Source organism: Microbulbifer maximicatervae (SeqCode), from assembly GCF_052467325.1.
In genome coordinates this window covers 636,886-867,571 of the sequence record NZ_CP174310.1, presented here as the reverse complement: position 1 = coordinate 867,571, position 230,686 = coordinate 636,886, and the positions used below count along the sequence as shown (strand labels likewise).

The 230,686-nt window shown below is 47.9% G+C and carries 222 protein-coding genes, 1 tRNA gene, 2 pseudogenes and 1 riboswitch (1 of these 226 cut by a window edge); of the genes and pseudogenes, 83 read left to right on the top strand and 142 right to left on the bottom strand.

Translation table 11 applies throughout. The features are described 5' to 3' along the window. The first annotated feature begins 149 nt into the window (after positions 1–149). Positions 150–1,535: an L-serine ammonia-lyase gene (locus ACJJIE_RS04275; protein WP_444893665.1), complete on the top strand. Its 1,386-nt coding sequence runs from the start codon at positions 150–152 to the stop codon at positions 1,533–1,535. Between the two features lie 374 nt (positions 1,536–1,909). Here the strand turns inward: ACJJIE_RS04275 and ACJJIE_RS04270 are convergent, their stop codons facing one another. Continuing rightward, positions 1,910–2,809 (bottom strand): NAD(P)/FAD-dependent oxidoreductase, encoded by a 900-nt coding sequence (locus ACJJIE_RS04270; RefSeq protein ID WP_282932520.1) that lies wholly within the window; start codon positions 2,807–2,809, stop codon positions 1,910–1,912. 116 nt (positions 2,810–2,925) lie between these two features. Here ACJJIE_RS04270 and ACJJIE_RS04265 point away from each other — a divergent pair, with 116 nt between their 5' ends. After that, complete coding sequence (locus ACJJIE_RS04265; RefSeq protein ID WP_282932519.1) at positions 2,926–3,354, top strand: Rrf2 family transcriptional regulator; 429 nt, start codon at positions 2,926–2,928, stop codon at positions 3,352–3,354. 156 nt (positions 3,355–3,510) lie between these two features. Here the strand turns inward: ACJJIE_RS04265 and ACJJIE_RS04260 are convergent, their stop codons facing one another. Further along, positions 3,511–3,843: a hypothetical protein gene (locus tag ACJJIE_RS04260; RefSeq protein ID WP_282932518.1), complete on the bottom strand. Its 333-nt coding sequence runs from the start codon at positions 3,841–3,843 to the stop codon at positions 3,511–3,513. Between the two features lie 452 nt (positions 3,844–4,295). Between ACJJIE_RS04260 and ACJJIE_RS04255 the strand changes: the two genes are divergently transcribed. Next, on the top strand, positions 4,296–5,474 hold the full coding sequence (locus tag ACJJIE_RS04255) for an alpha-hydroxy acid oxidase (protein ID WP_282932517.1): 1,179 nt from the start codon (positions 4,296–4,298) through the stop codon (positions 5,472–5,474). A 121-nt stretch (positions 5,475–5,595) separates the two neighbouring features. Here the strand turns inward: ACJJIE_RS04255 and ACJJIE_RS04250 are convergent, their stop codons facing one another. From ACJJIE_RS04250 to ACJJIE_RS04200, 11 genes are all read right to left on the bottom strand, one after another. Further along, a complete protein-coding gene (locus tag ACJJIE_RS04250) occupies positions 5,596–8,583 on the bottom strand; it encodes a di-heme oxidoredictase family protein (RefSeq protein WP_444893664.1) in 2,988 nt (995 codons plus the stop codon). A gap of 366 nt (positions 8,584–8,949) precedes the next feature. Further along, positions 8,950–10,989 (bottom strand): asparagine synthase (glutamine-hydrolyzing), encoded by a 2,040-nt coding sequence (asnB, locus tag ACJJIE_RS04245; protein ID WP_282932514.1) that lies wholly within the window; start codon positions 10,987–10,989, stop codon positions 8,950–8,952. Positions 10,990–11,029: 40 nt separating this feature from the next. After that, the gene (locus tag ACJJIE_RS04240; protein ID WP_444893663.1) at positions 11,030–12,031 is read right to left on the bottom strand and encodes an aspartate/ornithine carbamoyltransferase family protein; all 1,002 of its coding nucleotides are present in this window, start codon (positions 12,029–12,031) and stop codon (positions 11,030–11,032) included. Positions 12,032–12,202: 171 nt separating this feature from the next. Continuing rightward, on the bottom strand, positions 12,203–13,663 hold the full coding sequence (locus ACJJIE_RS04235; protein WP_282932513.1) for an efflux transporter outer membrane subunit: 1,461 nt from the start codon (positions 13,661–13,663) through the stop codon (positions 12,203–12,205). A 40-nt stretch (positions 13,664–13,703) separates the two neighbouring features. Continuing rightward, positions 13,704–14,786 (bottom strand): HlyD family secretion protein, encoded by a 1,083-nt coding sequence (locus ACJJIE_RS04230; RefSeq protein WP_444893662.1) that lies wholly within the window; start codon positions 14,784–14,786, stop codon positions 13,704–13,706. Between the two features lie 41 nt (positions 14,787–14,827). Then, positions 14,828–15,040 carry a DUF1656 domain-containing protein gene (locus ACJJIE_RS04225; protein ID WP_353057030.1) on the bottom strand — a complete coding sequence of 71 codons (213 nt, stop codon included), beginning with the start codon at positions 15,038–15,040 and terminating at the stop codon, positions 14,828–14,830. A 17-nt stretch (positions 15,041–15,057) separates the two neighbouring features. Continuing rightward, the gene (locus ACJJIE_RS04220; RefSeq protein WP_444893661.1) at positions 15,058–17,238 is read right to left on the bottom strand and encodes an FUSC family protein; all 2,181 of its coding nucleotides are present in this window, start codon (positions 17,236–17,238) and stop codon (positions 15,058–15,060) included. Between the two features lie 323 nt (positions 17,239–17,561). Further along, entirely contained in the window at positions 17,562–18,368 is an 807-nt protein-coding gene (locus tag ACJJIE_RS04215; RefSeq protein ID WP_444893660.1) for a right-handed parallel beta-helix repeat-containing protein, read from the bottom strand. 270 nt (positions 18,369–18,638) lie between these two features. Beyond that, positions 18,639–19,106 (bottom strand): Rieske (2Fe-2S) protein, encoded by a 468-nt coding sequence (locus tag ACJJIE_RS04210; protein WP_444893659.1) that lies wholly within the window; start codon positions 19,104–19,106, stop codon positions 18,639–18,641. Positions 19,107–19,317: 211 nt separating this feature from the next. Beyond that, complete coding sequence (locus ACJJIE_RS04205; RefSeq protein WP_282932508.1) at positions 19,318–21,492, bottom strand: malate synthase G; 2,175 nt, start codon at positions 21,490–21,492, stop codon at positions 19,318–19,320. Positions 21,493–21,668: 176 nt separating this feature from the next. Continuing rightward, positions 21,669–22,604, bottom strand: a complete 936-nt coding sequence (locus ACJJIE_RS04200) for a LysR family transcriptional regulator (RefSeq protein ID WP_108733532.1) — start codon at positions 22,602–22,604, stop codon at positions 21,669–21,671. A gap of 114 nt (positions 22,605–22,718) precedes the next feature. Here ACJJIE_RS04200 and ACJJIE_RS04195 point away from each other — a divergent pair, with 114 nt between their 5' ends. The 3 genes from ACJJIE_RS04195 to pta all read left to right on the top strand — a co-directional run bounded on the left by ACJJIE_RS04195 (position 22,719) and on the right by pta (position 27,932). Next, positions 22,719–24,317 carry an isocitrate lyase gene (locus tag ACJJIE_RS04195; RefSeq protein ID WP_282932507.1) on the top strand — a complete coding sequence of 533 codons (1,599 nt, stop codon included), beginning with the start codon at positions 22,719–22,721 and terminating at the stop codon, positions 24,315–24,317. 235 nt (positions 24,318–24,552) lie between these two features. Beyond that, positions 24,553–25,755, top strand: coding sequence for an acetate/propionate family kinase (locus tag ACJJIE_RS04190; RefSeq protein WP_444893658.1), 1,203 nt, complete (start codon positions 24,553–24,555; stop codon positions 25,753–25,755). 2 nt (positions 25,756–25,757) lie between these two features. Then, positions 25,758–27,932, top strand: coding sequence for a phosphate acetyltransferase (gene pta, locus ACJJIE_RS04185; protein WP_444893657.1), 2,175 nt, complete (start codon positions 25,758–25,760; stop codon positions 27,930–27,932). 7 nt (positions 27,933–27,939) lie between these two features. On the opposite strand, the gene ACJJIE_RS04180 is transcribed toward pta, so the two are convergent. Genes ACJJIE_RS04180 through ACJJIE_RS04170 form a run of 3 tightly spaced genes read right to left on the bottom strand, consistent with a single transcriptional unit; the run spans position 27,940 to position 32,642 of the window. After that, entirely contained in the window at positions 27,940–30,147 is a 2,208-nt protein-coding gene (locus tag ACJJIE_RS04180; RefSeq protein WP_444893656.1) for an acetyl-CoA hydrolase/transferase C-terminal domain-containing protein, read from the bottom strand. Positions 30,148–30,169: 22 nt separating this feature from the next. After that, on the bottom strand, positions 30,170–32,404 hold the full coding sequence (locus tag ACJJIE_RS04175) for an acyl-CoA dehydrogenase (RefSeq protein ID WP_444893655.1): 2,235 nt from the start codon (positions 32,402–32,404) through the stop codon (positions 30,170–30,172). Next, positions 32,352–32,642 (bottom strand): hypothetical protein, encoded by a 291-nt coding sequence (locus ACJJIE_RS04170; protein ID WP_444893654.1) that lies wholly within the window; start codon positions 32,640–32,642, stop codon positions 32,352–32,354. The genes ACJJIE_RS04175 and ACJJIE_RS04170 overlap by 53 nt, the downstream gene beginning before the upstream one ends. 104 nt (positions 32,643–32,746) lie before the next feature. Here ACJJIE_RS04170 and ACJJIE_RS04165 point away from each other — a divergent pair, with 104 nt between their 5' ends. Next, on the top strand, positions 32,747–34,186 hold the full coding sequence (locus ACJJIE_RS04165; protein ID WP_444893653.1) for a di-heme oxidoredictase family protein: 1,440 nt from the start codon (positions 32,747–32,749) through the stop codon (positions 34,184–34,186). Positions 34,187–34,260: 74 nt separating this feature from the next. On the opposite strand, the gene rraA is transcribed toward ACJJIE_RS04165, so the two are convergent. From rraA to ppsA, 3 genes are all read right to left on the bottom strand, one after another. Beyond that, the gene (rraA, locus tag ACJJIE_RS04160; RefSeq protein WP_282932500.1) at positions 34,261–34,740 is read right to left on the bottom strand and encodes a ribonuclease E activity regulator RraA; all 480 of its coding nucleotides are present in this window, start codon (positions 34,738–34,740) and stop codon (positions 34,261–34,263) included. Between the two features lie 135 nt (positions 34,741–34,875). Then, entirely contained in the window at positions 34,876–35,385 is a 510-nt protein-coding gene (locus tag ACJJIE_RS04155; RefSeq protein ID WP_282932499.1) for a L,D-transpeptidase family protein, read from the bottom strand. A gap of 490 nt (positions 35,386–35,875) precedes the next feature. After that, a complete protein-coding gene (gene ppsA / locus ACJJIE_RS04150; RefSeq protein WP_444893652.1) occupies positions 35,876–38,239 on the bottom strand; it encodes a phosphoenolpyruvate synthase in 2,364 nt (787 codons plus the stop codon). A gap of 189 nt (positions 38,240–38,428) precedes the next feature. Between ppsA and ppsR the strand changes: the two genes are divergently transcribed. From ppsR to ACJJIE_RS04135, 3 genes are all read left to right on the top strand, one after another. Then, positions 38,429–39,256, top strand: coding sequence for a phosphoenolpyruvate synthetase regulatory kinase/phosphorylase PpsR (gene ppsR, locus ACJJIE_RS04145; protein ID WP_282932497.1), 828 nt, complete (start codon positions 38,429–38,431; stop codon positions 39,254–39,256). Between the two features lie 73 nt (positions 39,257–39,329). Beyond that, on the top strand, positions 39,330–40,661 hold the full coding sequence (pabB, locus tag ACJJIE_RS04140) for an aminodeoxychorismate synthase component I (RefSeq protein WP_444893651.1): 1,332 nt from the start codon (positions 39,330–39,332) through the stop codon (positions 40,659–40,661). A gap of 175 nt (positions 40,662–40,836) precedes the next feature. Then, complete coding sequence (locus ACJJIE_RS04135) at positions 40,837–41,130, top strand: hypothetical protein (RefSeq protein WP_444893650.1); 294 nt, start codon at positions 40,837–40,839, stop codon at positions 41,128–41,130. Between the two features lie 47 nt (positions 41,131–41,177). On the opposite strand, the gene cysB is transcribed toward ACJJIE_RS04135, so the two are convergent. Together cysB and ACJJIE_RS04125 are read right to left on the bottom strand one after the other, a co-directional pair. After that, complete coding sequence (gene cysB / locus ACJJIE_RS04130; protein ID WP_282932493.1) at positions 41,178–42,149, bottom strand: HTH-type transcriptional regulator CysB; 972 nt, start codon at positions 42,147–42,149, stop codon at positions 41,178–41,180. Between the two features lie 285 nt (positions 42,150–42,434). Then, complete coding sequence (locus tag ACJJIE_RS04125; RefSeq protein ID WP_282932492.1) at positions 42,435–43,337, bottom strand: 5'-nucleotidase; 903 nt, start codon at positions 43,335–43,337, stop codon at positions 42,435–42,437. An 896-nt stretch (positions 43,338–44,233) separates the two neighbouring features. Here ACJJIE_RS04125 and ACJJIE_RS04120 point away from each other — a divergent pair. Further along, positions 44,234–46,036 carry a M4 family metallopeptidase gene (locus ACJJIE_RS04120; protein ID WP_282932491.1) on the top strand — a complete coding sequence of 601 codons (1,803 nt, stop codon included), beginning with the start codon at positions 44,234–44,236 and terminating at the stop codon, positions 46,034–46,036. Positions 46,037–46,095: 59 nt separating this feature from the next. Here the strand turns inward: ACJJIE_RS04120 and ACJJIE_RS04115 are convergent, their stop codons facing one another. Beyond that, the gene (locus ACJJIE_RS04115) at positions 46,096–47,385 is read right to left on the bottom strand and encodes an NAD(P)/FAD-dependent oxidoreductase (protein ID WP_444894747.1); all 1,290 of its coding nucleotides are present in this window, start codon (positions 47,383–47,385) and stop codon (positions 46,096–46,098) included. Between the two features lie 168 nt (positions 47,386–47,553). Between ACJJIE_RS04115 and ACJJIE_RS04110 the strand changes: the two genes are divergently transcribed. Next, entirely contained in the window at positions 47,554–48,888 is a 1,335-nt protein-coding gene (locus ACJJIE_RS04110; RefSeq protein ID WP_444893649.1) for a glutamine synthetase family protein, read from the top strand. 421 nt (positions 48,889–49,309) lie between these two features. Beyond that, the gene (locus tag ACJJIE_RS04105; RefSeq protein ID WP_444893648.1) at positions 49,310–51,469 is read left to right on the top strand and encodes a M4 family metallopeptidase; all 2,160 of its coding nucleotides are present in this window, start codon (positions 49,310–49,312) and stop codon (positions 51,467–51,469) included. A 132-nt stretch (positions 51,470–51,601) separates the two neighbouring features. Here ACJJIE_RS04105 and ACJJIE_RS04100 read toward each other — a convergent pair whose 3' ends face one another. The 21 genes from ACJJIE_RS04100 to ACJJIE_RS04000 form a co-directional block, all read right to left on the bottom strand. Continuing rightward, entirely contained in the window at positions 51,602–53,260 is a 1,659-nt protein-coding gene (locus ACJJIE_RS04100; protein ID WP_413662275.1) for an alanine/glycine:cation symporter family protein, read from the bottom strand. 109 nt (positions 53,261–53,369) lie between these two features. Next, positions 53,370–54,395, bottom strand: coding sequence for a D-cysteine desulfhydrase family protein (locus ACJJIE_RS04095; protein WP_444893647.1), 1,026 nt, complete (start codon positions 54,393–54,395; stop codon positions 53,370–53,372). Between the two features lie 365 nt (positions 54,396–54,760). Beyond that, on the bottom strand, positions 54,761–55,093 hold the full coding sequence (yajC, locus tag ACJJIE_RS04090) for a preprotein translocase subunit YajC (RefSeq protein WP_282932486.1): 333 nt from the start codon (positions 55,091–55,093) through the stop codon (positions 54,761–54,763). A 111-nt stretch (positions 55,094–55,204) separates the two neighbouring features. Next, positions 55,205–55,651, bottom strand: coding sequence for a helix-turn-helix domain-containing protein (locus ACJJIE_RS04085; protein ID WP_020415217.1), 447 nt, complete (start codon positions 55,649–55,651; stop codon positions 55,205–55,207). 415 nt (positions 55,652–56,066) lie between these two features. After that, positions 56,067–56,543, bottom strand: a complete 477-nt coding sequence (bcp, locus tag ACJJIE_RS04080; protein ID WP_282932483.1) for a thioredoxin-dependent thiol peroxidase — start codon at positions 56,541–56,543, stop codon at positions 56,067–56,069. 83 nt (positions 56,544–56,626) lie between these two features. After that, on the bottom strand, positions 56,627–57,265 hold the full coding sequence (locus ACJJIE_RS04075) for a DUF2244 domain-containing protein (RefSeq protein WP_413662277.1): 639 nt from the start codon (positions 57,263–57,265) through the stop codon (positions 56,627–56,629). 72 nt (positions 57,266–57,337) lie between these two features. Next, positions 57,338–58,318 carry a malate dehydrogenase gene (locus tag ACJJIE_RS04070; RefSeq protein ID WP_282932481.1) on the bottom strand — a complete coding sequence of 327 codons (981 nt, stop codon included), beginning with the start codon at positions 58,316–58,318 and terminating at the stop codon, positions 57,338–57,340. Positions 58,319–58,451: 133 nt separating this feature from the next. After that, on the bottom strand, positions 58,452–59,075 hold the full coding sequence (locus ACJJIE_RS04065; RefSeq protein WP_282934678.1) for a dUTP diphosphatase: 624 nt from the start codon (positions 59,073–59,075) through the stop codon (positions 58,452–58,454). Between the two features lie 27 nt (positions 59,076–59,102). Then, positions 59,103–59,879, bottom strand: a complete 777-nt coding sequence (locus tag ACJJIE_RS04060) for a TatD family hydrolase (RefSeq protein ID WP_444893646.1) — start codon at positions 59,877–59,879, stop codon at positions 59,103–59,105. A gap of 7 nt (positions 59,880–59,886) precedes the next feature. Then, positions 59,887–60,240: a PilZ domain-containing protein gene (locus ACJJIE_RS04055; RefSeq protein ID WP_282932479.1), complete on the bottom strand. Its 354-nt coding sequence runs from the start codon at positions 60,238–60,240 to the stop codon at positions 59,887–59,889. A 104-nt stretch (positions 60,241–60,344) separates the two neighbouring features. After that, complete coding sequence (locus tag ACJJIE_RS04050; protein WP_444893645.1) at positions 60,345–61,370, bottom strand: DNA polymerase III subunit delta'; 1,026 nt, start codon at positions 61,368–61,370, stop codon at positions 60,345–60,347. A 47-nt stretch (positions 61,371–61,417) separates the two neighbouring features. Beyond that, positions 61,418–62,038 (bottom strand): dTMP kinase, encoded by a 621-nt coding sequence (gene tmk, locus ACJJIE_RS04045; RefSeq protein WP_282932477.1) that lies wholly within the window; start codon positions 62,036–62,038, stop codon positions 61,418–61,420. Beyond that, on the bottom strand, positions 62,038–63,069 hold the full coding sequence (gene mltG, locus ACJJIE_RS04040; protein ID WP_444894746.1) for an endolytic transglycosylase MltG: 1,032 nt from the start codon (positions 63,067–63,069) through the stop codon (positions 62,038–62,040). Before mltG ends, tmk begins: the two co-directional genes overlap by 1 nt. Before the next feature lie 29 nt (positions 63,070–63,098). Beyond that, entirely contained in the window at positions 63,099–63,869 is a 771-nt protein-coding gene (locus tag ACJJIE_RS04035) for an aminotransferase class IV (RefSeq protein WP_282932476.1), read from the bottom strand. Positions 63,870–63,914: 45 nt separating this feature from the next. Then, positions 63,915–65,156 carry a beta-ketoacyl-ACP synthase II gene (fabF, locus tag ACJJIE_RS04030; protein WP_282932475.1) on the bottom strand — a complete coding sequence of 414 codons (1,242 nt, stop codon included), beginning with the start codon at positions 65,154–65,156 and terminating at the stop codon, positions 63,915–63,917. A 192-nt stretch (positions 65,157–65,348) separates the two neighbouring features. Next, a complete protein-coding gene (gene acpP / locus ACJJIE_RS04025; protein ID WP_020415205.1) occupies positions 65,349–65,585 on the bottom strand; it encodes an acyl carrier protein in 237 nt (78 codons plus the stop codon). Positions 65,586–65,810: 225 nt separating this feature from the next. Further along, entirely contained in the window at positions 65,811–66,554 is a 744-nt protein-coding gene (fabG, locus tag ACJJIE_RS04020) for a 3-oxoacyl-ACP reductase FabG (protein ID WP_444894745.1), read from the bottom strand. 56 nt (positions 66,555–66,610) lie between these two features. Beyond that, positions 66,611–67,555, bottom strand: a complete 945-nt coding sequence (gene fabD / locus ACJJIE_RS04015; protein WP_444893644.1) for an ACP S-malonyltransferase — start codon at positions 67,553–67,555, stop codon at positions 66,611–66,613. A gap of 51 nt (positions 67,556–67,606) precedes the next feature. Continuing rightward, positions 67,607–68,665: a phosphate acyltransferase PlsX gene (gene plsX / locus ACJJIE_RS04010; protein WP_282932473.1), complete on the bottom strand. Its 1,059-nt coding sequence runs from the start codon at positions 68,663–68,665 to the stop codon at positions 67,607–67,609. Positions 68,666–68,668: 3 nt separating this feature from the next. Beyond that, on the bottom strand, positions 68,669–68,863 hold the full coding sequence (gene rpmF / locus ACJJIE_RS04005) for a 50S ribosomal protein L32 (RefSeq protein ID WP_108733564.1): 195 nt from the start codon (positions 68,861–68,863) through the stop codon (positions 68,669–68,671). 73 nt (positions 68,864–68,936) lie between these two features. Further along, a complete protein-coding gene (locus ACJJIE_RS04000; RefSeq protein ID WP_108733565.1) occupies positions 68,937–69,479 on the bottom strand; it encodes a YceD family protein in 543 nt (180 codons plus the stop codon). Positions 69,480–69,585: 106 nt separating this feature from the next. On the opposite strand from ACJJIE_RS04000, the gene ACJJIE_RS03995 reads away from it, so the two are divergent. Further along, positions 69,586–70,182 carry a Maf family protein gene (locus ACJJIE_RS03995; RefSeq protein ID WP_444893643.1) on the top strand — a complete coding sequence of 199 codons (597 nt, stop codon included), beginning with the start codon at positions 69,586–69,588 and terminating at the stop codon, positions 70,180–70,182. On the opposite strand, the gene ACJJIE_RS03990 is transcribed toward ACJJIE_RS03995, so the two are convergent. The 3 genes from ACJJIE_RS03990 to ACJJIE_RS03980 form a co-directional block, all read right to left on the bottom strand. Beyond that, the gene (locus tag ACJJIE_RS03990; protein ID WP_282932471.1) at positions 70,179–70,820 is read right to left on the bottom strand and encodes an HAD-IA family hydrolase; all 642 of its coding nucleotides are present in this window, start codon (positions 70,818–70,820) and stop codon (positions 70,179–70,181) included. The two genes, ACJJIE_RS03995 and ACJJIE_RS03990, sit on opposite strands and share 4 nt — an antisense overlap. Before the next feature lie 14 nt (positions 70,821–70,834). Continuing rightward, positions 70,835–71,830 (bottom strand): 23S rRNA pseudouridine(955/2504/2580) synthase RluC, encoded by a 996-nt coding sequence (gene rluC / locus ACJJIE_RS03985; protein WP_444893642.1) that lies wholly within the window; start codon positions 71,828–71,830, stop codon positions 70,835–70,837. Positions 71,831–72,142: 312 nt separating this feature from the next. Then, the gene (locus ACJJIE_RS03980; RefSeq protein WP_444893641.1) at positions 72,143–72,616 is read right to left on the bottom strand and encodes a hypothetical protein; all 474 of its coding nucleotides are present in this window, start codon (positions 72,614–72,616) and stop codon (positions 72,143–72,145) included. Between ACJJIE_RS03980 and rne the strand changes: the two genes are divergently transcribed. Together rne and ACJJIE_RS03970 are read left to right on the top strand one after the other, a co-directional pair. Beyond that, a complete protein-coding gene (rne, locus tag ACJJIE_RS03975) occupies positions 72,615–75,581 on the top strand; it encodes a ribonuclease E (protein WP_444893640.1) in 2,967 nt (988 codons plus the stop codon). The genes ACJJIE_RS03980 and rne overlap by 2 nt on opposite strands. A 165-nt stretch (positions 75,582–75,746) precedes the next feature. Next, positions 75,747–75,834 (top strand) — tRNA-Ser (locus ACJJIE_RS03970). A 139-nt stretch (positions 75,835–75,973) separates the two neighbouring features. On the opposite strand, the gene ACJJIE_RS03965 is transcribed toward ACJJIE_RS03970, so the two are convergent. Further along, positions 75,974–76,171, bottom strand: coding sequence for a hypothetical protein (locus tag ACJJIE_RS03965; RefSeq protein WP_444893591.1), 198 nt, complete (start codon positions 76,169–76,171; stop codon positions 75,974–75,976). Between the two features lie 124 nt (positions 76,172–76,295). Between ACJJIE_RS03965 and ACJJIE_RS03960 the strand changes: the two genes are divergently transcribed. Further along, positions 76,296–76,958: a DNA-processing protein DprA gene (locus ACJJIE_RS03960; protein ID WP_444893639.1), complete on the top strand. Its 663-nt coding sequence runs from the start codon at positions 76,296–76,298 to the stop codon at positions 76,956–76,958. 110 nt (positions 76,959–77,068) lie between these two features. Here the strand turns inward: ACJJIE_RS03960 and ACJJIE_RS03955 are convergent, their stop codons facing one another. The 40 genes from ACJJIE_RS03955 to ACJJIE_RS03760 all read right to left on the bottom strand — a co-directional run bounded on the left by ACJJIE_RS03955 (position 77,069) and on the right by ACJJIE_RS03760 (position 106,011). Further along, positions 77,069–77,443 carry a DUF805 domain-containing protein gene (locus tag ACJJIE_RS03955; RefSeq protein ID WP_353057026.1) on the bottom strand — a complete coding sequence of 125 codons (375 nt, stop codon included), beginning with the start codon at positions 77,441–77,443 and terminating at the stop codon, positions 77,069–77,071. A gap of 93 nt (positions 77,444–77,536) precedes the next feature. Beyond that, on the bottom strand, positions 77,537–78,163 hold the full coding sequence (locus ACJJIE_RS03950) for a hypothetical protein (protein ID WP_282932258.1): 627 nt from the start codon (positions 78,161–78,163) through the stop codon (positions 77,537–77,539). A gap of 45 nt (positions 78,164–78,208) precedes the next feature. Continuing rightward, on the bottom strand, positions 78,209–79,000 hold the full coding sequence (locus ACJJIE_RS03945) for a hypothetical protein (RefSeq protein ID WP_282932257.1): 792 nt from the start codon (positions 78,998–79,000) through the stop codon (positions 78,209–78,211). 537 nt (positions 79,001–79,537) lie between these two features. Then, a complete protein-coding gene (locus ACJJIE_RS03940; protein ID WP_282932256.1) occupies positions 79,538–80,239 on the bottom strand; it encodes a RipA family octameric membrane protein in 702 nt (233 codons plus the stop codon). A gap of 237 nt (positions 80,240–80,476) precedes the next feature. Next, on the bottom strand, positions 80,477–80,863 hold the full coding sequence (locus tag ACJJIE_RS03935) for a hypothetical protein (RefSeq protein ID WP_282932255.1): 387 nt from the start codon (positions 80,861–80,863) through the stop codon (positions 80,477–80,479). An 8-nt stretch (positions 80,864–80,871) separates the two neighbouring features. Continuing rightward, positions 80,872–85,080 carry a hypothetical protein gene (locus tag ACJJIE_RS03930; RefSeq protein WP_444893638.1) on the bottom strand — a complete coding sequence of 1,403 codons (4,209 nt, stop codon included), beginning with the start codon at positions 85,078–85,080 and terminating at the stop codon, positions 80,872–80,874. 1 nt (position 85,081) lies between these two features. Next, entirely contained in the window at positions 85,082–85,426 is a 345-nt protein-coding gene (locus ACJJIE_RS03925; protein ID WP_444893637.1) for a hypothetical protein, read from the bottom strand. A 45-nt stretch (positions 85,427–85,471) separates the two neighbouring features. Beyond that, the gene (locus ACJJIE_RS03920; RefSeq protein ID WP_444893636.1) at positions 85,472–88,096 is read right to left on the bottom strand and encodes a tape measure protein; all 2,625 of its coding nucleotides are present in this window, start codon (positions 88,094–88,096) and stop codon (positions 85,472–85,474) included. Further along, positions 88,086–88,253, bottom strand: a complete 168-nt coding sequence (locus ACJJIE_RS03915; protein WP_444894744.1) for a phage tail assembly chaperone — start codon at positions 88,251–88,253, stop codon at positions 88,086–88,088. The genes ACJJIE_RS03920 and ACJJIE_RS03915 overlap by 11 nt, the downstream gene beginning before the upstream one ends. Before the next feature lie 38 nt (positions 88,254–88,291). Next, entirely contained in the window at positions 88,292–88,774 is a 483-nt protein-coding gene (locus ACJJIE_RS03910; RefSeq protein ID WP_444893635.1) for a hypothetical protein, read from the bottom strand. Continuing rightward, a complete protein-coding gene (locus ACJJIE_RS03905) occupies positions 88,774–89,685 on the bottom strand; it encodes a phage tail tube protein (protein ID WP_444893634.1) in 912 nt (303 codons plus the stop codon). Before ACJJIE_RS03905 ends, ACJJIE_RS03910 begins: the two co-directional genes overlap by 1 nt. 10 nt (positions 89,686–89,695) lie before the next feature. Further along, positions 89,696–90,100, bottom strand: coding sequence for a phage tail terminator-like protein (locus ACJJIE_RS03900; RefSeq protein WP_444893633.1), 405 nt, complete (start codon positions 90,098–90,100; stop codon positions 89,696–89,698). Between the two features lie 3 nt (positions 90,101–90,103). After that, on the bottom strand, positions 90,104–90,484 hold the full coding sequence (locus tag ACJJIE_RS03895; protein ID WP_444893632.1) for a hypothetical protein: 381 nt from the start codon (positions 90,482–90,484) through the stop codon (positions 90,104–90,106). Next, positions 90,481–90,861 carry a hypothetical protein gene (locus ACJJIE_RS03890; RefSeq protein WP_282932247.1) on the bottom strand — a complete coding sequence of 127 codons (381 nt, stop codon included), beginning with the start codon at positions 90,859–90,861 and terminating at the stop codon, positions 90,481–90,483. The genes ACJJIE_RS03895 and ACJJIE_RS03890 overlap by 4 nt, the downstream gene beginning before the upstream one ends. A 265-nt stretch (positions 90,862–91,126) precedes the next feature. Beyond that, a complete protein-coding gene (locus ACJJIE_RS03885) occupies positions 91,127–91,645 on the bottom strand; it encodes a DnaT-like ssDNA-binding protein (RefSeq protein ID WP_282932245.1) in 519 nt (172 codons plus the stop codon). Positions 91,646–91,653: 8 nt separating this feature from the next. After that, positions 91,654–91,794, bottom strand: a complete 141-nt coding sequence (locus tag ACJJIE_RS03880) for a hypothetical protein (protein WP_282932244.1) — start codon at positions 91,792–91,794, stop codon at positions 91,654–91,656. 46 nt (positions 91,795–91,840) lie between these two features. After that, positions 91,841–92,806 (bottom strand): major capsid protein, encoded by a 966-nt coding sequence (locus tag ACJJIE_RS03875; protein WP_444893631.1) that lies wholly within the window; start codon positions 92,804–92,806, stop codon positions 91,841–91,843. A gap of 12 nt (positions 92,807–92,818) precedes the next feature. Then, entirely contained in the window at positions 92,819–93,493 is a 675-nt protein-coding gene (locus ACJJIE_RS03870; RefSeq protein ID WP_444893630.1) for a hypothetical protein, read from the bottom strand. 90 nt (positions 93,494–93,583) lie between these two features. After that, positions 93,584–93,832 carry a hypothetical protein gene (locus ACJJIE_RS03865; protein ID WP_282932241.1) on the bottom strand — a complete coding sequence of 83 codons (249 nt, stop codon included), beginning with the start codon at positions 93,830–93,832 and terminating at the stop codon, positions 93,584–93,586. Then, positions 93,829–94,896 (bottom strand): minor capsid protein, encoded by a 1,068-nt coding sequence (locus ACJJIE_RS03860; protein WP_444893629.1) that lies wholly within the window; start codon positions 94,894–94,896, stop codon positions 93,829–93,831. The genes ACJJIE_RS03865 and ACJJIE_RS03860 overlap by 4 nt, the downstream gene beginning before the upstream one ends. Beyond that, positions 94,889–96,310, bottom strand: a complete 1,422-nt coding sequence (locus tag ACJJIE_RS03855; RefSeq protein ID WP_444893628.1) for a DUF4055 domain-containing protein — start codon at positions 96,308–96,310, stop codon at positions 94,889–94,891. The genes ACJJIE_RS03860 and ACJJIE_RS03855 overlap by 8 nt, the downstream gene beginning before the upstream one ends. Next, positions 96,310–97,632: a terminase large subunit domain-containing protein gene (locus ACJJIE_RS03850; RefSeq protein ID WP_444893627.1), complete on the bottom strand. Its 1,323-nt coding sequence runs from the start codon at positions 97,630–97,632 to the stop codon at positions 96,310–96,312. Before ACJJIE_RS03850 ends, ACJJIE_RS03855 begins: the two co-directional genes overlap by 1 nt. Further along, the gene (locus tag ACJJIE_RS03845) at positions 97,595–98,053 is read right to left on the bottom strand and encodes a hypothetical protein (RefSeq protein ID WP_444893626.1); all 459 of its coding nucleotides are present in this window, start codon (positions 98,051–98,053) and stop codon (positions 97,595–97,597) included. The genes ACJJIE_RS03850 and ACJJIE_RS03845 overlap by 38 nt, the downstream gene beginning before the upstream one ends. Continuing rightward, complete coding sequence (locus ACJJIE_RS03840; protein ID WP_252468100.1) at positions 98,053–98,316, bottom strand: hypothetical protein; 264 nt, start codon at positions 98,314–98,316, stop codon at positions 98,053–98,055. Before ACJJIE_RS03840 ends, ACJJIE_RS03845 begins: the two co-directional genes overlap by 1 nt. After that, the gene (locus ACJJIE_RS03835) at positions 98,313–98,771 is read right to left on the bottom strand and encodes a 3TM-type holin (RefSeq protein ID WP_444893625.1); all 459 of its coding nucleotides are present in this window, start codon (positions 98,769–98,771) and stop codon (positions 98,313–98,315) included. The genes ACJJIE_RS03840 and ACJJIE_RS03835 overlap by 4 nt, the downstream gene beginning before the upstream one ends. Further along, a complete protein-coding gene (locus ACJJIE_RS03830) occupies positions 98,771–99,148 on the bottom strand; it encodes a D-Ala-D-Ala carboxypeptidase family metallohydrolase (protein ID WP_444893624.1) in 378 nt (125 codons plus the stop codon). Before ACJJIE_RS03830 ends, ACJJIE_RS03835 begins: the two co-directional genes overlap by 1 nt. A 147-nt stretch (positions 99,149–99,295) precedes the next feature. Beyond that, positions 99,296–99,682 carry a hypothetical protein gene (locus ACJJIE_RS03825; protein WP_444893623.1) on the bottom strand — a complete coding sequence of 129 codons (387 nt, stop codon included), beginning with the start codon at positions 99,680–99,682 and terminating at the stop codon, positions 99,296–99,298. Between the two features lie 11 nt (positions 99,683–99,693). Continuing rightward, a complete protein-coding gene (locus ACJJIE_RS03820) occupies positions 99,694–99,969 on the bottom strand; it encodes a hypothetical protein (RefSeq protein WP_444893622.1) in 276 nt (91 codons plus the stop codon). Next, on the bottom strand, positions 99,966–100,265 hold the full coding sequence (locus tag ACJJIE_RS03815) for a hypothetical protein (protein ID WP_444893621.1): 300 nt from the start codon (positions 100,263–100,265) through the stop codon (positions 99,966–99,968). Before ACJJIE_RS03815 ends, ACJJIE_RS03820 begins: the two co-directional genes overlap by 4 nt. After that, positions 100,258–100,602: a dATP/dGTP diphosphohydrolase domain-containing protein gene (locus ACJJIE_RS03810; RefSeq protein WP_444893620.1), complete on the bottom strand. Its 345-nt coding sequence runs from the start codon at positions 100,600–100,602 to the stop codon at positions 100,258–100,260. Before ACJJIE_RS03810 ends, ACJJIE_RS03815 begins: the two co-directional genes overlap by 8 nt. Positions 100,603–100,613: 11 nt before the next feature. Continuing rightward, positions 100,614–101,831 carry a helix-turn-helix domain-containing protein gene (locus ACJJIE_RS03805; RefSeq protein WP_444893619.1) on the bottom strand — a complete coding sequence of 406 codons (1,218 nt, stop codon included), beginning with the start codon at positions 101,829–101,831 and terminating at the stop codon, positions 100,614–100,616. Then, positions 101,828–102,463 carry a recombination protein NinG gene (locus ACJJIE_RS03800; protein WP_444893618.1) on the bottom strand — a complete coding sequence of 212 codons (636 nt, stop codon included), beginning with the start codon at positions 102,461–102,463 and terminating at the stop codon, positions 101,828–101,830. The genes ACJJIE_RS03805 and ACJJIE_RS03800 overlap by 4 nt, the downstream gene beginning before the upstream one ends. After that, entirely contained in the window at positions 102,463–102,912 is a 450-nt protein-coding gene (locus ACJJIE_RS03795) for a NinB/YbcN family protein (RefSeq protein WP_444893617.1), read from the bottom strand. The genes ACJJIE_RS03800 and ACJJIE_RS03795 overlap by 1 nt, the downstream gene beginning before the upstream one ends. After that, on the bottom strand, positions 102,912–103,568 hold the full coding sequence (locus tag ACJJIE_RS03790; RefSeq protein WP_444893616.1) for a hypothetical protein: 657 nt from the start codon (positions 103,566–103,568) through the stop codon (positions 102,912–102,914). Before ACJJIE_RS03790 ends, ACJJIE_RS03795 begins: the two co-directional genes overlap by 1 nt. A 109-nt stretch (positions 103,569–103,677) precedes the next feature. After that, the gene (locus ACJJIE_RS03785) at positions 103,678–103,923 is read right to left on the bottom strand and encodes a hypothetical protein (RefSeq protein ID WP_444893615.1); all 246 of its coding nucleotides are present in this window, start codon (positions 103,921–103,923) and stop codon (positions 103,678–103,680) included. Positions 103,924–104,050: 127 nt separating this feature from the next. After that, positions 104,051–104,512, bottom strand: a complete 462-nt coding sequence (locus ACJJIE_RS03780; RefSeq protein ID WP_444893614.1) for a hypothetical protein — start codon at positions 104,510–104,512, stop codon at positions 104,051–104,053. 12 nt (positions 104,513–104,524) lie between these two features. Beyond that, positions 104,525–105,247, bottom strand: coding sequence for a helix-turn-helix domain-containing protein (locus ACJJIE_RS03775; RefSeq protein WP_444893613.1), 723 nt, complete (start codon positions 105,245–105,247; stop codon positions 104,525–104,527). Continuing rightward, the gene (locus ACJJIE_RS03770; RefSeq protein ID WP_444893612.1) at positions 105,244–105,453 is read right to left on the bottom strand and encodes a hypothetical protein; all 210 of its coding nucleotides are present in this window, start codon (positions 105,451–105,453) and stop codon (positions 105,244–105,246) included. The genes ACJJIE_RS03775 and ACJJIE_RS03770 overlap by 4 nt, the downstream gene beginning before the upstream one ends. Before the next feature lie 63 nt (positions 105,454–105,516). After that, positions 105,517–105,729 carry a hypothetical protein gene (locus ACJJIE_RS03765; RefSeq protein ID WP_444893611.1) on the bottom strand — a complete coding sequence of 71 codons (213 nt, stop codon included), beginning with the start codon at positions 105,727–105,729 and terminating at the stop codon, positions 105,517–105,519. Positions 105,730–105,804: 75 nt separating this feature from the next. Continuing rightward, positions 105,805–106,011 carry a helix-turn-helix domain-containing protein gene (locus ACJJIE_RS03760; RefSeq protein WP_444893610.1) on the bottom strand — a complete coding sequence of 69 codons (207 nt, stop codon included), beginning with the start codon at positions 106,009–106,011 and terminating at the stop codon, positions 105,805–105,807. 149 nt (positions 106,012–106,160) lie between these two features. Here ACJJIE_RS03760 and ACJJIE_RS03755 point away from each other — a divergent pair, with 149 nt between their 5' ends. The 4 genes and pseudogenes from ACJJIE_RS03755 to ACJJIE_RS03740 all read left to right on the top strand — a co-directional run. Next, on the top strand, positions 106,161–106,586 hold the full coding sequence (locus tag ACJJIE_RS03755) for a hypothetical protein (protein ID WP_444893609.1): 426 nt from the start codon (positions 106,161–106,163) through the stop codon (positions 106,584–106,586). A gap of 381 nt (positions 106,587–106,967) precedes the next feature. After that, positions 106,968–107,270: a helix-turn-helix domain-containing protein gene (locus tag ACJJIE_RS03750; RefSeq protein WP_444893608.1), complete on the top strand. Its 303-nt coding sequence runs from the start codon at positions 106,968–106,970 to the stop codon at positions 107,268–107,270. 116 nt (positions 107,271–107,386) lie between these two features. Beyond that, complete coding sequence (locus ACJJIE_RS03745; RefSeq protein WP_444893607.1) at positions 107,387–107,776, top strand: hypothetical protein; 390 nt, start codon at positions 107,387–107,389, stop codon at positions 107,774–107,776. A gap of 34 nt (positions 107,777–107,810) precedes the next feature. Next, positions 107,811–108,047, top strand: a pseudogene (locus ACJJIE_RS03740) (DUF7666 domain-containing protein); the annotation flags it as partial. A gap of 51 nt (positions 108,048–108,098) precedes the next feature. On the opposite strand, the gene ACJJIE_RS03735 reads toward ACJJIE_RS03740, so the two are convergent. After that, complete coding sequence (locus tag ACJJIE_RS03735; RefSeq protein WP_444894795.1) at positions 108,099–108,716, bottom strand: hypothetical protein; 618 nt, start codon at positions 108,714–108,716, stop codon at positions 108,099–108,101. A 247-nt stretch (positions 108,717–108,963) separates the two neighbouring features. Here ACJJIE_RS03735 and ACJJIE_RS03730 point away from each other — a divergent pair, with 247 nt between their 5' ends. From ACJJIE_RS03730 to ACJJIE_RS03660, 15 genes are all read left to right on the top strand, one after another. Continuing rightward, positions 108,964–109,539: an ERF family protein gene (locus ACJJIE_RS03730; protein WP_444893606.1), complete on the top strand. Its 576-nt coding sequence runs from the start codon at positions 108,964–108,966 to the stop codon at positions 109,537–109,539. 177 nt (positions 109,540–109,716) lie between these two features. After that, on the top strand, positions 109,717–110,361 hold the full coding sequence (locus ACJJIE_RS03725) for a lambda exonuclease family protein (protein WP_444893605.1): 645 nt from the start codon (positions 109,717–109,719) through the stop codon (positions 110,359–110,361). A 13-nt stretch (positions 110,362–110,374) separates the two neighbouring features. Then, complete coding sequence (locus ACJJIE_RS03720; protein ID WP_444893604.1) at positions 110,375–111,376, top strand: coiled-coil domain-containing protein; 1,002 nt, start codon at positions 110,375–110,377, stop codon at positions 111,374–111,376. Between the two features lie 208 nt (positions 111,377–111,584). Continuing rightward, positions 111,585–111,824 carry a hypothetical protein gene (locus ACJJIE_RS03715; RefSeq protein WP_444893603.1) on the top strand — a complete coding sequence of 80 codons (240 nt, stop codon included), beginning with the start codon at positions 111,585–111,587 and terminating at the stop codon, positions 111,822–111,824. Beyond that, positions 111,824–112,339, top strand: coding sequence for a single-stranded DNA-binding protein (gene ssb / locus ACJJIE_RS03710; RefSeq protein WP_444893602.1), 516 nt, complete (start codon positions 111,824–111,826; stop codon positions 112,337–112,339). The genes ACJJIE_RS03715 and ssb overlap by 1 nt, the downstream gene beginning before the upstream one ends. A 53-nt stretch (positions 112,340–112,392) precedes the next feature. Then, the gene (locus tag ACJJIE_RS03705; RefSeq protein ID WP_444893601.1) at positions 112,393–112,653 is read left to right on the top strand and encodes a hypothetical protein; all 261 of its coding nucleotides are present in this window, start codon (positions 112,393–112,395) and stop codon (positions 112,651–112,653) included. A 9-nt stretch (positions 112,654–112,662) separates the two neighbouring features. Continuing rightward, positions 112,663–112,917: a hypothetical protein gene (locus ACJJIE_RS03700; RefSeq protein WP_282932207.1), complete on the top strand. Its 255-nt coding sequence runs from the start codon at positions 112,663–112,665 to the stop codon at positions 112,915–112,917. A 206-nt stretch (positions 112,918–113,123) separates the two neighbouring features. Further along, positions 113,124–113,330, top strand: coding sequence for a hypothetical protein (locus ACJJIE_RS03695; RefSeq protein WP_444893600.1), 207 nt, complete (start codon positions 113,124–113,126; stop codon positions 113,328–113,330). Positions 113,331–113,355: 25 nt separating this feature from the next. Next, the gene (locus ACJJIE_RS03690; protein ID WP_444893599.1) at positions 113,356–113,619 is read left to right on the top strand and encodes a hypothetical protein; all 264 of its coding nucleotides are present in this window, start codon (positions 113,356–113,358) and stop codon (positions 113,617–113,619) included. A gap of 16 nt (positions 113,620–113,635) precedes the next feature. After that, entirely contained in the window at positions 113,636–113,857 is a 222-nt protein-coding gene (locus ACJJIE_RS03685; protein ID WP_444893598.1) for a hypothetical protein, read from the top strand. Positions 113,858–113,878: 21 nt separating this feature from the next. Continuing rightward, a complete protein-coding gene (locus ACJJIE_RS03680; protein ID WP_444893597.1) occupies positions 113,879–114,205 on the top strand; it encodes a hypothetical protein in 327 nt (108 codons plus the stop codon). Next, the gene (locus ACJJIE_RS03675) at positions 114,202–114,789 is read left to right on the top strand and encodes a hypothetical protein (protein WP_444893596.1); all 588 of its coding nucleotides are present in this window, start codon (positions 114,202–114,204) and stop codon (positions 114,787–114,789) included. The genes ACJJIE_RS03680 and ACJJIE_RS03675 overlap by 4 nt, the downstream gene beginning before the upstream one ends. Then, positions 114,789–115,100: a hypothetical protein gene (locus ACJJIE_RS03670; RefSeq protein ID WP_444893595.1), complete on the top strand. Its 312-nt coding sequence runs from the start codon at positions 114,789–114,791 to the stop codon at positions 115,098–115,100. The genes ACJJIE_RS03675 and ACJJIE_RS03670 overlap by 1 nt, the downstream gene beginning before the upstream one ends. Next, positions 115,097–115,834 carry a phage antirepressor KilAC domain-containing protein gene (locus ACJJIE_RS03665; protein WP_444893594.1) on the top strand — a complete coding sequence of 246 codons (738 nt, stop codon included), beginning with the start codon at positions 115,097–115,099 and terminating at the stop codon, positions 115,832–115,834. Before ACJJIE_RS03670 ends, ACJJIE_RS03665 begins: the two co-directional genes overlap by 4 nt. Positions 115,835–115,939: 105 nt before the next feature. Continuing rightward, the gene (locus ACJJIE_RS03660; RefSeq protein WP_444893593.1) at positions 115,940–116,161 is read left to right on the top strand and encodes a helix-turn-helix transcriptional regulator; all 222 of its coding nucleotides are present in this window, start codon (positions 115,940–115,942) and stop codon (positions 116,159–116,161) included. Positions 116,162–116,183: 22 nt separating this feature from the next. Here ACJJIE_RS03660 and ACJJIE_RS03655 read toward each other — a convergent pair whose 3' ends face one another. Next, positions 116,184–117,413 (bottom strand): tyrosine-type recombinase/integrase, encoded by a 1,230-nt coding sequence (locus ACJJIE_RS03655; RefSeq protein ID WP_444893592.1) that lies wholly within the window; start codon positions 117,411–117,413, stop codon positions 116,184–116,186. Between the two features lie 303 nt (positions 117,414–117,716). Further along, positions 117,717–117,914, bottom strand: a complete 198-nt coding sequence (locus ACJJIE_RS03650; protein WP_444893591.1) for a hypothetical protein — start codon at positions 117,912–117,914, stop codon at positions 117,717–117,719. Positions 117,915–118,308: 394 nt separating this feature from the next. Between ACJJIE_RS03650 and ACJJIE_RS03645 the strand changes: the two genes are divergently transcribed. Both ACJJIE_RS03645 and ACJJIE_RS03640 read left to right on the top strand, forming a co-directional pair. Beyond that, positions 118,309–118,542 (top strand): hypothetical protein, encoded by a 234-nt coding sequence (locus ACJJIE_RS03645; protein ID WP_444893590.1) that lies wholly within the window; start codon positions 118,309–118,311, stop codon positions 118,540–118,542. Positions 118,543–118,602: 60 nt separating this feature from the next. After that, positions 118,603–119,082 (top strand): hypothetical protein, encoded by a 480-nt coding sequence (locus tag ACJJIE_RS03640; RefSeq protein WP_444893589.1) that lies wholly within the window; start codon positions 118,603–118,605, stop codon positions 119,080–119,082. Here the strand turns inward: ACJJIE_RS03640 and ACJJIE_RS03635 are convergent. The 5 genes from ACJJIE_RS03635 to ACJJIE_RS03615 all read right to left on the bottom strand — a co-directional run bounded on the left by ACJJIE_RS03635 (position 119,079) and on the right by ACJJIE_RS03615 (position 122,375). Further along, positions 119,079–119,345 (bottom strand): HNH endonuclease, encoded by a 267-nt coding sequence (locus ACJJIE_RS03635; RefSeq protein WP_282932420.1) that lies wholly within the window; start codon positions 119,343–119,345, stop codon positions 119,079–119,081. The genes ACJJIE_RS03640 and ACJJIE_RS03635 overlap by 4 nt on opposite strands. Before the next feature lie 314 nt (positions 119,346–119,659). Then, positions 119,660–120,940 (bottom strand): Fic family protein, encoded by a 1,281-nt coding sequence (locus ACJJIE_RS03630; RefSeq protein WP_444893588.1) that lies wholly within the window; start codon positions 120,938–120,940, stop codon positions 119,660–119,662. Positions 120,941–121,475: 535 nt separating this feature from the next. Next, positions 121,476–121,841, bottom strand: coding sequence for a hypothetical protein (locus ACJJIE_RS03625; RefSeq protein WP_282932417.1), 366 nt, complete (start codon positions 121,839–121,841; stop codon positions 121,476–121,478). Between the two features lie 15 nt (positions 121,842–121,856). Beyond that, positions 121,857–122,096 (bottom strand): hypothetical protein, encoded by a 240-nt coding sequence (locus ACJJIE_RS03620; RefSeq protein WP_282932416.1) that lies wholly within the window; start codon positions 122,094–122,096, stop codon positions 121,857–121,859. A gap of 3 nt (positions 122,097–122,099) precedes the next feature. After that, positions 122,100–122,375, bottom strand: coding sequence for a hypothetical protein (locus ACJJIE_RS03615; RefSeq protein ID WP_282932415.1), 276 nt, complete (start codon positions 122,373–122,375; stop codon positions 122,100–122,102). A 125-nt stretch (positions 122,376–122,500) separates the two neighbouring features. Here ACJJIE_RS03615 and ACJJIE_RS03610 point away from each other — a divergent pair, with 125 nt between their 5' ends. Then, the gene (locus ACJJIE_RS03610; RefSeq protein WP_282932414.1) at positions 122,501–123,052 is read left to right on the top strand and encodes a hypothetical protein; all 552 of its coding nucleotides are present in this window, start codon (positions 122,501–122,503) and stop codon (positions 123,050–123,052) included. 30 nt (positions 123,053–123,082) lie between these two features. On the opposite strand, the gene ACJJIE_RS03605 is transcribed toward ACJJIE_RS03610, so the two are convergent. The 7 genes from ACJJIE_RS03605 to ACJJIE_RS03575 all read right to left on the bottom strand — a co-directional run bounded on the left by ACJJIE_RS03605 (position 123,083) and on the right by ACJJIE_RS03575 (position 132,600). Further along, positions 123,083–124,051 (bottom strand): UDP-glucose 4-epimerase family protein, encoded by a 969-nt coding sequence (locus ACJJIE_RS03605; RefSeq protein WP_282932413.1) that lies wholly within the window; start codon positions 124,049–124,051, stop codon positions 123,083–123,085. Between the two features lie 129 nt (positions 124,052–124,180). After that, positions 124,181–124,720 (bottom strand): hypothetical protein, encoded by a 540-nt coding sequence (locus ACJJIE_RS03600; RefSeq protein ID WP_444893587.1) that lies wholly within the window; start codon positions 124,718–124,720, stop codon positions 124,181–124,183. Positions 124,721–124,839: 119 nt separating this feature from the next. After that, the gene (locus ACJJIE_RS03595) at positions 124,840–125,730 is read right to left on the bottom strand and encodes an AEC family transporter (RefSeq protein ID WP_444893586.1); all 891 of its coding nucleotides are present in this window, start codon (positions 125,728–125,730) and stop codon (positions 124,840–124,842) included. A gap of 220 nt (positions 125,731–125,950) precedes the next feature. Beyond that, the gene (locus tag ACJJIE_RS03590) at positions 125,951–126,229 is read right to left on the bottom strand and encodes a hypothetical protein (RefSeq protein ID WP_282932410.1); all 279 of its coding nucleotides are present in this window, start codon (positions 126,227–126,229) and stop codon (positions 125,951–125,953) included. A 244-nt stretch (positions 126,230–126,473) separates the two neighbouring features. Next, positions 126,474–130,154 (bottom strand): efflux RND transporter permease subunit, encoded by a 3,681-nt coding sequence (locus ACJJIE_RS03585; RefSeq protein WP_444893585.1) that lies wholly within the window; start codon positions 130,152–130,154, stop codon positions 126,474–126,476. A gap of 10 nt (positions 130,155–130,164) precedes the next feature. Next, positions 130,165–131,274: an efflux RND transporter periplasmic adaptor subunit gene (locus ACJJIE_RS03580; protein ID WP_444893584.1), complete on the bottom strand. Its 1,110-nt coding sequence runs from the start codon at positions 131,272–131,274 to the stop codon at positions 130,165–130,167. Positions 131,275–131,277: 3 nt separating this feature from the next. Then, positions 131,278–132,600, bottom strand: a complete 1,323-nt coding sequence (locus tag ACJJIE_RS03575) for a TolC family protein (RefSeq protein ID WP_282932407.1) — start codon at positions 132,598–132,600, stop codon at positions 131,278–131,280. A gap of 366 nt (positions 132,601–132,966) precedes the next feature. Here ACJJIE_RS03575 and ACJJIE_RS03570 point away from each other — a divergent pair, with 366 nt between their 5' ends. The 10 genes from ACJJIE_RS03570 to ACJJIE_RS03525 all read left to right on the top strand — a co-directional run bounded on the left by ACJJIE_RS03570 (position 132,967) and on the right by ACJJIE_RS03525 (position 143,184). Continuing rightward, positions 132,967–133,674 carry a TVP38/TMEM64 family protein gene (locus ACJJIE_RS03570; protein ID WP_282932406.1) on the top strand — a complete coding sequence of 236 codons (708 nt, stop codon included), beginning with the start codon at positions 132,967–132,969 and terminating at the stop codon, positions 133,672–133,674. Then, the gene (locus tag ACJJIE_RS03565) at positions 133,674–135,917 is read left to right on the top strand and encodes a hypothetical protein (protein WP_444893583.1); all 2,244 of its coding nucleotides are present in this window, start codon (positions 133,674–133,676) and stop codon (positions 135,915–135,917) included. Before ACJJIE_RS03570 ends, ACJJIE_RS03565 begins: the two co-directional genes overlap by 1 nt. A gap of 8 nt (positions 135,918–135,925) precedes the next feature. Next, positions 135,926–137,188 (top strand): glycosyltransferase, encoded by a 1,263-nt coding sequence (locus ACJJIE_RS03560; protein ID WP_444894743.1) that lies wholly within the window; start codon positions 135,926–135,928, stop codon positions 137,186–137,188. A gap of 133 nt (positions 137,189–137,321) precedes the next feature. Then, positions 137,322–139,628 carry an endonuclease/exonuclease/phosphatase family protein gene (locus ACJJIE_RS03555; protein ID WP_282932404.1) on the top strand — a complete coding sequence of 769 codons (2,307 nt, stop codon included), beginning with the start codon at positions 137,322–137,324 and terminating at the stop codon, positions 139,626–139,628. A 239-nt stretch (positions 139,629–139,867) separates the two neighbouring features. Further along, positions 139,868–140,548 (top strand): Bax inhibitor-1/YccA family protein, encoded by a 681-nt coding sequence (locus tag ACJJIE_RS03550; protein WP_444893582.1) that lies wholly within the window; start codon positions 139,868–139,870, stop codon positions 140,546–140,548. 65 nt (positions 140,549–140,613) lie between these two features. Further along, complete coding sequence (gene tusD, locus ACJJIE_RS03545) at positions 140,614–141,006, top strand: sulfurtransferase complex subunit TusD (protein ID WP_444893581.1); 393 nt, start codon at positions 140,614–140,616, stop codon at positions 141,004–141,006. Between the two features lie 2 nt (positions 141,007–141,008). Further along, entirely contained in the window at positions 141,009–141,371 is a 363-nt protein-coding gene (gene tusC / locus ACJJIE_RS03540; RefSeq protein WP_444893580.1) for a sulfurtransferase complex subunit TusC, read from the top strand. Position 141,372: 1 nt separating this feature from the next. After that, positions 141,373–141,666, top strand: a complete 294-nt coding sequence (tusB, locus tag ACJJIE_RS03535; protein ID WP_282932401.1) for a sulfurtransferase complex subunit TusB — start codon at positions 141,373–141,375, stop codon at positions 141,664–141,666. A gap of 6 nt (positions 141,667–141,672) precedes the next feature. Further along, positions 141,673–142,008 carry a TusE/DsrC/DsvC family sulfur relay protein gene (locus tag ACJJIE_RS03530; RefSeq protein ID WP_444893579.1) on the top strand — a complete coding sequence of 112 codons (336 nt, stop codon included), beginning with the start codon at positions 141,673–141,675 and terminating at the stop codon, positions 142,006–142,008. A 150-nt stretch (positions 142,009–142,158) separates the two neighbouring features. After that, positions 142,159–143,184: a Gfo/Idh/MocA family protein gene (locus ACJJIE_RS03525; protein WP_444893578.1), complete on the top strand. Its 1,026-nt coding sequence runs from the start codon at positions 142,159–142,161 to the stop codon at positions 143,182–143,184. A gap of 27 nt (positions 143,185–143,211) precedes the next feature. Here ACJJIE_RS03525 and ACJJIE_RS03520 read toward each other — a convergent pair whose 3' ends face one another. Then, on the bottom strand, positions 143,212–143,616 hold the full coding sequence (locus ACJJIE_RS03520) for a secondary thiamine-phosphate synthase enzyme YjbQ (protein ID WP_444893577.1): 405 nt from the start codon (positions 143,614–143,616) through the stop codon (positions 143,212–143,214). Between the two features lie 53 nt (positions 143,617–143,669). Between ACJJIE_RS03520 and trmA the strand changes: the two genes are divergently transcribed. Beyond that, complete coding sequence (trmA, locus tag ACJJIE_RS03515) at positions 143,670–144,758, top strand: tRNA (uridine(54)-C5)-methyltransferase TrmA (RefSeq protein ID WP_444893576.1); 1,089 nt, start codon at positions 143,670–143,672, stop codon at positions 144,756–144,758. 994 nt (positions 144,759–145,752) lie between these two features. Next, the gene (locus ACJJIE_RS03510) at positions 145,753–148,476 is read left to right on the top strand and encodes a di-heme oxidoredictase family protein (RefSeq protein WP_444893575.1); all 2,724 of its coding nucleotides are present in this window, start codon (positions 145,753–145,755) and stop codon (positions 148,474–148,476) included. A 425-nt stretch (positions 148,477–148,901) separates the two neighbouring features. Here the strand turns inward: ACJJIE_RS03510 and ACJJIE_RS03505 are convergent, their stop codons facing one another. Then, positions 148,902–149,852 (bottom strand): DUF2608 domain-containing protein, encoded by a 951-nt coding sequence (locus ACJJIE_RS03505; protein ID WP_282932393.1) that lies wholly within the window; start codon positions 149,850–149,852, stop codon positions 148,902–148,904. A gap of 1,404 nt (positions 149,853–151,256) precedes the next feature. Between ACJJIE_RS03505 and csrA the strand changes: the two genes are divergently transcribed. From csrA to ACJJIE_RS03490, 3 genes are all read left to right on the top strand, one after another. Next, positions 151,257–151,436 (top strand): carbon storage regulator CsrA, encoded by a 180-nt coding sequence (csrA, locus tag ACJJIE_RS03500; protein ID WP_444893574.1) that lies wholly within the window; start codon positions 151,257–151,259, stop codon positions 151,434–151,436. Positions 151,437–152,650: 1,214 nt separating this feature from the next. Further along, positions 152,651–154,378 (top strand): S8 family peptidase, encoded by a 1,728-nt coding sequence (locus ACJJIE_RS03495; protein ID WP_444893573.1) that lies wholly within the window; start codon positions 152,651–152,653, stop codon positions 154,376–154,378. A 289-nt stretch (positions 154,379–154,667) separates the two neighbouring features. Then, the gene (locus ACJJIE_RS03490) at positions 154,668–155,654 is read left to right on the top strand and encodes a transposase (protein ID WP_444893572.1); all 987 of its coding nucleotides are present in this window, start codon (positions 154,668–154,670) and stop codon (positions 155,652–155,654) included. 420 nt (positions 155,655–156,074) lie between these two features. On the opposite strand, the gene ACJJIE_RS03485 is transcribed toward ACJJIE_RS03490, so the two are convergent. From ACJJIE_RS03485 to ACJJIE_RS03475, 3 genes are all read right to left on the bottom strand, one after another. Beyond that, positions 156,075–157,379 carry a hypothetical protein gene (locus ACJJIE_RS03485; protein WP_444893571.1) on the bottom strand — a complete coding sequence of 435 codons (1,305 nt, stop codon included), beginning with the start codon at positions 157,377–157,379 and terminating at the stop codon, positions 156,075–156,077. An 82-nt stretch (positions 157,380–157,461) separates the two neighbouring features. After that, positions 157,462–158,313, bottom strand: coding sequence for a hypothetical protein (locus ACJJIE_RS03480; protein ID WP_444893570.1), 852 nt, complete (start codon positions 158,311–158,313; stop codon positions 157,462–157,464). 976 nt (positions 158,314–159,289) lie between these two features. Further along, positions 159,290–159,883: a hypothetical protein gene (locus ACJJIE_RS03475; protein ID WP_444893569.1), complete on the bottom strand. Its 594-nt coding sequence runs from the start codon at positions 159,881–159,883 to the stop codon at positions 159,290–159,292. Positions 159,884–160,755: 872 nt separating this feature from the next. On the opposite strand from ACJJIE_RS03475, the gene ACJJIE_RS03470 reads away from it, so the two are divergent. Continuing rightward, the gene (locus ACJJIE_RS03470) at positions 160,756–161,736 is read left to right on the top strand and encodes a LysR family transcriptional regulator (RefSeq protein WP_444893568.1); all 981 of its coding nucleotides are present in this window, start codon (positions 160,756–160,758) and stop codon (positions 161,734–161,736) included. Between the two features lie 714 nt (positions 161,737–162,450). Continuing rightward, a complete protein-coding gene (locus ACJJIE_RS03465) occupies positions 162,451–163,848 on the top strand; it encodes a serine/threonine-protein kinase (RefSeq protein ID WP_444893567.1) in 1,398 nt (465 codons plus the stop codon). 145 nt (positions 163,849–163,993) lie between these two features. On the opposite strand, the gene ACJJIE_RS03460 is transcribed toward ACJJIE_RS03465, so the two are convergent. From ACJJIE_RS03460 to ACJJIE_RS03390, 15 genes are all read right to left on the bottom strand, one after another. Then, positions 163,994–165,132, bottom strand: a protein-coding gene (locus ACJJIE_RS03460) for an IS3 family transposase (protein WP_444893566.1) whose coding sequence is annotated in 2 segments (ribosomal slippage) — positions 163,994–164,883 and positions 164,883–165,132 — 1,140 coding nt in all. Because the reading frame shifts where the segments join, the coding sequence is not laid out codon by codon here. A 353-nt stretch (positions 165,133–165,485) separates the two neighbouring features. Then, entirely contained in the window at positions 165,486–166,457 is a 972-nt protein-coding gene (locus tag ACJJIE_RS03455) for an FHA domain-containing protein (protein WP_444893565.1), read from the bottom strand. A gap of 1,128 nt (positions 166,458–167,585) precedes the next feature. After that, positions 167,586–168,413 (bottom strand): hypothetical protein, encoded by an 828-nt coding sequence (locus ACJJIE_RS03450; protein ID WP_444893564.1) that lies wholly within the window; start codon positions 168,411–168,413, stop codon positions 167,586–167,588. Beyond that, a complete protein-coding gene (locus ACJJIE_RS03445; RefSeq protein WP_444893563.1) occupies positions 168,410–168,799 on the bottom strand; it encodes a DUF4280 domain-containing protein in 390 nt (129 codons plus the stop codon). Before ACJJIE_RS03445 ends, ACJJIE_RS03450 begins: the two co-directional genes overlap by 4 nt. 3 nt (positions 168,800–168,802) lie before the next feature. After that, on the bottom strand, positions 168,803–170,467 hold the full coding sequence (locus tag ACJJIE_RS03440; RefSeq protein WP_444893562.1) for a hypothetical protein: 1,665 nt from the start codon (positions 170,465–170,467) through the stop codon (positions 168,803–168,805). A 75-nt stretch (positions 170,468–170,542) separates the two neighbouring features. Next, positions 170,543–171,550: a type VI secretion system protein IglI family protein gene (locus tag ACJJIE_RS03435; protein WP_444893561.1), complete on the bottom strand. Its 1,008-nt coding sequence runs from the start codon at positions 171,548–171,550 to the stop codon at positions 170,543–170,545. Next, a complete protein-coding gene (locus ACJJIE_RS03430; RefSeq protein WP_444893560.1) occupies positions 171,532–172,431 on the bottom strand; it encodes a hypothetical protein in 900 nt (299 codons plus the stop codon). Before ACJJIE_RS03430 ends, ACJJIE_RS03435 begins: the two co-directional genes overlap by 19 nt. Further along, positions 172,431–173,135, bottom strand: coding sequence for a DotU family type IV/VI secretion system protein (locus ACJJIE_RS03425; protein WP_444893559.1), 705 nt, complete (start codon positions 173,133–173,135; stop codon positions 172,431–172,433). Before ACJJIE_RS03425 ends, ACJJIE_RS03430 begins: the two co-directional genes overlap by 1 nt. 19 nt (positions 173,136–173,154) lie before the next feature. Beyond that, the gene (locus ACJJIE_RS03420) at positions 173,155–174,774 is read right to left on the bottom strand and encodes a type VI secretion system baseplate subunit TssF (RefSeq protein ID WP_444893558.1); all 1,620 of its coding nucleotides are present in this window, start codon (positions 174,772–174,774) and stop codon (positions 173,155–173,157) included. Positions 174,775–174,800: 26 nt separating this feature from the next. After that, complete coding sequence (locus tag ACJJIE_RS03415; protein ID WP_444893557.1) at positions 174,801–175,190, bottom strand: hypothetical protein; 390 nt, start codon at positions 175,188–175,190, stop codon at positions 174,801–174,803. Positions 175,191–175,240: 50 nt separating this feature from the next. Next, positions 175,241–176,623: a type VI secretion system baseplate subunit TssK gene (gene tssK, locus ACJJIE_RS03410; RefSeq protein ID WP_444893556.1), complete on the bottom strand. Its 1,383-nt coding sequence runs from the start codon at positions 176,621–176,623 to the stop codon at positions 175,241–175,243. Positions 176,624–176,739: 116 nt separating this feature from the next. Continuing rightward, the gene (locus tag ACJJIE_RS03405; RefSeq protein WP_444893555.1) at positions 176,740–177,366 is read right to left on the bottom strand and encodes a hypothetical protein; all 627 of its coding nucleotides are present in this window, start codon (positions 177,364–177,366) and stop codon (positions 176,740–176,742) included. A 55-nt stretch (positions 177,367–177,421) separates the two neighbouring features. Continuing rightward, a complete protein-coding gene (gene tssC, locus ACJJIE_RS03400; protein ID WP_444893554.1) occupies positions 177,422–179,311 on the bottom strand; it encodes a type VI secretion system contractile sheath large subunit in 1,890 nt (629 codons plus the stop codon). Further along, positions 179,308–179,835 (bottom strand): type VI secretion system contractile sheath small subunit, encoded by a 528-nt coding sequence (tssB, locus tag ACJJIE_RS03395; RefSeq protein WP_444893553.1) that lies wholly within the window; start codon positions 179,833–179,835, stop codon positions 179,308–179,310. The genes tssC and tssB overlap by 4 nt, the downstream gene beginning before the upstream one ends. 404 nt (positions 179,836–180,239) lie before the next feature. Then, the gene (locus ACJJIE_RS03390) at positions 180,240–180,875 is read right to left on the bottom strand and encodes a hypothetical protein (RefSeq protein ID WP_444893552.1); all 636 of its coding nucleotides are present in this window, start codon (positions 180,873–180,875) and stop codon (positions 180,240–180,242) included. A gap of 447 nt (positions 180,876–181,322) precedes the next feature. Next, positions 181,323–181,438, top strand: a riboswitch (TPP riboswitch). Positions 181,439–181,493: 55 nt separating this feature from the next. Between ACJJIE_RS03390 and ACJJIE_RS03385 the strand changes: the two genes are divergently transcribed. From ACJJIE_RS03385 to ACJJIE_RS03360, 6 genes are all read left to right on the top strand, one after another. Beyond that, a complete protein-coding gene (locus ACJJIE_RS03385; RefSeq protein ID WP_444893551.1) occupies positions 181,494–183,635 on the top strand; it encodes a TonB-dependent receptor in 2,142 nt (713 codons plus the stop codon). Positions 183,636–183,696: 61 nt separating this feature from the next. Continuing rightward, a complete protein-coding gene (locus ACJJIE_RS03380) occupies positions 183,697–183,960 on the top strand; it encodes a hypothetical protein (protein ID WP_444893550.1) in 264 nt (87 codons plus the stop codon). Then, complete coding sequence (gene pnuC / locus ACJJIE_RS03375; protein WP_444893549.1) at positions 183,953–184,603, top strand: nicotinamide riboside transporter PnuC; 651 nt, start codon at positions 183,953–183,955, stop codon at positions 184,601–184,603. The genes ACJJIE_RS03380 and pnuC overlap by 8 nt, the downstream gene beginning before the upstream one ends. Positions 184,604–184,615: 12 nt before the next feature. Then, a complete protein-coding gene (locus ACJJIE_RS03370) occupies positions 184,616–185,497 on the top strand; it encodes a phosphotransferase (RefSeq protein ID WP_444893548.1) in 882 nt (293 codons plus the stop codon). 154 nt (positions 185,498–185,651) lie between these two features. Continuing rightward, on the top strand, positions 185,652–186,119 hold the full coding sequence (locus tag ACJJIE_RS03365; RefSeq protein WP_282932387.1) for a nuclear transport factor 2 family protein: 468 nt from the start codon (positions 185,652–185,654) through the stop codon (positions 186,117–186,119). Positions 186,120–186,275: 156 nt separating this feature from the next. Then, complete coding sequence (locus ACJJIE_RS03360; protein WP_444893547.1) at positions 186,276–186,719, top strand: YtoQ family protein; 444 nt, start codon at positions 186,276–186,278, stop codon at positions 186,717–186,719. Between the two features lie 67 nt (positions 186,720–186,786). Here the strand turns inward: ACJJIE_RS03360 and ACJJIE_RS03355 are convergent, their stop codons facing one another. Next, positions 186,787–187,086, bottom strand: coding sequence for a GFA family protein (locus ACJJIE_RS03355; RefSeq protein WP_444893546.1), 300 nt, complete (start codon positions 187,084–187,086; stop codon positions 186,787–186,789). Positions 187,087–187,192: 106 nt separating this feature from the next. Here ACJJIE_RS03355 and ACJJIE_RS03350 point away from each other — a divergent pair, with 106 nt between their 5' ends. The 4 genes from ACJJIE_RS03350 to ACJJIE_RS03335 all read left to right on the top strand — a co-directional run bounded on the left by ACJJIE_RS03350 (position 187,193) and on the right by ACJJIE_RS03335 (position 190,259). Then, positions 187,193–188,104, top strand: coding sequence for a LysR family transcriptional regulator (locus ACJJIE_RS03350; RefSeq protein WP_444893545.1), 912 nt, complete (start codon positions 187,193–187,195; stop codon positions 188,102–188,104). Positions 188,105–188,316: 212 nt separating this feature from the next. Then, a complete protein-coding gene (locus ACJJIE_RS03345) occupies positions 188,317–188,985 on the top strand; it encodes a class I SAM-dependent methyltransferase (protein WP_444893544.1) in 669 nt (222 codons plus the stop codon). Between the two features lie 126 nt (positions 188,986–189,111). Then, positions 189,112–189,738: a hypothetical protein gene (locus tag ACJJIE_RS03340; protein ID WP_444893543.1), complete on the top strand. Its 627-nt coding sequence runs from the start codon at positions 189,112–189,114 to the stop codon at positions 189,736–189,738. A 41-nt stretch (positions 189,739–189,779) separates the two neighbouring features. Then, positions 189,780–190,259 carry a low molecular weight protein-tyrosine-phosphatase gene (locus tag ACJJIE_RS03335; RefSeq protein ID WP_444893542.1) on the top strand — a complete coding sequence of 160 codons (480 nt, stop codon included), beginning with the start codon at positions 189,780–189,782 and terminating at the stop codon, positions 190,257–190,259. An 18-nt stretch (positions 190,260–190,277) separates the two neighbouring features. On the opposite strand, the gene ACJJIE_RS03330 is transcribed toward ACJJIE_RS03335, so the two are convergent. The 4 genes from ACJJIE_RS03330 to ACJJIE_RS03315 form a co-directional block, all read right to left on the bottom strand. After that, positions 190,278–191,225 carry a DUF5996 family protein gene (locus ACJJIE_RS03330; protein ID WP_444893541.1) on the bottom strand — a complete coding sequence of 316 codons (948 nt, stop codon included), beginning with the start codon at positions 191,223–191,225 and terminating at the stop codon, positions 190,278–190,280. 96 nt (positions 191,226–191,321) lie between these two features. Then, complete coding sequence (locus ACJJIE_RS03325; RefSeq protein WP_444893540.1) at positions 191,322–192,278, bottom strand: antibiotic biosynthesis monooxygenase; 957 nt, start codon at positions 192,276–192,278, stop codon at positions 191,322–191,324. A 273-nt stretch (positions 192,279–192,551) separates the two neighbouring features. After that, the gene (locus ACJJIE_RS03320; protein WP_282932378.1) at positions 192,552–193,547 is read right to left on the bottom strand and encodes a zinc-dependent alcohol dehydrogenase family protein; all 996 of its coding nucleotides are present in this window, start codon (positions 193,545–193,547) and stop codon (positions 192,552–192,554) included. A 180-nt stretch (positions 193,548–193,727) separates the two neighbouring features. Continuing rightward, a complete protein-coding gene (locus ACJJIE_RS03315; RefSeq protein WP_444893539.1) occupies positions 193,728–193,943 on the bottom strand; it encodes a hypothetical protein in 216 nt (71 codons plus the stop codon). A gap of 860 nt (positions 193,944–194,803) precedes the next feature. On the opposite strand from ACJJIE_RS03315, the gene ACJJIE_RS03310 reads away from it, so the two are divergent. Further along, complete coding sequence (locus ACJJIE_RS03310) at positions 194,804–195,676, top strand: M91 family zinc metallopeptidase (protein ID WP_282932376.1); 873 nt, start codon at positions 194,804–194,806, stop codon at positions 195,674–195,676. A 253-nt stretch (positions 195,677–195,929) separates the two neighbouring features. Continuing rightward, entirely contained in the window at positions 195,930–196,304 is a 375-nt protein-coding gene (locus tag ACJJIE_RS03305) for a SirB2 family protein (protein ID WP_444893538.1), read from the top strand. A 41-nt stretch (positions 196,305–196,345) separates the two neighbouring features. Here the strand turns inward: ACJJIE_RS03305 and ACJJIE_RS03300 are convergent, their stop codons facing one another. The 6 genes from ACJJIE_RS03300 to ACJJIE_RS03275 all read right to left on the bottom strand — a co-directional run bounded on the left by ACJJIE_RS03300 (position 196,346) and on the right by ACJJIE_RS03275 (position 202,859). Further along, positions 196,346–197,812: an alanine/glycine:cation symporter family protein gene (locus ACJJIE_RS03300; protein ID WP_444893537.1), complete on the bottom strand. Its 1,467-nt coding sequence runs from the start codon at positions 197,810–197,812 to the stop codon at positions 196,346–196,348. Between the two features lie 784 nt (positions 197,813–198,596). Further along, positions 198,597–198,938 (bottom strand): hypothetical protein, encoded by a 342-nt coding sequence (locus ACJJIE_RS03295; RefSeq protein WP_444893536.1) that lies wholly within the window; start codon positions 198,936–198,938, stop codon positions 198,597–198,599. Between the two features lie 128 nt (positions 198,939–199,066). Next, entirely contained in the window at positions 199,067–200,533 is a 1,467-nt protein-coding gene (locus ACJJIE_RS03290; protein WP_444893535.1) for a hypothetical protein, read from the bottom strand. Continuing rightward, a complete protein-coding gene (locus ACJJIE_RS03285; RefSeq protein WP_444893534.1) occupies positions 200,524–201,078 on the bottom strand; it encodes a hypothetical protein in 555 nt (184 codons plus the stop codon). The genes ACJJIE_RS03290 and ACJJIE_RS03285 overlap by 10 nt, the downstream gene beginning before the upstream one ends. A gap of 15 nt (positions 201,079–201,093) precedes the next feature. Then, positions 201,094–201,375: a hypothetical protein gene (locus ACJJIE_RS03280; RefSeq protein ID WP_444893533.1), complete on the bottom strand. Its 282-nt coding sequence runs from the start codon at positions 201,373–201,375 to the stop codon at positions 201,094–201,096. A gap of 629 nt (positions 201,376–202,004) precedes the next feature. Next, entirely contained in the window at positions 202,005–202,859 is an 855-nt protein-coding gene (locus tag ACJJIE_RS03275; protein ID WP_444893532.1) for a beta-keto acid cleavage family enzyme, read from the bottom strand. 263 nt (positions 202,860–203,122) lie between these two features. On the opposite strand from ACJJIE_RS03275, the gene ACJJIE_RS03270 reads away from it, so the two are divergent. Continuing rightward, a complete protein-coding gene (locus ACJJIE_RS03270; protein ID WP_444893531.1) occupies positions 203,123–205,069 on the top strand; it encodes a S9 family peptidase in 1,947 nt (648 codons plus the stop codon). A 38-nt stretch (positions 205,070–205,107) separates the two neighbouring features. Further along, complete coding sequence (gene greB / locus ACJJIE_RS03265; RefSeq protein WP_444893530.1) at positions 205,108–205,608, top strand: transcription elongation factor GreB; 501 nt, start codon at positions 205,108–205,110, stop codon at positions 205,606–205,608. Positions 205,609–205,690: 82 nt separating this feature from the next. On the opposite strand, the gene ACJJIE_RS03260 is transcribed toward greB, so the two are convergent. From ACJJIE_RS03260 to ACJJIE_RS03245, 4 genes are all read right to left on the bottom strand, one after another. Further along, a complete protein-coding gene (locus ACJJIE_RS03260; RefSeq protein ID WP_282932369.1) occupies positions 205,691–206,125 on the bottom strand; it encodes a hypothetical protein in 435 nt (144 codons plus the stop codon). Positions 206,126–206,483: 358 nt separating this feature from the next. After that, on the bottom strand, positions 206,484–206,849 hold the full coding sequence (locus ACJJIE_RS03255; RefSeq protein ID WP_282932368.1) for a hypothetical protein: 366 nt from the start codon (positions 206,847–206,849) through the stop codon (positions 206,484–206,486). A 933-nt stretch (positions 206,850–207,782) separates the two neighbouring features. Next, positions 207,783–208,556, bottom strand: a complete 774-nt coding sequence (locus ACJJIE_RS03250) for a type 1 glutamine amidotransferase domain-containing protein (RefSeq protein WP_282932367.1) — start codon at positions 208,554–208,556, stop codon at positions 207,783–207,785. A gap of 185 nt (positions 208,557–208,741) precedes the next feature. Next, positions 208,742–209,134: a hypothetical protein gene (locus ACJJIE_RS03245; RefSeq protein WP_444893529.1), complete on the bottom strand. Its 393-nt coding sequence runs from the start codon at positions 209,132–209,134 to the stop codon at positions 208,742–208,744. A gap of 438 nt (positions 209,135–209,572) precedes the next feature. On the opposite strand from ACJJIE_RS03245, the gene ACJJIE_RS03240 reads away from it, so the two are divergent. Continuing rightward, a complete protein-coding gene (locus ACJJIE_RS03240; protein WP_444893528.1) occupies positions 209,573–211,297 on the top strand; it encodes a hypothetical protein in 1,725 nt (574 codons plus the stop codon). 101 nt (positions 211,298–211,398) lie between these two features. Here the strand turns inward: ACJJIE_RS03240 and ACJJIE_RS03235 are convergent, their stop codons facing one another. The 4 genes from ACJJIE_RS03235 to nirK all read right to left on the bottom strand — a co-directional run bounded on the left by ACJJIE_RS03235 (position 211,399) and on the right by nirK (position 217,076). Further along, a complete protein-coding gene (locus ACJJIE_RS03235; RefSeq protein ID WP_444893527.1) occupies positions 211,399–213,693 on the bottom strand; it encodes a nitric-oxide reductase large subunit in 2,295 nt (764 codons plus the stop codon). 236 nt (positions 213,694–213,929) lie between these two features. Further along, entirely contained in the window at positions 213,930–214,676 is a 747-nt protein-coding gene (locus ACJJIE_RS03230) for an SCO family protein (RefSeq protein ID WP_444893526.1), read from the bottom strand. Between the two features lie 132 nt (positions 214,677–214,808). Further along, positions 214,809–215,603: a formylglycine-generating enzyme family protein gene (locus tag ACJJIE_RS03225; RefSeq protein ID WP_444893525.1), complete on the bottom strand. Its 795-nt coding sequence runs from the start codon at positions 215,601–215,603 to the stop codon at positions 214,809–214,811. A 36-nt stretch (positions 215,604–215,639) separates the two neighbouring features. After that, positions 215,640–217,076 carry a copper-containing nitrite reductase gene (nirK, locus tag ACJJIE_RS03220; RefSeq protein ID WP_444893524.1) on the bottom strand — a complete coding sequence of 479 codons (1,437 nt, stop codon included), beginning with the start codon at positions 217,074–217,076 and terminating at the stop codon, positions 215,640–215,642. Positions 217,077–218,248: 1,172 nt separating this feature from the next. Here nirK and ACJJIE_RS03215 point away from each other — a divergent pair. Both ACJJIE_RS03215 and ACJJIE_RS03210 read left to right on the top strand, forming a co-directional pair. Then, positions 218,249–218,698, top strand: coding sequence for a MarR family winged helix-turn-helix transcriptional regulator (locus tag ACJJIE_RS03215; protein ID WP_444893523.1), 450 nt, complete (start codon positions 218,249–218,251; stop codon positions 218,696–218,698). Positions 218,699–218,703: 5 nt separating this feature from the next. Next, positions 218,704–219,450, top strand: a complete 747-nt coding sequence (locus ACJJIE_RS03210; protein ID WP_444893522.1) for a siderophore-interacting protein — start codon at positions 218,704–218,706, stop codon at positions 219,448–219,450. Positions 219,451–219,496: 46 nt separating this feature from the next. Here ACJJIE_RS03210 and ACJJIE_RS03205 read toward each other — a convergent pair whose 3' ends face one another. Beyond that, complete coding sequence (locus ACJJIE_RS03205; RefSeq protein WP_444893521.1) at positions 219,497–220,048, bottom strand: hypothetical protein; 552 nt, start codon at positions 220,046–220,048, stop codon at positions 219,497–219,499. A gap of 303 nt (positions 220,049–220,351) precedes the next feature. On the opposite strand from ACJJIE_RS03205, the gene ACJJIE_RS03200 reads away from it, so the two are divergent. The 10 genes and pseudogenes from ACJJIE_RS03200 to ACJJIE_RS03155 form a co-directional block, all read left to right on the top strand. Beyond that, a complete protein-coding gene (locus ACJJIE_RS03200; protein ID WP_282932355.1) occupies positions 220,352–220,612 on the top strand; it encodes a hypothetical protein in 261 nt (86 codons plus the stop codon). 342 nt (positions 220,613–220,954) lie between these two features. Next, positions 220,955–221,113 carry a hypothetical protein gene (locus ACJJIE_RS03195; protein ID WP_444893520.1) on the top strand — a complete coding sequence of 53 codons (159 nt, stop codon included), beginning with the start codon at positions 220,955–220,957 and terminating at the stop codon, positions 221,111–221,113. Continuing rightward, positions 221,100–222,638: pseudogene (locus ACJJIE_RS03190) on the top strand (type I restriction-modification system subunit M). Before ACJJIE_RS03195 ends, ACJJIE_RS03190 begins: the two are co-directional and overlap by 14 nt. Next, positions 222,628–223,875 (top strand): restriction endonuclease subunit S, encoded by a 1,248-nt coding sequence (locus ACJJIE_RS03185; protein WP_444893519.1) that lies wholly within the window; start codon positions 222,628–222,630, stop codon positions 223,873–223,875. The pseudogene ACJJIE_RS03190 and the gene ACJJIE_RS03185 overlap by 11 nt, the downstream one beginning before the upstream one ends. Then, positions 223,872–224,561 (top strand): UPF0149 family protein, encoded by a 690-nt coding sequence (locus ACJJIE_RS03180; RefSeq protein ID WP_444893518.1) that lies wholly within the window; start codon positions 223,872–223,874, stop codon positions 224,559–224,561. The genes ACJJIE_RS03185 and ACJJIE_RS03180 overlap by 4 nt, the downstream gene beginning before the upstream one ends. A gap of 182 nt (positions 224,562–224,743) precedes the next feature. Continuing rightward, positions 224,744–225,016: a hypothetical protein gene (locus tag ACJJIE_RS03175; protein WP_444893517.1), complete on the top strand. Its 273-nt coding sequence runs from the start codon at positions 224,744–224,746 to the stop codon at positions 225,014–225,016. Next, positions 225,009–225,932: an Abi family protein gene (locus ACJJIE_RS03170; protein WP_444893516.1), complete on the top strand. Its 924-nt coding sequence runs from the start codon at positions 225,009–225,011 to the stop codon at positions 225,930–225,932. The genes ACJJIE_RS03175 and ACJJIE_RS03170 overlap by 8 nt, the downstream gene beginning before the upstream one ends. Next, positions 225,923–229,222: a type I restriction endonuclease subunit R gene (locus ACJJIE_RS03165; RefSeq protein WP_444893515.1), complete on the top strand. Its 3,300-nt coding sequence runs from the start codon at positions 225,923–225,925 to the stop codon at positions 229,220–229,222. The genes ACJJIE_RS03170 and ACJJIE_RS03165 overlap by 10 nt, the downstream gene beginning before the upstream one ends. Before the next feature lie 7 nt (positions 229,223–229,229). Continuing rightward, on the top strand, positions 229,230–230,024 hold the full coding sequence (locus ACJJIE_RS03160) for a M48 family metallopeptidase (RefSeq protein ID WP_444893514.1): 795 nt from the start codon (positions 229,230–229,232) through the stop codon (positions 230,022–230,024). Between the two features lie 48 nt (positions 230,025–230,072). After that, positions 230,073–230,686 carry the start of a patatin-like phospholipase family protein gene (locus tag ACJJIE_RS03155; protein ID WP_444893513.1) on the top strand. It continues 691 nt past the right edge of the window, so 614 of the gene's 1,305 nt are visible here — the first part of the coding sequence; the start codon lies at positions 230,073–230,075; its stop codon lies beyond the right edge, outside the window.

Genomic DNA, 230,686 nt, shown 5'->3' with positions numbered 1-230,686 from the left:
GCAAAATTTGCTGCTAATAGAATTTTGTACGGAATGGGGAGCACCATCTTGATTGTTGCGACTCATAAGGCAAAGTGCGCCCCTAAATAGTGCAACTATATCCTTTAGGGAGGGCTGCCGCAGGATGCAGCCCGGCGCAGAGAATATTTATGAGTATTAGCGTTTTTGAGCTTTTCAAAATTGGGGTTGGCCCTTCCAGCTCCCACACGGTGGGCCCTATGGTCGCTGCCCGCCAATTCGTGCAGGATTTGCAAGACCGTGACCAGCTGCCCCGCACAAACCGCGTACAAGTCCATTTGTATGGCTCGCTGGCCCTGACCGGGGTTGGTCACGGTACCGATATGGCGGTACTGATGGGGCTTTTGGGTCAATCTCCAGACACCATTGATGTCGATTCAATCGATGAGAAAATGGCGCAAATCCAGAGCGAGCGCCGCCTGCTATTAAATAGTGACCAGGATATCGAATTTATTCGCGAGCGCGATCTGGTTTTCCATTTGGAGGAATTTCTTCCCCAGCACTCCAATGGAATGACCTGCCAGGCTTACGCTGGCGAAGAGCTACTGTTCGAGCGCAGCTACTTCTCCATCGGCGGCGGCTTTGTGCTCTCCGAAGAAGATTTCGCTCACAAAGAGGAGATCGCCACCCTTCTGCCTTATGACTTCAGCAATGCAGAACAGCTGATGAAGATCTGTGATCATCACGGTTGGACTATTGCCGAGCTGGCAATGGAAAACGAAAAAGCCTTCCGCGGCGAGCAGGAAGTCAAAGACCGTTTATGGAATATCTGGAAGGTAATGGATGCCTCTATTGAGCGAGGCTGCCACCAGAATGGCATCTTGCCCGGCGGCCTCAATGTTCGCCGCCGCGCTGCTGAACTCTACCGGGAGTTGAGTAAACAGAGTCCGGAAGAGCGCAACCACGGCCTCGCCATTCTCGACTGGGTAAGTCTTTTTGCTCTCGCCGTCAATGAGGAAAATGCCGCGCGCGGGCGCATCGTCACCGCACCCACTAACGGCGCCGCTGGTGTGATTCCCGCCGTTATCGCCTACTACGTGGAATTTGTACACGACAGCAAAATTCACGGTGAATTGAAAGACCAGGTAGTGAAATTCCTGCTCACCGCCGGCGCTATCGGTATGCTGTTTAAAAAGAATGCCTCTATTTCTGCCGCTGAGGTGGGCTGCCAGGGAGAAATCGGCGTAGCCTGCTCCATGGCTTCCGCCGGCTTGGCCGCCGTAGAGGGCGGCACCAACCAGCAGATTGAAAACGCTGCTGAAATTGGAATGGAACACAACCTCGGCCTTACCTGCGATCCAATCGGCGGGTTGGTGCAGGTCCCCTGTATCGAGCGCAACACCATGGGTGCAGTAAAAGCCATTAACGGCGCACGCCTGGCCCTGCGCGGTGATGGCGCTCATATCGTACCGCTGGACAGCGTTATCGAGACGATGCGTCAAACCGGTATCGATATGCAGAGCAAATACAAAGAGACCTCTCTCGGCGGGCTCGCAGTAAACGCTGTGAACTGCTGATATTTTTCGGCAGGAGCACAAATCTGCTCCTGCCGCTTACTTAGGGAGCCTCTGAGTAACTCCGTAATGCCTCTGCGGGTCTTGAAGGCTGCAGATGTTAGGCGCAGCTCGCCGCGAATGGCCGTAGCCCTTTGCAAGAGCTGCAACGCAGCAGCTGTGGCCTTAAAGACCCGCCCTTCGGGGCTTGCAGAGCGATTCACACTCCGCGTTGCGACTTCTTGAAAGGTCTAGACATTCCTTCGAAACCGCGCCTTGATTGTGAACCGCTCTGCATGCCAGAGGTATCATGGAGTTATTCAGAGACTCCTTAGCCCTAAAGATACCAAATTCTTTTTGTGGCATATCTCCAACGAACTCCCACCGGTATTTAAAAGTCACTGGTTAAATATCAGCGAGCGATGAGCCCCAACACCCGCCATGGTGCCGGATGCAATCGCGAAGGTTCCGCTTTGCATCGGGTTGGATAAATCCCCAGCAGCAAAGACCCCCTTTACAGAAGTTTCCTTAAAGCCATCCACCTTCACAATCCGCCCGGTGAAAGACTCCTCCAGCTCCAACCCCAATTTATCGATAAACGGAGAGGTCAATTCCGCTTTGGGGCTCACGTAGAGCCCCTCCAGTGGCAACTTGCGGCCATCTGCTAAAACAACTTCACTTAAACTATCCCCCTCTCCCTCCAACTGCGTAATCGGGGCTTCTTCCAGCATTACTCCCCGAGCCAGCAGATGATCGAGCACTTCCCCCTGCGGATTGAATTGGCCCTGGGTAAACAAGGTAGTTGCGCCCCAATCGGGAATCATCGCCGCCTGGTGGAAAGACAGCTCGCTGGTAGCCAGCACACCTAAAGGGCGATCACTCAGCTCATAGCCGTGGCAATAGGGGCAGTGAATCACACTCCTACCCCAGCGCTCTTTCACGCCAGGGATATCCGGTAGCTGATCCGTAATGCCGGTTGCAAGAATTAGCCTCTTCGCTTTAAAAGTGGTACCTCCCTGTGCAGCAACAGCAAACCCCTCTTCCTGGACATCCACACTATCCGCAGTGCCTTCAACCACCTGGAAGCTCGAGTAAGCCTGTAGCTGGGAAAGCGCCGTGCTACGAATTTCCTCAGGCCTCTTACCATCCAGGCAAAACACTCCATGGGACGCTTTTGCAAAGCGGTTTCTAGGTCTTTTAGCATCCAGTACAACGACCTTGCGCCTGCCGCGAACCAGCTGCATCGCCGCAGACAGGCCGGCAAAACTTCCACCGATAATCAATACATCCGTATCCATAGCCATCCCTCCGATATCATGTAACTTTTATTGTTACACAAAAATTCAAAACCGTACAACACACGTAACAGCAAAAGTTTCGTGATAAACTGCAGGATCAGAAATTTAGGTGAATTATGCGCAAAGACAGCCGATTATCCCGGGCACTTCATGTCCTTATCCATTTGAACATGACCGACAAGCCGGTTACCTCAGACAAGATGGCAGCTATGCTCCTCACCAATCCTGTGGTGGCTCGCAGAACTATGGCGCTATTGCGGGATCAGGGGTACGTGCGCTCCAGTAAAGGGCACAATGGGGGCTGGTCACTCGCGAAGCCCCTTAATGAAATTACACTTCTGGATATCCATAAAGCGCTGGGAGACAGCTCAGTTTTTACCATTGGTCTGACAGACGAACACACTAACTGTATCATTGAGCACGCAGTAAATGCCGCTCTAAAGGATGCAATGGATGAGGCCGAGAGTATTTTACTCGCGCAATTTGGTGAGATCACATTGGATCAGCTCGGTAGGGATTTTTCTAGCTCTGGGGTTTCAGAATAACTGCTCACATCCTAAGCTGCCGGGGAGACTCAGGTTTTTCTAGTTTCTGAATTTCCCCAAACAGCTATATCTATAATAAGATGTCAGAATAGACTCTATACTTTTAAAAGATACTTAGGGCCTGTCAGAGACATCAGGACCACATAGGCTTTTAAATTACTTAATAGATAAATTTCTTAAATCTGCGACATTTGTATAAAGAGTGCAATCATCACTACTCTTTATAATTACATCTCTCCCCGCCGCCAACGCAGATAAAAGAATGCTCAAATACAAACTTCCCTCTTCAGTAGTTCCATCAAAAACATATGAAAAACTACCATTTGTTGAACAGGCGACATCCCCAACTGGTAAATCTTCGGTTTCAACAAAGACTCGCCCTTGATATTGGGGGCCAGTATGAATCTGAGCGATTTTGCCAGAATAAACAAGCTCAGCATTACTTAATGCAGAATAAAAACCCAAGATCACCACAAATAAAACCCGCATAGATATACCTTTATTAAAAACCAAATCCGTTTAAAAAGAACCGGGATATAAATATATAGAACTGTTGATTTCAAGCAAATACCGAAAAATTCGCAACCTGCGTGAACTGCCTCAACTTATACTCTCTGTCCTGACTTCAACTCCTACTCAGCCGTTACCCGACAAGAAAAAAATCTCATAATTCTACCTAGCCACCATCTATGCTAAGCCTCAGTATTCTTTCTGGTATGGGTGGCAATTAGATAAAATTAAACTTGGGAAATAATTTTTTCTGGACTGGAATAACTTTAATATTTTCACAGCTTATCGAAAAATTCGCATTTGATTATTTCCATATAGACACCTAGAGGTACATAAGTACCTCCTCGACAGCTTTACATCCTACTCCGAAAAGGCACCCACCAACCAGATAGACTAATCTAAGAACTAGTACAATCTGGGAAGGTCTACCTGTGACCAAGTATAACAACCTATTCAACCGTCACTTCGCAAGCTCAAAAACACTGAGAAAAAGAGCAAAACAGAAAATTCCGAAATTCTCTTACGAATATCTGATAGAGGGCTGCATGGACGATATTGGCCTACACCGCAATCGCCGAGCCTTTAACTTTGTCAAAATGACACCTGAATACATTCGCCCAAACTTGACACCAGATTTGAGTTGCCAACTGTTCGGTAAGCTATACAGTGCCCCTTTTGGCATAGCACCCATCGGGCTACAAGGGCTTATGTGGCCAAATGCGCCAGTGATACTTGCTAGAGCCGCCTACAAGCACAATATCCCCTTCATTCTCAGTACCGTTTCTTCAGAATCACTGGAAAAAATAGCTCAAGTCACTCAGGGAACAGCCTGGTACCAGCTCTATAATCCAACTGAGCCAGCCATCCTTTCTGATTTGATATCCAGGCTAACCACAGCACAGTACCAACATTTGGTCATTACCATTGATGTTCCCACTTTTGGCTTACGTCCCAGGGACTTTCATAATGGATTGGCAATGCCACCGAAATTAAATATTAAGAATATCTGGCAAGCGATACTTAAACCCCATTGGAGCCTATCCACATTACGATATGGCCTACCCAAATTTAAGAACCTTGAATGTTACATCAACAACGATAATAAGAAACTTGAACTGACCGAATTCATGAATACTACGACTATGGGCCCGTTAGATTTTGACAGTTTGAAGCATATAAGGGACCTATGGCCTCACAAGCTTATAATCAAAGGAGTCATGAGTGAACCGGACCTACAGAGGGCAATCCAACTTGGGGCAGATGGAGTAATTTTGTCTAATCATGGTGCACGACAGCTCGACCTTGGAGAAGCAACACTTCCGATGTTGAACCACTTCTCTGGCTACCAAAACAAAATTCCACTGGCAATTGATAGTGGCATTAGATCCGGCGCAGATATTGCCGGTGCTTGTGGGCTTGGAGCTAAGTTTTGTTTCCTTGGACGGTTTTTTATGTACAGTGTCTGCGCCCTAGCTGAAAAGGGGGGCGACCATGCAATCTACTTGCTAAAGGCTCAATTAACTCAGGTGATGCAGCAAGTTGGGGCTGGCACCCTAAAAGATCTTTGCGAAAAGGTGGATCTAACACTAACTGAAAAGAGCGATTTTTGAAGAAACGCTAACACCTTTCTAAATGACTACCTAGCAGCAATATAAAATTATGAAATTGCACACCGATTAGTCGCCAGAGTTGATTGCTGACTAATGATCAACTCTGGAAAAAACCATATAGTTAAAGGGATCGTAAAAACTCTAGCAGATCTGCCCTCTCTGAATCACTCATGGAACGATAATTTTCCCTGCTTTCCCAAGCCTCTCCACCATGCCATAAAATAGCCTCCTCAATAGATCTCGCCCGACCATCATGTAGAAAGCTACTATGCCCATTTACAGCGGCAGCCATACCCAACCCCCATAATGGCGGCGTTCTCCATTCCTGGTTGTAATCAGTAGATTCAGTCAGAGAGTCCGCCAGCTCTTCTCCCATATCGTGGAGCAACAGGTCAGTATAGGGGTGTATGGTATTCCCCCTTAGCTCAGCCAGGGGGTGGCGATGATCAGTATTCATTTCAGTGCGATGGCAGGCGTCGCACCCAGCCTCAGAGAACAGCCCCTCTCCGGCAAGCACGGAGTCGTTAGAAATACTATCTTGATCACGGGGAGGCGCTCCCAGAGCCTGAAGGTAACCCACCAAATCTTGCAGATACTCATCTGCTAACTCAGCTGAATGTTCACTATATTGCCTACAAGTTAACTGCTCATACCCACAATCAGCATCACCGTTACCGCTGGTGACTCCAATGTCATTATTGAGAGCATCTTGCGTAAAGCTGGTTAGACTGGCATGACTGGACTTCCAGCCAAAGCGCGCGATATATGGAAGGCCACTGTCAAATTCCTTTACCAGAGCGGCCCGACCTGAAATCCCATCCTCATCGGAATCATCTGGATCATGCCACTCCAAGATCTCAGACTCAGGCACCGCCTCGAGTAACCCTAGCCCCAGTATTTGTTGCGGCATACGGGGGGAAAAGTACACTATATCGCTTCCAGTACCATCGAGCTTTTCGATACTGTAGACTGGTTTTCTCAAGGTATACGCAGTTCCGTCAGAGTAGTAATCCAGCACCTCTTCATAGGTAACTGCCACCTGCCCTTCAGCTTCTATCTCATCATCAGAAGTAACAGTTTGCAATAAATGACCAAAGTAGTGATGGGGCAATGCTTGACTTTCGGTATTGAGCCCGCCCGATCCCAGTTTCATAACCATCGTTTCTGGGAAATAGCCATCCTCTGGAGACGGTCCACGCCCATTATTGATATGACACGCAAAGCATGAATTCTCTATTTTAAGATCAGTGGCCAAGTCTGCCAGTTCTGAAAAGCTTGGATTCCCCTCCTCTTCGTGATCCCCAGAATCAAAATCAGTGTGAAACAACCTTCTACCACGCAAAAATGTATTATGGGTATCCCACTGAATATTCGATACTTCCTGCATATACGCAGTCCAATCGGCAATGCCACTATCAACTATATAAGTATCGTATATGTCGACCCCATCCAAAATTGGATACGTAACTTGAGTGGCGTCATCTGAATCACCGCTAACCCATGAGCCATCGCTACCGACATAATAAGTTAAAGTCTGCTCCGACAAATTTTCTGAGATAATTTCAGTGGCAGGTACAGAATCTCCCGCAATTATTGGAGTCGCTGTCGCACTACCTCCAGAACGAATACTTTCATCAATGTCATTATCATTGACAAGATAGATACCAGGCTCGCCCAATTGTATACGGTAAGTATTGGTATAGTAGATAGTCTGGCCTTCTACATTCTCATCCCCATCGTATTGCCCCAGAAATTGCTGGAATTCAAATTCCATCCATTCACCGGCTTCAAGAATACCATCATCCCCATTGTGTGCATCAAAAGTAATTAAACACACCCATACTTGCCCACTTCCATCCTCATCAGCCTCTATTAAAGGAGTATCCTCAAACTTAGCATTATTGTTGAAATCTGCTCGGTACACATTTGAGTATGCTGATCGGCACTCTGGAGAGCGATAGTGGGCATATTCAGGAGAATAATAGATTTCAATTAGGCTTTCACCTTTTGGAGTGTGATCATGAATTTCAAGGCCAAAGCTTCTATGTTCAAAATAAAAGGTAGGAAAAGTATAAAATGATCCCTCGGACTCATGACGCGACCTGGCCCTGCCACTAGCAAATGTCACAATAGTTCCATCTTCTTCTACATACCAATTTTGAGATTCATCAGCAGAATAACTACTATCGAAAAGTGGTGTGTAACTTAGAGTTCTATTAGTGGAAACAAAATTTAATGCCTCATCAAACAACATAAGCTCCCAAATAGTGTATTGAGAGCTTCCTTCACTTAACTCATTCCCCTGAATTCGTAGGTAGCGGTAGCTGCCTGACAGCTGGTGACTATCAATTCTAGCCCCATACTCCCCATCATATGCATCAACAAGAGTCACCCATTCATTACCATCATTGGAAGCCAGTATTTCATAACTAGCGGCATTATCATCACCCCAGTCTATGATTACCTTCGTCAATTCTGTTGCTTCACCAATGTCCAATGATAGATAGACTGCATCACCTTCTCCCTCCCAGGCAGTGCCTCTCAAATCATCAATAGCAAAAGCAGCTTCACCTACGGAAGAAGAAATTGTAGCTTCCAGAGCAATATTAGTTCCTACGTTACTCGGGGTCTCCTCCACCGAGTTATAAATAGGTTCGCCATAGACCTGAAATTCATAGATTGAGTATCCCCAAAAATTTCCATCACTACGAGTCAATCCATTCAACCGTATATACCGAAACTTACCGGATATTTGAAAAGTATCTGTTCTATCTCCAAATTCTCCATCGGAAGACTCCGCTAACAGCTCCCATTCCTGTCCATCATTCGAAGCTTCAAGTTTATAAGTATCCGCATTTGCAGCCTCCCAGTAGAGAACCACTTGCTCTAGCTCAGAAGTAGTACCCAGGTCTATGGTTATAGTACTGGGATCTACCTGATGTGAGCTTTCCCAGCGTGTACTCATATCATTGTCAACGGCAAAAGATGCCGACTGCAACTCCGTACTTGCAGTAACACTTCGACCTTCAGACAGAAGTTCAGCCGTTACACTGGAACAAAAAAGAGATGATAGGGTTAGGATACAACTTACAAAAATTGTATTTCTCATCGTCGGGGCACCTATTTTTTTTAGATACAGAAAGATCCCCCCATATGACGAGAGCCTTACTATCCTTGTAAAAAATGAACGCCCTTAAAAGCTCCACCGCGAAGGCGAAATCTTCTGAACTTTAATTATTTTTTTGGCTATAGTTAAATGGATTTCGATTGGTAAAAAACAAAGTAAAAGCTCTTGGGACAACTGCCTCAATGTCCCTTACAGTTCTGCAAATTAACCCATTCAACGCTAACTACTGAATTATATGACACACCGAATTGTTATCATTATTTAATCGACCAAAGGGAGGGCAATAGAGTTAAGTCGGATAAATAGCAAATAAATACGACACTCTTGCGAACTATTTCACACCCCCTCCTACCCCTTACAATTCTTAACCATATGATCCAAATGCCAACCAAGAAGAGAGGCTTTTTTCTGCGCTAGGGATGGCAAATCAGCTTCTATAAACTGCCTGTTCAATATTTGTACACCCAGGATATGATTTAGCATTGCATCCAACTGAACTTTTTTTGATCTCGCTATAGACGGCGCCTTGTATTCTTTAATCAACCTATCTATGGCTGAGTATTGCAACAACCCAGCTGATTCAACCTTCACTGGGGTGACATATTCTTCAATAATTTCATGTACCCAGTTCCAGGCTCCAGAAACTGTATCTACTGGGGGAGCCATAAATGCAAACTTTTGTTTTCTACAAATAATATCAGGTAGAATTTTATCCATAGCTTTGCGAAGAACATACTTTTCCGTAGACCCACGAATCCGAATAGAGGGAGGGATTTGTGCAGCGAATTCAGCCAAATGATGATCAAGGAATGCTGGGCGGGTTTCAATGGAGTGTGCCATATCCACTCGGTCACTCACCCAGCCCAATATCTGAGTTTCAAACATTGTTTTTAGCCAGACATACTGGGATATATCCAGGGGGTGCCTTCCTTCGACTTGTAATAAGTCCAATTTACTTACAATAGCCCCCCCAGCATCGTATCCGCAGATCTCATTCTGCCAATCTTCATTTAGTAATTCTACAGCATGAAAATGGCAACTAAGCCAAGCTTGTAAACAAGCCGGGGTGAACCCCAGAACCCTATCCATCTCCGCTGATCGATAAGGGGTAATGGGCAACATAGCTCCCTTAAACAAGCTATTGCTCTCTTCTAGATACTTCTGCCAAGCTCTTCTTTGGGCTCGTTCAACTCCAGGAGAACCATACATATAAAAGTCCTTTTTAAATGCTGGATATCCTGAAAATAATTCATCCGCTCCCTCCCCTGTTATTACAACTTTATATCCATTAGACCTAACAGCCTTACTCAGTAAAAACTTTGCAACTGACAAGGTATTGTAGAATGTCCTTTCTGTATGCCAGACAGTATCCGTGTAGTGTTTGTATATATCCTCGCCGGAAATTTTTATCACTAATTGGTTAGTGCCAATTTCTCTCGCAACCTCCCTTGCAATAGATGATTCATCGTATTCTGGGCTTTCAAAACCTATTGTAAATGCGGTCTGAATTTTCTGAGAAAGCGACTCCCCTACTCCCAACAAACTACCAGAGTCAATACCGCCGGAAAGATAATAGACCACCGGCACATCTGCTTGAAGCCTTAAAGATACTGCATCTATAACCTTCTCACGCACCCCCTCAATATAATATTCATCTGTTCTATTAGAGACATTTTCCCCCGATGCGGGAAAACCAATATCCCAATACTTATGCCGCGAAATCACTAATCTGGAATCATACCGGCTAATTTTTTTGATACATCCAGGCTCAACCTGAAAAACACCATCAAAAGCTGTTTCTCCTGGAACAGAAACTTGTATAAGTTGATGATATATCCCATGCGGAGTTAAACGTCGATGCACATCGGGGTGTGCGAACAGGCATTTAATCTCAGAACCAAATACCAAACCCATTTTGGTTCTTGTCCAATATAGTGGTTTCACTCCAAACCGATCTCTAACCAAATAGAGACAGTCCTCTTCCGCATCAAAGAGAGCAAAAGCAAACTCACCTCGAAGATGTTGGATAGCTTCGCTTAAACCTAATTGTGCTATGAGGTGCAAAATAACTTCGGAGTCGCTTTTACTAAAAAAAGAAGATCCAGAAATACACAATCTGGCCCTAATACGTTGATAGTCATATATTTCACCATTATGGACCAAATAGTAGCGGCCATCTTGTGATATATATGGCTGGGATGCGCGGTCTTTACTGAGATCATTAATAGCCAAACGAACATGGCTCATTCCCATCCCCAAACCTTCGGGGTTTGCGAAACCTATACCATCCGGGCCGCGATGAAACTGAATAGCGGCCATATTTAGAAGAAGTTGGCCATCTACTGGCATTATTCTTGAACTATGAAAAATTCCTGCAATCCCACACATAGACGATACCTTTTGTCGGGATTCATTGAGATATAAGATTCTAGATAATGTCACAAACCTCATTTGGATAACCACATATAGCGATTGCTAACGCCATTCTCACATATACACCACCTTTAGCTTGAAGGAAGTACCAATTATGCGAGGTATTGTCGAGATTCTTATCAAGTTCTTCCATACGAGGTAAAGGATGTAAAACAATTGCTTGTTTTTTCAATGGCGATTTGGCATTCAAAAAATAGCTATCCTCAAACCTTTTATGGCCTGCTGTCTTTAGCGATAGAGCATTCATGTAAACAATATCAAGCCTTGGAAGAACTTTAGCTACATCTTCGGTTAAATTTACTTTTAGACCTTTTTCCTGCAATGCCAGAAATTGATCCTGCCGAAATGGCTCTTGCTCTTCCTTACCACACAAAATGAACACCTCAGAAAAAATCTCAGGAAAATGACTCAATATTGTCAGCAAGCTTCTCGAGGCTCTCATTCGGTCAGGAGCACCAATTAAACCTATTGTGTACTTCTTCTGCTCCCTTGTCAGGATTGCGGGATTCCATTTCAAAATCGTATATAAGTCGATAAGGGATTGGGTAGGATGCTCATCTATTCCATTACCGGCATTGATTATAGGAACGCTAAGATGATCTGCCATAACTTTAACTGAATTTTCACAGGAATCCCGTAAAACAACACAGTCACCATAGTTACTCACCATCTCAGCAACATCCGGCAAGCTCTCTCCAACACCAATACGTGTCGTTCCTTTATCTGTGATTGAGACTATATTCCCACCCAGGCTTAGCCAAGCACTCTCAAAGGACAATCTTGTCCGGGTACTCGATTCAAAGAATGCACTAATCAATATCTTCCCCCCTAAGTGATTTGAAAATTGGCCTCGATTTAACTCACAGCGACACGACAATCTAAGCAACTGTAAAATTGCACTCCTAGAAAGTTCACTGCTTGATACAAGACTTTCCCCATTCAATGACTTCAAGTAACCCCCCCTTTCGGGAATGTTCTCCAATAAGGCTTTCGTCATTGAGATTGTATCTTTTCCGTGAGAAGCGCCAGTTATCATAACCATGTCTCGAGTGGGAAATTTGAAGAAACGGGCATCGTCAAACTCAAATTTAAATATATCAACACAATATTTCTGACATCTTTTAGCGATACTAGCCCCCCTTCCACACAAAAAGTGATATGGCTGAAGTTATTGTAACTTGTCCCAATATGGTGTTCGTTGAAGCATCTCTCGCCAAATTCTCTCAGGAAGAAGCTGAAATGGTGCAATTCCCTGTTGAATCTGCCACCCACCTCCCAGCGACAAATACACTTGTACAAGATTAGCTGCTACGGCACCGCGTGCTATCGCCAAAATATCCTGCTGCTGAACATCTGATATCAGCGTAGTTATCACAGTATCAAATTCCACTTGACCATTAGTATATTGAGACAGGGAAATATCGACAGATCGCTGGGAGGCCTGGGCAGCCACCTCATAGTGAACTAACTGCCTTTGAGATTTTATATAAGCGACAATAGCGTTCTCCACATCAGCTTGCGCTAACAGAACTATTTGCTGATAGTCAGACACCAACTGCTGAAAAATCGCATCCTGTAGCCTGACGTTGCTCCGAAGTCTTCCGTAGTTAAAGAGATTCCAGTCAAATTCAATAAAAAGGTCCCAGGCACTACTGCTGCCATTAAGTTGACCGCCATTGATATCGATAGCCCCTATCTCCCCACCAATACTAAAATTTGGATAGAGTTCCGCCCTCGCAACACCTATTAACTCACCTTGAGCTGCCAGCCGTCGCTCTGCTGCACGGATATCGGGTCGCTGCCTTAATAGATCCTGAGGCATACCAACAGTAACGACTTTAGGAATCATAGGTATGGATGAGGGAAAAGAGACTATGTACCTCAAACTATTAGGAGGTATTCCCAGAAGGACTGCCAGGGCATTTTCAAACTGCTGTAAGCTTATCTCCAGTCCCGGCACGCTGGCTTCTGTGTTACTGAGCAAAGCCTGCGCTTGCTCCGCATCCAGTGCACTGACCTCTCCTGCACGAAATTTGACTCTCGCGATCCTTAAACCCTCACGTTGTACGCGAATGTTTTCCCTGGCAACTTCAAGCCTGCGTTTCGTTGTGCGAATATTGATATAGGTTTGCGCCACCTGGGCAATAATAGAAACCAGCACACCATCATAGTCAGCTATGCTGGCTTCAAAATCTGCTGCGGCCGAATTAACCAGCCTTCTTAACTGCCCCCAGGTATCTAACTCCCAGGTTAAATTAAAGTTCGGGTAATATTCAGTCTGCAGATTGCCAGTGATCCCCGATCGAACATACTTTGAACGATCAATAAGTCCCTCAAGCTGCTGTGTTTGGGGATACTGGTTACCTATTGCAATAGCTAGCTGTTGCTGGGCCTGGAGAGCCCTGAGAGCCGCAGAACGCAGCTCCAGGTTATTCTCAATCGCAAGTGAGACTAATTCGTCCAGCGTCACATCTGAAAATGCCCACTGCCACCACAATGGGTTAACGGCTTCCAAGGTATCCAGTTTTGAGCTGGTTTGATAGATCCACTCACTTTCGACCTCTACCGGCGGGGGATGGTAATCTGGCCCCAGCATACAACTACTGCCGAAGATGAGCAGCAATGCCAACAGACACCCCTGTAGGCTCCGTATTAACCCTTTCCTGAAACTATTGAGATTGCACCGGTTCATCTTGCTCGGTGCCCGCAGAATTGCTCATTACTAGCACTGAGCTGGTAAATCCAACACGAAGCTTCACAGATTCGGGGACTTCTGTCAGATGAATCCTGACAGGAATACGCTGTGCAAGGCGAATCCAGTCAAATGTGGGATCTACCATTGGCAATAAGTCATTACCTGCAGTTCCATCTTTGCGGGCAATACCCCAGCCAATACTTTCAACATATCCTTCCAATTCTAGATGAGGATAAGCCATCAACTTCATAAACGCTTTATCCCCCGGAGCGATCCGACGAACAAAAGTTTCGCGAAAAAAACCATCAATGCGAAAAGTGCTTATATCAACTACAGAAAGTGCAGGTTGGTTGGCGACAGCCTGATCACCGTAACGAAAATCTATATTGGTAACATAACCAGTAACCGGAGCAACAACTGTTGTGTATTCGAGATTAAGCCGCGCCTGCTCCAGCAGCGCAAAAGCCGCACGAACGCCCGGGTTATCGGCTCCAAGCGCTCCCAATTGTGCTCTAACCTGCTCCAGCTCCGCTTGGGATTGCTCCAAAGCAGCCATAGATTCCACCAAGCTGGCTTCTGCACCCGCTCGATACTCAATTGTGGATTCATACTCAGCCTGAGCCGCTTGCAATGCCCTTACTGATGTCGCTCTCTGGGGTAGCAGTTCTCTCTGCCGATCATATTCAGCTTTGGTTCTTGCAATTTCCGCATCAAGCGCGCCGATATTACTTTTTGCCAGATCAATATTTGCTATTGACTCCCTAATCCTAGCCTCATAAGCGAGAACATTCTTGTTTTGCGCTCGGTATGTATCGAGAGCTTCCTCGTACTCTGCCTTGGCCTCTTCCAAGGCTGCTTCATATATTCTCGGATCAATCTGAAACAGTAGTTCCCCTGCTTTAATAAACTGATTATTCTTAATAGGCAACTCAACTACCTGTCCAGTTACCCTGGGAGTCACTTGAATAATGTCCGCCTGCACTTTTCCATCCCTGGTCCAGGGATTATTGAGATATCTCCAGAACTGGATAATAAGTAACAGCAGTGCTACAAGCACTATTGTTCCAGTAAAAATATATTTTCTATACCTAGCCACTACTATATTCCCAAGAATATCCTTCCTATAAAAATTGAATAAATTACACTGAGGGAGATAATAACAACCGGTGGATTGGCAAAATATCGGGATAAACGATACCGATCCAAGAGCCTAGCGGTTAACAAGGCCGCAACAACACCAAACAAAGCTATCACCAATATTGGTGATAGATAGAAACTGCCTATTGATATATCGTGCGGTACTCTTTCCATTTAAAACCCTACAGACATTAAAGACACCTTTCCTCACAGAAAGCCTTCCAATCCACAGTTTCTGAAACGCGACGAAACTCTACCAGATAGTTATTGATGCAGTGGGTAACACCCAAGAAATAAAGAAAGTTTGTTACACCCTCTCTGGATTTTTCACTACACTCCCTTAGCTCCATCAACTCACCGACATCAATATTTGCCCTTTCAAATATCCTCCTATAACCTCTTCGCAGGGATTCAATATCAACCTTTTGGTTGCCACCAGAAAAATAGATAAGTATTTTGCTTGCAAGCCGCCTCCATATAAATGCCTCGCGAAGTAATCTTTTAGGAGCCACAAAATTGATTTTTTTCTTATCTATCTTATATAACAGTTTAACCTGGTTGGATATCAACATAGCCAAACCTATAAGGCTTTGCATCTGGCTTCTGGTCATACCCCGCATTTTTTTATCAGAAATACCCTCCACCCAATAGAACACTCTCTTCCTTGAGATCATAATAATATTCAGGTGGTACAATATATATAACCGGAAAAACAATGACCTCCTCTTCTTTTTCGGAATATCGCCCTCCACCACTAGCCATGCGGCGCTATTGAGAATTCTATCAATACTTCTCTTCAGGTTTATTTCTGGGTGGGCAGTGAAGGGAATATTTCTTGAAACGGCCAAAATACAAAAAATTATTGCCAACACAAATAGATAATTTGTGTAAACCACAAAACTATACTCTTGGGAGTTGTTAAAATTAAAAATAATCTGGGGAAAGATAAGAACCAGGGTTCGAATCATCGACTGGGGCCCAAAGACCTTATTTGAGGAAAAGCTTACTACAAACGTCCATGCAAAAATCACGACAGCCAACGAATAAAATCCGTGCAATTTCGGCATTAGAAAGAAATATATAGGTGCCGACAATATGCACACTAAAATCGTGAAAACACAGGTTTCAAACAATTGAATTTTGGGGGTCATTGAGGCGAGAATACCTATTACCGTTATCAGTAATATAACCAGCAATCCACCAATCATGTCAGGGATAAAAAGATATGCCAGATAAGCGATCCACATTCCCATCTGAACACGGACAATATTAGTCAACCTGTCCGGGTCGGGCATCAAAACTCCAAGCCAGCCTATGCCATCACTACTTACCTGTCTCGAATAGGAGTCACCCCGTGTTTGTATATCATTTACTGAATCAATCAGGGATCGGGTTTCAACCTCCAAGTCATTTAAGGATTTTCTAGTAACGGCTAAAGCAGCGGTTTCAAAGGTTGACAACCTCTTTACTTCTTCAATATTTCCTCGAACCACTCTCCCATTGGCACTATCTACAGGCCTTTCCCCTGAAAGGGCGCTTTCCACTTGCGCGAGACGTCCCTCAATGTCGGGCATGTATTCGTCGACACCAATAAGGTATTTCGATATACCCAGATCACCAGAGAGGGCTAAGCTTTCTTCCAACTTCAAGAGGGATTGCGTGACGGCTGTCGCAGATTGACCAAAGTGACCCCACTGCTTTCGACATTCCCACACCTCATAACTATCTGAACTCGCATCGCCAATAGCTGTTTGTAAGCGCGTATCAAGCTCTAAAAGAGCAACACGCTTTTTACGCCTAATCTTTATTTTCTCGCCACTTCTAACCCGGGAAAAACAATTGTCCGCAAATCGACGATGTTCTCTCAATAAATCCAAAGATGCTCTTCTTAACTCACCACGACTACAGTTAGGCCAGATCAAAACGGCTACCAATCCGTAGACAATTATTCCGAGCAGGGACTCCTGAATACGTAATACCCCAGCCTTGTAGGAGATAGAAAAGTCACCACCGGTCACATCCCACAATAAAAAGATGACATAACCACTTGTAAGCCAAAAGTACTGGTAGTTCGATCTCTGTAAAAAATAGACACAGATAGACACCCAAATAGATAGGGCGATCATAAACAACCAGCGATCCTGTGGAAATAACGCGACGATTAACCAGCCAGCTAGCAAGGCAAATAGCGTCCCTAAAATCCACAAAATAGCTCGATTTAGCGACTGCCCAAGATTTGCCTGACTGCAAACAATAACAGCAAATCCACCCCAAAAAGGTTTTTCCCAATTCAGGCCTAAAGCGATGGCATAAACGATTACTAAAGCTGTTGCTAGCTTAATCGACTCTTTAATATTGCGAGACAACTGCAAAGCTTTCTCCGGCCATTTCTACATGCTATTGCTTCACCATTTTGATCTTTGGCACAGCAACATTTATCTACCCTATATACAAACTGGATAACCAAAAGGGAGTATGGCATATAAAGAGGTAGAGAAATCCAAGACCTGGGGGCTTAGCTAAAACGTTCCGAGGCCTAACAATCCTCCCATTGGCACGAAATACAAATGCTGCAGCTAATAAAAATAAACGCCTAAAATACCAAAATGATTAGGTATATCTTCCAAGCTCTCTTATCGCAATCCTGAAGACCAATCCTTCCCCCATCTTCGCCCCACAACTTTAAATACAATAATTATAAATCCTTAAGGCATGAGGGAAATGAAGTATTTGCAGTGTTGCCAGACCAAACATTGGTGCCAGAGCTACAATCCGAAGCTTCATTGTCATCCAAAAGGTCGTCAAAACCACTGCCAGTCACAGTATTCCCACTAACCACATTATCCATATTTGGGATTACATAGGGACCATCAATAGCAATCCCTAAAACTTCGTTATTCTCAACAACATTACTGGCTATAACACAAAAAGAAGCACCTACAGTCTGCCCGTCAATTATTCTTGCCCCTAAGTTTATGGCTACCCCATTGCCCTCTAAATAGTTGTTTCCAATATAGGAAAAGAAACCAAAGACACCTATTCCATTTTCGAAAAACCCTGAGACACTATTTCCAATCGCAACATTCGCCACTCCCTCCAGTACAACACCCGAAGCCTGGACATTAGTGGTATTTAACAGGGTATTCTGTCGGATAAGATTACTATCAGTTTCCGCCAAAATGCCTGCACCACTGGATTCCTCGACGGTTACGCTGATTACTTTATGTAGGCCGCTCCCCGCCAATTCCAATCCGGTTTCACAATTACTGATAACTCCACCCGTCACAACTCCTGAGGTCCCCAGCATAAGTACCCCAACCCCATCAGTTGTGCATTCAATTGCGCCGTCACCAGACATTGCGAGATTGCCATCAGGACCCTCAATGGTAATTGCTGGGTCTTCACTGCAAGATAGCGGGTCAGTGAGCGCCTGCGAGTCAGTAATCGTATCTCCACATTGAACATCTGCTATTGCATAGGAGGAAAAAGCCGAAATCAACATTATCAGCCCCGCCAAATATCGCTTATTCGGAGAATTAGACATAGCTGGAGCCTCGACGTGAAGTTAAAATTAAGCTTCAGTGTCGGACTCCAAAAAGTAGCTTGCCATAAGAATATCTTCTCATTCTAACTTAAACGATAGAGATATATCTTATGACTAAAATCATAAAATCAATGACAATGCATCGACAATCGCCCTTATATACAAACCTAAAAACTAACCCAGCCTATTAATTAACATACAACCAAAGAGCATATCCAGATTAAAAACTTAGTTAATCACGATTTGCTTTTTAGGAAACCGTATAACACCGTCGCTTTCCCATCGATAACTGCCTTCCACCTCCAGATTCTTTAGCTGAACCCCATCAGGCATATTGATTCCTTTAATAAATCTGCCCGAATAATCCCAAAACCCCATATGACAAGGGTCGAATAAACCTTGCAGCGGTATATCTCCCGCAAATCCTGAAGAATCGTGTAGAAAACACCCTTTATGGGTACTCAGCGGATAATAAACAAAAAAGTCTGGAATAGTCCCTTCGCTATAGTAGGGACCAGTTGTCAATTTATTATTAGCAACAAGTTCCTTCAAATATTCTTCTGTAGGCCGATAAATTGCTAAAGGCCCATCCGTTGCAGAAGATGGTTTCAAGCTTTCACCAAAGGGGGATAAGGAAAATAGTAAACCTACACACCCCCCCCAGACACACCGAATAAGAATTTTCCTTTTGCGCATCGCAATCCCCTTCGATGTACTACCTGTTTTTGCCTCAGCCACCCAGCTCAATAATACAACTTAAGAGTCAGAAGAGACCTAATAAAATTGCCTGCGGCATTCTGGATTAGCGCAGAGTAATAAAGCTAATACTGATTAATAGCTGATGCAGATACCCCAAAATAAAAAAAGGCCCCAAATGGGGCCTTCTCGAACTCAACTAGCTCGGCAATTATGCATTTAGAGCTTTAAACTCGCGTCTGCGGCGGTGCAGAACTGGCTCGGTATAACCATTCGGCTGGGCACAACCTTCGAATACCAGCTCACAAGCAGCCTGGAAGGCAACGCTCTTATCAAAGTTCGGTGCCATATCGTTATAATTGGAGTCGCCGGCATTCTGGCGATCTACCACAGCAGCCATACGCTCCATGGTTTCACGCACTTGCTTTTCGCTAACGATACCGTGCTTGAGCCAGTTGGCGATATGCTGAGAGGAAATTCTCAGGGTTGCACGGTCTTCCATCAGGCCGACATCATTGATATCCGGCACCTTGGAGCAACCCACGCCCTGCTCTACCCAGCGCACTACATAGCCGAGAATACCTTGGGCATTGTTGTCCAACTCAAGCTGGATATCTTTAGCACTCCAGTTGGTTTCAGCCGCTACCGGAACAGTCAGAATATCTTCCAGCTTGGCGTGATGGCGATGTTGAATCTCTTCCTGGCGGCGATTCACATCCACTTTGTGGTAGTGCAAGGCGTGCAAGGTAGCAGCCGTGGGCGACGGTACCCACGCCGTATTGGCACCGGCCATTGGGTGGGCCAACTTAGCGTGCATCATGGCTGACATCTGGTCTGGAATTGGCCACATGCCTTTACCTATTTGCGCCCTGCCCTTCAGGCCGCTGTTCAGGCCAACATCCACATTCCATTCTTCGTAGGCGTTAATCCATGTGGATTGCTTCATATCACCCTTGCGAATCATGGGGCCCGCAAGCATGGAAGTATGGATCTCGTCACCGGTGCGATCCAGAAAGCCAGTATTAATAAAGACTACACGCTCTTTCGCTTCGGCAATACAGGCTTTGAGGTTCACAGTAGTGCGACGCTCTTCGTCCATAATGCCCATTTTTACTGTGTAACGGGGCAGATCGAGCGCATCTTCGATTCGGTTAAACAGAGTATTGGCGAAAGCCACTTCCTCCGGGCCGTGCATCTTTGGTTTTACGATATAGATGCTGCCTTCACGGGAATTCTTGATCGGGCTCTCACCACGAAGGTCATGCAAAGCGATCAAACTGGTGATCATGCCGTCGAGAATCCCTTCGGGGATTTCCTGGCCATCGCCGAACAACACTGCATCGTTGGTCATCAGGTGGCCGACGTTGCGCACAAACATCAGGCTGCGCCCCGGTAAGGTAACCTGGTTGCCATTCGGGGAGGTGTACTCACGATCTGCATTGAGCTTGCGCTCAAAGGACTTACCGCCTTTGCTAATGGTTTCCTTCAGGTCGCCTTTCATCAGACCGAGCCAGTTGCGGTAAACCACTACCTTATCTTCAGCATCGACAGCCGCTACCGAATCCTCGCAATCCATAATGGTGGTCAGCGCGGATTCCATTAGCACATCTTTAACACCGGCATCATCGGTTTTGCCGATGGGGCTCTCGCGATCCACCTGGATCTCAAAGTGCAAACCGTGCTGCTTCAGCAGGATGCTGGAAGGCTCTTCGCTGTCACCCAAATAACCAACAAACTGCTTGGCATCTTTTAAGGTGGCAATGTCGCCATTGGCCTGTACCACTTCCAGCAGTGAGCCATTGATGCGGTATTGCACCGCCTCAGCGTGACTACCGCAGGTAAGCGGAGCCGACTGATCGAGGAAGTTGCGTGCATATTCGATCACTTTAGCGCCGCGAACCGGGTTGTATTCCGTACCTTTTTCCGCGCCACCCTCTTCACTGATCACATCTGTACCGTAGAGTGCGTCGTAAAGGCTGCCCCAGCGCGCGTTTGCCGCATTGAGGGCGTAGCGTGCGTTCATTACCGGCACAACCAGCTGAGGTCCCGCCAGGATGGCGATCTCTTCATCGACATTTTCGGTAGTTGCACTGAATTCAGCAGGCTCGTCGGCGAGGTAGCCGATCTCTCGCAGGAAAGTCTGGTAGCCTTCCAGATCGCGGAAACCCTCGGGGTTGTCCGTGTGCCAGCGATCCAGGGTCTCCTGCAGTTCATCGCGTTTTTCCAGCAAGGCGCGATTTACCGGGGCCAGATCGTGGACAATAGATTCCAATTTGGCCCAGAAAGCTTCGGCGCTAACTCCAGTTCCTGGAATCACCTCCTCGCAAACCAGGTTGTAAAGTTCTGGTGCGATTTGCAGATCGCCGATTTGGACTCGTTCCGTCATACCCAGGGCCTCTCATCAGATTGTTGGAATAGCGGCATTCTAAACAGCCATTTCCACATACCGCTAATTTATAGACACAATTCCCACTATTCATAGATCGAATTTTTATGACAAAGCAGTTGATGTGTGTTTGCCCGGACAGAACCGCGCAGACACAGCGCCCACCGGCAACATCGTTACAAAGCGCGGCCAATATCGAGTATTAAACGGCGCAGCCAGCGGTGCGGGGCGCTCTGTTGCAACAGCGGGCTCCAAGCCATTTTCAACTCCAAATTGGGAATATCCAGGGGCGGGTCACGCCTCACCACGCGGGGATTATCACTGGCCAATTGAGCCAGGCGAGTGGGCACCGTTACGATCAGATCGCTCTGTTCAGCCAGCAGCATAGCTACCTGGTAGTGACGGGTGAAAACGGAGATATCCCGCTTCTCTCCCAAACGACCTATGGCCTCATCCACCCAGCCCAAGCGCTGTACATCTTCCGGGTTAACTCCGACACCCACCCCCATACCGGTCTTGCTCACCCAGATATGCTGGGCTTCCAGATAACTCTGCAGATTGTAATCCCGGAGTATCGGGTTATCGGCGCGCATCACACAGGAGAAGCTGTCGCGCCATACGGTGGCCTGGTGAAAGCTCTGCGGCATGCTGTCAAAGCGGTTGATCACCATATCCACTTTGCCCTGCTCTACATCCACAAAGCTCACATCACTGGGCGTCATGATATCCAGGCTGATACCTGGGGCGTCATCCCGAAGCTGCTTTAACAGCGGCGGTATCAGGGTGGACTCGGCGTAATCACTGGCCATGATGCGGAAGGTGCGGCGGGTATTGGCGGGGTCAAAATCCCGATTTGGCTGGATAACCCGATCAATGGATGAGAGTGCTTCACGCACCATCGGCTGCAATTCCAAAGCCCTTTCCGTGGGCATCATGCCCTCACGGGTGCGCACCAGCAACGGATCGTCAAACAGTTCCCGCAGGCGCTTCAAGCCATTACTCATGGCCGGCTGGGACAGTCCCAGGTAATTGGCTGCACGGGTCACATTGCGTTCGCGCAGCAGCACATCGAGGTAAACCAGCAGGTTCAGGTCAGCTCTTTCCAGTTGCATACATCTATTCGCCAAATCGATAGTGAAAATAAAATCAATAAATTAGGCAAATTATGCCACTCCTCCTAAGATACTCAACACCTAATCGCAGTCACCGTTTAAGGATTTACAGTCATGTCCACTTACACTCAAGACATCGACGCGGTAGCAAAGCTCCGTGAAAGCCATGGCAGCTCCTGGGACGCCATCGATCCCGAATCTGTTGCCCGTATGCGTGCCCAGAACAAATTCAAGCACGGCCTGGATATCGCCAAGTACACCGCTGATATCATGCGCGCCGACATGGAAAACTACGACAAGGACACGTCCAAGTACACCCAGTCACTGGGTTGCTGGCACGGCTTCATCGGTCAGCAGAAGATGATTTCTATTAAGAAGCACTTCGAAGGCAATACCGACCGCCGCTACCTGTACCTGTCCGGCTGGATGGTTGCCGCTCTGCGCAGCGAATTCGGTCCTCTGCCCGACCAGTCCATGCACGAAAAAACTTCCGTAGCTGCTCTGATCGAAGAGCTCTACACCTTCCTGCGCCAGGCTGATGCCCGCGAACTGAACGACCTGTTCCGCGAAGTGGACGCCGCTCGCGAAGCTGGCGATAAAGAAGCTGAGAAAGCTGCCCAGGACAAGATCGACAACCACAAGACTCACATTGTACCGATCATCGCCGACATCGATGCAGGTTTTGGTAACGCCGAAGCAACTTACCTGCTGGCCAAGAAAATGATCGAAGCGGGTGCTTGCTGTATCCAAATCGAAAACCAGGTTTCTGACGAGAAGCAGTGTGGTCACCAGGACGGTAAAGTAACCGTTCCTCACGAAGACTTCCTGGCCAAGATCCGCGCAGTTCGCTACGCGTTCCTGGAACTGGGCGTAGACAATGGTGTTATCGTTGCCCGTACCGACTCCCTGGGCGCTGGCCTGACCAAGCAAATAGCTGTAACCAATAAACCGGGTGACCTGGGTGACCAGTACAACTCCTTCCTGGATTGCGAAGAAATCGATGCTTCCGAGCTGGCCAACGGCGACGTAATCATCAATCGCGAAGGCAAGCTGCTGCGTCCTAAGCGTCTGGCTTCCAACCTGTTCCAGTTCCGCAAGGGCACTGGCGAAGCGCGCTGCATCCTGGACAGCATCACCTCTTTGCAGAACGGTGCAGACCTGATCTGGATCGAAACCGAGAAGCCTCACGTTCGCCAGATCGGCGGCATGATGGACGAAATCCGCAAAGTCGTTCCCGATGCGAAGCTGGTTTACAACAACAGCCCGTCCTTCAACTGGACCCTGAACTTCCGTCAGCAGGTATTCGATGCTTGGTCCGAAGAAGGTAAAGACGTATCCGCATACGACCGCGCCAACCTGATGAGCGCCGAGTACGACGACTCTGAGCTGTCTGCAGCAGCCGACGAGAAGATCCGTACCTTCCAGGCCGACGCGGCTCGCGAAGCTGGTATCTTCCACCACCTGATCACTCTGCCGACTTACCACACTGCGGCCCTGTCTACCGACAACCTGGCCAAAGAGTACTTCGGTGAGCAAGGTATGCTGGGCTATGTGAAAGGCGTACAGCGCAAAGAAATCCGCCAGAGCATCGCCTGCGTTAAGCACCAGAACATGGCTGGCTCCGACATTGGCGACGACCACAAAGAATACTTTGCTGGTGACGCTGCCCTGAAGGCTGGCGGTAAAGACAACACCATGAACCAGTTCGGTTAATCGACCGGTACGGTTTCAGTAAATTTGAGGCGGCACTTGCCGCCTCTTTTTTTGAACCTATTGGGTTCATCTCAAAGCACCGCAAGTTTGCCTATGCTTTGATCTCTGCAATTTTTATTACTTGGGCCGCTACTGCGGCCCTTTTTTATTCCGAAACTGAACTACTCCGGTTCTTTCCCTCGCAAAGACAACTCCTCGGCTAGCCTTAAAGCACCCTCGTTGAAATTCGCGCATCATGAGCGATCAAAATTTAATTCTGATATTCAATTGCGGCAGCTCGTCAGTGAAGTTTTCGGTGCTGGACCCAGATTCGGGTGCAGAACATCTTGCTGGTATCGCGGAAGCCCTTGGCACCCCCAAAGCCAAACTGAAGTGGCACTATCAAGGAACAGAAGACTCCCATCGGCTCGCGCTGGATAGCGACCACGCGGCGGTAATTAATGAGCTGGTAACACAGTTTGACCGAGCCTGGTCAGAGTTACAGGACGGGTTAAAAGCGATAGGTCACCGAGTCGTCCATGGCGGCGAGCATTTCTCCAGCTCCGTTCTGATCAATCAGAAGGTGATGGCCTGTATCGAAGAGTGCTGTGACTTAGCCCCCTTGCATAACCCCGCTGCTCTCAAGGGGATCTACGCCGCCCTCGATGCATTCCCCCAACTCCCCCAAGTCGCCGTTTTTGATACCGCCTTTCATCAGCAAATGCCGAAGTATGCGTATCTATACGGGCTCCCCTACCCACTGTACGAAGAGCACAAGATCCGCCGCTATGGCATGCATGGCAGTAGCTATCAGTACATTGGCGAGCGGTGCGCCGAACTACTGGGAAAACAGACGGCTGAACTCAATATTATTGCTGCTCACCTTGGTGGCGGCGCCTCTATTTGCGCCATCAAACAGGGGCGCAGTGTAGATACAAGCATGGGGCTTACACCTCTTGAAGGACTGGTAATGGGGAGTCGCTGCGGTGATCTGGACCCGGGAATACTCCTCTACTTACAGCAATCGCTGGGATATACCCAAGCCTCACTTGAGCAGCTGCTAAATAGAGAAAGCGGTATGTTGGGCATATCCACCCTGAGCAGTGATTGCCGCGCACTGGAGCAAGCTGCCGAGAAAGATCATCAGGGAGCCAAACTCGCCCTGGAAATATTCTGTTACCGCCTGGCCAAATATATTGCTGCTTACACCATCCCCTTGGGTAGCGTCGATGCTTTGGTATTCACAGGCGGTATCGGGGAGAACTCCTCCGGGGTGCGAAGCCGGACCATCGAATGGCTCAAGCCCTTAGGCTACCAACTCAACCCCGAAGCCAATCAGAAAACCAAGTCGCAAGTAGAGGGGTTAATCTCTGCGCAGGAAACTCCCAACATCCTGGTAATCCCCACTAAGGAAGACTGGATTATTGCCCGGGATACATCGCGCTTGGTGCAGTCTTAAACATGCTGCGACACAGCAATGCCAGAACCCTAATGCTGGTTCCCCTGGAAGCGGGAGCCGGCATCACCTCCGTGAGCCTGGGTTTAATTCGGGCGCTAGACCGAAAAAGTATTGAGCTTCAATTTTTTAAACCTGTTGCCGAACCCCCACCCCCAGACGGCACTATAGAGCGCACCACTGAAATCTTGCGACAAACATCCAACCTAGCCATCCCTAGCTCACTGAGTGCCGAATATGCGGACTCGATGGTATCTACCGGGAAAATGGCGGATTTACTGGAAGAGATTCTCGCCCGTTTCAGACGAATCTCGGCGAAGGCTGAGGTTAACGTGATCGAAGGCGTGCTACCCAGCCGCGACAACCCCGTGACTAACCAACTGAATTATCAAATTGCCAAAACCCTTGATGCGGAAGTGGTACTCGTCGCCTGTCCATCTCCCGGTGCCAGCGATTCAATCAAGCAACTTCGCGAGAGACTGGAATTTGCCGTTCGTCTTTATGGCGGCGAGGATGCAAAGCGCGTAGTGGGCTGCATCATCAATAAAGTGGGTCTGCCAGCGGAAATTATGGATACTCCCGGAGCTCATTTAATTGGACTGCATTCACAACTGGAATCTAGCAAAGAAAGCCCCCCTAGCCTGACCCCTGAGATACTTTCAAAGCAGATTCCACTGCGTATTGTCGGTTTTATTCCCTGGAATGCAGAACTGCTCTCCCCCCGTGCACTCGACCTGGCGCGGCACTTTAATGCAAAGGTACTCAATAAAGGAGAGCTGGAAACACGCAGGTTGCATACCGTCACTTTCTGCTCCCGCTCACTGCCCAATATGTTGAGAAGATTTAAGCCCGGGGCCATGCTGGTAACTTCTGCCGATAGGCCCGATGTGGTTGTGGGCGCATGTTTGGCCGTTATGAATGGAGTCAAAATTGGATGCCTGCTATTAACCGGCGGCTACCATTTGGACAAAGCCATTTTGAAGCTGTGCACCCCGGCCATGGAAACAGGCCTACCCATTTTACTGGTGCCTTCCAATACCTGGCACACGGTGATGTCACTGCAGACTTTTAATTTGCGCACCCCATCAGATGACAGAAATCGCGTGGACCGGGTGCAGGAATTTTTCGCCAGTCGCCTGGATGAGGAGTGGGTGGAATCACTGAGCCAACAAAGTGAAATCCCCAAACGCCTTTCACCCCCGGCATTCCGCTACCACCTCACGGAACTGGCCCGGCGCCGCACTATACGGATTGTCCTACCCGAAGGAACCGAACCCCGCACCATTCGCGCCGCCCAGCTCTGCCTGGAGAGAGAGATTGCACACCCGGTTTTACTGGGCGAAGAAAAAGATATTTTCAAAATTGCTGAGCAGCAGGGGTTAAAGCTCAATAAAAAGTTGGAAATTGTCGATCCCAAGGCGGTGAGGGCACACTATGTGGAACCCATGGTTGCCCTGCGTAAAAACAAGGGACTTACTCAAGTAGTGGCACTCGAGCAGCTACAGGATAATGTGGTTCTCGGAACCATGATGTTGGCATTGGGTGAAGTGGATGGACTGGTGTCCGGAGCTATTCACACAACAGCCAATACCATTCGGCCCGCCCTGCAACTAATCAAAACCGCCCCGGATGAAGAGCTGGTTTCCTCGATATTTTTTATGCTGCTACCTGAACAGGTACTGGTCTACGGAGATTGCGCGATCAATCCCGATCCCGATGCACAGCAACTCGCCGCTATAGCCATTCAATCAGCAGATTCCGCAGCGGCATTTGGTATAGAACCCCGAGTCGCAATGATCAGTTACTCCACCGGCACATCCGGTAGCGGCAGCGATGTCGATAAAGTCCGCGAGGCCACCCAGCTGGCCAAACAGAAGAGACCGCAGCTAATTATTGATGGCCCCCTTCAATACGATGCCGCCTTAATCCGCAATGTCGCTGCCCAAAAAGCCCCGCACAGTCCCGTGGCCGGCAGGGCCACAGTTTTTATCTTTCCCGACCTGAATACCGGCAACACTACCTACAAAGCCGTTCAACGCAGCGCTGACTTAGTGAGTATTGGGCCAATGTTGCAGGGATTGCGCAAGCCGGTTAACGACCTATCACGGGGCGCACTCGTGGATGATATTGTGTATACCATTGCCCTCACCGCCATCCAGGCCCAGGGCAAGCTTCACTAATTTTTATTTACTCCCGGCGCAGAGGCCTGCGCTGGTCGATATACTCATGTAACGCGGCAGCAACGATATAGGCTTCCAGCCTGTGCTCATAGGTCTCTGTATGATCGTACCCCATTCGCTGTAAGCAGCGTTGGATATAGTCGGCACTTGAGGATTTATCGTGCCAGACCCGACGACCTTTAAAAATATTGGCCAACACTTTCCACCAACTTTTATCGGCGGAGCGCAAGTGCTGTAGGGCTACCGCTAGCAGGGCTTCCTCATCAGAGAAATCAGTACCCAGTGGATAGTGAGGCAGTTCCGCCAGGCATTTTTCGTCATTGAATACACTGGCGAGGTGTTCAGGTGTGTTTTTATTAAAATTCTCGGGAATCGAAAAGCTTTTTTCTATCTTCCCCGCGTGCTTGGCCTGCTCTAGCAATACAGCTTGAAAGCGGGTATCACAGATACTGAGCATGGCCACCATTACATCCCGGTCTGTTTTACCACGCAAATCGACCGCGCCATATTCCGTCACAACCACATCGCGCAAATGCCGGGGAATGGTCGTGTGAGGATATTCCCACACAATATTACTCTCGCAGATTCCATCGCGCATTCGCACACTGGGGAGTGCAATAATGGATCGGGCCCCTGGCAAGTCCCAAGCCTGGGCGACAAAGTTATATTGCCCCCCCACCCCACTCACCACGTGGTTATCCACCAAGGCATCCGAGACAACCGCCCCTCCAAGTGTCACCATCATGGCCGAATTTACAAAGCGCGCATGCTGTCGCTGCGCCAGCTTTAGGTCTCTTTGGGATTGGAGGTCATTGGTAAAACTGATGTCAATCATATCGAGACCTGCACCCTCCCTAGGGTCCAGATCCCGCAACTCTCGATACATAAGTTCCGGCCCCAGATAGAAGCCGCCATGTAACCAGACCCCCCCAGCGATCTTTTTATTCAGGCAACTACCAATTAGACGGCGGCGCCCATGTTCGCTGTGAAGGTCACACTCCTCTTCTTCACCATCAGGAGTCAGCAACTTATGGCCCCGCCAACTGTAGCTGGGGTCCACAATGCCAAGCTGCTGTAAAAAATCTGTATCTGCCACGGTTAAAGGGCAACTGATACGGCCAGCATTCTTTAATGCCAGCAGCGTTTCTTCCTGCACAGTATCAGTAATTTGATCGCTATCGAGCAGATGTTGAATTGTCGCATCAGCGTAGACTCTACGGGTCAGAACTCCGGCTCTGCGCAGATGGAGAAAACCGTGGGGCACCATTTCACTGGCCCCATAAAGGCCCCGCTTAAAGGTGCCAGTACATAGAGGCAGTTCCTCTCGGTAGCGCTTAGCATCCTCTTCCACCAAGTCATCCAGAATCCGGCAAAAGAGGGCGTTTTCCTTATGCCTCAAGCGCAGTACATGGCAAACCGCATCTCCCAGGGCGCCGATACCTACTTGAAGGGTTCCCCCATCTTCAACCAGACTGGCGATATGGTAGGCGATGCTGTATTCGGTAAAGGTTACCGGCAGGGCCGGAGCCGCAAACAGCGGCGTATCAAAAGTTTCGCCTTTCAGCAAAAAGTCAAAAGCACTGGCCGGTAGCTCACTGCTTCCATGGATATAGGGCAGCTGTGTATTTACTTCACCCAATAAAAACAGGGGGTAGTCCTTGCGCTGAGCAGCCAGCTTTAGAACAGGCAGTGTCAGGTCTGGGTTGCAACTTAAACTGAACTTACCTCCACACTCTGAAGGCGCCACCATTTGCGCAATAACGTTAACCCCCCGACTGATCAGCTCACCGGGTACCTGGGTATAATTTGCACTCACGTAGTGTTGCTGCGCATAGTTGTTGCCGAGCAGCGAACCGGGCTCCATAAAGAATTCAATAACCTGGATATTACCTGGCAGGTGCCCTTTCCTCCTCGCGGGAACATAAGCAAGGTCTTGGTATTGACTGTAATGGGTATCCAGAAGTGGCTGGATAAAGCGCCGGGAAATATCACTATCCCCACGGGGGCGCTCCAGCGTCAGGGCCGTAAATATGGTCAGTGAAATCGTATGATCTTCTGCCGCTCGAGCGTATAGTGTATTGGCGAAGTGGTTTGCCTTACCAAGCCCCAGCGGTAATGCCAGAACAATTTTCTTGCCGACAACTTCTAAGAGCTTATCGACACACTCCTCAGCACTGGTAAAGCTCTCTGGAGAATTGTTGTGCGCAGATTCCATCGGAGGTAGCTTTCCTCAAACCCTATTGGACTGTGCCCGCACACCCACCCAAGTGCTCAAAGTGATCCACCTGAATTGCCTTCTCCACAGCATCCGCTGCATCGTAGAGTATCTCAGCCTCTTCATCGCTGATTAGATTTTTCTTTAACCCTTCTTCCACGCTATCCCTGCTCAGGTTGCGAATACCGCCTTTTTTTAATTTTTCTCGAGCCCGCTCGGAAGCGCATACCCGATCAAACGCCTGCTCAACAATATCCACTCCATCCCCGGGAGTTCCGAGAAAAACCCCACTGGTCAGCCGGTCGCGAGTCGCCGACGGCGTCAACAGTAATTCCGCACAGGCCTTGGCTTGCCGATCCGATGCGGTGTGGACACTGTGACCCCAAGGCATGGTGAGGAAGTGCATTACCTGGCCAATAAATGGCCGGGGGAAATTTTGAAACACCTCCAACAAGTTGACTTCGATCTTATGCAACCCGTCTCGCATGGAAAATTCCAGCAGAGGGAGGTCATCCTTAGGGTTGCCATCATCATGAAAGCGCTTCAGGGTGCAGCTGAGCAGATACAGCTGACTCAAGACATCACCCAATCGGGAAGAAATCAATTCTTTTCGCTTGAGTTCTCCCCCCAGGGTCATCAAGGAAAATTCAGTAACCAGAGATAGCACCGCCGAATACCGATTCAATTGCCGATAGTACTTGGCAGCGTGCCCTACGTTGCGAGGGCTGCTGGCAAACAAGCCCACCGTCCAGCCGTGAAAAATACCCCGGCAGAGGGTTTTGAATTGAAACCACATATGCTTGGGCAGCAACTTATCCAATTCATCCAATCCCGCTTCATGGTCTGGATTTTCTGCCGCCAACATTTCCTTCAAAATATAGGGGTGGCAGCGAATTGCACCCTGGCCAAAGATCATCAAGCTGCGAGTGAGAAGGTTGGCCCCCTCTACCGTAATTGCTACCGGTATCGCTCGATAAACATTACCCAGGTAATTTAATGGACCATCCATAATGGCCTTACCCGCATGAATATCCATTGCATCAATAATGGCCTGGCGTAGACCACAAGTAGCATTGGCTTTCATAATCGCGGTGATCACCGCTGGCTTCCGCCCCTCATCCAGGGCGCGGGTAGTCGTTTTATGGGCGCTATCCAATACAAATGCAATAGAAGCAATTTCAGCCAAGCGGCGTTGCACGCCTTCAAAGCGGCCAACAGGCACATTAAATTGCTCTCGAACCCGGGCGTAAGCGCCGGTCATGCGCGCGGCCATTTTTGCCCCACCGGTAGATAGGGATGGCAGAGAAATTCCTCGGCCTGCGGCAAGGGCACTCATCAGCATCTCCCAACCTTTGCCGACATTCTCCTCGCCGCCAATAATCCAATCCATGGGCATAAAAACATCTTTTCCCCAGTTGGGCCCGTTCTGAAATGCTTGCAGCGCTGGGAGATGCCTCTGACCAATGGAAACGCCCGGTGTATCTGTGGGCACCAGGGCAACCGTAATACCCAGCTCTTCTTCATCACCGAGAATATGGTCCGGGTCATAGAGCTTGAAGGCCAATCCTAACACCGTGGCTATCGGGCCCAAGGTGATATAGCGCTTGTGCCAATCAACACGCATACCAAGGACCTTTTCGCCTTGATATTCGCCGTAACAGACTACGCCACGGTCAATCATGGATGCCGCATCAGATCCGGCCTCCGGACTGGTCAGCGCAAAGCAGGGAATATCAGTGCCATCTGCCAGACGTGGCAAATAGTAGTCCTTTTGCTCTTGCGTACCGTGAGCCAGTAGCAGCTCTCCCGGGCCCAATGAGTTAGGCACCATTACTGTGACACCCACACAAGTACTGCGGGTGGTAATTTTGGTCACTATCTCCGCATGAGCTGTCGGGGAAAAGCCAAGGCCGCCATATTTCTTGGGAATAATAATGCCAAAAAAGCGATTTTTCCGAAGGAAATCCCAAACATGCTCCGGAATATTGCGATCCACATAGCTAATTTGCCAATCGTTGATCATTCGGCACAGCTCTTCGACTGGCCCCTCCAGGAAAGCCTGCTCCTCTTCATTGAGCGCAGGTGGACCCATCCCCAACAATTGATCCCAATGTGGTTTACCTGACAATAACTCAGCGTCCCACCAAACCTCACCCGCTTCCATCGCCTCCCTTTCTGTTTCAGAAATTGGCGGAAGTACCCGTTTAATAATTTTTAAAAGAGGCGCGGTAAAGAATTTTTTGCGCAATTCGCTCATTTTCACCTTCCATAGCGGCAGCCGTTGCAACAAACACTGCCAATTCCCGCAGGGTCGAGAGAGTCATCAATGCACAATAATAGGAGACGTTTGATTGCAGGTAAGAATTCACAGAAGAAATCCATGCCCCTACCCGGATAGACATTTTATTTTTCAACAAAACCGGCGTTGTTTTTTTCAGGGACCATTGAAAAGTTATTGATATTAGCTTTTTCTCAATCCGTCTACACAAATCCATATTGTGAGACCCCCATATTCCTTTCAATTAAATAACCATTCTTTATCAGGGACTTAGCTTTATAACTTTTTGAAAGGAAAATAAAAATAAACAAGGATTTTGACATGAATCGACTTACGGCAATATCTCTCACCAGCATCAGCCTGATGCTTCCATCGTTAATTTATGCCGATCTAATCGGCGAGGAGCCACGCTTAAATCCAGAAGATAGGATTAGCCAGGATAAAATTTCCCAGGGACAACTCCACCTCGACGAAATACGTGAAGCGGGGATGATTATTTTCAGCACGCCTTTTAATCGTTACGACGGCTTTGGTGATGGCCCCCACGATTTTTCTGAACCGGACAACCACTCCCCCACCGGAGGTAACAGGCCCACCCTGCAAGGTAATGGCACATTTTTACGGGTCAATGGCCTCGATGCGCAAAATTGCCTGGAGTGCCACACCGTTATCAGCAATCGAACAACGCCACCCAGATTGGGCATTGGCGGAGGTGGAGGATTCGGAACCAGCGTATTATTCCGTCCCGCCAATATCGATGTTATCGATGAAAACTTTGACGGTATCGCAGAGTTTGATGGGCGGCTGATTAATCCGGTATTTTTATTTGGCGCTGGGGGGATTGAATTGGTTGGTCGTGAGATGACCCATGAATTACAAAATCTTAAACAACACGCCCTCAACAACCCCGGTACCATCGTTGAACTGGAAACAAAATCAGTCAGTTTTGGGAGCATCATTGCCGACGAGTACGGCAATTTGGATACAACCAATGTCGAAGGCGTCGAGCACGATTTGGTTGTCAGGCCATTTGGTCGAAAAGGTGACAACGCCTCAGTCAGGGAGTTCGATGTCTCCGCCTTGGCATTTCATATGGGGATGCAGGCCTCGGAAGCCTTTGGCGGAGCAACAGCAGATGCTGATAATGACGGAGTCGTCAACGAAATCACCGTTGGGGACTTATCCGCACTAAGCATCTTTATTACTACACTGGAACCACCATTTGATATCGATGACAGAGAACACCGTGACGGCAGGAGGCTTTTCTCCGATATCGGCTGCGCCGACTGCCACCGCCCAACGATGGTAACCGAAAGAAGGACCCTCCCCTATAAACTTACCGGCTCTCCAGAAACTCCCTTTGAAGACATTTTCTACGAAGTGGACCTGACCAAGCATCCGACAAATTTTCGCCAAAACCGCAATGGCGGAATAGAGGTCGCTATGTTCTCTGATCTCAAGCGCCACGACATGGGCGAGGGGCTGGCTGAGAACGCCTTCTTCCAAACAGACCAGCAAAACCGTGAGTTTATTACCGCACGCCTTTGGGGAGTGGCCGATACCGCGCCCTATTTACACGACGGCAGAGCCACTACGTTGGCAGAAGCCATTTTTCTCCACGACAGCCCCGGAAGCGAGGCCAGTAACGCAGCACAGAATTTCAAGTATTTAAGTGAAAATGATCAGAATAAGATCTTGGCATTTTTGATGTCCCTGAGAATGCCGGAGAACCCCGCTGATGATCTAATTGATCCCCGCTAAGTTGATTCTCAACAACTGGCAGCGCTTTTGGGCTGCCAGTTTCCAGGCCGCCCAATAGACTTACTGGCGCTTTTTTAAGTCAGAGCCTTACCCGCCACGATTACACCATTGTTATCCGCGTAGAGGTATTCCCCCGGGCGGAAATCCACACCCGCAAAGCTCACAGTCAGGTCTCTTTCACCAATTCCCTTTTTTTCTGTTTTCATTGGATGGCTACCAAGTGCCTGCACCCCCAGATCCAGTTCCGCGATTTCATCTACATCGCGAATGCAGCCATACATCAGGATACCTTCCCAACCGTTGGCAGCCGCCTTTTCTGCCAGCATATCGCCAAGACAAGCCCGCCGCATGGATCCACCGGCATCTACTACCAAAACCTTGCCCTGCCCCGGTTCAGCCACCAGCTCTCGCACCAGGGAGTTATCTTCAAAACATTTGATAGTGACAATCTGCCCACCAAAACGATCTCGGCCACCGTAATTGATAAACATAGGATCAACTACTCGCACCTCATCAGGGTAGGCATCACATAAATCGGGGGTTGACTTGAGCATCAATATTCTCGCAGCAATCTATGGAAGAGAAGGATAATAGCGGGAAAAAAGTAGAAGAGCTAAGAGGCAAATAAATACCGGGTATCACCACGATGGATAATACCCGGCCAAGCCTTCGCTGCCACGAAATTGAAACTAGTGTGTTACACGAACCGGCGTGCCTACACGCACATGCTGGTAGAACTTTCTCGCCATATGTGGGGGCATACGCACACAGCCATGAGAAGCGGGGTAGCCGGGCACGTGGCCAGAGGCATGCAGACCGATACCGCCATTAAAACGAATGTAGTTATTCATTTTTGCTCCACGATACACAGTACCCGCAGGGCGACGATGCTTTCGAGTATTTACATTCGATCTCACGACTCTGCCAGTGCGTCTATCAACAAAACTGCCATAAATAGACGAGCGGTGATAAGGGTGTTTGGACAACACACGAAAATGTCCGGGGCGTGTGCTATAACCGCGCTTCCCCGAAGAAATACGGGAGACACCAACTAATTTCCCACCTTTATACAGATATGCGCGCTGCTCACTTAAATCAATTCTAATTGATGGACTACCACCCCTGGCTGCGGCGCGATCATCAAACCAATTAGATGCGCGTGGCTTTGCATCTGCCGGCGGCGCTGCCATTAAAGCCATAAGGCACATCATCAAAAAGACATGAAGTATGGGGATTTGAATCTGTCTACTCGTTTGCATAGCTCACCTCACCGAGTCTGGGTACCCTGCCCTGAATTCAACAGATAAACAGTCTGTCGGTAATTTTCAGGTGCGCGCCAGTGGGGCCAGGGCCCACGGCGAACATTTTTACGGAGCACATTGCGCAATCTGTTTTTCGATTTACACGCAACCTTAAGACTCTTCCGATTCTATTGAGGCGAGCGGAAAGATTTAGAATGAATTCTTCTGTGTGGATCAGCTGATAGAGGTTTGTATTTTTTGGATAATGTGTCGTTTAAATTTTTCAAACACAATTAGCAGAACAAAATCAGGTGTTTCTGAGTTTAACGGCAACAACGGACTCATTTTCCACCAAGGCAAACACCGCTTCAGCAGAAAAATTACAGTTAAATATAGCGGGGGAATAATTGGGAAAGCGGCCCACAATTGGGCCGCTTTAGGAGGAAAATTAACCTTCCTCGTTGGCCAGGAATAGCCAGGTATCTACTGCGGTATCCGGGTTCAGGGACACACTGTCGATCCCCTCATCCATCAACCAGCGGGCGAAGTCTTTATGGTCAGAAGGACCCTGACCACAAATACCTACATATTTACCCGCTTTCTTACAGGCTTGGATCGCCCTGGAAAGCAGTGCCTTGACCGCTGGGTTGCGCTCATCAAACAAATCGGCAACCAGGCCGGAGTCGCGGTCCAGACCAAGCGTTAGCTGGGTCAGGTCATTGGAACCGATAGAGAAACCATCAAAGTGCTGCAGGAAGTCCTCCGCCAGCAAAGCGTTAGACGGCAGTTCGCACATCATAATGACCTTGAGGCCACCTTCTCCACGGCGCAGGCCGTTTTCAGCCAGCAGACCGACTACTTCCTCAGCTTCTTCCGGGGTGCGAACGAAGGGCACCATGATTTCCACATTGGTCAGTCCCATTTCATCGCGGACTTTCTTCAGTGCACGGCACTCCAGGGCAAAGCACTGGCGGAAATCTTCGGAGCGGTAGCGAGCTGCACCACGGAAGCCAAGCATTGGGTTTTCTTCGCTTGGCTCGTACAACTGGCCACCCACAAGGTGCGCATACTCATTAGATTTAAAGTCGGACAAGCGTACGATGACGCGATTCGGTGCGAAAGCTGCAGCCAAGGTAGCGATACCTTCCACCAGTTTTTCGACAATAAAGTCCTCTGGAGAATCGTATCCACCGATACGCTCGCGAATATTCTGCTGCAGATCTTCCGGCAGGTTATCCAGTTCGAGCAGTGCTTTCGGGTGAATACCGATCATGCGGTTGAGGATAAACTCGAGGCGTGCAAGGCCAACGCCCTGGTTCGGCAGATGGCTGAAAGCGAATGCTCGATCCGGGTTGCCCACGTTCAACATAATTTTGAACGGCAGCTCCGGCATTTCCGCAACTTCAGTTTCCTCGCGCTGGAATTCCAGTTCACCAGCCATTACAAAACCGGTATCGCCTTCCGCACAGGAAACTGTCACCGGGGTGCCGGTTTCCAGCAGCTCGGTTGCATTACCACAACCTACAACTGCGGGGATGCCCAGCTCACGAGCGATAATTGCCGCGTGACAAGTACGGCCGCCGCGATTGGTAACAATAGCACTCGCTTTCTTCAGGACCGGCTCCCAATCCGGGTCGGTCATGTCGGTAACCAGGACTTCACCATCCTGCATCAGCGCCATATCTTCTACGGATTCCAGCTTGCGAACGGGGCCCGCGCCAATGCGCTGGCCGATTGCGCGACCTTCACACAATACGTCACTGCGCTCCTGCAAACTGTAGCGCTCGATGCTGGTGCCCTGATCGCGAGAGCGTACAGTTTCCGGACGCGCCTGTACTATAAACAACTTACCGCTGTCGCCGTCTTTAGCCCACTCGATATCCATCGGGCGACCGTAGTGCTCTTCAATCTTGCGGGCCTGGATTGCCAGGTCTGTCAGCTCCGCATCGTTGAGGGCAAAGCGCTGGCGGTCTTCGTCTGCCACCGGGATAGTTTTCACGGAACGACCACATTCACCGCTCTCGTCGTAAACCATCTTGATCGCTTTACTGCCGCGATTACGGCGCAGAATCGCAGGACGGCCCGCATCCAGGGCTGGCTTGTAGAGGTAAAATTCGTCCGGGTTAACCGCACCTTGAACAACGGTTTCGCCCAAACCAAAGGCGGCGGTGATAAAGATTACATCGCGGAAGCCGCTCTCGGTGTCCAAGGTAAACATTACACCCGCTGCACCAGTCTCGCTGCGTACCATGTGCTGGATACCGGCAGACAGGGCAACGCCCACATCCGCATAACCGGTGTGCACGCGGTAGGCGATAGCACGGTCGTTGTAGAGGGAAGCAAATACTTCTTTTACTGCCTTCAATACAGCGTCGATACTGCGGATATTCAGGAAGGTCTCCTGCTGACCGGCGAAGGACGCATCCGGCAAGTCTTCGGCGGTTGCAGAGGAGCGAACTGCAACAGCAGTTTCCGCACCACCCAGGGCCTCATAGCCCTCGCGAATCTCTTTTTCCAGCTGCTCGGGGAACGGAGTCTGTAAAATCCAGTTGCGGATTTCATCTCCCGCCTGGGCCAGCTCGGTGACATTACCAACATCCAATCCTTGCAAACGCTCGGCTATACGCTGCTCCAGCTGTTCGTGAGCCAGGAAAGCCCTAAAGGCTTCTGCGGTGGTAGCGAATCCACCGGGTACGCTCACGCCGGCACCGGCGAGAGAGGAGATCATCTCGCCCAGTGATGCGTTCTTGCCGCCGACTTTGTCGACATCGGCCATGCCCAGTTTTGCGAAGTCGATCGTGAAGTTCGTCAAGTGAAGGCCCTCTAAAATTCAGGTTGAGTGGCGGCAGATTATAAGGATGAGTTTTGTAAAAAATAGCCCGTAAAAATTGGCCAAAATGTTGTAAATTTTCTACAAAAATTGCAAAACGCCAGAATAAAAGACCTTTGCCCCATTCCTCCCCTACAATAGCCCCCTCACGCCGACAAACTGAGAACAAACATGGCAAAAGACAAGCGCACGGCTTTTTTTATCTCCGACGGAACCGGTCTCACCGTCGAAGCGATTGGCCACAGCCTACTCGCACAATTCCGCGATCAACAAGTTGAGCAGGTCACGCTTCCCTATATCGACTCCACCGAAAAAGTTAAACAGGCCCTGCAACGCATAGAAAAAGCAGCCGATGAATCCGGTTTACAGCCGATCATTATTACCAGCATTGTTTCTGACAAGATCCGGGAACAGCTGCACCAAAGCTCTGCGCTGATGCTCGATATCTTCGAGAACTACCTCACGCCACTGGCCAATCTGTTTAACCGGGATCCAGCGCAGATGGTCAACGTCTCTCACGGCATTGACGACAACCGCCGCTACACCGACCGGATTGATGCAGTGCACTTCGCCATGGACAATGACGATGGCCGCAGAGTCAGCGAATTCCAGCAAGCCGATGTGATCCTGTTGGGCGTTTCCCGCTCCGGCAAAACGCCTACCTGCTTGTACCTGGCACTCCAGTTTGGCCTGCGCGCGGCAAACTACCCCATCACCGAAGAGGATATGGACTCCACCACCCTGCCCAAGATCCTGCGCCCATTTCGCAACAAGCTGTTTGGCCTGACAATCGAGCCCGAGCGTCTGATGCAAATTAGACAGGAAAGGCGCGCCAACAGCCGCTACGCTTCTAAGGAACAATGTGAATTCGAGGTGCGCCAAGTTGAGCAAATGCTGAGGCGGGCCCAGGTGCCTTTCCTCAATGCAACCCAACTTTCGGTGGAGGAACTCGCCACCCGCCTGATGTCTCAGGCCGGTATTGAGCGCAGGATTGACTAAAGAGCCACACACCCTTTAATTGCCGCCGCAAAATGTGTAGTGTGCGCCGTCTTCCGGACTGCTGTAGCTTGATATGCAAATTGTCTCTCTGCCCTACTCATTAAACACGCCCGCCGCATTTGCGGCGATAGCGGATTTACCTATCCCCGTTTGGCTCGACAGCGGTCGACCTCTCGCGGAGGGTGGGCGCTATGACATCATTAGTGCCGACCCGATAAATACCCTTGAGTTAAGTGCCGACACACCCGAGCCATTTGCCCGACTGGATGACCTGGTGTGCGAACTCTGCCCTCAGGACAGGGACTCACAACTGCCTTTTTGCGGCGGGGTTATTGGTTACGCTGGTTATGAACTCGGTGTAGAGGGCAATTATCTACCGGCAGATATGCGCCCTACGGACTTGCCCGCAGGCTTTTTTGGGCTCTACACATGGGCCTTTATTGCCGACCACCAACTGGGTAGCAATCACCTGGTTTTCCACCCCGCCTGCCCCCCACAGCAAGTTCGCGAATTGATACAGCGATTTAAAGCTATCAATTGGGAGACTCCGCTTACACCCGGAGACTTCCGGCTGCTTTCACCATTTGAGCACGAACTGAGTGCAGATGATTATCGGGCACAAATTGAGCAGATATTGGAATATATCGCCGCCGGCGATATCTATCAGGCAAACTTTACCCAGCGTTTCAGGGCCCCCTACAGCGGCGATCTGCTAACAGCTTACCTGGCATTGCGCTCTCAAGCTGCCGGTCCCTTTTCTGCTTATATGGCCCTGCCCCATGGCAGCCTGCTCAGTATGTCGCCGGAGCGATTTATCCGAGCTGATGGCGCCAGTTTACGCACGGAACCGATTAAAGGCACTGCAGCAAGACACGCTGACAAGATGGCAGATCAGCGCGCCGCCTTCTCGCTGCAGAGAAGCCCCAAGGACCGGGCGGAAAATCTGATGATCGTCGATTTACTGCGCAATGATTTGAGCAAGCTGTGTCGCAGTGGCACCGTACGTGTTCCCGAGCTATTCCAATTGGCAAGCTTTGCCAATGTCCACCACTTGGTCAGCGTAGTAACTGGTGAGCTACCCGAAGAGTCAGTTTATAGCGAATTACTCGAAGCTTGTTTCCCCGGCGGGTCTATCACAGGTGCTCCAAAGCGACGCTCAATGGAAGTGATCCGGGAGCTGGAATCCAGTCCCCGGGGGATTTATTGCGGCAGTATTGGCTACATCAGCAGCTGTGGCCGCGCTGACACCAATATCGCCATCCGGACCTTCAGTGCCAACGATGGACATCTAACCTGCGCGGCAGGTGGTGGGATCGTTGCAGATTCCGATCCCACCTCAGAGCATCAGGAGTGCTTGGCCAAGGTGCGCTTACTACTGGAAACAACTGAACAATTTTTGCAGTAGGTATCAAACCGCCGAAAAGCGACCAAAAATTAGCCTGTTTTGGCGCCTTTTGTAGCATCACTACAAATTTTAGTTATAAAGGTATCGGCGATTGATATTTCAAAGTTATTAGGGGTTCTGATAGATTCAGTCCATCTTGCCTTTAATGGCATTGCACTGGATCAAGGAAATTATCGTGAAGATCACACTGGTCAAGAAAATTCTCGCCGACGGCTCGCCCTGCGCCAAGTGTCGCGACGTTGAAGAAAAGCTGGAAGAAAATGGCCAAATGCAATTTATCGACCAGACACTTATCGCCGACTTGCGTGACCCGCAAAGCCCGGGTTTACAGCTGGCTCAGCAGTACAAGGTGGAGCGAGCGCCCTTCTTTGTCGTAGAGCGCGAAGGTAAGGAAGCAGAAATTTTTACTGTTTACTTCAAGTTCGCCAAAGAAGTGCTGCGCCCCCTGATCGAGATGGAGGCTTCATAGCCTCCATCCCTTACCTTTATTTCGGCACTCCCCCTTCAACAGCACCTCTAGTAAACCGGCAACTCCATATCGGCGAACAGCGCATCGACCTCAGAACGGGATGTCGCCTGTGCCGCTTGGTCAATCAGCTCACGGCTGAGATGGGGGGCAAATTGCTGGATAAACTCATACATAAAGCCCCGCAAGAAAATCCCCTTACGGAAGCCAATTTTCGTAACACTCGATTCAAATAGATCACTGGCATCGAGAGCCACAAGGTCCTCATCTTCGCCATCAACGGCCATATCAGCCACAATGCCAATTCCCAATCCCAGACGCACGTAAGTTTTGATTACATCAGCATCGGCGGCGGTAAAGACTACCTTAGGTGACAACCCTTTCTCCAAGAAAGCTTCATCTAACTTGGAGCGGCCGGTAAACCCAAATACATAAGTAACTATCGGGTACTTCGCCACGTCCTCAAGGGATAGCTTACTCACCTGGCAAAGCGGGTGATCTTTCGGTACCAGAATGCAGCGGTTCCAGCGGTAGACAGGCATCATCACCAAATCGCTGAAAAGCTCCAGAGCTTCGGTAGCGATAGCAAAGTCTGCAGTGCCATCTGCCGCCATCTCAGAAATTTGCATAGGGGTTCCCTGATGCATGTGCAGGGAAACCTCCGGATAACGACCTATAAACAACTTAATAATCGGGGGCAAGGCATAGCGCGCCTGGGTGTGAGTGGTAGCTACAGCGAGACTACCTTTTTTATCATTGCTGAACTCTTGCGCAACCTGTTTGATATTCTCCACTTTGCGCATAATTTCGCCGGCAGTCTTTAAGATTGCCTCCCCTGCCGGGGTCACCCTCGTGAGATGCTTGCCACTGCGCGCAAAGATTTCTACGCCAAGCTCATCCTCCAGAAGGCGAATTTGTTTACTGATTCCCGGCTGGGAGGTATAGAGGCTCTGCGCTGTAGCAGAAACATTGAGGTCGTGATGTGCCACTTCCCAGATATATCTCAACTGCTGCAGCTTCATAGATCCTCCCTTTCTTTAAGTTCGCTCCTGGCCGAGAGCGAGTAATGCCATTTTTTGATCGATAGTTATAAAAACTATCTTGAGTTATACGAGAAAAGAATAGCAGTGAATCAAAGCCAGGGCCAATGGACGGTTGAATATCCGTGGTAGAGACGAAAGTGTCAATCAACTTTGGGGGATCCTGGGCTTTCTGTCGGCTTTATTTTCTAGTCGGTAGCTACATTGCTCCATAGTGGTGCAATGCACCCTTTACCGTATAACGCCCACTAAATTGCCCACAACTATCTAGGCTTCAACATTAGCTATGCCATGGGGAACATGGCCTGTTGCCACGTGTTCAGCAGCAGAGGCGCAGTGACTGGGCTGATCATCAAAAAAGACATCGGCACCAAAGGCGCGCAAAAACTCACCCTTCGGTAACCCCCCTAGAAAAACTGATTCGTCTACCCGAACATCCCAGGTCCGCAGGGTCCTGATAACCCGCTCATGGGCCGGAGCAGAGCGAGCAGTTACCAGCGCTGTCCGAATTGGGCAGGCATCCATGTCAAATTCTGCTTGCAACCGCTGAAGCGCCTCAAGAAACCCCTTGAAGGGCCCTCCTCCCAAAGGTTTTTGCGCTGATATTCGCTCGGCTTTGGTAAAAGCCGCCAACCCCTCTCTTTTATAGATTTTCTCAGCCTCATCCGAGAATATGACTGAATCACCATCAAATGCGAATCGCAAAACATCGTTCCGATTTTCACGGCTTGCACCCGCCACTAAAGTTGCGGCAGCAACTCCCTGCTCCAAAGCCTGACGAACATCGGCACCATCTGCGGAAAGAAATAGATTGCACCCAAAGGGGCCTATATAGCGATACGGGCTCTCACCATTACAAAAAGCAGCCCGCGTAATATCTAGTCCGTAGTGTTCTATGGAGTTAAATACTCGCAATCCAGTGTCAGCACTATTTCTTGAGAGTAGGATTACCTCGACCCGGGGGTCCCCATCAAGAAGATCATTAATCTTCAAGAACTTTTCCACTAAGAGGAAGGCATCGCCTTTGTTCAGGATGTCATTTTCCCGCTCGACCTGATATTGAGAGAAAGCGTGCAAGCCCTGCTCTTCAAAGACCTTATGACTATCGCCGAGGTCAAATAAAGCGCGGGAAGATATAGCAATTACTAACTTGTCAGGGCGCACCGCCATTGATCTATCTCCACATTTTCAAATCTATCAGAACCAAGGAGTCTCTCTTCCGGCCTAAAGCGGGCAGCCTCCGCAATCAGAGCAGCCTCTTATCATCACTCGACCGGCAGGGAGGTGGACGCTTAAGGTAAACCACATGCCTAAATTCTACAAATAAGAGGATATCGACAAACAAGACAGATCAAGTCAACTTTTAACAGAGCACTCATCAACCAAAACAATAATCGGATTAAAACCATTAAGATTTAACCCAAGAGATAATTGAAAATTAAAGCCATTCTAGACCGGGACTAAAAAGAGTCTTAAGACGGATAAATACACGCTTTAGGTGGAACAGCAAAAACCACCTCTAACATTCAGAAAATCTAAGCAACAAGAATTAAAAACAACTTTCAAATTTAATCCTTTAGTTTGTTTTTATAATGGCAAATACAATGAAATCAATTTTGAGCCCTCCATGAGTGCAATTTAAATTAATCCTAAAAATTTCGCACCAAATACAAACACACAATATAAAACATACAATAGACCCCACCATATCTAAAAACTACTGACAAAACTCCCCTTTATACCTACCTTTATTAACCAGACATAAACACAACAGATTTGTGACGCACACATCAAAATAAAAACATAAATATTCAAATGACAATTTCCGCGACAAAAGCATATTGTCAGAAATAATAGTAGCGGATATTGTTATTCCGCCTTGTAACGGCAAACAATTCAACACCCCAGAAAATCTCTTACTATTGTATTCGCACAAGTTAAAGATAGTAATGCAAGACATTTTCAATGGTGAAAACTAACAGGCCAGAAACCGAAAAAGTGAATTTCACTATAAATTTCCACACTATATTGGCCACATCAATAATAATCATAAAGAGAAAGCTAAAATGAAACTATTATTAGGAGTAGCAAGCACGCTTGCCCTAGCCATTAGCGCCCAGGCAGCAGAACGTATTCAGGTCACACCGGACCTGCTTTCCAATCAGTCACTGGCTTCCATTGCCGGATCAGATATGAAATTGGAAATGGTACTCGAACGCACACTTTCCAATGGAAAAACTATTTCGCGATACCAACAAACCCACAAAGGTATTCCTGTTTGGGGAAAAACAGTTGCCCGCAGTCAAAATGGTTCATCCCAGAAAGTAAGGGGCCACGTACTTTCAGGCCTTGAACTTGAGGTTCCCAACGCACGCGCTTCTATTGATGCCAACAATGCGATCGAACGAGCCATGACTCACCAATTAAATTTGCGTGAGCAAAATGGCTCAACCAAACGCGCATTGTCTATGCCTGCAATAAAGCTAAATGCTCAAAACCAAAAGAAAGAACTTTATGTATACGTAGATGAAAATGACCAGGCACGTTTGGCGTACCTGGTAAATTGGGTTGAGTACGGTGAAGAACCTACCAGGCCCTTCTATTTTATTGACGCACTCACTGGCGAAGTGATCAAACAGTGGGATGGTTTGGCATTCCGGGATGCTACAGGCCCTGGAGGCAATGAGAAAACAGGACGCTACGAATACGGTACCGACTACCCTGCCCTTGAGGTCGACAGCAGCTGCTCCATGAGCACTGACAATGTTGAAACTGTGGATCTGAACCACGGCACCAGTGGTGGTAGTGTTTTCTCCTTTACCTGTCCTGATAACGATCACAAAGAAATCAATGGTGCCTACTCTCCACTGAATGATGCCCACTTCTTTGGTAATGTAGTTTTCAATATGTACAGTGACTGGTATGGATCATCACCACTCACACAAAAATTAAGAATGCGGGTTCATTACAGTAACAACTACGAAAATGCATTCTGGGATGGCAGCCAGATGACATTCGGTGATGGCTATACAACCTTCCACCCACTTGTCAGCCTGGACGTTTCCTCTCATGAAGTTAGCCATGGCTTCACTGAACAAAACTCAAACCTGACCTATTCCGGCCAATCAGGCGGCATCAATGAAGCCTTCTCTGATATGGCCGGAGAGGCAGCAGAATACTATATGAAAGGTAGTAACGACTGGATGGTGGGAGCCGACATTTACAAAGCTAGTGGCGCTCTCCGCTACATGGACGACCCCACTCAGGATGGCCGTTCAATTGGCCATGCAGATGACTACTACAATGGCATGGATGTGCACTACAGCTCAGGCGTGTTTAACCGTGCCTTTTATTTGATCGCAACATCAAATGGCTGGAATACACAAAGTGCCTTTGATATTTTTGTATTGGCAAATCAAACCTACTGGAATGCAAGTACAGACTTTGCTGAAGGTGCTTGCGGTGCCTTGTCTGCGGCTGAAGATCTCGGCTATGATATTACAACTGTCGCATCCGCCTTTGATACTGTAGGCGTATCTATCAGTAACTGTACGGATGACCCCGGAGAGATTGATGGCTGGGAAGTGACCAACCTATCCGGTCGCCGTAATAGCTGGCAGCACTTCACCCTGGATGTTCCTTCAGGCGCTTCATCTTTGAATATTGATATGTCTGGAGGCAATGGTGATGGCGATCTATATGTCCGCTACGGCGCTACACCAACCTCGAGTGACTGGGACTGCCGCCCATATGTAAACGGGAATAACGAGAGCTGCAGCTTTAGTAACCCTACCGCTGGCACCTGGTATATCAGTATTCAAGGCTATACTTCGTACAGACGAGTGACTCTTTCCGCTCAGAGCCAGTAACATATATGGCCAGTGTCGACACTTGCGTGTCGGCACTCCCTGCCTAATCCTTCCTGGACCTATCTTCCAATTTTGTCCAATAAGCTGTGATAGAGCATCCCCAAAACCAAACCCGGCCATCTCAACAAAGTCCCACCTGGAAAATCAATTTTGGGGAGAGAAGCGAATATATTATAACCTCCACTCTCCCCATAAATCGCATCAGCTAAAAGCTTACCGGCTAAAGTTGCAGTGGGCACTCCATGCCCAGAATATCCCTGACTATAATACAAACCCGGTTGCAACTGTCCCATACAAGGCATTCGATTCATGGTAACGGCCAGTGTTCCTCCCCAGCCAAATTCAACACCAGTATTTTCCAGCTGTGGATAAACTCTCAACATATACTTTCTGACGAAACTACGAATATCCTCAGGAAAGCGCCTGGTGTAATTCTCCCCGCCACCAAAAATTAACCTGTTATCACCTGATAGTTTCCAATAATTAATAACATGTAGGGTGTCTTGCACTGCAAAATCATTAGCAATGATTTCCCGGGCAAGGTTTTTAGGTAAAGGCTCTGTCGCCAACACAAAATTATTTATCGGCATTATCCATCCGGCCAAACGGGACTCAAGATTTCCCAAATACCCGTTACAAGCCAAAATCAGCTTTTCAGCCCTTACTTGTCCTCGCGCAGTTGAAATCGTAAAAGGGGAAGACGCCGAGTATCCCTGCACCTCACTGCGCTCAAAAAAATGGACTCCTGCAGAGGCTCCTGCACGAGCAAGCCCTAAAGCAAAATTGAGTGGGTGGAGATGTAGTGAACCAAAATCTATCTGAGCACCAAGATATCGCTCACTACCAACAAGCTCCCGAACTTCTTTTTTCTCTATATATTCAACCTGCCTGTATCCATATCTTTCCCTGAGCTTGTCAGTTTCACCCTTCAGATACTTATCGTGGCTGGCCTTTGCCGCCAGATGCATAATCCCACGTTTTAAATCACATGGAATCCGGTGCCTGACTATTAAACTCTCCACCAATTGAACAGCATCGATACTTAAATCCCATAGCTGCTTAGCCATGTCGAATCCGAACATGGCTTCCAGATCCCCCTGACTTCGCCTTTGTCCAACACCGACATGTCCCCCATTCCTTCCTGATGCGCCCCAACCAATCCTTTTGGCCTCCAGAATCACCACACGGTAGCCGCGCTCTGCCAAGTGCAAAGCACTGGAGAGTCCCGTATAGCCACCACCAACGATGCAGATATCTGCCTCCACATTACCCTCCAGGCATGGATACTCCTGAAGGTCGTTAGCTGTAGCGGCATAATAGGATTCCGTGTGCTCATCCAACCTATTCATCACCTTCATATTTCTACCAGACACCCTCAATGCCATTTAAATAAACGGCCCTGTTCCAATCGGCAGTATATAGTTCATTTACACTGTAGAAATTATTTTCAGCGCAACGCTTTCCGGCACTGATCATAGAATTTCACTCAGGAAGAAAAAGTAAGCAATGGCTATCCAATGGATAAAATTACAAACTGGCTGGCAAATCACAATATTGCAGAAGTTGAATGCCTTGTTCCCGATATGTCAGGTAACGCCAGAGGAAAGTTCACCCCCACCGATAAGTTCTTAACTCAAGACAGCCGTTTACCGGAAAGCATTTTGGTACAGACTGTCACGGGGGATTATGTCGACGAACACAATGAGCTTGTTGATCCAGCAGACACCGACATGCTCCTAATCCCTGACCCCAACTCAGTGCGCCTAAACCCTTGGGCCAATGATCCGACAGCGCAAATCATTCATGACTGCCATTCTCGAGATGGGGATCCTCACCCTATCAGCACCCGTAATATTTTAAAATTTGTCCTCGAAAAATATGCAGACAGAGGATGGGAACCTATTGTCGCCCCTGAGGTGGAGTTTTATCTTGTAAAAAGAAACCTGGATCCGGATGAAAAGCTATCCGCGCCTGTGGGAAGATCGGGGCGCACAGAAAAAACCAGACAATCCTATAGCATTGATGCAGCCAATGAATACGAGCCCATCATTGAAGACATGTATGATTTTTGTGAAGCTCAAGGGCTTGATGTCGACACACTGATCCACGAATCAGGCACTGCCCAGATGGAAATTAACTTTCTACATGGAGATCCACTTCATTTAGCTGACCAGGTCTTTACCTTTAAACGCACAGTGCGCGAAACGGCTCTTCGCCACGGCATTTATGCAACCTTCATGGCAAAACCGATGGAAGACGAACCTGGAAGCGCACTGCACTTACACCAGAGTGTGGCGGATAGAAAAACCGGTGAAAATATTTTTGTCGATAATACAGGAAAAGAGAGCAATAATTTCTTGCATTTTATTGGCGGTATGCAGAAATACACTCCCGGTTTTATTAGTTTTTTTGCTCCAAATGTAAACTCCTATCGCCGCTTCACACCTGAAATGGCCGCACCCACCAGTCTCCACTGGGGTTACGACAACCGAACAACAGGCCTTCGGGTTCCCGACAGCTCGCCACAAAGTAAACGTCTTGAGAATCGTTTTCCCGGGGCGGACTGTAATCCCTACCTTGCCATAGCAGCTTCTCTTGCCTGCGGGTATTTAGGAATGACCAATAAAGTCGCACCGAGCGCACCTTATCAGGGCGACTGCTCCAAAGAGTCAATTACACTTCCCCGCACCCAGGAACATGCCCTGACACTCCTATCAGATTGTGATGAAGCAACAGAAATGTTTGGCAGTAAATTCGTAAAAGCCTGGAGTGCGATCAAGAGAAATGAATATGAGGAGTTTAATCGTGTGATCAGTTCGTGGGAGAGGGAATTTCTATTATTAAATGTATAAATAACCGTTCCACTAAAAGCTAACAGAAATAATAAACTGTTATCGCCAAATTTATTTTTTCGGAAAAAACAACTCATCTTTCCCTCCCCACAGGCAGAACATCACTTCCTGATTTGTGACGATCCGAGCAAAAATATCGAAAACAATTCAAATATATTAGTTTGCCATCACCTTTTTGTTGCCTAGATGCGTATGCAGGGTAATCTCAAGTTGCCCAATTAATTAGGGCAACCGGTTTGAGAAAGCGAACGCCACTGCCGCTACCGCGGTCCCTTCCTGGCGACGGTTATCTTCTGCTGTCTTACCACATAAAAATCCAGCCTGTATTGGCCAACCAGATTTAATACGGTCCCCACAAGGGAAATACGGCTGTATACCGGCGGATTCATATATAAAAAAGCTATAAAAGGGAAAGCTAGCAATGAAGCATTTTGTAGGACTAAGCTGCACTTTAGCCTTGGCTATTAGTGCACATGCTGTTGAGCGCGTCCCCGCCACGGCGGACATGCTCTCACCACAAACTTTAGCTGCCACCGGCGGATCGGATATGGCGCTCGAAAAAGTTCGTGAGCGCACTCTCGTCAACGGCAAAACCGTAGCCCGCTACCAACAGACTCACAAAGGCATTCCTGTCTACGGCCAAACAGTAACCAGCTCCGGGCAGGGGCTGATTACTGAGGTTCGCGGCAATGTCATCACTGGGCTGGAACTGGAAGTACCCAATATCAAAGCATTTATCAATGAAGATAATGCTATTGAGCGGGCAATGGACCACCAGATCAACTGGCGCACGCAGCAGGGCGTTATCCAGGGAGCTTTGTCAGTTCAGGCTTTGAAGCTGGAAGCACATAACCCCAAAAAGAAACTCTACGTCTATATCGATGAGCAAGACAATGCCCGCTTGGCTTACCTGGTCAACTGGGTTGAGTACGGCGATGAACCCACACGCCCCTTCTACTTTATCGATGCAATGACTGGCGAAGTTCTCAAGCATTGGGACGGCTTGAACTTTGCACAAAATGCGACAGGCCCAGGGGGCAATTCAAAGACCGGGCGCTACGAGTACGGTACTGATTACCCCCACATGATTGTTGACGACAGCTGTGCCATGGATACGGACAATGTAGAAACCGTTGATATGAACCACAGCACGAATGGCGGTAGCATCCACTCGTTCACCTGCCCGGACAATGACTATAAGTCAATCAACGGCGCTTACTCACCACTCAATGACGCACACTTCTTTGGCGGTGTGGTCTTTGATCTCTATAGCGACTGGTACAACACATCCCCTCTCACACAAAAACTGAGAATGCGGGTGCACTACAGCAACAACTACGAGAATGCCTTCTGGGATGGCAGCCAGATGACATTTGGTGATGGCCAGAGCTACTTCTATCCACTGGTTAGCCTCGATGTTTCCGCTCACGAAGTCAGCCACGGCTTTACCGAGCAAAATTCGGACTTGAATTACTACAATCAGTCCGGCGGTATCAATGAAGCCTTCTCTGATATTGCCGGTGAAGCTGCCGAGTACTATATGCGCGGCAGCAATGACTGGTTGGTAGGGGCCGAAATCTTTAAGTCCAGCGGAGCACTCCGCTACTTTGAAGATCCAACTGACGATGGCAGCTCCATCGGACATGCTGATGATTACTACAACGGCATGGACGTACACTACAGCTCCGGCGTCTTTAACCGGGCCTTCTACCTACTGGCGAATACCAGCGGCTGGAATACCCGCACAGCATTCGACCCCTTTGTTCTTGCCAACCAGATGTATTGGAGTGCCAATACTGATTTTGAAGATGGTGCCTGTGGTGTTTTCTCTGCAGCATCAGATTTAGGCTACGACACTGATGACGTTGTTGCCGCATTCTCCACGGTAGGCGTTTCCACCAGCAGCTGCGGTGGCGGCGGTGGTGGTGGTGGTGGTAATGAAGGCGGAGAACTCGAAAACGGGGTTACCGAGACCGATATTGAGGGCAGCAGTGGTGATGAAGTTCACTTCACCCTGGATGTACCCGCAGATGCCACAGGCCTGTCTTTTGCAATGTCAGGCGGAAGCGGTGATGCCGACCTCTATGTTCGCTTCGGCAATGCTCCAACCACCAGCACTTATGATTGCCGTCCGTACACTTCAGGCAACAATGAAACTTGTGATATCGCTGACGCTGACCTTCAGGGCGGAACCTATTACGTCATGGTGCGCGGCTACTCCTCCTTCTCCGATGTCACCCTGGTAGGCAGTTACACCGGTGGTGGTGGTGGCGGTGGTGGTAGCGACAGCTGGGAAGAAACCAACCTTTCTGGTTCCCGCAACAGCTGGCAGCACTTCACCATTGAGGTTGACGCTGGAGCTTCTACCCTGAGCGCCGTAATGGAAGGTGGCAGCGGAGATGCAGATCTCTATGTCCGCCACAGCCAAGAGCCTACCCGTACAGCGTACGACTGCCGCCCCTACCAGTGGGGCAATGACGAAAGCTGCACCATCAGTAATCCGGATGCTGGAACTTGGTATATCAGTATCCGCGCTTACTCTGCCTACTCTGGCGTTACCCTGAGTGCAAGCACTGAGTAATTGAGCTGATTTCCACCCAGCAGGTCTCTGCTGGGTGGGCAAGCTCTAGATCGATCAAAGGATCGGTGGTGCACAAACAAAAAAGGCGGCCATATTGGCCGCCTTTTTTATTTTTAATCAAACCCAGACAAATTATTTATGGCTTGGGTCTTTCCAGTAGTCCTTCACGGTATCTTTCATCTCCTTGGCCAACACAGTAATACCAAACAGGTTGGGCAAGGTCATTATCACAATGGCCACCGCAGAGAGGTTCCAAATAACTGTGGTGTCCTCAATCGCAGCCCAGAAGAATGCAATAACGTAAACTATTCGGTAAGGCATTACTGCCTTGGGGCCGAAAAGGTAAATCATTGAGCGGTCGCCGTAGTATGACCAGGCAATTGCTGTAGAGAAAGCAAACAGCAGAATTCCCAGAGTTACAATCAGACCACCGTATTCACCAAAGTAACCGCGCTGGAAGGCAAGATTGGTCAGGGCCACAGAGTGCACCAGGGACTTACCCCAAATATCCACATCTTCATTGGCAAACTTACCATCTTTCACATCCAGAACACCGCTGAAGCTGTCATCCCCCACACGGAAGTCCAGGTCTTCAGCAATAGAACGGGCGTGGATGAGGGTAAAGTCCTGGCTGTTCAGCGGGTGGCCGTCAGTCACAACAATGGAGCCGTTATAGGCCTTAACATCACTCTCCTGACCGCTCAAATACTTGAACAGCTGCTCAACATCCTGGGTATTCTTCTCATCGTAGCTACCCGCTACAACGTAAGTATCTGCACCTTCAAACAGGTTCTCGTGTTTCTCAGTCCAAACACCAGAAGAAAGAATCACAAGTCCGGTTAAGGTACAAATGATAATGGTGTCGATAAAGGGTTCCAGCAGGGAAACCATACCTTCAGAAACCGGCTCGTCTGCGCGAGCGGCGGCGTGAGCAATAGGTGCAGAGCCCTGACCCGCTTCGTTCGAGAAGAGGCCACGGTTCACACCACGGTTAAAGGCATAGGCAAAGCTCGCACCCAGGAATCCACCTACAGCCGCACTACCGGTGAAGGCATCGCGGAAAACAGCCCCAAAGGACGGCAGAATATTTTCGTAGTTGTAGATGATAACGCCCAAGGCACCTATTACGTAGATAACTGCCATGGTGGGAACAATGGTTGAGGTCACTTTAGCGATTCGGGTAATACCGCCAATAATGACCATGCCCAGCAAAATCGCCAGGATGCCACCCGTCAGAGCCTTCTCAACACCAAAAGAATCGTGCATTGCCTGGGCAATGTTATTGACCTGGGGCAAGCTGCCGGTACCGAATGAACAGATAACGGTCGCGATTGCAAAGAGCACCGCAAGCCATTTCATATTCAAACGGCGCTCCATGTAAAACATGGGGCCACCTGCGTAGTAACCATCCGCTGCTTTAATACGGTATTTGTGTGACAGGGTCACTTCCACAAACTTTGTGGTCATACCCAGGAATGCGGTCATCCACATCCAAAACAGCGCAGCCGGACCACCGAGGAAAATAGCCAAGCCAACGCCACCGATATTACCGGTACCTACGGTACCCGACAGTGCCGTAGCCAATGCCTGGAAGTGGGAGGTATCACCCGGGTCTCCGGGCTTGTCGTACTTACCGCGTACAATCTTGATCGCATGCCCAAAATAACGAAGCTGCGGAAAACCAAGATAAATGGTGAAAAAGAAACCGACTCCAAGTAACACCCAGGGGAACCAAGGTGCTGAGCCGAGCATGCCGTCTATTAACAACAGCAGATTGTTAAAGGAATCCAAACTAACCCCCCACTACTCTGACTTATTTCTGTTTGTTTTATATACAGATACAACTGTAATTTGTTGCGCAGGTTAGCAGCTTACGCGGCACGAGAACAGTAATGTCGTATTATTCGGCCACAGGGAAGAAGTGGGCTCGGTGGGGGAAGAGGCCAAATTGCCCTCCGGTATGAATAAAAACCAGGTTGCCTGAGCCCTGGTAATTTCCTTTTTTTAACTCCTGTAGCAGACCATGAAATGCTTTGCCAGTGTAGACAGGATCGAGAAGAATCCCCTCCAGACAAGCCAACTCTTTAATAGTTTGGTAAACCTCTGGCTCCGCCACCCCGTAAGCGGGGCCTTTATAGTCGGCATTAACCAAAATCTTGAGAGACTCAAAATCAAGCGATACACCAGACTGTGCCATCCACTGCGAAATATCCTCACGCACTTTCACTTGGAAATAATTTGCACTGTCGCAAACGGCGAAACCCGTAACATTCGTAACGGCTTCCAGCAAGTGGCACCCCAAGGTCAAACCCGCTTGGGTCCCACCGCTGCCAGTAGCGCATAAAATATGATCAGGCGAGAAGCCCCTATCTGCACAGTCTGCCAATAATTCCTGAGAGGCCGAAATATAACCCCAGATGCCTAAACCGTCGCTGGCGCCAGTGGGGATACAGAAAGACCTCTGCCCTCTAGACAGATACTCAGCAGCCCAGCTGTCAAAGAGGCTTTGTAAATTCCGGGAGTATTCCTCCGGTGAGTAAACCGCAATTTCAGCACCTGCCAACTCATCCAGTAAAAGGTTGCCATCAGGGATTGCAATGCGCTCGCCACGCAAAATCAACTGAACCTTAAACCCCAATCGAGCCCCCACCAATGCAGTGGTGCGGCAATGATTGGATTGCACTCCGCCACAAGTGATCAAAACCTGAGCCCCTTGGGCCCGGGCCTCAGCGGCAACAAACTCTAGCTTTCGCAGTTTATTTCCCGACATGCCGGACTCGGTAAGGTCATCTCTCTTTATCCAAATCCTGGGCCCTCCATAAGGAAGGGAGTAAAGATCACTGATTCGGTCTAACGACTGCAGAGGTGTGGGCAGGTTCGCCAGGCGCAACCGCTTAGGCAACTCTGTTGGCAGGCTCTTAAGCACGGTGAATTAAACCTGTTATGTCTAATTATTAGTTTTATCGATGTGACTCAGTAAGAGAACACCTCTTAGCAAAAAGTTTCCGCAGTAACAGAACCAAGCTTGCTAAGTATGCTAATGGAGGACTAGCTTTTAAAAATGAATAAAAGTATGCCTTTCAGTGCTATTTATTGCTTTTTGTCTAACCTGTTTTTTTATTGGAAAATTAATCAGACAAATTGGTCCAGCCTTTGATTAATTCCGCAATTTTTCTGTGGGCTTTCAAGGTCCAACAAAAGCTACCCGCGCAAAAAATAGTAACCATAAAAAAGCCCGGCAATTGCCAGGCTTTTTTAGTGACGACATTCAAAGATAAACCCTGAATAGGATTAGATCTTTTTAATCGTACCTTTGGGTAATACTGCGTGCACAGCTACTTTTTGGAACTTCAAAGACATGCTGTCTGCAACTTCCAACACGATGTAGTCCTCATCGACCTTGTCGACGCGGCCCAGCATCCCGCTGCTCATTACAACTTCGTCACCCTTTTTCAGAGCGCCAACCAGCTCTTGGTGCTCTTTCTGGCGCTTGCGCTGTGGGCGAATAATAAAAAACCACATGAATGCAAACAAACCCGCAAACATCAGCAGGGTTATCATCGGATTACCCTGTGCTGCCGGCGCCGCTTCCTGTGCCATGGCGGAGGGGATAAAAAAGCTCATGCAAAACCTCAAAGAGTCAGCCTATTAAATTGCCGCCAACTCTAACGGGTTTGCCCCGCCGAGGCAACGGATTGGGCCGATCCCGTAGAGACCGGCCAAACCAATCCACACTCAGAACCTCTGGCGGACCTGCCGGCGGTAGCCAGTGGGAGACATCCCGGTCCAGCGTTTGAACGCGCTGGTAAAACTGGTTCGATCAGAGAAATCGAGAATTCGTGAGATTCCATCAACGCTCAGCGCAGTATCTTTGAGGAAATGCACCGCGTGACGAAAACGAACATGGTCACGTAAAGACGCAAAACTGAGGTTGTGTTCCTGCAACCGGCGTTGCAGAGTCCGGGTGGACATACTTAGGTCGGACGCTACCGGGCGAATAGCGAGAGAGGCCTTACCGATACGCTGCTCCAGCACATCTATTACCCGTGCGGCAATACCAAAACTGGTTGCTTCGGGGGGGGCCAGCAGCTGGTCGAGAATATTCGGGTCTCCGGATATTCTGGCCTGCTGAAGTGATTTGTCTTCAGAGAGCGAAGTCTGGTCGGGCTGAGTATGGTTCATCGAGCTGCTCCTATTGAGTTCCGTGAGCCGCAGTTATTTTTCTATGTCCGCATCCAGCGAATCCCGGTTGCCCCTGCCCACACCAACACAACATCAACTTCGGCGGACGACTACGTGATGCGGGATGCACCAAAAAACAGACATCGAATCCTTCACAGAGATGTACAATTTTAAACTAACCGCTCCGGCAATTCCCGCAGAGAGACTCTCTCTAGCCGGCGCACCTTTCCTTTACAACTGCCAGTATAGACCAAGAATTAAGAAAGCAAGGGGCGACAGTGCTTTTTTTCATCTTATTGTGTACCAAGGGCCAAAAATACTTACTTTCGGTACCCACATGTCGCCTTTGAGTCCGAAAGGTAGGGGCTACAGCAGACCAAGCACCAGTCCAGCCCCGCCCCTCAGAGTCTGGCAATTAATCCAGGTTCTCGCCAATCCAATTCAAAACATCAGTGTCATGGGTCTTGGTTTTAACTTTGTCGATAATATGGCGAAGGCGCCCACTCTTATCGATAATAAAAGTTGTTCGCAGAAGCCCCATGTACTCCTTGCCCATAAATTTCTTCAAGCCCCAGCAACCATATTTATCAGCGATCTTGTGTTCTTCATCAGATAGCAAATCAAAATTCAGTTCGTGCTTGTCGATAAAGCGCTGCAACTTTGCTTCTGGATCCGGGCTCACCCCCAACACAACAGTATTGGCTTTTTTAAATTCAGCCGCACTATCGCGAATTCCACATGCCTGAGTGGTACAACCGGGAGTAAGTGCTTTCGGGTAAAAGTAGAGGACCACATTACTTTTGTCACGAAAATCCTTAAGTGACACTTTCTCGCCACTTTGGTTGGTCAGCGTAAAAGCCGGAGCCAAATTACCGATCTTCGGAAAAGCCATCTGATATCCCCTGTGGAGCAGTTAAGAGTAAAGCGGGGATTATAGCGAAAAGAAACAAACGAGACGCCAGTTCTATAGAGAAATCAGAACTGCTGCAGACGAAACTCCTTCTCTTTCCTGGCACAAATGCCAAAACGACCTAACTTCTGCACTAGCTCCGCCTTTTCAGCTTCGGTGAGGAACTCCCCGACTTCAAGGCATCCCTCAGGACCACTAAAGTTTACCGAAGCCATTTCGGTAGCACTGCTCCCCATCCTTACGAGTACTGCCAACTTATCGCGGGCGAACTCCCGGTGATACACCGTTTGCTGCCTGAACCCCTTACAGCAATCCAGAATTACCAACTCCTCATTGATGCGTATTACTTCTCTGCGGGTCCCTTCGAGGTACACGTAGGTAAACAGGATGCCCAGCAGGATCATTTCAAGCCCGGCAAAGGGAAGAATCATCCAGGCTCCCGCCATCGCAAAAGCGAGGCTGATTCCAAGGGATACCCCAACCAGGGAGAAAAACACCCATAGATTGCCGGAGAGGGACAGGGACTGGTTAGGCTGCAGCAGGATACAGGCGCAACGGGCGGTGTTGCGGCCAACTTCAGTGACCATAGCAGGGACATCCGGCAGATATATAAAATCAGTGTAGTGCCGATGGCGGCAGCTCACACGAAGATACTGACCGGGAAAGTTTCCTGGTCCGGGCCGGGGTTTACAAAATTCAGGCATAAAAAAACCCACACCTCAGTGTGGGTTTTTGGGAGAGGTCTGCGGCCAAGGCCTGGGACCTGTCACTCCCTATTACGGCAGCAAGTGTGCTACTGCATCACGCTCTTCCGCCAGCTCCTGCTCGGTAGCAGACATTTTCTCGCGGGAGAAGTCGTTGATGTCAACGCCTTGAACAATTTCCCAGTCGCCGTCTTTGCAAGTGCAAGGGAAAGAGTAAATCAGGCCTTCCTGAATACCGTAAGAACCATCGCTGAAAACAGCCATGCTGGTCCAGTCACCTTCAGCGGTGCCCAGAGCCCAATCGCGCATATGGTCGATGGCAGCGTTGGCAGCGGAAGCCGCAGAGGAAGCACCGCGCGCCTTGATGATAGCTGCACCGCGCTGTTGAACAGTCGGGATGAAGTCGTTTTCGTACCATTCCTGCTCCACTTTATCCATGGCTGCAGCACCGGAAACCTTCACTTGATGCAGGTCTGGGTACTGAGTGGAAGAGTGGTTGCCCCAAATGGTCATATGGGTGATGTCGTTAACACTGGAATCAGTTTTGTTTGCCAGCTGAGACAGAGCGCGGTTGTGATCCAGACGGGTCATCGCGGTGAAGTTACGCGGGTCCAGGTCTGGCGCATTGCGCTGAGCGATCAGGGCATTGGTGTTAGCCGGGTTGCCAACAACCAGTACTTTTACGTTACGAGAAGCAACGTCGTTCAGGGCTTTACCCTGTGCAGAGAAGATAGCAGCGTTAGCTTCCAGCAGGTCCTTACGCTCCATACCCGGTCCACGGGGACGCGCGCCTACCAGCAAAGCGTAATCTGCATCTTTGAACGCAACAGTAGCATCATCGGACTGAACGATACCCGCGAGCAGCGGGAAAGCGCAGTCTTCAAGCTCCATAGCAACGCCTTTCAGCGCTTCCAATGCCGGAGTGATTTCCAGCAATTGCAGAATAACCGGCTGATCTTTGCCCAGCATTTCGCCAGAGGCGATGCGGAACAGCAACGAATAGCTAATCTGACCGGCAGCGCCGGTAACAGCAACACGTACAGGTGCTTTCACGATAGTTCTCCCTCGTTTGTAAGCGGCCGCATTATAGGGCCTCGCGAGTAAATTTCATCTTACACAAGCGAAATAGCGGCTCAATTTGTATGACAAAACCTCTCAGACTGTATTGGACACTCTTTGCGAGTGATTATGTCAGCGCCAATTCCCGGTAACGCGTCTGCAGTGCCTTGTAAACCTGGTCACTGTAATCAGCAGCAGATGAGTCCAAAAGTCCGGCAATTTCCGCTAGGTGTTCATTGTCTTCACGGCCCGCCCAGTTTTTTACATAGCTGCCATCTTTGTAGCCGTTATCCTGACGGAATCGGTTGAGTACATTTTTACCAACATATCGCTGGTACAACTCAGCAAAAGACATTTCTGCATCGGCCAATAGTTGAGCAAAGCCAGCAACATCAAACTGTTTGGTGGCCAGGGTGTTCAAGGTGAAAGACTCGAGGTTTTCACGGAAATCACCCGCCGTATGCTCGGAACCGGCAAACTCCTTAAGCATGATCTCAGCCACTTCCTGCGGAGAGCCTTTTTGCAATTCAAGGCTCAAACCGAAATGCCAGATATCCACCAATTCAAGCTTCACCTGATCCATTTCTGGAAGTTGCTTCTTCCACCACTTCCAACCGTAATGGTCTAACAACTCTGCACTTTCTACCCAAATAGCGCGGTACCAGGCAAAGTTTTGCTCACGCCAGTTTTCATTTACTACTGTATTAATCTGGTCTTGCAGAGTCAGCATGACTTGCAACTGCTGCTTCATCATAGGGGAACATCCAATAGACCCGGATCAAACTGCCCGGGGGAATAATCTGAAAAAGTTTTCTGAGGTGATTTCGGCCAGATCTTCGTAGGGAATACCGCGTAAATCAGCGATAAATTCTGCCACTTCACGCACATAGGCCGGAATATTGGGCTTACCCCGATAGGGCACTGGAGCCAAATAAGGGGAGTCAGTCTCAACGAGCAACCGATCCAAAGGCAGCCTGCGGGCGACATCCCGCAGCTCCTCAGCATTTTTAAAGGTCACGATGCCGGACAAAGAAATATAATAATTGAGATCCAGGGCAGCCTTGGCCATATCCCAGCTCTCGGTAAAACAGTGCAGAACACCTGCGGTATTGGTATTACCGTGCTCTTTAATGAGAGCGATAGTATCTTCCCGCGCATCTCTCGTATGCACAATAACCGGAAGCTCTGCCTGCCCGGCCGCTCTCAGGTGTGCAATAAAGCTCTGCTGCTGGATTTCCTGGGTGTCAGTGCTGTAGTAGTAATCCAGGCCTGTCTCCCCCAATGCAACAACATTGGGCTGGTTAGCCATTTCTACCAGTCGCTCAACATCCGCCATGCCAGAGTCGACATCCAGCGGGTGCACACCAACGGAACAGACTACGTCCTCGTAGCGGGATGCGATTTCAACAACCGCATCGGCGTTTTCCAAACTGATACCGACACAGAGGAATTTGCCAACACCGCGACTGCGGGCCAGGTCCAATACAGCATCCAGATCGCCATCAAATTTATCGAGCTTAAGTCTGTCCAGGTGACAGTGAGAATCAACAAGCATTAGAGAGTTACAACGTATGGGTTGGGCGGCTGGATTCTAAGGTTCCCGCCAAGTGAGTTTCAATCTTGTTTTGCGCGATATTGTCCTTATCGCCAAACTGAACTCCGATTCCGGGAGTGCGGTTGCCTTGAGCACCATTGGGGGTAATCCAGATCACTTTACCGGCAACCGGAATCTTTTCCGGCTCATCCATTAAGCTCAAGAGTAGAAAAACCTCATCGCCAAGGCTGTACGATTTATCGGTGCTCACAAACAGGCCTCCATTTTTTACAAAAGGCATATAGGCCGCGTAAAGAACAGATTTATCCTGGATTTTCAGTGACAGGATGCCGTTGCGGGCACCGCCTCCCATGGCTTTCATGAACAACCTCAATGTTTATATTTCTAAATGATGCGCTAACTTATCTAAGCCCGCTGCCTGTGTCCAGGCAACGTCAATCACCCTACCCGATTTGCGTAAGGCGCCTAAGTAAAAAGCTTTGCCCAACGAATAAATAATTCTTCCAGTAGCAAACGACGATTGGGGTTAGCTGTGCCCAGCAACCCTTTGCGCGCCTGAAGTAGATGATCATAGAAGGCAAATACTGGCTGTAAACTTTGCTCGCCCTCCCCCGGCAGCCTCTGTAATAGTGCCATTAACTGGGCATCTCCAGTGAGATCACAACTGCGAATCTGAACAATTTGGGCAAGCCAGTGCTGCCAGAAAAGTAGCAATTGAACCAGCTCAACACCGCTGGGGGGCGCCTCCCAACGGCCCGCCGTAGAGACAGAATTTGCCCCGCCCTGTGCCACAGCTACCAGATCTTTAAAGAACTGCTCGCGAACTTCTCTCGATTCAGGTTCAGCCAGTTTAACAGCCAATAACGGCGCTCCACCGGCCAGGGTTAAGACACGTTGCGCCAGCGGTTCCTCCAGTCCCTTTGCGTATAACCACTGTAGCGCGATCTCTTCAGTTGGAGACGGAAAAGTAATGGCTTGGCAGCGACTTCGAATGGTTGGCAAAAGGCCAGTGGGGGCATCGGTGATCAGCACAAAGATAACGGAGGGTGCCGGCTCTTCCAGGTTTTTCAACAGGGCATTGGCTGCGTTGACATTCATCGCCTCCGCCGGCGACAAACAAACCAGACGCGCCCCGCCCCGCCCACTGGTGTGGGAAACAAAGTTGCCCAGCTGACGGATCTGTTCCACTTTCAGCGGACCACCGGGCTTTTCAGGTTCAACTTGTAGGAAATCAGGATGCGAGCCAGCCACCCACAACCGACAATCCTTACATTCTCCACAGGCCTGACCTGCTCTCGGTTGTTCACATAGGGCCAATGCCGTAAAAGCAGCCGCGAATTGTCGCTTTCCCAACCCCTCTGGGCCAGTCAGCAGCAAAGCGTGCGGACAGCGGCCCGCCTGCAACTGCAACCCCAACCGCTGCCATTGCTCGGAGTGCCAGGGAAGAGGTACCGGTATCGATTTATACTCAAAAGTTTCAGGCACAGACATCAGCCACAATTCTTATCATTTAAAAATAGATTCTGGGGCAAGATAGCTTAAAGCAACAGCTCCAATTGCTTGGCTAGATCCATCTGCACCTGTTCCAGAGATTGGCCGGCATCCACAACCGCGTAACGGGCAGGCGCAGCTTCAGCTCGATCGCGATAAGCCGCACGCACCCGCTGAAAAAACTCCAGGTGCTCACTCTCAAACCGATCCGCTTCCCCAGTGCGCGCGGCTCGCTGTAGCCCCACTTCCGGGTCGAGATCCAATAAAAGCACTTTATCTGGGCGCAAATCTCCTTGAACTGTCTGCTCCAACTGCTCGATCAATTGTCGATCCAGTCTGCGACCGCCACCTTGGTAAGCATAGGTAGCATCGGTGAAGCGATCACAGATCACCCAATCCCCACGTTTTAAGGCGGGCAGTATAACCTGAGACAGGTGTTGCGCGCGGGCGGCAAACACCATCAATAATTCCGCCGTGGGATCAACGGATTCATCCCGTTTGGCCAATAACAGCTCTCGCAGCTGTTCTGCCAATGGGGTGCCTCCCGGCTCCCGCGTTTGGATAAAGTTAATATTGTGCTTTTTGAGCCACTCGGTGATGAAGAGTAAGTTGGTAGATTTCCCCACCCCCTCTACCCCCTCGAGGGTGATGAACTTGCCGTGCGACACTAATTTTTTCCTTTTGCCGGGCTCGAGCGGTAATCCGCGCGCCTTTTCAGCTGATACTCCCGCACCGCACGGTTGTGCTCTGTCAGAGTCGCTGAGAAATGATGAGATCCATCCCCTTTACCAACAAAATATAAGCTCTTGCCGGGCTTCGGATTTAAAGCGGCCCGAATTGCCGCTCGCCCAGGCAGGGCAATCGGCGTGGGGGGAAGGCCATTAATAACGTAAGTATTATAAGGTGTTGCTTGGCGCAAGTGAGTACGGGTCAGATTTCCATCAAAGTCCTCACCCAAGCCATAAATTACGGTGGGGTCGGTCTGCAAGCGCATGCCTTTATTAAGCCGGCGTACAAAAACACCGGCTATTTCACTGCGCTCCGATGGCTGCCCTGTCTCTTTCTCGATAATTGAAGCCATGATTAAGGCTTCATAGGGCGACTTATAGGGCAGATCATCCCCTTTTGATTGCCACTCCTCATCCAGTACTTTCTGCATCCGATCATAGGCCTGGCGCAGCAGTTCAATATCTGTGGTACCGGACCGATAGACGTAAGTATCCGGAAAAATCCAGCCCTCGACCTCATCTTCCTTTAAACCCAAGGCCCGGGCAGCGGCACTGACATTGCTTCCCTCTTCGGACTGAACGATTCTGTCACCGGAGCGGATTTGTCGCAGCGCCTGGCGAAAAGTCCAACCCTCTAATAGCGTAATGCGATAGCGGGTAACTTCACCGCGATTCAGGCGCGCAATCAAGTCCCGCGCGTTACTGCCAAAGGGAACTAAATACTCGCCGGAATGGATTTCTGTTGTGCCCTCCCAATAGGCATAGGCGAGGAGTATTTGCGGCCACTGGATTACCCCTTCGCCCTGCAAGCTTCGCAGCGTCCGGGACAAACTTCCGCCCTTTTCCACCTGAAGCGTAAGCCCATCTTGTGCAATCGGCAGGGGGGATTCCAAGGCTTCCTTTGCCACGTATAGAGAGGCAACTGCAACCAAGCAGGCTAATACCAGCCCACCAAATAACAGTTTCAACACTCTCCAAGCGAAACTCGCTTGCTTTTTCTTCACCACAATTTATCCAATATCAGCTTCTGTAGCTTGCGGGTCTCGGCACCCACAGGCCAATTTCTGTAACCGATTACCTCTACCACCGGTAATACACCTCGAACACTGTTGCAGAGAGCCAGTTCATCGGCCTCACAGAGCTCGGAAAGCCCCATGTCTTCCTCTTGCCAGTGGATATGGCTCGAGAGCCACTGCCGCATCACACCATGAACACCACATCGGTGCAGGGATGGAGTCATCCACTTCCCACCAAATCGGGCCAGGATATTACAGCGCAGGGTTTCGATGACCCTTCCCGCCGAATCCAGCATCAATCCATCGAGAAATTGACCCACCGGCAGCTCTGCTTTTGCCGCATTATATCGGTTACGGAGTAAAGTTTTGCAGCCCTGGTTCGAATTACTACCGACCGGCAAGCTCGTCGAACAAGGGAAAAGGCTAGTGCCCACCTGCCCCTCAGCAGTTTCAATCAGCGGCCGCAGCACCAAATCCCAACATTGCTGCCCGCGCACACTGCCAACACGCAGGCGCGCAATCGCCTCAGGCGAGCGACAGCCGGCTGTCAATTTTAACGTCGACTGCTCAATTTCTCCCAGACAGGCCTCATCCAACACTCCCGAACGCTCCAGGCGAGCGCGGTGGAAAGACCAAAGCGGTAGACCTTTGTTGTGACAGCGCATTGTTTCGAGGATTCCACCCGAGTAATCAGCATCATCTGGCAACTGATCAACGGCCAGCCCCCGAAAGTACATTTGAGGTAACTGGTACATGGAGCTCCCAAGGCAGGTGTGCCCACCTCGCGGTGGGCACGGGGATCAGACTCGCTTGAATATCAGTGACCCGTTGGTGCCACCGAAACCAAAGGAGTTGGATAGGACTGCATTAATCGCCATTGACTGGGCCTCTTGAGGCACCAAGTTAATACCTTCACAGGCCTCATCCGGGGAGAAGAGATTAATAGTGGGAGGCGCAACCTGGTCACGCAGCGACATGATCGAGAAAACTGCCTCAATAGCACCAGCAGCTCCCAACAGATGGCCGGTCATTGACTTGGTTGAGCTCACGGCAAGTGAGTCCGTCGCCCCACCGAATACTTTTTTAACAGCTAAAATCTCAGCCTTATCTCCCAGTACCGTAGAAGTACCATGGGCGTTGATATACTGGATGTCACTGGGGTTCATGCCCGAATCTCTCAAAGCATTTTCCATTGAGAGTGCAGCACCAGCACCATCTTCCGGTGGAGACGTCATATGGTAAGCATCGCCACTCATACCAAAGCCGGCAACTTCCGCATAAATCTTGGCTCCGCGAGCTTTCGCGCTTTCGTACTCCTCCAATACGAGTACAGCTGAACCCTCACCCAGTACAAAACCATCGCGGTCTTTATCCCAGGGGCGACTGGCAGATTGCGGATCATCATTGCGGGTAGACAATGCCCTGGCAGCACAGAAACCGCCGAGCCCTACCGGGGTGGTAACCATTTCTGCACCACCACATACCATCACATCGGCATCACCGTGCTGAATCGCACGGACACCGAGACCAATCGCGTGAGTCCCAGTGGTACAAGCGGTTGTCACTGCGAGATTGGGGCCTTTGAGGCCATACTTAATTGAAAGGTTACCCGCAACCATATTAATAATGGCGCCAGGCACAAAGAAAGGTGATACACGGCGGGGACCTTTTTCAGCAATCAGCAATGAATTGTCTTCGATCGCCATGATGCCGCCCATGCCTGAGCCGATACAAGTGCCCACCCGCGGGCCGAGTTCTTCAGTTACATCCAGGCCACTATCTTGCATTGCCTGAATACCAGCAACCAATCCATACTGCAAAAAAGTATCCATCTTGCGCGCTTCTTTTGCGGGCATGTATGGCGTGGGATCAAAGTTTTTTACAGTAGCTGCGAAGCGGGTTGAAAAAGCCGAAACATCAAATGTATCAATCGGAGCAGCGCCATTAGCTCCCTGTAGCACCCCAGACCAAGTATCCTCTAGGGTGTTACCTAACGGGCTAACGACTCCCATTCCGGTTACAACAACTCTTCTTTGCGACACTGCGCTCCCCCCTGAAATTTTCTGCTACCGCCCTTCACCAATGTAGTTAAAAGAACAACATCCGGTCAGCAGTCACAATTCCGTAGTACCAAATAAAAAGAAAGCCGCGCTATGAAACATAGGACGGCTTTCAGAATCGCTCGGCTAGGTACAGCATATTGAGCTGCCCGTGCCTAAACTACCCAGCAGGAATTAACCAAGGTTGTCCTTGATGTAATCCATTGCCAGCTGAACAGTAGTGATTTTTTCAGCTTCTTCATCGGGAATTTCAGTTTCGAATTCCTCTTCCAAAGCCATAACCAGCTCAACTGTGTCGAGTGAGTCAGCGCCCAGATCTTCAACAAAAGAGGCTTCAGGCTTAACGTCTTCTTCCTTAACGCCCAGTTGTTCAGCAACGATCTTTTTAACGCGCTCTTCAATGCTGCTCATGATTCAATTTAACTCCTAGTGGGTAAAAATCTGTTTTAGTCGCTATTGTTTTTCACCGTATCCAATGTTGTTGGTGATAACGACCGGCTCACACAGCTTTTGGATAATTCAGAGGCCATTGTACCCCAAGTTTTTCGGGATGTAATGTGCGGCCCCTCAACACCATCAGCTAAAACAAAAATATCTCTAAAATCAATAAGTTAAAGACATATTCTGAAACACAAACTACGCCATGTACATACCGCCATTGACATGAATTGTCTCACCGGTGACGTAGCCTCCCGCATCGCTAGCCAGGAAGGAAACCACCGAAGCAATTTCTTCCGGCTTTCCGAGCCTCGCGAGAGGAATCTTACCCAGAAGCAACTCGCGTTGCGCTTCAGGCAAGACTTTTGTCATGTCAGTATCAATAAAGCCGGGAGCTACGGTATTAACCGTGATTCCTCGGGAGCCCACCTCCGAAGCCAGGGAGCGGGCGAAGCCTCCCACACCAGCTTTGGTCGCCGCATAATTGCTCTGACCGGCATTACCCATACTTCCTACGACGGAGCTGATATTAATAATCCGTCCCCATCGCGCCTTGGTCATATCGCGCAGGCAAGCCTTACTCATGCGATAGACCGCGGTCAAATTCGTATTGACGACTGAATCCCACTCGTCATCCTTCATGCGCATCAACAAGTTGTCCTTGGTGATGCCAGCATTATTAACCAATATCGCAGGAGCACCAAACTCATTTTTTATCGCTGCATGAAGCTCGGAAACACTTTCCGCATTGCCCACATCCAGAACTTTACCGGCACCTGCGATACCGGCTTCTGCGAAGCGGGCGCTTATTTTTTCAGCACCGGATTCGCTGGTGGCAGTACCAATAACTGTGGCACCCATTCCACCGAGCATATCTGCAATTGCCGCACCAATACCGCGACTTGCACCTGTCACCAAGGCAACTTTACCCTCAAGGGACATCTGTAAGGTCATTCTCACTTATCCTTATTCGACTTCTGGACTACTTTTTGAGCGATTTATACCGCTGTAGCTCGCAGAGCTTCATTAAAGTTACTGGGGCTATCGATTGCGTGACAGGAAACACTTCGATCGACACGTTTGATCAGGCCAGACAAAACCTTACCCGGACCACACTCAACCATTTGCTCCACTCCGGAGCCAATAATTTTTTGTGCGCAGGCAGTCCAGCGAACCGGGCGATAAATCTGCTCGATCATCAGGGTCTTAATTTTTTCCGGATCCGATTCAAGCTCAGCGTGGACATTGTGCACGATGGGTATTTCCGGCGCGTTAAATTCTGTCGCCTCTATTTGAGGGGTCAGCTTTTCCGCCGCGGGACGCATCAGCTCAGTGTGGAATGGAGCACTGACCGGAAGAGGCATAGCCTTCTTTGCACCGGCAGCTTTACAGGCTTCGATGGCGCGCTGCACCGCCGCGCTACTTCCCGCAATAACAATCTGGCCGGGAGAGTTGTAATTCACCGCAGCGACTATTTCATCCTCAGCAGAAGCAGCACAAGCTTCTTCGACAGCTGCATCATCAAGACCGATGATCGCAGCCATAGCGCCCTCCCCTACGGGAACCGCCTCCTGCATCAAGCGGCCGCGCTCGCGAACCAAATGAACCGCATCTTTAAATGCCAGAACGCCAGAGCACACCAGTGCTGACCACTCACCCAAACTGTGACCGGCCATGAATGCAGGCTGGGCACCGCCGCGAGAGCGCCACATGCGATAAAGGGCAACACTGGAAGTCAGTAAGAGGGGCTGGGTACGCTGGGTGAGATTAATGGCTTCCTGCTCGCCATTCTGGCACAGGTCCCAGAGGTCATAGCCGAGCACATTGGATGCTTCGGCAAAAGTGGCCTGAATTTCAGGCGCCTCTTGGGCAATCTCAGAGAGCATACCTATTTTCTGGGAACCCTGCCCCGGAAAGACAAATGCGAGTGCGGCATTGGTCATAAGATATCCTTAACCTAAATGTGGCTGATTTCAGTAAGGGAAAACTGCTTTTTACCCTTCATCCATGGAGCGTCTTTCGCCGGATTGTGCCATAGCGGCATCGACCCTGGCTGCCAGGTCAGCATCGGCACACTCCTTCGCCGTAACCATCGCCCGATAAAAAGCTTCGCTGCTGGCACCGCCGTGACTCTTGATCACGTTGCCCTTTACCCCTACAAAGCTGGCGCCATTATAGCGAGCAGGTTCCACCTGTGTACGCCATTTTCGCAACAGCTTTATGGCCAATTGGCCAAAAAAACGCTTGAAACACCCTCTTTTCTCGATTGTGAACGCTTTTTGACCCATTAGTCGAATCACACCCTCGGCAGATTTCATCGCAACATTACCCATCAGGCCGTCGCAAACAACCACATCTACCGAGCCGGTAAAAATATCATGCCCCTCAACAAAGCCAACATAATTGACCCCGGGGTCCGCATCGAGCAGCTCCGCTGCACGGCGTATTTCGGCGCTACCTTTATGTGCTTCCGCCCCAATATTGAGCAGCGCCACCTTTATATCCTTCACGCTCTTGCGGGCAGTATGAATCCGCTGAGCCTCAATCCCCATACGGGCGAACTGAAGCAAATCCTCAGCACTGCAATCCACATTGGCACCAAGGTCCAAAAGATAGCAGGAACCCATACCCGAAGGTACAGACTTACCGAGCGCCGGCTTCCTAACACCTTGGATATTACCGAGAATACTGCGACTCAACGCCAACAAGGCGCCGGTATTGCCGGAGGTAACTGCTGCTTGCACATCTCCCGATGCAACACTCTTCAGGGCCATCGCCATGGTTGAATCGCGCTTATGGCGAACAGCCTGCAACGGATTGCACTCTTGAGTGATGACTTGCTCGCAATGGATAATTTCGAGACGGCGGGTAACGCGGCGGCGATGGCGCTGCAGCTCTTGATGAACCAGAGCTTGAAGCTCTGCGCGCGGACCAAATAGCTTTAGCTGCGCTTCAGGGAAGTTTTGAAGAAATCTAATACATGCCGGAACGACAGAGCGGGGACCTAAGTCCCCGCCCATTGCATCCACGGCCAATCGCAATTGGCTGGACAAAGCTTACTCTTCTTCAGAGCCGCCGCTAACTTCGATCACTTTGCGACCACGGTAGAAACCGTCTTTGGTCACGTGGTGACGACGGTGTTTTTCACCGGTAGTCGGATCGACGGAAAGGGTAGCACCTGCGCCCAGCGCATCGTGGGAACGGCGCATACCGCGACGGGAACGAGTCTTCTTGTTTTGTTGAACAGCCATTGCTAGCTCCTAAAATAAACAAATTTCGCTGGAACCGGGGCGCCTACCGGCGAGCCCAAACTCATCGGGAAACCTAGGATTTACCCGACGAACCCTTCAACTGCTCCAGCACTTTAAAGGGGTTTGCCTGTTGCTCATCCGCCTCGGCAACCTCGCCACCAAAATGAAAGCTCTCCTTGGAGACACATTCTTCCTGGTGATAAGCCACCATTGGCAAATTGAGCAAAATTTCATCTTCAAGGATCTGGTGCAAGTCCAGCTCATCGCCGTCCTGGATCACCGGGTCCAGATCTTTGGGCAGGGCCTTACCCTGCTCCTCAGTCCATACGATACCCCAACTAAACTGTGCCTCGATCTGCTCATGGACCGGTGACAAACAGCGCTGACACAAGAGGTCAACTGCAAGTTGAACCTTGCCGCTCACCGTTTGGTGACCTTGCAAGTCTCGCTCAAACTGCAATTCAGCAGAAATCTCTCCGTGGACAGACTCAACTGCGCTACCAACCCGAGGCAGGGACTCCAACGGCAAAACACCATCGAGCAACTGCTCTCGCTGTACCAATTTCCGAGCATCAATGCTCTTTGGCAATACTGATTTAGAGGGGGCTATCGACATAAGCGCGCAATTCTATGGACTCACCTTAGCCTTGTCAAAACAAATCAGGCATTGCAGTATCGCCCGGTCACAAACCACTATTCGACCCAGCGGAAAATCCACCAGAATGCCCCACCCTCTGATACTAGCCTCCAGCTCTCCTTACCGCAGAACCCTACTACAACAGCTTGGCATCCCCTTTCAGCAGGATTCGCCCCATATAGATGAAGCACCACAGGCGGGGGAAGCGCCAGCTGCACTCGCCCTGCGCCTCGCCACAGAGAAAGCGCGCACCTTGGCAGGCCGCCACCCGAAATCACTGATTATCGGTTCAGATCAAGTTGCCTCTTGCGACGGTCAAATACTTGGCAAGCCAGGCAGTAGGGAGCGCGCCATCGCCCAGCTGCAAGCCTGCAACGGCAAAAAAGTGATATTCCACACCGGCTTGAGCCTGCTGAATAGCGCAAGCGGAGAGCAGTTGGGCGATACGGAAACCTTCACCGTCTACTTTCGACAGCTGAGCACAGAGCAAATTGAACGATATGTAGAGCTGGAACAACCTTACGATTGCGCCGGCTCTTTTAAAGTGGAAGGGCTAGGTATCGCCCTATTTGAAAGGCTTGAAGGAGCAGATCTCAACACCCTGGTAGGGCTGCCACTAATCCGCCTTACCGATATGCTGAACCACTTTGGCATAGATCCATTGGGCCCGCAGGCCACTTAAAGGAGTGGCGGCCAGCGGAGCAGCTCAGAGAAACGATCGATAACAACCTTGGGGCCACACCCCTGCAGTCGGGTTGGGCAATGAGCGCCATAGCTCACCCCGATAGAGGGCATACCGATCGCCGCCGCCATTTCCAGGTCGTATACGGTATCCCCTACCATTACCGCCTGCTCCGGACCGGTTCCGGTCTCATGTAGCAACTCATTCAGCATCAGCGGGTCAGGCTTGGAAGCGGTCTCATCCGCACAACGACTGGCGGCAAACAAGTGGCCGAGGCCGTGTTCCTCAAATTCCCGATTGAGCCCCTGCCGACTCTTCCCGGTCGCTACCGCCAACTGGTGACCACCGCACAGCAACTGGTCCAGGGTATCCAGGACTCCCTCAAATAACGGCAGGGGTTCAACCCGGGCCGCCATCCACTCATCAAAGTAAAGCTGGCGCAACGTGAGCTTTTCCTCACTGGCAGCCTCCGGAAACAGAGAGGATATCGCTTCCGGCAGACCAAGCCCGATAATGTTGCTAACCGCTTCCGGGGCAAGCACCGGCAAACCAGCTCTATCTGCTGCCCGCAACATACAATCGACGATACGCGCCTCAGAATTACAAACCGTCCCGTCCCAATCGAGGATTACCAACATAACAAAAGAACGTCCTACTCTTCCCTTAATCTATTCAGCACTGCACTCAGCTCCGCAGGGAGTGGAGCCTCCACCTCAACCTTGGAGCCATCTGGCAAAGAGCAGCGCACTGAAGCCGAGTGCAAAAAGAGACGCTTCAGACCGCGACTACGAAATTCACGATTGACTTCGTCCGAGGTGTACTTGTTGTCGCCCGCCAGAGGGCAACCAGCAAACTGAGCATGAACTCGAATTTGGTGTGTTCGCCCGGTGACCGGCTCTGCGGAAAGCAGAGTCGCCGCCTTAAATCTCTCAATCAACTTAAAGCGAGTCTCTGAAGGCTTGCCCTCCGGGTGCACCGACACCATTCTCTCGCCGCTTTTCAAAGTGTTCTTACGCAAAGGTGCCTCAACAACGCGGCGACCTCGGGGCCACTTGCCCACCGCCAATGCCTGATACGATTTACCGATCTTTCCCGCCCGCAACTCCGACTGAACATGCTGCAATACCGCACGCTTGCGGGCCACCATGATGGCGCCACTGGTATCCCGGTCCAGGCGGTGCACCAACTCAATAAACGGGCTTTGCGGAAACATCTGGCGCAAAACTTCAATCAGGCCCAACCTGACACCGCTGCCGCCATGGACCGCAAGGCCCGATGGCTTATTGATCACCATAAGCCCGTGCCTGTCGTAAAGTATGGACTCCTGGATCAGCTGGCGCAGAGATTCACCAGCAAGAGGGGCCTCAGCCTGCTCGGCAACACGAATTGGCGGCACTCGCACCACATCGCCCGCCTTTAACTTGTATTCAGCCTTTATTCGTCCTTTATTTACTCTTACCTCACCCTTACGCAGGATTCGGTATATACGTGAACGCGGCACACCCTTGAGGCGCGCCTGGAGGAAATTGTCGATCCTCTGTCCCGCCAGCTCTTCAGGTACAGTTAAAAGCTGCACGCCGCCAGATGGATTCGAGGTCTTTGATGGGGTCTCGGCCGGAGCCTTCTTGGGGTGGGGTATACTTCGCATGACGCGCATCATAGCGTTGCCAGGGATACAATTGAAGCACCTCCCTGCCCATGCTATATTCGGCCGGCCTGAATTCGGCGTATTTTCGGTCAAAGGCGACTTCCCACATGAAGAGATAGCCGTGACCCCAACGAAAATACCCCATTCGGTCGGTGCGCGGGGATGCCGCGTCATTGATAAAACTTAGCCGTTGAGATGTCCCCCAATTACCAGAACCAGAGGGGAGCTCACCGGCAACAACAGCCCGCGGTTATGCGGGTAATTATCGCGAAGGTAAGACGGGCCGTGACCCGCAGCGCTTGAAAGGACGACTCAAACTTGCGTCCGGTTTTGCAGAATACGACGAGCCAGCAACCGAACTGGCAACCAGGGCAGCACAGCTTCCGCAAGCCTGGTAAAAAAATTAAGAAGAATGGGTATCAGCCAAAAGCTGAACTGCAGAACCTCTGATGATTGACGCAAACCTTGCCGCCCAGCATGAAACAAACCAAGGGGCGGCGCCCAACCCTGCTGCAGAAGCCTGCGGCACAGGTATAGGGCAGTACTAACAAAAGGTATTAAAGGTACCAACGGATAGCACAATAACAGCGCGTATCCGGAGTTTTTGCAGAGCGAATAATAGGCAAATGCCAATCTCAACAAGCCGCATAGATCCATGGCGCGGTAGAGCTGGCATACCTCATTTTCCCTGCCCTGCCTGGTGGTCCTCTCCACCGGACAGCCAACAAGCAAGCCTGTGAGTAGCGGTGTCACACCTTTGCGCAACGCAAGGAAAACGACACGCATGAAAAGAATGCTAATCAACGCAACCCAACCTGAAGAGTTGCGTGTTGCCCTGGTCGACGGCCAGTGGCTCTATGATTTAGATATTGAGAACCGAACCCGCCAGCAGAAAAAAGCGAACATCTACAAAGGTAAGATTACCCGTGTAGAACCCTCCCTCGAAGCTGCATTCGTCGACTACGGCGAAGAGCGCCACGGGTTCCTCCCCTTGAAAGAAATCTCTCGCGAGTACTTCCTCAAGCAGCCCAAAGACATCGAAGGCCGCATCAAAATCAAAGATGTTGTCAAAGAAGGCATGGAAGTTATTGTCCAGGTGGACAAAGAAGAGCGCGGCAACAAAGGCGCCGCCCTCACCACCTTTGTCAGCCTCGCCGGCCGCTACTTGGTGTTAATGCCCAACAACCCTCGTGCCGGTGGCATCTCCCGCCGCATTGAAGGTGATGAGCGCTCCGAGCTCCGCGACGCACTGGCCAGTGTAGACGTCCCTTCGGGCATGGGCATCATCGTGCGTACCGCCGGCGTTGGCCGCAGCGGTGACGAGCTGCAATGGGACCTCAACTACCTGCTGCAACTTTGGAACGCCATCAAAGAAGAAGCTGATACCTCCAAAGCGCCACACTTCCTGTTCCAGGAAAGCAACGTCATTATCCGCGCCATCCGCGACTACATGCGCGACGATATCGGCGAAGTTATTGTCGACGACAAAGGCGCCTTTGAGCTGGCCGCAGAGTTTGCTCGCCAGGTAATGCCCCACTACGCCAATAAGGTGAAGTACTACGAAGACGCCATCCCGCTGTTCAATCGCTATCAAATTGAAAGCCAGATCGAAACAGCATTCGAACGCGAAGTGAAGCTCCCCTCCGGTGGCTCCATCGTTATCGATGTGACCGAGGCTCTGGTATCTATCGATATCAACTCCTCCCGCGCAACCAAGGGCGGCGATATCGAAGAGACCGCGCGCAATATCAACCTGGAAGCCGCCGATGAAATCGCTCGCCAGCTGCGCCTGCGCGATATGGGTGGACTGGTTGTCATCGACTTTATCGACATGCAGAGCAAGTCAAACCAGCGCGAAGTTGAAAAGCGCATGGAGAAGGCCCTCAGCATGGATCGCGCCCGCGTTCAGGTTGGCCGCATCTCCCGCTTCGGACTTTTGGAAATGTCCCGCCAGCGCCTGCGCCCATCCCTGGGTGAAACCACCTTCCGCGTCTGCCCCCGCTGTAGCGGTCAAGGCACCATTCGCGGCACCAAGTCTCTGGCTCTCTCCATTCTCCGCCTGGTAGAAGAGGAAGCGAAGAAAGAGCGCAGCGCTGAGATCCGTGCAATTACCCCGGTGAATGTCGCGACCTACCTGCTGAACGAAAAGCGTAAAACGATCTCCCAGATCGAGTCCCGCAATTCCACTCGCGTAGTAGTTGTGCCCAGCGCGGAAATGGAAACGCCGCACTTTGAAGTTCAGCGCCTGCGTGACGATGACACCGCGACCCTGGAAACTTCCTACAAGATTTCTGGCACTGCCGAAGAGACAGTGACCAAGAAAGAGGAAAAGCCACAGCGTCCAGCTTCAGCGCAAGCGGCCGTGCAGCAAATTGCCCACACCGCTCCAGCTCCCACCCCGGAGAAAAAGGAAGAGCCGGGACTCTTCAGCCGATTGATTAGTGCTATCGCCTCCTTCTTCACCGCAGAAGAGGAAGAGCCGAAGAAGCATCAAAAGTCCAAAGGCCGTGGCAAGGACTACCAGCAGCGCAACCGCAATCGCAACCAGCGCGGAAATCGCAACAACCGCAGTGGCCGCCCCGCGCGCCGCAAGGATGATCGCCGCGAAGACAATAAACGCGACGACCAACGCGAAGATAAGCGCAGCGCCAAGCTGGACGAGCATGACAGCGCCTCCGATCGCCAAGGTGAAGGTCAGCGCAGACGTCGCCGTCGCCGCAACGACAACCGCCGCAGCGACAACCGCACCCAAGCTGCTGAAACCCAAAATACCGTTGATACCAACGAACAGGCTGGAGACACTTCCGATCAGCAGCGTCCAGCACGTCGCCCGAGCAATGTGCGCGGCCGCCCTCAGGCGCGCCGTCGCGGCGGACGCCGCAGTGAGAACACCGCAGCAACTGCGGTAGCTCACAGCCAGGAAGAGCTGAATCGCGAAGTTCACGAAGCCATCGACGAAGCTGAAAGCGAAGTCCGCAAGACCAAGGAAGTCGCAAAAGAGGCTCGTGCCGAGGCGCCCAAACCCAAGGCAAAAGACTCTCAGAAGCCTCAGAGAGCTCCCAAGCAACCAGCTCAGCCCGCCATCACAATGCCGGTGCGAACTGCTCACGAGGAAAAATCTGAAGCACGAGAGACCCAGAAGCCTGTAGCTCAACCGCAGAGCGCTCAGCAGGCAGCCAAAGCTTCCGCCTCCGAGCAGCAACAGCGGCCTACACAGCCCAAGCCCAAAGCTACCCCGGTAGAAAAAGCAGCTGTGCCAGCTGCCGAGCCGGCCAAGCCCGTAAAGCAAGCGCCAGAACAAAAAGCCACCACGGCAGAAGTTCCGGCTGCCCCCAAAGCTGAAACCACTCCTGCCAAGCCAGAAGTAGAAGCAGCAGAGGAAATCGTGCTTGAGGAAGCACAAGCTGCAGCTGAAGCTTTACAGGAACAGGCAGGCACCAGTGAGCCGGAAGCTCAGGAAGAAATTGTTGCCGCCGAGCAGGCAGCTTCCGAAGAGAAACCGACCGCACCCAGCCAGGGACGCGCAGTAAATGATCCGCGTATCAACCCCAAACCACTGGGTGAATTCTCAATTGTTACTGAGCACCGCAAAGTGGGCTCCCAGCAGCCGCTGGATACCGCGCAACCGGCAGCAATTGAGCACAATCCGCGTGCCCTCGCCCGCCCGGCCAACGACCCGCGTATCAGCCGCAAGGCCGTGGAAGTTGATGCCAGCGCAAATATCGATCGCGACTCTGCAGAAGCGAGCTAAGCGATAACTGCCAAGCCGCCCCAGCCAATGACTGGGGCGACCTTATCAACCTGACAATCAGCCTTGAGCTGGTCAATAAATCACCTAACTTATTGAACTATATAAAAAAAATCAAAATGGCGCTTGTACATCCCCGGAAGCCATGTATAATGCGCAGCACAATTTGGTGGGGTGGCTGAGTGGTCGAAAGCGGCGGTCTTGAAAACCGTTGACTGTAACAGGTCCCAGGGTTCGAATCCCTGCCCCACCGCCATTATTCATACAGAAAGCCCTGATTTTTCAGGGCTTTTTTGTTTCTGCTTTCTGCGGTCCCCCACTTGGTCCCCCACTTATTTTTTGCTTATCCGTAACGGTTACACCCTTACTGTGTCGTGGGGGGGCTCGCAGCAGTGTTACTTCAGCAGCTCTTTCAGTCGGGCCTGCTTCTCGTTGAGAGTGTTCAGCTCATCTACAAGGGCATTGGTTGCCGCATCCAGGTTGTTCACCTGGACCTTGAGCATGTCCCTTAGTTTCGGGTCGGCAGTGTCTGCGGTCACCTCAATAGTGTTCAAGCAAGCGCGTATCTCGGCTTCAACCTCTATGAATGTCATGGTTTAACTCCTTCTTTCCGTCGACACAGAGGCAATTTATCAAAATACTGTACATTTATACAGTATGCATATTGAAATTGACCCTGGTACTGTTCCAGCGTCAGCTCATAGAGGACAGTCAACAGTGGACACAGTTGAGATTCAGCGCGGCGACCAAAGATACCCACTGGGATTAGAGGGTGCCCCCAGCCCTCCTGAGGTCTTGTATGCGCGCGGGAATATTGACCTTCTCTCCAGGCCTGGCATAGCTATCGTGGGCTCTCGTGATGCCTCTACGAATGGACTGGAGATTGCCCGGAGAATTGCCGGTTACGCGGTATCAAAAGGGAATGTAGTTGTCAGCGGACTTGCTCTGGGGATTGATGCCGCAGCCCATGAGGGCGCCCTGGCTGTTGGTGGTGGCACTATCGCCGTGCTTGCCCACGGTCTACACACTGCAAACCCCCGAGCTAACTACAAGCTGGCAATGCGCATACTTGATGCTGACGGCCTTTGGGTGTCCGAGCACCCTGAAGGTGTATCTCCCCAGAGACACTTCTTCGTAGCCAGAAACCGAATCCAGGTTGGGCTCTCTCAATCTTCAGTTATCGTGGAATCTGCCACATCAAGCGGAACCATGAAGCACGCTGACTTTTGCCTGCAAGCACGGCACCGCCTCTTTGCAGTTGCTCCTCACAATCCTGAAAATTCATTAGGTCTTAATTGCCAAGGTCCAATTAAGCTCATCAATGATGGCAAAGCTACAGCTCTAAGAACCAAGGCTGACTACGACCTCTTAGAGCTGTAAGGCCTTACTCTTCCTGTGAGATACAAAACCTCGCGCTTTGGCCCGAGGTTTTTTTTATTTCTCCTACAAGAAAAGCGCACCATAAGCGCGCCACCCTCAGCAGCAAATGGTCAGGCTTGTTGAGCGACAGGCTTCTGTGTATCTGTCTGTATTTTCGATCCGTATTTGTTGTCGTCGTCGCTGGGTTGGACCATGAAATATACATAGAAGGCCCAACCTACCAAGGGAATTAGGCTAATTAGCTGCCACCATCCAGACCTACCACTATCGTGTAACCTGCGATTATTGAGGCATATATAAGTCCCAACAAATGAGAGTAAATACAAGGAGGATATGTATGGCTTGAGATTGGAAAACACTTCTTCAAGGACCAAAAAAGCAAAGTAAAGCAAGCAGTACCATATAGTGAAAAGCCAAAATTCACGCCTAGTAGAACGCCCCTCATAGTCGCCTGTTTTATCTACCACATCGAAGAAGATTTTCATAGCTTCACTTAATTGTAAAAATAGAACCTGTAGCTTAATGCCGCACAATGAGGTTAGCCGAAACGTAGCTCAGGTGGCTCTATAGAGGCTTCATTATGCAGTTGATACCATACCACTAACCTCGGGAGAGTGAACGAAACATTCAAATTGCGGTGAAACACTAGAGTTTACAGTTGCGACATAAGAATACAACGGCGCCAGGAGGCCTAAATGGTAAGAAATACTATCAGCCAAATTAGATAAATCTGACTCTGGTCTAAGTAACAAGTTCAGCCTTGATAATTGATCATCATAATCAGGCATCTTGGCCCAAATTAAAGACTTGTGCTTTTCAAGAATACGGATATTTTCTGGAGATTCAGACTTAATAAAGGCCAACCTAACAATTGGCCCTCGTGGACCATCGGTAGGATAGGTAAAAAGCCAATTTGTTGAATTCTTCCAATACAATTGGTCAGACGGGAGGTTGTGAGAACAATCCTTCGCTATACCAACAATCTCATCAGTGTGTTTAATTTCAGAGTTACCTAGCCTTTCCTTAAAATCATGCAGCAATGGTACATAACCACTCCCGGTGGCCACCCCACCATGCCACCGGACCAACTTCTGAATCTCATCACTTATAATGGAAACTACCTCACCATTCACTTGGTATGTTTCTCGCTTATCCGCAGCAACTAACACATATGAACCAAGGTGAAATGCGACAATCATTGTCATTGGAGTATGTTATCCTTTTGAAGAGCTGTTCGACAACATACGCCTTTAGTTAGAATTCCTCAAGCGTTGGCGTATACCTTTCACAGTAGAGCTAACTGTTAACTCCTCTGGATCTAGAGCAAGCGCACAGTTGGCAATTATCGATAGTGCACAATCACTTAATTTGAAACCTTTTGGCAATTGGCGATCAAAACCTGTGCTATTTTCATCAATTGCCGCGAGGAGAGCCCTAAAAAAATCAGCAGTTGAGGGCCTTTGTGAAGAGATAGCAGCAATCGTCTGTGAGCTTCTTGGGGCAACCTCTGCACTATGAGCATCTACGCTAATTTCGCTTACAACTTCAGACAAGCTAGGCCAATATTTTAAATCATATTGACCCTTTAAGCTCCGTAATGGCCCTCTAAGAAAACCAGTATAGTGACCATTATGTCTGGATGCATTATCGATAACATTGACAATACAGAAATGCGAGCTGACATTAAAGTCCGAGCTATCACTTAACTCACGCCTTTCGCTTAACAAAGAAGCAAGCTTGTTAGCCAGCTCCCCAATTTCTGCATTCAACCTACCTAATTGTTTTTTCTGCTCTCTATGCTTATTGGCCTCTTTCGGACTCCAAAATACAACCGTGGTCAGAAAAATATCAAGAAATTTATGTGTGACTTCTAGTGGATATTTCTTTGCTAACTCTTCATAGACTGCTGACATTTCATGGCTGCGCTCCAGAAGTCTATCGATAACAACATTCACACTCGGCCAAATTTTGTTCTTTAGATTGTACTCTTTTTCCCTTTTGAGAAAATCTTCACACTGCTCTATTGATGTACTTTTAGACATATTTGATTAAATCTCTGCTCTGCTCGGCTTTTCATATGACAACAATAACTTAGACTACATATATTTGGGGTATCCCAGCCTCAAATATTCTAATCTAACTCAGATACCATCAACTAACATCATATTGAACTCACTGCTTTAATCGTAGTACATAAGAATTAAGGTTCAAAATGTCAACCTTACTTATGTTACCAAGCAGCCTTTATCACGAACCAAAAATAAACCTAAGAAACAAGCCCCCACACTTGATACTAAGGCACCAGCTCCATATATTGAAATCCATATCATCCCTGAATCTTCTCATTTTTATAGCACCTCAATACTTCGGACAGATTTAGAGTGATAGTAGTTTGAATCTATAAGGGTTGAGATACAGGAAAGCTACTTTATCGTAAGCCTAAGTCGGCACTAGGCAATATGAAAGAATCCCCATTGCTTCCTAGCTTTCGCAGAAAGCCGCTCACTCATACTGAAAAACTGTCCGAAGTATTGTGAGCGAAAAATCATATTTTTCAAATCATTCGAAATCAAAAGAAATCACTCTTTCATTATCATAGACGTTCTTATTGTTCCATTATGCCAATAACCTCCCCCATATGAGCGCCCAAGAATAATAAACAGCAAACTAGCAATTGCACTAATTGAAACAACCGTTACATATAATGGATTAAAATCACTTGAAAAATTGAACTCTGGAAGAGCATATTTTATCAAGACAAGCCAAATCAAAGCAACATACAAACTTATAATTTGATTAATTTTGGAGACTGAAAATTTTGTAGGACCGGAAATAAGGTGCTGCCCTTTATATAACCAGTCCTTCCAGCTTCTGTGCGGGCTGGTTAGAAAAAGATACTTCCAACTTTTGGTTTCACTTCGAGTCAAAACCACCTTATAAAGCGGGCCCATCACATCATCCTCCAATAGGTCAACATGCTTTTCCCAGTTTTCTTGCCAATGTTTACTTCCACGATTAACACAAAACCACGCAACCGAGAAGACAAATCCAAGACAGGACAAAATTACAGATAAATCTTGTTTAAGGCCCGATTTAGAAACCTGAATTGCTATATAACCTGCGAATATAGCACCAATAAATGTCCAGAAATAGGTTGCTCTTTTCCAATACAGCTCCACCTCAAATTTTCGGATATCCAAAGCTTGCCTCAACGCCTTCTCTCTCTTCTCCTGCGGAAAGTGTTTGTTGTACTCATCACTAGTGATTTGAATCTCTGGCATAAAAGACCTTATGACTTGGATCGTAAAACTTAATATTGCAGCAATCCTGACATCAACCCCAAACAATATCCATGAAAGATATCTAAACTGTTTAAAAAATAGTGGAAATTATTCAGGCAATTTATAGATACTTCATACCTAGAATAGAAGCTCTTCTTAATAGAACTTTATTAAATAGTAGACTAATGTAAAAATCCTATGCATTACATAAAACACCCTAGGGATAGTTTTCCTGCATCACCCACTAGGAATTGCCATAGATGCTATAGAACTATGAACGGCTAGGCGGTTCGCCACTTCAACAATACAGTTAGACACTAAGTCAGCAGCCTCATCAGCAACGCTCACAGCCTGGCCGGCATCCGTGGTTAATGTTTTGGTGGTGACGTACACCGTATCCATAGCATCGCCAGCCGCATCGGTCTGCACATTGTTCTGGCTATCGATTACGGCAATAACACACTTGAGCACGGCCACAGCCTGGGCTTCCGCGTTTGCGGATTCTGTTTTTTGAGTAATGGTTGCTCGCACAATAGTGCCAGCACTATGGCCATCGTCGATGGTGTAGGCAAACTGCCAAGAACCTAAACTTGGTACACCATCTAAAGCGGAAAAACTGGGCATGTCGCCTCCTAAGGTTTTATATCAATATTGTGGGTGATTACCCGGTGTTCCGGATCTACGCCAGCGGCAAATGAAATTCCACCGACAGAGATTTTGTAGACAGTGCGAAGGCCTGCGCACTCGACGTTAACGACCTTTTCCCAGGTCAGCGGGTTGCGGTTATGCATGGTGCCCAACTCAACGCCAGCGCAATCCTGGGCCATGTATACGCGCCCGGCCTGGTCAGTAACCGGGGTTTCCCGACTGCATACAACCTGCGCTCCGCTCTCCATCGTCAGCTGTACGCAGGGCACATTGTGCTGGGGTTTAACGGCTTGAATCGGTGCAAGGTGGGTGTTGGAATCACCCACATCCCAGCATTCAATCAGGTCGCCGGGCTGGCAGTTGTCCGCTAGTAGACCGTCGCGCAGCCAGGTGCCGGCGGCAACGCACCAGGGATTAGTCGGGGTTGTCGTGCTCCCGCCGTCTGCAGGCGTGGTGATAGTGCCTACCGTCCGTCTTCCTATCCCAGCGGAGAGCTGCCAGATTTGTGTGGTGACATAGTAGGTAACGCCACCCCCTGAATAATCAGCGTCATCAACATAAACGTAGTAAGTGGTAGAAAAAGCCAGCCCGGTTATAGAGCCGCTGTTATAACTGATTGAGAAACCAGCGTATTGCACCGAATGCGCAGCAATTGAGATTTTTGCGGACGAGCCATTGTCTGACGAAGACAGCACATCACTACTGGTTGGAAGTGCGGGAATAGACCCTACAGTTTGCGGCAAGCCGCGCTGGTCAAACACCATACCGGTTTCGGGGTCGGTATAATTTCCGCTGGGCCTTGAAAAAGCGCTGGGCTCTGTTTGATTCCCTATCGCTTCCTCAATCATCAGACAGTCGAAACGCAGATATTCCCCGGCATCTAAATTAATGGCAGCCACGCGCAAATAAGAATAGCCAGTGCCGGTTGCCGTGACGGTCCAGGCTTTTCGAGTCTCAAAAGAATTGCCGTAAGCTTGGTAGGAGGAGTAACCAAAATTAACGGAGCCGTCATCTGCGTCCCGCAATTCAAAGCGCACATCAATTGTTTGGGACAATGTGCGAGACCAGGCGGAGATAATATAGGTTTTACCCTCTTCCACCTTAAAGACTCGCTGGCCATCGTAGTGCCGGAAATTGAACCACATTCCTTCACCGGTTGAGCCGGTAAAATCGGCGTGCAAGCAGCGTGGATTGGGTGGGCTGGTGACGGTGGCGATTGACAGGCTGTAGCGTGTACCGCCGTGAAATGGCGGCAGCGCATAACCCGAAAACACCGACAGACTTGCCGGGAGCAAGTTGGTGCCCTTTCCTGCTAATAACGCCCCTTCTGCTGCGCGCTCTGAAATCTTATTCAGCAATACCTGACGCATCTCGTAGGCGTATTCCCAATTAGTCTCCCAGATACTGCGGCTAATCGGCGTGCTTTGGGTGGCATCACTCCAGGTTGGGCTGAGCCCATCGAGATAGCTTGTGAGTGCATCAATGGCTGCGGTGTAGTCCGTTTTCTCGTCAGTAATCCCGTATTCGCTTGCCTGAGTTTCAATTCCGGCTTGCTGGGCAATCAGTTGGCTGTATTCCCGTATTACCTGTAATTTTTCCGTAGGGTGCAGGATTCCATCTGCAGAGATATTTCCCAAGTCCTCGAGTGCGGCATCGGCGTCAGCCTGAGCGGCAGCAGCAGCTTCCTGCGCGGCTTCAACATCCGGGTCGAGTGCCGGGTCTTCCTGATCTGGGTAGGGTTCCCGGGACTTGGGAACAAACAGAATCTGCACTGCATTTGCGCCAAGACAGGTGCTGCCCAGGCCAGCGTTGCCGGGGCTGCTGGGACTCTCACCGTAACAGGTGACAACCTTGCTATTGGTGAGCACCGGCATAGGGTTGTCAGTGCCGTCCACTAGAAGAACAATGCCCCCCGGGGCGCCGCCGCCACCGCTGCCACCGGCCACACCGCGAATCCCTACCGAGCCTGCACTGGCATCCTCTCCGGAAGAATCAATTTTGCCGGAAACCCCAAAGGCAATTCCTCGGGCTACTACGGCAAGTCCCGCACCACCGGCACCGCCACTGCCGCCCCTGCCATCTCGCTCATACAAGTTGTCGGCACTGTTGTAGTAATAACTATCTCCGCCGGCAGCACCGCCGCTGCCGCGCATATCGTCGGGAATTCCCAGGAGATACCCGGCATAGTTTTCGATATTAAGCGGTGGCATTACCTCATTGCGGCCGGCAATGACATCACCACGGCTTGAGCGGTAAATATACCCGGACTGATTGAAGGTGCCGGAAAGGCTGCCGTCACCACCGCGACAGGAACCCAAAAAACCAACGCCGGTATTTCCGGGGACACCGGCCAGTGAACCCTCGATCTGCAGGACACCGCGTACCCGCAGCTCTACATTGTTGAGCACGGAAAGGGTCAGGCCTGCGGGTATGGTGAGGTCACCCAGGTGGTAATAAATCGCTCGGCTATCGGTGCTGCCAATAAGGGTGCCGTCCGCCGTTAAAAAGCCATCCGCATCGATGCTGAGGCCGGCAGCCGCCATCTCTGTGCCTTCGCTCTCGTACCAGCTATCAGGCAATTCGGCACTGGTGCTTTCGGACTGGTCGGCAATCATGCTGGCGGGCTGGTAGCTACCAAACAACTCGGCGGTGATAGCCTCGGTGGTCTGATCGATGCTGATGCGCTGGATCTCCATGGCGCGGTCGAGGGTGCCGGCGGCCACGTCCTGAGAGTGATCGCGGATTTGCGGCAGGCTGACCCACACAATATCCCCAACTTCGAGGTCATTTTTACTGGGGAGCAACCCCAAGCGCAGGCTCAATGGAGGGCCAGCAAATCGATCCCGTAGCGCATCGAAAGTGTTTTTAATGGTGGTGTAGGTGTGACGGGAATTGTGCAGCCCGCGAAACTGCAGCGTGTGCTGTTTGGCTTCGCCGTGGGTGGCAATGGAATCTGCATCAATCAGGTTATTGGAGCGCAAATATTTACCGTCGAATCCGGGCTGCTCGAACCAGCTCCACTGAACAGTAAATACATTGCGCAGACCCGTCAGGCTATATTTAAGTTCGCCGAGGCTTTTGACATCGTCAGGACCAATCGCTGCCACTGTGCCGGAGTCGGCGAGCACCCCGGCCATACGACGGAAGCCCAGTTGGCCCGAGGCATTAACGGGCATATAGGAGCCGAGCAATAAATTAATCTCGGACTCAATAAACTTTTTCCCATCGGTTTTTTCGAGACCGTCAAAACGCAGAATCTTGCCTTTGGTGTGGTCGCTGGGCTTGTACCAGTCCGCGCCGATATTTTCGAATTGGTCCTGCACTACATAATTGGGATCAATACCCAGGTGCCAGTTACTGGGTAGTACGTCGTTTGTGCCCAAAATGTCCCCGGTGAGCAGTGCGTAGGCGACCTGTGGACCCGGTCCTTCCAGGTAGACAAACTCCTCCACCTCCACTCCGCTCTCGTCATCGCTGTCTTCAGGTAAAACATGGTCACGGGCATAAGTCCCAAAAAGCCCGCGTGTACAGCCGGTAAAGCTGCTGCCGGTTTTGCCTGTCGCGCGCACGATCTCGTAGCCGTCCTGATATTTAATTTTCAGGTAATAAACGGATTGATTGGGGGCATCGCCATAGGCGGCGGTGTGTGGATTGGCTTCAAAGGCGCTCGCGTCAAAAACCTGTAGGGTATTGGCTGTCTTGGAAAAATCCGCAGCCAGGCGCGTGCTGTTAAGCACAAAAATATCGCTGCGCATTTCCCGCTGAATATCCCGGCAGCGCACCCGGTACAAGCCCGTGGAATAACTAATGGACTCCTCGGCAATCTGGGTTTGCTCCAGGCGAAAATCCGCCCAGTCGAGACCGGCAAAACCGCGATACAACCGCACGGTGAGCCCTTTTATGCTGCGGCCCTGTTCCAGCTCATCGCGCAGCACGTAGGAAAACTGACCGGCAATATCGACCACCTCAAAACTCATTGCCCCGATCTCGGCGCGGCCCTGTTCGGGAATCAATTTCTGGCTGGTCGAGCTGCATTTCTTCAAAGCGCCGAGGATCGCATTAATCGGCAGCCCGGAGATATCACTATGACTGCTGATATATAGCGGAAGGTCATAGCCAATCTCAATAACCAAGCGCAGCTCACGTTGCGGGGACTGGTTGTGTATATCGAAGATTTCAGAGTTGCTTCGCACGTTAGATCTCTATCGCTGTAAATGACACGTAGAACTCATATGCTCCATACCGCATTTCACGGAATGATTTTCGCTTGAGTCGAAATATAGAGCTGACTTTCCCTCCTGGAATATCCGAGGTATCCAACTCAAAGGTTTCGCCGTTAGTGCAGCTCGCTTCAAACTCACGCCAATATTGCAGCTGCTCTTCAGTAAATGGGGATACAGTTAATTGCCATTCAATATCTCGCCGATAAAGAACGCTCTCAGTATTTCCTGACAGTGCCGTGTGCTCCTTACCTACAGATTCAGGGGTCCGATCGCATTTAGTAACGGCAAAAGAAATAAACCCGGGGGAGCTGTCCACCAGGTCCCTCGTTGGGGTGTAGTTAATACTCGGCATGATTTTTTATTAGCTTGCTAGCTCTTGCGCCTGGCGGGAATTGGGATTAATAAACACAACATCCTGCTCATTAATCATTTCTTCGATTTTCTCTAGAACTCGTTCGGCGTTATCACCATTTACATCGCCCGCAATTTGAAAAATTACTTGCGTTCCAGCCTGTTGTTCACTGTCAGTTGAGATCGAGTCATTTGCGGCCAGTGGTGTAGCTGGTGAAGTAAGACCGCCAGCAGACGTAGAGGTGGTAGCTCCACCAGCGACACTACCAACAGAAGCGCTACCACTTGAAAAGCTGGCGCTTTGAATCTGTGATATTTGTGCTGCGCCTGCTGCCGCCATAGCGATAGCCGCAGGAATACCCCAAGGGTAACCGCCAGAGTTGTTATAAGATTCGATAATGGCTGAAGGTAAAGTGGCAACAGCCTTGGCAAGACTCAGAGACTTCTGAATTTTGAACAGCTTTTTACTGCTAGAAGCCGAAACTCCAAGCATCATATCGAAAGCACTGGAGAGGGATTTCCAGCGATTCTGATTGCTGGCTTGATCTAACTTTTCTCGCTGCTTTGCGTGCTTCGCTTCCAAAGCGGTCAGGTTTCTCTGGTACTCACCCTCCAGAGCTAGACTTGCTTGGCGAGACTCTTCTTCAGTTGCGCGAACTGCCTCCAGGTGTTCAACCAGAGTTTCCCGCTTGGAGAGGTATCCTTGGTCAAGGATTTCCATCTCTTCATCTTGGCGAAGAAGTAAGATCTCTCTTTCACTCAGCCAAGACTCTCTCAACCCCTGAAGGCGAGCATCAATCTCTTCATTAAATTGGTCTCGATTTCTCTGCAGTAACTCCTCGCGCTTTGCAGGGTCTTGAACATTTTCTTCAATGATTCGATTGCGACGACGGTAGCTATCGGCTACAGCCTCCTCTTCTGTAAGCAGGCTTTGGCGTAGGTTCTCGACAGTATCCAGACGGCTCTGTGCTGTGCGCTCAAACTGCTCTTGTAGGGCTCGCTCAAGGGCTGGGAGATCGTCTTGGACACTGACAGAACTTAAACCGGGCCGCTCACTGACGGGCTCTAGGGATAGCGGCTCACCACCATCAGTGAGTGATTTTGGTTTACCAAGCTCCGCTATCCTTCGATCGACATTAATCAATTCTTGATTTAGCGAATCAATCTCGTCAGTAAGGTCTTTCACTCGTGAGTCTTGGCTACCTAAAGGGGCTTGGAAACCAAAACGTGTGCCTGACTTAACTCCCCCATCTCTCAGGAGGTCACGTTTTTTCGTGAGTTCGTCTAGCTCCCTTTTAATATCGTCTCGCTTGGCTAGAACATCCCCCTCCCGGTTAATTCTCTGGGCTTCTGTGAGCCCATGCCAACTTTCAGTCAGTTCATCAATTTTTCCTTTAAGACTTTCCGCCTTTTCCTCGGTTGTCGGCTGCGCGGAATTCCAGGCAATTAAGGAAGTCACGGCTAATGCGATAACCCCAACAGGACCACCAAGGAAGGCAAAGGCAGTGCGTAGCCCTGTAGCTGCAACGGTCGCCGCACGGGTCGCAACCGTAGTCCTGCTAATTACCTGACCTAATGAATTGGTTTGAACTGTAGCTTTATAGGTGGCTGCATTTAGCAGGCCCATCTGAACAATTTGCTTACTGATGGCACCAGCAAATTTTCCAGCTAGGATTGCCGCAACTGCGGTAAGCGCGAACTCCATGCCGCCAGCAACATCACGCACTGCTTCAGCATCGGTTGAAAAATCAATGAGCACCTGTGCGAGGCTAGATATTGAACCGGCAACAGACTCAGATGCACCAGACACGCCATCTAGCTGACCAATCGTAGCGGTGATACCTGAATTCAACTGCACTAGGCTTTGCCCCATTGATGTACTGAGTTTTGATGCCTCAGCATCTATATCAGTAGCCGCAGCCTGGAACGCCTCTACCAAGGTCTTTGCACTTAACTCACCCTCCCCGGCCATATCCCTCAATTTACCTGCAGCAGAGCCCGCAGCATCACTGGTTAGGTTGAGGTGATCTATCAAGGCTTGCTGTAACCTTGGGGCGTTCTCCATCACCGAGTTGAACTCATCCCCACGGAGAACCCCAGAAGCAAGGCCCTGCGCCAGCTGACGTAAAGCTCCAGCGCTTTCTTGTGCTGAGGCTCCAGATACAAGCATGGCTTGGCTAATGGTTTTGGTAACCGCAAGAATGTCTTCCTGGCCATCAAATAGCTCGCCCGCCGATTGCGCTAGGCGCTGGTACAGGACAGCGGTTGAATCCAGGGAGCCACGGGTTTCAAATGCAATTTCAACTAGACTTTGCTGAACATCTGCCAACTCCTGAGTGGTATCCGTCACCAGCCTTAACCGGTTGGTAAGATTGGTCCAGGTATCGGTGTACTGAACAATCTCCCGGATGGACAGGGCGGCACCTAGAGCCGTGAGGGCACCGGCTAATAAGTTGCTACTCGTGGCCATAGTTTGAATACGACCACTAGCCTCATCACTACTACGCCCAAGGCTCTCCACAGTCCGCTCAGCCTTTGCGCCAGAGCGCTCCATAGCATCCAGCTTTCGCCGGGCAGCGTCCGGCCCCTCGGCCTCCACACGGATACCCAAGCGAGCAATTTGATCAATCGGCATTTTGAATAGCCCAGAAATTAATATCGAGCGCACGAATCACGGAGACTTCCCACGCAGACACATTGCGGCGCGCAAGCTGGCTCCAGTTCTGGATCTCGGTGAAAGTGAGGGGTTCGGTTCCGCGAATCTCGCGGTAGTAATGAAAGAGATAACTCAGCCCGTCTGGAGGCTGTTCAGTTTTAAGTTCCGATGGAGTTATACCGGTTGTTTCTTGGACTTGCTGGAGCTGCTGGCGGAGCGTTTCTTTGCACCCTTTCGGGACTTTGTCGAGTTTGAACTGACAGCAAGCCCAGTCGATGAAGGCTTGCTGTCGCTGACGAAAAAAAGCGCACGGTTACTAGAAGCCCGGTCGATTTGGTCGAGTAATTGCGGCGCCTCCAACAGTAGCTCCTTCAGTGCTGAATCCGTAAACTCGTCTTCCAGGGACCACCCAATAACCAGTGCTGCAGCTGCTTTATTTTTAGCTTCGCGAACCAACTCGAAACGTGCCAATTTATCCTTCTCCAGGTTGGCCGCAGCTAAATCCCGCTGCAGTTCTGACTGAGCCATTTGGAACGCATCAGAGTCGACACTCAGGATTTCCAGGTAGTGCTTCGTAGCCTTACCTTCAGGAGTATAAAGGGGGAATTTCACCCCTTTATTACCCTTTTCCCGCGTATAAAAATCACTAGCTTTCATTAGGCTGCTACCCTCTCAATACTTAGGTTTGTATCTTCGGTTTCGTCATACACCGCCTGGAAAGGCAGAGGCAATATAATTGCTCCCTCGCCGGAAACATCGACTTGGCCGCCGGTATATTTGATTTTTGGAAGAGTGAAGACGTAAGAATTGCCAGCTGCATCAACCAAGCTAAACTCCAGGCTTGAATCTTGCTCATTCAAGAATTTCTCAAGAAGCGTGGAATTTTCAAAGTAGGCTGAAAGCTGGCCAGTGACATTTGAGCGCTTAGCCCCCGGCTGAATAGTGCTATCACTACCAACGACATAACGCGACTCAAGACCGTTATCCAATGTGAGGGTTAATTCGGTCACTACCGCCAGGCTGGCCGCGCCTTCCTTGATAACACCCTTGAATGAGTCAAAAACTTGAGTAGTTGTCGCATCCCCATAGGTGGAACCTGACAAAGCAGCGACCTCTGGAGACATATCCTTACCAATGACACCAAAGCTGCCGCTTACTCGGGCTCCAGGGGCCACCGTGAGATTCAGAGTGTTAATCTCACAGCCCGTATAGCGGTGATATGGCTTGTCAGAAATATCCCCAAACTTCCGCTCAATAGTAAAACTGCGCCGGGTCTTGCCAACGACCAACTTGTCGGTATCCCAAGTGCCCATGGCTGCCGCTTCAAGGAAGTCATCAAAGGAGCCATAAGAAAGGTTGATAGTGATATCACCACCAACACTTCTATTCATATGGCGATAGTCAGTGATTTGGCGATCGTCACGAAGCTCTTCATCTGCAGAGCCTTCTTTGGTTAGCGCTAGAGTTGTCCCCTTGTTTCGAATCGCTTTAAACGTGGGTGAGGCTGGAATAACGCCATAGGTGGATTCAGCCACGTAAGCCATTGAATGTTGGCTACCGTCTGCCATTTGTATGCTCCTAACGTAGAGTCGTTGCGGACCAGGCCGCGCTTATATCAAGTTGATACCAGCCATCTACCACCCTGCCGGGAGAGATGGTTGAAGATTGAATTGTTACGATTTGGCTTGAGTACTCAGGAGTTGAGCCGGCCTTGAAGTGCGTGAGAATTTGGTCGGCCATTGCCAGGGCATCCCCCCGCCCTTTTCCTACTGGATAGAAAATGCTGACCTGTAATATTCCTATGCGCTCATCCCTACCAATTTCGCCGAGAGTGTCCTGGCCACTATCAGCGGGCAGGTTATAGACAGCCGCATAAGGCGTTCCCGCATTCGGCTCATATCCATCATTTTCATAAGCAGTAGGCAAGTCGAAGTCACCCGATACATAGTGCTGTACCAGGGCCGAATAGATTTTGCTGTACATGGGTTATCTGATTATTCGTCGGATGATCGATTTAATACGAAGGACGTTGCGGCGAACCATGCCCGCCGGAGCCTGCTTAGAATGACCGTACTCAAGAGGTTGGATATACGGCAGGTTATTAATTAAATAATTCACTTTATCCAACCCCCTAACATTCTGAATCACTTCGGTCTGAGCCTCAGCGCCTGACCGATCCAACCGTAAGCTTGAGCTTTGGGCGGGAGCACCGACAGTCGTCTGCCAATTACCACGAGCCCGGCCAGTATCCACCGGGGTGTCACGGATAACGGAATTAAACAGCTCGATATTGGTTGCCCGGTATAAGCGATCAGCCTCAGCCAATGCGTCCTCATTGAATTGTTTTAAACTCGCTGAGAATTTCATTTGCGCACCTGACAGAAGTAGACCAATGGAGTCCCTGCTGGATTTGCTTCTTTGATATTGACCACCTGCCACTTTACGCCATTGATTTCAGCCTCAGTAGTGAGGGATGGAGTCCATTCGAGCCCAGCCGCAGCAATGATCAATTTTTTATCGCCGCGCTGAATGCTCTGCCCTTCTGCATACATCATCCCGGATTCTTTAAGGTTGTAATCCTGCAGAATCACCTGGACAGGTTGCTCTATTGGGGTATCACCTGAGCTTTGCCCGGTTACCGGATCGCTAACACCCGGAATAACATCGTGTAGAGTTTGCTCAGAACCAAACTCAGCAATAAGCTCCAGGGCGGTTGCCGCCATGTCGGCATAAAAATCAGTCATGATTTTCACACATAAAAAAACCCGCCGAAGCGGGTCTTGGGTTTGAGCGAGAAATTGAAATCAAGTGAATTTAATACCGCACGCCGCTATAGAAACCCCTTTAAAGGCACTACTAATATCAGCCGCCAACCTCGCAATTTCTGGGGTACACTTCGAAAGCTGGTGCGCTGCCCTCTGAATATTGGCTTGGCTGGTGTTAAGGAAAGTTACCGGCCGCCCAGCCTTCAGACACTCACGAATTTCTTCATCCATGACATTCCTCCGGTCAAGATCGAATTAGGAATAGCCCGCTATTTTTCAGCAGCGGAGCGAGTAAAGCGTCAACCTTGGCAAAGGCAGGCGTGAACTGCTGTTGAATAGGTGCAGAATAAGTTATCTCAACCGCGCCTTCTACACGCTTTTTTGTCACCGGCCCGCTATCAGTCGGCAAGCGGTTAGGTTGGAGATCGTTTTCTCTCGCCTCAATTGCCAGGGCCAACTGCGCATACACTAACTCACGCGGAATCTCATTACTTGGGAAAAGTGCATCCGGATAGGAGATTCCCCAGGCATCAGCTCGGGGCCACTGAAGCGGCTGGCCCTGCACTGAGATATACCCCTTATATCGGTCACGCTTGCCTTCGAGAAAGTCCATGGCCCTGATAAGAAGCGGCTCACACTCGGCATCTGATAATGCAGATAGGTCTACCCCGCGCGCACCCGCATAGTCGCGCAAGTCTTGCGCGCTGGCATAGCTGTTAGCACTCAAATTAGAGCCGGTGCCGTCTTCTATTGTCAGGGCCATGGTGTCGCCTACTTATCGCCTTTAGGGGCTTCTGCCTTTTTAGGCTCAGGGTCAAATCGTGCATCAACGATTTTAAAACCTTGTTCGCGCAACTTCTTTTTCTCTTCCTGCGAGATGGGATGTTTTACGTATTTAATTTTAGCGGACATGTTATCACCTACCTGTCATGCACTGGCGGCCAAAGCCGCCAATAATTTACTTAGTGGAATCACCAACCGCGATAACGCCGGCAGTGTGTTTATCTGAGGTCATTACCTTGTCCCAATTGGCACCGGTAGCTAGGTCTGCATCGGTGGGGGACTTACCGCCATTGGCCTCATCCCAGGTGTAACCCTTCAGGCCCAACCCAAAGGTGTAGTCGACCTGCATAGTGGTTTCGATGCGCTCTTTACCGTTGGAGGTCTGGATATTCGAAATCAGGTCACCGCCGTCATGAACTACAGCAGCACTATCCACCAGTCCCAATACCTTTTGTCTATTTGGGCTGCCCGTCTCAAAGAGTGCCGGTGCATCGGTGACAATTACTGCTTTACCGAGGATATCCACCACATTGACGTTCTGGGCTTCAAACAAACGGGTGGCATTGGTAAGGTTCTGGCCAATCAGTTTGTGCATTACCTCCCCTGTCATCACATTGGCAATCAGACTTCCGGAGTGGTCACCAAACTTAGCGTGAGCACTATTGAGAGCGGTGTAGCTGATACCCGCAGTTGCAGACACATCATTGACCACCGAGGTGTTGTTTTCGATGGCTGCCACAAGTGCGGCAATTGCTGTGAAAAGCTGGTCCTGCATGAGCGCTTCGGCGAAGTTACGGGATGCTACCTCCACACCCTCAGCCGTAGGCTTGTTTAGCCAAGTCATCTGACCCGGCTCAAACAAGATAGGGCCAAACCCACCGGCCACTTTTACAGAACTGCGCTTGAGCTGGGTTAGGTCGGTTGCTGCCTGGTCGTCATTTGACCCGTATCGATTCACCCGGCGCTGTGCACCGTGAATGGCAGCAAAGAATGACTCTTGTAAGAAATCACCCTCGAACCCCTCCGTGGTCAATCGGATAGCCCCATTAGAGGCCGCGTTAAACTTCTGCACCATTACCGCCAATGTTTCGATTGTGGCAGGCATGATGTACTTATTAAAAACTTCCATATGCGAAAGCATGGCTATTTACCTTTAGCTGTTTAAATCAGGGAATTTGGCCGAGATGGCCGCTGTGCGCTCCGAACGTGAGCCGCCCATGTTTCCGGTTGTAGCCCCGCCACCACCTTGGCCACCTCCACCAGCACCACCACCAGAAGCTTTGCTACCAAGAATCACCGGGGCGAATGCGGGATTGTTGGCAAACTCAGTTTTAAGATCGTCCAGGCTTGCCGCTGAGGGCTTGCCTTGGCCATCTTTAACCACCGTTACGAACTGACCGTCACGTTGCTCAGCAGCCAAGCGGGCCTTGATATGGGGAACCAGGATATCGGCGCTCCCTTGAACCGCTATCTCATTGGCCATGGACACAGCAACGTTATCCACGGTCATTGTGGTAATGCTGCCGTTCAAGGCGTCAATTTGCGCTTGCAGTTCAGTCTCACGATTGGCTAGCTTTTCCTTCCAAGAGTTATCAAGAGCTTCTACATCCCCACTCTTGCGAGCAGCCTCTTCTGCTGCATCCTTGGCCTTTTTGGCTTCAGCTTTTTTCTCCTCCAGCAAGGAGGCAACTTGTGCTTTTAATTCGGCCACCCCCTCCCCTTGCGGGATACCATCAACCTTTAGCTTGTATCCATCGCCGTCCTTCTCATACATCGCGGCGACGGCCTCATCTAAACCCTCCAGGGTTTTGAGCCTGTATTTCAGCATGGTGTCTCCTGAGACATTTCGCCGGGATTTCCGGCAGATATAAAAAAGGCCCGCCGAAGCGAGCCTGTTATAGGGAAATAAGTAATCTGCTTAACTTGGGATAAGGTTTTCGCTAGCTTTTATGACCTGAAGTGTTTTCGCCTTCAGACCGAAAATATCACCGAATATTCCTCCTGTTATATTTATGGAGGACGCGGAGTTGTCAGCAGCAATGATAATTCCCTTGGAATTTTGCAATTTGATAAACCCCTCCCATGATGAAACTTTCTCAAATTCTCCGATAGCAACCCCGTCAACTTCTACAGCGAACTTCTCAATAGGCTTTATAGATATATTCATTGAATCCCCGCTTTCTTAAATGCAATTGGCTCTTTCTGTTTCATCTCATCCAAGGTCAAGGGCTTAAAATTCCGCCCCAGATTAAGCGCTGCAAACCGCTCAGCAGAGAGTCCACCATCAAGAAGAAGCCTTGCCCGGGTTGGGCCGATGGCATCTTGTATAAAACTCAACGGTTGTTTCTTGAGCCACTGGTAATAAGTCAGACCAGCATCAACATAGCCGTCCTTACTGGCCCGTGTAGCGCCCTCACTTAGTGCCCGGTACTTTTCCTTCAGAACCGCAATAACTGTACTGCGGCATCGGATATGAACCGGTGGCCGTGGCCCCTTGTCGAGGGGGAATACCTCATTATCCAGGCTGCGGCACTGCGGCGACGTGCGGCTATCCAGGGTGGATACCCAACGCATACCTTCCAGCAAGTCGGCATTGCTGTGCAGTGTCTCCATTCGCGCGGTAGTAGCCGTGTGAGCTATTGCTGTGCGAACCACCGCGTCGGCGTTGCGCCGGGTTATCGCCAAAATCCCGTCGCGGTATTTATTCGCCTTGGTTCCGCGCACATTGCGGATAATCTGCAGGGTTGTTTGCCCCTCGAAGAAACCCTGCCGAATTGCCCCAGTAACCCGCTTTCTCTCGCTGCTAGTCCAGTCCTTGATAAATGGCTCAATCAGCTGGCCACCATCAGGACCACGCACAGAAAGTGGAGTGGAAAGCACGGCGGCACGGACCTGAGCCGGTGCAGGAATTACAGTCTCTACCCCAGCAATCAACGCGGCCTGCAGGTTTCGGGCTTCAAACTCTGATTCATACTCAGCCAAATCCAGCAAATGGCCAGCAAGCTGGTCGTAATACTTTCTGAATATCTCGGATAGATCGGTATCAACTGCAGCAAGTAGTCGCTCCAGCCTTGCCCGGGAGAACTCGGTTAAATCGTGGCTTGAAAGACGTTGCTTTATGGAGCGGTCTATCTGCTGCAGGAAAGCCGCAAACTGATTTACCTCACCAGACTTTAATCGCTCCAGATAGACAGCATGGCGAGTGCTTGAGGTAGCAAGGGCTTCACTCATCGTTTAACCCTGGCTCAGGCTCCTCGCTATCCAGCTCTTCACGAATTGCCTCATCAGTCTTCTCGGCATTGATTACGCCGTGCTTGCGGAGGTTCGCCCACAGGTCGGAACTCGGTAAGCGACCAGACTGCCAGGCATTCACCAGAGCAGTAAGCATCTGCGCATCAAGATTGGATTCAGCAAAGTCCTGGTTGAGTTTGTACTCGGTATCAGCCTGTACATTCTGGAATTGGGCCACCCATTGAATAGCCTGGGTGTAAGCCTCACTGACGTTCTCGGCAACCAGGGACAAAACCGAGTGCTCTGATTCGTTTTCTGCCTGGGCTTCAGTGGCGGTCTTTACTGCTGAACCGCGCTCAATCAAGCGAGCACCCAAGGCGACCATTTGCTTTTCTTTCTGGTCCATTGCTTCTTTGACCAGAGTGTTCGGTTCAGCCTGGGCAAACCCAAAGGCACCGCCATCAGGGAGCAGGATGGGCGAGCGGGAACCAATATAAATGCCCTGCTTCTCCATATGGTCACGCCAGTTCTCAGTCAATCCTGAAATCCAAGGCTGGGCCTGACCGACGAAAAACGCTGAATCCTCATAGTCCGCTGAGTTGCGGTAATGGGCTTTGTTGAGGTTTGCCAGGTCTAACAATGGAGACCGATCGATACCCGAATCATTGTTCTCGGCGCCGACAAAGGTAAACGGGATAATGTCCCAGGCCTTTCCTACTCCATCTAACGGTGTATACGTATCGTGAATAACCCAGGTGCCAGTGTTGCCACTGCGCCATACCTCCACTGTGTAGCGACCATCAATCAGCCTGAGTGCGCGGTACTGAGTTTTCTCTTCAATGCCAAAACCATCTGAGGTGGTTTCTTCATAGCTCTCACGGATAACGACCAGCCCCAGCCGGTGAACACCGCCAACCTTAATGGTCCGCCAATTGATAATCTGATTCGCGGGATAGCTCACTATCGATGCGCGTACCAGGCCGGCTTGCTGTTCAGCCTTGGAGGTTTGCCCTTCAGTTTTTGGGTAATCCACCAGCAGACCGCGTCGGCCAGACTTAAGCACCGCAGCAACCACAGACTGGGACTGCTGGTAGATGCTTACCCCATTGCCATTAGCATCTGAAGTTAGGTACTCCAGACCTGCCGGGATATCTACCGTAGGCGCTCGGCGAAACACGGCACCAACCAGGCCCTGCAACGTGCGACCGGTTGCGTTATAGAAAACTGCCCTGTCTGTGTACTGCAGATAGCGAGCTCTATTTGCTTCACTCTGGTCTTTTGGGTTGGGCATGGGCAAATAGGTAGTACCCTTCGCCTTAATAACCCGCTCACCCGCACAGATATCATCAACCAGAGTCCAGTCTGGCAGCGCCTTGACGAAGTCGTCGCGCTGATAGGTAACGTCATTTGCCATTAGTAGGCCATTCCCATGTTGATGGTTAATGCTGGTTTGATAAGTGGGTAATCGTGATGGATAAAATAACCACCAGCGTCTGGAGCATGGTCGAGGCCGCCGCTTTTGTCCGGCTCGCCATTTTCTGCCCAGGGTTGCTGCTCGAGACAATCGGAATAACCCGGGCACTTATCTGTATTCACGAGATATCGACGCTCACCCTTGGCATTGCAGAACATCGCGTTCATTGCATTGACCCGGTCTTTCACCGGGGGATTGGCTTTCGGGGCGTGTACCGAAAACCCAGCATTTCTCAGCAAGGCTAAATCCGTGGTGCTGGCGTTCACAGACTTGCGAGAATCACCAGAGGCATCCGGGTAAATACGAACCTCACAAGTCTTACGATAGTCCCCGTCCCGGTATTCCCAGTACCGCTCTTTGATTCTCCGAATCATGTCCGGGGTGTCGTAGCCTTCGAGAATTTCATCGACGGCGCGGGGCTTACTCTCTCGCTTTACGTGAGTGACTGCCGCCATCTTGCCAACATTGAAGTCCATGCCGATGAATAAAGGCTCACCGGGTTTCACCGAGTCATTGCAGTGATTAAGCTTGCGGTCGAATTGGTGATAAACCGTTCCGGTCAGCAAGTTTACAAACTGGCCATTGAGATAGGCCCGGATAAGCTCGGGCGTATAGGCCTCAAGCATTGAATCGATATAGTCATCAGGCAGGTTCGACTCATTATCGAAGGTCGAGGCCTGAATTAACCCATATCGCTCTCGAAGCTTTGGCTTATCCCGAAGTGCCTTTACGAACTGGCGGTAGACAAACTTAAACCCTTCCGGAGTGGTCGTTACATCGATGCCATTTCTGACACCGTGGACCTTGTAGCGCATGCGCGCCATGATTTTCCGCCAAGCCTGCTCTGCTTTCTTCTCAGCAAGCAGGTCCAGCTCATCGACCAGAGCATGGCCGATTTTAAATCCGACAATATTGGCCGGGTCATCTATCGAGCGGCAGATAACAGAGCCGCGGTAGCGACTACCGCTGTATACCTCTACTTCGTGGTCACCTCGCTTGACCTTGACCCGCAGCCCCATAGTCTCAGCAACTTCGCCGATTGTGGGGTAGTAAATATCCCTAATTAGTGGATAGGTTGGAGCAAAGTAACCCTGATTAATCTTGGGATGCTCGTAGAAGTGGGCCAGCTGTCCTGAACAGCCAACCCAGGTTTTCCCAGACCCAAACCCCGCGACATAGGCCCTGTACTTGTGCGGTAAATTAAGAAACCGACTTTGCGGAACATTAAGTGCCGCTCTCACTTCCCTCCCGCGTTCTTGCATCCTTGACCTCGAATACGACTTTTGTCGGTGGTATGTCGGCACCGCCACCGGCTGGGTCAGGGTTTCGTTGCCATTTTTCTCTTTGCCGGTTATGAAGCCAGGCTAAACACGCTGTAGTGTCTGGGGGGTAGTGTTCGGTGTATTCCTGGACAATAGGCTTGCCGTTGTGCTGCATGATCTTTACGGCTTCATGGCTGTAGCCGCATGCCCTTCGGAAGAGACTCTCGACCACGTTGGCATCAGCCAAAGTTTTGCCCTTTTTTATGGACTCAAAAAATTCGGGATGCTTATTCTTCCAATTGTTGATTGTTTGCTCTGTTACCTCGAAGAATTCGCCTAACTCTTTGTCAGTCAGACCCAGCTTGCAGAGCTTTTCGGCCTGCTCAGCAAACTCCTGCCTATAGCTGGTCAGCCTTGCCACTATTCCCCCCGCTCTATCAACCGCTCCAGCTTGCTATCAATACGCTGGAGTCTGGTTCGAATATCGTCCTTGAATTCAGCTATGTGCTTTTGCTCTAGGGCGCGCATAGCTGATTCGTGCTTAATTGCTTGTGCGTTCTCCCCTACCCGTTTTTCTACATCTGAGCCCCAGGTAAATAAACCAGCAGCTAAAAGTATGATGCTGGCTATCTGAGTGATAGAGATGCTTTTGCTGAGGTGCCAGTGCTCTGTTTGTTGAGTCATCGAATCTTGTCCGTTTGAGTACCACGGTTTTTATCGTATGAGCGCATGGCACCTATACCGAGCATGGCCGTTATCATTGAGAACAGAGCGCCGGTTTCGAGTACAGGTGGTGGGGTTATATCTGCCGGTATCGAGCCCTTAGCGCTGCAGATAGCCCAAACCCAACAGAGCAATGGATACAGAACAAACTGATAGGCGAGAGCCAAACCTCCAACCCAGCCAATCCAGGGGCGCCAACCGGCGACAAATATGCTTTTGTGCTGAGCCTCGGCTTTGTTGACTTCCAGCTGCCCGAGAAGTAACTGCACCTGAGCATTTAGCTCTGCCAAGCTGCCCTTTTGCTTGAGTTCCTCCAGCTTGCGCACTTCCTCTGCACGCTTAACTGGGTCAGGCCATATACGCTCGATGGCCATTTTTCCGGCTTCAAAAATTGCCGTTAGCGGGTCAAAAGCCATTAGTAACTCCAGACTGTAGGGCGGGTGCGCTCCCCGGGTATTGATTCAAGGTCATCCAGGTGGAGGAATCGCTTACCTATTGGGCCCTTTTGCTTAACTCCTATACCGGTAAACCCTTCCTCTTGGGCGATTTGGATTAACCGGTAAGCTCTACCCAAGGCCACTTGAACATCAACAGCTTGTCCGGTGGCGTGGGTCATGGTGGCATTTAACCGGGCGTTATGTGCCGGGCAGCGATAGCCAGAATTGATAATCATTGGCTTGCCGAAGCGCTCTCTAACTCTAATCAGGCGCTTTAACGTTTCATCTTTAAAATGATTTTTGCCACAACAACGACAGGCCAACTCCGACTCTTTGAAGTAGTCGTTTTGGAACATAGGAGTCTCAAATTTCAGGCATAAAAAAACCGGCTTGAAGGCCGGCTTAAGAAAGGATGATCGCTGCATGAAAACTTGAGCAGCTTGAACTAGATTAACCCATATGCACGTATGCTGTCAATTTATACAGCCTGTATTTAAAGCCAGCTATGCGGCATTCTGCGTCAAGTAAAATGCCTCAACTGTCGATTCAACAATTTGACACATTTTTTCGACCCAAGGCTTAGACCTGCTAACCTTTTTAGCCACGTCCCGCAGCTCCCACCGGTAGTAATACCGCAGCCAAAAAACTAATCCCTCAAGCTCTGCTTTTGCTTGGTCTCTGCGTCGACTCACTGCATTCAGATATGCAAGCACGGCCGCATCAGTAAGCTCTGCACGCTTTTCATTTATCGGCTCGGGACTCTCTCTATTCCCTGACACCATTTCCCGACTGAATGCAGACATACAGGGCCAGGATACGGAATCCCCTGCTCTCTCCGGATAGGCTCGGGACCATTCCCACAATAAGTCACGTATTGCTATTTCTGACACTGGCTCCCCCTTTATTTTAAATTCTTCTCAAACTCGCGGGCAACGCTATCCGGCATCCGAAAAGCACACCAAACCGGGCTTATCAAGCAGTGGTAAACGGGGAAGAACACCGCTTTAAGGATATAGAGAGGGATGGCAATCAAAATACAGACCGCAAGAATAGCCTCGCCTATAGCGGCACTACCCAACCTTGCCGTCTCGCAAAAGGACTCACCCCACAACCTAAAGATAATATCTCTCCTCCAGTTCCATCGAAGGCCAATTTTAAGCTTATCCAATCTATTCACTGCTCACCCTCCACTAGCTCATATGTCTGCTTGAAGATGTCTGGCTTGCATGGGTAATGCTCGCCCGCTACGCCACGTAAAATCCAATCTCCAGGCTCAGCATCCATTGTTCCCTCGAGAGTAAATACTTTGAAAATGTTATTATCATTCTTTACAAAGTCTTCATAGTCCTCGAAACTGGAAAACCACTCATCAAACCTTTCCGATTTTCCTGTAAACCCTATGACTTCTTTTAGGTTGTCTCCGGTCCATTGAATAGCGTCAATTACAACCGGTTTTTTTCTAAACTTAGGCATCTTTTACGCTCTCCCTTAACACCAGCTCTAATTCAGCCAGCACATTCCAAGCTTTATGGGCCTTGTGTAACAGCCCCGTTTCGGGGTCTTTTGTTTCGTGTCGCTCTTTTAGGTGGTGACGCCACAACGCATCGCGATAACGCTGCCTGCCATTAGGTACTTGCTGCCAGCCACCCCGGGTATATTTATTTGCCCCGAATGTTCCCACTTCGGCAACCGCCATTAATGCCAGGGAGAAATCATCAAGAACCCCGGCCATGATTTTCCCCTCGTCGCATTTCGCCCCGGGTTCATGCTGGTCTTTACCGTTCGGGTCACGCTCCATCGCTTCAGTCATGATTGCTCTCCTCACACTGTATAAACTTCACGGCGCCGGGCGCTGGTAGTGCCGAGCTCTAAACTATCAATACGGTCCTTCACCTCTTCCGCAGTTAAAGTGATTCGCCCTTTTTCGCCATAGGTTTTCGACCTGAGTACAACAGTGAGGCAAGAGCGGCTGCGCCATCCGCCGTCATGGGCATATTTGTCAGCTGGGGCCAGCTGGTTCCAGCTTTCTATGGTTACCCCGGGGTGCTCCTTTGCAACCATGCGATGGTGGATGTGGCCTATATCGATATAGCGATAGCTGGCCTCGCCCCAATCCTGGTTGAAGTCTGTGGCCATTACCTGAGCGAGCTGTGCCGGCTTGCACTTGTCACTGTGGTGGCACATCACAAAGGTATTTCCCATACGGTAGGGAATGAAAACCGAGGCATTATCCAGAACCTGTAAGCGGTCTGTGTGGTGGTAAACATGCTTGAGAAAAACCCGCATCCACACGTCATTGCTTCGACTGTGGTTACCCTGGTTGACTATCACATCCACGTATTTGAATTTGCTGAGGGCCTTTTCAACTATGCTGCGCATTACTCGTGCATAGGTGTGAATCATGCGGGGGTAGCGGCTATCAAAATCCAGGTCATGCCCTGACGATTCCGTTTTAGCGCTGAAGGTCTCGTAATGGGTCATATCCCCTAAATCTTGAATAACACAGCGCTCACAGTTAGGTGCGCGGTCTATCAAGATTTCAATGGCAGTGACTAACTCACGCTCAGCTATCTTCAGGTCAAAGTTATGGCCCACTTCTCGCTCATGGGCCAACATTCCTAAGTGACCATCTCCAATCTGTATCCAGGGAATAGTGTCTGTATCTGAATCACCTTGAGGCTCTATGGGAGTCTCTACGGGCGGCAGGTCTTCGATATAGGTTTGAGTAAACGCCTCCATGGCTGCCTGCTGCTTTTGGATATCCTGCTGATTCTTCAGCCAGAATGCCGGGGTGGTTTCTGTCTTGGGAAAGTAAATACTTGTCCCTTTAATTTCGAAACCTTCAGGCACTTTTTGATGATTTAAATGCTGGCTGCCATCTTTCAGGGCCTGCCGCCTTTTCAGCTCTGTGATAGTCCGGGACACAGGAGGATGTGTTATTCCCAGTTTGCGCGCAGCCGCATTAACACTGCCGCACTCCTCAAACGCGCGGCACTTCCGCTTCTCTCCCTCAGTTTTTGCATATTCCAAAAGGCTCATGCTATGCACTCCCTCCGCTTTTGTAATAACCGTCTTTTTCTATTGAATATCCGTTTAATCCTTTCGCAATACTCCCGGTTGAATCTCCGGATTCCGTTATTATTTTTTAGCCAGTCAACTCGGCGATTGCCTATTCTCTCCCTCAGATTAAGTTCGTATTGCACGGCTACGGTCTCCGCTTTGTGGGCGTATTTGGCAGAGCCTGCGTTGCAGCTTTTGCACTGCCGGTGAATATTCCAAAGGTTGAATCTCAGGTGGCCAGCTGCACCCCTTGAGCGGAAGTGGCCAGCATCCCAAGCCCCGCCGACTTTCCAACCCTGCTCCACTTCTATTTCATGCTCCGGGCGATTGCAGGAGGGGCAAGCCTTGCCTCTATCCCTCTCGCGCACATAGGCATTTATTGAGCGTTGGGACTCATCCATGATTTGAGAATCAGTTTTCAATGCCCTTTTGCGTGCTCTGGTTTCAGCCTTGAATTTTTTAGCTTCAAGCTTCTTTTGCTTCTCTACTCGCTGAAATCCCAAATCAACAAGGTGGTCAACACAACAGACGAAATCTAACCCGTTAACTATGCCATGCAGTACATTACAGCGGGTTTTGCACACTTTACATTTGCGGTATCGGGTGGCCATTAGCTCTCCCCTTGCCGCTTTAACTTCATGAATTCGCCTTCCCCTGGCACGGTTAGAAATAATCCCCGCTCGGTTGCCCAGGCTAGGTGTTGGTCCATCATCTGGAGCATCACCCCCTTGTCACCACTGGCGGTCTTGTAGCGCTCGCCATTTGCATCAAGCCCTACATGCTGACTGACAAATAACTCGTGCGCGTCTTGAGCATTGAATGGGCGCTGCCCGTACGGTTTACCGCCTTTCATACAGAGAGGCATGGTTGCACCTCTCGCTGCCATCCATTCGGCTGTTTCGCTCATCCACATGCGCCAAGTTTTCTTCATCGGCCAACTGTTGGGGTTGTGGCGATTCCACTTAAAGAGCCAGGGCTTACCCGCAAGGTCAAGGTTTTCAATAAACTCAATCATGCGAGACTTACTGTATTTATCTCGAATGATGTGCTGCTCTGGCATTATGCTGCTGCCTTTACTTTTGACCGATTTGCCTCAAATACAGCCTGAGCAAATCCGCGCGGAGTTTCTGATCGAAGGTTTGCCCGGTCTGGCCCTGGAGCACAGGTATGTATTCTGTTATCAGGCTCATCCAACCCTTGTGCCCGACTTGGTTCAGGCATGATGAAGCCCCCACCAACCCATAGGCAGGTCAACTTGCTGTAATTATCTTCCTGGCAGAAATTTGTGAATTGATATGGCTGAAAACGGTAGTCACTCTTTCTCCAGTGGGAGGCAATATTGCTTACTGGGTTTTCAATTAAATATGGAGCACCAGACCACTCACAAAATTCTGCCGCTGTAGCAAACATTGATATTGAGTCGGAAAGAAGCCTCAACCCCTTCCCCTTGAACCACCTTGCCCCAGAGACTGCCAAGTGATCACATGGCGGAAACGCTGCAACAAAAGCTATCCGCTCTCTTTCAAAAGGTGGGAGCCAAGGCCTGAGCAAATTGGCATGCACCTTCTTCAGGTTTCCACAATCTGTTATACCTTGGTTTTCATAAGACTCAGGATGCTGAATGTCTACAATCCAGCACTCATATCCTGCGTTAAGCCATGGCTCAGCCATTTTTCCCGTCAAATCAAACAGAAAAACCGCAATATCCTTTTTCATCACTCCCCCTACTCCAACCCAATCAAAAACCAAACACCTGAGCCAACCGCCACCATCCACAGAAAGAATTCCAGGTAGAAAACCGTTTTGGTTGGGGTTGGCTCATTCATCACGCGGCGTCCTTCATGTTCTCGGCATACTCGTCTAGCGTCTTCAGGGCCTCAGGTAAATTCTCTCGATGGAACACGCCCAAGAAATCCCAAGTACCGCGCGCTATGCACTTTTGCGTCCAGACCGTATTGGCAAAAACTACATTGACGCGGCGCGGATGCTCAGTTTGGAAAACTGCAAGGGGGCTGCCTGGGTCGGTCTGAGAAATACGTTTGGCAGCTTCTGAAATAGTGATTACTGACATGGTTATCGCTCCGTGATTTTTTGGGTTTACCAGTTGGTATCTTCCAGCTCTTCCGCCAGTGTTGGCTGGCTAGCGGATTCTTCTCGGGGGATGTATTCCCCCTCTAAAATCTCGGTTTGCTCTTCGCTCATAGGTCGAACATTCCCCGCATTTTTGCCAGTTCGCTTTCACCGCTTTTGCGGGCTCGGTCCTGGGCGTTTTTGTCTGGTAGGGCCAGAGGTTCAAAGAGTTTGTGAATGCGAGCAGGATTACCCTCACCTACCCCACCGTTTCGAATCAGGCCGATTGCGCGGTCAGCATCCAGAAACTGAAAACCCTCAACACCGGCCTGGCGGTTCTCGTGGTAGGCGGCCATGCCTGCGTCGATTTGTTCCCGGGTGAAATCCTTGAGGTGTGCGGCGTATTCACGCTTGGCCAGGGCCTCAGTTTTCTCGTCGGGGAACTGTCGGTCGTATTGCTCGCGATTCAGCAGGGAGAGGCGCAGGAAAAAGTAAGCCACGCTATCCCGTTGCTCTCGGCTCAATTCATCTGAGCCCATGGGGCGTTTCAGTTCTGGCGGCTGACCGAGGACGGTGGATATACTTTTCACTGTGATTTCCCCCTAGAAATTCGTTGCGCGTTCGTAGTCGTAGGTTGCCGCTGCACGCTCTGAGCGCTGGTCTGCTGCGGTTTTGAATTTGGGAGCGCTAGACCTTTCGCGTCTTAGCCAATTGCGCCACGTAGCCAGCCAGTCAACCTTGACGCCTCGCTGGCCCGATAGCGCTACCCAGTAATCTCTGAACTCATCGGCGATTTCGTGAATTCGGTTAATCAAGTCAGGGCGGATTCGTTGCGCTTCCGTGTGGAATTCTTCGGTGAGCGTCCAATCGCCAGGAAGGCGTGTTCCACGCTTGGATTTGGCTTCGTTTGAGCCAGAGGGGGTCTCTACTGGTTTACTACTGGTTCTTACTGGTTGTATAGAGAAGGACGTGTTGTCATTTTCACCGGTTGGGTGCTCAGATTTCACCGGTTTGTGTTTTGTTTTCACCGGTGCATTTTTTTCACCGGTGAACTCATTGCACTGCTTTACATGCAAAAGAAGGTCATAATTTGTTTTTCGTCCATTGGATTTTTCAGTACAGATGTAACCAAGTGCTTCCAATTCTTCGATAGCGTTTATCACCGACCTTTTGGTGCATTGTGCAACGTCAGCCAAGTAGGTATTGCCTGGGTCGCACTGTCCTGTATCTCCGTTGTGGCAATCTGCCAAGGCAATTAAAACTAGCTTTGCTGTTGGCGTCCTGGTTCTGCGCTTTATGGCCCACGCGGCAGCTTCAAAGCTCACTTCACACCCCCGCCTTGCACTTGATTAGAGCCAATGGGAGTCTCATCAAGTCCAAAAAAATTGCACAGTTCTTCAGCTACCAATTCGACGGTTTTTTCAGCCTGCTGTAATGCCGTGTTATTTTTGTTCCTCCGGGCGCAAAAAGCCCAGCGGTCACGCTCAGACTCGGGTAGTCCAGCCAACGCCGCTTTAATGTCGTCTTGCATAGTGTTGCCCCAGTTGTGAATTGTTTTTACCGCTCTGGGTTAAATCCGGAACCGTCGAAATTCTTATACGCGCAGCATGGTCAAGATGCGCTGAGCCGCTTGGGCTTTCTTAATATCTTCAGGAGTCTCCGCTTCGAAAATGGGAAGCGAAGCCTCTAAAATAATTCTGAGCAGTTGCTCCCTTGGAATACCAAACCGGTCAGATAAAGCATCGATTCGATTGCGAGTCTTTTTGCTCGTTCTTAGATTTGATTTACATTCCAACCCTGACCTCATTACCTGCCTCCGTTATCATCCTTCTTAAGTTAAAAAATTGTTGTCAGCTCTTCGGCTGTTAGTGAAACAAAACATCTATCCCCAGATGTCTGGGCGGCACTCGGCTAGGCTTACGTCACCATCAAGCTCTTCGGCCAGCTTTATTGAAAGCTTCGGACCTGGAAGGACCTTCATGCGGCCATAAGCAATGCGTGACAGGTATCTGCCAGTGGTTCCAACCTTTTGAGCTAACTCATCTCGCTCAGACAGGCTCAGACTTTTGAGGTAGAGGTTAATTTTCATACCTGAAATATACCTATAGGGTTTAGTTTTGTCTATAAGGTAAACTTTAGAGCGTTACCTTATGCGCCAAAATAAACTTTATAGGGTGATTTTTGAGAGGTTTATTCCTGCTAACATGGGGAAAGACTGGTGAGTTCTTGATAAAAGAGATGGATATAAACGAAATTCGGCGCACTAATATCCGACGGATAGCAGCCGACTATAAGAATCGAGCGGAATTCGCACGCAAGGTAGGTAGGTCTGAGCAGCAGCTCTACTCGCTCATAGGCAAAGGCGCCACTAAAACGATTGGCAACCGCATTGCAAGAGACCTTGAGGAGAGGCTAGGCCTTAAGGAAGGTGAGCTGGACCGGCTTGAGAGCAACGACAGCACCGCAAAAATCGCAAGTGATATCGACCTCGAGCTGCTACGCAAGTGTATTGATGCTATTGAGGTCGAAATTGAGAAGCAGGGACTTCAGGGTATTCCCTCCTCCAAGAAAGCCCAAGCTATAGCATTAGCCTATGGGGCGACCCGTGCAGGCAGTAATAATGATGTTGTACCGGTGGACTTTATCATTAACACGCTTTTCTAAAGCTACAGCTCGGACTGCCAACCCCTTAAGGTCGGCCTGAGCTGACTCACCAACCCCCACCTTCATCAGGCAGTCCCTCCACCCTTTCATAATGCCAGCAGGAATTATCTTCATTATCCCACATCATTTGGCAGGGCCGCTTTATGCACTGTCGGCACTGGTAGGGCATAACGCGGACAAGACTTGCTCGCGCCTCTTCTTGCAACTCCAATTCTGGAGTCTCTGATTTTATATCAATAGAGTCAAATAGCATTTTATTCCCTTAAAGCGCCATATCGTCCTACCTAAAGAATGTACTCAGATTGAGGGCTAGAGGGCAGATCAAATTGTGTATACTTAGGAGGTTTATGACGCCAAAACTCTACAAGTTTTACCGACACGATGTTTAAAATCGGTGTAGTCGTTCGCCAAGAGCGCACCAGGCGAGGGCTTACCCAAGCCGAATTAGCCGAAAAGCTCTCCATTCCTTTAACCCATGTTCAGCGCATTGAACAAGGGCGCTCCAAAACAGTTTCACCAAACCTTCTTAGGAAAATAGCCCTTCAATTGAGCATTGATGGCAACAAACTCCTATCCCTCCCTGCAGATAGCGGCTCGCAATCAGACCCTTTGAGCCCCCTGCCCAGCACTGCCAAATCCCACCTGATTCGCTTTCTCAACGAAATATCCGCCAATCTTAAATAAAATAAACCTTTTGGGTTTACTTTTTAAACCTTGCGGGTATATTTGTTTTCAAGAATGAAAACCGCCGGAATACAGGCGCCCACCAAGCCCAGATTTGGGCCAAAGAGGAACGGGAAATGTACACAGCAAGCTCAGCCGCCCCCATCGAAGACTCTCTAAACGCCTACGAGAATCACCAAGACTCTCTGCCGGACGAAACCTCAAACGAAGCAGAAAGGATTCTGGCCGGCATCGCCGATTACTTCATCAATCGAATCTTTCTCGGTAGTCACCGCCTCGGCAGGCTTGAGGCTGGCTACTACGAGCGCTTTCTCGAAGTCGCGATGGAAGAGGTTAAAGAAATCAATGAAGACACACTTAGTGAATTTCTAGCCCTCAGCAAAAAAGACCAATGCGAAGCGGGAAAGCTCAGTTCTGATTTTGCCGACAAGTGCGCTAAGCAAATTGCAAAAGAATTCCGAGAAGAGCTGGAACCTCTAGCAATTGAGTACGCATACATCAAATAAACCAAACCTTACCTCTACCCAAACAGGTGAACCCATGGAAAACGAAGAAAAAATAATTGCCTACAAAGGTTTTGATAAAGACCTGCAGTGCCGTGGTTATCAGTATGAGATTGGTAAAACTCATATCCATGAAGGTGAGGTTAAGGCGTGCCGAAGCGGTCTTCATGCCTGCGAATTTCCGCTAGATGTATTCAATTATTACTCACCAGTTGAATCCAGGTTCGCTGTAGTGGAAGCATCAGGCCAGATTGCGCGCAGGGGCGATGACTCAAAAATTGCAGCGGCATCACTCACAGTTAAAGCTGAAATAAAGCTACCTCAGCTAATACAAAGCGCTGTCGATTGGATTATTTCTCGGGCCGAAAAAGATGGTGAAACAACCGCTAACACCGGAGACTGGAGCGCAGCCACTAACACCAGAAACCGGAGCGCAGCCACTAACACCGGAGACCGGAGCGCAGCCACTAACACCGGAGACCAGAGCGCAGCCACTAACACCGGAGACCAGAGCGCAGCCACTAACACCGGAAACCGGAGCGCAGCCACTAACACCGGATACTGGAGCGCAGCCACTAACACCGGAAACCAGAGCGCAGCCACTAACACCGGAGACCGGAGCGCAGCCACTAACACCGGAAACCGGAGCGCAGCCACTAACACCGGAGACTGGAGCGCAGCCACTAACACCGGAAACCGGAGCGCAGCCACTAACACCGGAAACCGGAGCGCAGCCACTAACACCGGAGACCGGAGCGCAGCCACTAACACCGGAGACCGGAGCGCAGCCACTAACACCGGAGACCAGAGCGCAGCCACTAACACCGGAGACCAGAGCGCAGCCACTAACACCGGATACTGGAGCGCAGCCACTAACACCGGAAACCGGAGCGCAGCCACTAACACCGGAAACCGGAGCGCAGCCGAAGTTGAAGGGCAGCACGCAGTTGCAATTGCAGCAGGCGCTGAAAGTAAAGCTCGTGCATCTGAGGGTAGCGCAATTGTCCTTTGTTATCGGAATAACGAAGACGAGCTAATTCATATCCGGGCAGCAATAGCAGGGCAAGGAGAGGTAGAACCAAACAAGTGGTATTCGCTAAACGAAAGCGGTGAGTTTGTTTGTGAGGAGCCTACAGAGGAAGTGGAGCCGGCTTAAGCGCTGGCACCCCCTAACAACGGGAGTGAGCAAAATGTCTGAATCAAATCAAGTAATGGCAAAGCCGGGAGCTCAGCCAGCTCCTGCTCAGCCAGTTTCTGAAGCCACACAAATGCTCGCTGTTATTGAGCGTGTAGCAGCAAACCCAGAAGCAGATATCGACAAGCTGGAACGCCTTCTGGATATGCAAGAGCGGATTATGAACCGCAACGCAGAGCAAGCATTCAATACAGCAATGGCCCAGATGCAGGCAGAGCTGCCAGTTGTAGATAAGAACGGAGAAATTATTGTTAAAGGGACTCTCCGCAGCAAATTTGCAAAACTTGATGATATCCAAGAAGCATGTAAACCATTTCTTAAGAAATACGGATTTGCAGTTAGCTTCAGGATACAAAATACAGAGCGCGACGTTTGTATTTCTGGAATTTTAATGCACAACCAGGGACACAGGGAAGAAACGGAGATAACCCTGCCAGCAGACGGTAGCGGAAGTAAAAACAACGTCCAATCAATAGGTAGCTCCGTCTCTTACGGGAAGCGTTATGTCTACGGCGCACTATTGGATATCACAATTAAAGGCGAAGATACGGACGGAGTGCCCCCCCGCTAACGTCAACAACGTATCCCCCCAGCAAATCCAACAGCTTCGCAACGCTATGCGAGTAGCCGGAATTAATGAACAACAGTTCTGTAATTCCGCAGGCATAGCCACCATCAACCAACTACAAGCGGACAGATACAACCGCGCAATGAACCATCTTCAAAACCGAGCACAAGGAGTGCAGCAATGATTACCTGCAAAGTCGAACAAGGCTCTGAAGAGTGGCACCGCGAACGTGCCGGAGCCATCACTGCCAGTAATTTCTCTGAGGTCCGCAAGCGTTTAAAGAGCGGGAAAAACAAAGGTGACTTCACCGCCGCTGCTCACGACTACGCCTTTCGCCTAGCTGTAGAGCGCATCAGCGGTGAGCCCTTGGATGGAGGTTTTCAGACCTGGGCAATGAAACGCGGAAACGAGTTAGAGCCAGAAGCGCGTGCAGCCCACGAAGACCAAATCGATATGTTTATCGAGCAGACCGGGCTGGTGCTAACTGATGACCGCAAGTTTGGAGCCAGCGCAGACGGCTTAATTGGTGAGGATGGCGGCAGCGAATATAAGTGCCTAGTTTCACCTGAGCGCCTTAGAACCATCCTGCTTGATGAAAATCTCGACGAATTCAAAGACCAGATTCAAGGCTGTATGTGGTTGACCGGACGCAAGTGGTGGCACTTTGTTTTGTACTGCCCTGCCCTGGATAAAATCGGAAAAGCTCTAACTGTTCGAAAAATGGAGCGTGATGATAACTACATCAACGAGCTGGAAATGGATTTATTGAGGTTCGACAAATTGGTTGAGGAGTATCGCAGCAACCTAACTCAAAAAGCCGCTTAGCAGGGATAGGAAAATGACTACAGAATTAATCGCCTCACCGGATATTCAACCGGTCCAGCTTTTCGCACGCAATGGATTAGATGCAGTTCTGGAAGAAATTACCAGTAAAGCAAAGTCTGTCGTTGCCGATGCCAGCACTGCAAAGGGTCGCAAAATCATTGCCTCCATTGCCCATCAGGTAGCCCGCAGCAAAACCTATCTTGATGGCTTAGGGAAAGATTTGGTAGCCGACCAGAAGGCCGAAATCAAAAAGGTCGATGCTGAGCGCAAGCGCATGCGCGACTATCTCGACAATCTAAAAACGGAGGTAAGGAAGCCTCTCGCCGATTGGGAGGAAGCCGAAAATCTGCGTGTAACCGCCCATAAAAATGGAATCGCCCGTATTGAGGGGTATGCGACTCAATGCTCTGAATTGGACTCTGAAGATATTCAGAGGCTTATCGATATTGTTCAAGGGGTGGTTATTGATGAACGCTGGGAAGAGTTTGAATCCCAAGCTTCCCTAGCCACAGTGCAATCTTTAGAAACCCTAAATCAAGCTCTTGTGAAGCGTAAAGCCCACGAGCAGCAACAGGTTGAACTTGCACAACTCCTACGAGAAAAAGCGGAGAGAGAGCAGAAGGAGCGCGAGGAGCGAATCGCTCAGGAAGCGGCAGAACGTGCACACAAGGAGGCAGAGCAGGAAAAGCGGGCAGCCATTGAAGCCAAAGAGCGTGCGGAACGCGAAGCAAAAGAAGCAGAGGAAAGAGCTGAGCGGCAAGCCAGGGAAGCATCTGAGCGAGCAGAAAGAGAGAAGCGTGAAGCAGTGGAACGTGAGCGCCAGCGAGCTGAAGCCGAAAAGCGTGCGGCAGAAGAAAAGCAGCGCCCAAAGGAGGCGAACAAAGCTCACTGCCGCAGGATAAACAACGCTGCAAAGAAAGCTTTTATTGACAAAGGATTTCAAGAGAAAGCAGCACAAAAAATCGTTGAATTAATCGCTCGCGGTTCTATTCCTAACATTTCGATCAACTACTAGCGCGTGAGGTTTGCGCCGCTGATATAGGGCGCATTTTTTGGGAGAGAAATATGTTTTTAGGGAATGGTTTATCGACAACCGCATTCGCACTAAGCCTTTTAGGTCGAGAGTGGGGCAGTATTAATCTACGAGCGCAGAATTTCGACGCAGGAAAGCCAAACAAACTAAGCCAAAAAGCAAAGCGTAAGCGCGCCAAATGGAATTAATTATGGAAAACCAAGCAATGGAAAGATTCGCCATATTTTGCGGTACTTACAACTTGTTAATGGGTGGGGCTAAGGATTTTCGTGAGTCAGTAGAAACTCTGGAAGCCGCCCATGAAGTAGCGAAGCAAATCGCCAAGACAGAAGTGTTTAAGCAGTGGGTGCAAATCTTTGACAAGAAAACTGATGAGCTGACCACCTACACCATAGTCGATGGTGAGCTGAGGGAACAGGAGTGCAAGTGATGGCAAGAGGTATAAATAAAGTCATATTGATTGGAAATCTGGGCAACGACCCAGAAACCAAATACATACCCAGCGGTGGAGCGGTAACCAATATCAGCCTAGCCACTAGTGAGAGCTGGAAGGATAAGCAGACCGGCCAGCAGCAAGAGCGCACTGAGTGGCACCGAGTAGTCTTTTTCAACCGCCTTGCAGAAATAGCCGGAGAATACCTCCGCAAAGGGGCGAAGATTTATGTTGAAGGCTCACTGCGCACACGGAAGTGGCAAGACAAAAACAGTGGTCAGGACCGCTTCACTACAGAAATTGTCGCAGCTGAAATGCAGATGCTTGATGGTCAACAAAATGGTGCGCAGCAGGGTCAGGGATTCCAACAGCCCTCCCCTATGGCTCCGCAGAATCAGCAGCAAAGACCAGCCCAAGGTCAGGGGTATCAGCAGAATCAGGCAGCACCGCAATCAATGGGTGGTAGGAATGATTTTAACCAAGGTGGATTTGATGACGATATTCCCTTCTAGCTCTAACAAACATTAACCTGGGCCGCTAGTTCAGGGCCCCCAAGGGGGTTCAAATGGAAATTTCAAAGTTTCCTCTAAATAAACAAGCATCAGCAGTAATAGCAGAAGTTAAAAAGTTTGTTTCCGCATTCGAAAGAATAAAGAACAAAAAACCCACAGGCGTGGCAGTTGACACCGATAAATTCAAAATGGTTCAGCGCGCAATAGTTGCCGAATTGCGTAGACAGAAAAAAAGGGGCTGCATCTGCAAAAGAAATTACCCCCCCGATGTGCTGCATGTAGAGGGTGTTTCTATTTATCCGTTTGCGGCGTAGAGAAACCTTATGCCTAACCTGGAAAGATTAACCTTAAAGCAGCGAGTCTACCGTGTAGGTGGAACCGTTAAGAAGATTCAAACCAAGCAGGGTGAAAGGCCAGCGGCATTTGACTCAGAGGGTAATTTAATCTCACTCAATCCGTTCAGCGCCTGGGACTGGGTAAGGGAGCGGGAGGCGGCAGGAGCTTGTGTTTTATCTGACCATGAATTGCCACCGGCACCAAAGATAAAACCAAGAGGAAGACCACTATTAGCCCCTTAATTGGGGCTGGGTAGGTGCAGAGCCTAGCCCATTTAACCAATTAATAATTCAACTCAACCGAGGGTAAGAAAATGATAACGAAGGGGTAACGCCCCTAGAGTTGAATTGAGTGAGCGAACCAACAAATTTGCAAGCTCCAAATAACTCCCCCAGCCCGCCCAGTGCGGGCTTTGTGGGCAGTAGAGAACACCCCGGAGGTCTGAAAAATGGTTGATGAAATAGAGTTCGACATCATGGAGGCTGACAGGTACAGAAACGAGAGTTTCGAGTGTGAGCGATGCGATAGAGACAGTGGCATTCCTTGGCGCTACGAAATTGATAATGACACTTTGGAAGCCCTTAAAAATATGCAATGGCTTTATGAAGAGGGGGTATTGCTCTGCGACGAATGCAAAGCTGTTGCCAGGCAATAAAAACTAACACAGCGAGGGAGTATTCATGGTCTATCAGGTAATTTCAGATGAATATATCGAAGAGCTATTCGAAGGCACAAACTTCGGTGAAAAGATAAATAATAGCACCCAAGCAAAAAGGGGGATTATTGCTAAATGCCTCAAAAATCAAATAGAAGGCTTCTGGTCTGGCCACACCATGTATCACATTTTAATTAATGGCGGCTTTCTAATTAATGCAAAGACATCAGAGACCAAGAGACTAACGGCACTGGGACGAGCATTTTTAGAAACTCACGGAAATAGTTAATAGCGAGGGATATGCAATGAATGAAGAGTGGCAAGGGGGATACCCAAAGCTAAACACCTGGGTTGAGGTTCTTATTGTGGATTTTATGGGGAGCTACACAATTAAAGCCATGCGTAAACCATATAAAAAGCCGCCACATAAGAATATGAAAAAAGGCTGCTGGCGCTGGATAGGTGAAGATGGGCAACGACTTGACCGAAAACAGTGGCCATCAAAGTGGCGACCAATTTCAAACTGAATCTATAGCGAGGGAAATGCAATGGCACACCCAATATACAAAGACCTCCTGGAGCAATGGAGAGGAAAGGCTAAAGAAATAGCTGGAACCAGCGAAGGGTTTACTTTCTACGACCCAGAATTTAATGAATTCTTGCACTGGATGTTTTCGCAGTTTCAGGCGGTTGTTGATTCTCAACAGCCCTCCCCGGCTACAGGAGACAGCCGCGAACCTCTATTGGTTTTAATTAGGCAATTAGATTGCGTTCTGCACTGGGTTGACCCTGCGCACTCCTTAACAGCCTGCACAATTATTCGTGAAGCTCAGGCTCAGTTATCTGAGCTGCTTAATACTGAGGTAGTGGCATGAGAGCCCAAACCGGAATAGTCGCAGGCGAGCGAACCACTAAATTCAGCAGCGAAAAATCGGGGTTGACAATTAATAATAGTCAGTGCCATGCTTTCCCCGCTCCTGCAAAATCAGGGGCCGGGATTGAGACCCCGAACTTCGAAGGCGCCAGGAAGACGCCTCTAGCTGTATGCGTCTTTTTTTATGCGCGAAATATCCCTTTTATGGTGGGGTATTCGGGGGGCCTTTGTGCCCGCCGTTTCCTTCGAGCGGTAGTCTCAACCCGTCTACCCCGCCACCCAATCGAGATTGAGACCTCTGCGGTGGCGGATAATACGCTATCGAAGGAGGCTCCAATGTCACACCACGCCCAAGTTACGCCTATCAGTCAGGCTGACAATCTCGTCACTCGCTCACTAGATATCGCAGGCATTAGCCTCGAATCGCTAAACAAGCTGCGCACCCTATTCCAAAGCATTAGCCAAATATCCGAAAACAACACCACCGCCCGCGAACTAGCAGTTATCGGCGCTCACCTCGCCGATGAATGGGCAAACCTTATCGATTGTGAACGTGAAGACCTGGAAAGCCTGGAGGGCAAATAATGAGTGAATCAGATATATCAGCCTGGTTCAAAGAAGACCCCCACAGCGGGCAATATCTAATAAACGCTAAAGGGGCGTTGCTCCTACTTTTGGAGACACATACTCAGCAGCCAAACAAAAAAGCCAGAGTCATGCTGAATTCAGTTTTAGCAATTGCCAAGCAGAATGGATATCAATGCGAACAGAGGCTGAGGGAGTCAATCGCAACCAGGGATGTGGATGTGTCAGCACTAGCTGCCCATGTGCGAATGCTAAGCCAATACATTGGGAATCAAACTGTTATCAACCTTTTGGAGGGGGTCCAGCAATGAACAACCTTATTCAAATCGTAGACAACCAAGCCATCACCACGTCCCTGATTATTGCCGAGGGGGTACAACGGCCACACAAGGCAGTAATCCAACTACTCCGCCAGCACGTTGAGGATTTTGAAGCTTTCGGAAGGGTGGAATTTGAAATGCGACCCTTTGAGACACTCGGGGGCACCCAGCAACGCGAGATAGCCATCCTTAATGAACACCAGGCCACTACGCTAATCACCTTTATGCGCAATATCGGCGTGGTGAAAGAGTTCAAAAAACGGCTGGTCAAAGCATTCTTTGAAATGCGCGACGAGCTGGTCCAGCAGCGTCAAGCCCCCAGTGTGGAGAACCTGTCCCGGATGGACATTCTCAAGATGGCCATCGACTCAGAGCAGGAGCGCCTGCGACTGGAGCAGGAGAAACACCAGCTGGAGCACCAGATCGAGGAGGAGGCACCCCGCGTGGCCTTCGCCAAGCAGGTGGAGATAGCCCCGGACGCTATCAGCGTGGCCCAGGCCGCCAAGATACTCGGCACCGGCCAGCGACGGCTGTTCGCCTTCCTGCGCCAGATTGGCTGGGTCTCACGGCGCAATGAGCCGTACCAAGCCAAGATAGAAGCCGGTTGTCTGGATGTGAAACTGGGTAGCTGGGAACACCCCAACCACGGCCTTCAACAATCCGTAACCGCACTGGTGACTGGCAAGGGCCTTACCAAACTGCAAAGGCTATGGAATCAGCACTAGCAGGAGTCCGTAGCGTGACCACTCCAAGAGCAAACTGGTAAAGGTTGGCCGGGGGTGAGATGTTCGGCGCGGCTTCGGTCGCGCAATAATTTGAGGGATAAAACGATGAGCCACCAGGAATTAATGGGTAGAGATGTGAAAATACCTCGCCGTATTTTGCGCTTACGTGAGGTTGAGAGGGTCACCGGCTATAAGCGCAGTAGCATTTACCGAATGGTTCAAGAGGGGCAGTTTCCCAAACAGAAGCGCATTGGGCCAGGCGCCGTAGGATGGGATAGTAGAGAAATCGAGGCATGGATTGACGAGAAGCTGGACGGTGCTGCTTAGCAGCGCCTCCAACCAATTAAGGTCACTTTCGAGCCCCTATCAGGACTACGTTCCCAACGGGAGCGGTAGTAGCATAGTTAGCCCAGTCCGCCATCAGCGCCTTCCTTTTCTCAAACAAGTCTCCCCGCCTGTATGCAGCCTCTACGGAGTCACCAAGGCTGTGAGCCAATGCCTGTTCGCATACGTCGCGCGGATAAGGCGTAGTCTCGCCAGCCCAATCACGGAAGGTTGACCTGAACCCATGAACGGTTAGGTCCCCGCGGTCTATCCGGCGCAACGCCATTAGCATAGCCATATTCGAAAGCGGCCGTCCTGCATCTCGGCCAGGGAAAAGAAACGAGCTGTTATCAATGCGCGGTATGGATTCCAGTAAAGCTATCACCTGAGGTGAAAGTGGTACTCGGTGCTCCTTGCCCGCCTTCATTCTTTCCACAGGAATCGTCCACGACCTAGCCCTAAAGTCTATCTCTCCCCAAGTTGCCTCCAGAACCTCGCTTGTACGGGTTGCGGTCAAAATGGCTAGCTCCATGGCCCTAAATGCCAACCCTTCTCGCTTGGAAATCTCTTGCATAAACTCGGGCAGCTCCGTCCAAGGTAGCGCACTATGGTGTTTCACTTGTCGCACCTTGGAGCGCTTCGGAAGTAGTTTGTCCAAATGGCCACGCCAGCGCGCCGGGTTTTCCCCTTCTCGGAGCCCTCTCGCCTTTGCTGCATCCAAGACTAGCTCAACCCGGTTGCGGACCCGGCTTGCCGTCTCGGGCTTCTCTAGCCAGATTGGTTTCAATATCTCCAGCACATCGTCAGTGGAAACATCGCAGGAAGCCTTACCTCCTATCACTGGGTATGCGTACTGCTTGAGAGTGTTTCCCCACTGTTGTGCGTGTTTGGCGCTTTTCCACCCTCCTCGATGAGATTCTATGTAGTCAGCAGCCATATCACTGAACGTCACGGTCTTAGCCTTCTGCCCCTGAGTGGCGGCCTTCAGCTCAAGCTCGGCGCGTCGACGCTCCTCCAAAGGGTCTAGCCCGCGCAAAATTAATCCCTTTTGAACTCCAGCTTCCACCCTGGCTTGTTTCAGGCTTACGTCTTTCAGGCTTCCCAGCCCCATCTCACGACGCTTCCCATGGAGCTGATAGCGCAAGACCCACTTTTTGGCTCCTGAGGCACCAACAACAAGTCGCAAGCCGTTTCCATCATCATATTTTCCGGGGGCTTTAAGCCCTTCAATTTCCTTGACGGTTAGCTTTCCCATATATCCTCCATGCCGACTTCCGGTCCCCCACTTGGTCCCCCACTTTACCATGGATTTCATAGTTTAAGTTTGGAAATGATTGGAAGAAAAATCCCCTGGAGACCGCGTATTTACTGGCCTTAAGTGGAATTTATAGGATGGACATGGAGGCCCTATAGGCGGACTGCCCCACCGCCATTATTCATACAGAAAGCCCTGATTTTTCAGGGCTTTTTTGTTTCTGCTCCACTTGGTCCCCCACTTATTTTTTGCTTGTCCGTAACGGTTACGCCCTTACTGTGTCACGGGGGACTCGCAGCAGTGTTACTTCAGCAGCTCTTTCAGTCGGGCCTGTTTCTCATTGAGGGTGTTCAGTTCATCTACAAGGGCATTGGTTGCCGCATCCAGATTGTTCACCTGGACCTTTAACATATCCCTAAGCTTTGGGTCGGCAGTGTCTGCGGTTACCTCAATAGTGTTCAAGCAAGCACGGATCTCGGCTTCAACCTCTATGAATGTCATGGTTTAACTCCTTCTTTCCATCGACACAGAGGCAATCTATCAAAATACTGCATGCATATACAGTATCGATATCAAAAAGAAGACGGCGCCCACATTGGCGCGTGAAGGAAGTCAGGATATACAGAAGTGGTAGATACTAGGGTGACAACCGGGTTGACTGGCCGAGCTTAGCACTAAAGAAGCACTCCTTAGGGCTCACCAACACTTACTTTACATCAGACATAATAAAGGCTGCCTATTTAATACCCGGATCTCACCTTCAGGATTCATTGTTAAAATATTTTTTTAAAAAATTAGCTCTGCAGAATATTAAATAGCCTAAATGCCAATTGACGAATTAAAAATCTAAACATAGCCTCAATTTTGAATAAAATTTTCGGCAGGGAGCAAGGAAATGCCTTTTGAAGAATTCAAGAAATGGGCTCGTGTTGATCGTCTAGACGGCTGTCAGCAAACCGCACAACTTAAGATATCTTTTGAGGTTACTCAAAAAGCCAATACCAGTAACCCTAACTGTAGAGGATTCTGGGAAGCACATGAAAATTATATTTTTCAAGAGGGCACAACAGAGACCCCTTTCATAACCCGTGGTCCTCACTCAGAGATTGATCTAATAAAGAATTTTTGAAAATTTTTCGATAAAAAAATTCAGCCTAAGTTGACCAAAAGGGGCAATGCAGAAATTAATATGACGCTGAAAGAATTTTTCCTGATATCACTCCGCAACCCATGCAATAACTGCACAGCAGCTTTGATCCAGCTTCAAAACGCCCTAAAAGATAATGGCATGATTATTGACCAAAGCTCTGAGTTTGTTGTGGCTGACCGTGGCTACACTCATATCGAACGAGGCACTAAGGGGAGCCAAGTTTCTATAGGAAGGGCGTTTCTTGACCCGATTGAATCAAGGATGAGATTAAGAAATGAACTCATCGGGAAATTAAAACTATATACCTTGGCCGGTAAAGGCGAGTTCATCGAGATTACCACTCCTGAACAAGAGAGGCGGCTATTAACTCCTGAAAACAAGGAGCTAATAGAGCTTGAACAACGAATAGCTCGTGAACAACGAATGGCCAAGAAAAGAAAACTAGAAGCTAACTGGGAACAGAGACGCTCAAGCAATAGCACTTCTCATACACCCAGCTCTTCTACCCAGCCCCCCTAAAACAACACAGTTATTTGTCGAAGTTCATCTTCGGATAGAATCAGCCCGTACTTCTCCACTATCGCCATAAAGCGCTGCACATAGATTGCCTGGACGGGCTCATAGGGTGGCATCCATTCATCAGGGCCCTTGTCGCCCTTACTTTGGTTGCGGCCATCATCGACCAGCCACAGATTTTCAGGGTCTTCCGCAAACTGACGCTTTAGCTCTACAGTCCAGTTGGCACCACCGTGCCCATGAAAGCGGCACGATGTGTTCAACATCCAGGTCAGAGGCCAGGTTCAAAAATTGGCCGGTGTATGGGTCCAACCAGAGGTCAGTATCTACCGTGCACCTCTTGTCGCTGGTAAAGGTCACCGGAGCCAGATAAGTAGCTCATGGCGAACATTCTGGCAATCATCATCGGCATCGGACCAGCGGGGAAGCCAATGTTGACGATCATAGACCCTGGGCTCGGGTTCGTAGCAGCCACCTAGTATCGCAGCGAGGGCAAGTAAAGAAAATAAGCGCATATAAATCTTAAACAATAAAGTAATCTACCTCAATCTATGAGTTATTGATTCGCCAACCAGAACATCTACAAATGCAAAACTTCCCTTACGTCATCTGGGGCAATATAAAATATTGTTTTTATATTTTTCTTTTTTGTAGACTCCAAAAGATTCTTTTCAACTAGCGTATTCAAATATGATCTCGCTGTATTTTCATTAACACCAATATCTATTGCGACTTTCTGAGCGGTAAATCTCTTACCTGGATTCTGTAAGGCATCCTTAACTATTTCTAGTTCACCACGCTTCAACCCTTTTGCCAACTCGCTTCTATCTATCCATTCCATAAAATGATAAAAATCTTGCTTTTTGCTCTCTATATGGTTTCGCAAAGCAATCACAGCATTATCAATTACGTCGACTTGATTATAAATAAAATATGTGAGATCAAAATCATCAGTTTCAGCATATATAAAAGCGGTATCATACTGACTCCTCTTCTCTTGAATAAGCTTACTTATAGATACGTACTCAAAAAGCCAATAACCAGCCCTCAACATATACCAATAAAATAATGCGCGAGCAGTTCTTCCATTTCCATCGCCAAATGGGTGAATAAACCCAATCATAAAATGCAAAATTGCTGCCTTTACTACAGGGTGAATAAATTTATCACTATTGCCAGATTCAGTATCCAAATTTGCAAAAGCACATAAGGCATCCATTCTATCCCTAATAGTTTTATAGCAAGGCGGTCTAAATGCCACCTCACCATAGAGATTCTTAATTTCTATATCGTTATCCTTTCTTATTTCCCCAGGAACAGCCTGATTCTCTATCGCATTAAAAGTTGCAATTTCATGCAGCTCTAAAATTAAGTCAACACTTAACTCTTCATCCTTTTTTTCAACGGCTCTTTTCATAAGCAAATAATTGTTGAAAATCATCTGTTCAGATTTGTCCGCCGGCTTTCTATTGCTTTTAAGCATTTCTTTCGCGACTTTACGGGTCGTTGAGGCTCCCTCTAACTGAGAAGAAGTAATTGCCTCCTCCATCATCAAGCTTTTAACTAAATACTTATCTCTTTCAAGACCCTTAAAAAAAACATCATCTTCTAGAGACCGACCCGCTCCTGTCTCCATGTCTATATGATGCAACTTGGCAAAGAGAGAATCTGGAATACAATAACTAAAATTTTTGCCATTAACTGCTTCGAGGTTTGGCAACACCTTAGAAATTCCCTTTCTTGCGAGCTTCGTCGTTAACCAAGCCAGCTCCTCAGAATCACCTTTATTTACCCTCCATTTAAATTTGTCCCAATGCAGGTAATTACCATCGGCATCAGTTGCCCCATACTTATTAAACATGGGGAGTAGATCTGTGGCAGAAAACTTAGTGAATAGCTCCTCAAAGGATTGAGGCTGTCTTATTCTGGGCATAATATGGATAGTTCTAAACGTAAAATTTTATACTTTAGTTTAGGCCTTGCCTAGAGTAAGTCAACGTAAAAATCTAATTTTAGGTTTTACCCTAAATAAAGTGGCATATAGTCCACATAATACAAGTTTCCCGGCATTCAATCGTCACTGATCACAGCCATACCACCCAAGAAAAACCATATTTTTCAATAACTTAAAAAGCTCTGACAAATACTATAGAGTACATACTGCCTTCAGGGTGTTTTCCAACGCCCATCTTCTAAGCTTTTAGAAACCCCTGGCTCCCCAATACAGCCCACTTATCATTTTTGCTACTACTCCGCCCAAGTTGGCTGCCGGTAAACGGCTGTGCCGAGGATGGCCGCCCCCGACCTATCAAGCCGGATTATCATCATCCGCATACACCTGCACGGGACTGTTGAGCACCTTTAGGTGGGTTAACTGGCACTGGGGGAGGGGGAAGTTATTTAAAAGCTAAGACTCCCTGATTGCGAGGCTCATCATCCTCACTTAACAGCAGTGCCGGTGATACTCCAGAGAGCACCGGAGCACCACCCAGTAAAACACCAAGCAAGGTGGCGGTATCATTGGATACAGTGAAATCACCCTCAGCCAGGCCGTTCTTTTTCAGGTCTCGCCAACGACGACTCTTGCTCACACTCTCTGCCCCCTCGCGCATAAAAGGTAGCCATTGAGCAATAATGCCAACCTTATCTACCAGTGCGCTCATCGGCCCGGCCAGGTGGTACGCGGAACCTGAGAAGTTTTTCTTGCGCACATCCTCCTGAAGTTTTCGAAGCTCGCCGGCAAATTTATTCCAGCGGCCCACCTCAGACTCATTGAACTATGCCCGCAGATTACTCTCATTATTCTTTAGCTGGTCGGATAGCCGGTTAATATAATTACCCTTGGATAATTGCAAACTGCCATCTTCTGCCACCTTAAAGGCTGGACCGAAAATATTCATAAAGGCAGACTGCCGCAGGGCTCCAAATTCCGGTGAGTCCTCACCGAATAGCCGCTTAAAGCCCTTAACGATAGCGGCTCCCTGCTTCTTGCCGGTACCGCCGATAATTTTGTTCACCACCTATTCTACGGAATGTTCCCGCACTTGTCGGTGTTCGCTATCGCAGCTCGCTTTAACTTCAGCAGCCTCTGTAATTCTGCGTAGTGATTTCTCGCATATATCACCGTACGTTTCCCGACTCCATTCTGCGCTGGCGTCAACCTTTTGCAGCACAGAGTCGCATTGCTGCCAAATTAAATCTTCACGGTCGAGCGCTGGGAGCCCTACCCCATGCGATAACACCGTGCGAATAAATGGTTTATCCGCCCGGCCATAGGCGAAATCTATTTCAACCACTGTGCCCGGTTGAGGAAAACCAAAGGCCCCACGCTCATTGCCGGCATGGAGGTAAAGTTCCAGCCACCCCCCAACTATGCGATACTCCCCCTCTAAAAGAAGTGTAAAGAAAACAGGGAAGGCCCATGACCAAAATCACACTTACTCTGGCAGTAATTTTGTTAGCTGGCTGCAGCTCCGTCACTCACCTTTCACAAAGAACAGCAGGGGAAGTCCGGGAGGCAGTCTCTATCCAAGCGGATAAAGAAAATTCCGGCACCCAATTTTCGGGGCCAAAATTGCAAGCAACTACTGATGGCTCCGACTTAAACCTCTACTATTATAATCTCCGTGCCTTCGATCCTACCGACAACGAGCCAACCAAGTACCACCTTCAGGTCTTTATCACTTACCGCAGAGCGTGGCGTCACTATGAATCTGCAGAATTAAGTGGTGGACAGCCAGTAGAAACCGCTCCTATTAACAAGAGTGTCCTTCAGTGTGTCAGCGGCAATGAGTGTATGCTCGAAGAAGCTCTGGATATCGCACTCACCGAAGAGCAAATACTGGCTTCAGTGCGCAATCGGGACAAGCTCAAACTCAAATTGAGAGCAAAGTCTGGACACAGCTCTACTATTGAGGTTCCAGCCAACTATCTACTTGGATTTTACGCAGCGGTTGTAAACTATGAGGGGTAGAGCCCCCTCTCTGTAGGGATAAACTACTAACTAAGTGCTCTTCTGAGCAGGTTCTGGAGCCCTAGCCTGGCAATATGCCTGAGCCGTGTTGGCCAACCCTTCCCCCAGGGCCACTGGGGGAGTCCAGTCCAGCTGCTCTTTGGTTTTAGCAATATCTAACTGCAGGGAGCCGCACAGACGCTCAGCGACAGCCCCCTTTCCTATCAGCTTTAGCGCACTGGTAAGCGCGAGCTGGGGAACTGGTATTAGCGGGGTATTACACCCCAGAGCATGAGATAAGCCACGCAACAAATCTGTGACAGATATATCCATATCATCAGATACAAGAAACACCTGATTTGCCGCATTTGGGTGGCAAATACATACACATATCAAGTCTATTAGATTACCGATAGACACTAAACTACGGCGATTGTTGATTGCACCCAACGGCAAAGGAACGCCCTTTATGAGCCAACTCATCATCGATTGGAAATTCGCCTTTACACCGGGGCCGTAGACTAAAGGAGGGCGAATAACAACTACTTCCATTCCAGTAGTGCCAGCCAACTCGAGCAGCCCATCTTCAGCTTCCTTCTTTGAAAGCCCATAGGGGTCGGTGGGATCGCACTGCTCATCCGCACTAAATGGGGCACGATTGTCGGTGGACTCGCCATTAACTTTAATGGAGCTAAGGTAAATAAAGCGTCTGACACCAGCTGAAGCCGCCTGCTGTGCCAACTTGATAGTGCCCTCAACATTCACTCGCCGAAATTCGGCTAAGGGATCAGCCGAAGTCTCTTCCATCACATGGACACGCGCAGCAGTGTGAATGACCGTATCTATATCAACCAGCGCATCACCCCAATCTGTATTGCTTGACAGATCACCGATCTCAAAACCACCCTCAACCTTGCGGCGATACACTGGCAGGACCGTATAGTCTTCTTTACGAAGCTGTGACAAGAGAGCAGCCCCAACAAAACCGCTGGCACCGGTTAGCAATATACGTCCTTTCAAAGAAAGCCTATTTTTTGCTGAAGAATTCACGTTAGTTTACACCGACTGCCATTTCGACACACCTTTCTAGTCATAAGGATCTTATCAACCAAAATGCAAAACTGAACAGTCACCAGAATAACGCTGGTATTAATTATCCTGCCTTTGATCCATACCACAAAATCGCTCTCTGTCAGCGCTAGCATTCCTAAGCCTGGCCCTGACATTATTCAAGGCCCTCTCATGAGGGGCATAAGTATCAGGCCTGCCCCATTGAGCCTCCCAGGCCTCCCTGGCCTGCAGGCAGGCTTTCGCTTGCTTGAACTTCCAATTCGCTTCCTCACAAGGCTGCAATCCCTGAGGTGACTTGCGGTCACAAATCTGGTGATATTTTTTATGCGCCATCTTCTCTTTGAAGTTCTTAGCGGTAGCCCCTTCAAAGTGGCGAATTGGTGGAGTCTGGACTTTCCTATCAGTACGCCCCTGCTTGTCTCCAGCGCTATCCAAATAGGTTACTGGAAAAAATACAGCATCCAAAAGTTCACCATCTGTATACTGACGGTCACCCGTGCTAATGGAAAAAATGTCGGAAGGGTAATTTGCAAAAACAAAAGACGGAATCACCGGCAGGAAAAATACTATAATTAACAACACCCAAAACGGGAGGTTGACCGAGAATTGCTTTGGCATTGAGTGATGAAACCTCCCTAAACCATCTATTTATGACGGCTGATTCCATATCATACAACCAAATAAAAGAGCTTACGAAGTCTAGTGAATTAGACTACAAATCCCAAATCTGAATACACTTATTGCACCCAATAAGTTAGCACAATAGGCAGAATGAAAATACTCATAAGAGTTGAGAGGAAGATAATACCGGATATCTTGGCCGAATCCTGGGGGCGATAAATGGATATCCAAAGGTAAGTACTAACCGCGCAGGGCATCAGGCATTGCAAAATAAGCACTCCTCGCATAGCACCGACAAAATTAAAAATGTTTGTCAAAACAAGCGCAGTAGTTCCCCCGAGAATCACATGGCCAATAGCAAAGATAATTCCAACCCTAGTGTCGCTCAGTTTAATCTGGGCTAAGCTATGCCCTAGTGTCACCAACATTAGTGGGATCGCCATACCCCCCAGTATATTAAGGGAGGACATAACGGCCTGTGGCAAGCTTATATTAAAAATCAGTGCAACTATAGAAAAAACCACACTATAAATTGCCGGACTAAGTACAATTTCCTTAACAGACCAGCTACCAGAGGTTACTCCAGGAGCAACAACAAAAAAGAAGATCATTCCCACTACAACAAATGCAATCCCGTAAAGAACTCCCGAGTGCCCGAATGCCAGTGCACATACTGCCAGGCCAATATTGCCCACATTATTCATACTTAAACAAGAAAAGTAAGTACGTATATTCTGCCGAAACAATGATAAAAACAGGAGGGCTAGCACCGACATAAGAGAATACATTAGAAAGGCCGCCAGCAACACCCACAGAAATTTATCCAGAACTATCGTCTGCCCCAACATATGATCCAATATCAACGCAGGATAACCAATATGGGCCATTAATTTAGATACCATTCTAGAGTTTAGCTCTTGCTTACTCGCTGCGAACAGGTACCCAATAAGAACACAGATAAATACGGGAGCAACAACCTCAAATACGTTCTCAAACAAGGTTCTCATCGAACGTTAAACTCTCATCATCCCACGTCTTGGCATAGCAAAATAATTTTTCATTTTGGGGACTGGTATCACTTACCCACTTGGGCACACCCAGAACATAGGTTTTTAACTATCCTCAGGTAAAATCATCAATTAATTCTATCGTAGAGCTACATAGAAGAAACCTCATTAATATAACAAGCCGCTATCAAACTGAAAGAAATAGAACATGAATATCTGCCTATAAGTTCAGCTGTAACTCTTTAAGATTTAAGGTTGGGGTTATCCAAATTTCAGCATCAAAGGCTGCAAAAAATTTTTCATTGTAGGTCATTAACTGATCTTGGCAATTTTCCTCAAAGATAAAAAGCGCTGCGCGCTTACCATGCTCCAGGAAGAAGTAAGAGGCTTCTGGATTTGCTGTGGCAATAAAGTCGTTCATGGCGACAGACATGCTATTGTCAGTAATAGACTTATTGCCGGCCTTAACCGGTATCAAGACTTTCATTAGTAGACGCATTTAGATCCCTGCTATTTTTCGCGATTACGGGATCAAAACATAGCCTTTTAGCTATCCCACTGCGCTGTATTAAGTGACAATTCTCAAAACGAAGTCTTGATAATTAATAAAAGTCAATTCGCTAGAAATGTAACTTTCTTACCTGTAATATTTTCGCCTACAAGAGCCACCAAGTTACGAAGCCCTACCCATCCTCAGAGAAAATACCCCGTCAGTAGAACAAGACCAGGGTAGTTAACTCGCCTCAGGTAGTTACCAAATCACTGGGATCACTGCCTTTTTTTGGCGCTTGTTCAACCCACTTTATCCACTTTAAATCCTCTACCATAGTTGTATATATAACCGGCACCAAAAATAAGGTCCCAAAAGTAGCCAGGATAAGTCCTCCAATTTGCGCAAAACATAATGGCCGCCATAGAGGGCCACCATGAATAGCTAAGGGAATTAAAGCAAAAGTTGTCGCAGCAATAGTGATAAGGATGGGGCGCAACCTCAGGATTCCCGCGTCCAGTAGAGCCTGACGAAATGAATCTCCAGCGGCATGGCGCACTTCTATAAAGTCAAACAACACGATAATGTGACTTACAATAACCCCAATAAGGCTCACGATCCCCAGAAATGCCATGAAGCCAAATGGTTGCCCGGAAATAAATAATGCAGCAAGTGCTCCTACCATACCCAAAGGGACAGTAGCAAATACTACTAGCGGTTTTATCAGACTGCTGAACTGGAATACCAGAGCGAGAAATATTGCACTAGAGGAGACAGCCATAATCATCAGCAACTGTAAGAACCCATGTCGAGTACTGGCTGCATCTCCAGATATTTGCAGTTGATATCCGGCAGGCAGGGATTCAGAGAATTCATCCAACTCTTCCTGAATACCCGCCACTATATCTGATGAAATAAATCCTGCGTATGGAAATGCATAGACAGTAATCGTACGAAATTTCTCCAACCGATAGATTCGTTCTGTCGAGAACAAAATTGAAGTAGTTGCCACTTGTCGCAAGGGAATATGAATATCGCTATCAGATGCAAATACATACAAATTATTGACATCTTCCAATTGTCCGCGCTCCGCCAGGCGCAGTTGCGCTACGATGGGAATTTCTTTATCTCCCTGCCGTAAAGTATCCACAGTAGAACCATTAAAGCCGGAAGATGATGCTATCGCGATATCAGCATTGGTTACTCCTGACATCTCAGCCCTGTCTTCCAACACATTCATATTTAGCACTAAGCTTTTTCCTGCCCAATCTGCACGAACTACACGAGCGTAGGGAGACTTTTCAACAATTTCTTTAACTTTTGCAGCGTATTCTCTCAGGAGTGAAATATCCTTCTCTTCCTCAAGAGACCCAACGGCTACGCGTCCCGAAACCCTTATCTCAACAGGGTGCTCAACTGTGCTTGTCTGCAGCTGCCGAACGTCCAACCCCGCCCCTGGAATACGTTCAGAAAGGGCGCTTTGAATGAGTGGAATCAAAATAGGAGTCAAATATTTATTGCTTAATCGAACTATTATCTGCCCATAATTCGGCTGCTTTTGCTGAGGGTTGGCGGTGTACCAAAAACGCGGTGCTCCACCACCCAAAGTACTACTAATTCCCTCCAAAATGGGTTTATCACTATCTTTTATATGTTTCTTTTCATACTCCTCAATAGTCTCCCTAATTATCTCTTCCGCTACTTTTGCAACATTGTCTGTTGCATCAATACTCGCATCATTTTGCAACCAAACATCAACATAAAAGAGATACTGAACATCTGCAGGAAAAAATGCATTCCTCAACTGGCTTTTTATAACAACACCTAGCACAAGCAATCCCAGGGCAATAAACAGTACAATCTTTCTATTACTGATCGCCCAATCTGCCGCGCGATAATAACGCCCTGTAAGCCCCTCTTTTCGCCTAACTTCCAAACTTTGCTCCACTTGTTGAGGAGGGCGTAACAACGTGTTACCTAGAAAAGGAATAAATGTCATAGATACTATGCGGGATGCAACCAAAGCGCATACCATAACAATAGGAAGGCTATGCAGAAAATCACCCTGATTACCCGTCAGCAATAGGAATGGAAGATATGCAACAATATTGGTTAGAGTTGCAAAAAAAATGGCCTTGGCTAGCAAAGTTGGCCCCAACCAAGCTGCAATAATAGAGGGTTTTCCAGATGCCATTTGCCGTTTGATCGCATCGCTTGCTACAACAGGATCGTCTACCAACAGCCCCAGTGCGATAATCAGCGCCGCAATAGACACTTGCTGGATATCGATTCCCAACAACTGCATAAACCCGAAGGTCATTGTCAATGTTACGGGTATGGATATCATTAAAAGCACAGCAGATCGCCAATCGGAAAATCCGATAAATGCAATTATTACGACCAAAATAATTGCTTCAATCAAAGCTTCCAGAAAGAGACTTACACTCTCTCGTACCTGCCGTGGCTGATCAGAAACTCGATCTATAATCAGGTCTTTTGGCAGGTCCACTTTGACTTTTTCTAGGACTTCACTGACATTGCGTCCGAGCTCTCCGATTTGTCTACCATCCAGCATCTGCACTGAGAGGTTAATGCTGCGGCTACGCTGCCACTCACTATTCTCATCCCTATTTACATAGTAATTTAAAAGTGGGGGGGGACTTTGGTACCCCATAATTACATCAACTATCCCCCGCAAGTACACTGGCGTCCCCGTATCGCTCAGTGTCACAGGAACGTCAGCTATTTCCTCATGATTGGTGAATTCACCACTGGGCATAATGGCTATACCCAGGTCATCCGCAATAATCGAACCTCCGGGGATAGTTGTATTACGAGCATTTAGAACCGGAGCGATCATATCAGGCCGCAGGCCATAGGAAGCCAACCTCTCTTGGGAATAAAACAGTTTCACTTCTTGAGTGAGTACACCTGTTCTTACCACCCTTTTTACTTCTGGAATAGCTCTGATATTAGATGCGATAAGGTCTGAAAAATCATCGAGCTGACGATAACTATATTTAGCTCCCGCAACCTTCATTAAATGGTCACGGGTATTGACGAGATTGCGAACTACGAAAGGGTCCCATGCATCCGGAAAAAAACGCTGGGCACTTAATTTATCAGACAAATAGCGTTTTGTTGCCGCCAGCAACTCGCCGTTACTTTTATCTGATAGGAAATCTACCCCTAAATAGCCGGCCCCGTTTAAAACTTCAAAATCTGTTCCATAACCTTGCGCTTCAAGCCAACTCGCAAATATCCATAATCCTGTGGCAGAGTATGTATTAGCCAAGGACAAAGGGAGGGCGACAACAATACTTACGCGCTTGTCGCTATTTGATTCCTGTCCGCGAATCTCAGATATTCCCTCCCTAATATCTTCCGCACGCAAGGTAATCTCAGTTGGTCCAGCTCGAGGACTGGCCACACTAAGCAATACTGCAGCTGTATCACCAAACTCAGAATTCAGAGAAATTTTACTGGCTCCAGAAGGTAGTTGCTGCTGGGCATCAATCAACTTCAGGTTAAGGTCATTAAAAGCTTTAGTAGCATCAGTTTTCGGTGCCAACTGTGCTTGCACCATAGAAACGCCATTTAATGTCAGGGATTTAATCCCAAAAGTTCTCGAATCTGGCTCATGGAGATATTCACTTTGCGCTATCGCTTCTTCCACCTTCCGGGTTACTAACTCCTCAACCCTAACAGCTGATTGTCCTGGCCAATGAGTCGTCGCTATTGCAATACGCACAGGAATGTCTGGATCTTTACTTTTTGGCATGAATAGATAGGCAACCACCCCCCATATCAGGAAAGTCACCAGCAATGCTGCCGAAATACTCGGATTATCTACAAAAAAACGGGCAGTATTGAAACGGTGGTGACTTTCCGCCTCAACAATTTCTGCATGTCTTTTTTCTTTCTGATCTGCCATCCCCTAGTCCTCAAGGCACGACTATTATGGCTTCCCCATTGCTGAGCTGAGCAGCACCAGTAGAAACCACTTCCTCGCCCACCGTAACCCCCTGGATAATGACAATATCGTTGCCTGTTACCTGTCCCGGGAGTACCTTTCTTAGCTTTGCTCGCAAAACTTCTCCATCTCTCTCCAATACAAATACAGCAAACCCTTTTGCTTTTCCCGGATGAGCAACTAAACAAGAAAGCGGTATAACGACCCTATCTTGAGGTATCGGTATTTTGTCCAATGCCAGAGACATAATCATACCTACCCGTAACTGAGCCTTGGGATTATCAACAGTGACCGTAATTGCAAATACCCGAGTTCGAGGGTCAGCCATAGGGGAAACTTCAGTGATCATCCCTTTGAAAGTAAGATCTGGTAATGACTCCGTACGCAGTGACACCACACTACCTAGAGGGGCATAACTCAACACCAAGTCCGGTACAGAAAATACAACCTTCACTCGAGTGATATCAGCCACAATGTAACCAACCGACTGTGTGTGAACTAATGTGCCCACTTCAATGTTCCGCTGCAGGATAATTCCGGTAAGTGGGGATCGCAGCACTGTATCCCGCAACTCTTCCTCTGCCCGGTCTAAATGAGCCTTACTGCCAACGACTGTAGCCTGTGCAATTTCATACTCTTCCCTGGCTGTATCATAATCAGGAGCGGTGATACTAGCCGTGGCAAAAAGTGCAGTTGCCCTTTTGTAGTTAAGATCAGCTTTACGCCGTTCCGCTTCAGCTTTACTCACGTTTGCAGCTGCTTCCACCACGCGATCCCGATATTGCTCGTCATCAATCTTAGCCAGTACCTCGTGACGTTTTACATAATCTCCTCCCTGCAGCAAACGAGTCTGTCCGAGCGCCTTTCGGGATGGAATCACACGTACATAGCCTTCAGTTCGAAACGCCACATCAACTTGTGTATAAGGATTGACAACTGCAGAATAGGGATAACCCGCTGCAGCGTCTTGCGTGCGGGCAACAAAAACTTCTACTGGTGTGGGCTTTTTCTCTGGTGGATGGCGGTGACAGCCTGTAACAACCACTAGCATTGTAAAAAGGCAAAGGCTGATAAAGCGCATTTATCACACCTCCCCCACGGACCTTTCATATTCAGCCAAAGATCCCCACACAGAAAGTACAGCGCGGTTGTAATCACTATTCGCGCGAAAAAGCTGTTTTTCCGCCTCCAGTACATCACTTAGAACTGCGGCTTGTTCGCGGTAACGATTTGTCATTACACGCACTTTCTCTTGGTAAGCTGCCTGTAATTCCCTTGCAACTCCCACAGATTCTTGGGAGGTACGTAATCGTCGCAGGCTCTCACGCACTTCTATTTCTATTCGATTGCGAACCTCTTCCGACTTTTTTTCAGCTTCAATGATTTTACTGGCACGACTGGATAGCTCATCTCGTTTTCGCCCCCAATCAAAAAACTCCCAGCGCATTTCCAGAGCAACAAATGCTTCGGCATCAGGTATCAACCTAACGTCATAGAGTTTTAGGTATTCAACAGTCAAATCTACATCGGGGATATATTCAGACTTTTTAACATCGTAGCTATATTCAGCGCGCTCAATTGACAGCTCTGACTCAGCGAGATCTGGACGCTGCTCAAAGGCTAGCCCCAAAGAAGTTTCTATATCGAAGACTAAATGATGTGGGTTTGGAAGACTCTGAATATTGAAAGGAGTTTCAACATCCCGATCCATCAATGCATTGAGACGCTCTTTCGCTGTAGCCATTTCATCGGTAAGACGCTGGCGCTCCAATTTGCGCTGCGCAAGGCGTGCACGTACATCCAAGAGTTCATATTCAAGGGCAACTTGTTGCGCGACATAATTCCCTACAAGCTCACTCAGGGAAGTAAGGAAGATAATGGCTTCATCTACAGCCTGTAGATCCCCAAGTATTCTGCCAATTTCAAAGTACTGGATCTTGGTTAGGTAGCCCACATCCTGTTGCACCAGGCGAACTTTCTCCTCCGCCATTTCGGTCACAACATACCCCTCACAAATCTCGAGCTCTATGGTATACAACTGTGTGATAGGTTGGGTCGCGCTGACGGAAAAGGACTTGGTCACACCTTCCTCTGATGTGATCTCGATATCTTCTGGAGGAATAGGCCCAATTGGGGAGTTTTGCACCCAGACGCCACGATCAAAGGTATACCTCTGGCGTGTAAGGTTATCAATGATGCCCGCTTTCATTTCCAACCGGGGATAGCGCCTTGTTTTTAATGCCTCAACGTCATCCCAAACCTCATTGACTTCAAGTGCAGCCGCTTGAACCCGTAAATTGGCAGTCACCGCCAAATCAACAGCATCCTCCAGAGTCAAAACCGGTTCGCTGGCATAGCTCCAGGCTCCACCGCCAGTTAGCAATATTGCGAGCGCGCACTCGAACAACGGTCACCTCTATTTCCAGCAACAATTTTGATCTGCTCACTGCGCAAATAAATTTAGGATCGAGTAAGTATATCTGTTGACAGCCACTGTCCTGGCCACTGAACCCAGACTGGCGGATTCCTGCTTATCCTCTTAATTGATATTTAAATTTTTAATAAATCAACAAATTAATATTCCATCCACTCAAAACTAAAGAGTCATTATCGAAACCACCAATGCCCTTCGGGGTATTTCGTCTCACCCATCAATTTGCCCAATAAAAACTGTCAGGACGCCATAAAGAAGTATCGCCTGTCGCCATCCTTTAGCTAGGCTAATTAATGGCGGCAATCAAAACCGTGTTTCTTTGGTTCCGTGGATAACCCTATGGTGGCGAAGCTTCTTCCTTTATTGATTCTCGCGGTTTGCACTATCGCCGTAGCCGGGGTATTGAGTTTATTGGTTTATTTTGACCTTGATGACCAAATTATTGAGCTAATGCAATGGCTCAACGAGCAGGGCTGGCAGACAAGCTTGCTATTTATCTTAATTGTGGCCGCAGCAATCGTCTTTTTATTACCTGGCGTCATTTTTACGATGGGAGCGGGGTTTGTATTTGGCGTTATAAAAGGAACCCTACTGGTCATCGCCGGCACCGTACTCGGGGCAACCCTGGCATTTCTAATCGCCCGCTATCTCCTCGGCGAAAGAGCCTCCCGGTGGATTATGTCCCATATCAAACCCGCAACGGTCGGCGAGGTGATTCGTCGCGAGGGTTGGCAAATGATTATGCTGACCCGACTGGTCCCCCTATTCCCTTTTAAGTTGTCGAACTACTTCTTTGGACTAACTCCGGTTCGACTGCGTGACTTTGTGATCGGCAATGCGCTTGGAGTTATCCCACTCACATTACACAACGTTTACATCGGCTCTATTGCCGCAGACCTTACCTCCCTGGGTAAGGTTGAGGAACGCACGCCCGTCCAGTGGGGGTTTTACATTGCCGGTTTTGCCCTCGCCGTCATCGCACTAATCGGGCTCACCCGCATGGCTCGCCGTGCATTGAAAAGAATTATTAAAGAAGAGGACCTCTGATGCCTTGGATGAAATGGCTCCCTTGGCGCTTCTTCGTACGCCGCTTTGCCACCGCTCACGGTTTCCTTGACCCACTCACGTTAATGGCGCATTTACAGCGCTTTGCTGAACCCTCGGAGGTGAGTGAACCCATCGAGCTGCTGCGAGCAGGAGCGGTATTTCACGCTCGTGCGTTAATTAACAGCAAGGTGATACAACACAACCTGGACTGGGTTTGGCCCTACTGGATCCAGCGCCAATTCGACCCCCATGACAAGTCGTTTATTCCACGCGCCTTTTCCATTAGTCACTGCAACCTAAGCCACCGAAACTGGACTGCAGTTGGCATACCGGACTGCGAAGAGTTACCGATTATAGATCCGCGAGGCCTGCTAACACCCCACTACGATGGCTGGTCTATCGATGCCTGGATTATCAGTGACAGCGGTGAAGAGTTGATGCCCTCTACCCTCGGATTCTGCAACCAGCACCAGGAACTGGGAGATGATATTGCAATAGTCACAGAATCCCACCGTCGCGGTCTTAAGTTACACAACAGAGCTTCAGCGAGCCTACTCCAGGGCCACCCCCGCTGCGTGCTAGAACTCAACGCGCAGTGCCCAGGAGGAGGCTGGCTCATGGTCGTTCTACGCCCCTGCAACCCCGAAGGGGTCAGCTTTGTACATAAGGTTCGCCTGAGCGACAGTGGGCGCAGTTGGCTTATTGAAGATAAGGCTGCAGTCGAGTTCAGTCAGCAGGTAGACAAACATTTGGCATCTAACTACAAGCGCGGTGATATCTATCTACATCTCAGAGATAAGGAGAGTAGCCGCGAAGGGCTTTGCGATATTGGCATGGCCTCCGCAGCTGCCATGTTTCGTATTGAAGACCGAAAATCCCGTAAGATTGAAGTTGCCATCCCCTTGGTTACAGAAGAGAGCAAACAACGCTCTCCCCTCTGCTGGGAACACGTCCTGGAAGGTCACTGCGCCCTGACCGTGCCCGACGAAAAGTTTCAATTTCTCTACGACTCGGCAATACGTACCCTCATCCTCCACTCACCCAAAGATGTTTACCCAGGGCCATACACCTACAAGCGGTTTTGGTTTCGAGATGCCGCGTTTATGATCCAGTCGCTACTTTTTGCTGGCTTTATCAACCGCGCAGAGAGAGCCCTGGAGCAGTTTCCCCATCGGCAAAAGCGGGATGGATTTTTTCACTCTCAGGACGGGGAGTGGGATTCAAATGGCGAAGCCCTGTGGATTTTTAACCTTTACTGTGAATTAACCGGCAGCCCCCTCAAGCAGGCATGGTGTGACCCTGTTGTAAAAGGTGCCAAGTGGATTATCGGTAAGCGCCTACCGAAAGATGACAGTCTCTGTGGAGGGCTTCTGCCGGCAGGTTTCAGTGCAGAACACCTTGGACCCAACGACTGCTACTACTGGGATGATTTCTGGGGCGTCGCCGGTTTACAAAGTGCAGCGGCCATCTGTACGCGCGAGGGGATGGATGACAATGCCCATCGCTTTAATAATGCTGCCAGCGACTTCCAGCGCACCATTGACCACAGCCTTCAAGGCGCTCAAGACCGCCTGGGACGCCCCGCTATGCCCGCTTCACCAAACCGGCGCCTGGATGCCGGAGCCATCGGGTCAATCGCCGCCGGTTATCCTCTACAACTTTATCCACCCGAAGACCCTAGACTGATAGACCTGGCGGAATACCTGATGAAGAAGTGTTTTGTCAGTGGCGGCTTTTTCCAGGACATGATCCACTCAGGCATTAACGCTTACCTCACCCTCCATATTGCCCAGGTATTGCTTCGCGCTGGGGATCCTCGCTGTATTGACCTTATGCGCAGTGTGGCAGAGCTGGCATCACCAACGGGACAATGGCCAGAGGCTATCCACCCCCACTCCCTCGGAGGATGTATGGGAGATGGACAACATGCCTGGGCGGCAGCTGAGTGGGTGGCGATGCAGCGCAATTGCTTTGTACGGGAAGAGCAAGATGCCCTGGTACTGATCTCCGGATTACCCCCGGAATGGCTCCAAGGCACCGACTCCGATCACCCCATCCGCTTTGGGCCCGCACCCACCCGCTTTGGACCAGTCACCCTGGAAATCCAACCAGGCTCTACGCCCAAGGTTTCTTGGGCTGCCGATTGGCATGGAAAACCCCCAGCAATCGCCATTAAAGCTATCGGCTTCCGGTCTGTGCTGATTACAGACGATGCCCAGAGTGCGGAGTTGAGCCCTCAGTGAATATCGTTATGCTCACTAACACCTACCTGCCCCACGTAGGCGGTGTTGCACACTCCGTCGCAGCCTTTAGCAAGGAGTACCGAAAACTCGGGCACAAGGTACTCGTAATAGCACCCGAGTTCTCTCAAAAATCCGATGATGAAGAGCATATTCTGAGAATTCACTCAATCCAGAATTTTAACGGCACCGACTTTTCCATGGCTTTGCCATTTTCAGGCGTTTTGAATGACGCACTAGATAAATTCCGCCCGGATATCCTTCATGCTCACCATCCTTTCCTTTTAGGACTAAGTGCGCTACGAATTTCGCGGGAGCGGGAACTTCCCCTCGTTTTTACCCATCACACGCTGTATGAACACTACACCCACAACTTAATGGGAGATTCGCAAGCACTAAAACGTTTCGTTATGGAGGTCGCAACCCGATATGCCAATAAAGCGAACCTCGTCCTGGCCCCAAGCATGAGTATTGTGAGGCTACTCCGGGAGCGAGGGGTACAAACTCCAATTGCCGAAGTCCCTACCGGAGTAGATCCGGAACAGTACGCTCATGGCAAGGGAGATCAACTAAGGAAAAAGTTGAAAATACCTGCATCGGCATTTCTGCTGGGGCACTTGGGACGTTTTGGGAAAGAAAAAAACCTTATTTTCCTTTGTCAGGCTGTCGCCAAATTTTTACAAGAATATCCTTCCGCCCATTTCCTGCTCGCTGGAAGTGGGCCACTGGAAGATCAGCTTCAACAGTTTTTTATCGATAAAAAGTTAATACAGCGGGTGCATATGCCGGGAAAAGTAATCGGCAATGCACGCCGTGATGTTTACAGTGCAATGGATACTTTCCTGTTTACTTCCACCACTGAAACTCAAGGATTAGTTTTATCTGAAGCAATGGCATCTGGGGTGCCAGTGATTGCTCTCGAAGCCAATGGATCACGAGATATGTTGAAACAAGGCATTAACGGCTGCCTTGTAACCAAAGAAACACTCAATGATTTTGTTGCAGCAATACGCTGGTTTCACAACCAGCCTCACGATCGCCGTCAGCAACTAATTAAAGAAGCCAGATTAACTGCCCAGGATTTCTCCATGAAGAGTTGTGCGCAACGTGCGCTGGATCTTTATCAACCACTAGTGCATTACAACTGGCCGCTTGATAATTCCATTTACGCGCGATGTGTACGCACGGGAAAATTAATCACCATACAATGGGAAATTTTTGAAGGCTTCACCGAAGCTGCCGGCGCAGCCCTGAATCAACCACCCAAGCGTTAGTCCAGAAACCATGTTAAGCCGTATCGGACTATCCATCAGACGCTGGCGCCGCCGACTAAGTCGAAGTGAGTGGATCACTCGCCTGCTTGGGTTATCCACTAACCCAAACAGCCCTCATGCTCCAGGGCTCATTTTGATTCAAATTGACGGGCTGGCCTACCCCGAACTTCTCAAAGCACTAGCCCGGGGACGGATGCCATTCCTCAAACGGTTAATAAGGAAAGAGCACTATCGCCTGGAGCATATGTACCCAGGAGTACCCTCGACAACTCCGGCGGTACAGGCCGAGCTTTTTTACGGAGTGCGCCAAGCCGTACCCGCCTTTGGTTTTCTGGTCCATGAGACACAAAAGCTGGGGCGCATGTATGACCCGGAGGTTGCCGCCCTGGTAGAAAAGAGAATTAAGGCTCAACACCGGGATCCACTTTTAAGAGGAGGCAGTTGTTACCTAAGTTTATTCAAGGCCGGTACAAAAACCGGTGAAGCACACTTCTGTCCTGCAGATCAGGGTTGGGGTCCGGCTCTACGCGAGGCCGGCCCTATAGCAATCACCATCTTGATTCTCACCAATATTTGGAGCCTGGTTCGTACCACAGCTCTGATTTTGGTTGAATTGGTTTTATCCCTGGTAGATTGCATACGCGGGATTATTGCCGGCCAAAACCTGCTAAAGGAATTGATGTTTATCCCAACAAGGGTCGCCATCACCATTCTTACCAGGGAACTGTGTACCATGGGGGTGAAAGTCGATATCACCCGTGGCCTACCGATTATTTACATCAACCTACTTGGTTACGATGAACAATCCCACCGGCGCGGGCCAAAGTCAGCCTTTGCCCACTGGGTATTAAAAGGGATAGACAGCGCGATAGCCAAAATCTGGAAGGCTGCTCACGGTTCTGAACGGCGGCACTACGATGTGTGGATTTTTTCAGACCACGGTCAGGAACAAACCGTAGCCTATGAAGAAGTCAATGGGCGCAGCCTTGGCGATGCCCTCTCGGAAGCTCTATCCAGTTTACCTTCAGCGCCACAGATCAAATCTACCACCATCCCCAAAAAGGTCCGATTCGAGCGGGCCCGCCTGTTCGGCAGTGAGTGGATGGACAAAAGCAGTATCGAGGAGGAGTCCAAACAAGAGGGCGATAGAGCACCCACTGCCGTAGCGGCCCTGGGCCCAATCGCCATGCTGTACAACATAGACCTGAACGGCACCAGCCGGGCAGATGCCGCCAAAAGGATGGTAGAACAAGCCAAAGTGCCCCTAGTGCTCTACCTGGAAGACCCATCCTCCCCCGCTTCCTCACCAGTGCGTGGATGGTGGAAAGATGGCCCCATCAAGCTTCCTGAAGACGGACGCAAACTGATGGGGGACGAGCACCCCTACCCGGTTGAAGCCGCTGAGGATATGGCCAGCCTGTGTCGGCATCCAGACTCTGGCGACTTTATGATGTACGGCTGGTGTGCCGGCATGCAGCAACCCATGACTTTCGCCATGGAGAATGGCAGCCATGGTGGCTCTGGCCCCAATGAAACCCATGCCTTCGCCCTGATGCCAGAGGATATCCAGCCCCCTGACCCCAGCCGGGGTTATTGGCGCCCGCAGGATCTGCGCTCCACAGCCCGCGCCTATCTCCGTGGCGCCCGCCCCATGAAGGTAGATAACCACAGGATGCCAAAAACTGTTTTGCGCATCATGACCTACAACGTACACAGTTGCCGAGGGCTAGATGGCAAGCTCTCCCCACAGCGAATTGCCCGGGTAATTGCCCGCTATCGCCCGGATGTGGTGGCATTACAAGAACTGGATGTCATGCGCAAACGCACCGGAGGCCTCGACCAGGCTGAGAGACTTGCTCGTCTACTGGCAATGGACCTGCACTTCCAGCCAACCATAAATATGAAAGAGGAGCGTTACGGCGATGCGATCCTCACCCATCTCCCCGCCCGACTCATCAAGAAAGGGATTTTGCCCGGCCCTCCCTCCGGCAAAGGGGGGCTTTTTAACCCTGCTGCAGACGAACCTCGCGGAGCTGTTTGGGTGGAAATCGAGGCCAATGGCAAACCTATCCAGATTATCAACACCCACCTGGGGCTATCCCGTGCAGAGCGGCTGCGTCAGGTAGATGCCCTTCTCGGCCCCGAATGGCTTAGCAATCCCCGCTGCACCGGAGAGCGAGTGCTGCTGGGGGACTTCAACGCGCTACCCAACTCTGCCGAGTGCAAGCGCCTCGGGGGCTATCTCAGGGATGCCCAGGAACAGGCGCCTCGCCACACCCCCAAAGGAACCTTTCTAAAGGTCCGCATTGATCACATATTCCTCAGTGCAGGACTCAATGTGAAACGGGTACGGGTGCCCAAGACTTCACTGACCCGCCAAGCCTCAGATCACCTGCCATTGATCGTGGATATTGACTTACCCATCAAGGGGAGAAAGTAATCGATCTCGGCTTATCGCGCCCCTCATTCTTAACACCTTCCACCCCAAGCAATAACACTTGAAAAATGCCCCACAGCCCCCACAATAAGCGGAGAATATTTGAATAAATCCTTTGAAAATATAGGGTTTTTTCGAATTCATAGAGACTGGCAGACGGACACTAAAAGGGTTTTCCCGACTTGAAGGTCCCCACTGCGAGCTATATGATTCTTCTATCACTTAATAGCAGGAGTCGCTAAATGCAACCGCAAGCTTATACTCAAACCCGCGCACTGGATCGCTCGGAATCGGCGAAGGTGTTGCGCAATACCTATGCCTTACTGGCAATGACCGTTCTCTTCAGCGCCATTACCGCTGGCATTTCCATGGCTATTGGCATGGGCCGTGGCATGAGCCTGATCTGCTCCCTGGCAGCCCTGGCCTTAATCTTTTTCGTATTGCCTCGCACAGCAAACTCCTCCGCCGGTGTAGGTGTTGTATTCGCATTTACCGGCCTGCTGGGTGCCTCTCTTGGCCCAATGCTTGGCCACTACTTAAGCATCCCCGGTGGCGGCCAGATTGTTATGCAGGCTCTGGGAACAACTGCAGTCATCTTCTTTGCCCTGTCTGCCTATGTACTGACCACCCGTAAAGACTTCAACTTTATGGGCGGCTTCTTATTTGTAGGAATCATCGCGGTCGTGGTTTGTGCCCTTGGCCTCGTTATTGCAAGCCTGTTTGGCATCCACATGCCACTGTTTAACGTTGCCCTGAGCGGCGTTATTGCCCTGCTGATGTCCGGCTTTATCCTGTATGACACCAGCCGCATCGTTAACGGTGGCGAAACCAACTACCTGATGGCTACGGTTTCCCTGTACCTGAACATTCTGAACCTGTTCACCAGCTTGTTGCACATCTTCGGATTCGCCTCCGACGACTAAGCAACAACCTTATTGAGCAAGTCACAATGCCCCGCACTGCGGGGCATTTTACTATTTGAGCCCCTATGAAGTTTTCCCTTACGGTTTACTCCGCTCCTCACAGCAGCCAATCTGCATCCAGTGCACTCCGATTTGCCAAAGCCCTCCTAGAGCAAGGCCACGAAATTTATCGAGTGTTTTTCTACTGCGACGGCGTGCAAAACGGCAATGCCGTAACGGCTCCCCCCCAGGACGAAACCGATTTGACTTCCGAGTGGCAGGCACTGGGCCGCCAGCACCAATTGGACTTGGTAGTTTGTATTGCCGCAGCACAACGGCGCGGTGTGCTGAATCAGCGGGAGGCCGAGCGCCTGGAAAGACCCGCCACTAACTTGGCTGAGGGTTTTGAGCTGGCTGGCCTCGGCCAACTCGCCGACGCTGTCGCCAATTCCGATCGCCTGATTACCTTTGGAGGCTGAGCATGAGCACTAAATCATTGGCCCTATGCCGCACCGCCCCCTACGGCAATGCCCTGGCACGAGAAGGTATCGAAGCCGTACTGGCAGCGGCGGCGATGGAACAGGACATGGACCTGCTATTTCTTGGCGATGGGGTATTCCAATTGCTGGACCAGCAATCACCTGCGGATATCGGCCAGAAAAGCCTGCGACGAAATTTGCAGGCTCTGCCTATGTTTGGAGTTGAACAGTTTTTTGTTTGTGAAAAAAGCCTCGCCGAACGCAATATCCACCTGGAACAAATTCAGGTTGCCGGCGCAGAAACTAAAACCGTAAATGATACCGGCTCACTGATCGCCGCCTACCCCATCGTATTGAGCTTCTGATATGACTTTGCATATTGTCAGCAAATCCCCCTTTACCAGCAGTGCCCTTAGGGAATGCCTGGATGCATTTGCCCAAGATGACGCCCTGCTTCTAATTGAGGACGGCACCCTTGCACTGCGCCACGAGGCCCTCGAAACCGTGCCAAATGGCCAAGTTTATTGCCTCGAAGCTGATGCCGCTGCACGAGGCCAGCAACAACTTGCGGCAACCATGGATAAGGTAGAAATAATCGATGATGCTCGCTGGGTACAGCTCTGTACCGAGCATCACCCCATAGTCAGCTGGTTTCGGTAAGAAAAAATGAGCAACCTGGTAGTTAATGGACAGGAAATCCCCTTGGATAAAGAGGGCTACCTGCGCAACCTTGGTGATTGGAGCAAGGACACAGCCATTCAGTTAGCTAATGGCGAAGGTATCGAGTTAACCGAAGAACACTGGCAGATTATCGAACTGTTACAAGAGTTCTACCGCGAGTTTGAACTATCTCCCGCGATGCGTCCCCTGGTGAAGTATATTGGCCAGCATCTTGGCGCAGAAAAAGGACGCAGTATCTATTTGATGCAGCTTTTCCCCCCAAGCCCGGCAAAAGTGGCCAGCAAAATTGCCGGCTTACCCAAACCAACCAATTGCCTATAAATTTCTCCACCGGCCAGGCGCACTTTGATACAGCCTGGTCAGTTTCCCCTCTAAATATCCGGCTGACCGCCCCCATCAATCACCTGCTCTAGACTCTGGTAGAAGCGCAATCTATCGCTCTCAATTTTAAATCTCACCAGGAGTCATCCAATGTCAAAGCTGCGCTTTGGAATAGTCGGCAGTGGCGCGATTGCCGACTTTACCTGCAAAGCAATCAGTCGTGCTAACAGTGCCTGCCTCTCATCCGTTGCCAGCAGACGGTATTCGCAAGCCAAGGAGTTTGCCCGTGAGCATCAAATTCCCAATACCTACGAGGATTGGAAATCTCTGCTAGAAGCGCAAGATTCGGATGCCATTTACGTGGCTAGCCCCACCACCAGCCGCGAGGAAATCTGCCTCGCGGCACTGGCCAATCATAAGCATCTTCTCTGCGAGAAACCTTTTCTCAATACTGCTTCGGTCGACAAAATTGCCGCACGTGCTCAGTCTGAAAGGTTGGCATTTATGGATGCCACACATTTCACCCACCATCCCCGCACGGCCAAAATTATTCAGCAACAAAAACAGCATCTGGGCCCGGTGAACAGAATTCACAGCGCCTTTTTTGTCTCGATGATGGACCGCAACAATATTCGCTTCGATTCGCACAAAGAACCCACTGGCGCAATAGGAGATATCGGCTGGTACAACATGCGTGCAATCGTCGAATTTATGCGCCCTATAGGAGCAATAAAGACAATTTCAGGAGCGATAAAGCGGGACTCACAAACAGGGACCATTATAAGCGGTGCGGGCCTGATTGAATTTGCCAGCGGGCAGACGTCAACTTTTGACTTCGGCTATGACTCAGGCGTTTGGCAAATGGACCTGGACATCCTGGGTGAAAACGGCCTGATCCAACTGGATAACTTTGTGCTCGACTGGAGAGACAGCGCAGTCTTTTACAACCCTGAATATACGCCAGAATTCGTAGTTCGCCGGGGGGAGGCATCCCCAGACGAGTTCGAGCACCAGCAAGTCCCAATAGAGCGATCGCAAGCGGTACAGATGATCGAAGACTTCTGCCACTTAACAACCCCGGAGAATCAAGTTGAGCGTATCCAGGCTATCGAAAGAGCCCGCGCAACCCAGTCATTGATCGATCAGTATTGCCAAGCAGTTGGCGTAGCCGTCTAGCTATCGCCACCAACACGCGGCATTGAATCAGATATGCAGGATAACGTGCCGAGCCCCGTGGTGATGGCGGTGCTCCCAAAGATAGATCCCCTGCCAGGTACCCAGCATCAAACGCCCCTTTTGCACTGGAATGGACAAGCTGGTCGCGGTAAGGCTGCATTTGATATGGGCCGGCATATCATCTGGCCCTTCAAGGGTATGGGTATAAAGCGAGTCATTTTCAGGCACCAGTCGATTGAGCCAGCTCTCAAGGTCGCGGCGCGCACTGGGGTCGGCATTCTCCTGAATCAGTAAACTTGCAGAGGTGTGCTGTATGAAAAGTGTACACAGACCCTCATCGAAGGCCTGCTCACTGACCCAATCAACTACACTGCCGGTAAACTCGTGAAGCCCCTGCCCATGAACCGGAATTTTTATCTCACCTATTGCCATACGGTTTCCTATATAATTCGCGCCCGCTTTTTGTACTGACACCGCATTGTAATATGGCACTGTACCGCGTTAATACTGACGACTACCCACAACAGCTTCACAACAAGGCCGAGCGCCTGCAAGAAGCTTATAGCAAGTTCACTGACCTGGAGCCGGAACTCTTCCCCTCCCCACCCATTCACTACCGCCTGCGCGCAGAATTCAAGGTGTGGCATGAGGGAGGTGTAGCCAATTACGCCATGTACCGCCAGGGTGAGTACAAGAAGCCCTTTATCATCGATGAGTTTACCGTCGGCTCTGAGCTGATGAACCAGTTGATGCCGAAGGTGCTGGCTGCTGTCAATAATAGCGAAGTCCTGCGCAAACGCCTGTTCTCCGCCGAGTTTCTTACCACGCTGAATGGTGATGCGCTGATTACGCTGATCTACCACAAGAAACTGGACGAAGCCTGGGAGGAGGAAGCCAAAGCACTCCAGGCACAGCTAGGATTCCCGATTTTGGGGCGCTCGCGCAAGCAAAAAGTGGTTTTGGAGCGCGACTTCGTTACCGAGAAACTGGATATCGATGGGAAAACTTACCAGTACAAACAGGTAGAGGGCAGCTTTACCCAACCCAATGGAGAGATCTGCCGATCCATGATCCAGTGGGCCAGAAGTGCCTGCGGAGATAGTGATAGCGATCTGCTGGAGCTCTACTGCGGCAATGGCAATTTCACCATCCCGCTCAGTGAGAAATTCCGTAAGGTCCTGGCCACTGAAATCTCCAAGGTATCGGTAAATTCCGCCCAAGAGAATATCGCCAACAATCAGATCACCAATCTGGATATCGTGCGTTTATCCAGTGAAGAGTTTACCCAGGCCATCGATAAGGTACGCCCCTTTCGCCGCCTTAAGGATATAGATCTGGATAGCTACAACTTCTCCACCGTCCTGGTTGACCCTCCCCGAGCGGGCTTGGATGAAGACACCTGTGCGATGGTCGCCCGCTTCCCGAGAATCCTGTATATCTCCTGCAACCCAGAAACCCAATTGGAAAACCTGGAGTCGCTAACCAAAACCCATCACATTGAGCGATTTGCTCTGTTCGATCAGTTCCCTTATACAGATCATACGGAAACCGGGTTATTACTAGTGAGGAAGTAGTGTCTCAATAGCTAAAAGCCTCCAGTATTCTGATCTTATTGAACGCTGGAGCCCTTCCTAAGTCCATTTATAAAATCACCATAAAGATTCAAAGCTCAGCAATACAAGTAGCTATTAAAAACTATACTCATTTCTCGATATTATCTGAGCCGAAGAGATTTCGGCTTACTTTCCAAACGATGAGCACCATCAAATAATCTACACACCCTGCTCAAGTCATTGCTGTATTAATCAATAGCTAAAACCAGCCACTCCAGTAAGCTTGGGCTTTTTATAAGAATCAGGCTCGACGTAGCGATGATCAATGTTCGATAACCATTCATAAAAAAGTACGGCTCACCTTTCAATATACATAACACCTTCGCGTATAAAAAATTAATTATCAAGACTTAGAGCGTGACACCTAGTGTTGGTGAGCTTGTTAATTAATAAAAAACACCCATGAGAATAAAGGTAACTGTGGGTAGAAAACTAAATACCAATCTTTAAATAACTATTTTTAGCCGTGTCAAATCTTACACAAGACTAAAGATTAACTTTTTAACGCACTCAGCATCACAACTGACACACGATATCAATCTATAAGTCAGACCCATTAAATACACCGATCTAAATCACAGACACAAGGTGCGCCCTATCACATACTTCATGCGAAGTAAAACAGAAAGCTGAGAACAAGCTCATATCGCTGTCCTTTTTAACTTAAATTCATCCCCTCTGGGCGCAGCATAACGATGCAAATAAAAAATATAACTATTATGCCGTCCTACAAATCAAGCTAGAAAATTCATATCCAATATTTACCAAGAGTAATCATCACCAAAAGACAGCAGCACATACAAACAAAAGGACACACACCAAAATAATAGTTAAATTATTTTTACCCCGAACCAAGCACCCTCAACAGGAATTTTGAAAATTCTCCTTTTTAATTACAGACAAAGTTCATTTCATCACTATTACTATAAATAGCTGTTGATAAAACGAGAAATATATGGATCCGTATTTCAAGAAAACAATCAATCCACTGGCAAAAATCTGTTTAACAGCATTTTTCGCCTTATTCATAATGGTATTGTCCGGATGTGGTGGTGGAGGCGGGGATAATAGCTCTGATGAAGACCCCACAGAAGCTACCCCCAACTCTCAGGGCAACGGCTCCAGTGATGAAACACCAACTTCAAGCGGTGAGCCCGCTGAGTCCGATGAAGAGGTTGGACAAAATATTGCAGGTAGTGGAACTATTTCTTCCAGTTCTGGCAACGGGGTCCTTGCCATTGATGACTTAAGAAGGACACTTTGGGAAAGTGGTGATACTGCCAGCACATCAAGCCTCACCCTTGACCTTAAATCTACACACTTGCTCAGCAAAGTGGTCCTAGACTGGGGCGACCACAACGCAAAATCTTACGAGGTACTGGGCTCAAGCGACGGCACAACATGGACCACCCTGGCAACAGCTGATTCAGGAGAATATGGCCAACGAATTGACTCTCACCTAATTGGTGGAGAGTATCGCTATGTTCAGCTAAACGGAACTGAACTCAGTGAGGGGAGTTCGCAATATAGTTTGTGGGAACTGATGGTTTTTGATCGTGCGGCAGAGGAAATTAATCAAACCGCGTCCATAGAATATACCCCTCTATTTGATACTGAGCAGCCAGAAGAAGAGTCTCAACACTGGTATATTCAGGAAGATGGCACCATTGTAACACTGGCAAGTGGCCGAGCACGTCTGCGACATGAATCCGAGGATAGTTTTTACGAGTTCCCGACCTTCTACTTTGAACACAGAACCTTTGGCATAGAGATTCACGACCATACGCCCGCCGGTGAGAACCTGATTGAGATCTTTTACTCTGCCGAATACGCGCTTTATCGGCCACCCGAATGCCGCTCCTCTTATTCAAATGAACACCGCGCTGACTTTAATAGCAACGCCAGATTTGATGAAACCCCTTACCGGGAAGCTGATGAAGATGGGAGAGGCCAAGTCTGGGTATGTCGTATCACCTACGATGCTCACGATGGTGATGACGGGCAGCTGGAAGTCGGCGAATGGATGGAGGTGGAGTTTCAGCAATTCATTGGCATTGAGGAGGGCGATGAGAATGTCAGTGGGCAGACAGTTTACTACACAGACACCTACCGCATTCTCCTGGGCCAACCCGGTATTCATATGGTTGCAGACCTGGAAACTGAGACCGCTGTTGAAAGTGCCGGTGAAGCAACCGCAGCATACATCAGGGCTACTGACCCGGTACCCGCTTCAGAAGTCATTTCAGTAAATACTGACGATAATACTCTTACCTACTACGCTGGCAGCGATGGTAAATGGGCAACGGCTTCCGACGCTGATGCCGTTGAAGTCACCTACCCAATACTGGATGGTATTGATGTCTATGATACTTACATCGTGGATAGCGGAATCGCCGACTGGACAGCCTACTTCAGAGAAGCCCTCAACATCCAGTGGGAGACGCACAACGAGTTTCTAGATGGTCGCAGGATATTCCACACCCGGTTTAATACCGGAGAGCACGAGGAACTCGGGAACCCAGACTTCAACCAAATGGCAAACCTATCAGCAGGCTTAACCATTGAGCAGTCATGTCTGGCGTGCCATATCAATAACGGCCGGGGCCCGGCCCCCTCAGAGGCTAGTGTTCCCAATTCGATGGTCTTTAAGCTGTCGTCCGGTGCAATAACCCAAGCAGGACAACCCCTGCCAAACCACTACTTTGGCCCTGTCCTGCAAACCCATTCACTCAATAGTGACATAGCCCCAGAAGGATCTATTCAAGTCACCTATAGCTCCATTCAAGGTAGCTATGCCAATGGGGATAGTTACACCCTACAGTCCCCCACTTATGTAGTAACAACCAACGAAGGTGAAAACACATCCGCTGATTACTTTTCGCCACGTATGCCACAAAACATCACTGGCTTGGGCTTACTTGAGGCGGTTGACGAAACAGAAATCCTTGAGTGGCACGACCCTAACGATTCCAATAGCGATGGTATCTCTGGGCGAGTATCACTGGTCGATACGGGCTCAACACCTCTTCCCCAGGTAGGACGCTTTGGCTGGAAGGCTACCCAACCGAGCTTGCGCAGCTTCTCAGCAGATGCGTTGAACAATGATATTGGCGTGAACACAGCACTGGAACCCAATGCAAACTGTGGTATCGAACAGCTGGAATGTAAAAAGCACAGTAATCACGACGAAGAGCTCACTGATTCTCACCTGGACGACCTAACTACTTATCTTCAGGCACTGGGCGCACCACCCAGAAATCCCGATTTAATCAATGAATCCATCGTGGCTCAGGGTGAAGCTCTATTTGAATCGATCAACTGCTCATCCTGTCACCGGCCAGAGATGAACACCAATCACGCTCACCCTCTTGAGGAGTTGAGAGGCAAGGTCATTCGCCCCTATACAGACTTACTCCTGCATGATATGGGCGAAGGTTTGGCAGACAACTTGACGATTAGCGCGGAGTACAACCGCGAGTGGAGAACGCCTCCCTTATGGGGACTGGGTGTTAATAGCGCAGTGAATGGTCACAGTAATTTGTTACATGATGGTCGCGCCCGGTCTATTGAAGAAGCCATTCTCTGGCACGGGGGAGAAGCTGCTGAGAGCCAACAGAACTATATTGATCTGTCGGCTTCAGAGCGAAACTCGCTACTCAAGTTCTTACAGTCGCTGTAAACCATAACCTAACCAATCACAAGGGTATCCAGCTAAGGTCATAGCTTGCTGGATACCTTTCTGGTGGAGATATACGTTATTGTTCACTGGAAAAATTCAAAGCTTTTACAGAAACGTCCATCCGCAAATAACGTGCTCTATTTTTATCAAAACTTAAAAAATCGATTCAGTAGCAATGGTGCGGCAAGCCTGCACTCTGCTAAAAAGACCTAGGCGCGTGGCTCGCGAAATTACAGCCGGTTAATGCTCCTCCCTCTTCAACTAAGTTATAACCGATTAATCGTTATACAACGACTACCATCTCTTCTGAGTGCTCGGCACCTCCAAAATCGATTAATCATTAGAGGTAGACGTGTACACTTCCCTTTTTACTTGGATGACAGTTTAGAAATGGAGCCGTTGAGCTTAGTTACAAGGAAGTTAAACTAGTTTTCAACAGCCGGCATTAATAGCGCACTATTAAGACTCGCCATGATGGTTTCCCATCTCTTTTTCGCAGTTTCTTGTAATGCTTTTTTCTGAGGCCCGTCCATAAAATCCTGCTTGTGCTTACTTAGACGGGTGTAGTGCAGGGCTATTACCTCATATTTCTTATTGTCCTTGAATGCCTGGTAAACACTTTCGACATTCTCAAAACTGTCATCAATAAAGATAATGTTGGAAATTAGGTAGTGCTCACTACTATTAGCCGAAGAGTTGTAGGATCGCAGCAAGCAGTCAAGCATAAAGCCTTTATCTTGCCCGGCTAAGTACATAATACCTTGCCGATAGCTTACTGGCCTTGCCTCACTTAAATCACAGGGCTTAAACGGACTTGCAAGGCTAAATTGATTATTTGGACTGAAGTTGAGAGTATTTGACCGAATAAGCTCTAATAAATTTTGGTAGGACGTATTCGGGGTTGGCAAGCGTTTGAACTGTCTCTCGGTAGCTGAAACATCTGCATCGCCCCTTGCAGTTTCAACCATCAATCGCACTCCACTTTGTCTCAAGCTGTCAAGCACCGGCACAATATTGTCATCTGTATAAACCATATTGCTCACAGAGAAGAGCAAACCGGATATATTAATCAACTCCTCTTTTGTTTTTGCCACAAGGAAACCTGAATTAGGATCGGTTTCCAATAAAGTTTCCTGCCATGAGTACCAAGCTGCGCCACCAAGATATTGACATTGAGACTTTTCAGCGCAAGGCATCATACTCAAGGTGTCATCATTATCCATAACCAGTAACGTATTTATTGGGGTGGCTGATTCTTCAATTATATTCTGGACGTCCTCAAAGCTGTTCACCTCTTTCTTAATAGCACCGGCAGACACACAATGGGAAGCCACAATTAAAACAATCGAATACAGTAGAGAATTAAACTTGCTCATAAAATAAATTCCTTTTTACTTACCCTGATTATTAACACAAAAAAGTGAATGGTTTTGGCGTAGCTGGAGACAGAGACTGTACTGGCATGATGCCTAGACTAGATAGTACTTAACTTGTGCCCCTGAAAAATAGCAATTTATCATTCAGGGCCAGAAAAACAGAAAATCGAATCAAGTTCTGAGAGGGTACCAAATAGGAAGCGTAAGCCGCCAGCTCTATTAGCAAAGAAATAATACTTAATCTGTGAATAATTTGAACAGAGCTTCATATTGTTGTCGTACAATACAACCACCAGTCCCTTCATAGATATACTTTCTCCAAACCAGGATATTAGATTCTGCTATTAGCGGCATAAAGCTGCCCCGCCCCCACCCCGGCATGTTGATAATTCGGCACGCCGGGTGCTTCTAAATTAGCTGCTCTCCATTAAGCGAATCTGCGATCCAAATTCAAGGCACCACAGCCCCTACAGTGTTTTATAAACGCCTCTTCTATGCCCAGGGGCTCCTGGCAGCAAAAATAGTATCCCACTCTCATAGTCAAATGATTAGCAAAATTTTTGCTGTAGAGCATGGGCAGCTTAAGTTCCCTTCTCAGCGCCTTTACTAAGCTTGCAGTAATGCGCCCCTCAGGAAAATCCCGTGCTATTCCTTGAATGTTCGACAGAGTCTTAGCAGAAAACTCCCAAACTTCACCACAGTGGTCACAGGAAATTATCATTTTCCAATTTACTCCGCCTTTCCAGCCACTACAGCAGCTTCAGCTTTGCTGGCGCAACCAAGATTTCTTTGTTCTTTGCTATCTGAAACAAAACTTTTCTGCAAAAGCATCAGAACCTGAATTCAACTTGGAACTGCAATCTTCCAATACACGGCCGAGTCTTTTCTAAGTGGAAACACATATAAATAAAGGCACGAAAATAATCATATTGGATTTTATTAAGTTTGTTTTCATGTCAAAGCTGCGTAAAATTGATAGATATTTATCGATATTTTGGTCGCAATTGAGCAAGCCTGAACAGGCTGGAGAACGAAAAGACCAAGAGAGCCAAGGATTTTCTAAAAAAAACCATTCTCTTAAAGGGGAACGATAGCGTGACGTAAAAGTAAGTAAAAGGCGCTGACCCAAGGTGCTACCAACACCAGGGGCCAGCTAACCAAATTGATAACCAAACTATCAAAGTGGCTCAGTGGATAATACGCTAGAAACCCACTCGTCTTCAATAAAGTCGAGTACATTCAGCAGCTTGGAGCGATTTCCCAAGCTTTGGGAGCGTAGTGCCTGCCTTTTCTTCTTCTATGCCTACCGTTCTCGTGCCCCACCCCACATTTCCTGCAAACCTAATCTTTTACACCTTCCCATCACGGAAGCCCTCATAGTTTGAGCACCAGCAGGAAATGTATATGTTGATTTTAAAGCGCCGGACGGGTGAAAACTTAAGAATTGGAACAAATATCTCAGTTACAGTACTAGAAGTTAAAGGCAATCAAGTAAAGTTAGGAATAAATGCCCCCAAATCTATATCCGTCCACCGTAAAGAGATTTATTTGCGCATCAAACAGAAACAGGAAGTTAGCCCCTGAATTGGTACACCGATCCAGGGGCCACTTCATTGCAAATTTTCTTGTGACTAATACTTCTACTAACAACCGCAGGGTGAAATGATGGAATAGGATATTAAACCGTTCTTTACGCTGTGCTTATGTGTGTGTAGATGCTCCAACCCCGAGGACCCTACGGCTGCGCTCTGAGTCGCAGTCAGGTCCGGCATAGAATGCCATTTCCTAGGGTTAGACCCCTTCACTCCACCGGCCCCGCCATGCGTTACTTCAATAGTTAGCACTTTGTTCACCGGGTTCAACGCCACTATGGATCTATCTGACTTCCTGAAGGCGTAAATGCCCGCTCCTTGCCTAACTGGCTTCACCAGACCCAAACCGTGCTGGATGGGCACGAATCACCTACAGGGTTTCCGGAGTTCCACACAAAGAACCAGTACGCGCATCCGGTCAACAGACCCCCGGAGGCCGATGTAGGTACTCGCAAACTCTGCTGCCTTCCCCATCACCCAACAAGGTCGGCGATCACAAATCTCACTCCCTTAGCTCAATACTGAACCTGAACCTTCCCCGTCAACACTGAATCCTGGCCGTTACCGAACAGCACCCATAACTCGGGACCCCAGCTACTTGCTAGGCCGTACCCGGCATAGGGCATTCACCTCCAACCTTTTGCTGATTTATCTCCGCGCACTGGGCGTTCAGAGTTTACCCCTCCCGTTAATTGCTTTACTGGCTTCACCGCTCAATCCATACCAGACACACACAAACTACTCAATGAGAATATTTAATTCATATTAAGAACGAACAACAGAATGGTAAATTCAATAATCATTAATTTAAAATTCCAAAAATCTGATTTCTCAAAAAAATAGTCGCAAAAAACTCAACCTGTTACAGATAAAACTATTTTAAAGTTAAAAAACACAGACACTCTTTTAAAAAACAGACCTGCCCCCAAAAAAATAACAGGTTGATTTTCATCAGTTTTTAAAGAGTGTGACGTGACTTGCCGCCCTATATTCACAAAGCAGCATGAGGACAATTATTTTTAAATCGTTTTTATTCTGTGGCAGATTGAAAATATAGTGCTAGCTTTTTCTAAGTGACTGGCAAATATTTAGTCATTATTAGCCCTGCATCTATCCCATCATTTTGCCAACACAGACCAACTTGGGAGCTTCCGATTTGTCAGCCTTTGACTGCCAGTTGAATAAATATAATTTCGGAGAAAAACCATGAGAAAGCCAACACTGAACTATGCATTACGCAAAACTACCTTAGCCAGCTTACTTTCAATCTTGTGCACAACATCTTTTTTATCCCACGCAGAAGAGGAAGCCAGCTCAATAACAACCGATCGCATCATCATAAAATATAAAGACAGCGCCAAGGTCGGTCGGGCGGCCACTATGGCGAAAGAGACCGTAGATAAAGCTTCTCGTAGAGTCGGCCACAAATTGCAGCACTTACGCCGCACAGCGAGCGGGGCGCAGGTAATGCGCCTGGAGGAGCGCAAAAGCAAAGCGGAATTAGATCAAATTCTCAGCCGCATAAAACAGGACCCGGACGTAGCGTATGCAGAGCCAGATCTGATCATGCGTGCCATGGCCACACCCAATGACACCAGCTATCTCAATCAATGGCACTATTACGAATCTACCGGCGGCATAAACTTGCCATCAGCCTGGGATATCACCCAAGGTGAGGGAGCAGTCATTGCAGTACTCGATACCGGCTACCGCCCCCACCCTGATTTGATAGACAACCTGTTACCTGGCTACGACATGATTTGGGACACTTTTGTCTCAGTTGATGGCGATGGCCGAGACAGCGACGCCACAGATCCCGGCGACTGGTATACCGATAAAGCCTGTGGTGATGACCCAGATATCCCCTCGGAAAGTGACAGTAGCTGGCACGGCACTCATGTAGCCGGCACCATCGCCGGAGTCACAAACAATAATATGGGCATTGCTGGTGTCGCTTACAAAGCTAAAATCGTCCCTGTTCGGGTGCTTGGCCGTTGCGGCGGCTACAGCTCAGATATTGCTGACGGAATAATCTGGGGCGCAGGAGGCACAGTGGCAGGCCTTCCAACTAACCCCCATCCGGCCCAAGTCATAAACATGAGCCTAGGTGGTTACGGCAGCTGCGGCACCACCTACCAAAATGCCATCGATACCGCTCGAAGCCTTGGAGCAACCGTGGTTGTTGCAGCAGGTAATAAAAGTAGCAATGCAAGATTATATTCCCCCGCAAGCTGCGATGGTGTTGTCACCATTGCAGCAACAAGCCGCAGTGGTGGTCTCTCCTATTATTCCAACTACGGTAATGTGGTGGATGTCGCCGCACCAGGCGGTGCCCAGAGTTACTACGACGACCCCAATGGCATCCTCTCAACCCATAACAGCGGGGCTACAGACCCGGGGAGTGATAGCTACTTTTACAGCCAGGGCACCAGCATGGCTGCACCCCATGTAGCTGGAGTGGCAGCCCTACTCTACTCAGCGGACCCTAGCCTCACCCCAGATGAAGTCGAAACTATTCTTACCGACTCCGCCCGTAGTTTTCCCTCATCATGTAGTGGTTGCGGCGCGGGTATTGTTGATGCCGCAGCGGCTGTCGCTATGGCCAATGGTGGCGGAGGCGGAAGTGAGCCCGGTACCGGGTGGGTAGAAAGCAACCTATCCGGCAGCGCTGGAAACTGGCAAAGTTTCACTATTGATGTGGAAGCAGGGGCATCCGCTTTAAACATTCAGATGTCTGGCGGCACAGGGGATGCCGACCTCTATGTACGCTACGGTTCCTCCCCAACTTCTCGCCAATTTGATTGTCGCCCCTACCTTTGGGGCAATGATGAAGAGTGCACTTTTAGCAGTCCAGCTTCAGGCACCTGGTATATCAGAGTCTACGGCTATGAATCCTATAGTGGCGTAACCCTGGAAGCAGAAACTACGCCTTAACGTTGCTCGCAGCGATCAACACAAAGAAACCGGCAAATGCCGGTTTCTTTGTGTGAAAAGTCAGGCCGAAACTAAGCCGATTCCGCGCGCCTCCAATAGCAACAACAATAACTTATAACTGGAGCGCACCCAGCCTTTACAAACTGCAAAAAAACACTATCCCATTAGCTGCCTAGTACGCCAATTCTGGACACCCACCAAAGTCGGCGCTTTAAGCCACAGAGATATTGACACTGCAGAGACTGCGGGATACAAAGACTGTATAAATATACACATAGCATTCAAATCGATGCCCCTACCCCGCCGCGCCCAAGTCTCACTAGACACTACGCCCTATTATCACTGCGTCTCCCGCTGTGTTAGACGGGCGTTTCTGTGTGGTAAAGATAAGGAATCTGGCAATAACTATGAACATCGCCGTGAGTGGATTGAGTCCAAAATGCACAACCTGGCTTCAATCTTTGCTCTTGATATCGCCGCCTATGCAGTAATGAGCAACCACTACCATATCGTGCTTTATATCGATAAAGAAAAAGCGCTGAATTGGCCTGATAGCGAAGTTATTCTCCGCTGGCAAAAACTGTTCAAAGCTTCCAACTTATCCCTACGCTACCTTCAAGGGGACAACCTCGATCAATGTGAGATGGGAAAACTACAGGAAGTCATCGCTCTATGGAGAGATCGCCTGATGGATCTGAGCTGGTTTATGCGCTGTTTGAATGAGTCTATCGCTCGCCAAGCCAATCTCGAAGACCATTGTACAGGCCGTTTCTGGGAAGGCCGCTTCAAGTCCCAGGCTTTACTGGATGAAAAAGCGCTTGCCGCCTGCATGGCCTATGTTGACCTCAATCCTATCCGTGCCAATATGGCAAAAACCCCTGAAGATTCCAGTCATACCTCGATTCAACGGCGTATTCGTGCAGTAATCACAGGCGAGCAGCCCAAAGAACTACTGCCACTGGTAGGAGGTGAGCGCCTGAATATGCCTAAAGGCTTGCCCTTTCAACTGGATCATTATTTACAGCTTGTGGACTGGAGTGGCCGACATTTAGATCCCAGAAAACGGGGTTGTATTGCCGAGAAGACGCCTCCCGTCCTAGAGCGGCTTGGTATCCCACCCAAGCACTGGCTATATTTAAACCGCAATTTTGAAAGTCGCTTTAAAGGCTTGGTGGGTTCAGTAGAAGCAGTACAACAAGTCTGTAGCCAACTTAATAAACACTGGGTACACGGCATAAGCAACTGCCGCCACTTCCTCTCATCTGGCCCCTGTTAATCTAGTCCTACTCCAAATTCTCTGCCTTTCACGTGCTGATTTTTATTCTAAAGCAAACTTTCTCGAAGCTTGGAAAGAAAATTCCCAGTGTTTCTCACCTCTTGCGCCTAGATCAGAGGTAACGCCACTCCAGAATTTACACTTGTCATATAATAGAATCTCTTTCCAATCTATGGGTGTCCAGCAATACCTTTCGCGTACTGATTTATATTCCAAAGCAAACTTTTCGAAACTTGGATGTGAATTCCCAGTGTTTTACACTAATTATGTCTAGACCGGAGATGATTCCAATCAGAAATTGATGCTTCTCACTTAACTTGCATTTCCTCCCAATTTATGAGCGTCCAGAATTTCACAGAATTTCCTATTGTCTAGAATTAATTTCTAGAATTAATTCTAGGCGAGAATAATGCTAAAGAGTCAATCTAAATCATAATTATTAGAGTAAGAAGGTTTTGGTCTTTTCTTCACCCGGTTCTTCGCCTTCAACTCTTCCTCAGTTAACTCCGCTCTGGCTCTCCTTCTTTTTTTCGATTTTATCTCGTCCACAGAATTAGTTCTAGGGCGCTTTCCATTACGAATTGCGGTCGACCCCCCACTTGATGTACTTGATGTACTTGGTGCACTTGATGCACTTGATGCACTTGAGCTAGACGAGGGTTTTCTAACTTCATTACCTTTTATTGAATTACATGATCCACATAACGGTGCCAAATTTATAATACTATCTCTGCACGCAAAAAACACATCCCTAAAATTAGGATACATGTCTATAAGAATAAAAAATGCCCTTCCTTCTTCTGTCAATAGCCACTTATTAATATCAGATCCAGAATTATAAAACGCCTTATAATTTGAACTTCTATCTCTTGGAAGAAGAAGCTCAGGCTTAATTTTGTCAACATCACGCCACGATTTACTGTAAATAGAACCCTTTCCTATTTCTTTAGGGCCTTGTTTGGTCAACCCCATAACTCGCATAATTTTAAATAAATGCCTGTAATTTGCCTGCGGGTCAAATTGCATTTTATCACCTTTATCACCTTTATCACCTTTAGCGCCTTTAGCGCCTTTAGCGCCTTTAGCGCCTTTAGCGCCTTTAGCTATATTTTGGGGCAACTGATGATCGACCTCAATTAGATCCTCCGGAAGCGCAATCCCGCAGTTATGACAGGGCACAAAATAAACTTCTTCTTCATCACGATACTTTATTCTTTCATTAGTTATCGAATCAAAATATTTAGGTTTAACGTTCTTAAAACCATAAAGCTTCCTCCAATTAGGGTTCTTTTTTACCTCCCCATAATTCGAAACATTCATTTTTTTAATAAATTCAAGGTAACACTTCAACTGATTCCCCGTCAACAATCCACCTTTCCACTCCACCCTTTGTAGCGCCATATTTTTTCCGCAAAATTCCACTACTGCCTTAAATACAATTTTTTTAACCTCCAACTCGCCTGAAAGTTTCTTTTGATCTCGATCATCAAAAATGACAGAATAATCAAACTTCTCATCAAGTTCGATTTCGTATAAACCTCCTTCTTTAAGATTATTTTTGATAATTTCTTTTTTTATATCCAGTATAATTCCATTCTCATTCTTTACGCTTTTGAATCTTACTTCATTATAATATTTTTCTTTAGCATAGAGTCGCATACTTTCTTCATAAATCCAGTTGAGCTTAGTGTTAATGCCATCCAATATTGATTCAACACTTATCACAATTCACTCCCAATATTTACACTTTATATAAGTAAATCAGCACCCCAACATGCAATTACAAAAATTACAACTAACCATGAAGCTACCCGTCGCCAGGGAATCCTTTTATCTTGTTTGACTTACAGTTATTACACGTCGGACACAAAGGGGCTAAATTCAATATGCTGTGCATACATCTCCGCCTAATCTCGATCAGCATATTCTTATCTAATAAATGCTTCAAAAAACGCACCCCCAAAATACTAGGAGTATACTTTTTTGCATCCAGTAACTTTTGAGTGCGTTTCCCTTTGGGGGAACTCACAAATCCCTTCAACACATGGGGGTTAATAATCCCCCGTTCAGAATTCTTTACACCTGTGAATTCTGTCTTAATGTTATTTCCAGCAGAGCTGCCAACCCCAAGAAAATCAATTTTACCATCAAGCACCAAATTTCCCTTTCCGCTACCTTTCGGGCCACCTAATGTCATCCCACAAGCACGCATCGCCTTCAAAATTGGCAAAATGCCAGATCCACTCTGAGGCAAATAATGGTCTACTTCCAATTGCCCTGAAGGTAACACAATCGCACACTCATGGCATACTCCCAATTCAATTTCTTCACCGCTCATTTTTATTTCACCATTCTTAGTCATGCGATACCAGATACCCTTGTGATACAAATACGCTCTCTTCCAAAACTCATCTTTCCTAACAGCTGAATAATCATTACTATTTGTAACAGCCAAATAATCAATAACATTGATCGCATGCTTAATTTGCTTTTCAACATCACCATTCGCATTTTTTTCACCAACTGAACGGATGATTTTAGATAGAAACCCACTTAAAGGCCTTTCAATACGCTTTATATAACTATCTATTACCTCACCCTCCATCTGCTGACAATCCTGCAATACTTTTATCCATTCCTTTATATTGTCTTGATTCATGCCCCTGGAAATCATCTTTTTACTCTCTCATTAACTATGGAAAATTTAAGCCCAACCATTCAATTACCACGAATTAAACTCACAGGAAAAAACCAAGAATTAGAATGCAAACAATACTAAACCGTAAAAAACTCACAATATAAAAACCCCAAAATTAATAAACAATCCACAGTTCTCCACCCTAAGACAACCTAGAATTAACAATCATTGGAAAATAAAGCATCACTCATTACAACATGAATCCACTAAACACTCCTTACGCAAATATTATTTCATAGCCCCACCCCTAAAATTCTTAACTTAGAGATTAGTATTTTTTAGACTTACTTATTGGAATGTTACGGCACACCAAATTGCAACACCCGCACTCACATTACACTTACAGAAATTTCGAGATTCCCTAAATAAATCTCCCACATACAACCAAAAGCGCATCAAACCCGACTATAAACTAAACAAAACAGAACAAATCACCCAAAAAACATACACCCTACCCCACAAAAAAAACATTACAAACCGTTACAAAATGTTTCAATAAAAGCTCCCCACAAAAAAAACAACAGAAAACCCAACCCCCACCAAGCAGGCAGAAAAAAACCAAAACTCAAAGAAACCAGCCGAACGGCCACAAGAACGGCGGGATACTTACCTAAAATCAATATCCCAACCCAAAAATCAGAAATGAAAAGCAGAAATAGAAAGAAGAGAAAACGACAACCTCACAACCCAGACTTGCGCTTCCTCCTCCCCTTAAGCCAAACAGAAATAGCCACCAATGCAGACATAAACAACATTATTCCCCCAACCTAGTTAGAACCACCACTCCAAAACCAATCAAACAAATCCTCACTAGCTTCCGGCTCCAGGCTGAAACCCTAGAACCAGAAGCTATAAAAATATAATGCAAAAGCATCCAGTAGCAATACACTTTTACCAGTAGCCTAACATCATATATTTGCCACCCAAATCAATTTATCTACTCACAATCATAGGCAATGCCACGCCCATAAATCTCAGACACCGAATATTGGTAATCCCCCTCAGAGGCAACAATTTTAATTCGGCCGGTTGCAAAGGGAGGGACAGAATCGATGGAGTTTCGTTTTGTTACACCCCACTGGTTAGTGGGCCCCGCTTCCCAGGCGCTCTGCCAGGTATCATTTTCATCCAGGTAATAAACGGTATAGATATCGTTGTTATCTGCCTGAATTTTGAGCTGGATAATTAAGTAGGTTCTATCCAGAGTAATGATAATTTCGTTATTGCTGGATTCGGCAACACGGGCATCCCACCAAATAGTATCTTGGCTCCACGGATGCTTTTCAGAGAAGTAAGCGTCGTCAGTCAGGGTACTCGCTGCGGGCAAGGGCGTGCTAAACGATGAGGTATAGGAACCACCGGGAGGAAGCGTAGATGTCACACCAAATGTACCCACAAGCCACACAGGCTGCTCGTAAAGGACATTCTTATATCCCTCATTAGTACACTCTGCTGCCATTCCAGTGGATGAACAAAAAGCTAGGGCTGTAGCCAATGCAAGATGGCAATTGGGTTTGGAAAGCTTGGTCATAACGAATCCCTATGTGGACTATCTATTCGGAAAAGAAAATTTAAGAAACGGTCAAACTGGAACCACTCACTTATATAAACAATATTGATTATTAGCTGTACTTATTAGACGAATAATTTTTGTCGGAGTAAGCAGGTGGAACCCAACTAGAATTTTCACTGCTATACCTTTTAAAACCTCTCAGCATTACCCGTCATTTTTCGGCCAACACATCTCGAAATTAGTCACCAGGATTTTCCCTTGAGAAAAAACCAGCCTCATTAGTGCCTTATACCCTGGGACTCTCCTGGCTAAGTTGACCCGTCGCAGCAGCAACTTACGTTTTTAGGGTAGAAGCCACTGCATAGTTGCGTCAATTCACCATTTTGTAAGTTATAATTTCGTTCAGAGGAATTTACTGCATGAACGGCGTGCCCAAGAGCGCACCTGCGGAGCATGGTGCCCCTATCAAAAAGCTCAAATTTTATTGTATTGGCACTAGGTAAAACCGATGTTATTCGATTTTATGCGTAGCGCAGTAAACACCAACTTCCTCTTATGTTCACCAACTTCCAAAGAGGCCGTAGCGAATCATCCTTTTAGTTTAAAATTTATTGAATAAATATTCTTTTTTCTTTGTGTTACATATGCATATTCATTCAGCCAAGCGTGCAAGTAAAAATTCCGCAACTTCATTTTGGCGCCTAAATATGGCATCGTTACCCTACGCAGGTTGCCGCTACCCTCTTTCCAACCGTTATTCTATTGCTGGTAGATATTAGGCGGGGTCAGTATTTAGGTATCCACCTTATTTGTTGGAGGAGTGCTTGTTGTGCCCGGAATACAGGGGGAGTTAAAACCTGCATGATGTTCTAACTCAATGGAATTTAAGTATGAAACGGAACCTTAGATCGATAGATCTCAATTTGTTACCGGTATTTGAAGCCATTATGGAAAATGGTCAGCTCGGCAAAGCGGGGGAGTGTATTGGCATGAGCCCTCCGGCAATGAGTGCTGCCTTGCAACGTTTGCGACACACTATCGGGGATGAGCTATTTATCCGCAAGCGTACCGGTTTTACACCTACCCCAAGGGCAGAGCGACTTCATGCAACTGTCAGCGAGGCACTAAATCAAATACGGGAGGAAATTGAAGAAAAAATTAACTTTGATCCCACCGTAGAGAGACGAAATTTCAACATCATTGGTGGAGACTATGCGGAAATTATTTTCCTGGGCAGCCTACTCAGTCACCTTGAATCCATAGCACCCAATATCACCATTGAGATTTCACCATTAGAGGTTGGTGGACTGGAATCAAAGATGAAACACGGCGCGGTAGATTTCGCTCTATATTACCAGCCGGTGGATTCCAAGGAACTACAAGCGGAACATATAGCCTCAGACCGCCTTGTAGTGGTCGCTAAGAATGATCATCCCCGGGTTAGGCTGAATATTACCAGGGAACAATTCAACGCTGAAAAGCATGTTACCTTACACCAAAATAAAATGGGGTTAACCCATTTGGAAAATCATATGGGGGAATGGGGGGACAATCAATCTGGAAAATCTGAGGCTCAGGCCGATCAGCTGGGGCGGAAAGTTGCCGTGCGGGTCTCTCACTTCCAGAATATGATTCCGGTAATCTTGAATACAGATTACCTCTGCACCATGCCCGAAGGTATGGCGCAGCTCTTTGCCAGGAACAACCCCATCCAGATTCTCCCTTTCCCCAGCCCTATTGACCCACTGGAAATTTATTTGGTGTGGCCCAAAATCTGTAATAGTGACATAGTACATCGTTGGTTTCGCCAGCAACTAAAAATCTCCAGCAATCTCCATAAAGAGCCGCTTACCGCCGATCTTGCCAGCTAGGGGCTGGTTGGTCACTACTATAAAAAGCCGTAGTGGCCACCTTTCTTAGAGTCTTCGAGTAAGCCATTTAGAAAGCTACTAATCAAAAAAATCGCACAGGCTACCGCCGTTTGTATAAAAGGCATAACAAGTGCCGTGCCCTCATTAGCACCGAGATGAATTATTGCCAGCCAATAAACCACTAGTTGACTGCTACTACTATTGTAACCTAATCCTGCAATGTAATTTCTGTCAACCGCTGCAGGCGCATCTAAAGCTTCTCACTCCTCTTTCAAAGCCCTTCCGCAAAGATCAATCTAGCTAACACTTACACATTTTCGGGCACACTCAAATTCAAATAAATTTGGGTCATGTGAATTCAGGCTTGCAGAACCAAAACATACAAAATTTTGAATTGACACAAAATTGCTATATTTATTAAATTCACAATGTGTAAGGGGGGGGCAGCCAGGACAATTCGAAAACACTGCTCATACCTAGATTATTTACAGGCAACACAAGAAGCATCGGCAAATGTAATAGCTTGTAACAAAAGAAGAATAAACATTTATAAAATTAGCTATAAGATTAAATAAAACCGAAAATTTAGCAGCTTCTTGATATTCAACAAAGATAGGAGACTTAATAGACAGAAAACATTAGAAGCTCGAGCAATCAAGTAGAGCATCAAAACTTATCAAATTATTATACAAAAAAAATTAGATTATTTGATTTATGAATATAAAACAGCTTCCACTAGACCATACCCGCTATGATTTGATTGAGTTTCTCGGTAAAGGTGGGGAAGGAAGTGTGTTTAAAGCATATGATAAGCACCTGCGGCGCAATGTAGCCATAAAAATTATTCAGTTTGATACATCAGCAACCCTACTGGAAGCGCAAGCCATAGCAAAGTGCGACAGCTCCCATGTAATAAAGATTTACGATGTGTCACATAATGATAGATATGTAGTCATTATTATGGAGCTTATTGACACCAGTCAACCTGTCACCACCCAGTCAATCTCAATAATGACAAGGACTGAATTTCTACATTTTATTCTGCAAGTTTTAGAAGCGCTCCAAGCAATACACGAACAGGGATTATTGCATCTGGACTTAAAACCCAGCAACCTATTGATAACCCCCGATAACCAGGTAAAAGTTGTAGATTTTGGTGTTTCCGAGAAACTCTGTACAGAACAGATAAAATATAGTAGTTCTCAAACCACCAAAGGATCGTGGGAGTGTCTCACTCCAGAACAAATTATGGGCCAACCCGTGGAGGAGTCCACAGATATCTTTGCCGTCGGACTCCTAATATACATTTACCTCTTTAAGTGCCACCCATTTTCAGTGCATGATAGCCCGGAAGAGACACGCAATAATATATTACATGCAACTCCACCGATGCTATACAGTGTATCCAAGTTAACCACTTGTGATTTAACCTGCCTAGCAAGATACATGCTATCAAAGAAAGCCAAATCAAGACCCTCACTACAATCCGTCAAGAACACAATAGAAACGTTACTAAACATTCAATTACGACGTGAAGCGCTAATCGCAACACAGCAAATAGCGACCTACAAGCCCAAATATAAGTGGCCGAGCTTAAAGATAATGGGAGGTTTACTGGCAAGTGTTATAGCAATAGGTTTTAGTACTCTAGTGCAAAAAAAACCAACTTCCATCTATAGCACACTCATAATTCCACCAGCACAAATCAACAGCGCACATGATCTAAAACAAGACTCCAACGTAAGCACCTACTTATTAATATCCGATATTATACTTGATGAAATTAAAAAAGCAGTACTCCTGGACCCGAAGCGAAAACTAGTAACTAAAAGAGAATGGCAAGAAATATCAAATTGGGAAGCAAAAACTACAAGGCTCAACATTGATGAAATCATAATAAGTGAACTAAACTGTGATGACAGGCTATGCAATATTTCAGTATCCATTTACCTGCAAGAAAAGCAGGGCATTACAAAAGTATCGACAAAAACCATATCAACCGATGACATTTACTCGATTAGCAGGACCGTAGAATATATGCTTACACACGATCTAAAACTAAATACAGAGAGCATTAAAGAGTATCTCTCTCCAGAAGATATCACCATATAATAAACCACTAGAAGCAAGTCTGTTATAAATAGACCCCTTAGCATAACACCCTCCAAAGTATTTAAAGAATACACATATGCTCTTTTATCCAGGTAGAATAGAAATTAGCACTCTTTGTTGTGGTCAACTCCAACCGGACACTTTCCTAAGCACATTTTTCAAATTCGATAGGGGTTACGTCCCCCAGTGTTGTATGTATTCTGCGTGAATTGTAATACGCAATATAGGCCCTCACGTCTGTTATCGCACCCTCCCTTGTCGGATAGAGGTTTCCTGTTAACCATTCCCGCTTCAGGCTACTAAAAAAACGCTCAGTAGGTGCATTGTCCCAACAATTTCCCTTGCGGCTCATTGAGCACACCATTCCATGCTGCTTTAGTAGCGCTTGGTAGCTATGGCTGGCATACTGGCTACCTCGATCAGAGTGATGCAGCAGACCTTTTGTTGGGGTGCGCAAATTGATAGCCATAACCAGTGCACGACTTGCCAGGGCCGTCTCCATCTGGCGGTCTAAGTGCCAGCCAACAATCCGGCGTGAATAAAGATCAATTACCACTGCTAGGTATAACCAACCCTGCAAAGTCCAGATATAGGTAATATCCGTAGTCCAAACTTGATTTTTAGCACTCGGTGAGAAATCCCTATTTAGAAGATTCTCAGCAACTGGCAGTTGGTGCTTGCTATTTGTGGTTAGTGTAAATCGCTTCTTCTGTTTTACTACCAAGCCGAGCTTTTTCATGAGTTTGCGGACTCGATAACGCCCAATTTCAAAGCCTTCTTTGCGCAACAGCTTCATTAACCGACGGCTTCCGAGACTCTCACGAGATTCTGCAAATAAGGCCTTCAATCGATGGCATAGTTGCCAAATCTGGCCATCTATTGGGCTATCACTACGACGACACCATTCGTAATAGCTGCTCTTATTTACTTGCATTACTCGGCAGAGCACTCTAACTGGAAAGCTACCTTGCTGCTTTTTAATAAATTCGTACTTTATTTCATTTCTTTCGCAAAGAAGGCGCTGGCCTTTTTTAGGATTTCCTTCTCCATCCGCAATTGCTTTACTTCACGTCGCAGTTGATCCAGTTCAGCTCGTTCGCCCGAATCCAACCTTACTCCGCTCTCTTCCTGCTCCAGCTCCTTTATCCAGCGTCGCAGATTGTTAGCAGTGGTTCCTACAGCCTCTGCGGCCTTGGAAATCGAATACTCTTGTTCTGAGACAAGAGCTACGGCGTCTTTCTTGAACTCCGGCTTGAATTTCCGGCGTGTACCTTTTGTTGTCATACTTCACCTCGCTAGGTAGTTTTACCATCTTAACGAAGTGTCCGGAAGGATTAGACCACTACACTTTTACCGGTAAGAAACAACACCCAAAGATACCAATATAAATTTGAAACCTGTTAATTTAATAAATCAGTATTTTAATAGCTTTCAGTATAAACAGATGGGGTTAAATATAAATAAACAGATAACATTTAGAATCGTTAAAACGAAAAGAAAGAATATACTGTATAGAACCACAATTGAATAGGACGCCAATTGTGGCTTTACCGCCACATACTCACGCTACATCTCAAGCCAGCATATTCTTTCTTGATTCAGTAGTAACACCTTTGTATCTGATAAAAATCACTTTCCTAAACAAACCCTGAACACATAGGCGAAGCTACGACTCCATCAATATCAGGCGAGTGTTCAACTAGCTCTTCTCCTTTTTGAATAGATACTCTGCATGGTCGCAATCTTAACTCTCCCTGGCGCCGATCTATAGGCGGGTGCTTAATTCCAGCACGCTCAAATGCAGTTCTAGAGCGATATATCAAAATATTTAGATAAGCTGCTTCAATTCTTAGCTCCCGGAGAAGTAAATCGGTTGCTATCCAGCCACTGTCTCTTAGAGGAAACCCGCTATTAACATCACTAATCAGTCGACGAGCCAGGATAACTAATAGTTGGTGATGTACCTTATATCCCATATCCTTCTCAATTTTTCGACAGGAAGTAACAAGCTGAACATTCTCTTCATTCAAGCTGACGCCAAAAAATAAATGTAGCTCATCTTTGGAGTCTTGAATCTGATATGCTTGGGTCTCTAATACCATATCATTAGGATAAAATACCCAAGGTTGCCCCGAAAGGTAAAGCCTATCCCCACCTCTCAATGGCTTAACTAACTCGCCCTGCTCAATAAACCAGTGAAGAGAATCCTCCTCTTTGGTTATCAAAAGCTCAGGATGTCTCTCATTCGGCAGCGCGTTACATTTCTCCAGTTCAATATATTGCTCACCGCCATTGAATAGCAATACTGATGATGGACTCGATATATCCTCCAATGTCCAATTATTATCCTGGTCCCCAGGGAATGAAATATTATCCCCTTCTTTCAAGCGAATGCCTCCAGAAGATAACTTGGCGCCATTTAGATAGGTTCCATTCCTGCTTTCATCATAAAGATACCAAGCCGAATTCTGATAGCGAATAACACATTGCAGGCGTGAGCAAAGCGGGCAATATAGGGCTGTATCACAAGATTCAGCATCCCTTCCCATTGAATGAATTGATTTCAAATAAATTCTTTGCTTAGTTTTAGAGTTAACTAAAAGCCCCATGATCCCCCCCAAATTATGATTGATATAACTGAAACCACTATGGAGTTAAAAACAACGGCTAGACAATAAAATCCAGACATTAAGCAATCGACAAAATAGCTCTAGCAAATAAACTGGCGAGAAAACCTAAGCCACCAACCGATAAAATAGGTGCTATTGGAAGAATTCCACTACCAAAATTAAATCACTGGCACAACCCAGCACATTTTCTACTTAGACCCACCTCCACCTAATATTATGTCGACCCCCTAAAACTAGCCACACAGCAAGTATAGGGTACCAAGCAGCAATTCAGCAAGAAAATATTCTGTGAAACGCCACTTTTCGTATGAAATATTTCCGAGACGGATGCATTCGACTTTATTTGATTTCAATTGGAACTTGTTGTGATTAATTATCAAGATGCACACCAAGGAATCCGCCTATTATTCAAAATTATAATAGCGTTACGCGCCAGTAAATATTTAACTTAGTCAGGTTCGACATATTCATAAACCCGAAACAGAATCTAACAATGCAGGCTTTAATCAAGCATGAAGATGTCTTTACAAAAAGATATAAAAATCATTTACAATTTATAGGATAATTATGAGAGACGTAACCCTACTCCCCTGGAAGCACATTAAATTTTTGATTGCAGATAAAACAACCACGACTATTTAATTGTTACGTGGAGGCACGCACTATGAAGCCAACTGATGAATTGTTGAGTACTCTGTTGCCGGATTTTCTTTTCAGCACTCCGAAAAAAAGTCTCATTACCTTTGAGACCTTATAAGGCATATAAACCGATCACGAGCTTATAGGAGTAAATTACAATGAACTTTGGATGCTGCGCATTAATTTCATCTAATTCAGTGGAAATTCATGAACTTCCCATCAAGACTTACCAATCGCTGAAGCATGACTTAGCACAATCAAGATAAATAAGCCTCAAAGTAAACTTTTCTTGCATATAATCTATATAGCTACTGGCATACTTCATACAGAGGTCGGCAAGTTCAAAATGGTCGGCGTCGACATTTTTACTTCAAAATTAATCATGACTTCTTCAATCTTAAATTTTCATAAAAAATGCCGAACAACCTATGGACACTAAAATAACTACCTTTTCATGACTCCACTGGTTTAACAAGCCAAGTCAACATCAACTCTCCGACCAAATATTGCCACCAAACCCTTTAGTAGATCACATACTTCCTTTTTTCTCTCCGATACAGAATTAGAGAAATCTAGTAAATCAGAGAACCTCTCAGAGCTAACATCAGGGAGTTGATGCAAACCAGACTGAACCAAACTTAACAACTCAAGATCAAAAGAAGATGGATCAGCAACACTCCAAAATACCTCACTATTAAATAACTGCGTGTGAACGGTAGAATACCCCTTTATCACATCCATATTATGCACCAATATGTGTACCTCAAGCTTTTTCCCCCATGGAGAAACCTCAGAGGAAAGACTGACAATATCGTGTAGATATTTTTCTAACTCCCCGTTCTGTATTGACTGTAGATGTAACACATTGAATGTTAATAATAGCCTTGGTGCAGGCAAAAACCATGATCCTCGCAGTCGCTGCAATTGCCACTTGATTTTCGGTAATACATTGCCAATGAAATCTGCTGGAACCGACACGGGCTCGAGACTCTCCAAGGGGAAACTCTTCTTGATATACTCATTCACAATAATATCTTTAGGTTGTGAATGTCCTATCAAAAGTATTTTTCTAACGAAATGCTGCCGGGATTGAAAAATTGAATAAACAGCATATCCAACAAGAAACAGGGCGATTATGGAGGCAAAGATAACCGCTATAAGGCTCAGGTGGCTCAGCAAATTGGCAGTGATTTCTGCATCCAAGTGCAATACGAGCCTTATGATCAAGAATGTTACCGCACAAAGTAAAAATACAACCCCCAGCACAATACAACCATTTAACATAGAACGATTCATAACACGGCCTCCACTTTCATTTGTCCAGCTTGCTGTATTGAAATTACACCGCCCCACATACAGGTTAACTTACTGTCATTTGTGAGTATGGGGAAATTTGCCAGGGACACACTAGGGTCACCTTTTGCCCATGGCAACAAAATAGCAGGAATACAAGGCATCGGTGTCAAAGCACCCATGGCCGCTGTAGTGGCTGATGCAGTAGCAGGAAAGGACATTGAACTACAGGGTCCAAACGGCATAATATTCTTTAACGGGATATTATCTCGTATAGTTGCCGCAGGCGTTGATAGTAATACTCTATTTTCTGGCGTCACCGCCAATGTACTGGGTGCCGCACCAAACGAACACTTGAGTACAGCACCGGCACAAACACACTGTGGCATGATCTATTCCTCACAAGTTTGTAAAATTAGGGTTCCTTCTTTCATTTGAAGAAGTTCGGTATCTTTTCCCTTGGTTCTTTTAATATGAAGTTCTGGCTTACCCTGTTGATAAATATGCTTAACAGATGTCTGATCAGTGTCATTTTTTCCAAAAAGAAGATGATTTCCCTGAGTATCTGGGGTTAAACGGCTGTGCCGCCCCCAATCAAGCACCCTCACAATAACAGCTTGATAAAGGTCAATTGCAACAAGTACTCGAGTATCTCTATATAGCGGGAAATAAAGGTGAGGGTTTGCATTATCCGTTTCAAATAGAACTCTTATTGTCTGGTCAAACAAAGGAATGTAGACCTGGTATTCAAACTGCTCGGTATTCTTATTTTTTTGCAAATCATAAGTAAGCTCACTATTTGATCCAATTCCACTCACTACTTGCCCTTCAACATAAAACGAGCTTGTTGGTGTTTGAATATCTGGCATATGAATCTTAGGACTTTCGGCTTGCTCTGCATAAAATGTATAGCTTAGGCGATATGTAGCATTATCTGTAATCTCAGTTTTCTTTTTAGAGCCATCAGTTTGCTCTGCAGAAATTTTGACTTTATAGCAGCAGTATTTTCTTCCTGAGTAGAGTAAATTTTGCCCCCAAGCTTTGGGCTCAACAGAAAATTCACAACCGGGAAAGTACGTCTCGAGGGGCCACTGGCTAAAAGCGCCATGAAGCTCGAAGCCATGTTCTTTAAACCGTTTTTCATCTACTTTTTTCAATTCATCAAACTTTTTCTTCAGGGGCTCCCGATACAGAAAATCTTTACGTACGCCTTTCATTGAAGTTGGTACATTAAACAGTTTACGGTCTGATCCAATAGCTATACCATTCAGCATTTGCAAATTATGTCTAGGTGTCTCAGGCCAGTAGCTTCTAAGCGCCGTCACTTCGTTAGGCAGGAATGGCTTAGTGCTCTTAGGTTCTGGTTTGTGGCCAGAAATCTGGTAGGTGTGGGTGCTATAGTCATATACCCAAACCCCAAAAATTGAGTCTATGTAAGACATAAGAAAATCGTAAAAGCTGACAGTGTGGAATCCGCCTGTACTCTGGCATTGATATGGATAAGTAAGACCCAGACCCAAGGTAATCATGGGTAGAACTTCTGCCAATTTTTCATGCTTAAAGTCTACCGACAAAATACCAAATAGCTGCTGCTCTATAACTTTACGCATATTTTTATTGGTATATAACTCACAGGGGTAATGCTGCTTCCAAAGTACAAAGGCAGGATCAGAAAAATTAACTGTATAATTCCGAACCAGCACAGGCTGCCCTTCCAGAACTTCATTTCGCCGCTCAACAACTGATTTGTCAGTTACCAGCCCTTTAATTTTTATAGGTTCAACTTTCAATCCAAACTTAAAAACTGGAACAATTGAAATATCAATCCAGATAGGGGCCTCTGATGAAAATGATTCAATTAAGGTATCTTGCTTAAAGTCAACGTCATAAGAAAATGATAGACTTCCTTTAAATCCATACACCTCTAGATCAGCATGAAATAAATCAATGGACGTCCCGGACAGCTTCTCTACTCTCCCTTCGATCTTTAGAGTTGCTTCTATCAACAGGAGATCTGGATCACCATACTCTTTATTTTCGATTGTCGATGCCAGCACATTTGCCTCCCTTTACCTTCTTGATAGAGATAAACCGAACCAAATACAGGTAGGGTTTATCTGCTCTAACCAACGTTATTGATACACATCATCGGATTCTTCTTCATAGTGTTCCAGTCTTTGAGAGGTTATCCTTGCTGGAATTATTGATAGGTTTTTAAAACTCTCCCTATCCACCATATAACACTGCTGTAACGCTTGCCATTGGCTCTCTTCATGCTCTGCAATATACCCTGCATAAACGCCTGCATTTCTTGCAATAATTTCGGTATAGCTCCGAAACAAGTCCGGGAAATATACAAGGGGATTAAAATTTGTAAGAGTATAACGAATATCTTCAACAACAATCGCAGCCTTATATTCCTCTCTGCTTTCACTTAAATTTTTAAGGAGCGAAATCTTTTCCAACAACTCGGTAAGGTAATATGACGTCCCGCTCACAAGATCCACAGAAGGCGTACCTGAAGCTGAAGTGGAAGAAGGTACCTGTCTTTCACCAACTTCCTCATCATTCGGGTAGTCTTGTACACCCTTACTTTTGGATTCCATCTCAGACAATAACGGCAAGTACGACTCTATAATTGAACTTATAGACTTAAATGAAGAAGTAAAAGCTTCATTTTTTGATAGTCGCTCTTGTAACTTTTCTAGTAGCTCACAAATAGAAGAGATCATTTCTTCATCGCCATCAATGGCGGGAGGGAAACGCTCCAACCTTTTGGCCAATTTTTTACAAAATACTGCTAGGCACTCGTAAAAATTATTGACAATTTTTTTCTCTGCCCCCTTATTGAACTCATGATCATCAAGAAATCCGTCCACTAAAGAGTAGGTAACTTCCAATATATCTAAATGAACCTCCTGCTCGGAGAGGACCCAGGAAGAGTATAAATAGTAGAAAACAATTCGGACATCGTAGATATCGTCGGGAATAATCTCATTACAAAGATCAACAATTGCTGAGAAATTACCTTTAACCCAATCGCCTGATATTTTGTCAAAGTATTCATCCAAAGTTGGGCTGGCCAACTCATCGACTATATAAGCATTTTCTCGAAGATGTTCTAAGGCTGGATTTGACATACCCTGCTCCAGCTGGACTCATCAGACTTGGACTTATATGCCTTACTTACCCCTTCATAAATATTGATATATTTTAGTTCGCCGGTATCACTTATTATTGAGTCTCTACCTATTAGGCTATCCCCACCCAGAACGAAACCTGAATATCTAGAGTATTCCAACAACTTGATACTAATTGATAACTCCATGCCGCTGATTATTGGAAGGATATACCTATTTAGCCTCTTTCTTATCTCATCCTGCCAATCAATATGAGCTCTATAATTTTTTGCTTTGTGGCTCAACACAACACTTTGGGTCTGAGTTAACGTTTTCCTCCACCCGCCCAAGGAGGCAACCTGAGGGTCAAGCCCCTCACCAAAGACTACATCATTACACCTTTTGTTAACTGCTTGATTACCGGAGCTCAACCCAACATAGAATTCTGGAAAAACAATTGAAAAGACCCAGTGCAAAGTTGTACTACAACGATACTTCTCCAAAGATAGGTGATACCTTGCTGTAACGCCCCAATCTTTAAAAAGTGCAGTATTGATATTTGGATAGGCAGAAGCAATGTAGTCCACTATAATAAAGTGATCCAAAAGACCAAGAACTTTTTCAGTTGCCTCGTTGACGCCTCTATATTTCTCAAGCTTTTTGATCCAGCGCGATGGCAGAACAGTCTGAGCGCCAAGCAAGCCAAAGTTAACTATAATGTCAACCCCGTCATCATGTATAACAACATCTTCAACTATACGCTCTTGCGAGGTCAGGCTACTATTGCCTATAAACATAATATCTTTGCTGGAAAAACCTTTGTAATCCAACAGCCGGAGTAAAGCAAGCAAATCAAACTCACTTAACCTGGCTCTGATATTATTATTTAATATCCAGGACATTAGATTACTCCATGACCACCGGAACGTTTACGCCGCTTCCTGTAAGGCTTTAGATTCCAGTTATTTTCTGAATCTTTTTTTTGGGGGGGCTCTTTAAAGTCTGGCCCCACAGGTGCTGTATATTCTGCAATCTCAATTTTATCGCCATGCACATCATTTACACTTTTGGGGTAATATTCATCCAAGGCGATCACTTTAGAATACTCATTTCTTTGAACTATCGATTTTATGCGTCTTTGCAGACGCTCGGAGACTTCTTTAAGTCTGCTTTCTGAATCAAAATACTTCCCTTTGTAGCCAGATAGCAGGCAGAAATAGAGGGTTTCTAACACCTCAATACTCGGAGAGGTTTTAGCTAGCTCCTGTTCGGCAAGATCAAAAAAGTATACTCCTCCATTATTTATTCCGCCTTTTGACTCTTGTAGTAGCTTCCAGTCACTCACCGCTTGCTTGCTTTCTACCCGAACAATTTCATCAGTATGGATAGCCAAGACAGTAATAATATCCTTGACAATATTGGATGCCAGCAGCGCCATCAAACTACGCTCACAGCTAGCCAGATCTAAGAGCAACCTTTCAAATAAAGCTAAACTCTCACCACCTTTATCTAGGTTACTTTCATACTCCTCTACACTGCCGATCTCCAATCGCGATTCCCTTGCCCGTACAAAAGTATAAATTGAATTCCATTGCTCTATATTCATATCACACCGACTTATCAATTTAAGTAACAATTTTATGATCCAAGTCATGCCGACCAACAACACAAAAATCACCACTAAGCTTTACAGGAAGATCTATCACCCAATCCTGCAGAATCCTTTCCACTTGATCCAGAAAATCCAAGACTAGTGGGCGAAGATATTCCTCTATGCTTTTGAAGCCTAATATATAATGAATGCCAGACTTTACCCTGCCACTACTATCGGTAAAGTCCTGATCAACATCCCGTAGAGAGTCCAATAATATTCGCACTGGCTTATACTCGCCTTTCCATACACTCCCGAGAGAATCCAGCAACAAAAGCAGATCTTGTAATTCGAGGCGAACTTTATTCTTAATAGCTGACAACATAATATTTTGCTCTGCTGTCAATTCAGTCATTGGCTGGTAGGGGCTTATAGGGTTCCGTACATTCGGTAGTACGCGTGAAGAAACGCCACTTATATCCCTATCATAAAAACGGGCCTTTAGGGGCTTCCAAAGATGGTTGCTAAATTGCGGGGAATGCCAAAGAGCTTCAGCTACCACTTGCTCTGGTGTATCAAATGCATTCGGCATTCGCAAGTTTATTTCATACAATCCATTTTCCGTATTTGTTGACAAATCGTAAGTCTCAATGTCTTCACTAACAAAGCTAGGATTAACCGCAATACGATCACTTCCATTAAGTTTAAAAATACCTTCAACTTTATAAAGTTCAAGTTCATCACTTGCATTTGGCGCCAGGATAGGATGTTGAGACTTTGTACCATCCACTAATATAATTTCTGAATCCTCATACTGGGAATTTTCCGCAGGCACTACATTTAACTGTAGGAGATCCTTACTTAGCCTTACATTTTTTGGCCATTCAGCTTCCATTAGAATTATAACTCTTCCATCACTCCACTCCTCCGGTGCTTGATCGAACTCTACTTTCATAAAGGAATGAAGTTGTGGCATTTGAAAGTACTGACGCATTTCATACAAAGGATTTACATTGTCCCCTTGAGCTTTGCCAAAGGAAACCCTACATTCATACCTCTTTCCGTTACTTAGCTCCAGAAAAATTCGGGTTTCCGGATCACTTACAGCATTTTTGAACTTTAGATTCTCCCCCCAATCTTCACCGGCATTAATATAAAAATTAAGTTCTTTCAGTGCGCCCGGAACAGAAGTCGTATTTTGAAGTTCAATTTCAAACTTAGAACCAACCAGACCTTCCCTCTTCAGTGATAAGTTTGAAATTTTAACAGGATATATGGTGTGACTACACTGGGTTCTAAATAACGCTTGTTGATTATCTTCACTGCTAACTACGATCATCGTTCCAGGGGCAATATCCGTCGGTTCGTAAATTTGATAACCATCAAACTTAATAAGACCAAGTGCAGGTAAAGGCGATGCTAGAAATGGATATATCTGGCCGAACAATCTCTGATACAGGGATGCGACAGCATTCTCGCCAGAAATTCTATTTTTTGCCATCAGCAGTGCCACTGACTCAACCAGCTGCTTTATCTCCTGACTGCATTCATCTAAGGATATATGGGAATAACGTTGGGTAAAACTATTCTTAAAGTCCTGAACATAGGCAACGTCATCACTCACGGCTTGAATTAACTTACTATTTAGCTCCATATTGCACCCAGACCCTACGTTATTTTTTATTGAAGCTTAATCTTTAAACCTGAAATATTAACATTTGCATCTGCAGAAACATTTACGGAACCAGACCCCATATTCATTTTCTGACCCGAATTGATAGACATTGTTTTCCCTGACTCAATATCACAGGAACTATCGCTTTTCATTAGAGTACTTTTACTAGCCTTACACTCAATGGTTTCTGCAGTTAATTTAAACTTCTTGCAGTCAATATATACCGACTCTGGTTTCTGTTCTATTTTGCTGGTGTCCGAAGATCCTTTACTAGTTGTTGTAATCGAGTCCTTATTAATTTCGATTTTATGGACTATCTTGCCCGACTGATTATCAACAGTTATAACAACACCGTCTTTCTTATTTAATTCTATGCGACAGAATAGAGCCCCCATACCCACTCCTATAGCAGTATATACTTTTCACCACAATAAAACTTAAACAATCAATTTACATCCAGACCTTCAGGAAGCTTACGATACAAGTAAAAATTCATTAATTTAAAAGTGTTCTGTGCATAGAAACCCACACTTCCATCCCGGTGTAGATATTTCCGCTCGGCCTCTTGACCCAACCTGAAACACTGAACTTCGCGACCGAACTCATACCCAAAGCCCGGGTTTTCCAGGTGCTCAAGGTTAACCCCCTCAAGCGCATAACTATTTACATCCTTTAACCGATCTATGCTGGTAATCACTGGTGTATTGGTATGATCTATTGGTGCCTGGCTATTTAGGTCCACAACAAAATAAAGCACTTCTGACTCTGTTAGGGATGCAGGCAGTGGAACCGAATAAATACCATCTTTGAGTACAAATTCATAAAGTTGGCTTTCACAGTTTTCTACTTTCATCCTCATGTTCAGCTGGTTTATAAGATATTCGAAAGAACCAGCCAAATCCCTGTGTCGGTAGGGTTGAGGATCACGCTCCGGCCACTCGCCTCGATATAGCATTAGATCAGTTAGCAGAGCATGAAGTGACTCAAAAAGGTAGTACGGATGTAACCTCAACTCCCCATCTTTCGTTTTAGATATGTTTAAATTTTCAAGCAGTCTTATATTAGATTGTATTGCATGCAAGCACTGTTTTATGCTGTATAACATCGATTTAGGTAGATTTCTTGCCCCAAACTCCTGGCGCAGGTCAGACCTAAAGCGGAGCATTACTGTAAGCAGTTGCTGCAACATATCCAGCATATAGGGACTATTTCCAACTTGTAGAAGTGGAGGAACATATCTCGGTGAGACTTTCCATCCATCATCAAATGGTTTTTCAAAGTTCCCTAAGCAACCGCTTTCCATCAGGTCATGATCATCCAACAAATATTCATATTCTCTAGGCAGGACCTGCTCACACGATAGGACAATTTTTAGAAAGCGGCGATTTATCGCGTCCACTTTTGGCGTCAGTGTTTTGACTGTTTGCAACTTATCAAGAGGGCGTTCTTGTAGGATATGATATATAACAGTAGGTTGAGAGGCCTGCTTCAATTCGACAGGTGGAGTTAAAAGTAGCGAATTGCCTGGATAATTAACCAGTCCGCCTTTTTTTGTCACTAGCTTTAGGGTAGATAAGCTTAAAATGGCCTCGTTAGATAAAAGGCTTGCGTCCCATTCAATACTGCTTATTCCATAGCTGGGTAAGCCTGCCAGCTCTTGACGTCCAGAAGCTTCAGCAACTAAGGACTTTTCTTGGGCCATCAAATGCTCTGGCAAAAGTGCTTGCCCCACTTCCCATTTTACAGGCGCCTGGCTGTCTTGAGACATAACATATCCTCGCAGTATAAATACTAATGTTTTTCTGTTTTGCAATACATTGCCAGCCAATTATTTTGGCTCAACAATTAATAAGAGATTGATTTTTAGATACGTAGCGGTATATAAAATACATATACCGCACGCACCCCACCCAATCAGGTCAAGAGCATTACCTTTATTTATTATTAACTTCCCCCCGTATCTGTTTTCACACCCCAAGGCTTGACATATTTAGCACTTTCACTCACCGCCAGATGGAATTGTTGTGCCGTAGGTTTGGGACTAATTTCTATACACACTCGAAATAACTCTGGCGTTTGAATGATGTCAGTAGATTCCTGGGCAACGTCTATGGCCAACTCAGTGGTATCAGAAGATCCGTTGTAGACTTTCTTGATTTCACCTTTGTTAAAATTGGCATTGGTATGCATTGCTTTAAAGTACTTACCAGCTACCGGATCATATCTTGCGCAGAAGAGTTCGAAATCAACATCCGTACATTCCATATCTCGCTTTCGCAGTAGATCCAGAATGGTTCTATTTTCATAGCTTGTATAAAACGATATCTCTATAGGATCTGCGTATCCGCCCGAGTAGTAAACGGACTCAAGAATTCCTGCAGTCTTGGATATCTTCTCAACGGAACCCGCATCTGAACCACCATCTATTCCACAAAAATCTGGGACTTCAATATTTTGCTCAAGAGTTTTTTTCCCAACAATCATTTTTGTCATATGACCATATGGGGATTGATCATCTTTTGCAGCATTGAAACCTTGTAACACACTTAAATTATGAACTTCAGCAGCCATTTTCGCCTCCAGGTTTACTCTATTTTCTATTGATTCAGACTTTAATAAAGTTTGGTTAAGTCCTTACGTCCAGACTCAACTCCACATCCATTCCTTCAAATTGCCTATGGGGCATTACAGAAATTTTACTGCTGTACCATCCTACCAACCCCTCCTGCTCTTCTGTTTCTACCTTTATTGACTTAAATGGATAGTAACGGAGCGTTAAATCGTCTGGATTAACAACGGTTGTAACGTATTGCGACAACCAGTTTTCAATCGATGAATTAATATAGTCTTCAGTCGCGGTGCTACCTATGTTATCCCGCATAATACATTTGATATAATGAGCAATTCTTGTAACTGACATCGTGTAGGATAAATTAGCAACCAACTGGGAATTTTGAGAATCGATTGGATCCTTAAATTTCTTGGTTTTCTTAATGGATTGACTACTAAAGAAACAAGCATTTGAAGATCCCTTTTTATATATCAGGGGAATAAACCCAGCATTAGAGAACTGCAACTCTTTATAATCTGGAATGGTTATTTCTATTGGTGATTTCACCTCCTGCTGCCCGTTCAGTTTAAAATAGTGGCGAGGAAGATATTCGACAGTACCACCTCCTCTGGGCCCCCGGATATATTGACACCAACCTGTTTCAGTAAAAGAACGAATCATATTTTTACAAAATAGGAAAGCTGCATTACACCAGAGGTAATCTTTGTGCCCCTCCGCAACATCTATTTTTTCTTCAAATCCAAATCCACCAGTATTTGCTTCAGGCTCATAAGGTGCACGAAGCAAGAACTTGGGCAATGTCAACCCTATATATGCGGCTTCTTCGGAGTTTCTAAATTGATTCCATTTTTCAAATCTTGGGTGGTTAAGATGTGCTTCCAAATCTTTGATTTCAGACAGCTCTTTGATGTCATTGCAAGCAAAGAAGCTTGGGCCTACCGATGATACAAAGGGCGCATGGCTAGCCGCTGCAACCTTACCCATTGTACTTAGGAATCGACGATCAGAATCATTATTATCAAACTCATATAACCCCATGATTGAGCCGTAAGGAGACCCACCATATTGGTCATATTCAGAAACATAGATCTTTTTAAAAACTTCACTATTTGTTAGATCCATGGAATTGTTTTGCAGATCATCTCGAAGTTCTTCTTTGGTACAATCAAGGATATCGATCATGACATTAGCACTCCAATCGGTGCTTTCTACCAGACCTTGCAATCCCATCCAATTCGATTCTAACGCTTTAAAATTATCATTATGAATAATTGTATTGACATGCTGATTTATCTTCTCATCTATATCAGCACAAGCATTGGAGACCTTTTGACGTATATTTGCCATTGCTAAACCATCATCATCATTAGCCGGCAAAATATCATTAAACAGAGCAGTTGCCATACACCCTAGAAAGTAGTCTGCTGCCTGCTCATTGTCGTTTAAAATAAGACCTTTATTTGTCTTTAGCAAGTCAGCAAGAAACACTTCTTGCTTGTGTATTTTCCTGGCTTTTTTTACAGCTTTTTTTGCTTCATCCCGCGCAGCCACTTCCAGCTCCACCACGCCATCCGGGTTGCTGTCATATTCCGCAAACGCCGTAAATGCACCCTTAAGATTTGGCTCAAGAGATTGTAGCGTTGAGTTTAGAGCATTGGTCATACTTTTATCCAAAAGATCTGCATGCTGCCCTACAAACTCCTGAACAGACTTACACTTTTCACTCACCTCATCAATACATCCCTTGACCTGTTCGAAGCTATCTCCTTCATCGTAGCTTTTTACTTTTTCAGAAATAGATGTAAGCTGCTCTTTTAACTCTCTCGACTTCTGGATTCGAACTTTTTTATCTAAGAGCGACTCAATTGTTTCCGGCATGTAATTTAAACTGGAGCCTAAATCCACCACATGCTCATTGGGCACTGTAAGGACATTTGAGCTCATCCTTCACCTCCTTCAACTTGTGGCTGGTGGCTGATTAGATTTGCCGGCAAAGTGCTATCTTCTCCGTAACTGGACTCCAGGGCGCCTTTGAGGGCATCGATTGCCTCCCTATTATTTATTAAGCTTTTAAGGGCATCGCGAAACTTGGCACTATTATTAATGCTGGAAAGAAGGGTATTAAGTGCCCTTTTTGAACGGACCATATCATTAAGCGAAGAAATGTTTTTACAAACATTAAATGGGTGAAATGAATCAACATCCTTTATAGGTATTGTGTGTATTTTTTCATCTGCATCGGTTACGCTCACCTGGACATTCATTTTATCTATCACAGGATTTATATTATTGCCTTTAAAGCTTATAATTTTACGATCTGCAAGAGGAAGCTTGCCTCCATTTGGCCCGGAAAAGTCTCCCATTATTAGTATTCTTAATGGAAGCTCAAGGTCCTCAGGTTGCCCATTGATTTCAGTCTTATACCGCAGCGTCATCCTTGACTTTGGAATAGTATCCTGTATTGCCATTATCGCCTCCACGATTTCATATTGTCAGTCTTTTGTGTCCTACCCCGGGAATCAGACAAGTATATTACCGGTTTAAATTTATTGTGCTCAACACAGTGGGAACTGTCGATTACAGGCCCTAGCTTTCCGTTTCATTTAATTCTGGAAAATTACAAAATATTACAATCTGCACGCAATTGGTTTTTAAAATACAAAAACTACATTGCTAAATATTTATGTCACTTGCAGGAATGAGCCGATTAGGGCTATGAATTCAAAGAATGGCTAAATTGACTTGTAGGACGCTGGGATGATATGGAGATCAGCCATGTTAGTAAGAGTATATATCAGGAAGGATAGAGATTGCTGAATAAGTATTATATTTAAAACATATCCAGGTACGGAATACGTGTGGTTTTTACACTTTATAAATTCTGGATATCTACTTCTTGAATTGCCGTAAACCCTACACTCAACACTCTACTCCAATTTTTAGTAAACATTGATATCGAGCCATATACTTCTCTTGCCATATCTTCATGTGTTTTAAACTGCTTTTGCCCATAGATAGGATCAAACATACAACATGGCGATAACCACCTTAGCCAGCGGCGTCCTTTACTATTCTTAAGTTTTACCACAATCACATGTTCTACACGTTTACATTCTTCAGAAGCTCCAGATATGTTTAAGAGGAGAAAGTCATAGCTACAATCTACTGCAGCATTAAAATGACACAATAATGCACCTTCATTAACATAAATTCGCTCAAGCGTAGAAAAATTGCAAAAGTTATTTAGAGGGGAATATGTTTCATGTAAATTTTTTGAATATGATCTATATAAATTTACATATTCCTGCATGCAAACGCCTACTCCATCTTCACAGCTTCCTGCTTGACATCTTGAATTACCACATACATTCTTCATCCAAATACAACAATTCGCCCACATTCTAGCGACTGAATCAAAATTCACCGGCTGATGTAATACGTGAATACCGCTTGTGTTCTCTATGGAGTCTTTACTCTCCTCTTTCAGCTGGCTTTTTATAAGCATCATATATTTTCCCTCTTAAAGCTCCACTCAGCCTTAATTACACTGGAATATTTGCTCTTCCAATCAATACTCCTCACTTTATGAGTATGCAGTTTATGTCTACGAATATCGATTACAATGGATATTAAGGTCTTTCAAAGAATTTGTTTAAATTACAAAATATTACAAACTGAAATCTATTATGGGCGCTGATTCGGCAATCACACTTCCATTTCACTTGATAAGAAGCGCCTTCTTGAAAAAACTTGACTAAAAATAACCAATTTCTCTAATGAGGAAAACGAAGAGCATAATCCACTCTCGGGCACCTAAGGTATAGACGCCGTTTAAAGGTACAAATATGCATATTCATTCTTTTCTATTGGAATTGGGTATTTCCGTAATGACAGTTTAAAGCACCTACCTCATAGCCAATGACTGGATCTATCAGTTTCTGCTATCATCGCGCCCGCAAAACCTAAGGGGTGGCCTTGCCTGAGATGTCCGGGGATCAAATTGGTCTGTCGCGACAAACCCTTGAACCTGATCCGGTTAATACCGGCGTAGGAATAGGTAGACAAAGCAAAACCTCCCCACGTCGCACTCCGGGTCTCTTTCACTGCCGTTATTCGAGAGAGAACCATGAAAAAACAGTTTCCCACCCACCCTATTGCCTGGTCTGTCAGCCTTGCCAGCAGCTTGTTCGCCGGTATCGCCACCGCTAATACCGCAGAAACCGGGCTTGAGGAAGTGGTGGTTACGGCACAGCTACGGGAAACCAACCTTTTGGAGCTTCCTTCCAGTGTTACCGTACTGGATGAAAGCGCGATCGATGCGCGGGGCGCGGCCAATCTGGACCAGCTTTTGAACATGGCGCCCAATGTGAATTTTTCGTCTGGCGCCTCCAGGGGACGATTTGTACAGATTCGCGGCATTGGTGAGCGCAGCCAGTTTATCGATCCAGTAAACCCCTCAGTTGGCCTGATCATCGACGGTATCGACTTTACTGGCCTGGGGCTCGCAGCCAGCACCCTGGATATCGATCAAGTGGAAATCCTGCGGGGCCCACAGGGCACCGTGTACGGCGCTAATGCCCTGGCCGGCCTGATCAACATGACCAGTGCAGCGCCCACCAGTGAGTCGACCACCAAGGTGTCCGCCGAGCTGAGCGAGTACAATGGACAGAGCCTGTCCGCGACTACCAGTGGTTCTTTGAGCGATGCTCTTGGCTATCGACTGGCTGCCAGCAAACGCAAATCCGACGGCTATACCGAGAATGTGTATCTCAACCGCGATGACACCAGCAATATTGATGAGTCTGTGCTGCGCGGTAAGCTGGCCTACTCCCCGTCTGACGATTTAAAGCTGGGCGTTACCCTCTTCTATATCGACGTTGATAACGGCTACGATGCTTTCTCTCTCTATAACACTCGCGAAACCCAATCTGACCAGCCCGGCTGGGATCGCCAGGAAACCTTTGCCGGCGCATTGACTGCTCAATGGTCTGGTAACGAGAACTTTACTCTAGAAGGCACTCTCAGCCTCGCCGATTCAGATACAGAATATGGCTACGATGAGGATTGGAGCTATGTCGGCTTTCATTCCTGGGAATACAGCTCCACGGATAATTACCAGCGCGATAAAGACAATATCAGCATTGACCTTCGCGCACTCTCTACCGAAGAGTCCAAGTTATTCTGGGATCGCAGCCACTGGGTTGTGGGCCTTTATGGCCGCACGGAGCGCGAGGACCTGAATCGCAACCAGAGCTTCCGCAGCACTTTTGATACTGAAAACTCTGCCATCTACGGCCAGCTCTCTACGGAAATCACCCCAGCGATCAACTTGATCACCGGTCTGAGACTGGAAAGACGCGAAGCCGATTACTCAGATTCCTATAACATCGATGCAGATAATGGAGAAAACCTGTGGGGCGGCAATATCTCGCTGCAATACCATTACACCGACAACACCTTGCTCTACGCTACGGTTTCCCGAGGCTATAAAGCCGGCGGTGTAAACGGCAGAATCATCTCAGAATCAACAAGCAACACTGAGATCAACAGTGACATGTTCGAATTCGATACCGAACATATGCTCAACTATGAATTAGGTATTAAGGGCAGCTGGCTGGAGAATCGTTTGCAAGCCCAGGTTGCGGCTTTCTACCAGGATCGAGATGACGTTCAGGCCAAGGTTTCTATCTTTAACCCTGCCGACTACTCATTTAGTGACTACCTTGCCAATGCAGCCGGCGGAAGTACTACTGGTCTTGAGGTGGAACTGAACTATCAGGCTACCGACGCCCTGCGCTTTTTCGCCTCTGCTGGCTGGCTGAATGCGGAATTTAAAGACTACGAAAGTAGTTCCCACGTCGATGCCCGCGATGACTACGCAGGAACAGTGTTGGCTGCGGTTGATCTGGATGGCCGCGATATCGCTCACGCCCCCAACTACCAGTTCTTTACCGGTACAGAAATCGATCTGCTTCCAAACCTGATCTTGCGATTGGAACTTGAGGGTAAAGACGAATTCTACTTCTCAAACAGCCACGACGAAAAATCCACAGCCTACGAACTGGTCAATGCTCGCCTGACCTACCAGGGAGATAACTGGGATGTTGCCCTGTGGGGAAGAAACCTCACTGACGAAGATTACTATGTGCGCGGGTTTTACTTCAGTAACCAGTATGGCAACAACCCGGCCAATGGCTACGCACCCGAGCCCTACTATCAGTATGGTGAGCCCCGGATTGCCGGGGTAACAGGCACCTACACCTTCTAATCACTCAGTGACTTTGGGGCAGCGTTTCACTGCTCCAAAACTCTCTATCAAGAGGGAAATTATGCAGCTCTCTGTCGAAATCAGTATGTATCCGTTAAAGGACGAGTACATCCCGGCTATTCAAGCGTTTATCGCACAGTTAAACAGCCATCCAGAACTCAAGGTAATCACCAATACAATGAGTACTCAGGTGTTTGGGAATTACGATCTATTGATGGATGTGCTCAAGTTGGAAATGCGCAAATCCTACGAGCAGTTTGGTCGCGCCATTTTTGTATGCAAGTTTATTGACGGCGACCTGGCCCCGGGGGAAGCGCATGTTTGACCAGGATATAAGCACCGCAATCAGCGCTTCGATTGCAGCCATGTCCTTCTGGGAGGTAGCCGCAGTAATACTGGCTCTGGCCTATTTGCTTCTAGCCATGAGGGAGAAAATCAGCTGCTGGTATGCTGCCTTTATCAGTACGACGATCTACCTGTTTCTGTTTTGGGATGTCAGCCTGTTAATGGAGTCTGCACTACAGGTTTTCTATCTGCTGATGGCGGTTTATGGCTGGTGGCAATGGCGAAATCACCGCAACCGGCAGGACGATCTGAAAATCCACCGCTGGAGCGGAAAAACCCACTCGATAGTTATTGGCGCTACCCTGATACTGACGTTACTGATCGGCTACCTGCTGGATCGCAACACCAGTGCCGCCCTCCCCTACCTGGATTCATTCACGACTCTGGGGGCAATCGTCACCACCTATATGGTCACCCGGAAGGTACTGGAGAACTGGCTTTACTGGATTGTCGTAGACGGAGCTTCAATCTATCTCTACCTGGACAGAGAACTCTACCTTACTGCCGTATTGTTTATGCTGTACCTGGTGCTGGTTGTGATTGGCTATTTCCAGTGGTTGGCCATTTTCCGAAAAGAGAAACAACAACCCGATAGCGCTCCTCAAACAATGGCAGCGGCATAGTGACCAACTGATATGAGCCAGGACTTGAGCAACATCATCCCCAACGATTGGCATCATTGGAGCAAGGCCCGGCCCACGGTGGTCAGGGCCCTGGCTGGGGGGCTGACCAATAACGCCTTTCTGGTTGAGTCCGCCGATCAGCTGATGGTGCTGCGGATAAACTCCAGCATCAGCGATCAGCTCAATCTCGACAGGGCTGCTGAACAGCAGGCGTTGCAAGCTGCCACATATTCCGATAGTTGTGCCCCTTTGGTTTACTGTGACCCGCATTACCGATATTTGGTGACCCGCTATATTGAAGGCACTCCCTGGGATAAAAATGTCGCCCACAGCTTGGAAAAACTTGCCGATCTGCTGCGCCGTATACACGGTTCCCCTGCAATTGATGCCCAATTAAACATCGGTGAGAAAATCTCAAGTTACAGGCAGTTTATCGATAAGCGAGCCAGTTATTTCCACTTGCTCGACACACTGCAAGAGAAACTTCCGCAATTAATTGACGCTGCTTATCGGATGGGCGACGAATTTTGCCTGTGTCACAACGATCTAACGGTTGGCAACCTGATCTGGGCTCCCTCTAACAAGCTATACGCTATCGACTGGGAGTACGCAGCAATGGGGGATAAATTCTATGACCTCGCTGTTTTGGTAGAGGAACACAACTTGAATCAGCGAGAGCAAAATAGTTTGCTGGAGTGCTATCTTAATCGCACTGTGTCACCTGAAGACAATCAGCGCTTGGGGTTATGGCAGCTGATCTACGGTTACCTTTGTATTCTCTGGCACGGGGTACAATGGAGTAACCAAACCCAAAGGTCCTCGGAGCAAGGGAGATATATCGGGAAAAAAGCCCAACAGTTATTGAAAGGCCTATCGGCTCACAGCCTCAGCTGAGTAATCCCTGCTAGAATAGGCCCAATCCCTAAGAAGCGACTTTCAGTCACTGCGGCGCAATCCAAGTTGCTGTCGAAGTAATTCAACTAGGGCCCGACTCGGCTAAAATACCCCCCTTTTTTCACACCCCTAAAATAACCACAGAGGTACTCCTGTGATCAGATCATTTTTTGCAATACTACTTACCTTGATCGCAATCAACGCACAAGCAGTAGAGAAACCCGAGGGTTTTAAAACGATAGACGGGCTGTTTGCTGCGCTTTCAAACCTGGACCACCAAGCTATGCGAGACGGCGTCAGCGACGATTTTATACTCCTTGAGCACGGTGAAGTCTGGGATATTGAAGACCTTATCGCCGTAATGAAGCCCAAGCCCTCAAAGCTGGAAAGAATCAACTACTTCAGCATTATCAATTTTGAAGAGCGTGAGAACCTACTGACCATCAACTACTGGACCAAGTCCATTTTTAAATCCGAGGATGGCAATAAAGAAGCGGTGTGGTTGGAAAGCGCCATTGTTAAGAAAATCGATGGCAAGTGGCTAGTAGCCCAATTGCACTCAACCCGCCTGCCCGCAGAGAAATTCCCCAAAGACGTCCAGTTTGAGCAGCAAGTCCTATAATAAAGTGCCCTACAGGCCCCGCCCGCACAGGGCCTGTGTCCATTTGATCGCTCTCAGTCCCCTCCCAACTGGAACAACTACCGGATTTCAAAGCTTCCAAGTGCTAGTATGTGACTCTAAATTGCATATTAGTCTCCAGTTCTAAAGGGCCACTCAATGAAGCTTAAAGTTTACCTCTCCGGCGAAATCCACTCCGATTGGCGTGCGCAAATTATCGAAGGTTGCCAAAAAGAAGGGCTGGATATCTCCTTCTCTTCCGCAGTCACCAACCACGATGCCAGCGATGCCGCTGGTGATGGCCTGGGTGAGGAGCAGAACGCTTTCTGGCGGGATCACAAATCAGCCAAAGTTAACGCAATCCGAATCAAGCACCTGATTGAAAACTGTGATTTGGCGGTGATTCGATTTGGCGAGAAATACAAACAATGGAACGCCGCATTTGATGCGGGCTTTTGTGCAGCCTTAGGCAAGTCCTATATCACACTTCACGATGAATCCTTGGTGCACGCACTCAAGGAAGTGGACGGTGCAGCCCAAGCCTGGGCACAGACCCCCGCACAGGTTGTCGATATCCTGAAGTACTTAACCACTCAGGCCTAAGGAGCCTCTGGATAGCAGGCCAGCAGGCATCTACTAACAAAACTGCACAATCAGTAGGTGCCGCCAGCTAAAAGCCGTAATTAAGGACACCGGCATAGTTCGGCCGAGAGGCTGCCTCTGCTGATGGGTTGTGCACTAGCTCGCCGCTACGATTGATCGCATAGATTTCTGCACCGCAGTGCTTGCAGAATGCCTTCTCCCGCAAAGCCCCCTCTTTAAAGTGATATTTGCGCAGTGACTTTTCAGGATCGCTGATATGGATAGCGACTTCAGTATCAGCGTGCCCCCTTTGGCCCGCTGGTACAAACAGGGCATCTATAAGCTTGTTGAAATGAATCGCTCCACAATGACAAGTTAACGGATTCATAGCCTTATCTCCCTGGTCGATTAGTATGGGGAAGGAGTTTACTATTTACTTTAATTTAACAAAGGGGATATATTGAAAAGATCTTTTAGCTTTAAGGAAACAGTCTGTGCGCAGAGAGTACGACAAATACCACTTGATCAACGTTTTTTGCAGTGTTGTTGATCACGGTTCCTTAAGCAAAGCTGCCAAGCACTTGGGCCTGTCTACGCCCACCGTGAGCAAGACTCTCGCCCAACTTGAACAGGCCCTTGGCCAGGTATTACTCAATCGCACCACCCGGGCAATCGCTGTCACAGATGCCGGAAGGATTGCTTACCAGAAAGGGCAAAAAATAATCAGCTCATTCACCGAGCTGGAAGACCAGATTGCAGAGGCAGCAACGCTCACCCGAGGAAAATTAAAAATCACTTTTCCGGAAACCCTCGGCTTAAAAGTATTCAGTCATATCTGCAATGATTTTCAGAAAGCATTCCCCGATTTCAGCTTGGAGCTTATCTTCAGCCCCTATCACCTGGATTTAATCGAGGACGATATCGACATTGCTTTTCGCGTCTGGGAAACCCTGCCCGATTGCCAGTTTTACGCCCAGCCCCTATTTAGTATCCGCCCTATTTTTATTGCCGCACCGACCTATCTGGAAGAACACGGCTGCCCCAAATCCATTGCCGAGCTCAGCCAACACAACATCATGCTAACCCGCCTTGACGGCCTGGAAGATGGCTGGTCAATTGATGGGAAGTTCTATCAATTCAATGGAAATTTAATATCCAACAAAACTTTCCATACCCGAGCAGCCGCATTAAACGGGAATGGCATTGCCAAGCTTCCCTCCTATTTTTGCCAACGGGATATCAAAAAGGGGCGACTGGTAGAGGTACTCCCTGACTTGGAGCGAAAAGATAAAACTGTAGGTGCTATTTATAAAGTAAAGCGAAAAGATTCAAAGAAAATTGACGTGTTTTTGAACTTTGCACAGGAGCGCTTGCAGGAGTATGACTTTAGCCTGTTTGATGAGTGAGAATGTGCCACTAAAGAACTCTGCAGCGATTAGAGATCCTCTGTGAAACACTCAGCTGTTTAGCACCACATTAGGTGGTACCATAGAACAATAATAAGCGGCTTGCTACTGGGGCTGAAGAGAGTGAAAACAATACTCTCGAAATACACTGTAAATACATCCCCTCTCCTTTATTGGTAAAGCCGCACAACAGTCATACATTGGAGATTGAAGTGACAATCACTAAAGAGGTCGAACAAGGCCAAGCTGTCTATTCCAAATCCGTACTTTGGCTTTATGATATGTGGGTTCTGGGCATATCAAACCGCTTTATTTGGAAGTGCCCAACTCCTGGAATACTAGAGCACTTCAATCGAAATATATCCTCCAACCACTTGGATGTAGGTGTTGGAACGGGCTACTTTATGGACAGGTGCCATTTCCCCTCCGACACAGTCCGCCTCGCCCTGATGGACTTAAACCAAAACAGCCTGGATATCTCAGCGCAAAGAGTGGCTCGGTATAATCCAACACAGTTCCGCTGCAATGTCCTGGATAAAATTACTTTAGAGACTGAAGTTTTTGATTCAATTTCCTTAAATTACCTATTTCACTGCCTTCCCGGCAAGCTGTCAGAAAAACTGGTTGCGCTGGATAATGTCGTAACCCTGCTATCGGAATCAGGCACCGTATTTGGTTCCACCATCCTGTCTGAAGGCGTACCGAAAAGTGGAGCTGCCAAGAAATTAATGGCTATCTACAATAAGAAAGGGATATTTTCTAATACCCAGGATTGTGAAGAGGACCTCGATACATTCCTTGCCAGTCGATTTAAGGAGTACAAAATAGAAGTTCGCGGGTGTGTAGCACTATTCAGTGCGCGGCATAAAATCACTGGCTAGAGTATCTACAGGGCACTTATGAGGATGAAGTTCTCGTTTAAGCTGGGGCTGAGAAATCCGCTGATATTCGTTACCTTGTCAGCTTTAGTAGTAGTTCCCAATTATTGCCTGGGCCTGCATTTCAGTGTGTTTGAAGATAAATTTGAATGTCCTGACATTCACAACTCCTTAGACTGTGCAAGGTCAATCGAAAGTGGATTGAGTAATCAGGTCGACCATATCCAGCGAACGAAACCAGGGCACCTGACTATAGCCCTGAATAGCGGAAAATCACTGACGTACACAGACATCCTTCCCGCTAATAGTCCCGCAGAACACATAGCCTACTCTGCAATTGAGCAAATAACTGATAACCTGCTATTGATACATCAACAGCTCTGGGAAGCACATTCCTATAGTTTGCTCGACTTGAGAAACGGCCATGAATATTCTCTTGCCGGCTACCCTTTGCTGTCTCCACAAGGCGGCTACCTTTTTGTTGCCGAACAAGACCTGGACGCCGGTTTTAATGAAAATGCCTTACAGGTTTACAAGCTATCTGAAAATACTTTGGACTTACTATACGAGCTAAAGCCTGAAAACTGGGGACCAGAGCAAGCTTACTGGACAACAGAGAATGCGGTCTCTTTCATACAGAAGCAGCTTAACCCCAGCTATTTTTCAAATGAAAATCAGCCCTTTTATATTGAGACTAAAGCTGTGCTTTCTATTGCCCCTGATAGCCAAAGTGTAAACATTCGATATTTTGATTAAAATGCGCCTCTTTAATGTACCCGAAATATCTTGGAGCTATTTTGACAGCCAATTCAGATCTCTCGATATTATTTGTCTGCCTCGGTAATATTTGTCGTTCCCCCTTAGCCGAAGCCGTTTTCCGCACTAAGGCACAGCAGGCGGGTATTCCTGTTTCCGTCGACTCTGCGGGCATTATCAGCTACCACGCGGGTAAGCGACCAGATCCCCGAACTTTGGCTATTGGTGAAGAAAATGGCTATTCATTTGAAAATAGCTACGCTCGCCAGGTAGCCACTACCGACTTTACAAAATACGATCATATCTTTGCGATGGACAAAGATAACCTGGAAGCATTGCAATCCTTGCAGCCTGACTCATCAGACGCCCAACTAGGGTTATTTTTATCAGTGCTGCAAGATAGTGATTTCGCTGAAGTACCCGATCCTTACTATGGTGGTATTGAAGGGTTTCAACATATTCTCCAGCTTATAGAACAAGCATCTGATGCATTTATCGAGCAGCTTAAAAGCAGAAAATAAGTAAAGACCCCACAAATTCTACCGGGCTTGTGGGGGGAAACTTTCCTCCAAGGCAGACCTATCCCACATTCCTTTATCGGCTGCAGCTTCATAAGTACTCTGCAAAAAGTCAAACAGTGCCTCATCAGGGGAGCGTGAAGCTCTCACCGCATCATAGGGCAGTAAGAACTCCCCCAAATCTTTGGAATAGTAAGCCGAGGCGGGCGCGACCCTTGCTTCGGGAAATCCTTGGGGCTCTGGGTAAGTATATGAATAGAAGCAAGCACCATCTACACCACCGCCACCAGGCCAAAAACCGGCACTGCTAACTTCATGGGAGTAGGCTTCCCTGGCCACCCAATCGGGAAAGTGTGGAACGCCTCCAGGGTGCGGAGGCGCCTCCCTGCCAGAAAAACGGGTAAGTGCTAAATCAAAACTTCCCCAAAAAAAATGAATTGGACTGCACTTGCCAATAAAACGACTGCGAAACTCAGTGAAAACCCGATGAATTTGCACCAACGCCTGCCACAGCTGTTTAGCATATTCGGGATCATACTCGTAGTTATCCTGATCCCTCTCAAAGGGTATCGCGTCCGCCACTTCGGATGGCATGGTGTTAATCTCAACCGGTATACCTAGCTGCTTGAGTGCAGCCATTACTTCCCAGTAGAAATCAGAGACTGTGCGGGACTCCAAGGGTAATACCCATTCTCCCCCCTCAGTGGTCAACAGCTTCAGTACGTGATGATAGAAATCAAAGCCAATAGAAAACGACCGTCCTCCATAAGGGATAAGGGATGTCTCCAGCCCTCTAGCGGTAATATATAAAGGAACATGCCAGGAGTGATTGATCCAAGGGGTTTGTACCAGGCGAATCTTGCCAATAACTTGCATCCACATATGCAGGGTGGCAATCGTATTTACCGACTCAGCGTAGGGTAACTCTGGCCAGTCTTTACTCTCAGAACGATTCTTTAAGTTGCTCACTTTATGTGCTCCAGATTGTCAGCCATTGGCCCTGTAAACTGCAGATAACAACAAACTCTCGATAAAAAAATTCTCTAGAATTTCTTAAATAACACCTTAGACTGTGGGCAATTGAGCTACCCAACCAACAAGCATTATCAAAATAAAATACAGCACTATAACCACTAAAGTTCCCATGAAATTTACTCGAGTTAGCTTCCCTGATGTGTCTGACAACCAAACTCTAAAAACTTTAGTCATAGCGGGTATAGCCACCCACGAAAGTGAAGAAACAATCAGCATACTCACAACAAAATTGGTTGATGCAAACGGCAAGTCCTTCACCAAGGGCAACAGCCATATTTCAATGGCCATAACTATGGGGTACAACATCAGTAGAACCAACATTGCCATCTTCCACTGCGCGGGCCCAGGATTGTTGGCTCGTCCACGAGCATGAGTAAACCAATCTTCAAATCCATGCCCTATCCGCTTTACATTTACATCCCTAAAAAAACCCTTCCCTAATTTCACCAACTTCTGATGTTCATCAGAGTCAAGCCAATTATCAAGATGCTTATTGGAATCAAACCGAAACACCACTACCCAATCATCCTGAACACCTTTTATGGGTTTGGTAAGACCACCCCCCAGAAAACCAGGAAATGCTTTAATTGCCTCATTTATTTTTTCCTGCCACTCCATATATTCGCGAAAGTACTCGGGCTTAACACTCTTGGAAATCACAATTGTCACCGGCACTGTCAACTGATCTGCTTCAGCTATAACTTGTGAAACGACTTCAACAGAAAACTGCTTTTCCAAAAAAGTAATAAGGTCTTTAAATAAACCATTACTGACAAAATCCTCCAGTTGAGCAATCGTCTCAAACTGAAAAATTTGAACCCACTCATTTTGAATTTTAGAGACAGGCTCCAACAAACTGACCTCACGTAATCCATCGCACTCTAGCGCAATGTCTACCAACTTTTGGTGGCATGAGCGGTACTCTTCCCCTAAGCGCTTTGGCACTTCCTGGGACAAGACAAGACATGCGCCGGTACTCTCCTCCATTAGCAGGCAACAATCTCCATGAAGTTAGGTAGGGAAACTAAAGTCCACATAAGTTGAAAATTTTATATAAACAACAAACTCGTCGTTGTTGATTTCCACGAACTAACGCTTTTCAGAAAGCAATGGGCAGCAGATAAATTTAGATGAAAAGTCAGAGCTGACATCAAGGGTAGCATTTGAGGAATCAAGCTCCGAAAAAATGACGGAACTGTCTTCAAAAGTGCCACCTCATCAGGTGGCACTTTTGGTGGGATACTATTTAATACTTAGAATTCAACTCGCAAGGCTTTCACTAACAACCAGCACTTTGCCGTCACGCCCGCCTGCCGCAGCTATTCGTACGGCTTCTTTAATTTCAGACAGAGGGTATGTGCCATGAACTGGTGCAGATAACTTACCTTCCGCTACTAGCTTTGTGATAGTGCCAAAAACTTCCTGTTGCCGCTCTGGGGATGCCGAGCCAAACCATTTGGCCAGCCAGAACCCGCGCACGGTGATATCTTTAAAGATGATCATCCCCGGTGTGATAACGCAGGGTTCCCCACTAAGTGCGCCATAATTCACTAAGGTTGCGCCATTTGACAGAGCCTCGCCCATGCGAGCAGTTGCCATTCCACCAACAGCATCAATGCCTAGCTTGATCTCAGCACCACCAGTAGCCTCAGCCACTCGCTTACCCAGGTGCTCACCATCCACGAGAACCACATCAGCGCCTGCGGCCTTCATCGGCTCAATCAAAGACTCACGACGGACAACATTGATCACTTTCAGACCCCGTAACTTGGCCAGGGTTGTCAGATAAGACCCCACACCGGAGTTTGCGGCATTCTGAATAACCCAATCCCCCTCCTTGAGATCTACAAATTCGCTCAACAGCAAGTAAGCCGTTGGCGGATTAATCGTTATCATGGAAAGCTGTAGAGGGTCCACATTATTCGGGAGCGGAATCAGCCCCTGGGCATTGACCACCATATGTGTGGCCCAGGTGCCGCTTCCTACCGGTAGCAGAACGACCTGACCAACGGCTGGCGCGGTAACATTAGGTCCATGTTTGACGACCTTGGCAACACCTTCATTGCCTCCAACCGCAGGAAGAGGAGGCAACATCCCATAATCGCCCGTCAGGGTCAGAACATCTGAAGGGTTAATTGGAGCTGCCAGCATCTCCAGTAACACCTGCCCCTCTTGAAGTTCAGGGGTATCAAAGGACACCGCCTCAATAACATCCTGCGGCACTGGTCCGCGCTCTTGATATTCTGCCTTTAACATATCGCCGTATCCTTTTTCAGATTGATTATGAACAACGACCTTCACTCTGTACAAAATGTACCATGAGCACTAGAGTTTGACGTCTATTAGCAGTGGAACCATTTAGATTCCGCCTGGTAAATCAAACCCATTTACAAATCGCCATTTGGATCTACTTATGTGTGGTTCAAGCTAGTAATTTCAAGTCAGCCACTTGAAGATAAGCCCAATAAAGCAACTCGCAACAGCAAGAACAATAAGCAGATAAGAAGTTAAATTAAGCAGGCTGGAGTAAACAACGGCACTTTTGTATTCGACCCGATCAATTACCACCTTAAGCACCGAATCCGCAACAGCAAGTACAGGGTCTGGGTCTGGGTCTATCACAGAACCTACAATAGTATAATCCTTTCCCATTGTTGCCCCCCAAAACCCGTAAGTCTTATCACCGCTGCAACCTCGGCCCCCTCTTCATAAACTATCCAATCGATAGCCAATTTTTCAGGATGATCGTTACACTTTTCTTTATCAAGGTATGCAATACCCAACCGACAATTTAGCTCACTGGAATCAAGTGCCCTTTCTATCTGTAATTCCAGTTCGTAGGGCACACTTAGTTACGAACGAAAGTTAAGTTCACTTCTCCCCTTTTTTGTAAAATCAACAAGATACTCAACCGCTACCCATTTATATTTTTTATAGGGAACAGTTTCATATACCAATATCAAAACTGCAACAACTAACACCAGCGATAATTTAACGGCTAACCGCATATCCTCCCCCCCCCAAATTCCTTCCTCAATATGTCACAGCTATATCCCCTGAGACCCAAGCAGCACCAATAAACAGACAAGCTCACAAGCTGCCAAATAGCGCACACCCCAAACAGCCCAACAATCAATTATTTAAATTTATTAAAATAATCATCATGGAAAATAAAACATATAGCAAAACGTACCAATTAAGAGTAGAGTCGCAGAGGCATCCTTAAGATAATCATTCAGATAGTTACAAGATGTACTTCAAAAAAATCACAAAAAAAATATTAATTTCCCTGGGGATTCTCCCGCTCCGCTCACTAAACACACAACCTGACCAAGAAGAACTTTTTAGTTCGAACATTATAGGCAAGCCCAGAATATCACTATCAAAATTATTTTGATCAGGACCATTGGGTTATACCTCTTGCGTATGAAAATTCGTCTTAAAAACTTTAATAATTCACAATTTTTCTCAGTCAAGATAATTCGTAATGCGAGCGGGATAGGAGAATAATAATGGGACTCTGCATTGACTCTAATAACATCGTTTTTATCACACAGGTAAGAACTGCTCTGAACACGCTGGTAGGTAATGTAGGTACAGCTCTGACCTATACACAGGAAAGATATCGAGCTGGGGGGCGTCATGTACTTCGAATTACTGAGGGCGTTGGCATTTTGACAGCAGTCGGATTAAGAGCAAATAGCACCACCCTACTGCGCCGACTAATATCAAGCCGCCATGACACAAGGATTACCGAACATCACGCCCTAGGATTTCGCCCAGACCAATGGCTAAAGGATCAGGTTTGGAGCGGCTTTAAGAGCTACATTCCCCTAGTCAGCTCAGACAGGGGCTTTATGGCCAAAGTGATGAGCAGCGGGTCTAGCGGGGTCGTTATGTGGAACAATTCGGTCCTTCAAACTGCCAATCTGACCAACAACGGCACAGTCACGATGGGGAATTGCCCCAGTTACATTACTCTCGCCCATGAGCTGATCCACGCTGATCGATGTAATCGCGGCCGCTACCTCTCAGGGAGTGCCAACTCCACTTTCCTCGCCGACGAGCGCCAAGCCCCCATGGGAAGAGTACTCCGTCAGCAGGGAGCACCTTTGACCATGGCGCGTATCGCCAATGGGGGACTAAATATTATTTATAACAATATAACTATCCCAAACCGTAACAACTTAATATCAACCAGAACCAGTGGCTGGATTTGGGTAGGTGGGTCTATGGAGCTGCGTGAAGAGATTGCAACTGTGGGGCTCAGTGACGATCTCGGTAACGTACCCACTGACCTCCTAGCCATCAACGAAAATATGATTCGGGCTGAACACGGTGTCGCACAACGGATGAAATATGGTCAGATCAGAAATCTAGTCTAACCCCACAATTTGAGTCCAGATGATAAGTACAACTGGGCCTAAATCTTCAAAGTCGACTGATCAGCCAGATCTAAGGAGACTCTGAAGCGGCACTGCTTTGCAACTTTATTAGCTGCAATTTTCAAACGTTTCACGTTTTTCATATTGCACCAGACCGCAGCATGTCGTTATGCTTTGGCGGCTAGAATCACACCTTCCTTCTGCCTGGAAGGCACATAGGACACCTTGGTCAACATACAGCCAGATCATAACCATGATTGATTATGCCCTTATAAAACACGTCCACATGACCGCCGCAGTACTCAGTATCCTGCTGTTTACCATCAGAGTGGGATTGGAGTTCAGCCACAACACGGGCTGGCGAAATGGCCCTCTGCGCTGGGTGCCACACCTCAACGACACTTTGCTGTTAGCTGCGGCTGCCGGACTGGTGATTCTCGGCAGCTGGAACCCGGGCACATCGCCCTGGCTAGGTGCAAAAGTAGCCCTGGTATTTGGCTACATTATTGCTGGCGTCTTTGCTTTGCGCCCAAACTTCTCCAAGCCAATTAGAATCACTGCCTGTGTACTTGCCTTCCTGCAAGTAGTCGCTATTTTCTATCTGGCGATGCACAAGCCCAGCTTGTAACTGGATGGCATTGAGCACTTGGTATCAGACTCAAATTGGTATCACCCCCAAACATCGTGCTCAATGCCTTTTATTCTAAATTTACTCCCATTGAACACCGGCTCACGCACCCCGGAAGATAACTGACTCTCGTAATCTGCCATTACCTTAAAAGCCACACCAGACAAAAGTAAGATAGCTATAAGGTTTGCCGATGCCATAAAACCCATCGAGACATCGGCCATACGCCAAAGCAAGGCAAAATTTTCTGCACTTCCCGTATCTGCCACCCAAGCCCCGAAAAGCACGAACATTAAAAACAACAGCCGATAACATAAGATGGATGTTCGGGTGTGGTAGAGGTAATAAATATTGGTTTCGCCGTAATAGTAGTTACCGATAATTGATGTAAAGGCAAAAAACATCAATGCAGTAGCAATAAAACTACTTCCCCAGGTACCCACCTCGCTCGCCAGTGCGTCTTGAACTAAACCAACCCCTTCCAAATTACCGACCATAAAGACATCTGCCACCAAGATAATTGCTGCCGTAGAAGTGCAGATAATAATGGTATCGAGAAATACCGATGCCATTTGCACGTATCCCTGCACCATTGGGTGTTTTACATCTGCAGCAGCAGCAACATTGGGCGAGGAGCCAAGTCCAGCTTCATTGGAAAACAGGCCCCGCTTGATTCCATTGGCCACCGCCGCACCAAAGGCCCCCGCCCCAGCTTCCTGAAACCCAAAGGCATTTGCCAGAATTTCCAACAGCACCCCGGGTAACTCAGAAATATTGGCGACCAAAACATAGAAAGCTACCAACAAGTAACCAATTGCCATAAAAGGGACAACAATACCGGCAAAGCGCGCAATTGAACGAATACCACCAAAAACAATAATCCCGGCAAAGAGCGCAATAAAAAAACCAACCCATAAAGGGCTTACACCCCAAGCTCCATACAGCGCGGCAGCCATCGTATTTGACTGCACAGCATTAAAGGTAAATCCGTAACAAATCATAAGAAAAACTGAAAAAGTCAGGGACAGCCATTTCCACTGCGGACCCATCCCCTTTTCAATATAATAGGCAGGCCCTCCACGAAATGCCCCGGGAACATCGCCACGCTCTTTGTAGGTTTGCGCGAGAGTATTCTCTACCAAACTGGTGGCCATCCCCAGCAAGGCCACCAGCCACATCCAAAACACCGCTCCGGGCCCACCAGCGGTTATGGCCACAGCCACACCAGCAATATTTCCGGTGCCGATTCTCGCAGCCGCGCTAGTGGCAAATGCCTGAAAGGCAGTTACCGAATTTTCATTTTCCTTATGAATGCCACGAATCATGACTTTGACCATATGACCAAAGTGACGAAATTGTATAAAGCGAGTGCGAATAGAAAAGTAGAGCCCCGCCGGCAGCAATCCTAAAATCAAGATTCCAAGCCACCAGATGCCACCGACGCCACCCCAGGCAAGTAAATTTGCCCACTCGATCAAAATCGTGAAAAGATCCAGAAAATCTTGCATTACCTACCCCTTGACCGCTTATAGTTATATACACTGTCAGCCAGTTGGAAGTAAGATTAGCAGATATCTCAAGAATTAATTTTAGATTGAAAGTCGGTCGCTGCGATTTATGGCAGAATTGGCGTGAAAATTATGCCAACCGCAAAAGACTTTCAGTAAATCCTCAGTAGTAGAAGGAGAATTTAATAGTGAAATATTCTCACAATTTAACTAGAGATACGATCAGCCACCAGAAGCAGATCATAAAGTTTATTTGAAGGTTTCAATATATGAAGTAAGATTGCAATTAGGTAATTATTCATAACTATATAGAGGCTTTTTCTAATAGTAAGGGCCATTAAGCAAGCCCAACTATGAATGTCCAAATCATCATCCCCGCCTTCGTAGGAGTCGCTATCAGAAACTGGAAAAGGAAAGATTACAATCGCCCCATTATCAGCAACTGTTTTTACAATAAAATATTATCTATTATTAGAGGAATAGCTACTGAGACCATCTCTACATATTACACCATACACCCCTTAACTCCTTTCTTAGAGGTTCAAACATTAATTTAGCTTAAATACCGAGATGTCAGCATTGTCCTTTTTATCATATTAAACACTATCTATTTACTTCAAGATTGAATCGACCTACAAGACAAGACACTAAGAAAGCACTTAAAACCAGAAAATAAAATGGCAATAGGGGAGCTGGCCAACCCACAGACTCTATGAATACGCTGAAGATGTATTGTTGAAGCAACACTCCAACATCCTCAGCGCGAAACTACCATGAAGTTGACTTAGAAGACCAAATAAACATTTCGAATAAGAGTGGAAGTACCCTCACAAATCACATTTGAATTTCCTTCAATCTTCACTTCTTTTCCAGCCATTACAGAAGAAAGTAGCATTGAATATTGGGCCGCACCAGCTTCAGAAGTCAAATAACCAGTCCATTGACCACCACCACAAGTATCTTCAGACATCCCTCCATCTAGCTTAACAATAAATCTATTACCTGAGGATGAGTCTGACTCAGGCGTTTTATGGACCTGCAGAAAATTAATCTCACCCTGCTCGTCAGGGAAATCCGCATAAACACCAGCAGAAAAGAAAATAAAAAATATAGAAAAAAATCTCACATTAATACTCCGATAAAAAATTTATAAGGAGCTGCGCCACCTACTAAGTAATGGCGCAGAACCTTTATTTAACTTTTTAACCCCCAATCCACATCATCGAAAATGACACCCTCTTAAGGGCAAAAATATTAGTAAACTTTGAAATAAACCGTATCATCAGTATAGATCCAGTCAGCATATGATGGATCGCCTCCAGGTATCAAGACCTCGTAACCATCACAAGTCGGGCAATTCTTATATGCTGAACAATTGTAGAAATCAAGCCCTAATGAATGGTATGTATCCCCCACACCGGTTCGAGTTACATCGGCGGTGAAGCTCCAATGTTCACCTTGATATTGACTTGAATATACAAGCTCACCATCAATATCTGCCTTTAAATAACAATCTTGAGTTAAACCGCTCGCACTTTTTGCCCGTACGGTAAAGTTAATTTTCTTTCTATCACGGGGCCTATCATCATTTTCAATAGGTTGATTTGGGCACCCCATCGTAAAGGTCCAAGCGGTACCATCAAGCGGCGCATCAACAGACACATTCATTTTATTGACTGAGTCGAAATTCTCACTAACATAAAAACTACCCTCATGAAACCCACTAACTGCCCCATCTGAAGAGTACACAGTTCTTCCTGCCTCATTCGTAATTAAGAGCCCATCAGGAATACTAAATGCTTCAAACTCAAAACTGACTGTACCAGGCTGATTCCCCAGATCTTGAATAAAGTCGTATGTACCTTTATTCCCCTCTTTCGATAATGGGGTGCCACAACTAATAACTTCTGTGCAATTAGATTCCTGAAAACTTCCGGAAACACTATCTACACCTGCCTGAACTGCAGAGATAATATTAGAGAACTCTTCAAAATACACCGGGAAGCTATGGTTCTTCCAGTCTATATTACTAGTGCGATCATAATTTCCAGGGAGCGTAGATGGATATCGAGCACGAACTCCAGAAACTACGTAATCTTTAACTAGACTGACATACTCACCTCTACCTTCTGATGAGAGTGGCACTGAATTTGTAACCGCTCCTACGAGCACACTCCCTAACTGGGGTTTCACCTCTGGACTCTCCGACAAAATCGAGTCAGCTGCCATCTTGGCATACAGGGACCCTTGAGAGTACCCAAGAAGAATCACATTTTTCCCAGATGAGAGTTCCGGCACTACTCGATTTAGGTGTCTATTTAAATCTGGCTGACCATTTAAATGCCTTAAATATTGTTTTTCTAATACATCTAGAGCCGCTTCTCTTAGCTTTTCAACGTACTCAATATCTGTGGAGCTCGTGTTATTTTCCAGCTCACTTAAAAGATCTCCTAATTTTTCAATCTCCTTCTGTTCGGCGGCCTCAATCACATCATCCTTTAACCCATTCGTAGATACATATGATAAGAGTACGTTATAGCCTGGAAACAACTCTTTAATTCTAAGATATGCAGCATTAGCAGAAGATGGGGATGTATTCATCCCATTAATATAATAAATAGTAGGCTTAACCACTTCGCATTGATTTGACACAGCGTGTAATGGCAATAGGAAAAACCAACAAGAGAAAAAAAATCGAATAAAAGACTTCATCATTGACATTTAACCTCCACCCCACCTAAGGAAACAATATCCTCCATTAAGTCATCTAAATTGTCTGCGTATGCAATAAATCTTGCTTTAGTATTAAGAGATTCTCCAGTCAGATCTGAGATCAAAGCTTCCACCTCAGACTTGCTTGATGCCTGAGAAACACAATCGCGAGCTCTTATTAGCGACAGGTTTATAGATCTTACAGACTCGGCAGTTCTGACTATTGCCCGTTGCTGTGCAGCAGCAAACTGGTACAAAGAGTCTCTAACCGGAATTCTGTCGTGGTACTTCAGGCCTATATATCTCTCTAAATCGTCTCTTACACCATCCTGATCACTATCAACCCCCTCAATAGTGGCATCGCCAATCTCCCCTGGGTCTTCAGGGACGCTATTCTCAAATATCTGTATGACGAAAGTGACTTCACCAACACTTATCGGCACAAATAAAGTAGAATTTCCGCTCTGCACCAGCCCTGGAGAAACAACCTCCTGCGCAACTGAAAAACCAGAAATAAATACACAAAAAAAAGCGAGACCTCTTAGCAAACTCATACTATTTAAAACCTTTCAAATCAATAGGAATAAAAAACAAATAATAAAGGCATTTATCCAAGGAATTAAAGCGGTCATTAAGCACGCATTAAGCTTATCTCTCCGGTAAAAATAGATAAAAAAAATAATTGTGATAACAGTAATATGGAACTGAGCTGCCATGGAGAGAATTAAAATTGCAACAATTCCAACCTGCTCAATTAAAGATGCACCGTCAACACCCATTAGAACAAAGGGAAGCAAAGAGTAAGTGACAGGCACAAGTATTACACTGAAGACCATCAAAAATAATGACACCAACCTCCCCCACCGATTTATCATTCTGACCTTCTTCGCAAAACAAGAAACCTAAACCCGACTAATTCATTACGCCCAAGAAACATTTCTATAGCGGTTGATGATATTACAAAACAATAACACCGATATGTTTCCTGCAACTATCGCGCATAACTCTACCAGAAAAGATTCAGCAGAGGAAAAAATATCTCACCCCAAAGCCACCCTGGAACACCAGCTCCAAGAAACCAGCCTCAATGTGCACGCTCGTATCAAATGTTCTGTAATAATCGACTACCTCTGGACCGCAAGTTAAGTCTTTTCTCTACTTCTGGAGCCAGATCAAAATTTAATTAAATATTTCCACCCAAACAATAAACACAATTCTTTTTAAACACAGCAATAAGGCCGCATACTTAATATGTATATCTCTTATAATATTTATAGATTCACAATTAAATCACACCATTAAAAATGCCACTTATTTTTTCAAAAAACAGAAGACATAAGTTAGCCCCAAATGGCTATACCATACCTCTGCAAGAGCCGGGCGGATAATTAGAGCCTACAAGAGCGCTAAGCAATATTATACTTAGCACCCTTGGTGGAAAACTGGCCGAACTCTTCAAAATCCGTTAGCACCTCAGAAGTTAACAAAAAATCTCCCGCGCCCGACTCGGCGATACCACCTTTCGCCCTGTCTCTTCAGCTACAGCCGCAAGAGCCTCTATCAATTGACCATTCCCTGAAGTCCGCTCTCCTCCCGGCAAGTAAAAGGTATCTTCAACTCCAGTGCGCAAATGGCCGCCCAATTCTGCAGTCTTGCGATGCACCGGCCAGATTTCCTCACGGCCGATCACTGTGCTCTGCCATAAGCTGCCGGGCTTCATATATTTTGGAATAATCTCCAGTAAATTGGGGTCGGCAGGCATACCTGAAGCCACTCCCATCACCAGGTTGTAGTTGGGCTTATCCACCATCCCTACATCCGCATACATTCCCACAGAGCGAACGATACCGATATCAAAGCACTCAAATTCCGGGCGGGTACCGGTCTCCCGACAAACTGCCAACAGCTCCTCCACCTTATCGACCGGGTTATCAAATACCATGGGTGGCCAAGCCCAGGTGCCGTTGGATCGCGCCTTTAAATAGTTCAGGCTTCCCGCATTACAGGCGGCAATTTCCGGCTTACCGGCACGCACACAACTCAAGGGGCCTTGCTGATCCCGTCCGATAGTGCCAGTTGAAAAGTTTAGAATAACGCCAGGGCATTTATCGCGAATTGCATCGGCAATTTCCAAGGCTATTTGCGGGTCCCAGGTGGGTAAATGGCCTTTGTTTTCCTCTTGCGCGCGGAAATGAACATGCATAACAGAAGCCCCCGCATCGTAGGCTTCACGGGCAGATTCCGCCATCTCCTTGGGGGTTACCGGGACCGGGTGCTGCTGGGGGTTGGTAAGCACTCCGGTTAGGGCGCAAGTAATCACCACTTCATCAGACATCGCTGGCTCTCCTGAATTATCTTTGTTAAGGCCGCTGTTTACAGGGCTATCCAGCGTGTGCGCGTCGCTCCTACAACACCAGCTGATCGTAGAAGGACCAGAGCGAGTGGAAGAGCTAATTCTGGATAGTGCATCGACAAAATACAGCACCAAGCGCTTGCTTGGTTGTATGAGAATATCATAGGGACCCCGTCAAGGCACCTTGTTTCCCCGGATTCATCTCGGCAGAATGCGAAAAAACCCAATAAGGAAGTAAGCACCTCATGAGCGAGACTATCACTCCAACCATCGCCCCTTACGGCAGCTGGAAATCTGCAATCAACGCAGAACTTCTCGTGGAGGGCAGCGTTCGCCTGGCAGAAGCCAATTTAGTAGATGGCCGCTATTACTGGCTGGAGTCCCGCCCGTCTGAAAAAGGCAGGAATGTACTGGTGCAGTATTGTCCAAAGAGTGGGCGCAGAGATCTCACCCCCGCCCCAATCGCCGTACGCACCAAAGCCCATGAATACGGAGGCGGCAGTTATCTTGTATACGGTGACACCGTCTATTTTGTACTGGCAGAAGATCAGCGCATTTATCGTATGAAGCTCGACAATGCGATCCCCGAAGCAATCACTGCAGAAAATAGCTCCCGCTACGCCGACCTGATTATCGATCCCCTGAGAAATCGATTAATTTGTGTCGAGGAGGATACCAGTGGCCACCAGCAGGGCGAGGAGCCCCGTGCACGCATTATCGCGGTAGACCTAAACAACCCACTGGCTAATCCACCGACAATCCTTCAAGAAGGGGCAGACTTTTATTCGAACCCAACTCTGAATCCGGCCAGTAATCAACTGGCTTTTCTGCGCTGGCACCACCCTAACCTCCCCTGGGACGCGACAGAGCTCTGTATCGCCAAACTCGATCAGGCGGGGGATATCGGTGAAGTTACCCAAGTAGCAGGCGGTGAGAATGAATCCGTCTTTCAGCCTCAGTGGTCTCCTGAAGGCGAACTCTGCTATGTCTCCGATCGCAACAACTGGTGGAACCTATATAGGCTGGGACAAAGCGAATCCTTGTGGAAAAAAGAAGCAGAATTTGCCACTCCGCAGTGGGTATTTGGGATGTCCACTTACGGCTTCATTAGCCCCACAGAAATCCTCTGTACTTACACCCAGAATGGCACTTGGCACCTTGGCAAGGTCGACATAAAAAGCGGAGAGCATCAAACTCTTCCCCAACCTTATTGTGATATCGAAAGCCTGCACTGTGAAAATGGCAGCGGGGTGATGATTGCCGCAGGTGCAGAGAGCTTTCCCGCTGTTATTTGCTTTAATCAAAAGACGGGTAAAACGGAACAGATTGCCAGTGGCAATAGCAGCTCGCTGCCAACCGATTTATTCTCCATCGCTCAAGCCGTCACTTTCCAAGTGGATGATCGCGCAGTACACGGATTTTATTACCCACCCCACAACCCCAACTTCCAAGCACCTAGTGACGATAAGCCACCGCTGATTGTATTTAGTCATGGGGGCCCCACCGGCGCTACATCAGCAGGCCTCAGCCTGAAAGTTCAATACTGGACAAGCCGGGGATTCGCCATTCTTGACGTAAACTACTCCGGCAGTACCGGCTATGGCCGCGAGTATCGGGACCGCCTCGCCGATAAATGGGGCATCTATGACGTGGAAGATGTCTGCGCTGGTGCAGAATACCTGGTAGAAGATGGGCTCGCCGACCCCAATCGCCTGCTGATCAAAGGTGGTAGTGCTGGCGGTTACACAGTCCTGGCAGCGTTGACCTACCACGATACCTTTAAAGCGGGAGCCAGCCATTATGGAATTGGAGAGTTGAGCAGCCTCGCCAAAGACACCCACAAGTTTGAGTCCCGCTACCTGGATAAACTGGTAGGGCCCTGGCCTTCCGCAGAAAAAGTCTACCTTCAGCGCTCCCCCATTAACGATGTGGAAAAGCTGAATTGCCCCGTGATTTTCTTCCAGGGCATGGAGGACAAGGTAGTGCCACCCAACCAAGCCGAAACCATGGTGGGTGCCCTGAGGGAGCGAGGTATTCCGGTGTCCTATATTACATTTGCCAATGAGGGGCATGGGTTCCGCAGTGGCGACAGTATCAAGTTGGCCCTGGAGGGAGAGCTTGAATTCTACAGCCGCATATTTAATTTCCCGCTCGCGGAACCCGGCCCGGGAATTACCATCGAAAACCTATAATTAAATAATATTGAATTAAAAAGAGTTAAAAAAATACTATGGGAAGATGGAGACCGCCGCGTCCACGCGGCTCCCGCTACATCACCGCAGAGGGCGCGCAGCGTATGCGCGCCGAAGTTAAGCGCCTCTGGGAGGAGGAGCGCCCTCGGGTAACCCAGGCAGTTAGCGACGCCGCCAAGCTGGGAGATCGCTCGGAAAACGCAGACTATATCTACGGTAAAAAAAGACTGCGGGAAATCGACAGCCGCGTGCGTTTTCTCACTAAGCGCCTCGAAGAGATTACTGTTGTAGATCGAATACCGGACGATAAAGAAAAGGTTTTTTTTGGAGCCTGGGTAACGCTTGAAGATGATGAGGGTGAGAGTGTTTGCTACCGCATTGTGGGACCCGATGAATTCGATGTAAAAGCAGGCTTGATATCCATGGACTCCCCCGTTGCCCGTGCCTTATTAGGGCGCAAGCTCGATGATGAAGTGGATATCCGCCAGGGGGAAAAGTGGCAGACTTTTTATATTACTGACATTCGTTACAAGGAGTAGTTTCGGCCTCCAGAGCCTTTGAAGAGGTCGTACTTATAGAACTAAATACGACCTCTAAACAACCAAGCTGAGATAATCATTATCACAACTTTACCAATCCATGCCGATACTTATACAACGCTTTCTCCTCCTCATAGTTTAATCGGCGCCTTGACACAGCCAAGCAACACAAGATGTTTAGTAGTGGAAGTAAAAATGTATAAATAGAAATCCCCCCTAAGCTCACCCAGATAGAGACGATCACCCCACTCAATAACCCAGGAATCACACGGTAGGATGCTGTAACAGGCCGCCCCATAAACTTAACGAGGATGCCGGCAATAAATCCAGGGATCACATAAACATACAAAGGGATAATACCGCGGGCAAATGAGAGCAAAACGAGCGTACCCAAAGTACCTAACAACACCGCAAATATCGCGAGGGGCATACTCTGTTCTTTCAGTAACCTCTCAATCAAAGAGTGGTACTTACTTGTATTTAATTCACTTTTAGGGGCTTTATAAATATCACTCATGTGGCTTGTACGCTTTCAGGGGCTGCAGAAGTGCGACTATAGTATCTCAGTTCAGCGCTTTCAAAAACATTAGATGAACAATTTAGAATCGCTTACAAATACACGATTTGAAATGTGCCCATAGAAATGGCGTGAGCCCCAGATAAAAATCGATGGCCATTCTGTAACCACCTTAGAAAGCGAACCTGTACCCCCTATCAAAAGCCAAAAAAGGCTTACCTTTTAGGTAAGCCTTCAGTAAAACTAAAAAATACTTCTTATAGAGTATTTTAATATTGATTCACACCAACAGTGCTTCCAGCAGAAAAATCAGATTTAACCTGTTCTGAACTCATCCCAAATTTCAAATCTGCATTGTTCACGTTGAGCTCAATAAAAAGGCTTCCCATTTGGAAATAAGCATATTCCACTCGACCACCGCCTCACTGAGGTCAATAATAACTGCTGTATAGTTTGCCCCCTCTTCATCAGAGATCGCAGTTTGAATATCACTTATCGCACCGGAAACATTACTTTCAAGTGTTTGCCACTCTTGCAATACGACCTGTAAATAATCTTCAACTTGCTGGGTTTCTTCTGCTAGCTGCCCAAAGCTCTGAGACAGTATTTGTAAAGTGGATACATCAGCAGTGATCAGGTCCATCTCTGCCTGTTTATCCTGAATACTCTTTTGATCGGCAGCAATTTTTGCTGCAACCGCCGGCCCTATCACAAACCAGGTCAACAAGCCCTCCGGAAAAGCCACGATAGAAGCAACCGTGCCCAGAGAGATAGCAGTGGCATCAGCAATACCCAGCGCAACGATGCTGGCATTCAGGGGTTTAATATCTGCCTGTAAATTCTTGATATCCTGCTTTAGATCAGCAACTTTCTGCTCGTCAGCCAGGGAATCCTTTACAGAATTGTCGAGATAGGTTGCTTCTTATAATGAATCGCAAACAAAAATACATTTATATTCACATTGCTGATATCAAATCAAACCTTCTAGTCCAGTAAGCACTGATCAGAATCACTCAGCCTGGCAACTATCTCCGTCAAATGCTGCAATCAAATCCAAGGCACCCCCAACCTCTTTATATATGATTAGCTTCCGACTATAAGAACCCAGCAGCCATGAGCCGCAGGCCACCCAGTAAGTGGCTTCTCTTGAGGTAACACAGAAGACGCTTTGCGCATCAGATACACGCCAAAACAATCGTCCTTTGGAAAACCCCCTGCTCTCGAGTCTCAAAACGCCAATATCATTCTGTTTAGCCCATTGAAGAATTTGCGCCTTGAAAAACTCGGATCTAATCGGCATTAACAAATAGGGAACTGCACCCAATAGAGCCAATAAGGCCACTATTACATTGTTCCCCAGAGAGGGGCTAAACACATAGGCTAGCTTCCCCAAAGTTACCGATATTATTAATACAATAAATGGACGCATATTCACTGCCGCCGATTCCAGTTCCCTTTAGAAAGAATGGTAGATAAATATGCAGAGGCAAGATTTAGCTACAGGGCGATCGAGTGATCCCGAGTTAGTTACCCGCGTTATAGCATATTTAGACTAACAGGTAGAGATTGGTCGCATTGAAGCCAAACTCGTTAGAGCTTGACCCGCAGAGTGACTGCCTAACGATAGAGCAAATACACAATAAAGTACTGGAGCAATTTAGTTGCTCTCGATTAAACCCAGCATTTCTTTTGCAACCAGCGCAGAAGAAGGTAAAAACATTGTAGAAACTATACGCTGATCAGATATTACATCATGCTTATCAGCAACATTACCCTTATTAATAATAATGGCTCCATTCTCTCGAAGGCGTTCCTCTACCAAGAACGGTAATAAAGTACCCTGCTTAGCCCAAGACTTCTCTTTTTCTGTAGAGTCTGGGAAACCGGCAACCTTCTTGCCCTTTACCATATAATGGCCATCTTTCAGTTTCACATCTGCAAACGCACCTGCCCCATGGCCACAGCTGCCCACAACTCCCCCTTTCTGGTAAATCCCACCCATAATATTTAGCAGCTCACGATTAGATGCCACATCAAATAAGGTTCCATAGCCTCCACCGATATAAACAGCTGCATAATTCTCTATAACTACTTGCTCAGGCTTTAGTGAACTATTAGCCCGCTCTAAAAAACCTTCATGTTTGATGGTGTAACTACTAATTCCCAGTGGATCCATCATAAACGGGACCACGCCACCTGTTGGCGAAACAAAGTCCACGTCATACCCATGAGAAACAAAAATATGGTAAGGCGGAGCGTACTCCCACAAATTATTTCTTGCATCGTGTTTCTCCGGATCACCCATATCCTGAAGATTAGAAGCAACGATTAGTATCCGCTTAGTCTCAGCTGCTTGTGAAGTTGCAATAAAGCCCATCACAAGAATTATCATAGAACAGATAAGGCTACAGATTTTTGCCGTTTTTCCCACGTTCAACTTCCCCATTCGAATAACTTTGTTACGAAATAGATAGATTACATGAGTAACGTACAACCTTGACATAAGATCGATAGCTTGCAGGAGAAAAGCGATATAGCGAGGTCAAACTGCCCCAAAAGTAACAACGGCCAACATTTCTATAGCGCCAAGCCTACCACCACAAAGTTAACACCCTATTACCGAGCAGCCTTAATAGTTAGGGCAGTAACAACACCCCAAATCCAATTGAAAAACAACACCAGGACTGGTGTTAAGACTCCCAACTCAAATCCGGCAACACCCTTCCCAGCCATCAAAGGGAAAACCACAAACAATTGAAATGCAGAGGGAAACAAACTAAGAAGAGCTCCTTTTAAAAGTAACTTCGATGACCAGAACGGAAGAATAAATAGCAGTCCCCATAAGCCACCCCAAACAATACGAGGATAAAGCCACTCAGGAGATGGAGAAGGGGCAATTGATACGCCAAAAGCGGCATTAACCCCCAACTGGCCAAATAGCCACACCGCAATACTGTTTGCCAAAGCACCGAGGCTTCCGGCTGCAAAGAATATCAGTAGGTTTTTCATCTCCCTCTCCTAGAACTGTAGGACCACTGCAATATTTACTCGCGAATCACACCACAATATAGAAGAACCATCGTCACTCAATGGAAAATAACCTCGCGTACGAATCACAACCCCACCCGAGATGACAGAGTAAATTTTCTACTTTACCTACCCAATAATACAGAACATAAACCAGATTTATCTTGAGTACGCCTGCGTACCAATTAGACACAGCGGAAACGCCAGAAAAATTAGATAAAGCACTAGCCCCCTACTTCTCAAGAATGACTACTTAAAAAATATTTTCAATTTGAGAACCAGCAATATCCGCTGATCGTTTTTGCAACTAATCCCGAAAGAAAATAACTAGCTTCTCAAGCGCCAAATTTATGTAATAGATAAGTGGTACGCTTGTATTTATTTTATAAATTAATTAAAACCAAAAAGGAACTAGTGCTTATGAAAGTGCCATCAGCAGGAGTGCTGTACCCGATTTTATTAGGATTGGCGATCCAGTCAGCGACGTCTCAAGCCCAGTCCTTTGATGAGAGCGCCTATATTGACAGGCAGCTGCAATATATTGAGGAAGGAGTCACCTCCACCAACGATACTGCCGTCGTACTTCAGGCATACACCGGTGATGATCTCAACTGGGATGCGCTAAATAAGAACCTGGATGTACTCCGCAACGGCGGCAAGAAAAATTCTGACTTCACTCTCACTCGCCTAATCCGCATCTTATTCTTCCGCCCCGAAATAAAAGACGAACTCTTTGCCGCACTCGACGGCTATCACTTCTGGTTTAAAGAAGGCGGGACGGGTGACCATGTTTTTGCTTCAGAAAACCATATGATCATGTACACCTCTGCCCAATATCTCCTCCAGGAGAAATATGGGGCATTTGAGGACGACAGAACTTATAAGCGCCTAAAGCGTTATCTGGAAGTGAAGAACCAATATGGTTTCTATGAGTTCTACTCCCCTGTTTACTACCCCTATACCCTCTCGGCACTGCTAAACCTCGTAGACTTTGCAGAGGATGAGGAAATCCGTGAACTTGCAATCGGCGCTGCTCATCGCTTGCTGCAAGATATTTTATTGGTGACCAACGACCAGGGGATCAACTTCGCCGCAGCCGGGCGCAGTAATGACGGCTACCGCCGCAATGGGTCCGGAGGGAATATCAACCGGATTATCTACCTCCTGACAGGTCTGGGCAAAGAGTCAGTACGCACCCCCAGTCCCGCCGGCGTAATGCTCGCCACATCCGGGTTGGAAATCACCGATGAGGTTTTCGAATATTTCGGTAAAGATCTCAACATAAATTATTCAGTCGGTCATTCGCTGGGGGATGCCAGAAACGAGATCTATGCAGACTTTCCCCGGGAAGAGCGCGTACCCTTCTATTGGAGCCAGGGAGCCTACTTCCACCCCGATGTCGCAGCGGATACCGCCTGGTTCGCCAGCAAATACCAACTCGAAGGTTATGAGGGGCTCAAAGCATTTGACCAGTTCCTGGGACTATCGGAAGCAGCCGCCCCTGCGGCCGCCAAGGCGGGGGCTGTATTCAGCCGCAGCTCTGTCCTCTCCTCGGCTAACTTCTCCATATACAAAGATGGTGGAGTTATGATGCACTCCATCCAGAATTATTGGGGAGGCCGCCAGGGCTACCAACAAACCCCCTGGATAGCCACCACCGGCTTCCAGTCTATCTGGGCAAAAGTCGGCGACGGCAATAGCACCATGCAAAATGACCACCTACCTAAGATAAAGCAGGTAAACAATGTTGCCGTGATCCAATACAACCCCTACCCGGAGATAGAATTGTTTCACTCCGGCGGCTCCGATGTCGCTCTACAGTGGCCCGAAGAGTTCGAGGAGGAGTCCCGCAGCGGTAACTGGAAGTTTGGTAGGGAAGATGATGGATACGTTGCCGTCCGCTACCCCTGTGGCAACGGTGACTCCAACACTGTGACCTGTGATTGGAACGAGCAGACCTGGGTCGTCATTATGGGAAGTGAAGAGCGCTACGGGAGCTTTGATGCTTTTAGACAGAAGGTGCTCAATGAAGTCAGTTACGATGCCGACTGGGAATGGCACGGCTCCTTCTGGAAAGGTACCTTGAAGTATGTGTACGATTCAGATGTACAGTTTGATGGAACCGATATCAGCTTAACTTGGTAACAATCAGCTACCGGTGCTACGGGAGGGAATCACCTTCCCGTAGCACCCTGGAAATTCTGGAGAGCAACCTCGTGTGCCAGTCTTCCCAAAGCTTTAACGGCCTAAAGGGAGGCTTTCTCTGCTAACCCCTCCACAGCAGGAGCTTTAGGCTTATCAAGCAGAGATTTCTTCAGTAAATCGATAAGGAATAACCCCAGTAGAAAGCCACCGATAGCAAAAATAACATCCCCTGGAACACGCATCCACACCAAGCTCTCCACTAAGGGACTATGAATAACCTCCGGGGAGCGACCATACCAATAACCATTCTCTAGGACAGCAAAGAACTGGGTTAGACCAATAGGCAGCAGCGACATAAATAGCATTGCAGCCAGGCCCAGGTTAAGCATCCAGAATGCGCCCTTTAGATACACGCCATTCCAGGCCAAATTGGTATTCAGGCCCCGCAAACAGAATAGCATTAATCCGATACCCAGCATTCCGTAGACACCCATCAAGGCTCCATGACTATGAGTTGCGGTAGTATTTAGCCCTTGTACAAAGTAAAGCGAGATCGGGGGGTTGATTAAAAATCCTAGAATGCCCGCACCAACCAAATTCCAAAAAGCTGTAGCTACGAAAAAGAGAATGGCCCATTTGTACCGCGCCATCCAAGGGACAGCATTGTGCATGCGATAACTTTGAATAGCCTCGAAGCCAATGAGTGCCAGTGGAACCACTTCCAGTGCCGAGAAGATGGCCCCCCAAGCTATAACAGAGGTCGGAACTCCAGTGAAGTAGATATGGTGTAACGTTCCAATAAGGCCGCCGCTAAGGAATATCACCGTGGCCGACAGCACAGCACCATTGGCGCTGCTGGCTCGTATAAGCCCAAGCCGCACAAGCATAAGTGCGATCACCGAAGTTGCAAAAGTTTCAAAAAAGCTTTCAACCCATAAGTGAATTACCCACCAGCGCCAGTATTCAGCAACTGCTAGATTAGTATGCTTCCCAGCAAAGAGGCCGGCACCATAAAAGAGCCCGATAGCAACGCAAGAACCATAGAGGACCCACATTACTGGCCTTATTTCAATTTGCGTGGCAAATGCCGGTTTAATCGCTGCTGTTACCAACAACAGCCAGATTACCAGCCCCGACAATAGCAATAGCTGCCATATTCGACCGAGGTCGATGTACTCATATCCCTGGTGCCCCAACAGGAAATTCGTGTCCAGGTCAAAATATTGCTGAATTCCCAACCATTCACCGGCCATGGACCCAACAACAACCACGACTAAAGCGATCCAAAGCAGATTAACACCCAGGTACTGATATTTAGATTCATGTCCCGAAAGGGCCGGTGCAATATACAAACCGGTAGCAAGCCAAGTCGTCGCAATCCAAAATACACCTAGCTGGGTATGCCAAGTACGGACAACCGAGTAAGGCAACATTTCGGACAGGGGAATACCATAGAAATTTTGCCCTTCTACGGCATAATGTGCAGTAATTCCCCCCATAAAAATCTGTAGTAAAAATAGTGCAATTGCGGTAGCGAAATATTTGGCAACGGCTTTCTGCGACCTGGTGGGCTTGGTAAAAAATAATGGGTCTTGCTTATCGGGTACAGGCAAAGACTCATGCCTGCCACTGGCATGATGCCACACCAGAGCACCAATTCCGGCTAATAAGGTAACAATACTAAGTATTGACCAAATAATATTGCTAGGTGTCGGTGTATTGCCAAGTTGCCGGTCAAAAGGCCAATTATTAGTATATGTATATTTCTGCCCAGGTCTCTCAGTAATGGCCGCCCATGCTCCCCAGAAAAAAAATGCGCTAAGCTGTTTACGGCGCTCAAGTAAAGGCACTGTGTCTTCCTTCATAGCGTACTGCTCACGCAATGCGGCCTTCTCAGGATCGCTGCCAAAAAGCGAGATGTAGTGCTGACTCACTTTTTCAATTGCCTGAATACGAGTCGTCGACAGCGAGACAGAGGTCTCTCCCGTAGCGGACATATTCGCAGTGTTTTGACGCATATCCTTACGAAGACTCAATTCCAATCCCGCCTGAATCTCGGGGCTAAGGTCAGAAAAGTTTTCTCCATAGCGTCGCTGCGCTGTAATGTCCAACCAAGCCTGCGCCTCTTTATGTAGCCAATCTGCTGTCCAGTCAGGAGCAACATAGGACCCATGCCCCCATACCGATCCTAACTGGTGCCCCCCCATAGAGCGCCATACTAGCTGCCCTCGCTCTATATCCTCCCGGCTAAAAACAATCTGCCCCCCTGAATCGACATATGCCACAGGAATCGGAGGTTTCTCCCTATAGATATCGCTCCCCAAACTCAATAACACAGTGAATGAAGCAGTTAGCACAATAAACAGTGCAATAACAGTTAGCTTGTGTTTATTCATAACTTTTCCCCTCTCAGGGATTATTAATCACTGCGAATATGCGCAATTAAATTAAGACTTGCTCTGTCATTCGCAATGACTCAATTTAAGATGGCTGATTGATCCCCAATCTTTGATCCACAACCAACCTCCGCTGACGACACTTAAATTAACTTGGTAACTTTCCTCCCTGAACCACCAATATTTATGAGCAGCAGAAAACACAGCTAATCATCCACTACGGTTCTTGTGCTATGTCAATCCACTGACTCTTCAGGACAATCGTTATTTACTTGCTCATCCACTTCTCCTGAGCTTGCTAAAACCACTTTAGAAATTGCAGAAACCACGTCGTCAACACCATCATTCACCCCCTTCATTTGATAGCTGATTTCTCCCTGCTGGTTTAGCACAGTAATCATATTAGAATGTGCAATATATTTTTTATCATTATTCATGGGCTTATAACGCACACCCAGCAATGCAGAAAGCTCAAGCACATCTTCAGGATTACCGTTTAACATCATCCACCGACATTCACTTAAACCCTTATCCTGCATATATTGCTTCAACTGTTGGGGACTATCACGCCCTGGATCAAGAGAAACAAGTAGAAACTGCGTATTCAACTTATCGACATTAGAAATACTCTTCTCAATCTGCCTCAAATTGGCGAGAATAACCGGACAACTGTGCTCACAATAGGTATATACAAAAGATATAACCTGTACTTTGCCTTGCAAATCGGAGATATTGATTGTTCGACTATTTTGATCCAACCAATTGGATGCCACATGATAAACAGAATCGTCAGGAAGCTTCGACTGGGACCAAGCTGAAGCTACAGGCAAGAGTGTTATCAAAAAAATAAAAGTAATCTTTCTACACCACGGGTTATTCCCCCTTGATTTAACAACTTGCCCAATCAACCGATTCAGACTTCGGCCACTCCGGCACAAAAAAATAAATATGGCGGTCCTGCCAAAAATACTTAGCTGACTCATTTCAACCTCCAGAATTAGTACGACTTATTCCCGACATTCTCAATCACACGCAACATCATAAATATTATGATTTGTAGGAACTGAAATTAACCTCGCTTCCAGCCATATCGGAAATACTATGAAGACTACAATTTAATTAACATCTTTCGCACAACGAAATCCAAGAGAGCGCATTGTATATATAGCTTGATAACTGCTACGTAAGGCATAACGCATAAACGCCGCATAATCGCCGGGATCGACAGAAGAAACTGATCCAGAACCGCAAAATAGTGACTGTTCCAACTGTGAATCTCCTCGAGACTCCCCTGTAACTAACGCAGTATTAAAATCATTGACCAGTTCCCAGACAATCCCATGCATCCCATGTACCCCCCAATAATTCGCAGGAGTATCTTTTACGTTAGGCAACAATTCATTTGCAGGCCTTGAGTACCATTCAAGGATTTGCTGACGGTATTCTGGGTCATCCTGACCATTCACCTTATCGTCACTTGCACGTGCAACATACTCCCACTCATCAAGTGACGGCAGACGCTTACCCAAGGATTTACAATAAGCCCGCGCAGAAAACCAGGAAACATTGGTCACAGGCACATCAGCCAGATCATTCATACTCAAAGAATTCATTTGGCGCAAATAATTCCCATCACTGAACACGGGCTTGATATTTTTTTTACTCCACTTGGGGTTCTTTAGAGTAAATAAATAGTATTGAGAGTTTGTTACCGCATAGCGATCAAGCAAAAAAGGCCCGACAACCAAAGAGTCAGTTACATCTTTAAAAAACGGTCTATAGCTCCCTCCAGCTATATAGACCATTTCACCTTTACTCTTATCATCGAGCGACTGACTTGTAGAAGCACTTTGCGCGGCAAATGGTAGGCACATCAGTAAGAAACAGACTAATAGAGCAGTATTCACCATGCACCTAACAACCATTTTATGAATCTCGCAAAAGTCTTAGTGAGTACGTCTTTCAATAACTTGCTCAGGCAGTATTTCACCGCCATTATTGCCCCAGCTGTTCAACACATAAGTCAAAACATTGGCAATACTTTCATCAGATAGCTGCACAGCAGGCATTACACCATTGTAAGTCTGACCGCTAACCACAATTTCCCCTGAAAGCCCATGAAGTAGGATATCAATTGAGCGGTCGGGTTTTGAAAGTAAATAGTCAGATCCTGCCAGCGGTGGAAAAGCACCGGGAATACCCTGGCCGCTTGACTGGTGACAGGCCATGCAATTTTGTGCATAAGTACGCTCACCAAACAGTATGCGCTCTTCTTTGGTTTTAGCCTTGATAGATACTGCACTGGCATCAGAAATACTCTGAATGCCTCCCCCCTCTGGAAGATAGACACTATCCTTTTGCTTGCCTGAATAAATAGCCAGATCTTCGCTACCATCAATTTTTAACATTCCCAGAGCACCCTTATTGAATGCACGGAATATTGAATGATCAACCAATATGAATGTACCTGGAACATCCACCAGAAACTCTACGATCGCAGAACCCCCGGCTGGAATAAGTGTTGATTGCACATGGTGATTTACCATATCACCGCCCTCAACATAAACCTTATCAAAAATCTCCCCAATTACATGAAACGAAGAAACCAGATTGGGCCCTCCATTCCCAACAAATATGCGAACAGATTCACCAACCTCGGCACGTATCGACTCATCACCCGCTATTGCTCCTACAGCTCCGTTGAATACAACATAATCGGGTGTTTCAGAAAGCGCTTTTGCCATATCAAAGGGCTGTAGGCCCTCTTCTCCATACTTTCCTTTCGTATAAAATTCACTTTGCATTATGTAATATTCTTTATCGACCGGAGGTAAACCCTCTTTAGGTTCAACAAGAATTAACCCATACATACCATTGGCAATATGCATTCCTACCGGTGCCGTAGCACAATGATAGACATATAAACCTGGATTAAGCGCCTTAAATGAAAAGCGTGAGGAATGACCTGGAGCGGTAAAGGAAGAAGTCGCACCACCCCCCGGACCGGTAACCGCGTGTAAATCAATGTTATGGGGCATCTTACTCGAAGGGTGATTATTCAGATTAAACTCAACGTGATCCCCTTCTCTGATGCGGATAAAACTGCCTGGTACCTGACCTCCAAATGTCCAAAATGTATAATCAACGCCGTCACTCAAGCGTCCGACCTTTTCTATAGTTTCAAGGGTGACAATAACTTTGGCTGGGTGATCTCGAGTAATTGGAGGTGGAACAAGGGGAGCCGCAGTAAGTGTTGCATGCTCTACCGGAAGCTCCACATCCGTTTCCGCTAGAGTTGGCGTCCCCATCCCCCAAGCCATTCCCACTACAACAAGGGCAGCCAATCTTAAACTTCTATACTTTAACACCTTACCTATATTCATTTTATCATCTCCAAACTTCTTGCCCGTAGTATTTTGACTTCCTGATATAGAATTGAATCCTAAAGCCCGAAATCAGCATGAAAGCATCGGCAATTCAGGTAAATACCCATCAATGATGACTTGGTCGAAATTAGCGTAGAAAACCTCCATATTCACGCAAATTAAAAACCTACGAGAGCAAACATCCTGCCAGCAGAACGATGAGTCGTAAGAACATACGTGGAATACATACACTCACAGTGAAAGATCTAACCAATTGCTCCGATCAATCGAAACCATGAAGCACAAAAACCAGTCATTCACACCCATACCGTTACGCCACATCAAAATATCACACGGTAGAATAGGAACTTAGATAAACTAAATCGCACCCCAAAACCATTACGGATCTTTCAATCCGAAGCAATATTGAGATTCCGATACTAATAAAGCGAAAAACGAAGAATGGTAACCATAGGCGAAATATACCCCTGCACTTATAATTTAAAACAAGAGAATCAGGTAAATTTAAGGACGCCGATAAATTAGAGGAGCTGACAACAGCATACTCGCAAGATACACCCCTGCACTTTCGCCAACTCCCGCAAGCACGACCGTGACACAAATACACCAAAAAATATTGATTTACATCAAGCAAAATACCAGCCGCCCGAAAATCCAGCCACTTTTAATTTGACACAAAACAACCAGCAAATAACAACCAGATTTTTTGGGCTAACGGAGACTTATAGCCTTTCATTTGTTGTGGATATAGTTCGAAAAAACAGAAGATAGAAAAACACAAAATACACCCAATTAATTAAACACTATACCTACTCAATGATTAGCCAAGAAGGCACTTAAGGATATGCCCAGGCACAATAAAAAGAAGCAGCTATTAAAAGTTCTGCCAACCTGAAAACAAGTAAAAATACTCAACTTAGCAATAAAACAAATTCGTAAGGCAGAAGTGGGATCAGTGGCACACCATGAGCTACTCACGTGTTATCTTAGAAACTAAAAGGAGCGTTCTCTGCCAGAGCTAACACCTCTCAACAAGTGCCACCTTGCCTCTTTCATTACTGAGCAGATTACCAATACGCAGCAAATCAGAAACTTGGCAACCTCCATATGGTTGACAGAGTCAACCAATATCAATAAAGTTGACACTATCAACCAGTTAGCATGGCGCCATGAACGATACCGCAATCAATGAATCCCTCCACCAGCTTATTCACGCCTACAAACGGCGTTTGCGAGCTGGTATACAGGAGCAGCAAATTGGCTTGCCGGTGAGCCATATACGGGTACTCAAAGGTGTCTTCAAATTTCCACTGAGTACTGCCCGGTCAATTGCCCAGCGGATGAATTTGGACAAAGCCCAAGTAACACGAGTGCTAAACGACCTGGTGCACTCGGGGCTAATCGAAAAGACCGACAACCCCAATGATCGGCGCAGCCAGTTTTTGACACTAACTACAGACGGAATAAGCACGCTGGAAAAAGTAAGCGGACAAGAAGCTGAAGTGGCCAGGCAAATGACTCGCAACTTGAGTACTGAAGAGCTAGAAAACTTCGCCCGCATTGCCAGCGTTATGGTCGCCAATATGAAAGAGCACTCCACCCCTGACGAAAGGAGCTAAACCCTATGGCCGAGAAAGTTACCAGAGAACTGGTCGTTATTCGCAGGACACAAGTTACTGAAAATATGCTGCGCATCACCCTCGGTGGCGATGATCTAAAAACTCTCGCTCCCAACCAGGAAAGCGCTTATATCAAATTTCTGTTTCCACAAGCTGGAAGCGAGCGCCCGCTATTGCGAAGCTATACCATCAGACACCAGCGTGAAACTGAAATTGATATCGACTTCGCCCTGCATGAACACGAAGGGCCCGCTCTAAGCTGGGCACTTAAAACGCAGCCTGGCGATACGATCTTAACCCGCGGCCCCGGCCCCAAAAAAATGACCAATCCCGAGGCAGACTGGTTTTTACTATTGGGGGACATGACTGCACTGCCAGCCATCAGCGTAAACCTTGCGGAGCTACCCAAGGATGCAAAAGGTTACGCATTAATTGAGGTCTCCAGTGAAGCTGATATTCAGGAGCTGGAACACCCAGAGAACCTGCAAATCCAATGGATTATCAATCCGGCTCCATCCGGCGAGAAACTACTGGAAAAATTACAAACACTAACCTGGCTCGATGGACAGGCCTCCGTATGGGCCGCCTGTGAATTCGACAGCATGCGTACCCTACGGCAATTTTTTAAGCAGGAAAGAGTAATTCCAAAAACCCATATTTATATCTCCAGTTACTGGAAAATTGGGCAGTCGGACGAGGGTCACAAACTCGCCAAGCGCATGGACAATGAAAAGATGGAAGGACAGGGATAATCTACAGGTAGGCGGAAAGAGAAAGCCTTCTGATTATAGGCTTTCCCTACTCAACAGAAACAGGCCTATCTAACCGATACCAATAATTAGACAAAAAGCCCCGGGCGTCGGGTTTAGAAATCTGCCTGATAATTTCCGGGGCACCCGACCTACAGCGCCATTCATACATAGAGGCACGGCCAGCCACTACCGCAGGAACGGTCGTGGAACTTTGATTATCTTTGCAATATGAAAGCATCGCACTACTCGGCTCCCGACTAGCGTCAGCTTTCTCATCACAGGGGAGATTAGCCCCAACAAAGCAGGCATAGACACTTCCATCCATACATCGCCAATAGGTCCCCCTCGCGACCCAATCTTCAGGTGCTTCTGCATCGAGATTGGCGGCTTTTCTAATGCCATCAACGATTTCCTGCGGCATAGCTTGGCCGGCAAAGCGCTGAACTGGGTTGTCATCATTTACCACCGCCGCACAGTAGTCGAATGGACTAGTGAGAATGCTTAACTCTCCCACTTTTTTATCTTCAGAGTTAGCGTAATTTATTACAGCAAAGAAGCTTACAAAAGCTAATGCTGTTGCACCCAAGTTTTTCTGCATAAACACTCTCCTCTAATAAAAACAAGCCTACCATCGAGCTGAAAGTTCTATACAACTTAAATATCAGAGGTATCCACTTTAGTTTGATCAAGCCTACCCCCAAAGACCGAACAAAAAATGGTTACACATAATGTACTTTTTCAAACTGACAGCAAAAAACAACTACCATAAATCAGCGAATAAATCTAAAAGCGATACCCGAATAAATTTTAAAAATAAAAAATAGGGACGCCTAAAAAAAACAATCTAGAAAAAGGCAGAAAAACTGATATATTTCTTAAAAATTCGAACTGGAGACTTCCATTGAGCCAAGATCTGTCACCCTCTGCCAAAGGTGTACCCAACTTAGAATTGCCCCAATGGATTAATTGCCAAGAACGCTTGCCCGAGCAGTCCGATGCAACCTCTCGCGGCTACGTCCGAGTCATATGGAAATCCACCAACAGCTCTGATGGTGTTATTACGCGCACCTGGGAAGTTGGTATGGACCACTATGAAAATGCCCACAATTATCTAGGCTGGATGCCTATCTCAATCATTGTTGAATCTACCAAAACCAATTAAAGAGAGCATTTCAGCTCTGACAGGTTTGAACTCTTCGACAGCAGCTATCTATTGATGGCTGCTGAAATTGAATAGCGCACCAGTAGCAGTTACAAATCCCTCACTCTAAAAAGGGGCAACCAGACAGGCCAACCCCTCCAAACCAGATTGCATCTCACTAATTGTCCTCACTTATCACTGAACAATAAACAACCAACTCAACTCCCCTAAAGAGACAGGCTGCCCTACAACCCTTGACGCCACCCGGCAGCTGAATCACCATCCCCAACATTTAGCACAACGCGGGTTTGGCCCGGTCTTATCTGGGAAGCTCTCGCACCATCGGGCAACCAATTCCCGACCATGCCCGACCAGCGAGCCACCCAAACAGATAGCACCGTAAAACCGGGTAACAACGCCCGCGACAACACCTGTAGCAATGCCAGCGCAAACCGAATTCAACTGGGCCACAGCGCCCCAGCAGTACACCAAGGACAAGAAGCACCCCATGAGCAGCAATAGCGCCGCCGAACAAATCAGTCAGGACAGTATCAACAAGGCCCTGTGGAATGCCTGCGACACCTTTCGCGGCACCATCAGCGCCGACACCTACAAAGACTTTATCCTCACCATGCTGTTCCTCAAATACATCTCCGATGTGTGGCAAGACCACTACGAGGAGTATGTGGAAGAATACGGCGATGAGCCGGAGCTGATCGAGGAGATGATGAAGAGCGAGCGCTTTGTACTGCCGCCCAGTGCCAGCTTCTACACCCTGTACGAGCACCGCCACGAGCCCGGCAATGGCGAGCGTATCGATCGGGCCCTGCACGCCATCGAAGAGGCCAACGGCACCAAGCTCAAGGACGCCGGCAAGAGCGTGTTCCAGGATATCTCCTTTAATACCGACAAGCTGGGCGAGGAAAAGCAGAAGAACACCATCCTGCGCCACCTGCTGGAAGACTTCGCCAAAACCGAGCTGAACCTGCGTCCCAGCCGCGTGGGTAACCTGGATGTGATCGGCAACGGCTACGAATACCTGATCAAGAACTTCGCCGCCAGCGGCGGCCAGAAGGCCGGTGAGTTCTACACCCCGCCGGAGGTGTCCGAGCTGATCGCCGAGCTGCTCGACCCCCGCCCCGGCGACCGCATCTGCGATCCTACCTGCGGCTCCGCCTCCCTGCTGATGAAGTGCGGGCGCAAGGTGCGGGAACACCACAACAGCAAGCAGTACGAACTCTACGGCCAGGAAGCCATCGGCTCCACCTAGTCTCTGGCCAAAATGAATATGTTCCTGCACGGCGAGGACAACCACAAAATCGAATGGGGCGATACCCTTCGCAACCCCAAGCTGCTGGACAAAAACGGCAACCTGGACCTGTTCGATATCGTCACCGCCAACCCGCCCTTTTCCCTCGACAAATGGGGCCACGACGAAGCCGGCAACGACCCCTTCGGCCGCTTTCATCGCGGCGTACCGCCAAAAACCAAGGGGGACTACGCCTTTATCCTGCATATGATCGAAAGCCTCAATCCCAAGAGCGGACGCATGGGCGTGGTGGTACCCCACGGCGTGCTGTTTCGGGGCTCTGCCGAGGGCAAGATCCGCAAGCAGCTGATTGAGGAAAACCTGCTGGACGCGGTGATCGGCCTGCCGGAAAAACTCTTCTACGGCACCGGCATCCCCGCCGCCATCCTGATCTTCGCCCGCGACAAGCAGGATGACAGCGTCATGTTTATCGATGCCTCGCGGGAATTTAAAGCCGGCAAAAACCAGAACCTGCTCACCCAGGACAATATCGACAAAGTAGTGGCCAGCTACCGCCAGGGCGCCGACCTGGACAAATACGCCTATGTGGCCAGTCTCAAGGAAATTCAGGATAACGACTACAACCTGAATATCCCCCGCTATGTGGATACCTTCGAAGAGGAGGAAGAGATCGACCTGCTGGCCGTGCGCGCCGAGCGGCAGCAGCTGAAAGCCCAGTTAAGCGAGCTGGAGGGGGAAATGGAGCAGTATTTGCAGGAGTTGGGTTATGGTGCCTAAGGGGTGGAAGATCACCAGTCTCGGTGAGGTTTGTAGCGGAAATTTACAAACAGGTCCATTTGGAAGCCAATTACACTCTCATGAGTACTTAAATTCGGGAGTTCCGGTATTAATGCCTAAGGATCTCACCGAGTGCCGAGCGAACATAGAGAGTGCTGCAAAAATATCGAACTCAAAAGCTGCGGCTCTGCAAAAACATCTCCTAAGAAAAGGAGACCTCTTATTTAGTCGTAGAGGCGATGTTACAAAATTTGCACTTATTGATGAGTTATCAGAAGGTTCGATCTGCGGAACAGGCTGTTTAAAAGCAAGGCCAAGCGAAAATCACTCGCCAGCTTTTTTATCCTATTTTTTACAAAAAGAAGCGGTAAAAAAATGGCTTGAAAAAAATTCTGTTGGGCAAACCATGCCCAATATGAATACCCAAATCCTTAATGAGCTTCCACTAGTAATAGCCTCATCAAGGCAAGAGGAAGACAAGATCGCCCATATCCTATCCACCTGGGATAAGGCCATCGACACCAGCGAAAAACTGCTCGCCAACAGCCGCCAACAGAAAAAGGCCCTGATGCAGCAACTGCTCACCGGCAAAAAGCGCCTGCGGGATAAGAATGGAGTTCGGTTTAGTGCGGAGTGGACAGTTGTCACGTTCAATGATGTTTTGAATATAGAGATTGGTGGTACACCTTCTCGCTCAAACCCTAATTATTGGGATGAAGGAAAAACAACTAATAATCAATGGCTTTCAATAGCAGATCTAAAAAGCTCAAGGATATCCGACACATCCGAATATATATCTGATTTAGGTGCAAAAAATAGTAGCGTGTCCCTGATACCATCAGGAACCATCGTGATGAGTTTTAAGCTAACTATCGGGCGTAGAGCGATTTTAAGTGAGGATTGTTTCACTAATGAAGCGATATGCGCTCTCATTATTAATAATAATGACCAACTTTACCACGACTATCTATATCAAGCTCTGGAAATAGTAGATTTTGATCAAGAGATTGATCAAGCTGTCAAAGGAAAAACATTAAACAAAGCAAAGCTCAAACGTTTAAAACTGAAACTTCCTGAGCTGGAAGAACAACAAAAAATCGCCGCAACCCTATCCAGCGCCGATCAAGAAATCGAAACCCTGCAACAAAAACTCGACTGCCTAAAGCAGGAGAAAAAAGCCCTGATGCAGCAACTGCTTACCGGCAAGCGCCGGGTCCAAGTGGAGAATGCCCAATGACTTTTAGCGAAACCGTCAATCTCGATGCGCCCATCAGTGAAGCCGATCTGGATTATATAGACGAAGTACTGCACAAGTACGGCAACGACGACTCAATATTGGATATCTGCGAGCTGGACGGCTTTCTCACCGCCCTGGTGTCCGGCCCGGAGATGATTCCCCCCAGCCGCTGGCTCTCCGAAATCTGGGGCGGCCCCGGCAACGAGCCGGAGTGGGAGTCCGAGGAGGAGATGCAGCGCTTTATGGCGCTGCTGTTCCAGCTGATGAACAGTAATGCCATGGTGCTGATGGAAGCCCCAGAAGAGTTCCAGGCCCCATTCAATATCGCTGAGAAAGATGGCGAAGCCTCTTTTACCTTCCCAGGGGTATGGTGTTTCGGCTATATGCAAGGTGTCGACTTGGGCCAATGGCCCAGCCTGCCCGCAGAACTCGACACCCAACTGCAAGCCATCGCCCTGCACGCCCGCGAGGAACATTTCGATTACCTTGGGGGCTTGACGAAGGCCGAGTATCAGCAAACCGTTACCCAAATAGAACCCGCCGCCCGCGCCCTCCACCACCACTGGCTGCAACAGCGCGCCCCGGAGCCAGCAACAGCCCCCCATCGAGCCGACCCCAAAACCGGCCGCAACGATCCCTGCCCGTGTGGCAGCGGCAAAAAGTTTAAACGCTGCTGTTTGCATTAAGGTCAAACAATAGAATTGCAAAAAATTACCGCTAACGCCCTTGAGTTCGATTCACAAGGATGTGCTATCACTCTTCGATTGCTAAACAGCAGCCATAAAGATAGATTATCCGTCACACACAAGAAGCAACATGATCCAAGTTGCGGTTACAGCCATAACATATTAAATCCAGGGAGGGGTCGATGGCGCGTAAGAATCTGCCAAAGCAGTCTACTGCCCTTATTGCCTGTGGCTGTATTGGCGCTATAGAACATGCACTGAAGCCATTTTACGATAGAGAAAATTCAATAAAAATCAATAAGTTAACCAATTATCTTGGCTACTTCTTGCTTAAGAGCGAAATAACTGGCTACAATAGCTACAACACAACCGCCACGCTTAGTGCCCGTAAGGGTAACGCGCAACCTTGGCGGTTTTTTTATGCTGTGGCTGTGAGGGAGGCATGGAATGCCTGAAATCTACAGCAAGCCCGCTCTTACCTTTTCCCAGCAATTAGACCAGCTGCAACAGCGTGGCCTGATCATCAATGATGCTCAAATCGCAGAAAAGAAGCTCCACTCAATTAGCTACTATCGCTTGAGTGGCTATTGGTACCCTTTTCGGGCGCGCAATCCGCACGGGCAACTACTCAACACCTTTGTTCCTGAAACCACATTCGATCAGGTAGTTCAGCTTTATGAATTTGACCGACAGCTACGTAGTTTAGTGCTCGATGCTTTAGAGCGAGTGGAAATAGCGCTGCGTACACAAGTCACTTACCATATTGCCCATCAATATGGTCCCTTCGGTCACACAAAATCACAAAATTTCCACCCCAATTTCAAGCACCAAGACTGGATTGCGAAACTCGAAGAGGAAACCAAGAGATCATCGGATAAGTTCATCCGTCACTATCGGCAAAAATATAGCGGCTTTCCAACTGTTCCTATCTGGCTATTAAGTGAGGTTATGACTTTTGGCTCTCTTTCCTTCTTGTATCGTGGTCTAAGAAATCAAAAAAAGGAAAATGTAGAAGACAAGAAAAAAATTGCCGACCACTTCAACTTACACCACAAACGCTTAGAAAACTGGCTACATACCCTTACTTATGTACGCAATGTCTGCGCCCATCATAGTCGGCTCTGGAATAGAGAGTTGGCTATACGCCCCGACAAAGTAAAAGACCCTCTCTGGTTGCCCCCGCAAACTCCCAGAAATGACCGTATTTTTTATATTTTACTTATTCTTCAATACTTGCAACGGGAAATCGGTGATGGGAATGACTGGGCATACGAAATAGAAAATTTAATTGAGCCGATAGCAACTGTTCCAAATTATCAAATCGCTATGGGCCTCCCCGAGGAATGGAAGGAACATCCCCTGTGGAAGTAAAGGTTAATATTAAGTTCCAAGAAGAATACGCCGCAAAGATCCCCGCCCTGGCCCTGTTGTGCAATCTGGGCTGGTCGTTTTTACCCCCCGCCGAGGCCAACCAAGCCCGTAGTGGGCGCCAGGATCAGGTGGTGCTCACGGAGATACTGCGCCGGGAGCTGGGCAAACGGACCTTCCATTTCGCCGGTAAAGAGCAGCCGCTCTCGCAAAAATCCATCGACCACCTGATTGGCATAGTGTGCAGCCCAGCGCTGAACAAAGGGCCGCTGGCGGCCAATGAAGAGCTGTACAACCACCTGCTCTATGGCATTTCGGTGACCGAGTTCGTCGACGGCAAAAAAGCCACCCCCACTATTGCCCTGATCGACTGGCACACCATCGAAAACAATCACTTTGCCTTTACCGAGGAATTCAGCGTAACCCGTGCCAGCGGCGTAGAGACCCGCCGCCCGGATATGGTGTGTTTCGTCAACGGTATTCCCCTAGTAGTGATCGAGGCCAAGCGCCCGGATGGTAAGAAAGGGCCCTCTATCGACGAGGGTATCTCCCAGAATCTGCGCAACCAGCGCCATGATGAAATCCCGCAACTGTTCGCCTACAGCCAGCTGTTGCTGTCGATCAACGGCGCCGAGGGCCGCTACGGCACCTGTAATACCCCGGCAAAATTCTGGGCGGCCTGGCGCGAGGAGGATATCGCCGATGAGGCAATGCTGGCGATCAAAAACCGCCCCCTTTCCAGCGAACAAATCCAAACCCTGTTTAAACAGCGCTCCCCGGCGGACCTGGACTGGTACCAGACCCTGATCGCCGGCGGCGAGCTGGCCTTAGGCGGCCAGGACCGGCTGTTAATCAGCTTGCTATCGCCCCAGCGGCTGCTGGAGATGGTCCGTTACTTCACCCTGTTCGATAAAAAGGCCGGCAAAATCGTCGCCCGGTATCAGCAGGTATTCGGCATCAAACGGCTCTTAGAACGCATTGCCCAACGCGGCAATGACGGCGCGCGGGAAGGCGGTGTGATCTGGCATACCACTGGCTCCGGCAAATCCTTCACCATGGTGTTTTTAAGCAAAGCGCTGATCTTCCAGCCGAGCCTTAAACAGAGCCGCCTGGTTATTGTCACCGACCGGGTGGATCTGGAGCGCCAGCTCAGCAATACCTTTGCCAGCGGTGGAGAACTGGCGGGCAAGAAAGACAAGGAAGCGGCCATGGCCACTTCCGGCAAGCGTTTGGCCCAGCAGATTGGCAGCGGCAATGAGCGGATTATCTTCTCGCTGGTGCAAAAATTTACCGGCGCCACTGCCCTGCCGGAGTGTCGCAACGACAGTGCCGACTTGATTGTGCTGATCGATGAGGGCCACCGCAGCCAGGGCGGCGAAAACCATATCCGTATGCGCCAAGCCCTGCCCAATGCCGCCTTTGTGGCCTTTACCGGCACGCCCCTGCTGAAAAACGACAAAACCACCAATAAATTCGGCCCCATAGTCCATGCCTATACCATGCAGCGCGCGGTGGAGGATCGCACCGTAACCCCACTGCTGTACGAAGAGCGTATCCCGGACTTGAATGTTAACGAGCGCGCAATTGACCGCTGGTTTGAGCGCATTACGGTGGGCTTGAGCGAGGAGCAGCAGGCAGATTTAAAGCGCAAGTTTGCCCGTAAGGGAGAGATTTACACTGCAGACGATCGCATTCGACTGATTGCTACCGATATCGCCACCCATTTTGTTAAAAACATCGATGTGGGTTTAAAGGGCCAGCTGGCCTGCGATAGCAAAGCCACTGCTATCCAATATAAAAAGTACCTGGATGAGGCCCAACAGCACTGGCCAGAAGCGCAGAAATTTGAATCGGCGGTAGTGATCAGTGCACCGGATACCCGCGAGGGCAACGAAGCGGTGGATGAGTCCTCCATGCCGGAGGTGGTGAAGTGGTGGAAGGACAATGTGGGCTCGCAAAATGAGCAACACTACACCCAGGGAGTGATTGAGCGCTTCGATAAAGACGATACCCTGAAACTGCTGATTGTAGTGGACAAGCTGCTAACCGGATTCGATGAGCCCAAGAATACGGTGCTGTATATCGATAAACCACTCAAGGAACACAACCTGATCCAGGCGATCGCCCGGGTCAACCGGCTGCACCCGGATAAAAAGTTCGGTCTGCTAATCGATTACCGGGGCATCCTGGCAGAGCTGGATACCACCCTGCAGAAATACCAGGATCTGGCCGCGCGCACCCAGGGCGGTTACGACGTCGACGATATCGCCGGCCTCTATAGCCCCATGAGCAGCGAGTACAAGCGCCTGCCCCTGCTGTATAAAAACCTTTGGGGCATTTTCGCCGGCGTAAAAAACAAGCAGGACACCGAGCAACTGCGCCAGGTGATAGTGCCAAAAACTGAACAGCGCAATGGTGAGCTGGTCGATGTGAACCTAAAAGTGCGCGAAGACTTCTACGAGGCTCTCACCAACTTCACCACCTGCCTGAAAGTAGCCTTGCAATCGGCCACCTTCTTCGAAGATAAAAGCTTTAGCGATAGTGACCGCAAGCACTACAAACAGACGGTTAAACAATTTGCCCTTTTGCGCCAATGGGCGCTACAGCAAACCGAAAAGTCTGTGGACTACGACCACTACGCGGCCCAGGTTAAAAACCTGTTGGATAAGCATGTGGTGGGGGTAGAAATCTTACAGCCCGAAGGCAAATACGAAGTCAATAAAATGGGCAAGGCGGAGCGGCCTGAAGATTGGGGGGAGGACAAAACCCGCAACGAAACCGATATTATCAAAACCCGCGTCACCCGCATGATCGAACAGGAGCTGCGCGACGATCCCTACGCCCAGGAAGCCTTCTCCAAATTACTGCTGCAAGCGATTGAGGAGGCGGAAAAACTGTTCGATCACCCACACAAGCAGTACTTACTGTTCGAAGCGCTGGAGGCCCAGGTAAAAGCCCGCAACCTGGATGAAATACCCAATGCCTTTGCCGATAATCGCCACGCCCAGGCCTATTTTGGTGTATTCAAAAAAAACCTGCCGGAGGTTTTTGCGGTTGGTGATAGCCAGGTACAGGATAAGTGGATCAAGCTGGCCTTCGAGATCGATACAATGGTTGCCCAGTCCGTAATGGAGCACTCCATCAGCCCGCAAAATATTGAGAAGGATATCCATAAAAAGCTGATGCCCAAATTATTTATGGAGTGTAAATCCATCGGCAGTGGTATGGTGCAGACCAAGAAAATGGTGGAGATGATCTTACAGATCACCCGCGTTGGTTTAAGCGGAGACTAATCCCGGCATGAATGTGCCTATTACTTCCCCCCCAAATAACCCCAACCCCCGGCAACTGAGCTTTGCCTATGGGGATGAGCGCATCACTTTTGAATGCCAACCCCGCTCCCAGGCCAGTGGGCGAGTGCTGATCAAAGTGCACCCAGACTGCCGTGTGGTGGTCAGCGCACCGGAACCTATCGATAACGATGCAGTATTAAAAGCGGTAAAAAAACGCGGGCGCTGGATTTACCAACAGCTGCGGGATTTCCGCAAGGCGCTGGAATATATAACACCACGGCAATATATCAGCGGCGAGAGCCACTACTATCTTGGCAAGCAATATCTGCTGAAAGTTATTGAGTCTGAAGACACCCAACAGCAGGTGAAATTACTGCGCGGCAAGCTGGAAGTCTCCGTGCGGAAAAAAGATCCCGAAAGAGTGCGCCTGCTTTTGGCCGAATGGTACAAGGCGCACGCCAAAGAAATTTTTCACCGCCGCCTGGATGCCCTGCTTGAGCAGACCCTGTGGGTTTCCGGGCGCCCACCCCTGCGTATCCTCAGTATGAAAACCCAGTGGGGCAGCTGCTCCCCCCAGGGGCGCATTACCCTCAATCCCCACCTGGTAAAAGCGCCGCGCCAGTGTATCGACTACGTCATTTTGCACGAGCTCTGCCATATCGCCGAACACAACCACAGCGAGCGATTTTACCGTTTAATGAATCAAGTGATGCCCAAGTGGGAAGACACGAAAAACAAACTGGATGCTATGGCGAATTTGATTCTGGGTGATACCCTGCCTTTTTCACCTACAAGCGGATAAATTGTCTAAATTCTCTTGTAGATCGCTGTCACACTACGGAAAGCCGACATGCAAAAATCGCCATGGGTTGAAAACGCCATCGCAAAAGCGGATGCACACTGGCAGGCATCCAAGTCCACCATTGAGGGCAAAGTATTCAGTGATGTACAGGACAACCAGGGCCTTCAGTATGTCGATATCGTGATGGAAGGTGGCGGTATGCTGGGGATCGCCCTGGTGGGATATACCTACATTCTTGAAAAGGCGGGAATTCGGTTTCGCAAAATTGCTGGAACCTCAGCGGGTGCCATCAATGCGCTCTTCTTGGCAGCGGCCGGCACACCGAGCACTGGCAAGAGCGAAAAGCTCTTGGGCATCCTGGCCAATGCGGACTTTGCCAGTTTTGAAGATGGCGAGCGCTATGCGCGCAAAACGGTACAGCGCCTGCTCAAGGGCAAAGGCTTGATGAGCAGTTTGGCATTGCACCCCTTCGATTCTATCCGCACCTTGCGGCACCTGCTCAGACATAAGGGGCTGAATCCGGGAGATACCTTTACCCAGTGGTTACAAACGGAGTTGAAACAGCTGGGCATTACCAACACCGCACAGCTCAACCAGAGAATTAACCAGTTCCCGCAGCTCCTGTACCGTGGCACACCCGATCACCTGATCGGCAGCGGCGA

Excerpts from the sequence above, each read along its gene's own strand:
- ACJJIE_RS04275 (WP_444893665.1), top strand. The coding sequence starts at position 150 with ATGAGTATTAGCGTTTTTGAGCTTTTCAAAATTGGGGTTGGCCCTTCC.
- ACJJIE_RS04270 (WP_282932520.1), bottom strand. The coding sequence starts at position 2,809 with ATGGATACGGATGTATTGATTATCGGTGGAAGTTTTGCCGGCCTGTCT.
- ACJJIE_RS04265 (WP_282932519.1), top strand. The coding sequence starts at position 2,926 with ATGCGCAAAGACAGCCGATTATCCCGGGCACTTCATGTCCTTATCCAT.
- ACJJIE_RS04260 (WP_282932518.1), bottom strand. The coding sequence starts at position 3,843 with ATGCGGGTTTTATTTGTGGTGATCTTGGGTTTTTATTCTGCATTAAGT.
- ACJJIE_RS04250 (WP_444893664.1), bottom strand. The coding sequence starts at position 8,583 with ATGAGAAATACAATTTTTGTAAGTTGTATCCTAACCCTATCATCTCTT.
- asnB (WP_282932514.1), bottom strand. The coding sequence starts at position 10,989 with ATGTGTGGGATTGCAGGAATTTTTCATAGTTCAAGAATAATGCCAGTA.
- ACJJIE_RS04240 (WP_444893663.1), bottom strand. The coding sequence starts at position 12,031 with ATGACGAAAGCCTTATTGGAGAACATTCCCGAAAGGGGGGGTTACTTG.
- ACJJIE_RS04225 (WP_353057030.1), bottom strand. The coding sequence starts at position 15,040 with ATGGAAAGAGTACCGCACGATATATCAATAGGCAGTTTCTATCTATCA.
- ACJJIE_RS04215 (WP_444893660.1), bottom strand. The coding sequence starts at position 18,368 with ATGTTGATTTCGGCTTTTTCCTCCTATGCAATAGCAGATGTTCAATGT.
- ACJJIE_RS04210 (WP_444893659.1), bottom strand. The coding sequence starts at position 19,106 with ATGCGCAAAAGGAAAATTCTTATTCGGTGTGTCTGGGGGGGGTGTGTA.
- ACJJIE_RS04205 (WP_282932508.1), bottom strand. The coding sequence starts at position 21,492 with ATGACGGAACGAGTCCAAATCGGCGATCTGCAAATCGCACCAGAACTT.
- ACJJIE_RS04200 (WP_108733532.1), bottom strand. The coding sequence starts at position 22,604 with ATGCAACTGGAAAGAGCTGACCTGAACCTGCTGGTTTACCTCGATGTG.
- ACJJIE_RS04195 (WP_282932507.1), top strand. The coding sequence starts at position 22,719 with ATGTCCACTTACACTCAAGACATCGACGCGGTAGCAAAGCTCCGTGAA.
- ACJJIE_RS04190 (WP_444893658.1), top strand. The coding sequence starts at position 24,553 with ATGAGCGATCAAAATTTAATTCTGATATTCAATTGCGGCAGCTCGTCA.
- pta (WP_444893657.1), top strand. The coding sequence starts at position 25,758 with ATGCTGCGACACAGCAATGCCAGAACCCTAATGCTGGTTCCCCTGGAA.
- ACJJIE_RS04180 (WP_444893656.1), bottom strand. The coding sequence starts at position 30,147 with ATGGAATCTGCGCACAACAATTCTCCAGAGAGCTTTACCAGTGCTGAG.
- ACJJIE_RS04175 (WP_444893655.1), bottom strand. The coding sequence starts at position 32,404 with ATGAGCGAATTGCGCAAAAAATTCTTTACCGCGCCTCTTTTAAAAATT.
- ACJJIE_RS04170 (WP_444893654.1), bottom strand. The coding sequence starts at position 32,642 with ATGGATTTGTGTAGACGGATTGAGAAAAAGCTAATATCAATAACTTTT.
- ACJJIE_RS04165 (WP_444893653.1), top strand. The coding sequence starts at position 32,747 with ATGAATCGACTTACGGCAATATCTCTCACCAGCATCAGCCTGATGCTT.
- rraA (WP_282932500.1), bottom strand. The coding sequence starts at position 34,740 with ATGCTCAAGTCAACCCCCGATTTATGTGATGCCTACCCTGATGAGGTG.
- ACJJIE_RS04155 (WP_282932499.1), bottom strand. The coding sequence starts at position 35,385 with ATGGCTTTAATGGCAGCGCCGCCGGCAGATGCAAAGCCACGCGCATCT.
- ppsR (WP_282932497.1), top strand. The coding sequence starts at position 38,429 with ATGGCAAAAGACAAGCGCACGGCTTTTTTTATCTCCGACGGAACCGGT.
- pabB (WP_444893651.1), top strand. The coding sequence starts at position 39,330 with ATGCAAATTGTCTCTCTGCCCTACTCATTAAACACGCCCGCCGCATTT.
- cysB (WP_282932493.1), bottom strand. The coding sequence starts at position 42,149 with ATGAAGCTGCAGCAGTTGAGATATATCTGGGAAGTGGCACATCACGAC.
- ACJJIE_RS04125 (WP_282932492.1), bottom strand. The coding sequence starts at position 43,337 with ATGGCGGTGCGCCCTGACAAGTTAGTAATTGCTATATCTTCCCGCGCT.
- ACJJIE_RS04120 (WP_282932491.1), top strand. The coding sequence starts at position 44,234 with ATGAAACTATTATTAGGAGTAGCAAGCACGCTTGCCCTAGCCATTAGC.
- ACJJIE_RS04115 (WP_444894747.1), bottom strand. The coding sequence starts at position 47,385 with ATGAATAGGTTGGATGAGCACACGGAATCCTATTATGCCGCTACAGCT.
- ACJJIE_RS04110 (WP_444893649.1), top strand. The coding sequence starts at position 47,554 with ATGGATAAAATTACAAACTGGCTGGCAAATCACAATATTGCAGAAGTT.
- ACJJIE_RS04105 (WP_444893648.1), top strand. The coding sequence starts at position 49,310 with ATGAAGCATTTTGTAGGACTAAGCTGCACTTTAGCCTTGGCTATTAGT.
- yajC (WP_282932486.1), bottom strand. The coding sequence starts at position 55,093 with ATGAGCTTTTTTATCCCCTCCGCCATGGCACAGGAAGCGGCGCCGGCA.
- ACJJIE_RS04085 (WP_020415217.1), bottom strand. The coding sequence starts at position 55,651 with ATGAACCATACTCAGCCCGACCAGACTTCGCTCTCTGAAGACAAATCA.
- bcp (WP_282932483.1), bottom strand. The coding sequence starts at position 56,543 with ATGGCTTTTCCGAAGATCGGTAATTTGGCTCCGGCTTTTACGCTGACC.
- ACJJIE_RS04075 (WP_413662277.1), bottom strand. The coding sequence starts at position 57,265 with ATGCCTGAATTTTGTAAACCCCGGCCCGGACCAGGAAACTTTCCCGGT.
- ACJJIE_RS04065 (WP_282934678.1), bottom strand. The coding sequence starts at position 59,075 with ATGAAGCAGCAGTTGCAAGTCATGCTGACTCTGCAAGACCAGATTAAT.
- ACJJIE_RS04060 (WP_444893646.1), bottom strand. The coding sequence starts at position 59,879 with ATGCTTGTTGATTCTCACTGTCACCTGGACAGACTTAAGCTCGATAAA.
- ACJJIE_RS04055 (WP_282932479.1), bottom strand. The coding sequence starts at position 60,240 with ATGAAAGCCATGGGAGGCGGTGCCCGCAACGGCATCCTGTCACTGAAA.
- ACJJIE_RS04050 (WP_444893645.1), bottom strand. The coding sequence starts at position 61,370 with ATGTCTGTGCCTGAAACTTTTGAGTATAAATCGATACCGGTACCTCTT.
- ACJJIE_RS04035 (WP_282932476.1), bottom strand. The coding sequence starts at position 63,869 with ATGTACCAGTTACCTCAAATGTACTTTCGGGGGCTGGCCGTTGATCAG.
- acpP (WP_020415205.1), bottom strand. The coding sequence starts at position 65,585 with ATGAGCAGCATTGAAGAGCGCGTTAAAAAGATCGTTGCTGAACAACTG.
- fabG (WP_444894745.1), bottom strand. The coding sequence starts at position 66,554 with ATGTCCCTTGAGGGTAAAGTTGCCTTGGTGACAGGTGCAAGTCGCGGT.
- fabD (WP_444893644.1), bottom strand. The coding sequence starts at position 67,555 with ATGACCAATGCCGCACTCGCATTTGTCTTTCCGGGGCAGGGTTCCCAG.
- rpmF (WP_108733564.1), bottom strand. The coding sequence starts at position 68,863 with ATGGCTGTTCAACAAAACAAGAAGACTCGTTCCCGTCGCGGTATGCGC.
- ACJJIE_RS04000 (WP_108733565.1), bottom strand. The coding sequence starts at position 69,479 with ATGTCGATAGCCCCCTCTAAATCAGTATTGCCAAAGAGCATTGATGCT.
- ACJJIE_RS03995 (WP_444893643.1), top strand. The coding sequence starts at position 69,586 with ATGCCCCACCCTCTGATACTAGCCTCCAGCTCTCCTTACCGCAGAACC.
- ACJJIE_RS03990 (WP_282932471.1), bottom strand. The coding sequence starts at position 70,820 with ATGTTGGTAATCCTCGATTGGGACGGGACGGTTTGTAATTCTGAGGCG.
- rluC (WP_444893642.1), bottom strand. The coding sequence starts at position 71,830 with ATGCGAAGTATACCCCACCCCAAGAAGGCTCCGGCCGAGACCCCATCA.
- rne (WP_444893640.1), top strand. The coding sequence starts at position 72,615 with ATGAAAAGAATGCTAATCAACGCAACCCAACCTGAAGAGTTGCGTGTT.
- ACJJIE_RS03980 (WP_444893641.1), bottom strand. The coding sequence starts at position 72,616 with ATGCGTGTCGTTTTCCTTGCGTTGCGCAAAGGTGTGACACCGCTACTC.
- ACJJIE_RS03965 (WP_444893591.1), bottom strand. The coding sequence starts at position 76,171 with ATGACATTCATAGAGGTTGAAGCCGAGATACGCGCTTGCTTGAACACT.
- ACJJIE_RS03955 (WP_353057026.1), bottom strand. The coding sequence starts at position 77,443 with ATGAAAATCTTCTTCGATGTGGTAGATAAAACAGGCGACTATGAGGGG.
- ACJJIE_RS03950 (WP_282932258.1), bottom strand. The coding sequence starts at position 78,163 with ATGACAATGATTGTCGCATTTCACCTTGGTTCATATGTGTTAGTTGCT.
- ACJJIE_RS03945 (WP_282932257.1), bottom strand. The coding sequence starts at position 79,000 with ATGTCTAAAAGTACATCAATAGAGCAGTGTGAAGATTTTCTCAAAAGG.
- ACJJIE_RS03940 (WP_282932256.1), bottom strand. The coding sequence starts at position 80,239 with ATGCCAGAGATTCAAATCACTAGTGATGAGTACAACAAACACTTTCCG.
- ACJJIE_RS03935 (WP_282932255.1), bottom strand. The coding sequence starts at position 80,863 with ATGCCCAGTTTTTCCGCTTTAGATGGTGTACCAAGTTTAGGTTCTTGG.
- ACJJIE_RS03920 (WP_444893636.1), bottom strand. The coding sequence starts at position 88,096 with ATGCCGATTGATCAAATTGCTCGCTTGGGTATCCGTGTGGAGGCCGAG.
- ACJJIE_RS03910 (WP_444893635.1), bottom strand. The coding sequence starts at position 88,774 with ATGAAAGCTAGTGATTTTTATACGCGGGAAAAGGGTAATAAAGGGGTG.
- ACJJIE_RS03905 (WP_444893634.1), bottom strand. The coding sequence starts at position 89,685 with ATGGCAGACGGTAGCCAACATTCAATGGCTTACGTGGCTGAATCCACC.
- ACJJIE_RS03900 (WP_444893633.1), bottom strand. The coding sequence starts at position 90,100 with ATGTACAGCAAAATCTATTCGGCCCTGGTACAGCACTATGTATCGGGT.
- ACJJIE_RS03895 (WP_444893632.1), bottom strand. The coding sequence starts at position 90,484 with ATGAAATTCTCAGCGAGTTTAAAACAATTCAATGAGGACGCATTGGCT.
- ACJJIE_RS03890 (WP_282932247.1), bottom strand. The coding sequence starts at position 90,861 with ATGACTGATTTTTATGCCGACATGGCGGCAACCGCCCTGGAGCTTATT.
- ACJJIE_RS03885 (WP_282932245.1), bottom strand. The coding sequence starts at position 91,645 with ATGGCCCTGACAATAGAAGACGGCACCGGCTCTAATTTGAGTGCTAAC.
- ACJJIE_RS03880 (WP_282932244.1), bottom strand. The coding sequence starts at position 91,794 with ATGTCCGCTAAAATTAAATACGTAAAACATCCCATCTCGCAGGAAGAG.
- ACJJIE_RS03875 (WP_444893631.1), bottom strand. The coding sequence starts at position 92,806 with ATGCTTTCGCATATGGAAGTTTTTAATAAGTACATCATGCCTGCCACA.
- ACJJIE_RS03870 (WP_444893630.1), bottom strand. The coding sequence starts at position 93,493 with ATGCTGAAATACAGGCTCAAAACCCTGGAGGGTTTAGATGAGGCCGTC.
- ACJJIE_RS03865 (WP_282932241.1), bottom strand. The coding sequence starts at position 93,832 with ATGAATATATCTATAAAGCCTATTGAGAAGTTCGCTGTAGAAGTTGAC.
- ACJJIE_RS03860 (WP_444893629.1), bottom strand. The coding sequence starts at position 94,896 with ATGAGTGAAGCCCTTGCTACCTCAAGCACTCGCCATGCTGTCTATCTG.
- ACJJIE_RS03855 (WP_444893628.1), bottom strand. The coding sequence starts at position 96,310 with ATGGCAAATGACGTTACCTATCAGCGCGACGACTTCGTCAAGGCGCTG.
- ACJJIE_RS03850 (WP_444893627.1), bottom strand. The coding sequence starts at position 97,632 with ATGCAAGAACGCGGGAGGGAAGTGAGAGCGGCACTTAATGTTCCGCAA.
- ACJJIE_RS03840 (WP_252468100.1), bottom strand. The coding sequence starts at position 98,316 with ATGACTCAACAAACAGAGCACTGGCACCTCAGCAAAAGCATCTCTATC.
- ACJJIE_RS03835 (WP_444893625.1), bottom strand. The coding sequence starts at position 98,771 with ATGGCTTTTGACCCGCTAACGGCAATTTTTGAAGCCGGAAAAATGGCC.
- ACJJIE_RS03830 (WP_444893624.1), bottom strand. The coding sequence starts at position 99,148 with ATGTTCCAAAACGACTACTTCAAAGAGTCGGAGTTGGCCTGTCGTTGT.
- ACJJIE_RS03815 (WP_444893621.1), bottom strand. The coding sequence starts at position 100,265 with ATGCCTAAGTTTAGAAAAAAACCGGTTGTAATTGACGCTATTCAATGG.
- ACJJIE_RS03810 (WP_444893620.1), bottom strand. The coding sequence starts at position 100,602 with ATGACTGAAGCGATGGAGCGTGACCCGAACGGTAAAGACCAGCATGAA.
- ACJJIE_RS03805 (WP_444893619.1), bottom strand. The coding sequence starts at position 101,831 with ATGAGCCTTTTGGAATATGCAAAAACTGAGGGAGAGAAGCGGAAGTGC.
- ACJJIE_RS03800 (WP_444893618.1), bottom strand. The coding sequence starts at position 102,463 with ATGGCCACCCGATACCGCAAATGTAAAGTGTGCAAAACCCGCTGTAAT.
- ACJJIE_RS03795 (WP_444893617.1), bottom strand. The coding sequence starts at position 102,912 with ATGCCAGAGCAGCACATCATTCGAGATAAATACAGTAAGTCTCGCATG.
- ACJJIE_RS03790 (WP_444893616.1), bottom strand. The coding sequence starts at position 103,568 with ATGAAAAAGGATATTGCGGTTTTTCTGTTTGATTTGACGGGAAAAATG.
- ACJJIE_RS03785 (WP_444893615.1), bottom strand. The coding sequence starts at position 103,923 with ATGTCAGTAATCACTATTTCAGAAGCTGCCAAACGTATTTCTCAGACC.
- ACJJIE_RS03770 (WP_444893612.1), bottom strand. The coding sequence starts at position 105,453 with ATGCAAGACGACATTAAAGCGGCGTTGGCTGGACTACCCGAGTCTGAG.
- ACJJIE_RS03765 (WP_444893611.1), bottom strand. The coding sequence starts at position 105,729 with ATGAGGTCAGGGTTGGAATGTAAATCAAATCTAAGAACGAGCAAAAAG.
- ACJJIE_RS03760 (WP_444893610.1), bottom strand. The coding sequence starts at position 106,011 with ATGAAAATTAACCTCTACCTCAAAAGTCTGAGCCTGTCTGAGCGAGAT.
- ACJJIE_RS03755 (WP_444893609.1), top strand. The coding sequence starts at position 106,161 with ATGGATATAAACGAAATTCGGCGCACTAATATCCGACGGATAGCAGCC.
- ACJJIE_RS03750 (WP_444893608.1), top strand. The coding sequence starts at position 106,968 with ATGTTTAAAATCGGTGTAGTCGTTCGCCAAGAGCGCACCAGGCGAGGG.
- ACJJIE_RS03745 (WP_444893607.1), top strand. The coding sequence starts at position 107,387 with ATGTACACAGCAAGCTCAGCCGCCCCCATCGAAGACTCTCTAAACGCC.
- ACJJIE_RS03730 (WP_444893606.1), top strand. The coding sequence starts at position 108,964 with ATGTCTGAATCAAATCAAGTAATGGCAAAGCCGGGAGCTCAGCCAGCT.
- ACJJIE_RS03725 (WP_444893605.1), top strand. The coding sequence starts at position 109,717 with ATGATTACCTGCAAAGTCGAACAAGGCTCTGAAGAGTGGCACCGCGAA.
- ACJJIE_RS03720 (WP_444893604.1), top strand. The coding sequence starts at position 110,375 with ATGACTACAGAATTAATCGCCTCACCGGATATTCAACCGGTCCAGCTT.
- ACJJIE_RS03715 (WP_444893603.1), top strand. The coding sequence starts at position 111,585 with ATGGAAAACCAAGCAATGGAAAGATTCGCCATATTTTGCGGTACTTAC.
- ssb (WP_444893602.1), top strand. The coding sequence starts at position 111,824 with ATGGCAAGAGGTATAAATAAAGTCATATTGATTGGAAATCTGGGCAAC.
- ACJJIE_RS03705 (WP_444893601.1), top strand. The coding sequence starts at position 112,393 with ATGGAAATTTCAAAGTTTCCTCTAAATAAACAAGCATCAGCAGTAATA.
- ACJJIE_RS03700 (WP_282932207.1), top strand. The coding sequence starts at position 112,663 with ATGCCTAACCTGGAAAGATTAACCTTAAAGCAGCGAGTCTACCGTGTA.
- ACJJIE_RS03695 (WP_444893600.1), top strand. The coding sequence starts at position 113,124 with ATGGTTGATGAAATAGAGTTCGACATCATGGAGGCTGACAGGTACAGA.
- ACJJIE_RS03690 (WP_444893599.1), top strand. The coding sequence starts at position 113,356 with ATGGTCTATCAGGTAATTTCAGATGAATATATCGAAGAGCTATTCGAA.
- ACJJIE_RS03685 (WP_444893598.1), top strand. The coding sequence starts at position 113,636 with ATGAATGAAGAGTGGCAAGGGGGATACCCAAAGCTAAACACCTGGGTT.
- ACJJIE_RS03680 (WP_444893597.1), top strand. The coding sequence starts at position 113,879 with ATGGCACACCCAATATACAAAGACCTCCTGGAGCAATGGAGAGGAAAG.
- ACJJIE_RS03675 (WP_444893596.1), top strand. The coding sequence starts at position 114,202 with ATGAGAGCCCAAACCGGAATAGTCGCAGGCGAGCGAACCACTAAATTC.
- ACJJIE_RS03670 (WP_444893595.1), top strand. The coding sequence starts at position 114,789 with ATGAGTGAATCAGATATATCAGCCTGGTTCAAAGAAGACCCCCACAGC.
- ACJJIE_RS03665 (WP_444893594.1), top strand. The coding sequence starts at position 115,097 with ATGAACAACCTTATTCAAATCGTAGACAACCAAGCCATCACCACGTCC.
- ACJJIE_RS03660 (WP_444893593.1), top strand. The coding sequence starts at position 115,940 with ATGAGCCACCAGGAATTAATGGGTAGAGATGTGAAAATACCTCGCCGT.
- ACJJIE_RS03655 (WP_444893592.1), bottom strand. The coding sequence starts at position 117,413 with ATGGGAAAGCTAACCGTCAAGGAAATTGAAGGGCTTAAAGCCCCCGGA.
- ACJJIE_RS03650 (WP_444893591.1), bottom strand. The coding sequence starts at position 117,914 with ATGACATTCATAGAGGTTGAAGCCGAGATCCGTGCTTGCTTGAACACT.
- ACJJIE_RS03645 (WP_444893590.1), top strand. The coding sequence starts at position 118,309 with ATGCCTTTTGAAGAATTCAAGAAATGGGCTCGTGTTGATCGTCTAGAC.
- ACJJIE_RS03640 (WP_444893589.1), top strand. The coding sequence starts at position 118,603 with ATGACGCTGAAAGAATTTTTCCTGATATCACTCCGCAACCCATGCAAT.
- ACJJIE_RS03635 (WP_282932420.1), bottom strand. The coding sequence starts at position 119,345 with ATGTTGAACACATCGTGCCGCTTTCATGGGCACGGTGGTGCCAACTGG.
- ACJJIE_RS03630 (WP_444893588.1), bottom strand. The coding sequence starts at position 120,940 with ATGTTTAATAAGTATGGGGCAACTGATGCCGATGGTAATTACCTGCAT.
- ACJJIE_RS03610 (WP_282932414.1), top strand. The coding sequence starts at position 122,501 with ATGACCAAAATCACACTTACTCTGGCAGTAATTTTGTTAGCTGGCTGC.
- ACJJIE_RS03600 (WP_444893587.1), bottom strand. The coding sequence starts at position 124,720 with ATGCCAAAGCAATTCTCGGTCAACCTCCCGTTTTGGGTGTTGTTAATT.
- ACJJIE_RS03595 (WP_444893586.1), bottom strand. The coding sequence starts at position 125,730 with ATGAGAACCTTGTTTGAGAACGTATTTGAGGTTGTTGCTCCCGTATTT.
- ACJJIE_RS03590 (WP_282932410.1), bottom strand. The coding sequence starts at position 126,229 with ATGCGTCTACTAATGAAAGTCTTGATACCGGTTAAGGCCGGCAATAAG.
- ACJJIE_RS03585 (WP_444893585.1), bottom strand. The coding sequence starts at position 130,154 with ATGGCAGATCAGAAAGAAAAAAGACATGCAGAAATTGTTGAGGCGGAA.
- ACJJIE_RS03580 (WP_444893584.1), bottom strand. The coding sequence starts at position 131,274 with ATGCGCTTTATCAGCCTTTGCCTTTTTACAATGCTAGTGGTTGTTACA.
- ACJJIE_RS03570 (WP_282932406.1), top strand. The coding sequence starts at position 132,967 with ATGGTGGCGAAGCTTCTTCCTTTATTGATTCTCGCGGTTTGCACTATC.
- ACJJIE_RS03565 (WP_444893583.1), top strand. The coding sequence starts at position 133,674 with ATGCCTTGGATGAAATGGCTCCCTTGGCGCTTCTTCGTACGCCGCTTT.
- ACJJIE_RS03560 (WP_444894743.1), top strand. The coding sequence starts at position 135,926 with ATGCTCACTAACACCTACCTGCCCCACGTAGGCGGTGTTGCACACTCC.
- ACJJIE_RS03550 (WP_444893582.1), top strand. The coding sequence starts at position 139,868 with ATGCAACCGCAAGCTTATACTCAAACCCGCGCACTGGATCGCTCGGAA.
- tusD (WP_444893581.1), top strand. The coding sequence starts at position 140,614 with ATGAAGTTTTCCCTTACGGTTTACTCCGCTCCTCACAGCAGCCAATCT.
- tusC (WP_444893580.1), top strand. The coding sequence starts at position 141,009 with ATGAGCACTAAATCATTGGCCCTATGCCGCACCGCCCCCTACGGCAAT.
- tusB (WP_282932401.1), top strand. The coding sequence starts at position 141,373 with ATGACTTTGCATATTGTCAGCAAATCCCCCTTTACCAGCAGTGCCCTT.
- ACJJIE_RS03530 (WP_444893579.1), top strand. The coding sequence starts at position 141,673 with ATGAGCAACCTGGTAGTTAATGGACAGGAAATCCCCTTGGATAAAGAG.
- ACJJIE_RS03525 (WP_444893578.1), top strand. The coding sequence starts at position 142,159 with ATGTCAAAGCTGCGCTTTGGAATAGTCGGCAGTGGCGCGATTGCCGAC.
- ACJJIE_RS03520 (WP_444893577.1), bottom strand. The coding sequence starts at position 143,616 with ATGGCAATAGGTGAGATAAAAATTCCGGTTCATGGGCAGGGGCTTCAC.
- trmA (WP_444893576.1), top strand. The coding sequence starts at position 143,670 with ATGGCACTGTACCGCGTTAATACTGACGACTACCCACAACAGCTTCAC.
- ACJJIE_RS03510 (WP_444893575.1), top strand. The coding sequence starts at position 145,753 with ATGGATCCGTATTTCAAGAAAACAATCAATCCACTGGCAAAAATCTGT.
- ACJJIE_RS03505 (WP_282932393.1), bottom strand. The coding sequence starts at position 149,852 with ATGAGCAAGTTTAATTCTCTACTGTATTCGATTGTTTTAATTGTGGCT.
- csrA (WP_444893574.1), top strand. The coding sequence starts at position 151,257 with ATGTTGATTTTAAAGCGCCGGACGGGTGAAAACTTAAGAATTGGAACA.
- ACJJIE_RS03495 (WP_444893573.1), top strand. The coding sequence starts at position 152,651 with ATGAGAAAGCCAACACTGAACTATGCATTACGCAAAACTACCTTAGCC.
- ACJJIE_RS03490 (WP_444893572.1), top strand. The coding sequence starts at position 154,668 with ATGCCCCTACCCCGCCGCGCCCAAGTCTCACTAGACACTACGCCCTAT.
- ACJJIE_RS03480 (WP_444893570.1), bottom strand. The coding sequence starts at position 158,313 with ATGAATCAAGACAATATAAAGGAATGGATAAAAGTATTGCAGGATTGT.
- ACJJIE_RS03475 (WP_444893569.1), bottom strand. The coding sequence starts at position 159,883 with ATGACCAAGCTTTCCAAACCCAATTGCCATCTTGCATTGGCTACAGCC.
- ACJJIE_RS03470 (WP_444893568.1), top strand. The coding sequence starts at position 160,756 with ATGAAACGGAACCTTAGATCGATAGATCTCAATTTGTTACCGGTATTT.
- ACJJIE_RS03465 (WP_444893567.1), top strand. The coding sequence starts at position 162,451 with ATGAATATAAAACAGCTTCCACTAGACCATACCCGCTATGATTTGATT.
- ACJJIE_RS03455 (WP_444893565.1), bottom strand. The coding sequence starts at position 166,457 with ATGGGGCTTTTAGTTAACTCTAAAACTAAGCAAAGAATTTATTTGAAA.
- ACJJIE_RS03450 (WP_444893564.1), bottom strand. The coding sequence starts at position 168,413 with ATGAATCGTTCTATGTTAAATGGTTGTATTGTGCTGGGGGTTGTATTT.
- ACJJIE_RS03445 (WP_444893563.1), bottom strand. The coding sequence starts at position 168,799 with ATGCCACAGTGTGTTTGTGCCGGTGCTGTACTCAAGTGTTCGTTTGGT.
- ACJJIE_RS03435 (WP_444893561.1), bottom strand. The coding sequence starts at position 171,550 with ATGTCAAATCCAGCCTTAGAACATCTTCGAGAAAATGCTTATATAGTC.
- ACJJIE_RS03430 (WP_444893560.1), bottom strand. The coding sequence starts at position 172,431 with ATGTCCTGGATATTAAATAATAATATCAGAGCCAGGTTAAGTGAGTTT.
- ACJJIE_RS03425 (WP_444893559.1), bottom strand. The coding sequence starts at position 173,135 with ATGAATATAGAGCAATGGAATTCAATTTATACTTTTGTACGGGCAAGG.
- ACJJIE_RS03420 (WP_444893558.1), bottom strand. The coding sequence starts at position 174,774 with ATGGAGCTAAATAGTAAGTTAATTCAAGCCGTGAGTGATGACGTTGCC.
- ACJJIE_RS03415 (WP_444893557.1), bottom strand. The coding sequence starts at position 175,190 with ATGGGGGCTCTATTCTGTCGCATAGAATTAAATAAGAAAGACGGTGTT.
- ACJJIE_RS03405 (WP_444893555.1), bottom strand. The coding sequence starts at position 177,366 with ATGGCTGCTGAAGTTCATAATTTAAGTGTGTTACAAGGTTTCAATGCT.
- tssC (WP_444893554.1), bottom strand. The coding sequence starts at position 179,311 with ATGAGCTCAAATGTCCTTACAGTGCCCAATGAGCATGTGGTGGATTTA.
- tssB (WP_444893553.1), bottom strand. The coding sequence starts at position 179,835 with ATGGCAATACAGGATACTATTCCAAAGTCAAGGATGACGCTGCGGTAT.
- ACJJIE_RS03390 (WP_444893552.1), bottom strand. The coding sequence starts at position 180,875 with ATGATGCTTATAAAAAGCCAGCTGAAAGAGGAGAGTAAAGACTCCATA.
- ACJJIE_RS03385 (WP_444893551.1), top strand. The coding sequence starts at position 181,494 with ATGAAAAAACAGTTTCCCACCCACCCTATTGCCTGGTCTGTCAGCCTT.
- ACJJIE_RS03380 (WP_444893550.1), top strand. The coding sequence starts at position 183,697 with ATGCAGCTCTCTGTCGAAATCAGTATGTATCCGTTAAAGGACGAGTAC.
- pnuC (WP_444893549.1), top strand. The coding sequence starts at position 183,953 with ATGTTTGACCAGGATATAAGCACCGCAATCAGCGCTTCGATTGCAGCC.
- ACJJIE_RS03370 (WP_444893548.1), top strand. The coding sequence starts at position 184,616 with ATGAGCCAGGACTTGAGCAACATCATCCCCAACGATTGGCATCATTGG.
- ACJJIE_RS03360 (WP_444893547.1), top strand. The coding sequence starts at position 186,276 with ATGAAGCTTAAAGTTTACCTCTCCGGCGAAATCCACTCCGATTGGCGT.
- ACJJIE_RS03355 (WP_444893546.1), bottom strand. The coding sequence starts at position 187,086 with ATGAATCCGTTAACTTGTCATTGTGGAGCGATTCATTTCAACAAGCTT.
- ACJJIE_RS03325 (WP_444893540.1), bottom strand. The coding sequence starts at position 192,278 with ATGGAGGAGAGTACCGGCGCATGTCTTGTCTTGTCCCAGGAAGTGCCA.
- ACJJIE_RS03320 (WP_282932378.1), bottom strand. The coding sequence starts at position 193,547 with ATGTTAAAGGCAGAATATCAAGAGCGCGGACCAGTGCCGCAGGATGTT.
- ACJJIE_RS03315 (WP_444893539.1), bottom strand. The coding sequence starts at position 193,943 with ATGGGAAAGGATTATACTATTGTAGGTTCTGTGATAGACCCAGACCCA.
- ACJJIE_RS03310 (WP_282932376.1), top strand. The coding sequence starts at position 194,804 with ATGGGACTCTGCATTGACTCTAATAACATCGTTTTTATCACACAGGTA.
- ACJJIE_RS03305 (WP_444893538.1), top strand. The coding sequence starts at position 195,930 with ATGATTGATTATGCCCTTATAAAACACGTCCACATGACCGCCGCAGTA.
- ACJJIE_RS03300 (WP_444893537.1), bottom strand. The coding sequence starts at position 197,812 with ATGCAAGATTTTCTGGATCTTTTCACGATTTTGATCGAGTGGGCAAAT.
- ACJJIE_RS03290 (WP_444893535.1), bottom strand. The coding sequence starts at position 200,533 with ATGTCAATGATGAAGTCTTTTATTCGATTTTTTTTCTCTTGTTGGTTT.
- ACJJIE_RS03285 (WP_444893534.1), bottom strand. The coding sequence starts at position 201,078 with ATGAGTTTGCTAAGAGGTCTCGCTTTTTTTTGTGTATTTATTTCTGGT.
- ACJJIE_RS03275 (WP_444893532.1), bottom strand. The coding sequence starts at position 202,859 with ATGTCTGATGAAGTGGTGATTACTTGCGCCCTAACCGGAGTGCTTACC.
- ACJJIE_RS03270 (WP_444893531.1), top strand. The coding sequence starts at position 203,123 with ATGAGCGAGACTATCACTCCAACCATCGCCCCTTACGGCAGCTGGAAA.
- greB (WP_444893530.1), top strand. The coding sequence starts at position 205,108 with ATGGGAAGATGGAGACCGCCGCGTCCACGCGGCTCCCGCTACATCACC.
- ACJJIE_RS03260 (WP_282932369.1), bottom strand. The coding sequence starts at position 206,125 with ATGAGTGATATTTATAAAGCCCCTAAAAGTGAATTAAATACAAGTAAG.
- ACJJIE_RS03245 (WP_444893529.1), bottom strand. The coding sequence starts at position 209,134 with ATGAAAAACCTACTGATATTCTTTGCAGCCGGAAGCCTCGGTGCTTTG.
- ACJJIE_RS03240 (WP_444893528.1), top strand. The coding sequence starts at position 209,573 with ATGAAAGTGCCATCAGCAGGAGTGCTGTACCCGATTTTATTAGGATTG.
- ACJJIE_RS03235 (WP_444893527.1), bottom strand. The coding sequence starts at position 213,693 with ATGAATAAACACAAGCTAACTGTTATTGCACTGTTTATTGTGCTAACT.
- ACJJIE_RS03230 (WP_444893526.1), bottom strand. The coding sequence starts at position 214,676 with ATGAGTCAGCTAAGTATTTTTGGCAGGACCGCCATATTTATTTTTTTG.
- ACJJIE_RS03225 (WP_444893525.1), bottom strand. The coding sequence starts at position 215,603 with ATGGTGAATACTGCTCTATTAGTCTGTTTCTTACTGATGTGCCTACCA.
- nirK (WP_444893524.1), bottom strand. The coding sequence starts at position 217,076 with ATGAATATAGGTAAGGTGTTAAAGTATAGAAGTTTAAGATTGGCTGCC.
- ACJJIE_RS03215 (WP_444893523.1), top strand. The coding sequence starts at position 218,249 with ATGAACGATACCGCAATCAATGAATCCCTCCACCAGCTTATTCACGCC.
- ACJJIE_RS03210 (WP_444893522.1), top strand. The coding sequence starts at position 218,704 with ATGGCCGAGAAAGTTACCAGAGAACTGGTCGTTATTCGCAGGACACAA.
- ACJJIE_RS03205 (WP_444893521.1), bottom strand. The coding sequence starts at position 220,048 with ATGCAGAAAAACTTGGGTGCAACAGCATTAGCTTTTGTAAGCTTCTTT.
- ACJJIE_RS03195 (WP_444893520.1), top strand. The coding sequence starts at position 220,955 with ATGCCCGACCAGCGAGCCACCCAAACAGATAGCACCGTAAAACCGGGT.
- ACJJIE_RS03185 (WP_444893519.1), top strand. The coding sequence starts at position 222,628 with ATGGTGCCTAAGGGGTGGAAGATCACCAGTCTCGGTGAGGTTTGTAGC.
- ACJJIE_RS03180 (WP_444893518.1), top strand. The coding sequence starts at position 223,872 with ATGACTTTTAGCGAAACCGTCAATCTCGATGCGCCCATCAGTGAAGCC.
- ACJJIE_RS03175 (WP_444893517.1), top strand. The coding sequence starts at position 224,744 with ATGGCGCGTAAGAATCTGCCAAAGCAGTCTACTGCCCTTATTGCCTGT.
- ACJJIE_RS03170 (WP_444893516.1), top strand. The coding sequence starts at position 225,009 with ATGCCTGAAATCTACAGCAAGCCCGCTCTTACCTTTTCCCAGCAATTA.
- ACJJIE_RS03160 (WP_444893514.1), top strand. The coding sequence starts at position 229,230 with ATGAATGTGCCTATTACTTCCCCCCCAAATAACCCCAACCCCCGGCAA.